The organism is Pantoea sp. UBA4549 (genome assembly GCF_002387285.1).
GTDB classification, from domain to species: Bacteria; Pseudomonadota; Gammaproteobacteria; order Enterobacterales; family Enterobacteriaceae; genus Pantoea; species Pantoea borealis.
Map to the genome: position 1 here is coordinate 1 of NZ_DGLH01000008.1, position 194,126 is coordinate 194,126.

The following is a 194,126-nucleotide window of genomic DNA, read 5'->3' on the forward strand; positions in this document are numbered from 1 at the left end:
TTCAGCGTTTTTCTCCGGCGGAAGTTCTTACCGAATCTTCCTGTCAACGCCGTTTTCCGTAAGCCGGTGTGCCGTGTCGATGGAGGCGCATTATAGGGAGTTCTTCCGGGCTGACAAGCGTTAAATGCAAAAAAAGTATCGTTCGCGCTATTTTTCGCCACAACGCTCTATTTCACAACGATTTGCCTGGTAACTGCGCAAATTCATGCGCAAATGCGCTTACTGCAGACCAGTCGGTGTACTCCACTTCTTTAGAAGTATCGGTTTCACCCCCCGTCATCCGCATGATTAACTGAATCATGACCCGGTCAAACCAGCGATAGCGTGGATAACGTAACGCGCCGGCAAACACTGCGCAGCAGTCGGGCTGCCATGGCGACTGCTCAAGAAATTTGCGGGTATAAGCATTAGTCTGCGGAGTACGCTTGTCCGCTTTGCGTGCCGTCAGGTTCACGCTAAAAAACCCGCTTGCCCGCTGCTGCAGCGCCTGCAGGTGCTGCGCGATAAATTTCATCAGTGCCGCATCAAAATGCCCATAGCGGATAGAGGCGCCTATCAGCACGCGATCGTACTGTGACCAGTCAATCTGTCTCGTCTCTGCAAGGTCCTGCACATCACACAACTGTTGGGGTACCAGCGTCTGGGCAATACGCGCTGCAATTTCGCGGGTTTGTCCGTCGCGGGTAGAATAAAGTATCAATGCTTTCATCACGGGTTCCTGTTTCTTTTATTCGCGCCAGAACGTTGGCGTGAACAGTACCAGCAGCGTAAAGACCTCAAGACGCCCGAACAGCATCGTCAGGATCAATATCCATTTCGCCACATCATTCATGGTTGTGAAGTTGTCTGCGACTACGCCCAGTCCCGGCCCGAGGTTATTCAGTGTGGCTGCAACGGCAGCAAACGCGGAGAAGTCATCAACGCCGGTTGCGATAATGGCCAGCATGCTGAGCAAAAACACCAGCGCATAGGCAGAGAAGAAACCCCATACCGCCTCCAGGATACGCTCCGGCAGTGCCCGGTTACCCAGCTTGATGGTGTAAACCGCATTAGGGTGTACCAGACGTTTCAGCTCGCGCGAGCCCTGCTTGAACAATAGCAGAATACGAATAACCTTCAGGCCGCCCCCGGTTGACCCTGCCATACCGCCGATGAAAGCGGAACAGAGTAGCAGCACCGGCAGGAACAGGGGCCAGCGCGCAATGCTGTCGGTGGTGAAGCCCGCCGTTGTGGCCCATGACACGACCTGAAAGAAAGCCTGATTCAGCGTTTGCCAGCCGCTGTCATAAACATTATGCAGCCAGAGGACCAGCGTGCAGATCACCACCAGCGTAAACTGCACGCCAATAAACATCCGGAATTCAGGGTCACGCCAGTAAACCTTCAGATTACGACCGCTCAGCAGTGAAAAGTGCAGACCATAGTTACAGCCGGAAATCAGCAAAAAAACCGCAACAATCGTATTGATCGTCGGGCTGTTGAAATAGCCAATGCTGGCATCGTGCGTGGAAAAACCGCCAATCGCGATGGTAGAAAAGCTGTGTCCGATAGCATCAAACATCGGCATACCGGCCAGCCACAGGGCCAGCGCGCAGGCGATGGTCAGCACCACATAGATCAGCCACAGCGTTTTTGCTGTTTCTGCAATGCGCGGCCGCATTTTATTGTCTTTCAGCGGTCCCGGCATTTCAGCGCGATAAAGCTGCATACCGCCGACGCCCAGAATCGGCAGAATGGCGACGGCCAGAACAATGATCCCCATGCCGCCCAGCCACTGCAGCATCTGCCGGTAAAACAGAATCGCTTTTGGCAGAGAGTCGAGCCCTACCAGCGTTGTTGCGCCTGTGGTTGTCAGACCGGAAAAGGATTCAAAGAAAGCATCCGTAGCGGAGAGGTGGGGCTGTTCCGCAAAGATGAACGGCATCGCACCGACGCTGCCCAGTACAGTCCAGAACAGCACCACAATCAGAAAGCCTTCGCGCGGTTTGAGCTCGGTCTTCTGTTTACGGTTGGGCCACCAGAGCAGCGAACCAATGACAATCGCCATCAGGAACGTCTGACTGAAGGCACGGCCGGCACCGTCGCGATAAATCAGCGCCACTAAACCCGGTACAATCATGGTCACCGAGAATAAAATAACCAGCAGACCCACTATGCGGGTAATGGCGCGAAAGTGCATGGAGCCGTGTCCTTTGTTCAGTTATCCAGCGGGAGCAGCGATAGCGCCCCCCGGCTGTAATCAGAGAGGTTTTGCTTAAAGGCCGCTATCTGCGCATGAGGCAGCGCAATGCGCAGCGTAATGCAATCTTCATAGCGGCTCTCTTCAGTGATGCCGTTAAAACGCTGCAGCAGACGTTCTATATCGCTCATCTGCGCATAATCACAACGCAGCATAAAAGATTGCATCGGCACTTTGCGCTGACGCGGCAGCTGTTTCAGCCCCTGCTGCACCCCGCCACCGTAAGCTTTGACCAGCCCGCCGGTCCCCAGCATAACGCCGCCATAATAGCGTACGACGACGGCGGTGATCTCACCCAGGCCGCTTCCCATCAGCTGCGCCAGCATCGGCTTGCCTGCCGTGCCGGAGGGTTCACCATCATCGGAGAAGCCCAGCTGTTGCGAATCGTCCGGTGCGCCGGCAACCCAGGCCCAGCAGTGATGTCGCGCAGCGGGATGCGCGCTTTTAACCTGCTGCACAAAAGCCCGTGCCGCTTCAGCGCCCGGCGTATGGGCCAGCAGGGTAATAAAGCGGCTTTTTTTGATCGTCTCTTCGCTGCTGCTTACCGCGTCAGCCGGAATATCATAAGCGTCCATCAGGCCAGATGCAGATCGCGCGTCATGTTCTCAATGCGATTAGGATGGATCACCACATTATCCTCAATGCGAATTCCGCCATACGGCTTCAGCGCATCAATTGCCTGCCAGTCAAAATGCTGGCTGTACTTGCCGCCGCGCAGTGGCGCCAGCAGCGAATCGATAATATAGAAACCGGGTTCGATAGTCAGTACCATGCCGGGCTCCAGAACCCGGGTGCAGCGCAGATAGGGATATTGCGCCGGCGCAGCCAGATGCGTGCCGTGGTCATCCTGCATAAAACCGGCCACATCATGCACCTGCAGCCCGAGTGGATGACCCAGGCCATGCGGCATGAAAGGCCCGGTCAGATTTTCAGCCACCAGCGCCTCTTCCGTCAGGCCTTTTGCCAGACCAAACTTCAGCAGCAAACGCGCAATGCGCTGATGCATCTGCAGATGATAATCGGTATAGCGTACGCCCGCTTTCAGCGTGGCTATCAGCGCCAGTTCTTCTTTATTCATCGCCTCAACCAGTTCGGCATAGCGCGTTTTGCTTTGCGCCGCATAGCTGCGCGTTAAATCTGCTGCATACCCTGAATACTCCGCGCCAGCGTCAATCAGAAAGCTGTGACGTTTGGCTGGCGGCTGGTGATCGAGCCGGGTGTAGTGCAGCACGGCTGCATGTTCGTTCAGCGCCACAATATTGCCGTAAGGCACATCGGTATCCCGGTGGCCGGTAGCGGTGAGGTAGGCAAGGTTGATATCGAACTCGCTCATGCCGGAGAAAAACGCCTCTTTGGCAGCGCGATGACCAGCAACCGCGAGCTTCTGCGCCTGACGCAGACAGGCCAGTTCATAATCCGTTTTGATACTGCGATGGTAATGCAGGAAATCGATCACCGCCTGCGGGTTAATCTGCGCGCTGCCGAAGCCCAGCTGCGCAGCACGTGCCGGTACCGGGCCAATATAGGCCACGTTTTCACGCGATGCAGGCAGCAGCTGTGCAATCTCATCTGCATTTTTCAGCCCAATGACCTCAACGTCTCCCGTCCAGAAGCTTTCCGGTAGCGGCTCGACGTTATGCCAGTAGTCGACGGGAGAATAGAACCACAGCTTGGGTTTATTGAGGCCATCGACCCACAGCCAGCAGTTTGGCACCTGCGTGACCGGCACCCAGGCTTTGAACTGCGGATTCACTTTAAACGGATAGGTGTGATCATCCAGAAAAACGGTCTGTAGCTCGCCGGAGTGGATCAACAGCGCATCCAGTTTGCCACGCGCCAGAATCTGTTGCGCCCGCTGCTGCAGCGTTTTGATATGCGCCTGATACAGTGTTTTCAGTGAATCCATGAACGAGTCTCCGATGTCGCGAAAGTGGCCGCAGTGTAGCATAGCCGCGGCGCTATTGGCGCGCCAGCCAGCCTGTGATCGCGGTATCAAATAAGCACACTGCCGTTTGCAAAACATGAGCAGGCCGCCCACACTCCTGTTCATCTGGTATGACCAGATCACTTTTCGCGGTTTCAGGAGACGGACATGCTCTACCAAGGCGATACCCTTTCATTACACTGGCTTGACGATGGCATCGCCGAGCTGGTTTTCGATGCTCCCGGCTCGGTCAATAAACTTGATATCAAAACCGTCGCCAGCCTGGGAGAGGCTCTGGATGTACTGCAGCAGCAGCCCGGCCTGCGCGGTCTGCTGTTAAGCTCCGCTAAACCCGCTTTTATCGTCGGCGCGGATATCACCGAATTTCTCTCGCTGTTTGATGCCCCCGAAGAGAAATTAAGCGCATGGCTGACTTTTGCTAACAGCATTTTTAACCGGCTGGAAGATCTGCCGGTGCCGACCATTGCCGCCATTGATGGCTATGCGCTGGGCGGTGGCTGTGAATGTGTTCTGGCAACCGACCTGCGCGTCGCGACGCCGGAGTCACGTATTGGCCTGCCGGAAACCCGGCTCGGCATCATGCCTGGCTTTGGCGGTAGCGTACGCCTGCCGCGCCTGCTGGGTGCCGACAGTGCGCTGGAGATTATTGCCGCCGGTAAAGATGTGGATGGGCTAAGCGCGCTGAAGCTGGGTCTGGTGGATGCCGTGGTCAGCCGCGATAAATTGCGCAGCGCTGCGCTGACGATGCTGCACGACGCCATTACCCAGCAGAGCTGGCAGGCACGCCGGGCGCCGAAGCTGGCGCCGCTGAAGCTGAGTCCGGTTGAAGCCGCGATGAGCTTTACGCTGGCGAAAAGCATGGTGCTGCAGACGGCAGGTAAACATTACCCTGCCCCGCTGACAGCGGTGAAAACAATTGAAGCCGCCGCCGGGCTGACGCGCGATGATGCGCTTAAGCTTGAAACAGCTGCCTTTGTGCCGCTGGCGCAGAGCGATGTCGCCCGCGCCCTGGTCGGGATTTTCCTCAACGATCAGTATGTTAAAAGCCTGGCGAAAAAACATAGCGCCCGCGCAGAGGTGCCGCAGCAGGCCGCCGTGCTGGGTGCCGGTATCATGGGGGGCGGGATTGCCTGGCAGTCGGCGTGGAAAGGCGTACCGGTTATCCTGAAAGATATCAGCGAGAAAGCGCTGACGCTGGGTATGAATGAAGCCAGCAAGCTGCTGAATAAACAGCTGGCGCGCGGCAAAATTGACGGAACCAAACTCGCCGCCGTGCTGACCACTATCCAGCCGGTGCTGGAGTATAGCGGTTTCAGACGCGCTGATGTGGTGGTGGAAGCGGTGGTGGAAAACCCGGCGGTCAAAGCGAAAGTGCTGGCCGAGACTGAACAGCAGCTGCGGGAGGATGCCATCCTCGCCTCCAATACCTCGACGATCCCGATTAGCGAACTGGCAAAAGCGCTGCAGCGCCCGCAAAACTTCTGCGGTATGCATTTTTTCAATCCGGTTCCGCGTATGCCGCTGGTGGAAGTGATCCGCGGCGAACAGACCTCAGAGGCAACCATCAGCAAAGTGGTCGCGTGGGCCAGCAAAATGGGAAAAACGTCCGTAGTGGTTAACGACTGCCCCGGTTTCTTTGTTAACCGGGTGCTGTTCCCCTATTTTGCTGCTTTTAGCCTGCTGCTGCGCGACGGTGCTGATTATCGCCAGGTCGATAAGGTTATGGAGCAGCAGTTTGGCTGGCCGATGGGCCCGGCGTGGCTGCTGGATGTGGTAGGTATTGACACCGCGCATCATGCGCAGCAGGTCATGGCACAGGGCTTCCCGACGCGCATGCAGAAAACGTATCGCGACGCCATTGATGTGCTGTTTGATGCGGGCCGGTACGGCCAGAAAAACGGGCTGGGCTTTTACCGCTGGGAACAGGATAAAAAAGGCAAACCGCAGAAGATACACGATCCGGACGCCGATACGCTGCTGAGCAGCATCAGTGAACCAGCACGCGCCTTCAGCAATGAAGAGATTATCAACCGTATGATGCTGCCGATGCTGCATGAAGTGGTGCGCTGTCTGGAAGAGAAGATTATCGCCTCACCGGCAGAAGCAGATATGGCGCTGGTCTATGGCCTCGGCTTTCCGCCATTCCGCGGCGGCGCTTTCCGCTATCTTGATACGCTCGGTAACAGCAATGTGGTCGACCAGGCCAGACGCTACGCACATCTCGGCACGCTTTATACGCTGCCGGAGGCGCTGCTGCAGCGTGCACACGCGCATCAGAGCTGGTATCCCGCCGTTCAACCTATTGATGAAGCGTCGCTGCAGCGCGCCTGAGGAACAGAGATGGAAAATGTCGTCATTATTGATGCCGCACGCACGCCGATGGGTCGCTCTAAAGGCGGTGCCTTTCGTCAGGTGCGGGCAGAGGATCTCTCAGCGCATCTGATGCGGGAGCTGCTGAGCCGCAACCCGGCGATCGACCCCGCTTCGCTGGATGATATTATCTGGGGCTGCGTGCAGCAGACGCTGGAGCAGGGGTTTAATATTGCGCGCAATGCCGCACTGCTGGCGGAAATTCCGCACCGCGTGCCCGCCAGCACGGTAAACCGTCTCTGTGGTTCATCCATGCAGGCGCTGCATGATGCTGCCCGCGCCATCATGACCGGCGATGCGCAGACCTGCCTGATTGGCGGCGTTGAGCATATGGGCCATGTCCCGATGAGTCACGGCGTTGATTTTCATCCCGGCCTGAGCCGGACAGTGGCAAAAGCCGCCGGCATGATGGGTCTGACGGCAGAAATGCTGGCGCGCATGCACCATATCAGCCGCGAGCAGCAGGATGCGTTTGCTTTCCGTTCGCATCAGCGCGCCTGGGCGGCAACGCAGCGCGGCGATTTTGCCCGGGAGATCATTCCCACCTGGGGACATGACGCTGATGGCGTGCTGAAGCGCTATGAGAGTGATGAGGTTATTCGTCCTGAGACCAGCCTCGAGGGCTTAGCCGCACTGCGCCCGGCGTTTGATCCGGTCAGCGGTACGGTTACCGCCGGCAGTTCATCCGCGCTCTCCGACGGCGCTGCCGCGATGCTGATCATGAGTGAAAGCCGCGCCCGTGAGCTGGGCGTGACGCCGCGCGCACGTATCCGCAGTATGGCGGTAACCGGCTGCGATCCTTCAATTATGGGATACGGCCCTGTGCCCGCCAGCAAACTGGCGCTGAAACGCGCCGGACTCAGCGTAGCGGATATCGGGCTGTTTGAACTCAATGAGGCTTTTGCGGCGCAAACCCTGCCCTGTATTAAAGATCTGGGGCTGCTGGAGAAACTGGATGAGAAAGTCAACCTGAACGGGGGTGCCATTGCACTGGGGCATCCGCTGGGCTGTTCCGGGGCGCGTATCAGCACCACCCTGCTCAACCAGATGACTCAGCATGACGTACAGTTTGGCCTGGCAACGATGTGTATCGGGCTGGGTCAGGGCATCGCTACGGTATTCGAACGTATGTAAAACTGAGACCTGTGAATCGCACGTGTTCCCGCCCTGCCGGGCGGGTTTTTTTACGGCTGCGTCTCAGATAAACGCAAAGGCGTCGCCATACATCTGCGCTTCCAGCGCGCCGCGCTCGCTGCAGAAACGTTCACGGGCAATTTTTGCCATCTCAAAGCGTCCGGCGATATAGATATCATGTCCGCTCAGATCCGCATGATCCTGCATAACGGCGGTCAGTACCGTACCGCTGCGCCCCTGCCAGCCATCCGCAGGCTGCTCAACCACCGGGATCACCTTGAGATTCGGGTGTTTCACCGCCAGCGCTTCCAGTTCGTCCATATCGTAGAGGTGCTGCAGTTCACGTCCGCCCCAGTAAATGGCGATATCGCGGTCGGGCTGCTGTGCCAGCGCGGTCAGCAGCAGTGAACGCGCGTAGGAGAAACCGGTGCCGCCGGCGATCAGAATCACCGGCCGCTCGCTCTCTTCCCGCAGCCACGCATCGCCGTGCGGCATATCAATCGTTACCTGCCGATCGCTTCTGATACGATCCATCACGGCCATGGCGTAAAGATTGAGATCGGATGCCCCAATGTGCAGCTCAATAATCTCTTTTTCCATTGGCGTTGAGGCAATGGAGAAAGGACGCTTGTCGCGTTCATCCATGACCACCATCAGATACTGACCGGCGCGAAAGCTAAATTCCGCTTCCGGGATCAGGCGAACGCGATATACCGTGTCGGTAATGGCCTCAACCGAAGTCACTTTGCAGCTTAACGTCGTCATAATTGCCCTTTCTTATGGTTCTCTGCTGCCGTCAGCGCTGCGGCGGTTCGGCAAAGATTGCTAACTCATCCCAGATTGCATCAATGCGCGCGGTAACCGCCGGATCTTTGACAATCGGCGTGCCCCATTCGCGCTGCGTTTCACCGGGCCATTTATTGGTGGCATCCAGCCCCATCTTTGAGCCCAGCCCCGAGACCGGTGAAGCAAAGTCGAGGTAATCGATCGGCGTATTCTCTACCAGTACGGTATCGCGCGCCGGATCCATACGGGTGGTAATCGCCCAAATCACATCATTCCAGTCACGCGCGTTTACGTCATCGTCACACACAATAACAAATTTGGTATACATAAACTGACGCAGAAATGACCAGACGCCAAACATCACGCGCTTGGCATGCCCCGCGTACTGTTTTTTAATCGTCACTACCGCCAGACGATAGGAGCAGCCTTCAGGCGGCAGATAAAAATCGACAATTTCCGGAAATTGCTTGATTAAGATTGGCACCAGCACTTCATTCAGTGCCACCCCCAGTACCGCAGGCTCATCGGGTGGACGGCCGGTATAGGTGGAATGATAGATCGGTTTACGCCGCTGCGTAACGTGCGTAACGGTAAAGACCGGAAAGCTGTCTACTTCATTATAGTAACCGGTATGATCGCCATAAGGGCCTTCCGGCGCCATGTCGCCCGGTTCAATGTAGCCTTCCAGCACGATCTCCGCGCTGGCAGGCACTTCCAGATCGCAGGAGACACATTTTACCACTTCGGTTTTGTTGCCGCGCAGCAGCCCGGCAAAGGCATATTCCGAGAGCGTATCCGGCACCGGTGTGACTGCGCCCAGTATGGTGGCGGGATCGGCACCCAGCGCCACCGCGACCGGAAAACGTTCACCGGGATGGGCTTTGCACCACTCCTGAAAATCGAGCGCGCCGCCGCGGTGTGACAGCCAGCGCATAATCAGGCGGTTTTTGCCGATGACCTGCTGGCGGTAGATCCCGAGGTTCTGGCGCTCTTTATGCGGCCCGCGCGACACGGTCAGCCCCCAGGTAATCAGCGGTGCCGCATCGCCCGGCCAGCACTTCATCACCGGAATACGCGACAAATCGACCTCATCGCCGCTGAAAATCTCTTCCTGACAGGGTGCATTACGCAGGCGCTTTGTCGGCATATTCAGCACCTGTTTAAACTGCGGCATCTTATCAAAGAGATCGCGGAAGCCTTTGGGTGGCTCTGGTTCTTTCAGAAACGCCAGCAGTTTACCGACGTCGCGCAGTGCGCTGACCTCCTCCTGCCCCATGCCCATGGCCACGCGCTTTGGGGTGCCAAACAGGTTACACAGCACCGGCATGTCATACCCTTTAGGGTTTTCAAACAGCAGCGCCGGGCCGCCGGCACGCAGCGTGCGGTCGGCGATTTCGGTCATCTCAAGTTCAGGATCGATCTCCTGAGTGATGCGCTTGAGCTCGCCACGCTGTTCCAGCAGCGAAAGAAAATCTCGTAAGTCCTGGTATTTCATGTGGCTTCATTTTTCCGGCCAGAGTGAATCGGGAAATCGTGCAGATCCGTAATGGTCTGGCAGTCTGATACAGATGCGCCCTGGTCGTCAATTCTCTTGCCGCAAAGCGCGCAGATAACGCACTAATCAGAAAATTCGCAGAGAATTTCTCTGGCCGGCACGGTATACGCCAGCCGATACGCTATAACTCTGACTGCAGGTTTGTTATTCTTGGCATCCATTATTTGGGAGCAGTTATGGAATCCTGGTACTTACTCTATTGCAAACGTGGACAGCTGCTGCGCGCTAAAGAACATCTTGAGCGTCAGGCGGTGACATGCCTTAGTCCAACTATAGCGATGGAGAAACTGGTGCGCGGTAAACGCACCACCGTCAGTGAGCCGCTGTTCCCTAACTATCTGTTTATCGAATTCGATCCGGAAGCGATCCATACCACCACTATCAGCAGCACGCGCGGCGTCAGCCATTTTGTACGCTTTGGCGCTATGCCCGCCACGGTGCCCTATGAAGTGATTGAAGCGCTGCAGACCGATACACCGCAGATTGTTCTGGACCCTGAAACGCCGCAGTCGGGCGATGAAGTGCTCATTACCGACGGTACATTTGAAGGGTTACGGGCTATTTTTGCCGAGCCCGACGGTGAAACCCGCTCGATCCTGCTGCTGAATCTGCTGAATAAGCAGGTGATGCGCAGCGTGGATAACAAACTGTTCCGTAAGGTTTAAGCCAGCCTGAACAGCTGACGTGCGTTTGCGTCAGCCTGCGCACTCAGCGCCTCCGGCGTCTCTCCGCGCCAGCCCGCCACCTGCTGCACCAGATGAGGCAAAAAGCAGGGTTCATTGCGCCGTGAGGCCGGACGGGGCCGCATGTCGCGCGGCAGCAGATAAGGCGCGTCCGTCTCCAGTAATAAACGCTCAGCCGGGATCAGCGGCAGCATCTCACGCAGTGCCATTCCGCGGCGTTCATCACACACCCAGCCGGTAATGCCCACGGAGAGGCCCAGCGCCAGACAGCTTTCCAGCTCTGCGCGCGTGCCGGTAAAGCAGTGCACCACTGCTCCAGCCAGCTTCGGCAGCCACGGCTCCAGCACCGCAACAAAGCGATCGTGCGCTTCCCGGCAGTGTAAAAACACCGGCAGCTGCAGCTCGGCTGCCAGCGCCAGCTGGGCATCAAATGCATATTCCTGCTGCTGATGTGCAGCCAGATTACGGTTGAAGTCGAGGCCGCACTCTCCGATGGCAACCACCTGTTCGCTCTCTGCCAGACGGCGCAGCGTACTGGCTGTTTCTGCTGACCATTCACTGGCGTGATGCGGATGAACGCCGGCCGTAGACCAGCAGTAGCCGGGATGCTGTGCTGCCAGCTGTCGTGCCTGCTGGCTCTCCAGCGCGTTCGTGCCGGTAAGCAGCATGCCGGTGACACCTGCTTCACGCGCGCGCTTTACCACCTGAACGCGATCTTTTGCGAATTGCGTGCTGGTCAGGTTTACACCGATATCAAACATCTCTTTCCCCCAAATAAAAACCGCCCGGCAGGCGGGCGGTCTGTAAAACGCTTCACCCCGTGCGCAACGGGGTGTCCTGCGTAAACGCGATCAGGAGTCTTCCTCTGCCGCGCTACGCCCTTTACCCACGTAGTAGCGGGAAAAGAATACGCCGACTTCAAACAGGCAGTACATCGGAATAGCGAGCAAAGTTTGGGAAAAAACGTCTGGTGGTGTGAGCAGCATCCCAACAACGAAAGCGCCGACCAGGATATAAGGCCGTTTTTTTCGCAGGTCGTCTGGCGTGGTGATCCCGGTCCAGCAAAGCAGCACGATGGCTATCGGCACTTCAAACGCGACGCCAAACGCCATAAACAGCGTCATGACAAAGTCGAGATAGTTAGTGATGTCAGTCGCAATGGTGACGCCCTGCGGCGCGGTTTTGGCAAAAAAGCCAAACGCCAGCGGAAAGACAATAAAGTAGGCAAAAGCCACACCAACGTAGAACAGCAGCGTGCTGGAGAACAGCAGCGGCATCACCAGCCGGCGTTCGTGCCGGTAGAGCGCCGGGGCGATAAACGCCCACACCTGATAGAGGATCACCGGGACGGCCAGAAACACCGAGACGATAAGGGTCAGCTTGATCGGTGTAAAAAAGGGCGAAGCAACATCCGTGGCAATCATACTGGCGCCAACTGGCATCTGGCTGATCAGCGGCGCAGCGATCGCGTGATAGATATCATTAGCGAAATAGACCAGACAGAGAAAGATCGCAAACACGGCGATGATGCAGTTCAGCAGACGCTTACGCAGCTCGATCAGATGGCTGATGAGCGGCTGGGTATCTTCAACAGCCATGGTTATCGTTCATCTTTTGCAGAAAGGGGAGTGGATGAGTGCGCCGCATCAGTCCGATCGCTGACGGTTTCTGCGGCAGCAGGCGCCTGCGCCGGTGCGCTGGCGTGATGTTCTGCCTGCGCCGGCGTGACAGCAGCAGCAGCCGGAGGCACATCAGGCTTAACCGCGGCGGGCTGATGAATCGTATTGGCTTCATCTTCCGCTTTTTCGATATCAATACTCTGCTGAACAGATCGCTTCATGGAATCAGCGGTTTTGCGCAGCTCTTCCATTGACTGCTTCAGCTCCGGAGAGAGCGTTCCCTTTCCCGCTTCTTCCACTTTTGTCAGGCTGTCCTGCAGCTCCTGCAGCTTTAGCTCCTGCGCCAGCTCATGCTGCACATTCGCCGCCAGCGAGCGAATTGCCCGGATCCAGCCCACTACCGTTTTTACCGCCACCGGTAAACGCTGCGGCCCGAGTACAATCAGGCCGATCACGAACACCAGAACCAGTTCACTAAAGCCAATATCGAACACAGTTACACCTTACTTATCCCGCGGCTGATCTTTATTCACCGGGTCATGCTGTTTATCCGCCAGCGTTTTGGCATTGAAGTCAGCATCCTGCTCTTTAGGCAGATCTTTTTTCTCATCGTCATCACTCATCGCCTTTTTGAAGCCGCGAATGGATGAGCCCAGATCTGAACCGAGGTTGCGCAGTTTATTGGTGCCGAACAGAAGTACAACGATGACGGCAATAATGATTAATTGCCAGATACTGATACCGCCCATGAGATATGCCTCTGAAATACTTAATAAAACGAAAAACTGTAATGTGGCGGGCCGGGAAACCGGCTCCGGCCTGCGACATTACGCGATTTGCCCCAGGCAAACAATTAGTTTGTCTTGCGCCAGCCCACCAGCCAGGTCACGATGCCCGCCGCCATCAACAGCGCCGGGAAAAAGTCCCAGTCAGGCCGGCTCAGCAGTACTGCCGTCCCGCTTAACAGCAGCGTGGCTCCCACGCCAAACAGGTAGCGCGACTGGTGATGCCGGGTACGCTGCGCGTTCATTTCATTCACCAGTTTATCGACGCTGTGCTGCAATAACTTATGCTGGCGCATACTGTCGTAAAACAGCTCCGGCAGCTCCGGCAGTTTCTCAGCCCAGAAAGGCGCTTTCTCTTTCACCTTACGCACCAGCGCCGGAAGACCGATCTGATCTTTAATCCACTCTTCCAGGAACGGCTTCGCGGTTTTCCATAAATCGAGCTGCGGATAGAGCTGACGTCCGATCCCTTCAATATAGAGTAGCGTTTTTTGCAGCAGCACCAGCTGCGGCTGTACTTCCATATTAAAGCGACGCGCCGTGTTGAACAGATTCAGCAGCACGTGACCAAATGAGATCTCCGCCAGCGGCTTCTCAAAAATCGGTTCACAGACGGTGCGGATAGCAAACTCAAAATCTTCAACGTTGGTATCAGGCGGCACCCAGCCGGAATCCACGTGCAGTTCCGCTACCTTGCGGTAGTCGCGGTTAAAGAAGGCAATAAAGTTTTCGGCCAGGTAGCGCTTATCTTCTTTGTTAAGCGATCCCACAATCCCGCAATCGATGCCGATATATTGCGGATCTTCCGGACGATCGTAGCTGACAAAAATGTTGCCCGGATGCATGTCGGCGTGAAAGAAGCTGTCGCGGAATACCTGGGTAAAGAAAACCTGTACGCCGCGTTCCGCCAGCAGCTTCATATTGACGCCGTGCTGCTCCAGCGTGGCAACATCAGAGATAGGAATACCGTAAATGCGCTCCATCACCAGCATGGTTTCACTGCAGTAATCGGAGTAGACCTCCGGTACATAGAGCATGCGGCTCTGATCAAAATTACGGCGCAGCTGAATCGCATTGGCCGCTTCCCGCAGCAGATTGAGTTCATCAATCAGCGTTTTTTCATAATCGCGCACCACTTCCATCGGACGCAGCCGGCGGCCATCCGGCAACAGGCGCGGCACCCAGCGTGCCAGCCGGTAGATCAGCTTCATATCCGCTTTGATTACCGGCAGGATATCAGGGCGGATCACTTTGATGACTACTTTGCGGCCGTTGGATTTCAGCGTGGCGGTATGGACCTGGGCAATAGAAGCGGAGGCGAGCGGTTTGATATCAAAATCGTCAAACCAGGTCTCAACCGGACCGCCAATTGAGCGCTCAATCTGCGCTTTGGCTTTCACCCCGTCAAAGGGCGCGACGCGGTCCTGCAGGATTGCCAGTTCGTCGGCAATTTTTGGCGGAAACAGATCGCGACGGGTTGAGAGCATCTGACCAAACTTGATCCAGACCGGGCCAAGCTGCTCCATTGCCAGACGCAAACGCAGGCCCAGCTCCGCCTCTTTATGCTGGTTAGGGATCCAGAATACGCAGCGCCGCCACAGCCGCAGCGGCAGGGTGATGCGCATGTGGGGTATGAGCTCATCCAGCCCGTAGGTCAGAAAAATTTTGATAATAAAATATAAGCGCCGAAGTTCTCCGAGCGTCATTTCGCCTCCCGCTGTGCCAGACGTGCCTCAAAGGCGTTTAGTGAACGCTCCATTGCTTCAACCTCTTCTGCAAACCAGGCCAGCTCCAGCGCACCCGGCACCAGCCGCCACTCTTCGGTCAGCACCTGACTGAGATAGTCCTGACGGCGCGTAACCTGCTGCTGCGCGAAAGCCAGCGCCCGTCTGCCGGCCTGACTGATACCCTGTGCTGCAATATCACCGGTCCAGGGCGCGAGATACTCTGCCGGATCGAGTTCAGCCAGATCCATTAACGCGGAGAACTGCTGCACCACCTGCAGATCGCCCTCAACGTTCAGCTCGCCGCTGCGGATCAGTCCGGTCAACTGCTGGCGATCGCGCAGTTTAGGCAAGGTGCTCAGGCGCAGGCTGACGCTGCAGTCGCTGCTGTCCTGCCAGTCGCCCAGCACGTCCAGTCGCGTTTCGCTGAATACCAGCACGAGAGGAAAATCGAGCTCCTGCAGGCGCAGCAGCAGCACTTTGCCTGCCAGGCGCTGCCGGGCGGCTTTCAGACTCCGATCGCGATAAAGTACACGATTCAGCGCGGTTTCAAGCGCGCCGGTAATAAGAGGGGTTAGCGTCATGATCACTCAGAACTTAAAGCCACGATGCAGCGCGACAATGCCGCCAGTCATGTTGTGATACGTACTGTTTTCAAAACCGGCGTCGTTCATCATCGCTTTCAGGGTTTCCTGATCGGGATGCATACGAATAGACTCAGCCAGATAGCGATAGCTCTCAGCATCATTCGCTACCAGCTGCCCGATACGCGGCAGAATATGGAAAGAATAGGCATCATACGCCTTGCTCAGCGGATCCAGCACCGGTTTAGAAAACTCCAGTACCAGCAGACGACCGCCCGGCTTCAGCACGCGAAACATGGAAGCCAGCGCTTTCTCTTTTTCCGTGACGTTGCGCAGGCCAAACGAGATGGTAATGCAATCAAAATAGTTATCCGGGAACGGCAGGGCTTCTGCATTCGCCTGCACATAGCTGACGTTGCCGGTGACTCCGAGATTACGCAGTTTTTCACGGCCCATTTTCAGCATTGAGCTGTTGATATCAGCCAGTACCACCTGCCCGGTTTCCCCTACCAGGCGGGAAAATTTCGCCGTGAGATCGCCGGTGCCACCAGCAAGGTCGAGCACGCGCTGACCGCGACGCACGCCGCTGCTGTCAATGGTAAAACGTTTCCATACGCGATGGACGCCGAACGACATCAAATCGTTCATCAGGTCATATTTTGCCGCAACGGAATGAAACACGTCCGCGACTTTGTCGGCCTTTTCACTTTTTGCTACAGTCTGAAAGCCAAAGTGAGTAGTTTCCTGCTGTGATTCATCTGCCATCGGTTTTACCTGTTCCACAAATAATTCTCTCCGAAGTGTATCAGAGTCGCGCGATCCGAGCACGTTGCCGCCGGTTATTCATTGATACGGCGCACTTCTGCCGCCGTTTCTGCGTCATCCTCTGCCCAGCGCTCATCCGCGTCATCCGGCAGTGCCTGCTGCACCAGCTGCGGATTAATGGGCCGCTTAACTTCTACGCCCAGCGACTTAAATGCCTCGCTCTGAGCGATAAGATTGCCGCGCCCTTCTGCCAGCTTTTTCATCGCCTGCTGATAGCTCTGCTGCGCCTTTTCCAGATTATGACCGATGCCGCTCATATCATCGACAAACAGCCGCATTTTGTCATAAAGCCGGGCGGCGCGATCGGCAATCCGCTGGGCATTGCGGCTCTGGTGTTCGTAGCGCCACAGATTATTAATAGTACGCAGCGCCACCAGTAGCGTGGTCGGACTGACCAGCATGATATTCTGCTGCAGCGCCTCGCTAATCAGCTCCGGCTGACGATCAATGGCCAGCAAAAATGCAGGCTCTACCGGTATAAACATCAGCACATAATCCAGCGAGCGTAAACCGGGCAATTGTTGATAATCTTTTCGTCCCAGCAGACGAATATGACCGCGCATCGCCGCAACATGATCCTGAATAGCCAGCTCCCGCGCGGCATCATCCTCAGCGTTAAAGTAGCGCTCATACGCGACCAGCGTCATTTTGGCATCAACCACCACGTCTTTGCCCTGCGGCAGCCGCACAATCACGTCCGGCTGCATGCGCCCCTGCTCCAGCGCGATGTTAACCTGGGTTTCATACTCATACCCTTCGCGCAGGCCGGACGCCTCCAGCACCCGGCTCAGCACCACTTCGCCCCAGTTACCCTGAATTTTATTATCGCCTTTCAGCGCTTTAGTGAGGTTCAGCGCCTCCTGCGCCATCTGTGCGTTGAGCTGCTGCAGCTGGCGGATCTCATACGTCAGCGTATGACGCTCACGCGCCTCCTGACCGAAACTTTCATTAACCTGACGGCGGAAGCCATCCAGCTGATCGCGCAGCGGCGCAATCAGGCTGTTCAGACTCTGACGGTTTTGCTCATCGACACGGCGACCGCTGTTTTCAAAAATGCGGTTCGCGAGATTTTCAAACTGGGCGCTCAGGCGCTGTTCACTGTTGGTCAGCAGCCGCTGCTTCTCTTCTGCAGCAAAACGCGTCTCTTCCAGCCGGATGGTCACCTCGCGCAGCTCCGCTTCCTGCGCGCTATTGACCTCAAGCTGATTACGCAGCTCACGACTGAGCTGTTCACTTTCAGCACGCCAGTAATCCAGCTGCTGCAATCGCTCCTGCGCCCCGCTCAGGGTGCCATGCAGCTGCCGCAGCTCCTGTTCACGCTGCCGGAGCTGTTGCTGCAGCTGCTCCTGTTCCTGCTGCTGACGCCGCTGTGCCGCTTCCAGCAGGCGATGCTCCGCGGTTATGCTGGCGTGCTGCTGACTGGCACGCAGCTGCGCCAGCAGCCAGCCGATACCCAGACCGGCCAGTGCCAGTACAAGCGTGATAATAAGTTGCTGATCCATGATCCCCCCGCGCCTCGCGATGCTCAGGGGAAAGGTAAGGTTGGCCTGGCGGAATGTCTACTGAAATCTCTGGCTGCCAGGCCGCAGGACGTCAGCAGGCTCTGACCGTGAGTTCGCCCGCTTTCCAGGCGTCGATCAGGAAAAATGGCATCGGCAGCACCCATTCGCTCTCATTCACCACGCGTGCCGGATAACAGCAGCTCTGGCCGCCCCAGGCGATTTCAACCTGCTGCGTACCGTTATGGGGGGCTGTCACCTTACCGGTCATGCTGGCATAACCGGCGTTACTGCCGACGTGAAAATGTTCTGTCTGCCAGCGAACGGGCGCATGTGCCGGCCACGGCTGCGCCTGATGAAAATGAAAAAGGTCATCGTGACTGAGCAGGCTGGCGCGAACGGTGGGCCATAGCGCCACTTTGAGGAAATATTGATCGGTAAAGCGCTGACTGCCGGTGTAGTGTGCCATAAAGTCGCGCATCTGCTGCGCAAGGTTGCGGAATATGCCGTGACAGCCGCCCCACATACCGGCCAGCAGCAGCTCGGTGTGGGTAAAGTAGTCGCGCATATGATGAAACCAGAACGGCGAGTCGAGCCAGGCCTGTACCGCCGCGGCTTCACGCTCCGACAGCAGCGAGTCGGCGTCGCGGATGATAAAGCGTCTGACCGCAGGATCATCCATGACCAGAAAGCGCCAGAGCGTAGGCAGGATCTCTTTTTCATCAGACATATCAACCAGCTGCGCCCCGGCGTGCTGCAGGCGCTGCCAGACGTGCTGCGGCACGCTCGCATCGAGATACACGCGGCAGTGCCAGGCCGGATAGAGCGCGCGCGCGACCTCAACGTTTTTAATCAGCGTTTCGCAGTAGCGCGGCTGATTGCCATACAGGCTGAACGCAATACTGTTTTCAGGCGGATTGTGCGGGTTAAACGCGGGCGGCGCATCAGCCGGAAACGGGTGCTTTTGTCCGGCAGAAAAGCGGGCGTCAGAATGCATCAGCGAAGCCTGGCCGTAGCGCGCCACCTCATCCGGCTTCTGCAGCCAGCCGCAGACTTCAGTCAGGCCATCCAGCCAGGTCTCTGATGCCTGCGCACGCTGCGCGTCAGGGGCCTGGCAGATCTTCTGATAAACGTTGTACGACTTTTTATAGTCACCGGTGCGCATCAGCGTCAGGGCATAGTCGCTGAGCACCTGCATATTATGTGGCATCACCCGCAGTACCGCTTCACAGCACTGGCGTGCCCGCGGGTAGTCGCCGTTGGCCATGGCCTGGCGAAACTGCGCGGCGGCGTGTTCAACGCGCGCCTGCGCAGCAGCAGAGTTATTGACAGAGGCGGAACGGGGAGCGGAGAAGGTTTTGCGCATATAAGGGATCCCAAAGTTCGCTGAATAGGTGCGCATCCTGATTCGTCAGCGGCTGAGTTCCCTGTGAGGCTGGTCCCGCATCCATTACCGACTGGCGCGCTACAACAAGCGACGCGCGGCTTCAACCACGATTTTCACGGCGTCGCTCTCGGTCTGCTTCATGGTCGCCGCGTCCGGGATCTCTTTTTGCGTACGGTTCACAATGACGCCAGCCACCATGCCGGCACGCAGTCCCTGACTGGCGCACATGGTTAACAGTGTAGCGGATTCCATCTCATAGTTAAGCACGCCCATCGCCTGCCACTCCTGCATGGAGCCCTGGAAGCGATTCACCACGCGCCCGGAAAATGTGTCGTAACGCTCCTGCCCCGGGTAGAAGGTGTCAGAAGAGGCGGTGATGCCGATATGGGTACGCGCGCCGCAGTTTTCTGCTGCCGCGACCAGCGCCGTGGTACAGGTAAAATCAGCCACGGCCGGAAACTCCATCGGCGCAAAATGCAGGCTGGCACCATCAAGGCGTACTGAGGCGGTGGTGACCAGCACATCGCCCACGTTGATGTGCGGCTGAATGGCACCGGTGGTACCCACGCGCAGGAATGTCCGGACGCCAAGCTGCGCCAGCTCCTCTACTGCAATTGAGGTTGAAGGACCACCGATACCGGTTGAGCAGACGACCAACGGCTTGCCGTCGATCTCCGCCAGCCAAGTGGTGAATTCGCGATGTGACGCCAGATGCTGCGGGTTATCCATCAGCGCAGCAATTTTTTTCACCCGCTCCGGGTCGCCCGGAACGATCGCCAGCGTAGCGCCTTTCAGGTCAGCTTTAGTGATACCAAGGTGGAAAACGTCAGACTGGGTCATATCAGACTCCTGCTAATTAAGTAGTGTGACGCGCACTCTACGTGAGGCAGCGCGACAAATATGTGATGCCACTCACTTCAAATAATGAAAGTTACATTAGCAACCGCTTCATTTGTGATTTTAATCACAATATGACGCGCCATTTCGCCTATTTGTCAGCTACCGTGCTGCGTAAGCTTGAGTAGCAATGTTAATACAGAAACCGCATCTGAAAATCTGTTCCTTTTTACCCTGTAAACGTCCGGCCATCATGACCAGGCTATAGTTACCTGATTGCGCACCTGCCAGCACGGAGAGAACCATGAAAACCACAGACAATATGGCACAAGAGTCGGCCCCGGGTGGCTTCGCCTCAGCGGCGCAGCCCGCTGCCAGCAGCACAATAATTACCCAAAGCGATACGATTCAGTGCGGCGAAACCTCTATTCCCAGCCAGGGTGAAAATCTGCCTGCCTGGTATGCACGTCCTAAGTCATTCAGCGGTACGCTGCCAGTAGTACTGGTGGTCCAGGAAATTTTTGGCGTACATGAACATATCCGTGATCTGTGCCGCCGCCTGGCGCTGGAGGGCTATCTTGCCGTGGCGCCGGAGCTCTATTTTCGCGAAGGCGATCCGCAGGAGTATCACGATATCCCGACGCTGCTCAGCGAGCTGGTAAGCAAAGTGCCTGACAGCCAGGTACTTGCCGATCTCGATCACGCAGCAAACTGGGCGGCACGGCACGATGGCGATATTCGTCGCCTGGCGATCACCGGCTTCTGCTGGGGCGGTCGGATCAGCTGGCTGTTCGCCGCGCACAATCCTCAGGTGCGTGCCGCAGCCGCATGGTATGGCCGTCTCGAAGGAGAAAAAACGCTGAAGCAGCAGAAACATCCGATTGATATCGCCGTCGATCTGAACGCGCCGGTGCTCGGCCTGTATGGCGGCCAGGATGAGGGCATTCCGCTGGAAAGCATCGACAAAATGCGTCAGGCGCTGCATGCCGCGAATGCGAAAGCGGAAATTGTGGTCTATCCGGACGCCGGACACGCGTTCAACGCCGATTATCGTCCGGGCTATCATGCGGAATCCGCCCGGGATGGCTGGCAGCGTATGCTGGCCTGGTTTAAACAGTATGGGGTGGCCCCTGACGCATAACGTTATCCGGGCGCTCAGGCGCCCTTTTTCCTGCGCGACCGGCTTCAACGCCCGCGTTCGTTGCCGGCAAGAGGCGCGCCTCACTTCATTTAGCCATCCAGATGTTTACACCGCCACAATCTGCGGGTAGTGTATAGCTTACCGCGTCATTCGTTTTGTCCCGCTGCAAAGGATTCTCATGATCGAACTCAAACACCTGCGAACGCTGCAGGCGTTACACAACACCGGCTCGCTTGCCGCCGCGGCGGCGCAGCTGCACCAGACGCAGTCTGCCTTATCGCATCAGTTCAGCGATCTGGAGCAGCGCCTTGGCTTCCGGCTGTTTGTGCGTAAAAGCCAGCCGCTGCGCTTTACGCCGCAGGGTGAGATCTTGCTGCAGCTGGCAGAACAGGTGCTGCCGCAGATCCAGCAGGCGCTGCAGGCGTGTCATGAGCCGCAGCAGCAGGCCACGCTGCGCATCGCCATTGAGTGCCACAGCTGCATTCAGTGGCTGACGCCTGCGCTGAACAACTTCCGCAAGAGCTGGCCGCAGGTCATGATGGATTTTAAATCCGGCGTCACCTTTGATCCGCAGCCGGCGCTGCAGCAGGGTGAGCTTGATGTGGTGCTGACCTCGGATATTCTGCCGCGCAGCGGACTGTTTTATACGCCGATGTTTGATTTTGAGATGCGGCTGGTGCTGGCGCCCGATCATCCGCTGGCGCAGCGTACGCATATTACGCCGCAGGATTTCGCTGATGAAGTGCTGATGATCTACCCGGTGCAGCGCCAGCGTCTGGATGTCTGGCGTCACTTTCTGCAGCCCGCCGGCGTCAGTCCGGCGCTGAAAAGCGTGGACAATACGCTGCTGCTGATTCAGATGGTTTCGGCACAGATGGGGATCGCCGCTCTGCCTCACTGGGTCGTTGAGAATTTTGAAAAGCAGGGACTGGTGGTAACCAAAACGCTGGGCGACGGTCTCTGGAGCCGGCTCTATGCTGCCGTACGTGAAGGTGAACAGCGTCAGCCCGTGCTGGAAGCGTTTGTGCGCTTTGCCCGTCAGCACGCCTGCGATCATCTGCCGTTTGTGCGCGACGCTTCACAGCCGGGCGCGGTATTACCTGGCGCATCCTGATGGTCGGGCGCGGCGGGCACGCTCCGCGCTGTTATCCCCGCCCCGCCTGCACTATAATGCGCCGCCTTTACTGCTTACCCCGGAGAGTTTCACCATGACCAATAACGATGTTCTGCGCAGCGTGCGCTATATGCTTGATCTGAGCGATAGCAAAGTGGTGGAGATTTTTGCCCTTGCGGGAAGCGATGTGCCGCTGGAGGATGTGCAGGCCTGGCTGAAAAAAGAGGATGATGCCGCGTTTCGCAAACTGCCTGATGTACTGATGGGCTATTTCCTCAACGGCCTGATCTACCATCGTCGCGGCAAAAGTGACGATGCGCCGGCGCCGTCCATTGAGCGTCGCATGAGCAATAACGTCTTTCTGAAAAAGCTGCGTATCGCATTTGCGCTGAAAACCACGGATATTCCTGACATCCTGCTGAAAGCCAATTTCAAGGTTTCACAGGGCGAAATCGGCGCTATCTTCCGCAATCCGGATCACAAAAACTATCGCGAATGTGGCGATCAAATCCTGCGTAATTTCCTGAAAGGGTTAACGCTTATCCAGCGTCCGGGAACGCCGGCGAAGAAAAGCTGATCGCATGGCGCAGCCTGAAGGCTGCGCCCGCACGTTCTCAGGTGTGACGCCTGCCGATCACCCAGCGTTTATGCACATAGAGTGAAGCAAAGATCACCGCCGCGCCCGCAATAAAGCTCGGCCAGTGCGGCTTCTCCTGCCAGATCGCCAGATTGACCAGCAGCCCCGCCGGGACGTGCATATTGTTCATAATGCCCAGCGTGCCGGCATCCACCTGCGTGGCCCCGTAGTTCCACATAAAATAGCCCAGCCCGGATGCGGCAACGCCCAGCCATATCAGCACGCTCCACTGCAGCGTGGTAGTGGGCAGTTTCTGCGGATTGCCCCACAGCGACCAGGCGAGCGCGGCAATCAGCACCGCACCCAGATAAAACCAGGAGAATGCGGTATGCTGCGGCATGGGCCGCGTCTCCTGCAGCCGCTTGTACCCCACCATGCCGACAGCAAAGCAGAGGTTCGCCGCCTGCACCAGCAGCAGACCCAGCCAGAAATGCTCGCTGACTTTGTCATAGCGAATAATGGCTGCACCCGCTACCGCCAGCAGCGCGCTGAACGCGTAACCAATACGCAGCGGACGCCTGCTCAGCAGATCATAAATCAGCGTGATATAGAGCGGCGTCATCACCGTAAACAACAGAAACTCAGACACGCTCAGGTAGAGATAGGCTTCAAAACTGAGCAGATACATAATGCCGAGCTGCAGCATTCCCACCAGCATATAAAGCAGCAGCGTTGATGCCCGGTAGCCACGCCAGCGCAAAAACGGCAGAAAAATCAGTGCGGCCAGACCCAGGCGCATCAGCACGGAAAACCAGCTATCAACCTGACCTGCCAGGTATTCGCCAATCAGACTGAAAGAAAAAGCCCACAAAACAGTGGTCACAATAAGTAACAGCACGGTACACCACTCCCCGATAAACAGACGCGCTAGTGTAATCAAACCCGCGTGAACCAGCTGAATAATCTGGTTTACAACTGATTATATTTAACTCACTCGCGGCAGGCGGCTGCAGATATGCCCTGGTCAGCGGTTTACGCTCAGACACATTTTCCGGTCAGGATGCGCATTAACCGCGGGTGCAAACGCAGCAAAATGCGCGAAATCCAACATTTCCTGGTTTTTTTCGCTCCTGATTGTCATAAAACTGTAACATATGTGTCACACGTCACAGTAACGGGCAGCAACCATCTCTATTCTTTGCGCGATATGGAAACACCAGGTTTCCTTTGCGCTTATGCGTATTTCTGTCCCAACCTGCTGGGAAATTCATAACTATTCTGCGCCCCGGAGGGCCACACTCATGCTGAGTATCTTTAAACCTGCACCGCATCAGCCTCAGGTGGCTGACGATCGTGTTGATCCGCTTTATCGTCGGCTGCGCTGGCAGATCTTTCTCGGGATCTTTTTTGGCTATGCTGCTTACTATCTGGTACGCAAAAACTTCGCGCTGGCGATGCCCTATCTGGTGGAACAGGGATTTTCACGGGGGGATTTAGGGTTTGCCCTCTCCGGTATCTCTATTGCGTACGGCTTTTCCAAATTCATCATGGGTTCCGTTTCCGATCGCTCAAATCCGCGCGTTTTTCTGCCGGCGGGCCTGATCCTCGCTGCCTCGGTCATGCTGTTTATGGGTTTTGTACCCTGGGCGACCTCCAGCATTATGGTGATGTTTGTGCTGCTGTTCCTGTGTGGCTGGTTCCAGGGAATGGGCTGGCCGCCGTGTGGCCGCACCATGGTGCACTGGTGGTCACAGAAAGAGCGCGGCGGTATCGTCTCCGTGTGGAACTGCGCGCATAACGTCGGAGGCGGTATCCCGCCGCTGCTGTTTCTGCTCGGTATGGCGTGGTTTAACGACTGGAAAGCCGCGCTCTATATGCCCGCCTTTGGGGCGATTCTGATCGCGCTGTTTGCGTTTGCCATGATGCGCGATACGCCGCAATCCTGTGGCCTGCCGCCGATTGAGGCGTGGAAAAATGACTATCCGCCTGATTACAGTGAGAACCATGAACAGGAGCTGACCGCAAAGCAGATCTTTATGCAGTACATTCTGCCCAACAAGCTGCTGTGGTATATCGCGCTGGCAAACGTCTTTGTCTACCTGCTGCGCTACGGCATTCTCGACTGGTCGCCAACCTATCTGAAAGAGGTCAAACACTTTACGCTGGATAAATCCTCCTGGGCCTACTTCCTGTATGAATATGCGGGCATTCCGGGAACGCTGCTGTGCGGCTGGATGTCAGACAAAGTGTTCAGAGGCAATCGCGGCGCGACCGGCGTGTTCTTTATGACGCTGGTGACTATCGCTACCGTGGTCTACTGGCTTAACCCGCCGGGCAATCCGGGTATCGATATGCTCTGTATGATTGTGATTGGCTTTCTGATCTACGGTCCGGTGATGCTGATTGGCCTGCACGCGCTGGAGCTGGCACCGAAGAAAGCTGCCGGCACCGCAGCGGGCTTTACCGGCCTGTTTGGTTATCTGGGCGGCTCTGTAGCAGCCAGCGCTATTGTTGGTTATACCGTTGATTTCTTTGGCTGGGATGGCGGATTTATGGTGATGATCGCCGGCTCGGTACTGGCAGTGGTACTGCTGCTGCTGACCATGATCAACGAACACAAGCATAAAAAACAGCTGGGATAAGCAAAAACAGCTGGGATAAGCGAGGCGGGCCGGGATGCACTACCGGCCCGTTTTTTTACTCCAGAAAGAGTTTACGCAGCGTGTGCGGCACCGCATCGTCCGCGTTGCTGCCAATGATCTCCAGCGACGGCAGCGTATCCTTCAGGCGCTGCTGTCCGTTATGCATGATGCAGCCTTTACCGGCCATACTCAGCATCTCCACATCATTCATGCCATCCCCGAATGCGATGCACGCCTTCAGCGAATGGCCCAGCTGTTTCGCGACGGCCTCCAGCGCATGTCCTTTCGACACGCCGCCCGCCATGACTTCCAGACAGGTTGGCAGCGAAAAACTGACGTTAACGCGATCGCCCCAGCGCGCTTCAATCGCCTGCTCAAGCGGCAGCAGACTGGCCGGATCGCTGCTGGTGAAGAAGACCTTACTGATGCCGTCGGTGGGCAACAGTCCCGGTTCATAGAGCTGATACATAAACTCCGACTCCTGAAAATAGTCCTGCTCATCGGGATGGTGACGGCTCATAAACCACTCATCATCGCGATAAACATGGGTCAGGATATTTTCATCCTGATATTTCAGGGCGTAGAGCTCGCTGGCGATATCGCTGTCGAGATTGTGGCTGAAGATCAGCTCGCCTGCGGCGTTATGCACGCGCGCGCCGTTGGAGGTGATCATATATGCCGGAATGCCGAGTTTGTCGCGCATTTGTCCCACGTCGATATGATGACGACCGGTGGCAAAAACAAAATGGATATCACGCGCCACCAGCGCCTGCAGCGTGGTACGGGCAAACGGCGTCAGACGATGTTGCGGAGAGAGCAGCGTGCCATCCAGATCGGATGCAACGATGTGAAACATGGAAACCTCGGGTTGTAATAGCGGAAATAACGTCAGCTGAGATGACGGGCAAAAAAATCCACGGTGGCATTGAGCGCTTCAGCGCGCATTGCATCTGACTCAAACAGAATTTCATGTCGCGCGCCTTTAATGACGCGCGGCGCATTACCTTCACAGGGATGCCCGGCAGCGGCCAGTGCCTGGCAGAAGAGATCCTGTGAACGGTTGTCCACCACATCATCTTCGCTCGCCTGCAGCAGCAGCAGCGGCGTGGTGATATTTGCCGCCTGACGCATAATATTGCGTCCGGCCTGCACGCCTTCGCGTACCCAGTGATAGGTCGGGCCGCCGACGCGAATAGCCGGATCGTCAGCATAAAAGCGCAGATTGCGCCGGTAACGCTCGCGGCTGTGCGTCAGGCGGTTAATGCCAAACGGATGCGCGCGCCAGCGTCCGGTGCCAAGCGCGTATCCGTCGCGCAGCGCCGGTCGCTTCTCTGCCCAGTCAAGAATACGGTGTGCCAGAAAGGGCGGCAGCGGCAGCACAATACCAAACATCGGTGCGCACAGCACCGCCGCATGAAATGCCCGCGGCTGCCGGGCCAGAAAAAGCGCGACAATCGCGCCGCCCATTGAGTGTGCCAGTACATAGCGCTGCTGATAATGCTGACTGACAATCTCTTTCAGATAGAGGGTTTCCAGATCGTCGACGTAGTCACTGAACTCCACCACATGGCCACGGTGAGAATCGGCCAGCAGCCGCTCAGATCGTCCCTGCCCGCGATGGTCAATAATCACCACGTCATAGCCACAGTGAAACAGGTCGTAGGCCAGCTCGGGATACTTGATATAACTTTCAATACGCCCCGGCACAATCAGGATCACGCGCGTGTGCTGCGGAGAGGTAAAGCGCACATAGCGCAGGGTAAGATTACCGGTGCCGGTGAACTCACACTCTTCCCGCTGCCGCCAGAAGTCGAGCAGCGGGCCGGTAGCAAACGCCGCAAAAGCGCGTTCGCGTCTGAGCCAGCTCTCTTTATGATGCTGCATCTGCCCCTCCCGGAGAGTTCAATCCGCCCTGCTGGTATGCCGTAGCGCAGCGCAATTTTCTGGCGTATTGTGTCATACTTCGCTCGCTTCAGGGAATGTCACGCATGACTACAGAATGGTGGTTAACCTACCTGCTTACCACAACCATCCTCAGCCTTTCGCCAGGCTCAGGCGCTATCAATACCATGAGCACCGGTATCAGCCACGGCTATCGTGGCGCGGCCGTGTCAATTACCGGCCTACAGCTCGGACTGGCGGTACATATTGTGCTGGTAGGGGCCGGACTCGGCGCGCTGTTTTCGCAGTCACTGCTGGCGTTTGAAATCCTGAAATGGGCCGGCGCAGCCTATCTGATCTGGCTGGGCATTCAGCAGTGGCGGTCCGCAGGCAGTCTCGATCTGAACGCCGTTGCCAAAGCGATGCCGCGTCGTCACCTGTTTCAGCGCGCGCTGCTGGTTAACCTGACCAACCCCAAAAGCATCGTATTTCTTGCTGCGCTGTTTCCGCAGTTTATCCTGCCCCATCAGCCGCAGCTGATGCAGTATTTCATCCTCGGCGTGACAACGATTGTGGTCGATATCATTGTGATGATTGGCTACGCCACGCTGGCGACGCGCATTGCGGTCTGGATCAAAGGCCCCCGGCAGATGAAGCTGCTGAACCGTATTTTTGGCGGATTGTTTATGGCGGTCGGCGCGCTGTTAGCCAGCGCGCGCAGAATAGCGTAAAAAGCGGCCGGGTGTGCAGTCAGCCACACCCGGCGCAGCGTCGCCGTTTCAGGCGACCGGGCCTAGCGCGAAATAATCAGGTGAAGGCCAAAACCGGCAAACAGCACGCCCGCCATGCCATCTACCCACTTTGCCATGCGCTGATATTTCTCACGCATCCACGGCAGCGCAAAGATAGTGGCCACCAGCGCAAACCATGCAAAGGTTTCCGCAATAATCAGCAGGAACAGCCCCCAGCGCGTAGCGGCACCAATATCATTGCCGACAAACAGCGAGAAGACGCTGCCAAAATAGATAATCGCTTTGGGATTGGACAGGTTTGTCAGCAAGCCTTTAAGAAAGCTCATGCCGCGCTTCGGCAGCTCCACCACGGGTGCGTCACTCTGCGACTGCTTATGACGCTGACGCGCCGAGCGCAGCAGCTGCCAGCCCATCCACAGCAGATAGAGCCCGCCACCCACCATGATAATTTCATGCAGCCACGCCATTTTTGCCAGCAGCAGATGCAGACCCATCAGCGCTACGCCCGCCCAGACAACAATGCCCAGCGTAATGCCCAGCACGCCCATCATCGCCTCTTTACGCGAGCGGCTGGCCGCAGTTTGCGACACAAAAAAGAAGTCAGGTCCGGGGCTCATCAGCGCAACCAGGTGCACCAGCGCAACGGTGGCAAACAATATCAGCATACGTTTAGTCCTTTACTCGTCATTATCAAGATGTTCTCTGATCATCAGCAGAAACGGCTTACCAAAGCGTTCCAGTTTGCGATGACCCACGCCGTTTACGCTCAGCATATCTGAAGCGCTGACCGGTAACTGTTCTGCCATTTCAATCAGCGTGGCGTCGTTAAACACCACGTAAGGCGGAATATTCTCTTCATCAGCAATCGCTTTACGCAGCTTACGCAGCTTGGCAAACAGCTTGCGATCGTAGTTGCCACCGTACACTTTTGGCGCACTGCTGCGACTTTTCGCCGTCACGGTACGCGGTACGGCAAGCATCAGCGGTATTTCAGCGCGCAGGACCGGACGCGCAGCTTCAGTGAGCTGCAGCGCAGAGTGCAGGGCGATGTTTTGTGTCACCATGCCGAGATGAATGAGCTGACGCAGCACGCTGATCCAGTGCTCCAGACTCTGCTCGCGTCCCAGGCCATAGACCGGCAGTTTGTCGTGGCCGTTATCGCGGATACGCTGACTGGCTGAGCCGCGCAATACCTCCACGATGTAGCTCATGCCAAAACGCTGGCCGGTACGGTAGATGCACGATAGCGCTTTCTGTCCGTCGACCAGACCGTCATAACGGCGGGGAGGATCGAGGCAGATATCGCAGTTACCGCAGGGCTGCTGACGCCCTTCGCCAAAGTAGTTCAGCAGCACCAGACGCCGGCAGGTTTGCGCTTCCGCAAACGCGCCCATCGCATTGAGCTTGTGCCGCTCGATATCCTGCAGCGGCCCCGGGACTTTCTCCTCCAGGCATTTGCGCAGCCAGACCATATCCGCCGGATCGTAAAGCATCATCGCTTCAGCAGGCAGGCCATCGCGTCCGGCGCGGCCGGTCTCCTGATAGTAGGATTCGATGTTGCGCGGAATATCAAAATGCACCACAAAGCGGACATTGGGTTTGTTGATACCCATGCCAAACGCCACGGTAGCGACCACAATCTGCAGATCGTCGCGCTGAAACGCTTCCTGAACATGCGCGCGCTGTGCGCTGTCGATGCCGGCGTGATAGGCACCCACGCTCAGGCCACGGCTCTGCAGACGTGCGGCGGTATCTTCCACTTTCGCCCGGCTGTTACAGTAAATGATGCCGCTTTTGCCGCGCTGCTCCTGCACATAGCGCAGCAGCTGGTCGGTGGGTTTAAACTTCTCCACCAGGGTATAGCGGATGTTGGGACGATCAAAGCTGCTGACCTGAATCAGCGGATCGCGCATCTGCAGCAGATGTACGATGTCGTTACGCGTGGTTTCATCGGCTGTGGCCGTCAGCGCCATCACCGGGAGCTGCGGAAAACGCTGCCTCAGCTGTCCGAGTGCGCCATACTCCGGCCGGAAATCATGTCCCCACTGCGAGATGCAGTGCGCTTCATCGACGGCCAGCATCACCGGATTCCAGTGCTGCAGACCCTCCAGGAAGTTGTCCATCATCAGCCGTTCCGGGGCAATGTACAGCAGTTTCAGCTTACCGGTGCGGCAATCGGCAAAAACCTGCTGCTGCTGTTCGCGCGTCTGCGTTGAGTTGAGACACGCCGCCGCCACGCCGTTGGCCAGCAGCTGGTCAACCTGATCTTTCATCAGTGAAATCAGCGGGGAGACCACCAGCGTCAGTCCCTCCTGAACCAGCGCCGGGATCTGGTAGCAGATCGATTTACCGCCGCCGGTCGGCATCACGACCAGACAGTCACGTCCTGAGAGCGCTGACTCGATAATGGATTGCTGACCCGGACGAAACTGCTGATAGCCGAAGGTGTCATGTAACACCTGTTGCGCCAGCGTTTCCTGATTGTGCACTGCCGAAATTGCCACGGTAATCCTGTTTTACTGATTAGAACAGATCGTTAAGCGTTACGCCCACGCCTAAACGGGTCTGACGGTGGTTATAGTCGATAAGCGATTCACCATAGCCGCTGAAAAGCTGCGTATAAAAGCGGACATGTTCAGTGAGAGGATAGCTCCAGGCGAAGGTCGCGCCGCCGTAGCCGCTGTTCCAGTTATAGTTGCCTTCCACGCTAAATATGCTGTCGCCCATCATATAGCCGAGTTTCGCGCGGTAATAACCCATGTATTTGGTAATGTCCGGGTTATCATCTTCGCCGGCGCTTTCCGGCAGACGATACCAGGGTTTGATCTCCGCAAGGAAGTTGCCGTTCTCTGCCATCAGACGGGCGTAAAGGCGGTTCCAGCTGCGGGAAGTGGGATCGCTGCGACCATTAGACTGATGATTAACGCCCAGCTCCACATCACGCAGCGTCCAGCCTGCCAGCGAATAATCCGTTGCCCAGCCAAGAAACAGCTGCGGCTCATAGTTTGTTTCGCGGAAAGGTGACGATGCGCCACGATTCGACAGCTGCCACCATGAACGCTGAGTATACGAGGCGGCCAGCACGGAGTTCTCACCTAAAATGCCGCGCCACAGCGGAAACGCCAGGCTGAGCTGGAATTTTACTTCATCTTTTTTCGCTTTGTCTGCCCAGTTGTAAGAGGAAATCGCCTCTTTATTCATGTCGCTGGTGTAGGTGTAAAGCAGGTAGTTGTTTTCATAGGGGTAAAGCACAAAGGGGTTGTCGTGCTTTTCCAGCAGATTTGCGATCACGCTCCCCTTCACCGCAGGTGCGTCGTGAATATTTTTAATCGTGGCTTCATCTGCCTGCGCCAGTGCAGGAACGGTTAATGCCGCGGCCAGCATGACGTATTGCTTACGCATAGTGTTCTCCAGTGCGCTGCGTGGGAAGGTTTTCAGGGCGGTGGTACAAAAAGCAGGCCATTCTACACGCAAAGCGGGACGTTGATCAGTGCCGATTTCTGAAACTGGAAAGCGGCGCGGGAGCAGCATAATATACACAACTTCTTAACATCTTAAGGCCGTAACTATGTCATCTCCGATGCTGACTCAGCAGGACGCGCGCCAGCTGATTGGTGAAATTTTTGTTTATCATATGCCGTTTAATCAGGCGCTGGGCCTGGAGCTGGAACACCTTGATGCTGATACTACCCGGCTCGCATTTGCCAATAAAACCATGCTGGTGGGCAATGCCGCGCAGCAGATCCTGCATGGCGGCGTGATTGCTTCAGTGCTGGATGTTACCGCCGGTCTGGTCTGTGTCAGCCATGCGCTGACGCGGCAGGAGAGCATCACCGAAGAAGATCTGCGCCAGCGCCTGGCGCGAATGGGCACTATCGATCTGCGGGTTGATTATCTGCGTCCGGGTCGCGGCGAACGCTTTGTCGCTACCGGTCATCTGCTGCGTGCCGGTAATAAAGTCGCCGTGGCGCGCGTTGAACTGCATAATCAGCAGCACGATTATATCGCTACGGCCACCGCCACTTACCTGATTGGTTAATCAGCGCAACCGGTGCGCCGCCTTATGGACAATACAATGGACAGTCAGCAAACGCGACAGGGCATTTTTTATGCGCTGGGCGCTTACTTTATCTGGGGCATCGCTCCGGCCTACTTCAAACTGGTCAGAGAGGTGCCGCCCGCCGAGATCATGACCCACCGGGTGATCTGGTCAGTGCTGTTTATGCTGATACTGATTACGCTAAGCCGCAGCTGGAAACAGGTGCGCCGCGTGGCCGCCCAGCCAAAAAAAGTTCTGCTGCTGGCGCTGACCGCCATTACCATCGGCGGCAACTGGCTGCTGTTTATCTGGGCAGTCAATAATCAGCATATGCTGGAGGCGAGCCTCGGCTACTTTATCAACCCGCTGATTAATGTGGTATTCGGCATGCTGTTCCTGCGTGAACGCTTTCGCCGTCTGCAGTGGCTGGCAGTCGCGCTGGCCGCGGCAGGTGTGCTGGTGCAGCTATGGCAGTTTGGCTCACTGCCGGTGATTGCGCTGGGGCTGGGGCTGAGCTTTGCGCTGTATGGCCTGGTGCGAAAAAAGATTCAGGTAGATGCACAGAGCGGCATGCTGATCGAGACGCTGTGGCTGTTCCCGCTGGCAGCGATCTATCTTTTCGGTGTTGCCGACAGTGCGACCAGTCATCTCAGCGCCAATCCCCTCAGCCTTAATCTGATGCTGGTGGCCGCCGGGGTGCTGACCACTATTCCGCTGATGCTGTTTGCCGCCGCCTGCACGCGCCTGCGTCTCTCAACCGTGGGGTTTTTCCAGTATCTGGGCCCGACGCTGATGTTTCTGCTGGCGGTACTGTTTTATGGCGAGCGCCTGACTCCCGATAAGCTGGTCACCTTTGGCTTTATCTGGCTGGCGCTGGCCCTGTTTATTTTTGACGCCGTACTCTTCTCAGCCCGCACGCGGATGCGCAAAGCGTGAGATAAAGCGCGCCAGTGCCGGGCCAGTGAGCAGAATGGTAAACAGACGCAGCGTCTGCAGCGCCATCACAAAAGTCATATCGACCCGGCTGCCGGCTGCAATGATGGCAACGGTATCCAGCCCGCCCGGGCTGGTAGCCAGATAGGCAGTCATCAGGTCGATATGCAATACCCGTGTCAGCATCCATGCCAGCGCCGCACACAGCACCATCAGTCCGAGGATTGAGGCGAGCATCTGCGGCAGCGTTCGCAGCGCCAGCAGGAAAATCGGGCGCGTAAAGCGCAGCCCGACGCTCCAGCCAATCAGCGCATAGGCCAGCGCCAGCAGCCACTCGGGCACCTGCAAGGTTGCGATCTGGCTTCCCTGCAGCATGGCTCCAGTCAGCGCTGGCAGCAGCAGCGCACCGGAGGGGATCCGCAGACGCTGCCCCAGCCAGGCCCCGGCCGCCATTACTCCCAGCGTCAGCAAAAAACCGCGATTCAGCGCCGGAAACCAGATCGGCTCTGCCGCGCCGCCGCTGGTATCCAGACCGATGCGCGCGACCACCGCCGCTGCCGTGGCGACGAACAGCACGCGCAGATACTGCATAAACGCGACCAGACGCACGTCAGCCCCGAAATCTCCCGCCATCGCCACCATCGCCGAAGCGCCGCCGGGCGACGATCCCCAGGCACCGGTAGGCCCCGGCAGATTACTGAAGCGCACCAGCAGAAAGCCGGAGAGACCGCTGGCGGCCAGCGTGAGGATCAGTACCGCCAGCACCACCGGCCAGTCATTCAATAAGGGAGTCAGAATGGCGGGCGACAGGCTCTGAGCAATCATGCAGCCCAGCACCGCCTGCGCCAGAATAAACAGCCGTTTATCGATACGCAGCGTTGCGCCGCACAGCCCCATTACGGTTCCGGTGATCATCGGGCCCAGCAGCAGCGCAGCAGGCAGGTGAAACAGCTGGAGAGCAACGCCCAGCGTCAGAGACGCAATCAGCAGCAGCATCCATTGTAAGCGCAGAGAGTAGTGTGACATGACCAGAATCAGACAAAGATAAGAGGTCCACAGGTTACGCAGGTTGCGCCCCCGGAGCCAGCGCAAATCGGTGTTAATCAGCAGACGGGTGCGGTATTTGGCCAGGGCGCCATAAATGGCGTCATCAAACGGGTGCGGTTATTCAACCAGGGCGCCATGAATGGCGCCCCTACAGAACGTAGGGGGCGCATTAATGCGCCCCTGGCAGCAGACGGGTGCGGTATTTGGCCAGGGCGCCATGAATGGCGTCATTGAACGGGTGCGGTATTTGGCCAGGGCGCCATGAATGGCGCCCCTACAGAACGTAGGGGGCGCATTAATGCGCCCCTGGCAGCAGACGGATGCGGTATTCAACCAGGGCGCCATGAATGGCGTCATCAAACGGGTGCGGTTATTCGGCCAGGGCGCCATGAATGGCGCCCCTACAGAACGTAGGGGGCGCATTAATGCGCCCCTGGCAGCAGACGGGTGAGGTATTCAACGAGGGCGCCATGAATGGCGTCATTAAACGGGTGCGGTTATTTGGCCAGGGCGCCATGAATGGCGTCATTGAACGGGTGCGGTATTTGGCCAGGGCGCCATGAATGGCGCCCCTACGGAACGTAGGGGGCGCATGTATGCGCCCCGCGATCACAGCCAGTTTTTGCGTTTGAAATAGAGATAAGGTGCCAGGCCCGCCAGCATCATCAGGCAGATGGCCCCGGGATAACCGAAGCTCCATTTTAGCTCAGGCATAAACTCAAAGTTCATACCATAGCTGGAAGCCACCAGCGTTGGCGGCAGGAATACCACCGATACCACCGAGAAGATCTTAATGATGCGGTTCTGCTCAATATTGATAAAGCCCATCGCCGCCTGCATCAGAAAGTTGACCTTCTGAAACAGAGACTCATTGTGCGGCAGCAGCGATTCGATATCGCGCAGGATCTCACGCGCCTGTTCCAGCTGGTTGCCCGGCAGGCGCGCCTTACGTACCAGAAAGTTCAGCGCGCGCTGGGTATCCATCAGGCAGAGGCGAACCTTCCAGCCGATATCCTCCAGTTCGGCGAGGCGCGACAGCGCCTCGTCATACTCTTCGCCCTGCTGACCTTCCATAATCACGCGGCTTAACTTCTCCAGCGCGCTATAGATGTTTTCGATCTCATCCGCCAGCTGCTCAATTTTCGTTTCGAACAGATCCAGCAGCAGCTCATAGGCGTTGCCGTCAGTCAGCTGCTGATTACGTGCCCGCATACGGTAAAGGCGAAACGCCGGCAGCTCGCGCTCACGCAGCGTATAGAGGCGATCTTCGCGGATGGTAAAGGCCACGGTTGAGTTACCGGCGTGATCTTCAGCATCCTCAAAGAAAAAGAACGAGTGGATATGCAGGCCATCTTCATCTTCAAAGAAGCGCGCCGAGGCTTCAATATCTTCCAGTTCCGGACGCGTTGCCAGACTCTGTCCCAGCTCCGACTGCACGCGCTCGCGCTCGCTGTCATCCGGTTCGATGAGATCGACCCATACCGACGTGTTGAGTTTATCATTGTTGTCTTCCAGCTCGATACGCGTCAGGCGATCGCGCTCAAGTTTAAATGCGCTCAGCATAGCAATACTCCCCATTGCAGACCAAATGGGACAGGGCGGTGCCCGTCACGTCCGAAACGTAACGGACACGGCAAAGCCTTAACGCGGAAACTTTCGCTTCAGGATGTGATCAGTGCTGACTCATGCGACGGATAAGCAAAGGAGGTCGCGGATAACCTTTCAGGCTACCTGCGTAAAGAGGTAGCCTTAGATATTCCTGGTAAACAGGATGTTGAGCCAGCATCGACTGGGCGCGTCCAAGGCATTGTCCTCTCATGATAATAGTGCGCGCATGTTACGCTGAGACGAAAAAGTCGTCAAGGTAGCGCAGCCGCGCTACATCGCCTCCAGTCGCGCATAGGCGGCGACCAGCCACTTAATGCCCTGCCCCTGAAAGGCGACCTGCAGACGGCTGTGTTCGCCGCTGCCTTCCAGATTAACAATAGTGCCCTCGCCAAACTTCGCGTGGCGTACCCGCTGACCCAGCGTAAAACCGCTGTCGCTTTTGCTGGTGGGCGTGCCCATGCGCTGATGGCTGACCGGGCGACTGACGCTGGCGCGCAGGCGTACTTCCTCGACGCACTCTTCCGGCAGTTCGCCAATAAAGCGCGACGGGCGATGATACACTTCCTTACCGTAAAGCCGCCGCGTCTCGGCATAGGTGAGCGTCAGTTTAACCATTGCCCGGGTAACGCCAACATAGGCCAGCCGTCGCTCCTCTTCCAGACGCCCGCCCTCATCCAGCGACATCTGGCTCGGGAACATGCCCTCTTCCATGCCAACGATAAAGACCTGCGTAAACTCCAGCCCTTTTGCCGAGTGCAGCGTCATCAGCTGTACGGCATCCTGCCATTTGTCCGCCTGGCCTTCGCCCGCTTCCAGCGCCGCATGCGATAAAAACGCCTGCAGCGGCATCAAATCTTCATCTTCATCCTGATAGCTGAACTGTCGGGTGGCCGTGACCAGCTCCTCTAAGTTCTCAATACGCGCCTGGCCCTTTTCGCCTTTTTCCTGCTCATACATCAGCCACAGGCCGGAGTCTTTGATCACGCGATCGGTCTGCACATGCAGCGGCATCTCTGCGGTTTCATGCGCCAGCGCATCAACCAGTTCGCAGAAGCGCTGCAGTGCCGACGCCGCCCGGCCCGCCAGGGCCCGGTTCTGCAGCAGTTCCCGCGTGGCCTGCCACAGCGTCAGCTGTTTTTCGCGCGCCGTCTGCCGTACCACATCCAGCGTTCTGTCGCCCACGCCGCGCGTCGGCGTATTGACCACGCGTTCAAACGCGGCGTCGTCGTTGCGGTTGGCGATCAGGCGCAGATAGGCGAGCGCATCTTTGATCTCCTGACGTTCAAAGAAGCGCATACCGCCATAAATACGGTAGGGCATGCTGGCCTGCAGCAGCGCCTCTTCCAGCACGCGCGACTGGGCGTTACTGCGATAGAGAATCGCGCAATCCTGCAGCGCATTGCCGTTCTCATGCCAGGTTTTAATGCGGTTAACCACAAAGCGCGCTTCATCCAGCTCGTTAAACGCGCAGTAGATTGAAATCTTTTCGCCGTCGCTGCCGTCGGTCCAGAGCTCTTTTCCAAGCCGCCCGCTGTTATTGGCAATCAGGGCGTTGGCGGATTTCAGGATATGGTTGGTGGAGCGGTAGTTCTGCTCCAGGCGGATAGTTTCCGCCCCGGGAAAGTCCTGCAGGAAGCGCTGGATATTTTCGACCTGCGCGCCGCGCCAGCCGTAGATGGACTGATCGTCATCGCCGACAATAATTACCCGGCTGCTGTCGCCGGCCAGCATGCGGATCCACGCATACTGAATGTTGTTGGTATCCTGAAACTCATCAACCAGAATATTGCTAAAGCGCTCGCGGTAGTGATTGAGGATCTGGGGCTTATGCAGCCACAGCTCATGCGCCCGCAGCAGCAGCTCGGCAAAATCGACCAGGCCGGCGCGATCGCACGCTTCCTGGTAAGCCTGGTAAATACGCAGCCACGTCTGCTCAACCGGGTTGTTGTAGCTTTCGATATGTTTTGGCCGCAGACCTTCATCTTTCTTGCCGTTGATGTACCACATGCCCTGGCGCGCCGGCCACTGCTTATCATCCAGGTTCATTGACTTGATCAGGCGCTTCAGCAGCCGCAGCTGATCTTCGCTGTCGAGGATCTGAAAATCCTGCGGCAGCCCGGCGTCAAGATGATGCGCCCGCAGCAGGCGATGCGCCAGGCCATGGAAAGTGCCAATCCACATGCCGCCCTGCCCGCTGCCAATCAGCTGATCGATGCGATGACGCATCTCGGCCGCGGCTTTATTGGTGAAGGTGACCGCCATGATGGAGTAAGGTGAGCAGTTCTCCACCGACAGCAGCCAGGCGATGCGGTGCACCAGCACACGGGTTTTGCCGCTGCCTGCTCCGGCCAGCACCAGCAGATTGCTGCGCGGTGCGGCAACCGCCTCACGCTGTTTGTCATTCAAGCCGTCGAGCAGATCAGAAACGTCCATAAGCACCGTTTTTAAAGAATAGAGTTGCGTACCCTGAGTCATTCGCCCTGCAGCGATGCTGCAGGTCTCTGAATGGTCGCGCGCTTACGCAGGTAAGTCACCAGAGTGAACCGGCACAGCCCGTAAAGTCGTGCGCCGGAGGATACGACTGGATAAATTTACAGCCATTATAGCAGTGAGGTCAGGGATGCCAACCGATGAATTTCAACGTGCGGCAGCAGACGGGCGTCATCCATCTGCATCAGATTGCCGCTGTTCAGGTTGATCCAGCACGCCTGCAGGCCGGCACGCAGCGCGCCTGCCACATCGGTCGTCAGGTCATCACCAACGTGCAGGATCGCCTCTGGCGCAATAGCAAGACGCTCCGCTGCGAGATGATACATATCCTGCCACGGCTTCGCGCGTCCGTGCGGACCGGCGCGCAGCGTAAACTGAAAGTAGTGCTGAATACCGAGCTTTTCCGGATCGGCGTTGCCGTTGGTGATCGCCACCAGCGGCACGCGCTCGCCGAGCCAGCGCAGCGTCTGATGCGTCTCTTCCGGCATCGCAACCTGACTGCGCCAGTGATGAAAAGTGCGCATGACCTCTCCTGCGCCCGTGGCAGCATCGGCAGCCGGCAGGCCAGCATTCAGCAACGCCAGTTCCACCGAACGGCGGCGCCACTCTGAGACGTCGTGATAAATATCGGGCTCGCGCGCCAGCAGCTCATCACGCAGCTGCTGATAGTCTGCAGGTGTGAATTCGCGCAGCGCCGGATGAAATGCCTGCAGCGCCGCGTGCGTTTCCTGCGCGGTTTTCCGGATCACCGGACGGTTGTCATACAGCGTATCATCCAGATCGAAGGTCAGCGCCTTAACCGGATGCAGAGAGCGGTAAAACTTCATTCTGATTTTCCTCGTTTGGCACGCGGGTGCGCGGCATCATAGACCGAGGCCAGATGCTGGAAATCGAGATGGGTATAAATTTGTGTGGTCGAGAGGTTGGCATGCCCCAGCAGCTCCTGTACCGCGCGCAGATCGCCGCTTGACTCCAGCAGGTGCGTGGCAAACGAGTGGCGCAGCTTATGCGGATGAATATGGCTCGCCACACCCTGTTTAATGCCCCATTCGGCAAACCGCTTCTGCACGTTGCGCGCAGAAATCCGGCTGCCGCGTGAAGAGACAAACAGGGCATCATCCTGCGGAGCAAAGCTGTCGCGCAGCGCCAGCCAGTGCTGCAGCCAGGTCACCGCCGTTGCGCCAACCGGCACGCGCCGCTCTTTACTGCCTTTACCCAGCACCTGAACTTCACCGGACTCCGCATCGAGATCGCGGCAATTGATCCCTACCAGCTCGCTGAGTCGCAGGCCGCCGCCGTACATGGTTTCAAGCATCGCGCGATCGCGCACCGCCAGCGGGTCATTAAGGTCAATCTCCAGCAGCTGCGTGACTTCATCCACGTCCATATTTTTTGGCAGATGGCGGGCGTTACGCGGCGTGGCGATACCTTTCGCCGGATTTGCACTCAGCATGCCCTGACTGACCTGCCAGTCAAGAAAACTGCGCAGAGCGGACATACGCAGCGCCAGACTGCTCGCCTGCAGACCATCGCGCCGGCTGCGCGCAGCCAGGCTGCGTACCTGCGCCGGCTCCAGCGTCGACCACTCTGTCAGCTGCATCCCCTCTGCCAGGGAGACGATTGCCAGCAGCTGGCGACGATAGTTTTTCTGCGTCAGCGGACTGAGCTGACGTTCTACCTGCAGGTAGCGCAGAAAGGCATCGACAGCGGGCAGTAGCGTGCTCATACGCGTTCGATCCAGCGCGCCAGCAGCGCCGGCAGCATCTGGGCCAGATGCTGCAGTAAGAGTGTCCCCATACCGGCCTGATAGTGCTGATTATCACGGCTGCTGAAGATCACAATGCCCGCTTCACCCCGCTCGCCCAGCAGCGACATGGCAACCGAGCCGACCGCTTTCGCCTGCGGCAGCAGCAGCAGCAGCTCCGGTCCGTTCAGGCTGCCAAGATAGTGCTGCTGCTGACCGAAGCGCTGAATACGCAGCGGCTCAAACGCCTGTCGTGCCAGACCCAGCTGGATAAAATCGGAGGGTGCGCCGAGACGCCATTGATCGCTGAACAGCCGCACATTGGCGCCTGCCAGACCCAGCTCGCGCGCCCAGCGCTGCAGGCGGTTCAGCATCTCCTGCAGACTGTCAGCGGCAGCAAGATGCCCCTGCAGCGCCAGCAGGCGATCAAACAGCTGATGGTTGGCGTTGGCCTGCTCCATCAGCAGCGTGATCTCCTCTTCCAGCTGACGGATGTGGTTGCGCTGGCGCGCCATGTGCCACTCTACCAGCGAGACGCTGCCGCGCACCGCGTGCGGCACCGCCATCTGTTCAACCTGACGGGCGTTACGGATAAAAAAGTCGGGGTTCTGCTGCAGATAAGCGCTGACCGCGCGATCGTCGGGCTGTACCGCGCTGTCAGTCTGCTCTTCCGGGTATTTCATAAATGAATAAATCCGTCATAAACGTGGGTGGCGGGTCCGGTCATATACAGCGGCTGTCCGGCCCCCTTCCAGGCGATATGCAGCGTCCCGCCCGGCAGATCGACACGTACTTTTTCTGCCAGCAGCCCCTGCTGAATACCACAGGCCACTGCTGCACAGGCGCCGCTGCCGCACGCCTGCGTTTCGCCAGCGCCGCGCTCATACACGCGCAGGCGCACATGCTCGCGGCTGACCACTTCCATAAAGCCGACGTTAACGCGTTCCGGGAAACGCTCGTGGCTTTCCAGCGCCGGTCCCAGCGTCTCAACGGCTGCAGTTATCACGCTCTCCACCTGGATCACGCAGTGCGGATTACCCATTGAGACCGCACCAAACATCACGGTCTGCTCAGCGACGCGCTGCAGATAGAGATTTTCCGCTTTATTCGCGCGCAGCGGCACACGCTGCGGATCAAAGTCAGGCTCGCCCATATTGACGCGTACCAGTTCATCACTGGTCACGCTCAATACCATACGTCCGGTTTGCGTGCTGACGCGAATGTCACTTTTATTGGTCAGCCCTTTCAGGCGCACAAAGCGGGCAAAACAGCGCGCGCCGTTGCCACACTGTGCCACTTCACTGCCGTCAGCGTTAAATATGCGATAGTGAAAGTCGAGATCCGGATCGTAGGGTGGCTCTACGATCAGCAGCTGATCAAAGCCGATCCCCAGATGCCGATCCGCCAGGCGGCGAATCAATTCCGGCGAAAAAAAGACGTTTTGTGTCACGGCATCCACGACCATAAAGTCATTGCCGAGACCGTGCATTTTCGAGAACTGCATTTTCTGCTCCGCCGGATTACTCATTGAATTTAGTTTGACTGTACGCCTGATGAGCTGCCGGTGACCAGGCCCCCGGTATCCGCCTGCTGAGCGGCCTGCTGCTGCTGTTCTGTCGGCTTGTCGTTCTGCTGCGGCTTGTCCGCGGGCGGGAAGTATAACGGGCCTTTCAGGCCGCAGCCTGCCAGGCTGACCAGCATCAGCGCCATGCCCAACTGGCTTATGACTCGTCTCATTTTCTCTGCTCGTATTGTCCAATTCTCAGCTGCTTATCATCGCAGCTGATGGTGTAAAAGCAACAGGAAATATCGGACAGAGTGGCCGCGCAGGCCGTCAGAAAAGAGACGCTCAGTGCACCTGATAACGCGGCATAAAATCGCCGTTATCGTTGTCCGGCGGGGTCGCACAGAGCTGCGTCAGCGTCTGGCTGCGGAACGGGATCACCTGAAAACGGTCGCCGGTGTTCACGATTTGATAAAACTGCGGCAGATTGAAATTGATAAAGCTTGAGCCGTAGGTAAAGCGATCGTGTGATGAAGAGTAGAAGCGGCTGACGTCGCGCACCAGCTCCTCTTTACTGCCCTCACAGTGGTGGTAAATCTCCACGCGATTGCTCTCGTCGAGAATATAGATGTTGAATCCGCGATCGTCGCTGGTGTCTTCAAAGAAAAACTGAATGATGCCTTCGCTGGCGTAGCCGTTTACCACCGGCGGCAGCGGGGTCTGATTCGATTCCACTTTGATTGATAATCCATGCAGCTTGTTATTGGAAATCGCACCGTAAAACTCTACCGCGTTCTCCAGCTTCTGTACCGAGACGCTCATGCGCTCAAAGAAGAGCCCCCAGGTTTGTCCCGCGACGCGAATCGCTTTGAAGCGACCCGGCTCCTGCCGCGTACTCGACAGGCGCAGCTCGATGCACTCTGACACCAGCTGCTGTACCCGCGTGCGGATCAGGCCACGCAGATGCTGACTGTAGCAAAATACCTCAACCGTATCGGGCGGGGCGGCATCCTGATGCATCTTACCCAGAATGGTTTTCAGCGCGTCAATCATCGCCTGTTCACCGCTGAAATGCAGGGTGCGTACTTCATTCCACGAGTTACGGTAGAGCAGATCGACACTGCCAATCAGGCACTGCTGCTGCTGACCAAAGCTGAAGACGTCCAGCTTGCGGAAATCAAAGTGCACGACCTGATTGCGGAATGCGGCAGTGGGATCGTGCTCAAGATTGACAATGATCGCCAGATGACGAATTTCACACGGGCTGTAAAGTGCTTTTGGCGTTGGTGCCGGCAGGCGCAGCGGAAAGTGGCCAGAGACATCGCTGACCAGCTCCTGCAGACGTGCCAGATCGCACAGCTCATTCCCTTTAATATGCAGCCGCGTTTTCTGCGTCAGTAAGCCGTTGAACCATGCCCACGCCACCAGCTTGTTCAGATAACGGTTATATTCCAGCGGCTGATGGCTGATAATTGAACTCATATCCGGCGACTGGTTATAGAGATACCAGCCTGACCGGTTAGCACGCCCGGCGGGCACGTGGATAAAGGTCAGATTTTCTTCTGACAAATCAGGGGATATTTGCGGGTTGACCAGCGTGACCTTACCCGGCAGCGCTTCAAAAGCGGCATACAGTTTACGCGTCAGCACGCCGATATCCTGCGGGCTGGCACTGACGCTTAAATTGTTCCGGCGCGCAAAGCGGATCAGGTTACGATAGCTCTGCATCATCGCATCCAGCAGCTCATTATGCGCTTCGCGCACGCGCTCGATCTTCCACCCGGCACGGTTGTCCAGTACGGCGAGTTTCTCTTCGTCCCAGCCCCAGGATTTTACCAGCTGCAGCAGGATTTCGCGCCGCCAGCCGTTGCGGGCGTGCTGATCGTCTCCGGAAAGCTTCTCGCACACTTTCAGATAGAAGCAGCGCCGCACCAGGTCCAGGCGGGCGTGATCTTCCACGCTGGTCAGATAGCGCGTAACCCGCTCCAGCATCATGCAGTAGGGATCCAGCCCGAAACTGACGATTTCGCCTTCATGCAGGCGCTGTCTGATATCCATCGCCAGCAGCTGCGTATTCGGATACTCCCAGCTGTACGCCTCCAGTAGCAGCGTTTTCAGGACAGCTTTATAGGGCGAGTCGATACTTTTATAGAGCTGCCACAGGCTGGCGCCAAAATACTCTTCTGCCGACAGCGTACCGAGGCCGCCTAAATCGAGCCATTCGTTAGGAGTCAGTACGCCCTGGGAATAGAGTGACATGACATAGTCGTCATAATGATGCTCTTCCTCATTCGGCACCATATTCCACAGAATGCGCTTGCCTGCCATGCGCACCGCCGTGCGATAGAACTCATCAAGCAACAGAATATGCTGGGTCGATCCGCAATCTTCGCCCCCGAGGCTGCCGCTCTCATTATGTCGAAAGCGGTTTTCATCAATGAGGAAAAAGCTCACTTCCACACCCATTGACACACACCATTTCTGTAACAGCGTACACTTACGCTGCAGGGCCAGACGCTCTTCATTATCAAGCCAGGAGTGGTGGCATACCCAGATATCCAGATCGGACACGCTGTTCTGTCCGACTGACGAGGTGCTGCCCATAGAGTAGATAGCGGTAATTGGCCGTTCACCCTCAGCCGCAGGCGTCAGATCTGCCGCAGGCTTACCGGTGACGGTATGCAACAGCTGCTGTTGCTGTTCATCAGGCGTGAAAAAGCAGACGCCGTGTGGAACGTTACCTTCAACGTAACCCGGCATCAGAGGATGATGATAGTGCAGTAATGTTGGCAGCAGACTGTAGACGTGCTGGAAGGCAGGCCCCATAGCAGCCAGCGCGCGGTCAACGCGCAGCTGGTTAATTGCATCCAGTCTCTGTTTAAGTGTCTCAATGTAGAGGTACAAGACGTTTCGCCTGATTGTCCCAGTGTTAAGCACCCTGCTTCCAGCGTTTGCCATTTTAATAATAAGGTGTGCAGGCAAATCATTGCTGGAAACGTGATCAATCTAACACCAGAAGGATTGACCGTAAAGAAAGTTGCGCTACCTGACAGTTTAGCATCTGCCACGGGGCAACCCGCTTTTTTTGCGCCGCGCCTGATGAGGAGTGGCGAGCCACAGATGAATAGTGCGGCCTTTTCAATCCGTTGAAACTGACAGCATTCCCCTATCGATGATAGGATAATCGATGAACGATCAAAATGGTTAACGGTATGTTAAACAAAATTTTCAGAATTGCTACCCGTCAAAGTCCTCTCGCACTCTGGCAGGCACAATATGTTCAGCAACGCCTGATGGCAGCTCATCCCGGCCTGCAGGTAGAGCTGGTGCCGATGGTGACCAAAGGCGATGTTATTCTCGATACCCCGCTGGCAAAAGTGGGCGGCAAGGGTTTGTTCGTTAAAGAGCTGGAACAGGCCATGCTGGAGAATCGCGCCGATCTGGCGGTGCATTCCATGAAAGATGTGCCGGTTAACTTTCCGGAAGGCCTTGGGCTGGTGACCATCTGCGAGCGTGAAGATCCACGCGACGCCTTTGTCTCTAATCGGTATAACGCGATCGATGAACTGCCGCAGGGCGCGGTGGTAGGCACCTCCAGCCTGCGTCGCCAGTGTCAGCTGAGCGCACGCCGGCCCGACCTGGTTATCCGTTCGCTGCGGGGCAATGTCGGCACCCGCCTCGGCAAACTGGATGCGGGTGAATATGATGCCATCATTCTGGCCGCTGCCGGCCTGAAACGCCTTGGACTGGAAGATCGCATTCGTCAGGCGCTGCCTGCAGAGCTGTCGCTGCCCGCCGTGGGACAGGGCGCAGTAGGCATTGAGTGCCGGCTTGATGACAGCGCGTTAATTACGCTGCTGGAAGCGCTGAATCACAGTGAGACCGCAGTATGCGTGCGTGCTGAACGCGCCATGAACACCCGGCTTGAGGGCGGATGTCAGGTGCCGATCGGCAGTTTTGCCGTACTGGAAGATGACCAGCTCTGGCTGCGTGGTCTGGTGGGCGCGCCCGACGGCAGCCAGATGGTTACCGGTGAGCGCCGCGGTCCGCGTGAGCAGGCGGAGCAGATGGGCATTTCACTGGCTGAAGAGCTGCTGAATAAGGGTGCCCGTGAAATTCTGCATGAGGTCTATCAGGGACAGCCGCCGGTATGACTATTCTCGTGACCCGTCCGGAACCGGCTGCCAGCGAACTGGTTGCGCGTCTGCGCAGCCTGGGCAAGCTGGCGTGGGCGTTCCCGCTGATTGAATTTACGCCGGGTCGCGATTTAGCACAGTTACCGCAACAGCTGACGGCGCTGCGGCCGGGCGATTTGGTTTTTCTGCTATCACAGCAGGTGGTGCATTTTGCACAACCGGCGCTGCAGCACAGCCAGACAGTCTGGCCCGCGGCCGCTGATTACTATGCGATTGGCCGCTCAACTGCGCTGGCGCTGCACACCGTCACAAATCTCAAAGTAGACTATCCTCATGCGCGGGAGACCAGCGAAGAGCTGGTTCGCCTGCAGCGTCTGCAGCAGGTCAGCGGCAAGCGCGCGCTGATCCTGCGCGGCAGTCCCGGTCGGGAATTATTAGCTGAAACTCTCATCGCACGTGGCGCAGAAGTGCAATACTGTGAGTGCTATCAGCGCAATGAGAAGCACTATGACGGCGCTATCGAGGGCCGGCGCTGGCGCGACCGCGGGATTACCACGCTGGTAGTGACCAGCGGTGAAATGTTAAAACAACTCCATGCACTGTTTCCGCCAATCGACCGGCGGGAGTGGTTACTGCACTGTCGACTGGTGGTCGTCAGTGAACGTTTGGCTACCCAGGCCGCTGAAGCGGGCTGGCAGGAGATAGACGTAGCCGATGGTGCCGATAACGACGCGCTGCTGCGTGCGTTACGCTGAACTTAACAATGGGATGAGCCACAATGACGGAACACAAAGCTTCCTCCGCCATGGTTGAAGAAACTACCCCAGCGGACACTTCCCCGACGCCAGAAAACCAGCCGCCACGCGAAAAACAGCGCGATGGCCGGGTATTGAGCGCGGTGGCAATTGTAATTGCGCTGGCGATTGGCGCAGGCCTTTACCTGAACGGGAAACACCAGGCCGATGTACAGGCTCAGACTAACCAGCAGCTCAGTGAGCAGCTCAGCGCGCTGCAGCAGCAGCTTGGCAGCGACAAGCGCCAGCTGACGCAGCAGCTGAATGACGCCGGCACCGCCCTGCAGGAAGCGCGCACCAAGCAGGATAACAGCGCAAAAGAGCTGGAGACGCTGCGTGAAAAAGTCGCCACTATCTCAGGTAACGACACCCGCACCTGGCTGCTGGCGCAAGCCGACTATCTCGTGAAACTGGCGGGTCGCAAGCTCTGGAGCGATCAGGATGTCACCACGGCCGCTGCTCTGCTGAAAAGCGCTGATACCAGTCTGGCCGAGATGAACGATCCCAGCATGACCACTGTCCGCCGGGCGCTGACGCAGGATATCAGCTCGCTTTCAACCGTCAGCCAGGTCGACTACGACGGCATTATTCTGAAACTGAATCAGCTCTCTAACGGTGTAGACAATCTGCGCCTGGCGGACGATGACAACGACGATGCGCCCATGGACAGCGATGGCGGTGAACTCTCCGGCTCGTTGCGTGAATGGCGGCAGAACCTGGTGAAGAGCTGGCATAACTTTATGGATGATTTCATTACTATCCGCCGCCGCGATAATACTGCTCAGCCGCTTCTGGCTCCTAACCAGGACGTCTATCTGCGTGAGAATATTCGCTCGCGTCTGCTGATCGCCGCGCAGGCAGTACCGCGTCACCAGGAAGAGATCTATAAACAGTCGCTGGATGCGGTATCAAGCTGGGTACGCGCCTGGTATGACACCAACGATGCAGCGACCCGGGCGTTTCTTGCACAGCTGGATGAGCTGAGCCAGCAGACCATCTCTATGGACGTGCCGGATTCGCTGGAGAGTCAGCCGCTGCTGGAAAAACTGATGCAAACGCGCGTGCGCAATCTGCTGGCGCAGCCATCGGTTGCGGCTGAACAACAGGGAGGCTGACCATGCTAAAAGTACTGGTACTTTTCCTGCTGTTGCTGGCCGGCGTCGTGCTGGGCCCGATGGTAGCCGGGCATCAGGGTTATGTGCTGATCCAGACTGATAACTGGAATATTGAGACCAGCGTGACGGGGCTGGGGATTATCCTGATCCTGAGCCTGCTGGTGATTCTGCTGGCAGAGTGGATCCTGCGCCGTCTGTTCCGCACCGGCGTCCGCACGCGCGGCTGGTTCACCGGCCGTAAACGTCGCAGCGCGCAGCGTCATACGCAGCATGCGCTGATGAAGCTGGCGGAAGGCGACTATCAGCAGGCAGAAAAGCTGCTGGCGAAGAATGCCGATCACGCCGATCAGCCGGTAGCAAACTATCTGCTTGCGGCCGAAGCGGCACAGCAGCGCGGCGATGAAAGCCGGGCTAATCAGCATCTGGAGCGCGCCTCCGAACTGGCAGATAACAATACTATTCCGGTAGAGATCACCCGGGTACGGTTGCAGCTGGCACGCAATGAAGATCATGCGGCGCGTCATGGTGTCGACCGTTTGCTGGAGGTCGCGCCGCGTCATCCGGAAGTGCTGCGTCTGGCAGAGCAGGCCTATATTCGAACCGGCGCCTGGGGCGCCCTGCTGGATATTCTGCCGGTGATGCAAAAAGCCCGGATTAACGATGATGCACAGCGTCATGCGCTGCAGCAGCAGGCGTGGCTGGGATTAATGAACCAGGCGATGGCCGATCAGGGTAGCGAGGGCCTGAAGCGCTGGTGGCAGAGTCAGAGTCGCAAGACGCGACAGGAAACTGCGCTGCAGGTGGCCATGAGCGAGCATCTGATCGAGTGCAACGATCCCGATACGGCTCAGGATATTGTGCTGGATGGTCTGAAAAAGCAGTATGACGATCGGCTGGTGCTGCTGATGCCGCGCATCAAAAGCGGCAATCCTGATGCGCTGGAGAAAGCGCTGCGTCAGCAGATCAAACAGCATGGCGCCACGCCGCTGCTGCACAGTACGCTCGGGCAGTTGCTGATGCGCCACGGTGAGTGGCAACAGGCCGCTGATGCGTTTGAGCAGGCGCTGGCGCAGCGTCCTGATGCGTTTGATTATGCCTGGCTGGCGGATGTCTACGATCGCCTGCAGCGTCCGGAGGATGCGGCCAGCATGCGCCGCGAGGGCCTGCTGCTGACGCTGAAGAATAATCCGGCCACCTGATTTATGCTTGTTGTTTGTCTGCCGGGCTTGTCCCGGCTTTTTTTTGCCTGAACCCTGCCCGCTGCCCCGGAAACAGATAAAAAAACACCTGCCAGAAGCAGGTGTAAGATCAGGTCATAAGACAACTGATGGTATCCGACTCAACGTAATGTCCGTCTAACTACAGTAGCGCAGAGCGTTACTGCCAGGCTGGACAACGGATACCGTAAGGGGCTCTGCATCATTCCCAGGTTTATGTCGCATACGCGGACATAAGAGGTGGAATGAGCATCTACGACAGGAAGTATTGCACAAGATGTGCCAGATTGGCATTTTTCTTAAAAAGCTTCTCAGATTCAGGAAGTTAACGCTGCTGCCCTCTTATCTGAAAAGCGAGATGCCGCAGGCAGTATGCCATTGCGGTCATTTTCGTCGCAAAACAACGACAAACCGATCTCTCACGGAATAAATTTAATTTTATCAAAGCGTTATTTGTCGTAAAAATACGACAAAAACCGCAGGGTCGCATTTATGCGACCCTGCCCGCGGATCGTATCGCGTGTTACGTCATTACGTATCGTACCCGTCTTGAACCAGGGCGCCATGAATGGCGCCCCTACAAAATTGTAGGGGTCACATTTATGCGACCCTGCCTGCAAATCATATCGCGGGTTTTTTGTGGGGGTGCATTCATGCGACCCTGGCCGCGGATCGTATTGCGGGTTTACGTCATTACGTATCGCATCCGCCTTTAACCAGGGCGCCATGAATGGCGCCCCTACGAAATCGTATCGCGCGTTTTCTGTAGGGGTCGCATTTATGCGACCCTGGCCGCAAACCGTATTGCGTGTTTAAACCACGGCGTCATTACGTACCGCACCCGTTTTAAACCAGGGCGCCATGAATGGCGCCCCTGCGAAACCGTATCGCGCGTTTTCTGTAGGGGTCGCATTTATGCGACCCTGGCCGCAAACCGTATCGCGTATTTTCTGCAGGGGTCGCATTTATGCGACCCGCATTGTGAGGTGTTCTGAATTGCGCACAAACGAAAAAAGCCTGCTTTTTCAAGCAGGCTTTTCGAATATGGTCGGCGAGAGAGGATTCGAACCTCCGACCCACTGGTCCCAAACCAGTTGCGCTACCAAGCTGCGCTACTCGCCGATTTTTTACTTCTTTACTTCTGTTACTAAAATTCTGCCTGGTGCGAAGAGAGGGACTTGAACCCTCACGTCCGTAAGAACACTAACACCTGAAGCTAGCGCGTCTACCAATTCCGCCACCTTCGCATGTCCCAGCAAAATCTGGGGTGGCTAATGGGACTCGAACCCACGACAACTGGAATCACAATCCAGGGCTCTACCAACTGAGCTATAGCCACCATAATTCTGGTGCGTAAGCTGTTACGCTTACTATTCACTGCATAACGCGGTTAAAACCAACCACCGAAGCTCTTGCGCCCAAAAGAAAATGGCGCGCCCGACAGGATTCGAACCTGAGACCTCTGCCTCCGGAGGGCAGCGCTCTATCCAGCTGAGCTACGGGCGCGTAGCGCCGTTGCGGATGGGCATACTACGTATTTGGCTTCACCCTGTCCAGTGCTTTTTAAAGAAAAAAACGCGTTTGGTTATGGTTTGTGCATTCCGTCGATAAATAGCGCAGTTTCACGCTTATATGCTAAAAAATTGCTGGATTAATCAGCAGCCTCAGAGATCGCCGCGCCAGTGGTAGCGCAAATATTTCAGCAGCTTGAGTTGCCGGCGCCAGCGCGAAGGCTGACGGATCAGTCGATAGAGCCACTCCAGCCCCAGACGCTGCCAGAGACGCGGCGCGCGGGTAACGTTGCCGGTGAAAACATCATACGTGCCGCCTACCCCCATATAGAGCGCATCAGGCCAGTGCTGACGGCAGTCGCGCATCAGAAGTTCCTGGCGTGGCGATCCCTGCGCTACGGTAACTATTTTGGCACCGCTTGCGGCGATACGCGCAAACAGCGCCTCGCGTTCAGCCGGGGCGAAGTAGCCGTTCTGGCTACCGACAATGTTCACGTTCCACTGACGCTGCAGTTTGTCACAGGTCTCCTGCAGCACCTGCTCGCGGCCGCCAATTAAAAACACCGGGATCCCGGCGCGTCCGGCGCGCTCCATCAGCGCCTCCCACAGATCGGCACCGGCAATGCGGCTGACCTGCAGTTGCGGATACTTTTTGCGCAGCGAGCGGACAATGCTGATGCCATCCGGATATTTGAATTCTGCTTCGCCAATCAGCGCGCGCAGCTGCGCATCCTCTTCCAGCGTCAGCATCTTTTCAGCATTGATTGCAATCAGCGTACCGCGGCGGGGCGTATTGTCAGGCAGCAGAAAGCTGACAAAGCTCTCCATATCATTAAAAGCATGCAGCTCAACGCCGCGTATAACGTAGTGCGGCTCAGGGGTAGTCATGGTTTTCATCTTCCGTTTTGCACCGTGATCAGGAGGAACCGCGCAGCGACTGAATATGACGCGGGCGAATAAGCCCTGCACGCGCCAGCAGCCAGCAGAGCAGCTTTGCCAGGCCTGTACAGGCGGCAAAAATGATGCAGAAAAACACCACGCGCGAGCCGAATGCGTCCAGCCCCTCGCGAGCCAGAACGATCATATTAAAGACAGCACCAAAGCAGAAACTCTGCAGAACCGCGCCGGTATAGCGGTTATCGCTATCGCGTCCCTGCGTATAAAGCGCATCAAAACCTTTCATCAGGAGACCCACCGCCACCGCTCCCAGCGGAATAAACAGTACGCCGCCCATGATCAGCAGCGAACCAAGCAGCGTCGGCGAAATAGCCAGGCCGGAGTGGTTGTTCAGAACCTCCCAGGTAAAATAGTTAGCGCTGTTCAGTATTGCCGCAGGGCGATCGGGCCACAGCCATCCCGGAATAAAGACATAAAAGTCGCGCCAGAGCGGAGCCAGTCCCTGAAAATCAATCTTGTCGTAGTTCTGCAGCAGCAGCGCCAGGTTTTCCCACGGCGAAAACGTATCACGCGTCAGGTAAAGAAACGTGTAAAAGGCTTCTGCCCCGGCCACATCCAGGTTGTAGCGCCGCAGCGCCAGCCAGAACATACCGCAGATTGCCATCGCCCCTGCGCCTGCCAGCATCCAGAGCGTGATCCAGCCGCGCGTAATACCAATAAACAGAAACAGCGCAAAGGCGATGATGATATTCGCACGCGTGCCGCCCACCAGCGCATAGGTCAGCAAGCCAAAGGCCACTGTTACCAGCAGAAACAGCAGCCACTGCCGCTGTGTCGGATGCAGAAAATAGCGAATCAGCATCGCCGGGATAAAGAAGTAGAAGAAGCGTTTTAGCGCCACGCCAGAAACCTCACTCGAGAAAATCTGGTTATAGGCGGAGAGCCGGAACAGCAGCAGCCCGTTGTGCATGAAAAACACGGTCACCGTGCCAATAGCGACCAGCGCCAGCAGCAGGCAGGTGAGATGGGTCTCGACCCGATCCATCACCAGCCACGGCTTGCGCGGCGCGGCGCTGGCTGGTCGCAGCCGCACTTTATAACTGACATAGTAAATAGCGTAGAAGCTGGTTGCTGCCAGCAGCGCCTGCAGCAGAAACGTTGCCGGCACCACGGCCACATCAAAGCGAAATACCAGCACGCTGGTCAGAGGGAAACCAAAGTAGAAGGTCAGCAGAAACAGCAGCGTAAAAAAGAGATGAAAGTTAAAGCGTACGCGCCTGAACTCACGCCAGGTCAGCGTCAGGATAAAGCCCAGCGAGCAGAGATAAACCACCAGCAGACCACTAAACTGCAGCAGGCTCATGATGCACGTCCTTCACTCAGGCTGAGCGCATGGCGCCAGCCGGCAAGATAGCCCGGCGCAAAAAAGGCGATGCCTGGTTTATCACATGCCGTCAGCTGGCGCTGTGCTTCTCCGATGCGGCCGGCATCCAGTTCGTCGCAGCTGAACAGCACCGGAATGCCTTGCTCGCTGAGATCGCGCCAGAATGGATTCTTACGGTTCAGCACAAAGGGAATGTTAGCCTGAATCAGCAAACAGAGTGTGCCAATCCCCTGCTGCCGCTCAAACATAAAATAGCCAAGCTGACAGCGTCTGAGCAACTGCAGGTAGGCCGGGAAATCGAGCCTGTCGCGAATCAGCGTAACCTGTCCGGCCGGAAACAGACGCTGTGCCGCCGCATCGATCTCATCAATATAGGCATAATTGTTTGTCGGATAACCAAGCGGAACCAGTACGCTGACCTCCTCGCCGAACTGCCGGCGTATCGCCTGCAGACCTTCAATATGCCGGTTGCTGCGGTCACCGGAGTTGCCCAGCAGAATCGTCAGTGTACCGTCCGATGTCGCGGCTGCAGGCAGCGCAATATCAGGCATGCGCGTCGGAAAATAGAGCAGCGATGCCGGCACCTGCGGATGCCGCTGCTGATAAAAACAGAGATCGCCACGGGTGGCAAACACCTGCGCCACTCGCCCCTGCGCCATGCGTCGCAGCAGATAGAACAGGCGATATTTCAGCCCGGCTCCCTCTTCATACAGATCAGCCCCCCAGACGTGCCAGAACGCCTGATGGCGGCGGATCTTTCCGCTGAGCAGCGCCAGCCAGAGACGCGGGTTAAACTGTCCGTGGAAGAAAAAACGCCGGGAGCGATCGGCTGCGCGTGCTATCACCGCCTGTGCCAGCGCGGCTTTACTGGTGAAGGTTTCGATCTGCAACTGGCTACAGGCGGGCAGCGAGCCAGGCGCAGCAACCACCATAAAGTGGCGCGGCGCGGCGGCAGGCAATTCAGTGCTGATCACGTCATTAAAGAAACGCAGCACCGTCTGATTGTGATGCGGGATATCAGATCCCAGCACATGAAATAACGTCATTTTGTCCGGCAATAAATCAGGAAAGCGCCACAGCAAAGGGCAAAATAGAGTATATAGGTCGCCATATACGCCTGCGCTGCACCAGCCGCGCCGTGAAGCGGGATCAGCCAGCGCGAAAACAGCGTCAGCAGAGCGAACTGGCTAATTTCGGTGAGAATATAGAAGCGCAGTGACGCTTTGGCGATCACCAGATATCCGAAAACATAGGCGCCGACTTTAAAGAGATCGCCACATAACTGCCAGATAAAAAGATCGCGCATGCCGCTAAACTGCGGGGAAAACAGCAGCCAGATCGCCATGTCGCGCAGCAGCCAGACGCAGAAACTGGCTGCCGCCACCGCCGGCAATACAAAACGCAGCGCGCGTCCAATCTCCTGCGCAATTTGCGGCTTGTGCTCAAGGCGTGCCAGCGTTGGCAGTAGCCAGACGCTGAAGGTGGCGGTAATAAACTGCAGATAGGCGTCAGAAATCGTGGTGACGCCCTGCCATAATCCTACCTGAGCCCAGCCCTGCTGTTCCGCCAGCAGATTACGCATCATCACCCACGCCACCGGCAGCGTGACCGAGGTCATCAGCGCCATCAGCGTATATTTTGCCAGATTGCGTGCCAGTGCCGGCTGCCATGCCGGTCTGAGCCAGCGCAGCGGCAGCACCGCACGGTGGCGCCGCAGCATAATCAGCGCCGGCACCACCAGCAGCGCCGGTACCAGCGCCAGGCCCGCCAGCGCCCCCTGATAACCGCCCAGCCGCCAACACACAATATAACCGGCCACCCCTGTCAGGCTGCCGGTTATCAGCGCCAGCGCATTGCCGCGCGCATCGCGAAAGCCTTTCAGCAGCGCCAGGGCCAGGTTCGCCCAGGCGATGCCAAACTGCAGAAACGCCACGATGCGCACCACACTCTGATAATGATCGTGTCCAAACAGTAACCGGCTGACCGGCGCAGCGCCCAGCAGCAGACCCGCGGCCAGCAATACTGAAAAGCCCAGCACCATTGCAGAGGCTGTGCCGGTCAGCGCCCGCAGCTGCGCGGGCTCATGCTGCAGCTGCGCCACGCTGGCGGTGACGCCATTGAAAATGCCCGCGCCGGCCAGGACGCCGAGCACGGTGATCAGCTGCCGGAAGTTACCCGCCTGCCCGACGCCTTCCGGACCAAAACTCAGCGCCAGCAGCTTTACCACCAGCAGACCGGCCGCGATTTTGACCAGCGTGGAGGCCGCGGTCCAGACCGATGCTTTTGCCAGCGACATCAGGCAAAGTAGCTCAGCAGAGAGCTAATCACGGTACGCTGATTGTTATCTGACAGGTTATAGAACAGCGGCAGGCGCAGCAGGCGCTCGCTGTCGCGCGTGGTCACACGATCCTCACCGTGGAAGCGGCCAAACCGCTCACCGGCCGGCGACGTATGCAGCGGAATATAGTGAAACACCGTGAGGATCTCCGCTTCTTTCATCCAGCGTATCAGCGCGTCGCGATCGTCACTGTCGCGCAGTTTCAGATAGAACATATGCGCGTTATGACAGCAGCTATCCGGCACTGCCGGCAGCGCAATCCGTCCCTGAGCTGCCAGCGGCTGTAGCGCGTCGTAGTAGCGCTGCCACAGTCGCAGCCGCTGCTGATTAATGGTCTGCGCCGCTTCCAGCTGCGCCCAGAGATAGGCCGCCTGCAAATCGGCCATCAGGTAGCTTGAGCCGATATCGCGCCAGGTATATTTATCCACCTGACCGCGGAAAAACTGACTCCGGTTGGTGCCTTTTTCCCGAATGATTTCAGCACGCTCGGTGAGCGCCGCATCATTTATCAGCGTCGCGCCGCCCTCGCCTCCGGCGGTGTAGTTTTTCGTTTCATGAAAGCTAAAGCAGCCAATGTGTCCGATGGTGCCGAGCGCACGACCTTTATACTGTGACATCACGCCCTGCGCGGCATCTTCAATCACATAAAGCTGATGCTTTGCCGCCAGCGCCATAATGGTGTCCATTTCACACGCCACGCCCGCATAGTGCACCGGTACGATAGCGCGTGTTTTCGGCGTGATCGCTGCCTCAATCTGTGTTTCGTCGATGTTCATCGTATCCGGACGCACGTCAACAAAGACAATGGTGGCACCGCGCAGCACAAACGCGTTGGCAGTAGAGACAAAGGTATAGCTCGGCATAATCACTTCGTCGCCAGGCGCAATGTTGATCAGCAGCGCTGCCATCTCCAGCGAGGCAGTGCAGGAGGGGGTCAGCAGCACTTTTTTACTGCCAAAATGCTGCTCCATCCACTGCTGGCAGCGACGGGTGAAGCCGCCGTCACCGCACAGTTTGCCGCTGGCCATTGCCGACTGCATATAGTCTGTTTCAGTGCCCACCACAGGGGGCGCGTTAAAAGGGATCATGGTGCTTTCCTGTAGAACCAGTAGGCGGTGCTTTCCAGCCGGGCACCGCAGCGTAAATAGAGGCGCAGCGCCGCAAGATTGCTGAGCTGCGTGGCAACGCGCAGTTGTGACAGCTGACGCACCCGGCCCCAGTCAGCGGCGGCCAGCAGCAGACGCTGGCCGATTCCCTGCGATCGGGCGTCCGGCAGCACGGCCAGCAGTCCGATACGTGCGTCGCCGTTCACTTCACGGATGGAGACAAAGCCCTGCAGGCTTCCCTGCTCATCGCAGGCGATCAGACACTGGTGATCAAAGGTGCCGCGCACCGCGTTTTCAATCCACTGCGCATAAAACCGGCCGCTGTCGGCCGCGTCAAACCACGGGGCGCGAAACCGGCTCTGGCTGAATGCCTCTGCGGCAGCGGCACGCAGCGCCGGGATCTGCGCCTCACGCGCAATCCGCACGCCGGACTGACGCGCTGTCTGCGTCAGCGCCAGCGTCAGATCGGCTTCGCCCTCAACCAGCTGAAAGCCGTGCTGGCAAACCGCATCAATCGCCGCGGTCTGCTCTGCCGGAATTTTTATCTGCAGCAGGCCCGTCGCCTGCTGCAGCGCCTGCGGCAGCGTCAGCTCTCCCGGCAGCGTCAGGCGCGCCGTGGGCTGATGAAAGAAGGCGCTCTCCCACTCAAGGGGATCAATACTGACGCGGACGGGCATGTAAGATATCCAGCAGATACTGGCCGTAGCCGGTTTTGGTTAACGCCTCGCCTGCCGCCTGCAGCTGCGCATCGCTCAGCCAGCCGTTGCGCCAGGCAATCTCTTCCAGACAGGCTATCTTGAAACCCTGCCGCTTTTCCACCGTCTGCACGAAGACGCTGGCTTCCACCAGGCTGTCGTGTGTGCCGGTATCCAGCCAGGCAAACCCACGGCCCAGCAGCTCAACAGAGAGTGCGCCTGCCTCCATGTACATCTGATTAATCGCCGTAATTTCCAGCTCACCGCGCGCCGAAGGCTGGACGCGCTTTGCAAACTCCACCACGCGACGATCGTAGAAATAGAGGCCGGTGACGGCCCAGCGTGATTTTGGCTGCGCCGGCTTCTCTTCGATTGAAAGCGCATTAAACGCTTCATCAAACTCCACCACGCCAAACCGCTCGGGATCCATTACCTGATAGGCAAATACCGTTGCACCTTCAGTGCGTGCAGCCACCTTTTTCAGCTTCGGACTGAAACCCTGTCCAAAGTAGAGATTATCACCCAGCACCAGACAGCAGTGGTCGTCGCCAATAAACGATTCACCAATAATAAAAGCCTGTGCCAGCCCATCCGGGCTTGGCTGCTCCGCATATGACAGCCGGATACCAAACTCACTGCCATCGCCCAGCAGACGCTCAAAGTGCGCCCGATCGTCAGGCGTGGTGATGATTAACACATCGCGGATGCCCGCCAGCATCAGGACAGAAAGGGGATAATAAATCATCGGCTTGTCATACACCGGCAGCAGCTGCTTGGAAATTGCGCGGGTAATCGGATGCAGGCGCGTTCCTGAACCACCCGCCAGAATAATACCTTTCATCATTGCTCCTTCTGGCTATGCTTCAGCGCGATGTGGTTAAGCCGAGGCGTTCAGCGCGATAGCTGCCGTTGAGAATAGCCTGCCACCACTGCGGGTTAGCCAGATACCACTCCACCGTTTTACGTATGCCGCTCTCAAAGGTTTCCTGTGGTGTCCAGCCCAGTTCGCGGGCAATTTTACCGGCATCGATGGCGTAACGCAGATCGTGTCCGGGACGGTCGGTAACAAAGGTGATCAACTCACGATAGCTGCCGATCGCCGCGGGACGTTGCCCGGGGGCAAGCTCATCGAGCAGATCGCACAGGGCATGCACCACATCAAGATTACGTCGCTCATTATGACCGCCAATATTATAGGTCTCGCCTGCTTTGCCGTGACTGACAACGGTATAGAGCGCGCGCGCATGATCTTCCACATAGAGCCAGTCGCGGATCTGGCTGCCGTTGCCATAAACCGGCAGCGCCTTGCCCGCCAGCGCATTGATGATGGTCAGCGGGATCAGCTTCTCCGGAAAATGGCGCGGGCCATAATTATTGGAGCAGTTGGTCACTACCACGGGGAGGCCATAGGTTCGCATCCAGGCACGCATCAGATGATCGCTGCTGGCTTTTGATGCGGAGTAGGGGCTGCTCGGCGCGTAAGGCGTGGTTTCGGTAAAAAAGTCGTCCGTGCCGTGCAGATCGCCAAACACTTCGTCCGTAGAAATATGATGCAGCAGGAAATCAGCCTGGCGCGTGCTCTCCAGCGTCTGCCAGTAGTGGCGTACCGCTTCCAGCAGATGATACGTGCCGACAATATTGGTTTCGATAAAGGCAAACGGACCATCAATCGAGCGATCGACATGGCTTTCTGCTGCCAGATGCATCACGCAGTCGGGCTGATACTGCGCCAGTACCCGGTCAAGCTCTGGCCGGTGACAGATATCAACCTGCTCAAAGGTAAAACGCGGATCGTGCTGCACGTCAGCCAGCGACGCCAGATTGCCGGCATAGCTCAGCTTATCCACCACCACCACCTGGTGCTCCGTGCTTTCAATCAGAAAGCGCACCAGCGCTGAGCCAATAAATCCCGCGCCGCCGGTGATCAGAAAGCGCTTCATCGCCAGACTCCTTTGGTATCGACAATCCACGGCTGGGCAATTTGCGCGGCGTCAATCGCCCGGAACCGGGCATGATCGACCAGCATGACCAGAATGTCAGCCTGCTGCAGCGCCTGCTCTGCAGACACCAGCGACGCGTCCTGCGCCAGCCGGTCAGGGATCGTCGTAACGTGCGGCTCGACAACCCAGGTTTTTCCGCTGTGCCACGCCGCAATACGCTGCGCTACCGCCATCGCCGGACTCTCACGCAGATCGTCGATATCGGGCTTAAAGGCCAGCCCGAAGCAGGCAATTGCGATCTCGCTGGCACGCTTATCACTCTGCGTCACACACTCTGCCAGCGCCTGTTTTACCTGTTCCAGTACCCAGCCAGGCTTGGCATCATTCACTTCACGCGCGGTGCGGATCAGCCGCGCCTGCTGCGGGTTCTGCGCCACAATAAACCACGGGTCGACGGCAATGCAGTGCCCGCCCACGCCGGGGCCAGGCTGCAAAATATTAACGCGCGGATGACGGTTCGCCAGCGCTATCAGCTCCCAGACGTTGATCTTCTGATCGGCGCAAATCAGTGACAGCTCATTCGCAAAGGCGATATTGACATCGCGAAAGCTGTTTTCCGTCAGTTTGCACATCTCCGCCGTACGCGCGTTGGTTTCAACGCAGGCACCGCGCAGAAAAATACGGTACAGCTCGCTGGCCCGCGCTGAGCAGGCGGGCGTCATGCCGCCAATCACGCGATCGTTCTCCAGCAGTTCGGTCATAACTTTGCCAGGCAGCACCCGCTCCGGACAGTAGGCGATAAAGATATCGCTTTCACCCTCATGCTGAGGGAAACGCAGATCGGGACGCGCCTCTGCCAGCCACTCTGCCATCTGCTCTGTGGCGCCGACCGGCGAGGTAGACTCCAGAATAACCAGATCGCCGGTTTTCAGTACCGGTGCCAGCGACAGCGCTGCCGCACGGACAAAGCTCAGGTCTGGCTGATGATCGTTCATAAAGGGCGTCGGCACTGCGATCAGAAACGCCTCTGCCGGTTCTGCCGTTGTGGTGGCGCGCAGCAGCCCCTGCTGTACCGCCTGCCGGACGACCTCACCGAGATCGGGCTCCACGATATGGATTTCACCCCGGTTAATGGTTTCAACGGCGCGCAGATTGACATCCACGCCCACGACCTGCTTTCCCCTTGAAGCGAAAACGGCTGCCGTTGGCAGCCCGATGTAACCCAGTCCGATGACGGAAATGGTATTAAAAGACATAATTAAACTCTGTTGTTGTTCAGCGCCTGCAGAATGCGTGCACAGGCGTGGCCGTCGCCATAAGGGTTGTGCGCCCGGCTCATACTCTGCCACGCCTCTTCATCCTGCAGCAGCAGGGTGACTTCAGCGACAATGGTATCGATATCCGTGCCAACCAGTTTTACCGTCCCTGCCGCGACCGCTTCCGGCCGCTCTGTGGTATCACGCATCACCAGCACCGGTTTCCCCAGCGACGGCGCTTCTTCCTGAATCCCACCGGAATCGGTGAGGATCAGCCATGAACGGTTCATTAACCAGACAAACGGCAGATACTCCTGCGGTTCGATCAGAATGATATTATCGATGCCGCTAAGTATCCGGTTAACCGGCTCGCTGACGTTGGGATTGAGATGCACCGGATAGACAATCTGCGCCTGCGGATGAAGGCGGGCAATCTGCGCCAGCGCGCTGCAGATACGCTCAAAACCCTTACCAAAACTTTCGCGCCGGTGACCGGTAACCAGGATCAGCTTTCTGTCCGGATCCAGAAACGGATAGCGCGCCGCCAGGCGGGCATTGAGATCGGCATTGGTCAGGACGCGATCGCGTACCCACAGCAGCGCATCGATCACCGTGTTGCCGGTGACGAAAATACGCGCATCAGGAAGATTTTCCCGCAGCAGGTTCTGCCGCGATGTCGTAGTGGGGGTAAAGTGATAGCTTGCCAGATGTCCCGTCAGCGTGCGGTTGGCCTCTTCCGGCCAGGGTGACATCAGGTTACCGGTGCGCAGGCCCGCTTCAACGTGGCCTACCGGGATCTGCTGGTAAAAGGCCGCCAGGCTGGCAGCCAGTGTGGTGGTGGTATCACCATGCACCAGCACCACGTCAGGTTTAAAATCGGCTAAAACGGTTTTCATGCCCTGCAGAATACGGCAGGTGATTTCGGTCAGTCCCTGCTCCGGACGCATGATATTTAAATCGTAATCGGGCTGCAGCTGAAACAGATGCAGCACCTGATCGAGCATTTCACGGTGCTGTGCGGTGACGCACAGTCGGGATTCAAACGCAGCATCCTGCGCCAGTGCCTGCACCAGCGGCGCCATTTTAATGGCTTCAGGACGGGTGCCAAATACAGTCAGTACTTTCACGCTGATTCTCTTATTGGCGAATAGCTGATAACGCACGCGGCCGGCGCACCAGCGCCACACCCGCGCCGACCAGCGCACCGATCGCTCCCCACATCACCATCATAAACAGACGGCGCGGGCTGTCGCGTGAAACGGGCTCTTCCGGCGTGCGCAGGTAGCGGTAAGTCTGGAACTGTTTATCCAGACGAGGGCCAGCCTGTAGCGTGCTCAGCATCGCCCTGTTTTGATCATAGCTTAAATCGTAGGCGGGGCCGCTGGCCTGCAGCATATCGAGCTGAGCCTGCAGTCGCTGCTGCCCCAGTAAAAAGCGGTCGCTCTCTGGCAGACTTTCACCCGCAGCGGGCGCCCGGTTATCGGTAATACCCTGCTGGCTGGCCAGCTTCAGCGCCTGTTCAATGCGCTGACGCTGGCGATCGTATACTGCCTGCGCCACGGCCTGCTGCCGGTCAACCTGCGACTGCAGCTGCACGTCTCGCGCCTGCCATGCGCCTTTCAGTTCTTCATTCAGATGACGGGCCGCACGCTCACTGGCGTAGGCAATGTACTGCCGTAAAAGATTGTTAGCGTCACCTGCGGTTTCTGCCACCAGCCGGACCGTATCAAGCGTGTTGTGCGCGCTATCTGCCGGCATAAACTGGATATTGGTGATCATGTCATCCAGCAGGGCGGCATCATTGTGTGCATTACCGCTTTTACGACTTTTAAAATAGTCGGTCTGCTGCCAGAAGTCGCGACGCGTATCCCATGACGCGAGCTGCATGGTGAACTCCTGATACACCTCATCCATTACGGTAGGTGCCGGATTATTCAGGCTCAGCGTAGTGCTGTGGATATCAAGGTTATTCAGAAACTGCTGCTGTACATAGTAGTCGCCCAGCATGTTCACCGTTGGCCTGTCGGTCACCGCCGTGGTGCTCCACGCCTGTTTCATCAGCATTGAAGCCAGCCAGGCCAGCAGGGCAAACAGAACAGCGCAGCCCGCTATCCAGCGTTTACCACGCCACAGCGTGCAGCCCAGGCCGCGAATATCCAGTTCATTCTCCACAACAGCGGTCATAACAGCGGTGTCCTTATCGGATGCTTATCCAGGTCATGTTTTATTGATATGCGCGTGATTCCATCTGCGCTTGAGACGGCGAATCATTCGTGCCATACGCCACGCGTGCTTAATACAGTAGCCGTAGAGCAGAAATGCCACCAGGAAGAGCACCAGCATGACCCACTCAGGTATGAAAGCCAGATATTCGCCCAGCACCCCAATGCCTGCCAGCAGCGCCGCCGCCAGCGTGATCAGCAAAAAAGCCTGCCGTGACGAGAAGCCGGCACGCATGATGAGATGGTGAATATGTTGCCTGTCGGCTGAGAAGGGACTCATGCCCTTGCGTAACCGGCGATACATGATGGCTACCATATCCATTAAAGGAATGGCGATCAGCCACAGCGCGGTGACCGGCGTAATAGGATGACTCAGGCCCTGAGTGGTTTCCAGCAGGATCCAGATAATGGTGAAACCGATCATGGTGCTGCCGGCATCGCCCATAAATACTTTATAGCGTTTGCCCAGAAAACCCAGGTTCAGCAGGATATAGGGAATAGTGGCGGCGATCATAGCGAAACACCACATAGCCAGGCTGGTCATGCCGTCGAAATAGAGAATGATACCCATTGCTCCGAACGTCACACAGGAGAGCCCGCCCAGCAAGCCATCAATACCGTCAACCATGTTAAACGCATTAATTGCCGCCCAGACGGCGAACAGCGTTAATACATAGCCAAAGGGACCCACGACAATCTCTACCGGCCCCACAATAAAACCCAGACTCAGCAAATAGAGCTTGGCGCCATACATCATCACGACGGCGATAATCGCCTGCATACAGGCACGAAACTTTACGCTGATATCAAAGCGATCGTCGAGCGCGCCTACCAGTACCAGCACGCCAGCACAGAACAGATAGAGCAGGCCATTCGGCATATAGGACTGCGTAATAAGGAACGCGAAGCAAACGCCGGCGTAAACGGAAATACCGCCAACGAGAGGAATAACACCCTGATGCTTTTTCCTTGCATTAGGTTTATCAACTAACCCGATTTTTTTTGCGACCTTGCGGGCCATAAAAAGGAATGCCAGAGAGAAGAGAAAAGTTAAACCCAGCTCTGCACCCATAGTGAGTAAATTCACATTAACGCTCTCAGCTAAAATCGTGGACAACAATAACCAAAACCCCGGTTATTGCTGTATATCCCTGTCTGACCAGGCCGCAGCGCGCGCAATTGCTGAAAAAATCGCCGCCTTTCTGCTTGCGTCATTCTAAACGTTTTCTGACTCGCCTAATCCTAATGCGCACAAATAAAAAACGCCACGATAAGCCGTGGCGTTTAACAGAAATAATGCCGATCTATTACCTGCGTAACAATATAATTGCTTCGCTTTTAGCCGCTTATGAGCGCTTCATCATATCGAAGAATTCATCGTTGGTTTTGGTCATTGCCAGCTTGTTGATGAGGAACTCCATCGCGTCAATCTCACCCATCGGATGAATAATTTTACGCAGGATCCACATCTTCTGCAGCTCTTCCTGAGAAGTGAGCAGCTCTTCTTTACGGGTACCGGAGCGGTTGTAGTCAATGGCCGGGAAGACGCGTTTTTCCGCAATTTTACGTGACAGGTGCAGTTCCATGTTACCTGTACCTTTAAACTCTTCGTAAATCACTTCGTCCATCTTCGAACCGGTATCAACCAGCGCTGTAGCGATGATCGTCAGGCTACCGCCCTCTTCCACGTTACGTGCTGCGCCGAAGAAACGCTTCGGACGATGCAGGGCGTTGGCATCAACACCACCGGTCAGTACTTTACCTGAGGCAGGTACCACGGTGTTGTAGGCACGCGCCAGACGGGTAATGGAGTCGAGCAGGATGATAACATCTTTCTTATGCTCAACCAGGCGCTTGGCCTTTTCAATCACCATCTCGGCAACCTGCACGTGACGTGATGCTGGCTCATCAAAGGTAGAGGCGATAACTTCGCCTTTAACCAGACGCTGCATCTCGGTTACTTCTTCCGGACGCTCGTCGATCAGCAGGACCATCAGCACGCAATCCGGATGATTGTAAGCAATGCTCTGCGCAATATTCTGCAGCAGCATGGTTTTACCCGCTTTAGGCGGTGCCACAATCAGACCACGCTGGCCGCGACCAATTGGCGACGCCAGATCCAGGACGCGAGCGGTTAAATCTTCAGTTGAGCCATTACCCCGCTCCATACGCAGACGACTGTTAGCGTGCAGCGGCGTGAGGTTTTCGAACAGAATCTTACTGCGGGCGTTTTCCGGCTTATCGTAGTTAACTTCGTTAACTTTCAGCAGGGCAAAATAGCGCTCGCCCTCTTTTGGCGGACGGATTTTACCGGAAATGGTATCACCAGTACGCAGGTTAAAACGACGAATCTGGCTGGGAGAAACATAGATATCATCAGGACCGGCGAGGTAGGAGCTGTCTCCGGAACGGAGGAAACCAAATCCGTCCTGCAATATCTCCAGCACGCCATCACCAAAGATGTCTTCGCCGCTCTTCGCATGTTGTTTGAGGATGGCGAAAATAATGTCCTGTTTGCGCATACGCGCCAGGTTTTCCAGCCCCATATTTTCGCCGAGAGTAATCAGCTCAGAAACCGGCGTATTCTTTAATTCGGTAAGATTCATAGTGATGGGTTCTTAAACTCGGGGTAATTCTCGAAATGATTGTCGTGAATGGTATGGCAAAAATTCCATGCCTGTTAATGGCTCTTTTTCAACGCTGCTCGGCGGGTATCGTCTGATAGGGCGATAGGAAGCGAGAGACGGTCGAAAGATGATGCCGGGTATGCTAGCCGTCAGATTGCCAAACCACAAAAACGTTCAACTCGAGCGGGGTCTGACAAGAGAAATCTTTAGATGCAAACTACAAAGGTAAGTGCGTAACGCAGTATCGTCAAATTAGCACGCCTGACCAGCGGCGTCCAGCAGTGGCGAAAAAATTCACCACTGCGGAACAGAGCGCGTTGCGCTTACGCCAGATTGGCGTTCAGGAACTCTTTCAGCTGGCCTTTAGACAGCGCACCCACTTTAGTTGCCGCCACTTCGCCGTTTTTAAACAGCAGCAGGGTCGGAATACCACGGATGCCATACTTTGGCGCGGTACCTGGGTTCTCATCAATGTTCAGCTTGGCGATGGTAAGCTTACCGTCGTACTCTTCAGCAACTTCATCAAGGATCGGGGCGATCATTTTGCAAGGACCACACCATTCAGCCCAGAAGTCAACCAGGGTAACACCCTCGGCTTTCAGCACGTCAGTATCGAAACTGTCATCGGTGAGGTGAACGATTTTATCGCTGCTCATGTTTAACTCCAAAGATTATGCCTGGCGAATTGGCGTAAAATATACCAACGTTGGTTAACTTTATTTCATCGGATACGCTTTCGTAAAGCGATAGTAAGCTGATATTCTACCACACTATGAGCAAAACACACTTAACCGAACAGAAGTTTTCCGACTTCGCCCTGCACCCTCAGGTCGTGGAAGCCCTTGATACTAAAGGCTTTCAGCATTGCACGCCTATTCAGGCGCTCGCACTGCCTTTTGCGCTTTCAGGGCGTGATGTTGCGGGTCAGGCGCAAACCGGTACCGGCAAAACGATGGCGTTTCTGACGTCAACGTTTCATTATCTTCTTTCTCACCCTGCTGCTGAAGGGCGTCAGGTTAATCAGCCGCGTGCGCTGATCATGGCCCCTACGCGTGAGCTGGCCGTACAGATTCACGCCGATGCGGAGCCGCTGGCCAAAGTCACCGGCCTGAAAATGGGGCTGGCTTACGGCGGCGATGGCTATGACAAACAGCTTAAAGTGCTCGCTGACGGTGTCGACATCCTGGTAGGCACTACCGGACGTCTGATTGATTACGCCAAGCAGAATCATGTGAACCTGGGTGCCATTCAGGTTGTGGTGCTGGATGAAGCCGATCGCATGTTCGATCTCGGCTTTATTAAAGATATTCGCTGGCTATTCCGCCGCATGCCACCTGCCACGCAGCGTCTGAGCATGCTGTTTTCCGCGACGCTCTCTTATCGCGTCCGGGAACTGGCGTTTGAGCATATGAATAACGCGGAATATGTCGAAGTGGAACCGGAACAGAAAACCGGCCACCGCATTAAAGAAGAGCTCTTCTATCCATCTAATGAAGAGAAAATGCGTCTGCTGCAGACGCTGATTGAAGAAGAGTGGCCAGATCGCGCCATCATCTTTGCTAACACCAAGTACCGCTGTGAAGATATCTGGGGCCATCTGGCCGCCGATGGTCATCGCGTGGGTCTGCTGACCGGCGATGTCCCGCAGAAAAAGCGCCTGCGCATTCTGGATGATTTTACCAAAGGCGACGTGGATATTCTGGTGGCAACAGATGTGGCAGCGCGCGGTCTGCATATTCCGGCCGTGACGCACGTCTTTAACTATGACCTGCCGGACGATCGCGAAGATTATGTTCACCGTATTGGTCGTACCGGCCGTGCCGGTGCCAGCGGGCACTCTATCAGCCTCGCGTGCGAAGAGTATGCGCTTAACCTGCCTGCGATTGAGGAGTATATCGGTCACGGCATTCCGGTAAGCAAATACAACAGCGAAGCGCTGCTCAGCGATCTGCCACCGGCAAAACGTCTGCAGCGGAACCGCACCGGCAACGGTCAGCGCCGCGGCGGTAATAACAGTAATCGCCGGAGCAGTGCGCCCCGTAACCATAACCGTAAACGCTCAGGTTAACCCTACATGCTAAGCGCATCATCACTCTATGCAGCGATCGACCTCGGGTCTAACAGCTTTCATATGCTGGTGGTGCGTGAAGTTTCCGGCACTATTCAGACCGTTGCGCGCATCAAGCGCAAAGTCCGGCTGGCAGCAGGACTCAATGCTGACAGCGAACTCTCTGCTGAGGCGATGCAGCGCGGCTGGCAGTGCCTGAAACTGTTTTCGGAACAGCTGCAGGATATCCCGCCAGAGCAGATCCGCGTGGTGGCGACCGCCACGCTGCGCATCGCGCGCAATGCGCCAGCCTTTCTGACCACTGCTGAAGCGATCCTTGGCTGTCCGGTCAATGTTATCAGCGGTGAGGAAGAAGCGCGCCTGATCTATCAGGGCGTGGCCCATACGACCGGCGGCTCCGACCAGCGTCTGGTCGTCGATATTGGCGGGGGCAGCACCGAGCTGGTTACCGGTGAAGGCTCGCATGCAACCACCCTGTTCAGCCTCTCAATGGGCTGCGTCACCTGGCTGGAGCGTTTTTTCAGCAATCGCCATCTGACGCAGGAAAATTTTGATCGGGCAGAGCAGGCAGCGCGCGACATGCTGCAACCGGTGGCAGGCGCGCTGCGTGAAAAAGGGTGGCAGGTCTGCGTCGGTGCGTCCGGTACCGTTCAGGCCCTGCAGGAGATCATGGTGGCGCAGGGGATGGATGAGCGTATCACCCTGAGTAAACTGCAGCAGCTCAGGCAGCGTGCTATTCAGTGTGGCAAGCTGGAAGAGCTGGAGATTGAAGGCCTGACGCTGGAGCGGGCACTGGTCTTTCCCAGCGGCCTGTCGATTCTCATCGCGATTTTCAATGAGCTTAACATTGACAGCATGACGCTGGCAGGCGGTGCGCTGCGCGAAGGTCTGGTGTATGGCATGCTGCATCTGCCGATCAATCGCGATATCCGCAGCCGTACCCTGCACAATGTGCAGCGCCGTTTTTCTATTGATGTGGAACAGGCCGCGCGGGTACAGCAGCTGGCTGAAGGATTTTTTCGTCAGGTCAGCCAGAGCTGGAAGCTTGATCAGCGCTGCCGCGATCTGCTGTTAAGCGCCTGTGCCGTACATGAAATTGGCCTGAGCGTTGATTTTCGTCAGGCTCCCCGGCACGCTGCTTATCTGATCCGCCATCTTGATCTGCCGGGCTTTACGCCCGCACAGAAAAAAGTGCTCGCCTGTTTGCTGCAGAACCAGAGCGGCAGTATCGACCTGGCCCTGCTGGCTCAGCAAAATGCGGTGCCGCCGCGTACGGCCGAGCGTTTAAGCCGCCTGCTGCGCCTGGCGATCATCTTCTCCACGCGCCGTCGTGACGATACGCTCCCGGCGGTACGCTTACTGGCAGAAGAGGATGCGCTGCACCTGACGCTGCCGGCGGGCTGGCTGGAGGCGCATCCGCTGCGCGCCGAGCTGCTGGAGCAGGAGAGCCACTACCAGTCATACGTGCACTGGCTTCTGACCTTCTCCTGATGGCGTAACAACTGCCATCACTTTTTTGCATTTGCCAGCATTGCACGCAAACCGGCAACCCGGGTTTGCCCGGTTTTTACGCGCTCTTCTGCGCTCACCACTTTTTTCTCACGCTCCCACTCAACGTCATCCTGCGGCAGTTCCAGTAAAAAACGACTGGGTTCAGGACGAACCAGTTCGCCATACTGACGGCGCTCCCGGCAGAGGGTAAAGGTCAGCTCTTTCTGCGCGCGCGTAATGCCCACATAGGCGAGACGCCGCTCCTCTTCAATGTTGTTCTCATCAATGCTGCTCTGGTGCGGCAATAGCCCCTCTTCCATGCCTACCAGATAGACATAGGGAAATTCCAGCCCTTTTGATGCGTGCAGCGTCATCAGCTGAACCTGGTCGAGATCTTCATCACTTTCCCCCCGCTCCATCATATCGCGCAGGGTAAAGCGCGTAACAACCTGCGCCAGCGTCATGGGTTCATTCAGCTCATCACCTTCGAGCATTTCTGTCATCCACTGAAACAGCGTATTGACGTTTTTCATCCGCATCTCTGCGGCTTTCGGGCTGCCGGAGGTCTCAAACAGCCAGCTTTGATAATCGATGCCGCGGATCAGGTCACGCACCGCAGTGATCGGCTCACGTTCAGTCAGCTGCACAATCTCATTCAGCCAGTGCGTAAAACGCTGCAGATGCTCCAGGCCGCGTCCGCTCAGCGTCTGAGTCAGCCCCATGTCAAAACTGGCATGAAACAGGCTCTTGTTACGCAGCGTGGCCCACTCACCCAGCTTCTGCAGCGTAGCCGGTCCGATTTCACGACGCGGCGTATTCACAATACGCAGAAACGCGCTGTCGTCGTCCTGGTTGGTCAGCACGCGCAGGTAGGCCAGCAGATCCTTGATCTCCGGACGCGAAAAGAACGAGGTGCCACCGGAAATACGATAGGGAATGCGGTTTTGCATCAGCAGCTTTTCAAACACGCGCGACTGGTGATTACCGCGATAGAGAATGGCGTAATCTTTATACTGCGTGCGGTTAATGAAGTGATGCGCAATCAGCTCGCCGGTCACGCGCTCCGCTTCATGATCTTCATTATTCGCGCTCAGCACTTTCAACGACTCGCCCACGCCCAGTTCGGAAAAGAGACGCTTTTCAAACACGTGCGGGTTATTGGCGATCAGAATGTTAGCCGCTTTGAGAATACGCTGCGAAGAGCGATAGTTCTGCTCCAGCTTGACCACCTCCAGCGCCGGAAAATCCTCTTTCAGCAGTACGAGGTTTTGCGGACGCGCCCCGCGCCAGGAGTAAATAGACTGATCGTCATCGCCCACCACGGTGAATCGCGCGCGCGGCCCCACCAGCAGTTTTACCAGCTCATACTGGCTGGTGTTGGTATCCTGATACTCATCCACCAGCAGATAGCGAATACGCTGCTGCCAGCGCTCCCGTACCGCCTCATTACGCTGCAGCAGCAGCGTAGGCAGCAGGATGAGATCGTCAAAATCGAGCACGTTGCAGGATTTCAGATGCTGATCATAAAGCTGATAGCAGTGCGCAAATATCTGGTCGCGCTGAGATTTTGCTATCGCAGCGGCACCCTGCGGATCGATCAGATCGTTTTTCCAGTTAGAGATCGTGGCAATCAGCTGCTGCAGCTGCGTTTTATCCTCTTCCAGCCACTGGCTGGTCAGCTCTTTCAGCAGCGCCAGCTGATCCTGATCGTCAAACAGCGAAAAGCTCGACTTCATGCCCAGCGCGGCATATTCACGCTTGATAATCTCCAGCCCCAGCGTATGAAAGGTTGAAATCATCAGGCCGCGCGCCTCTTTACGTCCCAGCGTTTGCGCCACGCGCTCTTTCATTTCGCGCGACGCCTTATTGGTAAACGTGACCGCTGCGATGTGGCGCGCCTGATAGCCGCATTCGCGGATCAGGTGAGCAATTTTATTGGTAATGACGCGGGTTTTACCGGAACCTGCCCCCGCCAGCACCAGGCAGGGGCCGGTGACAAATTCGACAGCACGTTGTTGGCCGGGGTTTAAACGCATAACGTAATTTCACTCAACAAATTCAATTTCAGGGATGATCCCCTTAAATAAATCGAATTGCAGGCAGGCGGCAAGTGGATGAGTCTTCGGGAGCTTACCAGGGTAAGTGACCGGAGCGAGCTTGCGCGGCCAGCACATCTGCAATTTGAAGTATGACGGGGATATAATGCGTCGCACATTATACATAACGGGAAAGCATCATGGCGAAAACCGCAGCAGCTTTACATATCCTCGTGAAAGAGGAAGCGCAGGCGAAAGCCCTGCTGGCGCAGCTGGAAAAAGGGGGCAACTTTCAGCAGCTGGCAAAAAAACATTCAACCTGCCCGTCCGGCCGCAACGGCGGAGATTTAGGGGAGTTTCGTCAGGGGCAGATGGTACCGGCTTTTGATAAGGCGGTTTTTACCTGTCCGCTGCTGAAGCCTTACGGACCGGTAAAAACCGCGTTTGGTTACCACATCATTAAGGTGCTGTGGCGCAATTAATCACTTCTGACTCTTCATCTGCTGCAGCACATTGCTGCACTGATTGTCGTCCGTGTCGCTGGGTGAAATCAGGGCCAGCAGTGCGGCGGCCGGCGCCACAACAGCACCCAGCGCCACGGCCGCTGCACCGCGCGCAATCAGCGGCCCCGTTTTTACTCCGGCATCCGGATTTTTAAAGGTTCCGCGCACGTAGAGCGGAGAACGCAGCGTGATAATGCGAATGCCTTTACTCTCCGGATTCACCGACAGATCGAGCCGCTCGTTAGCAAAGTTCACGTTGCCGGTAACGTTGATCACCGCATTTTCGGTGTCGAACACAAACAGGCGCGGCGTTGCCACCCCCTGGCGCAGCGTCAGATCGGTGGCGGCACAGTTGATGCGCACTTCATCATCACCAAACAGTTTACCCACCACATAGTTTCCGACGTTAAGCCCGGCAATTTCCATCAGGCTGCGGCTGATCAGGCCGTTGTTCATCAGCAGCCGCAGCTGGCCGTTGCTGCTGCCCAGCAGAGCGGCAACCGAATTACCGGTACCACTTAACGTTGCGTCTCCGTTGAGCTGGCCCAGACTGCGCTGCATCGCGGTTACATCAGGAAACAGCTGGCGCAGCTGCAGCTTACGCGCGTGCAGATCGGCCCGGCCGCGCATGGGCGAGCGACTGCCCTCCAGCCGGATAGTGGTATTAATATTGCCGCCGGCCATACCAAAGCGCAGCGGATCAAGCAGCAGATCGCCTTTTTCCAGCGTCAGATGCGTGTAGAGATCGCTGAGCGGCAGCTTACTGCTGTGTTCAATGCGCTTGCCGCTAAACTTCACATCGGCATCCATCGCGTCCCAGCTTTTGGTCTCAAACTTATCGTAAGGCAGTACACGATCGGCTGGCTGCGTGGCGGCTTCACCACGCTGCGCCTTCGCCCGCGCCGTTTTCTCGCTGCCTTTACCGGAATCAACACCAATCAGCGGGCCAAGATCGGCCATGCGCAGCTGACGTGAAGTCAGCTCACCGCTCAGCTTCGGCCGGGGTTTGCCCTGACGATAGGTGAGTGACCCGTGAATATCACTGTCACCGATGTGACCATTGAATTTTTCATAGCGAAACAGCGCGCCCTTTGCATCATTAAAGCGGGCCGTGAGATGGCCATCCGTTTCATAAGGCGGGGTATCAGGCAGCAGCACGCCGGTTAAGCCATAAAGACTGGCCAGCGTATCGCCGGAAAAACGCAGGCGCACATCCAGCCCGCCCAGGTTCAGCGGATCCTGCAGCGTGCCTTCCAGCCTCACCCGCGTGGTGCCGTTACGCACATCTGCCTGCAGCGGAAACGGCGTGGTTTTACTGCGCAGTGAGAGCATGCCACCAATTCTGCCTTCGCCGGAAAGCGGCTGCTGGTTATAGGTGCCTTTCGCCTGCCAGCCAAAAACAAAATCGCTGGCACCTTTTTGCTTATCATCGCCGCCGGTGACCTGGGCATAAGGCACGGGTTTACCGAGGGAGTTGATATTTACCGTGACATCGGCTTTGTTGATCGCATCGCGGTAGCGCAGCTGCCCCTGATCAAACAGAATGTTATCCATCCGGAACGACCAGGCAGAAGGAGCGGCGTCGGCTTTGCTGTTTTCACTGCTGGCGAGCGTAAATGTCCAGTTGTTCTTTTTGCTGGCGAGCTGTATCAGGCGCGCGTCAGGCTGCTGCAGTTTAATCCATGGCAGGTAGATCTCTTTATGCAGCAACGCCAGGGGTGCCAGCGTCGCATCAACGCGCTGCAGATGTACCATGGTGACGTCAGGAATGTCGGGGGGATTGCCCAGCATGATATCTTCAGCGTGAACCTGCGGCCAGGGGATCCAGCTGCGCCAGCCCGGCTCAGCGCGGTTACGCGCCCAGTGCACGCCAAGATCGCCGCGTATAGCGAAGGGACGGTTCAGCTCTGCTGAGACTTTCTGGTTGATGGTTGGTTTCAGGCGGTTCCAGTCAAAGGTGGCTATTACCACAACCAGTACCACGATCAGTAGCAACAGAATACCGGCTACCCAGCTGGCAGCTTTTCCCGTGCGAGTCATGCTTTTTCCTCCTTGTTCCCACGTCTCATTAAAGATAGTCGAGACGCGGCGTAACAACATCAGAGAAGCATTAACGGCAGAGACTCCAGCTGGCTGAAAGGCAGCGGACGGGAGAAAAAGTATCCCTGTGCCGCAATAGCGGGTGAAGATTGCACCTGACGCCACTCCTCTTCAGTTTCCACGCCTTCCACTATAACGCCATTGCAGTAACGGTTGATAAGCATCAGCAGCGTTGAGAAAAGGACCCGCCCCTCTTCTGACGCACGCAGCAGCATAAAGAGCTCACGGGACAATTTGATATAGTCATAGCGCAGCTCGGTGAGCGCGGAAAAATTTGCCATGCCGGAGCCAAAATCATCCAGCCATAGCGGCCCCAGTTCCGGCATCTGTGCCACCATCTCTTCCTGCGGCAGCGCATGATGCTCAGTCAGTTCAAAACGCACCCACGGCAGCCGGCCGATCAGCGTCCGGAGATCCGGATGCTGCTGTATCGCCAGCAGCGTCGGCCCATCAATATTGACCGATGCCACCAGCTGATGGCGGATGAAAAAGCGGGAACACGTCAACAGCAGAGAGAGTTGTTCATGTACCACATCCAGCCGCTGCTCTGTCGACAGCGCAGCAAAGTAGTTTTCCGGTGAAAGCCGCTTTTCCGGCATAGCGGCGTGCGTGACAGCGGTCAGCAGCTCAATCGCCAGCAGGCGGCCGGTTATCTGATAAATGGGCTGAAAAGTATAAGTCCGCTGACACTGCTGCCAGGAAAACGAAATGTCCGGTTGGGTATATTCGGGAGAAGCGGGCAGCCGGTGTCCAAAATTTTTCATCACCATGGTTTTTTCCTGGTCGGTGGTGAGTGCCTGCAGAAAGCAACCCGGCGGCAAGTATCGGCTGGTTCCTGGATAACTTTATCGCTTTGTGCAGCCATATAGGGCGTCGAGTCTAACAGCGCGCCTCTGGCTTAATCGCAGAAATAGAGGATGCTTTGTCTGCTAAATCGTCACCAGATGGCCCTTTAAAAGACTTAAGGCAAACTACGTCGCTCAAGACGCAGCCGCCGGAAGGGTTCGGAAAAAGGCGCAGAGAGGCGTCATTTTCTGCTGCATTTTTCTATAACAGATTTGCCTTAACACTCTGTTTTATCCCCTTCATTGCGCTTAGGGCTTTTCTTTTATCTTTTGCACGCTCGTTGTGATACGCACACATTATTCTTCCTAAACATAACCCTTTAAATTCAGTGCATTAAAAGCCAGATCCTGCCAGCCAGGCATAGTCTGATTCTGCCTGACTTACTGTTTTTCGGCTGGACGACAAACTGAAATAAGGCCATCTTTTAATCAATAACAGCAGGACGCTGTTCCTTCGGCCGCAGAAAAACAACGACTATATGCCCTGCTCAGGACAGATTTATGCACACAGAAATTATCAATATCTGGCCATCCGGTGATGCGCCAGGTGCCAGTGACTCCCGCGCTCAGCCGCAGATTGTCGACCTGGCTAAAGAGTATGAACCTTACGATCGCGCAGCAACCGGCGTGCGCTGTCCGGAAATGGCCATCTGGTATCCGGAAACCTCTAACGGTATTACTCTGCTGGTAGCACCGGGCGGCGGTTACCAGCGGGTACTGATCGATCGTGAAGGCAGCGCGCTGGCAACGTTTTTTACCTCGATGGGTTATACGCTGGCCGTCATGACATATCGCCTGCCGTATGACGGGCATCATGAAGGCGCAGATGCGCCGCTGGCCGATGCCCAGCGGGCGGTCCGCGTGCTGCGCGAACGGGCGCAGCAGGGGAAAAACGGTAAATATATTGTGATGACGGGCTTTTCTGCGGGCGGGCACGTCGCTGCCTCGCTGGGAACGCGGTTTAACGAGAAGCTCTATCCGGTACAGGATCGCAGCGATGCGCTCTCACCACGTCCCGATGCTATGGTGCTGATCTACCCGATTATCAGTATGCGTGACGGTCTGGCGCATGAAAGTTCACGTACGCGCCTGCTGGGTGCCTGGCCGGATCAGAAAACTATCGATGCCTATTCGCTGGAGACGCGCGTTCATGCGCAGACGCCGCCAGCGCTGCTGATCCATGCGGCTGATGATGAAGCGGTTTCCGTTAACCACAGCATGCTGTTTTTTAGCGCGCTGCGTGAGCATAAAATTCCGGCGGAGATCCATTTTTATCAGAAGGGCGGGCACGGTTTTGGTATTCGCGGCGTGGCCGATCTGCCCCTGGCGAGCTGGCCAATGCTGGTTACCGAATGGCTGCGGGCGAAAACCTGACGTTATTCCCGTCCCGTGCACGCATTAACCCGGGCGCCATTAATGGCGCCCCTACGGGAGTTTCATTGCAGGGGGCGCATTTATGCGCCCCGGGTTGGGGCTGGCAACCGGGCGCCATGAATGCCGCCCCTGCGGGGGGTCATTGTAGGGGGCGCATTTATGCGCCCCGGGTTGGGGCGGGTGCCGTTAATGGCGTCATCACATCCCGTGCGCGCATTAACCCGGGCGCCATTAATGGCGCCCCTGCGGGGGGTTCATTGCAGGGGGCGCATTTATGCGCCCCGGGTTGGGGCGGATGCCATTAATGGCGTCATCACGTCCCGTGCGCGCATTAACCCGGGTGCCATTAATGGCGCCCCTGCGGGAGTTTCATTGCAGGGGGCGCATTTATGCGCCCCGGGTTGGGGCGGGTGCCTCAGGAGGCAGGAATGGCCGGGTCGGCGCTGATTTCTGCTTTACTGCTCTCTTCTGTTGCCGGTGCTGCAGGCGCATCGGGCACCGTCATCACCTTGTTCCAGCTCTCCTGCAACATCTTCACATTGGTCTCTGCTTCGCCCTGCGGCTGGATCAGTACCATCGTCAGCTCCTGCGTCAGCTGCTGACGCAGTTCCTGGTTGAGCTGCTCGCGCGTTAACTCACTCAGAAAAGACTGACGCAGTTTCTGATACTGCTCAGGAGCAATATCCACCACTGCATTCTGCTGAGAGCGCAGACGCTGCCCCATCAGAATATCGGTATCCGTGCGGGCGTAGGTCGTAAACAGCTTATTCAGCTCCAGCAGCTTCTGCGCCATAAGCGCATCAAATTCATCCTGCGGCAGCCCTTTATCGCGAACCACGGCCAGCGCTTTCGCAATCTGATTCATATTTTGCGGCAGTGAGGCATTGGGACTTTCCATATTGATGGAGCACTGCGCACGCTGATAAAGCACGCGACAGTCAAAGCCGACCTGCACATTTTGCGCTTTATTGTCTGCAAGCGCGCGCTGCACATGCCAGAACAGCGCTTCACGCGCCAGATCGCTCTGCCAGTAGCGTTGCAGATACTGCGATTCGCGAATCGGCTGCCAGGCCGTATCCCACACCAGCGACAGCCGATCCTGCGCCAGAGAGCCATCAACCAGATTAACCGGCTGATGCGGCAGCGGTGCCAGCGTCGGCAGCGGTGCCGGCGTATCGCGTTTTCCTTTCAGCGCTGAGAAGGTCTTGCCAATCTGCTCCGTGATACTGCGGCTGTCGACATTGCCGACGACATAGAGCGTCATATTATCTGGCGTATACCACTGCTGGTAAAAGCTGTTCAGCTGGGCAGAATCGACCGGTGCGCGTGGCGCTTCACCAGGGTCATGCGCCAGCATGGTTGAGCCTTTCAGGCGATAGCGCCACCAGACATCCTGCGTATTGGGTGGCCAGGTGGCGATGGGATCGGTAGCGCTTAAAGCCGTTGTGACCACCTGCTCATTAATACTCATTTTACCTGCGGTCGCGGCCAGCCAGTTTAAGGCTTCTTTAAGCAGTTCTGGCCGGTTATTGGGCAGACTGAGATTGTACTGGGTGTAGTCGTATGACGAGATCGCGGGTGGCAGCGGACGCTGCGGATCCATCGCCTGCTGCCACAGCGCGCGCTGCTGATTGGTATCCAGCGCGGTGTTATGCACCATCGCCAGGCGCGGTAACAGGTGACTGAAACCGGTCTGCTGTGCGCTCTCCACCAGCGAGCCGGTATTGACTACCAGACGAAGCTCAATGCGATCGCTGGGACGTTGTGGTGTGGTCAGCAGCTGCCAACTGAACCCATTGTCCAGTTTGCCCTCCTGCCAGGCGGGATCGGGCTGAAGTGTTTCGGCCTGCGCGCCGAAACCGGTCGCTGCAAGCAGCAAGCCGCCAACCAAAAGCCGAATTCTGGTGCCCTGCATGTGAACCCCTAATCAAACAGATAAACGCTCGTTAGCGCGGACTGACTGGCCACCGGGAAAGCGGCCCGCACGGCGTATTGCCGCCGCGTTTATTTAATGACAGTTCCTTTGACCACAAGATGGCCAGGAAGTCGCGCAACGAGGAAAAAAATCGGGAAAAAAATCAACGGGGTTTATTATGCAAATGCCCGCTGTCAGGGCAAGTGACAGCGGGCATTTAATCAGAAATTAACGCAAATTGAGGATTATGCGCCGGTATGAGAGACGTGATTGACCTTTTTCGCTGAAGAAAGCGTCTCTTTCAGCTGGTTTTCATCCAGCTGGCCCACCCATTTAGCCACCACCACCGTGGCCACGCCGTTACCTACCAGGTTGGTCAGCGCGCGCGCTTCGGACATAAAGCGGTCGATGCCCAGAATCAGCGCCAGACCCGCTACCGGCAGATGCCCTACCGCAGAGAGCGTCGCGGCCAGAACAATAAAGCCGCTTCCGGTAACGCCGGCCGCCCCTTTAGAGGAGAGCAGCAGAACCACCAGCAGGGTGATCTGATGGACAATGTCCATATGGGCGTTGGTTGCCTGCGCAATAAACACAGCAGCCATGGTCAGATAGATTGAGGTGCCATCCAGATTGAACGAGTAGCCCGTCGGAATGACCAGCCCTACTACCGATTTCTTACAGCCGAGGCGCTCCATTTTATCCAGCATGCGCGGCAGCGCTGATTCAGACGATGAAGTGCCCAGCACAATCAGCAGCTCTTCTTTGATATAGCCGATAAACTTAAAGATGTTAAAGCCAGCCCAGCGTGCAATCGCGCCCAGCACGATCACCACAAAGAGGATACAGGTGATATAGAAACAGATGATCAGCTGGCCGAGCTGCACCAGCGAGCCGACACCATATTTACCGATAGTGAAGGCCATGGCACCAAATGCACCGATAGGTGCCAGACGCATGATCATGTTAATCACGCCAAAGATCACTTTTGAGAAGCTTTCAATAACGTTGAACATCACGGTGCCGGCGCTGCCGAGGCGATGCAGCGCGAAGCCAAACAGAATAGCGAACAGCAGTACCTGCAGAATGTTGCCGCTGGCAAATGCACCGATGACGCTGCCCGGGATGATATCAAGCAGGAACGCGATCACACCCTGCTGTTCTGCCTGCTGTGCATAGACAGCCACGGCTTTCGCATCGAGGGTAGCCGGATCCACGTTCATTCCAGCGCCAGGCTGAACCACGTTTACCACGACCAGCCCGATTAGCAGCGCGATAGTACTGACGATTTCAAAATAGAGCAGCGCGACTGCGCCGGTGCGCCCAACGGCTTTCATGCTCTCCATGCCGGCGATACCGGTCACCACCGTACAGAAGATCACGGGGGCGATGATCATCTTGATCAGCTTTACAAAACCATCACCAAGCGGCTTCATTTGCGCGCCCAATTCCGGATAGTAATGGCCTAACAGAACGCCGATGCCGATGGCAACCAGCACCTGAAAATAGAGGCTTTTAAACAGTTTCATAACAGGTGTCCAGGTAGAGACGGCATTCACCGCCTGTGTCAGGGAGAAACGCATGCGGCAAGCCGCCTGAGCGCGTAAAACCTTACCGATGAATTGAAAATAACACCCTGTTAACAGGATGAGTATCCCCTGACATTCCTTACAAAAGTTACAAAACTCTAACTATGAACTGAAACGCTTCAGCTAGCGCTGTGCCGCGGTTTCTGCAGAACAATCAATTGATAAGGTCACTATCACGGGTGTGAATAGCGCTGCAGCCAGCCCTGCTCAAAGGTCGTAAGCGGCAGGGCTTCAGCGTACAGGTAGCCCTGACCGATAGTGATGCCACGCGCCAGCAGCCAGTCGCGCTGCTCGGCCGTTTCAACGCCTTCCGCTACCACATCAGCATCCACAATCTTTGCCACGGCGGCCACAATGCGCACCATGGTGTCATCATCCGGCAGCGCGGCAACAAAGCTGCGATCCATCTTCAGCTTATTCACCGGTAACGCTTTAAACTGATGCAGATAATTGAGATTACAGTAACCCATACCAAAATCGTCCAGCGCGACGGCAACCCCGGTCTGCTGCAGCGCGCGCAGCAGCGCCATCGCCTGTTCTGCGTCGCCTATCCCGGCGGTTTCGGTCACTTCCAGTACTAACGATCCCGCCCGGATGCGATGCCGCTCCAGCAGGCTCTGCAGATGAGCCACCATGCCGCTGTCGCGCAGCTGGACGGCTGAAATATTCACGCTCAGCGGCAGCGTAATACCCCGTCGCTGCCAGCCGGCCAGAATACGGCACGCCTCTTCAAACACCCAGCGGCCGATGGCAGAAATCACACCAATCTCTTCCGCGCTGGCGATAAACTCTTCCGGCAGCCCGTAGCTGCCATCCGCCATGCGCATACGCAGCAGTGCTTCAGCACCCGCCAGCTCGCCGGTTGCCATGTTGAGCTGTGGCTGCAGATACAGCGCAAACTCGCCCTCCTGTAGCCCCTGCAGAATGTCATGCTCCTGGGTCAGCCGCTTTTGCGCCCGCTCAGTCAGTACCGGATCAAAGAACAGGATCTGATTTTTCCCCTGATGACGTGCTGACATCATGGCGGATGTCGCCCGATCCAGCTGCTCACGGGCAGAGCACAGGCTCTCATCAGAGAGTGACAGCCCGATACTGGCATTGGGTCGCAGCTGCAGCTGATACAGATTTACCGGCTGATTGATGCGCAGCATCAGGTTGCGCGCCAGGCGCATTGCGCGGAACGGGTTGTGCGCCCGCTTCAGCAGCAGCGCAAAATCGCTGAGGCCCGTCTGCGCCAGCAGGGTATGGTCATCAATCGTGCTGCGGATTTTCCCGACCAGCGTGAGCATCAGCGTATCGCGCTGCTCATCGCTCAGCACGCCGTTGGCTTCCTGCAGCGTTTCAATCCGAATAACCATGACGCTCCAGGGCTGCTGCCGGTGACGCTGCTGCAAATGCTGGTCGAGCAGCGCCAGAAACAGCGTGCGATTAGGCAGATCCGTCACGGCAAAATGGGTGGTCAGACGGCTCATCTCATCGTGAACAGACTCCAGCACCTGCTGATTACGGTTATAGCTGCGGATCAGCATGCCTATCTCATCATCACGGTGATTGCCGGGCAGCGTCAGCTTGTGTGTCAGAATGGCGGGCGGCGGCAGTTCCTGCAGCTCGCGTGAAATATCGCGCAGCGGATGCACAATCAGGCGGTTAATACACCAGCTGATCGCAACCGAAAGGATCAGCGCCATCAGCAGCCAGGTGGTGATCATGGTTGAGAGCGTGCTCAGCAAAAACTGATAAACGCGCGAGGAGTCCGCCTGAAGCACCAGATAGGCGATGGGTTTTGGCATGCCGCCCCGCTCAATCGCATACAGCGGCAGCGTGATCTGCACCGGCAGCTCAAACAGGCGGGCGACCAGACGCGGAACCGGCTTTTCCGGTGCGAAGTCGGCGTGCAGTGCCTGAAACGCATTGGGCAGCACAACATCCGCCCGCGACAGGATACCGGCGGGTTTGAGCGTGTTAAGAATATGTTCAGCCTGAGGAATGTCCGCTTTCAGCACCGCTTCTGAGAGTGGCTGGCGTACCGTGTGCGCCACATTCTCCATCTGCTGGGCGTAGTCAATCCTGCGCTGCTGCACAAAATGAAAAAGCTGGATAACGATAAAAATCGTGATCGTTACCAGCACAACCGCAGACACGGCTGCCATTTGCTTGATGGTTAATGAGCGACTGACGCGCAACAAAATCTCTCCCGGCCGCAATGCCGCCATAATCCGCAGTGATAGTAGCCTGAATGCGCAGCAAGTATATCCCAGGTCTCAGAGGTTGTACGTCGCGATAAGAGTGAAAATCATCAGTCGGGAGGAAGGGAGACGCGTTTTCAGCGTTTTACCCGTACAGGTTACGGGAGAAAGCGAGCGCGCACCGCGCGCTCGCGGAGCAGCATTAACGCTTTTCCTGCAGGGCAAGCCATACCAGCAGCTGCAGACTGGCAGAGAAGTAATTCTGTTCCGGCTGAATGCGGTCGCTGAGATGACTGGTCTGGTTCAGCGTCAAATCGCGTACGGCGGTCAGGCCACCCTCCATATTATAGGGTGCCGGGCTGTTAGCCAGGACATCGAACCAGGCCGGTGTGGTCTGGCGCGGATAGCCCTGCCAGACGCGCTGAAACGGCACCAGTCGCAGGCTCTGCGGATCGTACCACCAGATATTCAGCGGCACGCGAATCGCATCATAACTGAACCGGTTAGAGTAACCCACAGCCGGGGCGACAGAGCCATCGGCGTTCAGCGCGACCCAGTCCAGCGGCAGCGCGGTTTTACCAAACTGCATCTCACCCAGTAGCGTCATACCATCGTCAATGAGCGCATTCCAGACGCGCAGATGGCTCTGCCGGGCAAACGCCTCCCAGGCGGCAAACAGGAAATAGGAGGGGTTCAGCACGACGTAGCTCGATTTATTAAAGCCGCTGGCACCGGGCAGCATAACTTTATGTCCGGCATAATCGATCACGTTCAGTTTGATGATCGCACGCTGAATGCGATCGGAAGCCTGCTGGTAGTCGCCTCCCCACTTCTGTGCCGCACGCTGCAGTGCCCAGGCGATCAGCACATTACCGTCGCTGGCGTCATTTTTGTCCGCTACCGGATCGGCAGCGTCAGGCACATAACGCCAGTAGAACAGATCATTTTGCGGATTATGCAGGTGCGTACGCGTCCACTGCCACAGCAGATCAAACGTAGCCCGATCGTTATTCGCCACCGCCAGCAGCATCCCGTAGCCCTGACCTTCCGTATGGCTGACGCCTTTATTGCCGGTATCGACAATGCGTCCGTCGCTGTTCAGAAAGCGGGATTTATAACTGCTCCAGCCGTCTGCCATCACCTGGGCGCTAAAAAATATCATCATTAAACAGAGCATCCACTGACGCCCGTGCCGCATTACATTCATTACCGCTTCCTATTGATATCGATACAGCAGCGTTACGCCATTGTTGTTTTCCAGCGTCAGCGGTACTGCGTCGCTGCCGCCCTGATCGCGCAGCCACTGCGCATACAGGCCGCCCAGCACGGCGCCCATTGCCAGCTGCCAGCGTTCCGCTGGCAGCGTGTCGTGACCTGCCGGCAGCGCATGATGCTCAATCTGAATCGCATTTTCTGCCGGATGCAGCTGCACAAATCCCCAGTTGAAGCGGGCCAGCTGCAGATTCATCTCCCGCTCCAGATCCTGCACGGTATGCGCAACCGGCAGTGGATAACGCCTGGCCAGCGTCTCCCCGGTGCTGGCCAGGAAAGCCGCGGCCTCGTCGCCGCCGTTCTCCAGTACGCTCTCTGTCATTACGCAGACCAGATCAAACCAGCCAGGCTGATGCGACCAGGTCGCACGTGCGGTGGGTTGCTCGCTCATCAGTTGTCTCCAAACATATAGCGGAAGTAGAGGTTAGCGGTGCTTTCGTTATAGTCGCCAAAGGTGTCATACCCCAGCTGACCGCCGATCGTGACATCTTTGTTGATCTTATAATCTGCACCGGCGTGCAGGTTGTAGCCCACGCCATTTTTACTTTCACCGCTGTAGTAAGCACTTCTGACAAAGCCGCGGTCGGCCAGACTCTGCAGCTGCGACTGCAGCGCAGCGTTGTCCGGGAAGTAGGCGCTCTTGTCCTGGCTGTAAGACTGATAGCCGACCGATCCCCCGACGTTGACTTTCAAATCGTCAAACTGACGGCTGAACTCCACCGGGAACGAGACGGACGCGTAGTTCTGCGGGCTGAAATAACCGCCCTGCCCATAACTGAAATAGCTGAGGTTTTTGGAAAAATCCATCCAGGAGAGGTTCATCCCCACCTTCAGCTCGCGATCGTCATAATGGAAAGGCCGTACATACACGCCTGCGGTTGCCTGCACGCTCTGGTTGCTCGCCACATTTTCGCCAATGTAGCTATAGGCTCCACCGCCGGCATAGAGTCCGGCATCGCCGTTGTCATAGCTCAGCAGCGCATTCGCCCCGTTTTTCGTGACGCGTCCCCAGCGTTTACCGCTGGTCTTATCTTCTGCACCCACATACGAGAGCAGGCTGTCGGTCATGGCACGGCGTTCACCGGTCAGGATCAGCGTCAGGAAATCCGTGAGTTTTGGTGACCACTGGATCCCGCCCACCAGCGTGCTGAGATCCTGGCCCAGCGGCGTGCTGCCAATATCGATTTTATAGCTGTCGCCCTTCAGCGCCATATTCAGCTCAACGCCGGAAGCGGACTGTGAATCGGTGGCTGAAGCGGGAACGTCCGTGATTTTCGCATCCCCGGCTGCCACGACATTGCCCTGCACCAGCGCATTGCTGCCAAAGCGGCGCCATGCATCTCCGCCAGCGCTGCCCGCGGTCAGTGAAACCGGCGTAACGGTAAAATCAAACCGCGACTCGCCAAACGGCACCGTGGAAAAGGTCAGCGGCGCTTTCGCTTCGGTCAGCTTACTCAAGCCTGACTCGCCATCGCGTCCGCGCACCTGCATCTGTCCCTGTACCCACGTCCCGGTTTTCTCCTGCAGCGCGTCCATCATCGTGTCAATCTGATGCAGCGTCTGGTTCTGCTGCAGCACAGGCGTATTGGCTGCCAGCGTACTGTCGGCGGTGCTGCCTGCAGCCGGTGCGTTCTGCCACGGCATGACCGCGCCATAGCTGGAAGATGACCGGCCAACCGGCGAGGTGCTGCGGTTGATAAAGGGATTATCCGCCAGCGCCAGTCCGCCAACCGTGGGTACGCTGCCGCTTTGTGCACCCTGCAGACCAATCATTTTACCGCGCGCGGTACGCAGATAACGCATCGCTTCGCTGTGTTCGCCGTTGGCTTCCGCTACGCGCGCCAGCAGCAGCAGCCGCTCCGGTGTCTCTTCATTGCGCAGCCCGCGCGTCAGCGTGTTTGCCCTGCTGATATCATTCTCTGCCAGCGCCACGTTAATGGCACCGGTGCGCGCGTCCTGCTGCGGCGTATCCTGCGTGATCAGATAGTCATAGACCACGCCCGCCTCTTTATTCATTTTGCCGGACTGATAGAGGCGCGCCATGGCAAACATCAGATCGCGGTTTTGCGGATCCTGCTGCAGCGCACCCACCAGTTTGTCATAGGCCGCCGCATACTGTTTCTGCTCACGCAGGCGATCCACTTCGTTGATCAGATAGCCGTTGCGTACATCAGCCAGCTGCGCGGGCGTACTGCGTGCCTGCAGCTCAGGCGAACTGAGAAAACGCTGCGCTTCACTGCCTAATCCGGCCTGATTAAGCACCGTGACCTGCGCAGCATAGTCCCCGGCGTTACCCTGCACGCCGCGCTGCATGTTGCTGCGTACCACCGCTACGGCGCTGGTAATATCACCCGCTTTAGCCAGTTTCTCCGCCAGATTGCCGGCGTCCACCGGATTAGCCGGCGGCGTGGCGGCCAGCGCGCGCAGCGTGTTCGCCGCCGCTGCATCCGAGCCCTGCGCCAGATACTGGTCAGCCGTCGCCATCTGCAGATTGAAGTTAACGCGCTGCGCCAGCTCGCGCATGGCAGCGGTTTTACTGCGTTCGGGAATACGCGCCAGCAGCTGGCTGGCCTGCTGCCATGCGCCGCTTTCGCTGGCGTTAAGCGCACCGGCATAGAGTTCGCTGCTGGTCGCGCCATTGCGCATCACCGGCTGCATCACGTTGGCGGCCATCAGCGTATTGCCCTGCGCACGGTAGAGCCGCGCCAGATCCAGACGCAGCCAGCCATCGGTGGGATAGCGCTGTACGCCACTGGTCAGCGTGGCGATCGCGGCAGCGCTGTTGCCTGCGGCCTGCTCGCGTTTCGCCTGTGCCCGGATGGGATCGCTGTTGTTACCGCGTGGCGCCACGCTCTGCCGCACGCTGTCGGGCAGTGAGGCGAGCAGGCTGCTGGCTTCAGCACTGCGGTTCTGCTGACGCAGCACATAGAACAGTCCCTCTTTGGCGCTGCGATTATCCGCATCGCTTTGCAGGATCGCACGGTAGGTCTGCTCCGCCTGCTCCGGCTGATTAGTGCGGCGCTGCACATCGGCACGGAACAGTTTAGCCGCTACGCCTTTTTCACCTTCCGCCTGGGTCAGGGGTTCACTCAGCGACAGCGCCTGTGCACTGTCGCCACTTTTCAGCGCCTGCTGCGCGGCCGCGAGCTGTGCGTAAAAACGGGCGTCCGCCGCCTGCTTCTGCCGTGCCTCACTCTGATCGCCGCCCAGCTGTGCCGCCCGGTTCAGGTAGTCTGCGGCTTCAGCGTAGCGTCCGGCACGCTGCGCGACATAACCCATACCCGCCAGGGCATCCGCATCCTGCGGATTCGCCTGCAGCACCTTCTCAAAGCTGGACTGCGCACCGCTGACATCGCCACTGTTCAGTGCCGTAAAGCCGGCCCCTTTTTCCGCACCGCCCACGTTTTTGCGGTAGTAATCCAGCACCCCGTTATCCTGAGGATGACGCTGCTGCCATGTCTGGTAGAGCGCAGCGTCAGAGGCCTGCGGTGCCAGCCAGAGCAGCGCCTGACGCAGCGAGCGATCGGCCTCTTTGTTGCCGTCAGCCATACCGGCCAGCAGCTCGATCCCCTGCCGGCGGGTCGACTCCTGATAGGTCATCGCTTTGCCCAGCGCCAGCTGCGCGCCGGTATCCTGCGGATGATCGGCAGCGAACTGGCGCAGTGCCTCTACGGCCTGCGGCAGCAGCGTGCGATCGCCGGCCATGGTCAGGTAATATTCGGCGGCGACGCTCGCCGGTGGTTCGTTGCCGCTAAAGGTATTACGCCACGTCTGCAGCGCGGCAGCGATATTGCCGCTGCGCGCCTGCTGACGCGCCAGCGACAGCTGCGCCTGCGGAATACTCTGCAGCTGACGTGCGTTATCCAGCTCGGCCAGATGCGCATCATTGGGTGAAACGGCGCTCAGCCGCGCACGCCACTGTGCTGCCTCGGCGGTACTCCCGGTCTGCTGAGAGTAGAGCGCCAGCAGATAGAGCGCCTGAGTATTATTGGGCTCCGCCTGCAGAATTTTCTGCAACGACGCCTTCGCCAGATCGTCATGCGCTTTCTGATGCCAGTAGGCCGCCTGGTCAAACAGCGCCTGAAGCGCAGGGTTATTGCTCTCTGCCGCCAGCAGCGGCTGAGAAAGCGTCAGCGCCCCGCCCAGCAACAGGGCGTGGCGGATGCCGGCACTCAGTATATTTTTATGCATTTTTTATCCTTACTTCCTGCCGGACTGACTGTCTGCTTTGGGGTTAAGACGCCGCCATGCATGACGCTTCAGCATGAGCCAGGCGCTGCTGCCGATCAGTACGGCCACCAGCAGCGCGGCCAGTGCCATCAGCACCGAGTGCTGGTTGGCATACCAGACCACCATCATGTACCACGGCATTTCACCGCTCGGAAACTGCGGACCAACCCGGAAGCTGCGGATCCCATTTTCATCGGTAATGATGGCGGTATCGCCGCGAATACCGGCGTTGATACGCGCTGAATTGAGATCGTCATGCAGGCGCAGCAGCTGCTGATCGCTGGTTGCCACCGTCATGACCACCAGCCGGTCGGCGCTCCACGGCGAGCGATAGCTGACAAAGCCGCGCCACGCCTCATTTGAGGAAAAGTAGCGATCGGCATCCAGCTCCTGGCGATACCAGTCGCCGGTCAGCCAGCCGTGCAGTTTTTCCATCAGGCCAGGCTCGTTAACGCTCAGCGTATTGCCACTGGTCTGCCACGGCGTGCCGTGCAGCATCTGCTGCGTAAAGGCGCTGTGCTGCATGGTGCTCACCGCCAGCACATCATTCTGCTGCAGCCGGCTCAGATTGGTGCCGCCTTCAGGCAGGCCAAACAGTACCTGATTTTGTACCAGCGCCACCCCGGTTGCGTTACCCGCGCGCGCCGCCATATCGAGTAGCGTGGCGATCTCCGCATCACCCGGTTTTTCCGGCAGCAGAAGCGTGGTCTGCGAAAAATCTGCCAGACGCGTAAACGGGAACGCGGCCCCGACAAAGTAAGAGAGATTCGGCAGCATGGTGAAGTGACGGGTGTGGCTCAGATCGATCCACGAATCCTCTTCGATGCGGCTTTTGATATTGTTGTTAAGCAGTACGCCGCACGGCGCATCCGCTTTGGGCTTGATATTAAAGTAGAGCGCCAGCTGGTTATCACCGTAAATCAGATAGGGCTCCAGCTTCAGGGTGTAGTGCTCCTGGCGCGCGTCACCCCCCAGCCGGTGCCAGGCGCTCTCCAGCAGGCCAACTTTGTTGACCGTCAGATTACGCAGGAAGGTTCCGTTGAGGGCGACATTCAGAAACGAATTGTTTTCGTCGATCCAGCTTTCAGTGGGAAAACGGTAGTTCAGGTTTACCGGGATCGTATCGCCATCCCACAAAAACAGATCGGGTGCCGCGCGGAAGTTAACGCGCAGCGCATCGTGCCAGATACCGGTCGTGGTCAGGCTCTGATCTTTTCGCAGCAGCTCACTCAGGCGTACCGGACGTGAGGTGTTGATCCAGCGCGGCGCGTCATAAGGTTTACGCTGGGCCAGCGGCTGCGGCTGCACGTTAAGCTGGCTCGCATCCGTGGTCAGCGGTTTGGTTGTCAGACGATTCGCCGCCTGACGCAGCTGTGCGTCGTCACTGCCCACAATCAGCAGCAGTTTATAGACCGGATTATCAGGATTATCGATGACCTGCAGCAGCGGGCCATTGCTGGCCGGCAGCGTCACCGTACCGATTTTGTCGCCCGGATGCCCAATCAGAATACCGTTACGCTCTGGCAGCACGCCGCGACTCACCGGAAAACGTATACCGCGGTAGTCAGACTGAATGCCCATCCACGACGCCACCAGTGCGGCAGCGCTCACCGCATCCGGCGTTACGCTGCTGGCAAAACCAAAGGTGACGCTGGCCGGCGTCATACGCTGCGCATCAATAAACGGACGCGGGAAGTTACGCAGGCTGGTGCCGATATTCAGCTGCTGGCCCTCCAGGCTCAGCGTGGTTTGCGGCAGAATCGTTACCTGATACTGCTGTGCGCTCTCTTTTTCACACAGCAGCTTATCCGCATCGTTGATTTTAAAGCTGAGGTTGTTATCTGACACTACCATGGCAGCCGGAATATCCAGCTGATAGTCACTGACGTCGCTGTCGCTGGAGCCGAGCGGCAGCGTGCCGAGCGGCTGTCCGTTCAGCATCAGCTGCAGCGACGTATTGCGCGCGGCCAGCGCTGATGAGACGCGCAGCGACAGGTTGAGCCGTGCGTTGGTAACTACCTCATCACCGGGCAGGGTAAAGACAATGCCCGACTGCAGCTGCCCGCCGGTCAGGGTGATACCCTGCTTCTGCCCCATCTGCGACACCGAAATGGTGCTGCTTACCGGCTGGTTAAGAATGGCGCTTCCGGTATCAGGCGCAGGCAACAGGATTGCCGGCGCTTCAGCCTCAGCTGGCGCGGCAGTACTGCTCTCCGGCGTGTACGGGACGGCACCGGCCGCCTGCTGCAGCTGCGCGTCAGCCGTGCTGTCGAGTCCTTCCGGCGGCGGCACGGCTGACAGCGCACTGCTGTCCTGCGTAACCGCAGGCTCTTCAGCCTGAACCGATGTCAGCAGCAGTGCGGTCGCCAGCGAACTGGCGAGCAGCGTTTGCGTTAATTTCTTCATGCTGCGCTGTCCTCTTTCGCCGCAGGCTGGTCATCACGCTTGTGCTTCTCGCGGCGATCTTTCCAGGTCAGCCAGAACAGCTCAAAAACGGTACGAATAATAGTGCCGATCGACACCAGCGGATTATCCTGCTTATACTCCGGCTGGATCCACGCATCCGCTCGCGCCAGCACGACGCGCACCAGCTCGCGGCGACGCGCCAGCGGCATTGCGCCAAAGCGCAGGCGAATCGTCTCCGCATCACCGGAAATTTTACTGACCGGAATGGTGATGGTGCCGGACTTCAGCAGCAGATCGATCTCTTCAATCTCATCCTGTTCATGCCGGTTGTCAGGCGCATCCAGCTGCGCGCCGCCCATCGAGAGATCGCTGGTGCGGGTACGCGACGAAATCCCGCTGGCGTAGTGGATCACAGCCGGGATCTGCACCTCAATACGAATGGTTTTACGCACCTGTTTGGTTTCGCGCGCCACGGCGATGGCCGCCATTAAAATAATCAGGCTGAAAATCGCCCAGCCAACGTTAAGCGCAATAACCCAGGGATCGACCCCGAAATAGTCATGTGCCGTCGCGCGAACCACGCCGGCGACAATACCGATGGAGAGCAGCGTCGCGACAATGACGTGCGGCCGTACGATATGAAAATCAAAGAAGCCCTGATCGAGCAGGCCGCCTTTGTCCGTTACGTTGAACTTGCCGTGTTTTGGCGACAGCAGCGTCAGAAGGGTTGGGATCACCAGATGGAAACACATCACCGTTTCGTAAATCTCTCCCCAGAAGGTATAGCGGAAGCGACCATTCATGCGGGAGTTTACATAGAGGGACATCACCAGATGCGGCAGCACATACGCGAAGATCAGCGACGCCGAGGAGTGGATGATATTCAGGTTAAACAGCAGATAAGCCAGCGGCGCGGTAAGAAATGCCACGCGCGGCAGGCCAAACTGGAAGTGCAGCATGGCGTTGAGGTAGCAGAGACGCTGCTGCCACTTCAGGCCGCGACCAAACAGCGGATTATCCACGCGGAAAATCTGCGTCATGCCGCGCGCCCAGCGGGTACGCTGAATAACGTGCAGGCCAAGGCGCTCGGTCGCCAGACCGGCCGCCAGCGGGATCGCGAGGAATGCTGAGCCCCAGCCGCGACGCTGCATTTTCAGCGCGGTGTGCGCATCTTCTGTTACGGTTTCAACAGCAAAGCCGCCGATCTCTTCCAGCGCACTGCGCCGGATAACGGCACAGGAGCCGCAGAAAAAGGTCGCATTCCAGTTGTCATTGCCCTGCTGTACCGGACCATAAAACAGCGAGCCCTCATTAGGGATAGTGCGGGCGGCACGCAGGTTACGCTCAAACGGATCGGGCGAATAGAAATAGTGCGGCGTCTGCAGCAGTGCCAGCTTTGGATCCTTCAGGAAAGGGCCGACCGTTGCCTGCAGGAAAGCGCGCGTGGCGACGTGATCGCAGTCGAATACGCAGATCAGCTCGCCTTTGGTAATCGTCATCGCGTGGTTAAGATTGCCCGCTTTGGCGTGGCGGTTATCATCGCGCGTGATATAGCCAACGCCCACGTCGGCGGCAAATACCGCGAACTCGCTGCGCTTGCCGTCATCCAGCAGATAGACTTTGATTTTGTCGCGCGGGTAGTCAATACACTGCGCCGCCAGCACGGTATCGCGCACCACATCCAGACTTTCGTTATAGGTCGGTACGTAAACATCCACCGTAGGCCACAGGCGGGTATCATCCGGCAGCGGTTCAATCGTACGCTTTAAAGGCCAGGTGGTCTGCAGGAACCCGAGAATTAAAATCAGCCAGACATAAAGCTCAGCCAGATATAGACCAATACCGAGAATAGCTTCAATCTCGGAATTAAATTCCAGCGTTTCGGTAGTGCGCCACCAGATATATCGGGTCGACATCAGCGCGGAAAGAATAACCATTACCACGGTTATTTTACGGCTTTTGCTGAAGCCCAGTAAAAACATCATCCCGATGCTGATTAAACCAAAAATATATTGTTTCTGGCTGTCCATAGGCGTGATGATGATTACCGCCGCAACCGGTGCGAGCACCAGCAGCAGCAGGTAAAACCCGAGTTTACTCATGAGTCACCCTGAAAAAGCGTTGTAAATTATCTGAGCCGGGCCGAAGCCGGCTATTAATACTGGCTGCGGATCGGTGCCTGAACTTCACCATTACCAACCTGGATGCTCAGTAGATTCGCTATGCGTTTCGCCACCAGTTCAATATCAAATGCGGCCGCCGAGGCAGGACTGAAATCATAAACTGACTGCTGTGATGCATTTGCTTCCGCCACGCTTTCATCACGGTGGACAACGCCGAGCAGGTTATCGCCCAGACGCTGCTGCATGAATGACGTCACTTCCCGGCTAATATTGCGGCGATTATCGCTTTGGTTCAGCACAAAATAGTGGCCATGTTTATTATTCAGCGGCTGACCAATCATGCGGTTATTTTCAATCTGCGGCAGCAGTGACACCGACGCCGTATCCGCAAGCATCACGACCAAATGCATATCGGCAAGTTGCTGCATCGCTTTAAGCGCCGGCCCCGGACCGGGAGGAAAATCAGCCACAATCACCAGGCCGGGGTAATTCAGCACGGTATCCAGACCACGCCGCAGAAAATGGGCGTCGCTGGCAAGCTTGTGTTCAAAGCGTTCACGCTGCTCCTCTGTAACGTCACCATAGGGCAGCACAAAAATATTTCCGCCGGTGGTCAGAATCGACTGGCTCCAGTCAGCCTGCTCTTCGGAACGCGCAACAAAGCCACGTCCATCCTGCAGCGGCACACCAAAATGCAGACGCAGCGCATTCTGCACATCAAAATCAATTGCCAGCACCTTGCTGCCGGCGCGCGCCAGACTCCACGCAAGGTTGGCCGCCATCGTGGTCTTCCCTACTCCCCCTTTTGGCGAGCACACACAAACTAACGGCATAACGCAATCTTCTCCAGTAGCGGTTTAAGGGGTGTCTCTTTGGACAATACAGCGGGCTCAGCCGGACGCGAACGAAACAGCGTACTGAAGCGTGCAGAGGCGGACGGAGTGACCGGAGCCGGGGCTACTGCGGCGGCCGGCACCGCGCTGGCAGGCGGTAGCGGAGCAGCAGGGCGGGTCACGACCGGCTCAGGAAGCGGAGGCGGAAACAGTGAGCCGGCATGCTGCCGCTCAACGAGCACTGCCGCTGGCATTGCTGCCGGCGCGCGCTTTTGTGGCGACGGCGGCGGAAACAACCCACTGCTGCCCGGTGCGGCTTCGCTGGCTGGCGCGCTGGCCGTCTGACTGAGAACAGAGGTGCGGTGCTCAGCCGGAGCACGCGGAGCGGCTGGCATAGCTGGCGCAGCAAATGCTTCAGGGCCAGCGGGCTGCGGCTGCGGCAGATCGATACGCTGCCCCTGGCCCAGTTCCGGCGCGTCATCTGTGCTCAGCTGGCGCAGAATAGCCCACTGATGATGATCGGCGCTCTGCGCCTGACCCGACATATCTTTGAAATCGATATCAAGCGTCTGCGTTTTCTCTTTGAAACGCTGCAGATCGTCATAATTCTTCATGATCAGTGCCTGTGAAAGCAGAGGGAATTTTTTGGCGAATATAGCACACACATTAAAAGACGGTGAGAAAATTCTGATTATTAAAACCGCATATTTGATTAAGCGGTTTTATCTGCAGGCGTGAGAAACCAGCTGTCTTGCCGGCAGGAAATGCGCCGCAAAAAGCGCCTTATGCATTGCCATTAACCAAAACGAACGATGAACTTATATCCATATAACTCAATGTAAATAAAGGATATTCATGAATTCAGCGTTGCGTATTTTCGCCGGTTGAGCCTGCAACGCCTGCGCGCTTATTTCAGAATTTGTCTTAGCGCGCGGCGCGGGATGTTCTGTCGCTGACTATCAGATAACGTAATATGATAAATTTCCGGCAGTTTTGTCAGCCAGCCTGATAAAGATTAGCATCACTGAACTGTTTTTGCTGAAAAAAGAAAGGCTCCCGCGGGAGCCTTTCTTATTAATGGCGTTAATCAGGACGTTTCCAGCGGCTGGTTTTCATCCTGATCAACGGCAAAGCAGGCCACCTGCTGATCGCCATAGCGTTTGAGTTTTGGCTGCAACTGTACGCAGGTGCCAAAACGGCGACGGCAGCGCGCGTTGAACGCGCAGCCCGGCGGTGGATTAAGCGGACTGGGCAGCTCACCGGTCAGTTTAATGCGCTCGCGACGCTCATCCGGATTAAGGCGTGGCGTGGCAGAAAGCAGCGCCTGCGTATAAGGATGGCGCGGATTGCTGAAGATCGCCTCTTTACTGCCTTTTTCCACACAGCGTCCGAGGTACATCACCATGACTTCATCGGCGATGTGCTCGACCACTGAGAGATCGTGCGAAATAAAGACGTAAGAGAGGCCGAGATCCTGCTGCAAATCCATCATCAGATTCAGCACCTGCGCACGTACAGAAACATCCAGCGCTGAGACCGGCTCATCCGCGATCAGGACATCCGGATCCAGCATCAGCCCGCGCGCAATCGCAATACGCTGGCGCTGACCACCAGAGAACATATGCGGGTAGCGATCGTAATGTTCGGTCTTGAGACCCACTTTCGCCATCATTTCCAGCGTTTTTTCACGCCGCTCTGCTTTGCTCAGCGCGGTGTTAATAATCAGCGGCTCTTCAAGGATCTGGCTGATTTTTTTGCGCGGGTTGAGCGAGCCGTAGGGATTCTGAAAAATGATCTGAATTTTCTGCCGGCGCAGTTTTTGCGCCTGCGGATCGTGCTTCAGCAAATCCTGTCCGTGCCAGTAAAGCTGGCCTTCGGTCGGAGTTTCAATCATGGTCAGCAGACGACCCAGCGTGGATTTTCCGCAGCCCGACTCGCCCACTACCGCCAGCGTTTTACCCCGCTCAAGGTTAAAGGAGACGCCGTCCAGCGCCTTAACCAGACGCTCCTGACCAAACAGGCCTTTCTTAACCGGGTAGTGTTTTTTCAGGTCAATCGCCTGCAGCAGGTAATCCTGCTTCGTGTTATCAGGACTCATAGGTCGGTCTCCCGGCATCATCCAGTGGGAAGTGACATTTAGACTGGCGGCCCGGAATGTCGCGCAGCGCAGGTTCTTCGGTACGGCAGCGATCGGTCACATAGGGGCAGCGCGGATTCAGCAGACAGCCGGAGGGGCGGTCATATTTACCCGGCACCACGCCCGGCAGCGAGGCCAGCCGCGCTTTGTCTGCCGCAAACTCCGGCAGCGCCCGCAGCAGCGCCTGCGTATAGGGATGACGCGGCGCTTTGAAGATATCCACGGCTTTGCCGCTCTCCACGACCTGTCCGGCATACATCACAATGATGTGATGCGCCGCTTCGGCAACCAGCGCCAGGTCATGGGTGATGAGGATCAGCGCCATGTTCTCCTGCTTCTGCAGCGCCAGCAGCAGTTCGATGATCTGCGCCTGAATGGTGACATCCAGCGCCGTGGTTGGCTCATCGGCAATCAGCAGTTTAGGCTTGCAGGCGATCGCCATGGCGATCATCACGCGCTGGCTCATGCCGCCCGACAGCTGGTGCGGATAGACATCCAGCCGCGAGGCCGGATCGGGAATGCCGACCTGCTCCAGCAGATCGATGGCGCGCTGACGCCGGGTGCGTTTACTGCCGCCCTGATGCACCTTGAGCGCTTCCATAATCTGAAAGCCGACGGTATAGCAGGGATTCAGGCTGGTCATCGGGTCCTGGAAAATCATGGCGACTTCTGCGCCAACCAGCTGCCTGCGCTCTTTTTCTGAAATCTTCTGCAAATCACGCTGGTTAAACTCCAGCTTCTCTGCCATGACCCGGCCAGGAAAATCGATCAGGCCCATAATCGCCAGGGAGCTGACCGATTTACCGGAGCCTGATTCACCGACAATCCCTACCACCTGGCCCTGCTCTACCTGATAACTGATGCGGTCAACCGCACGGAACGGTGTTTTTTCGTCGCCGAAATGCACCGATAACTTCTCTACATTTAATAACGCCATCTCGGTGCCTCTTTTACTGCTTGAGTTTCGGGTCGAGTGCATCACGCAAACCATCGCCCATGAGGTTGAATGCCAGAACCGTCAGCAGAATGACCACTCCAGGGAAGGTCACTACCCACCAGGCACTTTGCGCATACTGCAGCACGTCGGAGAGCATGGTGCCCCACTCCGGCGTCGGCGGCTGCGCCCCCATTCCGAGAAAGCCCAGCGCCGCCATGTCGAGGATGGCGTTGGAGAAACCGAGCGATGCCTGCACAATCAGCGGGGCCAGGCAGTTTGGCAGAATATTGATGAACATCTGACGCAGCGTGCCCGCACCGGCTACGCTGGAAGCGGTCACGTAATCGCGGTTAACCTCCACCAGCACCGCCGCGCGCGTCAGGCGGATATAGTGCGGCAGTGCCACAAACGTCAGCGCCAGTGACGCGTTGACGATGGAGGGGCCGAAGATCGCTACCAGCACCAGCGCCAGCAGCAGACTGGGCAGCGCCAGCATGATATCGACCAGACGCATAATAGTGGCATCCACTACGCCACCGAGATAGCCCGCCATCAGGCCAAAGATCACGCCGAAAATCAGTGACAGCAGCACGACCAGGCAGCCTACCAGCAGCGACAGGCGTGCGCCGAACATCAGGCGCGACAAAATATCGCGACCCACATCATCGGTGCCGAGGATATAGCTCCAGCTGCCGCCTTCCTGCCATACCGGCGGATGCAGCAGCGCATCGCGGAACTGCTCCGCCGGACCGTGCGGTGCCAGAAAATCGGCAAAAATCGCAATCAGCAGCATCAGCGTGATGTAGACCAGGCCGATAACCGCGCCCTTATTACGTTTAAAATAGTGCCAGAATTCCTGAAACGGGGTCATCGGCTTTGGTGCGGCAGTTACGCGCGCGGGTTCAACAGCAGACATAACTCCCCCTTATTTCTTATGTCGGATGCGCGGGTTAACCACGCCATACAGCAGATCAACCAGCAGGTTGACCAGAATGATCAGGATGGCAACCAGCAGCACGCCGCCCTGCACTACCGGATAGTCACGGCGCTGCAGCGCTTCAATCAGCCAGCGACCCAGCCCCGGCCACGAGAAGATAGTTTCGGTCAGAATCGCCCCGGCCAGCAGCGTACCGACCTGCAAACCAATAACGGTGACGACCGGCAGCATCGCGTTGCGCAGCGCATGCACGACGATCACCCGCATACGCGTCAGTCCCTTCGCGCGGGCAGTGCGGATATAATCCTCGCCCAGCACCTCCAGCATGGAGGAGCGCGTCATACGCACAATCACCGCCAGCGGAATAGTGCCCAGCACAATCGCCGGCAGGATCATATGCATGACCGCATCTTTAAAGTCGCCCTCTTCTCCCCACAGCAGCGTATCGATCAGCATAAAGCCGGTCAGAGGATGGCTGTCATCAAGGAAGATGGTATCGCTGACGCGGCCCGATACCGGCGTCAGGTTAAGCTGCACCGATACCAGCATGATCAGCATGATCCCCCACCAGAAAATCGGCATGGAGTAACCGGTCAGGGAGATACCTACGGCAGTGTGATCGAAAATGGAGCCGCGCTTTACGGCGGCCAGTACGCCCACCGGGATACCCACGGCGATCGCAAACAGCATGGCGCAGATGCCCAGCTCCAGCGTCGCCTGGAAGCGCGGTACAAACTCATCCCAGACCGGAATGCGGCTCTTCAGGGAAATACCGAGATCGCCGTGCAGCACCCCGTTGATATAGGTGATGTACTGCTTCCACATCGGCTGGTCGAGGCCAAACTGCGCCATCAGCTGTGCATGACGCTCCGGAGAGATACCGCGCTCGCCCGCCATGATCAGTACCGGATCGCCGGGGATCAGATGAACAAACGCAAAGGTCAGTAAGGTAATACCGATAAACGTCGGGATGACAAGGCCCAGACGTCGGAGTATGAATTGCAGCATAAGCCGGATTCTCTGTCATTCTCCCGCAGCGGGAAGTCGTCACGGGACTACATTGCTCACAACGCGCGGTCGGCAAAGCCGGACGCGATGCAGGCAGCGCTTCAGTAAAAGTATTTGCCGGAAAAAAGTACGGGGTGCGGATGGCAAAGTGCGTATCCGAGGGCCAGCAGGCTGGCCCTCACCGTGATAATCCGAAAGGGTTATTCCTGAATATCGACGTTTTCGAAGTGATGCTTACCTAATGGATCCACCACATAGCCACTCACTTTCTTGCTGACAGGCTCATACACGGTTGAGTGGGCAATGATCAGCGCCGGAGCCTGATCGTGCATAACAACCTGTGCCTGCTTGTAGAGCGCAATACGTTTGTTATGATCGGCTTCGGCACGTGCCGGCTGGATCAGATCTTCAAACGGCTTGTAGCACCAGCGTGAGTAGTTGGAGCCATCTTTCGCAGCGGCACAGCTGAACAGCGTGGCAAAGAAGTTATCCGGATCGCCATTGTCGCCGGTCCAGCCCATCATTACCGTCTGGTGTTCACCTGCTTTGGCGCGCTTGAGATATTCGCCCCACTCATAGGTAACAATTTTGGCTTTTACGCCAATCTTCGCCCAGTCAGCCTGAACCATCTCAGCCATGCGGCGCGCGTTCGGGTTATAAGGACGCTGCACCGGCATTGCCCAGAGATCGATAGAGAAGCCATCTGCCATGCCGGCTTCTTTCAGCAGCGCTTTGGCTTTTTCCGGATCGTAAGCGTAATCCTTGATCTCGTCGTTGTAGCCCCACATGGTTGGCGGGATCAGGTTTTTCGCTGCCTGCCCGGCTCCCTGATAGACCGCATCGATGATCGCCTGCTTATTCACCGCCATGGTCAGCGCCTGACGTACTTTGGCGTTATCCAGCGGCTTTTTCTCTGTGTTGAATGAGAGATAACCCACGTTCAGGCCAGGCTGCTCCATCAAATTGATTTTGCTGTCTTTCTTCATGCTGGCGATGTCAGCAGGATTCGGATAAGGCATTACCTGGCACTCGCCCTTCTGCAGCTTGGCGTAGCGCACTGATGCATCTGGCGTGATAGAGAAGACCAGGCGATCGATTTTTGGTTTAGTCCCCCAGAAGTCCGGGTTCGCTTTATACAGAATGCGTGAATCTTTCTGATACTGCTGCAGCACAAATGGACCAGTGCCGACCGGATTAAGGTCGAGTTTTTCCGGCGTGCCGGCTTTCAGCATGTTATCCGCATACTCTTTGGAAAGAATAGAAGCGAAGTCCATACCCAGGTCAGCGAGGAAAGGCGCTTCAGAACGGGTCAGGGTAAAACGCACGGTGTGATCGTCAACTTTCTCAATTTTGCCGATCAGCTTCGGCATATCCATGCCTTCGAAATATTCGTAGCTGCCGCCAGAGACACCGTGGAATTTATTGTTTTTATCGAGCTGGCGCTCAAATGAAAACACCACGTCGTCGGCGTTAAATTCACGCGTAGGCTTGAAATCTTTTGTGCTCTGCCACTTTACGCCCTGACGGAGATGAAAAGTGTAGGTCTTACCATCTTCACTGACATCCCACTTTTCAGCCAGGCCTGGCTTCAGTTCCGTGGTGCCGGTTTTAAACTCCACCAGACGGTTATAGATAGGGACCGAGCTGGCGTCATAGGTGGTGCCAGAGGTAAAGAGCTGCGGGTTGAAACCTTCCGGCGAGCCTTCTGAGCAGTAGACAAGGGTCTTCGCCTGAACACCGGCGGCGACGGTCATCGCAATCAGGCTGAGACCGGCCTTTAGCATCCTGGATTTAGCCCGGGAGTTCATCATGTTTTGCTCCATTGTGATGTGATGTTGTGTGCATCGCCCGCCCTCTGATTTTTTTATGCGGTACGGGCAGGTCTGACAGCGACCAGAATGTGAGCGGTTATTGTTGTTGCCCTGGCGGGATTAACCAGCCGGATGCGTCCGTCTCTACATCTTACTGAGGCATCAATTTGTCAACAGTTGCAACGAACGTCAATACAATGTGGGGTTATTTACACAGAGTGTGAGTAAGTGCAAGCAACGATAAAAAAGAGTGTTGGAGAGAGAAACCGATATATAAAGCGGTGAAAAAGCGCTCGATACCGCTGGATTATCTGGCGCTTTCGTCAGATAACAGTGATTATCACCGTTAAAAAACATCTTAAAGTTGTCGGTAAATGTTGAATATCTGAACGATTCCCTGTGCGTTATGACGTTCAGGCAGCGAAATATGCTGGCGTAATGGCATAAGAAATCAGCAAAAAGCAAAAGCTGGTCATAAGCAGAATGCGTCGCGAATTAAGAAAGGTGCTTTGATGCAGCAAGGGATGAAGAGCAGTGTTGAGGGATAATAAGGTTTATCCCGGTGATGATTAATGGAACGCGTAAATTGATGACTTTGCCTGGTCGCTGCCGGGATGTGAGTCTGGTTCAGGGAAGGCCAGTAAATCCTCAGTCATCACCGAAGCCAGATAAAGGGTGAAATGCGGGGGCCGTGGAGTAAAGCATCATACGCCATGGATGGCGTGTGCCGGGCGCTCAGGGACGAGGCAGCGCCTTTACGGAGCGTTCGCGTATTTCACCCTGAGAGTGCAAATACGACAGACGAAAAAAAACCTGCTTTTCGCAAAGCAGGTTTCTTAAATGATGGTCGGCGAGAGAGGATTCGAACCTCCGACCCACTGGTCCCAAACCAGTTGCGCTACCAAGCTGCGCTACTCGCCGATGGGGGCGAATATTACTGCTGCGCCTTTACAGCGTCAATCCCTTTTGCCTTTAAAGCTGCCTGATTGCCTGAAAAGCAGGCAACCCGCGCGGTTAAGGTGATCCCGCGCGGGTAGATCGGTTACAGACTGCTCTGCGCTTTAGCGGCGGGCGCCTGACACCAATTGTTCGCCGGATTGATACCGCCATTGGGTGAGGTGTAGCCCAGACAGCCCAGTACGGTATCAAACAGCTCAACGTGACGGTGTGTTTTACCGATACGCTGCTGCGCCTGCAGCCGCTCAAAGTTGCTGCGGTTAACCGGATCGTCCAGATATTTATCGGACGCCCAGACCATCATCGGCACGCGGAACTGCTCAGGCGGCGCCATCTCACGCGGGGTTCCGTGCAGATGCATATTTTCGCTGATTGATTCACCGTGGTCTGCCGCATAGAACACCAGCGCTTTTTTATCACGCAGCTGATCCAGTACGCTGTCGAGCATGGAGTCCACATACAAAACGGAGTTGTCATAAGCGTTGATCAACTGTGCCTTGCTGCAGGTGTCATCCACACCCATGCATTCAGGCTGATAACGTGCAAAGCTGCGGGGATAGCGCTGCGAGTAAAGATAGTGTGAGCCTTTGGTATGCAGCACCACCAGATGTTTGCCTTTCGGAAAACGCTGCAGCGAAGCCTGCAGTTCCGGCACCAGCAGCATATCGTCCACCGCTTTACCCTGATTACGCTTCTCTGAGCCGATCTGCTCGCGGAAAGAGAAATTATTCACATCGGCATTGTCATAAAACCAGACCTCACTCTGCATAGCGAACAGCTCAGAGGTAAAGCCCAGCTCTTTCATGACGGCAAACACATTCTGCTCTTTCAGCGTACGGCCCGGGTTATCCATGGTGCCGCCTTCGCGAACAAACATGCAGCGCAGCGACAGCTTGGTTGCGGTATCGCAGGATTCCCCGCGAAACGCCACCAGGTTTTTCTCTTTGGAGAGTTTTGGTGTGGTATCGCGATCGTAGCCCAGCATCCCCATGTGATCCCAGCGCGTGGTTTCACCGATCACAAACACTACGTAGGTGTCATCAATGCCCGCCGGTGCGACATAGGTAAAGTTTTTCGCCGGATCGAACAGCGCTTCGCTGTCCAGCTTTTCATCCACTTTAGTCCAGGTGAACAGGCCCAGCGCGGCGATCCAGTTAGAGGGCAGATAAGAGTGTGCCACTACCCCGCCGTAGCTGGGCAGATCGATATTCGTGATCTCTTCCTGCGTTTTCTGCAGTTTGTCAAAATAGCGGATCGGCAGCCATACCAGCGCCACGCTCAGCAGCAAAATGGCTACCGGCTTCAGACGCTGCCCCGGTGTTTTCAGCTGCTCGATCAGCGTCATACGCAGCCGGTTGCGCCAGATCAGCAGCAGCGGCAGCGCGCTGACCAGCACCATCCAGACAATAAAGTGCAGGCCGATCACTTCTTTCGAGAGATCGATGTCGGTTGTCATGACCGACGCCACAATGCCGTAGCCGATTACGACATTAAAGAAAGTCATGTAATACGCCGCGGCCACGGAAATCACCACCAGCAGACTGGCCAGTACGCGGTAAGCCCATTTTCCTCCCAGCGAAAGCAGGCGCATCAGGAAAAAGGTAAGCAAAACAGCGGCTGTGACTTCAGCAACAGCAGAAAGCCAGTCGGACAGGGTTGATTTGGTTAAGAAGCCGTCAAAGCGGCGGTAAAAAATTGGCAGGTTTAGCAAAATGCCAAGATAAAGTGCGAGCAGCAGAGAGAGCTTCTGCTGCGTTAAGCTTTTGATATAATTCATTTAAATTTTATGTTCCCGACCCGGTGTCGATTTATCACCGTTCCTGTGACTCTGTTCAGACAGCAAGGTTCGCTTTGAGAATGGAAAAGCGTGACGTATCGAGCAGGATCGGGACGAATCTGAACCGAAAATAACTGCGATGCCGTATTAAGCGCAGCAGTAGAACATTTAACCAATGGTTAGACCAGATTTTTTTGTCCGGCGCAAAATCGGGCAAATAAAAAAGGCTCCCGCAGGAGCCTTTTTAATCACGTACCGGCTTAGTTGATGATATTCAGCGTGACGTCGATATTGCCACGGGTGGCATTGGAGTAAGGACACACAATGTGTGCGGCATCAACCAGCTTCTGTGCTTCTGCAGTATCCATCTCCGGCAGGTGAATATTCAGCGTAGCTTCAATGCCAAAACCGGTCGGGATCGGGCCAATGCCGACTTCGCCTTCAATCCACGCCTCTTTTGGCATGGCGATTTTGTCGCGGCTGGCAACAAATTTCATGGCGCCGAGGAAACAGGCTGAATAACCCGCAGCGAACAGCTGTTCCGGATTGGTCGCCTCACCGCCGGCACCGCCCATCTCTTTTGGTACGCCCAGCTTGACGTCCAGCACATTGTCAGAGGAGGTTGCACGACCATCACGGCCACCGGTTGCTTTTGCTTTAGCGGTATACACTACTTTCTCTAAAGACATACTTTATCTCCATTCGCTATATAATAGCGCGCTACTTATCCGCGCCGGGGTTAATGCTTTCTTACCTGCGCAGTCAGCCTGCGCGGTTCAGATTAGTTCGCAGCATATCAAGCTGCTGTTTCAGCGCTGCCATTGTGTCGGTATCGCAGGCAGTGGCACACTGCACCGCTTCCGGAATCGCAGCGGCACGCGCCTGTAACGCACGTCCCTCATCGGTCAGCGTCACCACGACCTGGCGTTCATCCTGGCGTGAACGCTGCCGGCGCACCAGCCCGGCAGTTTCCATTCGCTTAAGCAGCGGCGTCAGCGTAGCGGAATCAAGAAACAGCTGTTCGCCAATCTCTGACACCGTGACATCATCCTGCGCCCAGAGCACCAGCATCACCAGATACTGCGGATAGGTGATATTGAGCGCTGCCAGCTGCTGACGATAGACTTTATGCATCGCCAGATTGGCTGAGTAGAGTGCGAAACAGAGATGCTGATCAACCTGGAGTGGCGGACGCTTCACTTTTTTGCCATCTTGATTACTGTTCATGCAAACCAATATATATAGCGCACTAGATAATTGCAAGCTACTTTTCACGGGAGAGTGAAGATGCAGGATTCACTGGAGGAGCAGGCGCGTCGTTTTGCCACTGAGCTTCATGCGGCTACAGGCCAGCGGCGTAAATATACCGATGAGCCCTATATCGTTCACCCGCAGGCAGTGGCTGAACTGGTGCGCAGCGTCACCGATGATGAAGAGATGCTGGCTGCTGCCTGGCTGCACGACACGGTAGAAGACACATCCAGTACGCTGCAGGATATTGAGCAGCAGTTTGGCCAGCGCGTGGCCGGGCTGGTCGCTATGCTGACCGACAGCGCGCAGCCGCAGGCCAGAAACCGTGCGGCGCGCAAGCTGGCACATTTTCGGCATACGGCAGACGCCTCGCCCGACGCGCAGACGATAAAACTGGCAGATATTATCGATAATACCCGTGCGATCGTGCAGTTTGACCCGGATTTTGCGCGCGTCTATCTGATTGAGAAGCAGGTGCAGATCCAGCTGCTGCTGCAGGGCGATAAACAGCTCTGGCAGCAGGCACATCAAAATATTAAACAGGGATTGCAGCAGTTGTCGCAGCCTCCCTATAACGTTCCGGAAAGCTGGTTTGCCCGTCAGGCGGCTAAGTTTGAAACGCTGGAATAAAAAACCCGCCGTGCAGGCGGGTCGGAGAAGCGGTAATTCTGTTACTCAAGCAGCTGCCGTCCCAGATAGGGATTCGCCTGCAGCAACTTCATCAATTTGCGTGCCGTAGCGGAGGGGCGCGTGCGTTGCGCTTCCCAGCTTTTCACTGATGAGACGCTCACCCCCATTACGCGGGCGAATTCATCCACCTGCATGCCGGTCATCTCACGTAAACGCTGTGGCTCGGGAACTGACACCGTGTTAAGTGCAATATCTGATACAGAAGGCTTGGCATCACGTGTCAAAACAATTTGCTCAAGACTGCTGAGTAATTCAACCATTGGATCTTTTAATTCCATAGAGAACTCCTTAAAACTCACTATGAAGCACGTGAAAGTAGAGAGGTAAGCATCAAATGATGCTGAAACCAGGCTTTATCAGGCTGCATCCCGCAGCGGTTTGGACGTTAGAGTTATAAAACCGTTACGGGACACAGCCTGCTGGACGCTGCAAAACATGTCAGCGCAATGCAATAATTGCCGGGTTTCTTAGTATGGGTCAGATTCCAGGAATTGCTGCCTGTTTTTTGATTATTTTTTCATCTTGCTTATGGCTAAAACCTGCAATAACACTTAAGTGCCTGTCAGGTAAAAACTTGCTGTCTGTCACACTCTGAACCCACCCGGAATAGAGCAAAAATAGCGCCAGGTTTGCATTCCGCATCCTGCAGGACTTTTGCACCACCGCTGTGGCATTTTTGTGCGGATAATGCGCAATAATAGAGCAGACATGCACCCGTCTGATGCATATTAAAAGAAAGGTGATGAATGAGGCCGGCCTTACTACGCGTTCTCCTTCAGATTGACTGCCAGTCAGGAGATAAAACGCGGCGGCTGCCCTGCAGCGGCTTACCGGAGAAAGACCCCTTAATACGCCGTGCTGGTGCGCTAACCTGAGCGTGCCGCGCTGCACATCTTTCGGTCATTGTGCAGGCCAGGCCATTGCACTATTCTTTAGGACCATTCTCAGCGATTCATACATTGCCATTTTGTCACGACAGGAGTTGAAACATGGCGTCAGGAACTTCCCGCATCTGGATGCGTACCGGCATGCTGCTTGCCAGCGCGCTGGTTGTATTACAACTCACCGCCTGCGGTGACAAAGAGGGCGATCAGCGCAAAGCGTTTAACGATTTTCTGCAAAATACCGTGATGCGCAGCGGTGAACATCTGCCGGCGCTGAGTGAGAATCAGAAGCAGACCTTCGGTAACTATGCCAGCGACTATGCCATTCTGTATGGCTTTTCTCAGCAGGTGAGCCAGGCCACGGAACAGGGAATGCGTCCGGTTGTCGATGAGCTGGCTGCAATTCGCGTTCCGCAGGATTATCTGACCCGCCGCGATACCCTGCGCCAGGTCAGCGGTAATCTCAGCGTTCTGACTCAGCAGATCCAGAGCGCGAAAATGCAGGCCGACAGCAGCAAGGCCACGCTTAAACAGCCCGACGATTTGAAAAAGTCGTATGACGCAGCCTACGCGAAAGTGGTTACCCAGCCGGCAGGCACGCTGATCCCGCTGCTGCCTAAGCTGCAGGCGCTGAGCCAGAGCGCAGTACAGACCGGTGATTATCTGCAATCGCAGGGAACGCGTGTCAGTTTTAATGATGGCGGCGTACAGTTCCCGACGCAGGATCAGGCCACTCAGTACAATGCGCTCATGAGCGAGCTGTCAGCAAACGCGCAGGCGCTTACGCAGGCGCAAAATGCCGTACAGGGTTCCTGGCAATAACGCTGGGCTCGGGCAGTATTACCACTGCCCGATTCTTGCTGCGCTTCGCTTTATAACGGTCTGCCGCTTTATCTGCCCGCCTGTGATCTGGCGCAATTATGACCAGAAATTGTTTGTGACTGGAATCACACTTTTGTAATAAAACCTCATCGCTAAAAGGTGAGCCTTATCACAAAAAGGCCGCTTTTTTGCGCAATTTTCCGGCACTGCTGTTTTTTTAAGCCGCTTTTGTGTGATACAAATCACGTTACACCCCCCTGCCCACCCCACTTTTGCGTGATATAGATCACACTAATTCAGGACGCTACGCACGCCCCTTAACTAGTGCTAGAGTCCGCCTGCATACAGTAATGCCGCGGCCCCCGCCGTAACGTCTCAACAAAAACAAATGCGCGCTCCTGTTGCAGCGCGTCTCAATAAGGGGTGGGTTTATGTCCTCATCAGTCAAGGTCAGAGTGCAGAGCTTTGGTCGCTTTCTGAGTAATATGGTGATGCCTAACATCGGTGCGTTTATCGCATGGGGTATCATCACCGCGCTGTTTATTCCAACCGGGTGGATCCCGAACGAAACGCTGGCGAAGCTCGTCGGTCCGATGATCACCTATCTGCTGCCGCTGCTGATCGGCTTTACCGGCGGCCGTCTGGTTGGCGGCGATCGCGGTGGCGTTGTCGGTGCGATTACAACCATGGGCGTCATTGTCGGTGCTGATATGCCGATGTTCCTCGGCGCGATGCTTGCCGGACCGCTGGGCGGCTGGGCAATTCGCGCGTTTGACCGGGCCGTTGACGGCAAGATCAAAAGCGGTTTCGAAATGCTGGTGAATAACTTCTCCGCCGGCATCATCGGTATGCTGCTGGCGCTGCTGGCGTTCCTGGCGATTGGTCCGCTGGTGCAGGGGCTGTCGCACATTCTCGCCGCCGGGGTCAACCTGATGGTGCAGAACAACCTGCTGCCGCTGACCTCTATTTTTGTTGAACCCGCAAAAATCCTGTTCCTTAACAACGCTATTAACCACGGCATTTTCTCGCCGCTGGGTATTCAGCAGGCGAGCGAAGCAGGTAAATCGATCTTTTTCCTGATTGAAGCCAACCCAGGCCCGGGCATGGGCGTGCTGGTTGCCTACATGATCTTTGGTCGCGGCAGCGCTAAACAGTCAGCGGGGGGTGCAGCCATTATCCACTTCCTGGGTGGCATCCACGAAATTTACTTCCCGTATGTGCTGATGGCACCGCGTCTGCTGCTGGCGGTGATCCTGGGCGGTATGACCGGCGTATTTACGCTGACGCTGCTCAATGGCGGTCTGGTTTCGCCGGCTTCACCAGGTTCCATTCTGGCCGTGCTGGCGATGACGCCGAAAGGCGCCTATTTTGCTAACGTTGCCGCTATCGTGGCCGCATTTGCCGTCTCTTTTGTTGTCTCTTCCATTCTGCTGAAAACCAGCAAAGTCAAAGAAGAGGATGATATTGAAGCGGCCACCCAGCGTATGCGTGACATGAAAGCGCAGTCGAAAGGTCAGCCGGTTGCAGGCGCGCCGGTTGTGGCCGACGCTAACAGCGTAGACGTAAGCCACGTGCGTAAAATCATCGTTGCCTGTGACGCCGGTATGGGCTCCAGCGCTATGGGTGCCGGCGTGCTGCGCAAAAAAGTTCAGGATGCGGGCCTCACCAGTGTCTCGGTGACGAACAGCGCGATTAACGCGCTGCCGGGTGATGTTGATCTGGTGATCACGCACCGCGATCTCACAGAGCGGGCAATGCGACAGGCACCTCAGGCACAGCATATCTCGCTGAATAACTTCCTTGATAGCGCGCTCTACACCAACCTGACCGAGCGTCTGGTGACGGTAAACCGCAGCGTGACGCATCGCGAAACGGTGCAGACAACGCTGGCAGACAGCTTTGATAATGAGAATACGCACCTGTTTAAGCTCGGTACTGATAACGTATTCCTCGACCTGACCGCCAGCAACAAAGAGCAGGCGATCCGCTTTGCCGGTGAGCAGCTGGTAAAAGGCGGCTATGTCCAGCCAGAATACGTTGAAGCGATGCTGGCGCGTGAAAAGCTGACGCCAACGTATCTGGGTGAGTCGATTGCGGTTCCGCACGGTACGGTAGAAGCGAAAGATCGCGTGCTGAAAACAGGCGTAGTGTTCTGTCAGTATCCGGCAGGCGTACAGTTTGGCGATGAGCCGGATGAGGTTGCACGCCTGGTAATCGGCATTGCGGCCCGCAACAATGAGCACATTCAGGTGATCACCAGCCTGACCAACGCGCTGGATGATGACAGCGTGATTGAACGGCTGGCGCAGACCCGCAGCGTGCAGGAAGTGCTGGATCTGCTCTCAGGCAGCGGCGTAAAAGCGTAATCAGCCAGCAGTTTTTTCCCCGGGGCGGGCAGGCCCGCCCTGTTTTCGGGGCGGAAATGCCCGCCCTTTCGCTATTTGAGATGGGTCAATTTTATGAAAGCGTTACATTTTGGAGCAGGCAATATTGGTCGCGGATTTATCGGCAAACTGCTGGCAGATGCCGGTATTGAGCTGATCTTTGCTGACGTCAATCAGGTCGTCCTGGACGCCCTCAACGCCCGTCACGCCTATCCGGTTCATGTTGTTGGCGAACAGGCAAAAACGGAAACGGTCACCGGCGTCAGCGCCGTTAACAGCACCAGCGATGACATCATCGCGCTGATCGCTGAAGTCGATCTGGTCACTACCGCCGTCGGACCGCAGATCCTTGAACGTATTGCCGGCAGTGTGGCACAGGGTCTGATCGCACGTCACGACCAGGGAAATACGCAGCCGCTCAATATCATCGCCTGCGAAAATATGGTGCGTGGCACCAGTCAGCTAAAACAGCATGTCCTGAAGGCGCTGCCGGCGCAGCACCACGCCTGGGCAGAAGCGCACGTCGGCTTTGTTGATTCCGCGGTGGATCGCATTGTTCCCCCTTCTGAAGCCAGCAGCAGCGATCCGCTGGAAGTGACCGTTGAGACCTTCAGCGAATGGATTGTTGATAAAACGCAGTTTAAAGGCACGCTACCGGCGATCCCGGGCATGGAGCTGACAGACAACCTGATGGCGTTTGTTGAACGCAAACTCTTTACGCTTAACACCGGTCACGCCATTACCGCTTATCTGGGCAAACTGGCGGGTCATGCGACCATTCGCGATGCGATCCTGGATAGCCGCATTCGCGCGGTGGTTGAGGGGGCCATGCAGGAGAGCGGCGCCGTTCTGATCAGGCGCTACGGTTTTGATGCAGAAAAACATGCGGCGTACATCAGCAAAATCCTTACCCGCTTTGAAAACCCTTACCTGAAAGATGACGTCGAGCGTGTGGGACGTCAGCCGCTGCGCAAGCTGAGCGCGGGCGATCGTCTGGTTAAACCGCTGCTCGGTACGCTGGAATATCAGCTGCCGCACGGTAATCTGGTGCAGGGGATCGCGGCCGCAATGCACTATCGCAGCGATGCCGATCCGCAGGCGCAGGAGCTGGCCACGCTGATCGCGGAACAGGGCGTAGCGGGCGCGCTGGTAAACATTTCCGGACTGGAGCCGGAGAGCAAGGCAGTACAGGCTGTGGTGAGCGCTTACGACGCTATGGCATAATGCGCGCCCTCTGGTGAGCAAACCGGGCGCAACCACGTTGCGCCCGCAGATGGTAGCTGAACGATGCAGGCAATGATGGAAGAGAAGCAGGCTTTTGAAAACCAGGTGCTTGAGCGCCTGAACGCCGGTCGTTCGGTGAGAAGCTTTCTGATTGCTGCAGTTGAACTGCTGGCAGAAGCGGTTAATCTGCTGGTGCTGCAGGTCTTTCGCAAAGATGATTATGCCGTAAGGTACGCCGTTGAGCCGCTGCTGCTGGGAGATGGCCCGCTGGGCGAGCTGTCGGTCCGGCTTAAGCTTGTTTACGGGCTTGGCGTGATTACGCGTCAGGAGTATGAGGATTGCGAACTGCTGCTGACGCTACGCGAAGAGCTGAATCACGACGCCAGCGACTATCGCTTTACCGATGATGAAGTGCTGGGCCCGTTTAATGAACTGCACTGCGTGGTCGCCTGGCCGCCAAAACCCGACTTCATCCGCGATGATGAGGCGCTGCGCATTATGCAGCAGCAGCGTTATCTGCAGATGGTGCGATCCACCATGGTGCTCTCTCTGACCGAACTTATTTCACGTATTTCGCACAAGCAGGCATTTAAAAAGCCCGCTGTCTGACGTCAGGCAGCGGTGTATCGAACAGTCATACTGCCCGCCCGGCATAAATTAATGTATCCTTTCCCTGTTTTCCTTAATGAGTTTTTCCAATGAAAGAACAAGTCAAAGCCGAGATCAAACGCCTCAGCGATCAGCTGGACGCACTGAACCGCAAAGAGCCCCAGCTGCTGGAAGCGGGTGACGCTGAAAAGCTGGGCGCGCTGCTGAAAGAGAAAGAGACGCTGGTGCAGGAGATTGAACGTCTGCGCGGCGTGCGTGATGAAAAGCTGAGCAAAGAAGCACAGCAGCTGCAGCAGCTGCCATTCAGCCGTGAAATCACGAAAAAAGAGCAGGCCAACATGGGTGCGCTGAAGAAAAGCGTGCGCGGCCTGGTGGTAGTGCATCCGATGACCGCGCTGGGACGTGAAATGGGTCTGAAAGTCATGACCGGCTACGCAAAACAGCCGTTCTGAAGCTGTTCAGGCTGCACGGTTTGCGCGGTGAGCGCAGCCGGCGGCCTGCTGAACCTGCTCTTTCAGGCTATCGAGCAGCGTGTAGCGCCGGCGATATTCGGCGCGTTTTTTACTGGCTATCTCCTCCAGCGCTTTGCGCTCCATCTGCCGCGGCAGCGTAAAGCAGCCATCGGCTCGCTCCTCGCCGCCCAGCGACAGCCAGAACTCACTGTAGCTGGCAAAAAACTTATCCCCTTTACTGTGCCGATAGCGCAGGCTGCGGAACACATGCGTGGTGTCGCCGACGGCGGCTATCGCTTCTGCGCCACACGCCTCCGCCAGCAGAAACAGCGCTTCCATTAGCACGCGCTTGGGAAACAGACCGTGCGCCGCTTTAGTCGCTTCGCGGATCGCTTCCGACGGAATATGTTTGCGCGGTCCCTGCAGTCCGCCAATAAACAGCGTGCGCCGCTGCGGCTCGCCAATCAGCGAAAACGAGAGTGAGGCCAGCAGCATGCCCTGATACTCCAGCGTCAGCGTCAGCTCACCTTCACGGTCGTAATAGCCGGAACAGCAGGCAATCGTAAACTGCTCTTCATTTCTGCCGCTGAGCCGGGCAACAGGCGTACCGGCCGGGTTCAGCATCATCTGACGCAGATCGGGATTCGTGAGCTGCGCAACATGCTGGTAGTGCTGCACAATGGCGCGTGCGCGCTGCGCCACGCTAAACCGTGAACAGAGATAGGGACGATGCGGCTTGGCAGGCAGCAGGCCCTGGCTGGCCATCAGCTGCGGCAAAAACGGCAGCTGTGCTAACTGCTGCAGATAGGTCAGCGTCGTGAGCGGATAGAGCGCCGATCGCAACGCAAATTTGGTACGAAAGCGGCCGCTGTGCCAGAGATTATCAGGGCGCAGTTTGCCGCTGATCAGCGGAAAAAACAGCGCTGACGAAGTGAGATCGCCCGGTTCAGTGTGTGTAATTGTTGTCATAAGGAGCTTAACGTCTCGAAAAAACCTGCTGCAATGTTAAGCACAGCCGCTTCAACGATTCGTTAATGACCCCGCCCCGTCAGAATGAAACGGTTTGCTGTTTAGCCGGGGTTTAGGTTGCCGTTACGCAGACAAAAAAAACCGGTGACATGCACCGGTTTATAACGCAGAAATCAGCGCTGATTATTTTGCTGCAGCAAAACGTGCTGCCGCTTCGTCCCAGTTCACTACGTTCCAGAACGCTTTGATGTAGTCCGGACGCTTGTTCTGATACTTCAGGTAGTAAGCGTGTTCCCAGACGTCCAGGCCCAGAATAGGATAGCCAGACGCACCGGCGATCGCTTCGCCCATCAGCGGGTTGTCCTGGTTAGCGGTAGAGACCACGGCCAGCTTATCACCCTGCTTAACCAGCCATGCCCAGCCGGAACCAAAACGGGTAGCAGCGGCTTTTTCAAACGCTTCCTGGAAGTTTTCAACGCTGCCGAAATCTTTTTCGATAGCCGCTTTCAGATCGCCCTGCAGCGTGGTGCCGGTCTTCAGACCTTTCCAGAACAGGCTGTGGTTAGCGTGGCCACCGGCGTTATTACGCAGCGGGCCTTTTTTGTCTGCTGGCAGCTGATCCAGTTTGGTAATCAGCTCATCAACCGGCAGATCGGCGAATTCGGTACCTTCCAGCGCTGCGTTAGCGTTGTTTACGTAGGTCTGGTGGTGTTTGGTGTGATGGATTTCCATCGTCTGCTTGTCGAAGTGCGGTTCCAGTGCGTCGTAGGCGTACGGCAGGGATGGCAGTGAATAACTCATGTTCTTCCTCTCCATTTAATGTTTTGCAGCATCACCTTACCAGTGTGCCGCGTAAGCAGTGGGATCATTATAGTTAAAATCATGATCCATAAAAGGGTTATCAATGCCGTAGAAACGATAAGGGTTTGTGGCGCAGCGGCCTGAAACGGCTACCGCAGCCGCTGCGGATGGGTATAGATCGTTGCCCGCCCCGGTTTGCTGAAGCCCACCAGCGTCAGATTACTGCGCTGCGCAACCTCTACCGCCAGCTGGGTGGCTGCCGAGACCGCAAACAGAATTTCCACGCCACACATGGCGGACTTCTGCACCATCTCGTAGCTGGCGCGGCTGGAAACCAGCACCGCCCCCTGCTGCCATCGCTGCTGACTGCGCAAACCCAGCAGCTTATCCAGTGCAACGTGCCGTCCCACATCTTCACAACCGCCCGGCAGTAATCCCTCGGGTGAGAGCCAGGCAGCAGCGTGCGTACAGCCGGTAAGATTGCCCGCGGGCTGATAATCACGCAGCCGGGCCAGTGCGCCGTCCAGCAAAGCGAGGTCAAACGTCTGGGTAAAGGGCAGCGGCTGGAGCGGTTTACCAATCTGCTCCAGCTGCTCAACGCCACAGACGCCGCAGCCGGTTCGCCCCGCCATCGACCGGCGCTGCGCTTTTAGCGCCATAAACCGGCGGCTGGCAAGCTCAATCTGCACCTCGATGCCGTTACAGCCCGGCACCACATCGATACCGTAAATCTCAGCCGGTTGTTCAATAATTCCTTCAGATAGCGAGAAGCCCAGCGCAAATGCCTCAAGGTTATCGGGCGTCGCCATCATTACCACGTGTGAAATGCCGTTATAGACCAGCGCTACCGGCACTTCCTGCGCCAGCCAGTCGGTTTCGGCCGTTTCGGGCGTCTGGCGCTGCCACACTTCAGCCTGGCTTACACCGGCGATCGTTTTCACAGGTTGCTCACCTGCCTGCTGTTTTGCTGTCACGTTATCTTTCTCTTATTGCACCCATCAGAAAGCGGCGGGCCTCACGGCCTGGAGGGTATACCGGCTGCCGGTTCAGATGCTGAGCATGAACGTCAGCCGAAAATTTTTCTTCAACTTATGTGCTGGGCGTCCGGCAGCAGCAGAGTCACCTGCCCGGCTGGCTGCCGTTACCGGCAGTTAATCGTCTGTCAGGCAGCCGCCTGAGTGTCAGGCTGCTATCATCAGCGTAGTCGTGCTGCTTTCATTGTTGGCAGCGTTATCGCCAGAAAAAACAGGTGGTCCCTGATGAGTATTCGCATTATTCCGCAGAATCAGCCGGAAGCACGCGAACCGCAGACAGCGGAACAGATCCCGTCGCTGCTGTTTCCCCGGCTGAAAAATCTCTATAGCCGTCGCGCCGCACGCCTGCGCCATCTGGCGGCAAAAAATCCGCTGGGCGACTATCTGCGCTTTGCTGCGGTTATCGCTCAGGCGCAGGAGATCGTGCTGTACGACCATCCGCTGCGGCTCGATCTGCATCCGCGCCTTGCAGAAAGCGCGCAGCGGAATGAGCCGCCGCTTGATATTCGCCACTATCCACGCGATCGTCACTGGCAGCTGCTGCTGCATTCACTGATTGCGGAACTCAAGCCGGAGATGAGTGGCCAGGCGCTGGCGGTGCTGGAAAATCTGGAAAAATCGTCCGCCAGCGAGCTGGAGACACTTGCCAGCGCGCTGCTGGCGGGTGAATTTAGCCGGGTCAGCAGCGATAAATCTCCTTTCGTCTGGGCAGCGCTGTCGCTTTACTGGGCGCAGATGGCCGCCATGATACCCGGCAAGGTGCGGACGGAACAGGGCGATCACCGGCAGTTCTGCCCGGTCTGCGGCAGCGTTCCGGTCACCGGCCTGGTGCATATGGATATGGCGCAGGAAGGCGTGCGCTACCTGCACTGTAACCTGTGCGAAAGTGAGTGGCACGTCGCCAGTGACCGCTGCTGCAACTGCGAGCAGACGCGCGATCTGCACCTCTGGTCGCTCGATAATCATCAGGCTGCCGTGAATGCAGAAAGCTGCGGCGACTGCGGCACCTATATGAAGCTGCTCTGCCAGGCGAGAGATCCGGCGGTTGAGCCTGTTGCCGATGACCTTGCGTCGCTGGTGCTGGATGCGCGCATGGAGCAGGAAGGCTTTGCCCGCAGCAGCCTGAACCCATTTATGCTCCCTGGCGAGTAGCTGGCCGGGCGCAACCGTTACGTACCGCGTTTTACACGGAGGCTTTGATGAAACTGATAGGCAGCTATACCAGCCCGTTCGTGCGCAAAATTTCAGTGATTCTGCTGGAAAAAGGCATTGTGTTTGAGTTTATCAACCACACGCCGTGGGCTGAAGACAGTCAGGTGCCGCACTACAATCCGCTGGGAAAGGTGCCAGCCCTGATAGATGAGCGCGGATTAACCTGGTACGACTCTTCTGTCATTGCTCAGGTTATTGAACTGCGTAATGACGCGCCAGCGCTGCTGCCTGATGACGCGCTGCGCGCGCTGCAGATACGTCAGCTGGCAAAGCTGGCGGATGGCATTAACGACGCGGCTGTGACCATTGTCCGGGAGCAAATGCGGCCCGGCACGCAGCAGTCTGAAGAGGTGCTGCTGCGCAACCGCGAAAAAATTCAGCGCGGCCTGGATGCGCTGGAGGCCGCTGCGGCACAAGCGGAGCTGCTCAATACCGGCACCCTGAATCTGGCGGATATCGCGACCGGCTGCATGATTGGCTATCTGAATTTCCGCCGCGTCCTGCCTAACTGGTGTGTAAACCGTCCGGCGCTGGTCAGGCTGGCGGAAACCCTGTTTCAGCGTGAGAGCTTTGCGCGTACCGTGCCGCCGGCAGGTTAACGGCAATAAAAAAGGGACGATTGCTCGTCCCTTTCGCTACCGCAGCCTGCTGCTGCTTACTGCAGCAGGGAAATGTCTGCCACCTGCAGGAACAGCTGACGCAGCTGTGCCAGCAGCGTCAGACGGTTCACGCGCACGGCATCATCTTCTGCGTTAACCATAACGTTATCGAAGAAGTTATCCACCGCCTCACGCAGCTGTGCCAGCTCCACCAGCGCATCCTGATAGCGGCCCTCTGCAAAATAAGGCTGCAGCTTGTCGCCCAGCGCGGTGACAAAGGTCGCCAGCTGGATCTCAGCGTTCTCTTTCAGCAATGACGCCTGCACGCTGTCGTTCAGCGGATCGCTGGCTTTCGCCAGAATGTTTGATACGCGCTTGTTAGCCGCCGCCAGTGCTGCCGAGGCCTCCAGCGTGCGGAAGTGCGATACCGCTTTCATGCGCGCATCGAAATCTGCCGGGCGGGTCGGACGACGTGCCAGCACCGCCTGAATGGTATCGACGCTGTGGCCCTCTTCCTGATACCAGGTACGGAAACGGCCCAGCATGAAGTCGATCACCTCATCAACCACTTTCGCATTGCTCAGTTTACTGCCATAGAGACGCACGGCTTCTTCGGTCAGGCTCTGCAGATCAAGCGGCAGATTCTTCTCGACGATAATACGCAGCACGCCTAACGCGGCGCGGCGCAGCGCAAAGGGGTCTTTGTCGCCTTTCGGATGCTGACCGATACCAAAAATGCCCGCCAGCGTATCCATTTTGTCTGCAATCGCGACGGCACAGGCCACCGGGTTAGAGGGCAGTGCATCCCCGGCAAAGCGCGGCTGATACTGCTCATTGAGCGCTACCGCCACATCCTCCGCTTCTCCGTCATGACGGGCGTAGTGCATACCCATGACGCCCTGGGTGTCGGTAAATTCAAACACCATGTTGGTCATCAGGTCGCACTTGGAGAGCAGGCCGGCGCGGGTTGCGTGATCCACATCTGCACCAATCTGCGCGGCAATCCAGCCTGCCAGCGCCTGAATGCGGTCGGTCTTATCACGCAGCGTGCCCAGCTCTTTCTGGAACAGCACCGTCTCCAGACGCGGCAGGTTATCTTCCAGACGCTTTTTGCGATCGCTGTTGAAGAAGAACTCCGCGTCCGCCAGACGGGGACGCACAACTTTTTCATTACCGGCCACGATCTGCTGCGGATCGCCTGACTCAATGTTGGTCACGAAGATGAAGTTCGGCAGCAGTTTTCCTTCCGGGCTGTAGACCGGGAAATATTTCTGATCGCCTTTCATGGTATAGACCAGCGCCTCCGCCGGCACCGCCAGGAACTTCTCTTCAAACGTTGCGGTCAGCACCACCGGCCATTCCACCAGCGAAGCCACCTCTTCCAGCAGGCTGTCGCTGAGATCGGCGATGCCGCCCAGCTGCTGTGCGGCCGCTTCCGCATCCGCCTTGATTTTCGCTTTACGTTCAGCGTAATCAGCCATCACCTTGCCGCGCGCCAGCAGCTGCTGCGGATAGTGATCGGCGTGCTCCAGCGTAAATTCTGGCTCACCCATAAAGCGGTGACCGCGAACGGTGCGCGCTGACTGCACGCCCAGAATAGTCGCCGGGATCAGTTCCTCTCCGAGCAGCAGCGTCACGGTATGCACCGGGCGCACAAACTGGACGTCACTGGCGCCCCAGCGCATCAGTTTAGGGATCGGCAGCTTGCTCAGTGCGGTCGTGACCATTGCCGGCAGCAGCGCGCTGGCCTGCTCACCCTTCACCGCAGCGCGATGCACCAGCCATTCGCCTTTGTCAGTGCTCAGGCGTTCAGCCTGATCAACAGTAATGCCGTTGCCGCGTGCCCAGCCTTCTGCTGCTTTCGTCGGATTACCTGCAGCGTCAAACGCCGCTGCGACAGCGGGGCCGCGCTTTTCAATCTCACGATCGGGCTGTGCCGCCGCCAGTGCCGCCACTTTCAGCGCCAGACGGCGCGGGGCAGCAAACCAGCTGACTTCGCCGTGCGTCAGGCCAGCGCTGTCCAGCTCGGCAGTAAAGTGTGCCGCAAAGGCTTCTGCCAGGCTGCGCAGGGCTTTCGGAGGCAACTCTTCGGTGCCAATTTCCACCAGGAAAGTTTTATCGGTCATGGCTGCCTCTTACTTATTACGGTTGCACATCGGGAAACCCAGCGCCTCGCGTGACGCATAGTAGGCTTCCGCCACAGCTTTCGTCAGGGTGCGAATACGCAGAATATAGCGCTGGCGTTCAGTAACGGAGATCGCCTTGCGCGCGTCGAGCAGGTTAAAGCTGTGTGCCGCTTTCAGAATACGCTCGTAGGCTGGCAGCGGCAGCGGCTTCTCCAGCGCCAGCAGCTGCTGCGCCTCTTTTTCATACTGCTCAAAGCAGCTGAACAGGAAACTGACGTCGGCATACTCGAAGTTATAGGTCGACTGCTCCACCTCGTTCTGGTGAAACACATCGCCGTAGGTGGTCTTGCCAAAGGCACCGTCGCTCCAGGTGAGATCGTAGACGCTGTCCACGCCCTGGATATACATTGCCAGACGCTCCAGGCCATAGGTGATCTCACCCGTGACCGGCTTGCACTCCAGGCCACCAACCTGCTGGAAGTAAGTGAACTGCGTCACTTCCATGCCGTTGAGCCACACTTCCCAGCCGAGGCCCCAGGCACCCAGCGTCGGGTTCTCCCAGTTATCTTCAACGAAACGAATATCGTGGACAGTGGGATCGATACCCAGCTCTTTCAGCGATCCGAGGTAGAGCTCCTGAAGATTGTCCGGGTTAGGCTTAATCACCACCTGGAACTGATAGTAGTGCTGCAGGCGATTAGGGTTTTCACCATAGCGTCCGTCGGTCGGACGACGTGAAGGCTGCACGTAGGCGCTGGCCATCGGCTCCGGGCCGATAGCGCGCAGGCAGGTCATGGGGTGTGAGGTGCCGGCGCCCACTTCCATGTCCAGCGGCTGGACAATGGTGCAGCCCTGGCGCGCCCAGTAATCCTGCAAGGTCAGGATCAGGCCCTGAAAGGTCTTGGTATCAAACTTTTGCATGTTGAATTCGCACGGGATACGGGTGAATTAAAAAGAGTTCGACAGTATACCCTTTGACCGGGCAATGTGCAGCCGGAAATCCTGAGGCTGTGCGGGTCGCGCGCGCGCTGGTCGCACAGAGGGCTCTGAATTACGGCGTCAGATGTTGTTGAGTGGCGGTACAGCGGCTACCCTTCCACGCACCATCTGTACGCGAGGATCCCATGCCGCAAAAAATTAGCTGGATCGACAACTTACGCGCGGTCGCCTGCCTGATGGTGATCGTGATCCATACCACGACCTGGTATATCACCGGGCCGATGGCGGTCACCGGCATCACCTGGGATGTGACCAACCTGATGAACGCTGCCTCACGCGTCTGCGTGCCGCTGTTCTTTATGATTTCAGGCTACCTGTTTTTTGGCGAGCGCAGCGCGCAGGCGCGGCACCTGATACGCATTGTGCTTTGCCTGCTGTTCTACAGCGCGGTTGCGCTGGCGTATATCACCTGGCTGACGCCGATCAGTGAAGGCCGTTCCATTATGAAGCTGCTGCAGAAGCCGGTGTTCTATCATCTGTGGTTCTTCTTTGCGATTATCGGCATCTACCTGCTTTCGCCGCTGATACAGGTCAAAACGGTACAGAAACGCTACGTGGCGCTGCTGGTGGTGGTGCTGGCAGTGGTGGCCAACCCGAATACGGTCAGTCAGTCAGTGGGATCCTTTCGCTGGCTGCCGGTCAATCTCTATGTCAGTGGCGACAGCTTCTATTACCTGTTGTACGCCCTGCTCGGACGCGCTATCGGCTGTATGGAAACAGGCGGCCGGCGGATCAGCTGGCTGGCAGGTAGCGTGTTTATCGCCTGCGTGCTGGGCATCGCACTGGGAACAAAACAGCTGCTGAAAATCAACGGCGCCTTTAACGACACCTGGTATCTTTACTGCGGGCCGCTGGTCTTTATCGCGGCCATCAGCCTGCTGGTCCTGTTTAAAAACAGCCTGAACCAGCGGCCGCTGCCGCTGCTGGCAACCATTTCACGCTATTCGCTGCCGGTATATGGCTTTCACGCGCTATTTATTCACTATCTGCGCACTCACCATTATGACGATATGTCACGACCCTGGCTCGATCTGCCGTGGGTCTTTGGCGTAACGCTGCTGGGAAGTCTGCTGCTGGCGATGCTGCTGAAACGTATCGATACGCGACAGCTGGTCAGCTGAAAGCGCTGACCGGTGGGCCAGGCACGCGCATGCCCGCTTTTACCGGTCAGCCAGGTGGCTCTGCCAGTCATGAAACAGCGTCAGCCAGTTTCGTACCGGCAGCTTCAGTTTTTGTCCGGTGCCAAAACCGTGCCCGCCCTGCTGGAACAGATGCAGTTCTGTTTTCACTTTGTGCTCGCGCAGCGCCGCAAACATCAGCAGCGTATTCTGCGGTGAAGCCGTGCCGTCATTCAGCGCCTGGACGAGAAACGTTGGCGGCGTATGCGCACTGACGCGCGCTTCCTGCGACTGCTGCATGATGGTTTGCGGGCTGATGGTTTTGCCATACATCGCGGCACGCGTGCCCGGATGCGTTACGCCATCCTTAAGGGAGAGTACCGGGTAAATAAGCGCGGTGAAATCAGGACGTGCTGAAACGCTGTCCTGCGCATCCTGTGCCGTATAGTTATCACCATCAGGATCGTTACTGAGATTCGCGGCCAGATAAGCCCCCGCTGAGAAACCCATTACGCCAATACGGTCAGCAGCAATATGGTAGTGCGGGGCGCTGGCCCGGATAAGCCGCAGTGCCCGCTGCGCATCGGCAAAAGCCGCCAGGCGATGCTGTGCAGTGCCGTCGTGTGGCATGCGATACAGAAGAACAAATGACGAATAACCCTGACGGCTTAATACTGTGGCGATATTAAGGCCTTCAAGATCTTTCATAATATAAGAAAACCCCCCACCGGGAATGATAAGCACGGCTGTGTGATTATTTTTTCCCGCTGGCGGCACATAAATCATTTCCGGCGAATTAACCTGTGTGACGGCTCGATTATTATCAGCAGGATTTTTACTGAAATTAATAAATTTATTTTGCGTCATGTTTTCGCCTGGCCAGATAGGAATTTCCTTAGCGGCAAAGGCCAGTGGAAGATAAAGCAGTAAAAACGCGCTTATCAGGCGAAAAAAAATCATTCTTCTGGCTCCATATTATTAATAAAAACAATCACAAACCTGGCCTGCGCTCTGCCTTTTCTTTACGGCTGAGGCTCGGCAACTCTCTGAAAAGGAAAAATATCAGCGGCAGAATTTGAAAATAGCAGAAAGCGGATGAATAATAATCCCGGCAGTAATCTGATAAAATACCGGGCCAGGAAAAATTAGACTTTTCTCATGTTTACCAAAACATAGCCCTATGTTATAAGTGCATTTTAAACTATAAGAATCTGTGACCATGGGAATTTACTGGATCATAAGTCTTAGCCTGACTTTCGTCGCTATTGTCGAAATCATGTTAAGTAAAAATGAAAACACAGCACATATCAGGACGTGGCTTTATTTTATTGCTGTTGTAGTACTTTTTACTTTTGGCGGCATCCGTGGCCTGGGAACCGGCCTTGATGACTTCCAGTATCGCGACTTCTATGCACAGTTTCTCGATAAAATTATTATCGAGGGATTCTGGCGCGCCGTGGTCGAGTTTCGCTATGAGCCTGCTATTTATGCGATTGCTGGTGCAACGCGCGTTTTTACGGCCAATGCTGACATCTTTATCTTTGTTATCGCCTTCATCGCGGTATGCGTTAACGCGCACTATTTCCGCAAGCTGACGCCGCTGCCGCTGGTCGCGCTGGCCGTCTACTCGGCGCACCTGTTTATCAACAAAGACATGAACCAGATCCGCTTTGGTCTCTGCTCGGCGTTTCTGCTCGGCTTTATCTGGCATATGTCGCGTCGCAGTAAATCGGGTATGGTGACCACGTTTCTGCTGTCGTTTTTCTGCCACGCAACGGCTGTTGTCGCGCTGCTTATTCCGATGGCGATGATTATCCGCAAAAACAAATATGTGCCGATTGCGATCGTTGTTATCAGCCTGCCGCTGGCATTTATGGGAAGCTCGGCGCTGATTACCGCACTCTCCAGCCATCTGGGTTCACTCGGCGACAGGGCCATGGGCTATGCCGATGCGGAGTCGCGCCAGGAGCAGGGTATTCTGACGCTCTCTAACCTGAAGAACATTGGTTTTGTCTTTATCTTCAGCTATATGCTGCTGAGCGATAAGATCAGAAACGCCGATCCGGCAAAATTTAACACTTACTATATTCTGGCGATTACGTTCGCCATCGGCAGTGGCCTGCGTATGGCGCTGCAGGACTATGCTTCTGGCGGCCGCCTGGCAAACTACCTGCTGCAGGTTGAGCCCGTGCTGATCTCGCTCTGCATCTGGGAAACTAAAAAGCTGCGAAAGGTGATTGCCGTAGCGATAACCGTGCTGATGGTGCTCTACTACCTCTACTACAACACCATGGCCAGTAAGCAATCGATCGTCGGCTATGAGGTCTCACGCAGCTTCCAGCTGTTCCGTTAATCGTTAAAAACGCTAACCCACCGGTTAGCGTTTTTAATTTATCCCCTTTCCTTTCCGCTCTACCAGGGAAATTCTGAATATCATGCCGGCCTTATACATCACTTGATTTTTCTATCATTTAAAACTCTAATAGTTTACGTCTGCCACGGCAGATCCAGACGCTTTTAATCAGAACACCATCCGGTACAGGCGCTTTAATTAGTGTTACAGCGCGTTGTCATTTCATTAAAAAGAACACTGATATGAACGAAAAAAATAATTTTGATATTGTCAGGCTTTCGCTCGCCTTTATCGTTTTGCTGGTTCACTCAGCTGAAGTCACCAGGAATGCTGACATTCGTTTCCTTGCACACTATCTGAATAGCGATTTTGCTGTGAAAGGATTTTTTGCAATAAGCGGATTTCTTATTGCAAAAAGTTACTTAAGAAGCCGCTCACTGAACTCCTATTTTATTAAGCGTGCCCAGCGTATTCTGCCCGCTTATATATTTGTAATCCTGATGTGTTTTACGATTGGCCTGTGCCTGACTACGCTGCCGCTGATGGATTTCCTGAAACATCGTGAAACGATTAAGTATTTGGTGGCAAACTTTACCTTTCTGAATTTTATTCAGGCTTCGCTGCCGGGGGTGTTTACTGATAACCCGAATCAGCCGATGGATGGCTCACTCTGGACCATTAAAGCAGAACTGACGCTCTACGTGCTGTTGCCCTTTATCGTTCCGCTGATGAAGCGTAATCCGCTGAAAGTCTGGGGCGTGATCTTCCTCGTTTCCTGCGCCTGGTTCTTCTATTTTACTTCTGTCTATAGCGGTCCCAAAGCAGATACCCTGGCGAAGCAGTTTGTCGCCCTCTCCTCATACTTCTTCTTTGGCAGCCTGCTGGCGGTACACAAGCCCGCTTTTGATCGGCTGAAGATGATTACGCTGGTATCGATGGCGGCGTGGCTGCTGTGCAAACGCAGCGAGTATGCATTTATCATTGAGCCGGTTGCGTTCTCTTCAGTGGTGATTTTCTGCTGTACCAGCCTGTGCCGTGAGATAAAAATCAGCCAGTTTGGCGATCTTTCGTATGGCATGTACCTCTATCACTGGCCAATTATTCAGGTACTGCAGCATTTTGGTGTGTTCAGCGCTAACGCCTTTGCCGGCCTGCTGCTGACCATCGTCATGACTCTGGCACTGGCGTGGACCTCATGGACCCTGCTGGAAAGCCGTTTCCTGAAACGGGCGCATCACACGCCGCCTTCTATCGTGCCGCCGGCCGCTGCCCGCGACTAGATCAGCCTGCGCAGGCCACCGCCGGGTGGCCTGCATCGGTTCAGATGGTTTGTCCCCGGGTCAGCCGGAAAGCCAGCTCCACCTGCTCTGCCGCTGATGGCTGACCACTGCTCTGCTGCAATATCCTTTCCGTGGCAATTTTGCCCATCTCAAAGCGTGGCGTGATCACGCTGGCCAGCCCCGGTGTTGTGACCTGACCGATATCAAGCCCGTGAAAACCGGCTATCGCCAGCGTCTGCGGTACGGCGATGCCGGCCTGATGACACGCCTGCAGTACGCCAACGGCCAGATCGTCGTTAGTGCAGAAAATAGCGTCCATTTGCGGATAGCGCTGGCGCGCCTGCGCCATCATTTCATTACCGGCGGAAACAGAAGAGATGCGCTTTGGCACAATACGCCCCGCGGGTCGCTGCGCCTGCAGCATTGCGTCACGGTAGCCCGCGTAGCGCTGCTCGTCCCGGTGATCGGACATGGCGCCAAAATAGATAATGTGCTGCTTGCCGCTCTTCAGCAGCAGGCGGGTCATCTCAAACCCGGCGCGATAATTATCGAAGCCCACATTGATTCGCCCGGGCGCTGTGCCCAGCCCCATCACTTCAGCCACCGGCACGCTTGCGGCCTGCAGATATTTTTCAGCCCGCAGCGTATGTACCGTTCCGGTCAGTATCAGGCCTTTGACACCCAGAGCAAGCACGGTGGCAATCTGCTCCTCTTCGCGCTGTAAATCGTAGTCATAACTGACCACCAGCGTCTGATAGCCCTGCGTATGCGCCACCGACTCCACTCCCGCCAGCACATCTGCAAAAATCTGATTATAGAAAGAGGGGATCAGCACGCCGATGCGCGGTGCGCGCGGCGCAACCGGACTCTCTCTTTCTGCCTCGTACCCGATTTCAGTGATCACTGCCGCAATGCGCCCGGCGGTGGCGGGTTTCACTTTTTCCGGAGTGCGCAGAAAGCGGCTCACCGTCATTTTGGTCACGCCTGCCAGCGTGGCAATATCATCCAGCGTGATGCGCTGCGTTTTCATGATGCGTTCCGTAACAAGGGGTGGCTTAGCCTGATCTGTCAGCAATGTGGCAAAGAAGGTGGTGCACGGGGTTAATAATCTGCCTGTTCATACTGCGCAATAACAGCCAGTGCCAGCCCCTGGGCCGGCTCAAGACGCTGCGACAGAAAATGGAGGGTAGTATGCGCGTGAGTGAACGCCAGCGTACTGGCCTGCATCGTCTGCTTTACGGCATCCCTGAAAACAGATGCGCTGTTCCACGGCGCATCAATAATAATACAGGCCGGGTTGACCAGCTGCATAACCTGACTCAGCGCAAACCCCAGATGCCCGCCTGCTTCGCTCATCAGCGGATTGAAAAGTAAAGGGTCACTCTCGCCCTGCTGCCAGCGCAGGCCCGGCTTGCGTTTGCTCAGCTGCTGCTGAATGGCGGGTTGGCTAATCAGGGTCTCAAGACACCCCCGGCGACCACAGCTGCAGAGCAGGCCCTCGCGCTGCACCCGCAGATGACCGATTTCTCCGGCGGTCCAGCTGCTGCCGGTAAACAGCGCGCCACGATCGATCAGCGCCCCGCCCACGCCCTCAGCGATACGCAGATAAAAATGGCTCTGCGTCTTACTGAGCTGCAGCTGCTGTACAGAGAGCAGTGCGGCAGCCTTGACGTTGTTGAGCACCTGCAGCGGCAGGCGGACGCAGCGTTGCAGCGGCGCCAGCACCGCCACGTTCTCCCAGCCCAGTGGCGCAGAGAAGTGTACAAAGCCGCGCTGTGAATCAATGATGCCCGGCAGACCAATGGCAATCCCTGTCAGCTCCGGATGCGCAGCACATAATGTCTGACACACTTCGGCCAGCTCCTGCAGCAGCCGCTCTGGTACGGCCGTTTCGGTGCGCCACGTCTGTTCCGCAATGACCTGTGAGAAATAATCGCGTACCTGCCAGTGAATCGTCTGCCGCGCCACCATGATGCCAGCGCTTTTTAGTTTTTCCGGCCGCAGGGCGATCTCTATTTTGGGCCGCCCTGCGGCCGCTACGCTGACCGGCCCCAGCTCGCGGACCAGCCCCTGCGCCAGCAGGTCATCAATAATCAGTGAAACCGTGTTTTTGCTCAGATCCAGCGCCCGGGCAATGTCCTGACGGGAGGTGACACGGGTGGAACGCAGCTGCGTCATGACCCGCTTCATATTATTCAGTCGAAGTACCGCTGGTCCTTTACCGCCTGCTTTCATGGCACCTTCACCTGACAAAGAGATACGGTTCAGTTTAGCAGCCCGGCATCACCTGGCGCGCAGGCTGCAGCGCAGTTTACGCGTTTCAGCTATCAATATTCATCACCACGCACGCGGCTGCGATAGCTCTCCCAGTCGAAGCGTACCCACAGGCTGTTTCCCAGTCGCATCCGGTCCATTACGCGCTCGCCCAGCAGGCTGTTCATCCCTGCCGGATCGAGATTAGAGAGCATGCCGGTAGGGCGCTTTGAGGAAGAACGTCGATCAACAATCTGATTAATAATCACTTTCTCGTAGCGCGACTCGCTCTGCATGCCGATTTCATCAATCACCAGCAAATCAACCAGAGTAAGATCCTGCAGCAGCCGCTCTTCTGTGATATCACTGCCGCCGCTGAACGTGCCCTTCATGCTGGACATCAAATCGGCTACCGTCACAATCAGTACGCTCTTGCCGCGAATGATCAAATCATTCCCAATCGCCGCTGCCAGATGGTTCTTGCCGGTGCCGGGCCGGCCGGTAAAAACAAAGCTGGCAATACTGTTTTCAAATCCGGCCGCGTACTCGCGCGCCAGCATCAGCGCTTTGCGCTGCCCGTCATTCTCTACGCGATAGTTGTCAAAAGAGCAGTTCATATGCAGTTCGCGAATACCGGAGCGGCCCATGATGCGCTGCATCTTCATGGCACGGTTTTCACGCACGATTGCTTCTGAGCGCAGACGGCCCTGCTCCTGATTCCACGCCAGCAGTTCAGCACCATTCTTAAACTTTGGCTGCACATCTGCCGGCATGATTTTTTTCAGGCGATTGAAAAGATTGGTCGGAGTTTTCATTACTCACCTCGGAAACCATCGGGAATATCGTAATCAGTATTGTCGATACGCGTAATATCGCGTTTTGGCTGACCACCATTGCCGGCACGGTGCATCTGTACGCTGCGTGCCAGCTTCTGCTGCCACTGCACATGATGAAACGGCCGCCCTTCTGCCTGCCAGTAAGCCACAAAGGTGGCCAGTTCAGCAGGCGTGACCGGCTCGCTGAGTGCCACACCCCATACGGCTGCCTGACGCTGAAAATCGCTGTCGGGCTGCCACCCCTGATACATGGCAAACTTACCTGCCGGGATAGCCAGCGCTGCGCTATCCGGCTGAAACAAACTGTCATCCAGCGCGACATCGCTGGGCTGCTGTGTTGCCGCTTCCAGCGCCAGCAGCGCCGCCAGGCGCTGCGGCGTAACCGCATAAAAAGCGGGCGCGTTATCCTGCAGCACGGCCAGCGTACCATTGTCGGCCTGATTCAGTGCGGCAAGCGGATCGCGGCAGAAGCTGTCCAGACCGGCCAGCGTTGAAGATAAGATTTTTACGGACATGAAGAGACCTGACGTTGAGCATTCCGGGGCGCCAGATAACCCGGCGCCAGACAGACAGTGTACCTGTTTTAACACCGGGGATCGTCATAAAAGCAGGAATTAGCGCGGAGCGTAACGGGCATGGCTTAGCGCAGGCGAGACGCTATCTCGGGCCGCATCCTGCTGTGTAACACGCGTCTGCCACAGGTAGCGCAGCGATGCGATCAGGCAGAGACTGTAACCAAAGAGTTCGCAGCCCTCTTCGGCCATGTTCTTCACGACCCGGTTATACCCTTCCAGCATCAGCTGCTGCCAGAGCTGATGCATACCGAACAGCCGGGAAAACACCAGTATGGCCAGTAAGCCCGCAGCCATCATCTGCCAGCTGCGGTGCTGCAGCAGCGCAGCCAGGCCGGGCAGAATCTGCGCCGGCGTGCGCAGCGCCAGCGCCAGTGAGGCTGCAGTGGTCGCCAGCGCAAACCAGAGCCAGGCACCGTGCTGAATAAAATCAAACAGATAATCGAGTTCGCGTATCAGCATGCAACTGTAAAATCCGCCCACCAGAATCAGCGCGCTGCGCTGCTGCGGTCGCTGCGACGCGGCGCGAAAGAAAAGCGCAGCAAGCAGAGTCAGCATCACTGCCTGTGTGATTTCCGTAAACGACGTTTCGTGTAGCGCGTTGTGCATCCACGCGACGTCGATGTATACCATCGACATGCAGAAAACCAGAAGCGATCCACTGATGAGAAAGGCCGCCATCTCGCGGCTAATAAGAGTAATATGTTCACGCATTATAATGTAACCAAATAAGAAAATAATTAGCGCGCTTAGTATATTTCACCTGACTCGTTGCGCTTCTCATTTGGTGCCGGTTTTCAGCCTCGCCGGTTAACGTCCGCAGCAGAACCAGGGAGCAGAACATGCAGCGATGTGGCTGGGTAACAGCAGATCCGCTTTACGTGAATTATCATGACCAGGAGTGGGGCGTGGCGCAGCGAGACAGGCGCGCCCTGTTTGAGATGATCTGCCTTGAAGGGCAGCAGGCGGGCCTCTCCTGGATCACCGTGCTGAAAAAGCGTGAAAACTACCGTCAGGCGTTTCATGATTTTGAGCCGGCAGCCGTGGCGCGGATGAACGAGAAAGATATCAACCGTCTGATGCAGGAGAGCGGGCTGATCCGCCATCGCGGTAAGCTGGAAGCGATTGTCCAGAACGCACGTGCCCTGCTGGCGCTGGAAGCAGAGGGCGAAGACTTTCCCTGCTTTATCTGGTCATTCGTGAACGATCGCCCCATTTTGCACCATTATGCTGATTACCGGCAGGCACCGGTTACTTCCGAACCGGCAATAGCGCTCTCAAAAGCCCTGAAGCAGCGCGGCTTCAAATTTATCGGCCCCACAATATGCCACGCATTTATGCAGGCCTGCGGGCTGATTAACGATCATCAGACGACCTGTTTCTGCCATCCTGATAATCTTTAACGCAAAAAGTTACATTTTCAGATTCAGCCTCACGAATTTCCCTATCTTTGAACGGCATAATAGTGGCTTTCCGGGACTGTTACCCATAAGTATATTGAGGGACTGATGATGAAAAAGCGTGCTCTGACGCTGGCCTTATTTGTAAGCGGCAGCCTTGCGCTGTCGGGTTGTACCACCAATCCTTATACCGGCGAATCGCAGGCGGGTAAATCCGGAATTGGTGCGGGTCTGGGCGCCGTCGTCGGTGCCGGAGTAGGCGTGCTCTCCTCCTCCAAAAAAGATCGTAAAAAAGGTGCGCTGATCGGCGCGGCATCTGGTGCAGCGCTGGGTGGCGGCGTGGGGTATTACATGGATGTTCAGGAAGCAAAACTGCGTGACAAAATGCGCGGTACGGGCGTCAGCGTAACCCGTCAGGGCGACAACATTGTTCTGAATATGCCAAACAATGTGACCTTTGACTCCAGCAGCGCGACGCTGAAAACGGCCGGTGCTAACACCCTGAACGGCGTGGCAATGGTGCTGAAAGAGTATCCAAAAACTGCTGTTAACGTTGTCGGCTATACCGACAGCACCGGGTCGCGCGCGCTGAATATGCGTTTGTCGCAGCAGCGTGCTGAAAGCGTGGCCAGCGCACTGGTGCTGCAGGGCGTAGCACAGAATCGTCTGCGTACGCAGGGCATGGGTCCGGATAACCCGGTTGCCAGCAACAGCACTGAAGAGGGGAAAGCGCAGAACCGCCGCGTTGAGATCACTCTCAGCCCGCTGAACTAAGTACCCAGCCGGCCTGCGCCCGCAGGCCGGTTTTCTGAACCCTTCCGGAAATAACTGGAAACCCTTCCAGAAAAGTGTGTATACTGCCTTCGCTGTCTGAATACTACACTGGATCATACCAGCGTGACGAAAACTTAACCGGTCGGATACGCCCATGTCACTCAAAGCGATCGCTACCGCTCTTGGCCTCTCTGTTACCACCGTCAGTCGCGCGTTAAACGGCTACGATGACGTGGCGGAAACAACACGACAACGCATTCAGGACGAAGCGCGCCGCCGCGGTTATCGTCCAAACATTGCGGCACGCCGCCTGAAAACCGGCCGGGCAAATGCCGTCGGGCTGGTATTACCCGTCAGCACTGCCTCGCTTAACGACAGCTACTACAGCGACATGCTGCTGACGCTGGATCGGTGTCTTGCGCGTCAGGATATCGACCTGCTGCTGCTGCCTGATAAACCGCGCGATCAGCAGCGCAATTTACTGCGCATGCTGCGCAGCGGCGCGCTTGATGCGCTGATCGTTACCCATACCACCCCGTACGATGCCCGCCTGCAGCGCCTGCAGCAGAAAGGGTTTCGCTTTCTTACCCTCGGCCGTAGTGAGCTGCCGCAGCCCTACGCCTGGTTCGATTACGATAACTATGCGGGTGCACAGCTGGCAGCACAGCACGCCCTGCAGCAGGGACTGAGCAGGCTTGCCTGGCTCGGCACCGATGAGCCGGGCACCTATATCATCGATCGCCGCCGCGGCTTTCTGGATACGCTGCAGGCTGCCGCACAGCCCGCAGAATTTGTCGCGTCACTGCCGCCCACCCGCCGTGCCGGTCTGCAGCAGACGCTCGCCTGGCTACGCCATCCAGCGCCACCGCAGGCCATTATCACCGACTGCAGCACGCTCGGCGAGGGCGCTGCAATTGCGCTCCAGCAGCAGCAGCAGCTCTCCGGTACCGGCGCGATAGCGCTCTACGTATATGACGGCCTGCCCCATGACTCGATCATTGATCATCCGGTTAATGTGATTCTGCAAATCTCTCAGCAGCGTATCGGCGAATGCGTGGCAGATATGGTGCTGCAGCTGCTGGCAGACAGACCGGTTACCGAGTTACAGACGCTCTGGCAGCCGGTTTTGCGCCTGGCCGCTGACGCCTGATGATGGCGTGCCGCGCGTGCTGTGGTAGTCTTCGCCTGATTTAACTTCTCAGGGATATGCAATGAAAACCAGGCCGCCACGCGCCACAATCAGCGATGTTGCCCGCACGGCAAATACCGGTAAAACCAGTGTTTCCCGCTATCTGAACGGGGAAGAACACCTTCTCTCGCCCGATCTGAAAACCCGCATTGAACAGGCAATTGACGCGCTGAATTATCGTCCCAGCCAGATGGCGCGCGGCCTGAAACGCGGCCGCACGCGATTAATTGGCCTGATCATTGCAGATATTACCAATCCCTATTCTGTGGATGTGCTGAGCGGTATTGAAGCCGCCTGCCGCGCCCGCGGTTTTACGCTACTGATGTGTAACACCAACAATGAGGTCGATCTGGAGCAGCACTATCTGCAGCTGCTGAGCAGCTATCAGGTTGAGGGTATTGTGGTTAATGCAGTGGGTATGCATGAGGTAGTGCTCAACCGGCTGCAGCAGTCAATGCTGCCGATGGTGTTGATCGACCGTAAAATTCCTGAGTTCGCCTGCGATGTCGTCGGACTGAATAACCAGGAAGCAGCCTGCCACGCCACGCGCCATCTGCTGGATAACGGCTATAACGCACTGCTGTTTCTCAGTGAGCCGCTGGGCAGCGTCAACACCCGCCGCGAACGCCTGCGCGCCTTTTTCGCCACCGCAGGCGCTGCGCCGGACGCAGTGGCGGAGAATGCGGAAGTGCCGCTGCATCAGCCTGCCCCTCTGGAGCAGGCGCTGCTGAACTTCTATCAGCAGCATGCCGGCAGACGCGTCGCCGTGATAGCCGCCAATGGGGCCCTGACGCTGCAGGTGGCCCGGGCGCTCCAGCGCCTGGAGCTGGTCTGGGGTAAAGATATCGGCCTGCTGGGGTTTGATGAACTGGAGTGGGCGGCGCTGGCCGGCGTCGGTATCACCACGCTGCGTCAGCCTACGTGGCAGATTGGCTATGCGGCGCTGGAACAGGTGATCACCCGCATTGACGGCAGCGATGCGCCCATACGGGATCAGGTTTTTTCCGGCGAGCTGATCGTTCGCGGGTCGAGCCAGCCGCTGCGCTGAGATCGGGACCTGATACTGACTTCGTGAGCAGGATCATAAATCCGCAGTCTGCGTCTTTCCTTTGGAACCGGTTCCATCTAACGTTTTCTTAACGATTGGGAGGCAGTTTGGTGCCCGGAGAGACGTAATGAGACCAGAAATTATTGTAGTGACTGCCGCCTATGGCGCGCATAAAATTGCCGAGCTTGGCGGGCAGATCCGCCTGCTGCCGCTGATCAAAGCGGCCGGCGCTGACGGCGTTGAGATCCGTCGCGAGCTGTTCAGCGACACTGAGCTGCTGCAGTTGCCGGAACTGGGCCAGACGGCGCGTGAGCAGTCGCTGCAGGTCAGCTACTCGGTACCGGAATCGCTGTGGCTGGCAGATGGTGCACTCAACCCACGCCTGGCACAGTTTTTTCATGAAGCAGAACAGCTCGGTGCGCAGCGGCTGAAGCTCGCTATCGGCCACTTTGTTCAGCTGGCTGACCCGCAGCTGGTGGAAATCCTCGCGTCTACGTCTGTGACGCTGGTTATTGAGAACGATCAGACTGCTGACAGTACGCTGGCGCCGATGCTGCGCTTTTTTCACCATACCTGCGATGCCGCGCTGCCGCTGGATATGACATTTGACATGGGAAACTGGCTCTGGACGGGCGAGGATGCGCTGCAGGCCGCTCACCAGCTCAGTCGCTATGTCAGCTATGTGCACGTTAAGGCGGCGGTTGCGCATCGCGACTCGTTTCGTGCTATCGCCCTTGATGAGGCGGATGAGAGCTGGCGCACGCTGCTGCACGCCCTGCCCGCTGATGCACCGCGCGGTATTGAGTTTCCGCTGGAAGGCGGCGATCTGCTGGCGGTAACCCGCCACTATGTTGACCTGCTGCGTGCTGCGTGAGGAGCCTGCCATGACACACCATTCTCAACTTGATGTCGTTACCATTGGCGAAGCGATGGCGATGTTTATCGCGCAGCAAACCGGTGACCTGGCAGCGGCAGAGCGCTTTATCAAGCGTATTGCCGGTGCTGAACTGAACGTTGCCATTGGCCTGGCGCGGCTTGGCCTGCAGGTTGGCTGGGTCAGTCGTGTAGGTGATGACAGCTTCGGACGCTTTACGCTGCAGCAGCTGGCAAAAGAAAACGTTGATCACCGCTGTGTAACCACGGATCCCCGCTACCGTACCGGCTTTCAGCTGAAAGCACGCGTTGACGACGGCTCCGATCCGGAAGTGGAATATTTTCGCAAAGGATCGGCGGCAAGCCATCTCTCACCGGAAGATTTCAATCCGGACTATTTTGGCAGCGCGCGCCACCTCCACCTGAGCGGCGTGGCCGCTGCACTCTCTGACTCCTCGCTGGCGCTGCTGCAGTATGCAGCGCAGTCCATGCGCGCGCAGGGCAAAACCATCTCTTTCGATCCCAACCTGCGTCCGGTGCTGTGGCGCAGCGAAGCAGAGATGCGCCAGCAGCTTAATGCGCTGGCAGAGTATGCCGACTGGGTGCTGCCGGGTGAAAAAGAGGGCTATATCCTGACCGGCTATCGCCAGCCGGAAGCCATTGCTGATTTCTACCTCGATAAAGGCGTGAAAGCCGTGGTGATCAAAACCGGCTGCGACGGCGCCTGGTATAAAACGGCACAGGGCGAAAAAGGCGTGGTCGCCCCGGTGCTGGTCGACAACGTGGTGGATACCGTAGGCGCAGGCGACGGGTTTGCCGTAGGCCTGATCAGTGCCCTGCTGGAAGGTAAAACGCTGCCGCAGGCGATTCTGCGCGGCAACAAAATCGGATCGCTCGCTATTCAGGTGGCGGGCGACAGCGAAGGTTTACCCACCCGCGCGGCGCTGGGTGATTACTGATCTACTGCGCCGGCACAATACTACTTACCCTACAACACTATTATTCTGAGGCGCATCCACGGAATGTGCCCGCCTCAACCAGAGGAGTCACGCATGAAATCGCAGACAATCGCGCCAAAACGCTGGTGGTATATCATGCCCATCGTGTTTATCACCTACAGTCTGGCGTATCTGGACCGGGCGAACTTCAGCTTCGCCTCTGCCGCCGGCATCAATGACGATCTCGGCATTACCAAAGGCATGTCATCGCTGCTGGGCGCGCTGTTTTTTCTCGGCTACTTTTTCTTTCAGATCCCTGGTGCTATCTATGCCGAGCGGCGCAGCGTAAAAAAACTGATTTTCTGGTGCCTGATCCTGTGGGGTGGCTGCGCTTCGCTGACCGGTATCGTCAGTAACATTCCGATGCTGGCGGCGATCCGCTTTATCCTCGGCGTGGTAGAAGCGGCCGTCATGCCCGCGATGCTGATCTATATCAGTAACTGGTTTACTAAATCGGAGCGCTCGCGCGCCAATACCTTTCTGATCCTCGGCAACCCGGTCACCGTACTGTGGATGTCAGTGGTATCCGGCTATCTGATTAATGCCTTTGGCTGGCGTGAGATGTTTATCATCGAAGGTTTTCCGGCGGTGATCTGGGCCATCGCCTGGTGGTTCCTGGTGCAGGACAAACCGGCGCAGGCAAAATGGATGAGCGATGAGGAAAAAGCCGCGCTGCAGGCGCAGCTGCAGAAAGAGCAGGAAAATATCAAAGCGGTGCGCAACTACAGTGAAGCGTTTCGCAATCGCAATGTGATCATTCTTTGCATGCAATATTTTGCCTGGAGTATTGGCGTATACGGCTTTGTGCTGTGGCTGCCTTCCATTCTGCGCAACGGCACGCAGATGGGTATGGTGGAAGCGGGCTGGCTCTCAGCGGTGCCTTATCTGGTCGCCACTATCGCCATGGTGGTGGTGTCGTGGGCGTCAGATAAAACGCAAAACCGTAAACTGTTTGTCTGGCCGCTGCTGCTGATTGGTGCCCTGGCGTTCCTCGGCTCTTATCTGGTAGGTCCGGGCAATTTCTGGCTCTCCTATGCGCTGCTGGTGATTGCCGGCGGAGCCATGTATGCCCCTTACGGTCCTTTCTTTGCCATCATTCCGGAAATGCTGCCACGCAACGTTTCAGGTGGTGCTATGGCGCTGATTAACAGCATGGGCGCACTGGGTTCCTTTATCGGTTCATGGATTGTCGGCTATCTTAATGGAGCAACCGGCAGCCCGGCCGCGTCTTATATCTTCATGGGTTCAGCCCTGCTGGTTTCGGTCTGGCTGACGCTGATCGTCAAGCCTGCCGCAAACAAAACGCCGCCAATTCCCGGGGCGAAGCACGCCTGAAAGCGTAAGAAATGACTTCTCCGGGCGGCACCTGCCGCCCGTCACCTATTTCTACAGGAAGCTATTCATGAAACCTGCTGTGATCCTCTACAAAAGCCTGCCTGACGATCTGCGCCGCCAGCTCGACACCCATTTTCGCGTCACTGAAGTAAAAGATGTCACACCAGAAACGGTGCATCAGCATGCAGACGCCTTTGCACAGGCAGAAGGCATTATCGGTTCCGGTGGCAAGGTCGATGACACGCTGCTGTCGCATATGCCGGCGCTGCGCGCCTGCTCCACGGTCTCTGTCGGCTACGACAACTTTAACGTTGATGCGCTGAATCAGCGCAAGGTGCTGCTGATGCACACCCCGACGGTACTGACCGAAACCGTAGCGGATACCATGATGGCGCTGGTACTGAGCACCGCACGCCGCGTGGCCGAGCTGGATAAATGGGTCAAGGAGGGGAACTGGAAAAAGAGCATCGGTCCGGATCTGTTTGGCACCGACGTTCACCATAAAACCATGGGAATTCTGGGCATGGGCCGTATTGGTCTGGCGCTGGCGCAGCGCGCCCATTTTGGTTTTGGCATGAATATTCTCTATAACGCCCGCCGTCAGCATGAAGAAGCAGAGAGCCGTTTTCAGGCACGCGCCTGCGATCTGGAGACGCTGCTGAAAGAGAGTGATTTCGTCTGTATCAGTCTGCCGCTGACCGAACAGACACACCACATGATTGGTGCTGCGCAGCTGCAGCTGATGAAACCCGGCGCGATTCTGATCAACGCGGGTCGCGGCCCGGTGGTGGATGAGCAGGCGCTGACGGCCGCGCTGAAAGCGGGCACCCTGCTGGCGGCCGGACTGGACGTTTTTGAGGTGGAACCCGTTCCCGCTGAGGCGGAGATCCTTACCCTGCCGAACGTGGTGACGCTGCCGCATATTGGTTCCGCCACGCATGAGACGCGCTACGGCATGGCCCGTGATGCGGTTGAAAACCTGATCGCCGCCCTGACCGGTACACCGGATAAAAACTGCGTTAACCCGCAGGTTCTGCGCTGATGCGACCGCTTTAGCCATTGCGCCCGCCTGCGGCGGGCGTTATGGTGGTTTTCTCCATTCTCTTTCACAAAATTTTTACTTCCTATGTCCTTTTCTCAGTTCGGCGACAAATTTACGCAACCCACCGGTATCTCCCGTCTGATGGAAGATATGGGAGAGGGGCTGCGCACTCCCGGCACCATCATGCTGGGCGGCGGTAACCCGGCACAGATCCCGGCGATGAATGACTATTTTGATCAGCTGCTGCTGCAGATGCATAAAGATGGCACGCTGAGCGAGGCGCTGTGCAACTATGACGGCCCGCGCGGCAAGGCGCAGCTGCTTGCATCGCTTGCCACCCTGCTGCGCGAGCAGTTTGGCTGGCCCATCACGGCGCAAAATATTGCGCTCACCAACGGCAGCCAGAGTGCGTTTTTCTACCTGTTTAATCTGTTCGCCGGACACCGCGCCGACGGCAGTAAAAAGCGCGTGCTGTTTCCGCTGGCGCCGGAATATCTTGGTTACGCCGACGCCGGTCTCGAGGAGGGATTGTTTGTTTCAGCGAAGCCCACCATCGAGCTACTGCCTGAGGGGCAGTTTAAATATCATGTCGATTTCGATCATCTGCCGCTGAATGAGGATATCGGGCTGATTTGCGTCTCGCGCCCGACTAACCCGACCGGCAACGTGATCACTGATGATGAGCTGTTGCAGCTGGATGCGCTGGCACAGCAGCACGGTGTGCCGCTGTTAATTGATAATGCCTACGGCGTGCCCTTCCCCGGTATTATCTTTAGCGAAGCGCGCCCGCTGTGGAATCCCAATACTATTCTCTGCATGAGCCTTTCCAAGCTCGGCCTGCCTGGCGCACGCTGCGGGATCATTATTGCTGATGAAAGCACCATTGGCGCGCTGGGCAATATGAACGGCATCATCAGTCTGGCCCCCGGCAGCATTGGTCCGGCGCTGGCAAACGAAATGATTGTCCGCGGCGATCTGCTGCGCCTGTCTGATGAGGTTATCCGCCCGTTTTATCAGGCTAAAGTGGCGGAGACGCTGGCGATCCTGCGCCGCTATCTGCCCGAAGATCGCTGCCTGATCCACAAGCCAGAGGGGGCCATTTTCCTCTGGCTCTGGTTTCGCGATCTGCCTATCACCACTGAAGTGCTCTACCAGCGTCTTAAGGCGCGCGGTGTGCTGATGGTGCCAGGCCACTTTTTCTTTCCGGGACTGGAGCAGGCGTGGCCGCATACGCATCAGTGCATGCGCATGAACTATGTGCCGGAAGCGGCAAAGATTGAGCGTGCAGTACAGATTCTGGCGGAGGAGCTGGAGCGCGCACTCCGCGAGGCCGAAAGCGTTACGCTACCCTCAGACGGGAACCGGGTTTAAGCACCCGTAACCGCCTGCAGCCTGAGAACAGGAAGCCCTTATGTCCGTAAAAGATATGCTGTTAGCGCTGTGCGTCGTCGTGGCGTGGGGCGTCAATTTTGTGGTGATCAAACTCGGGCTGCAGGGCATGCCGCCTTTTCTGCTGGCAGGATTGCGCTTTGCACTGGTGGCGTTTCCGGCTCTGCTTTTTGTAAAGCGTCCGGCTATTCCGCTGCGCTGGCTGGTAACCTATGGCATGACGATCAGCTTCGGACAGTTTGCCTTCCTGTTTTTAGCCATCAAGCTTGGCATGCCCGCCGGGGTCGCCTCGCTGGTGCTGCAGGCGCAGGCGTTCTTCACCCTGCTGCTGGGCGCGCTGCTGCTGGCTGAGAAGCTGCGCTGGAATCACATTACCGGCATTGTGATTGCGACGCTGGGTATGTATCTGCTCGCCAGCGCCGGTATGACTGGCCAGACGGCAGGCGGCATTACCCTGACAACCATGCTGCTGACGCTGGCGGCGGCGGCCTCCTGGGGGCTGGGCAATATCACCAATAAAGTCATTCTGCGCAATCACCGTGTGCCGGTAATGTCGCTGGTAGTATGGAGCGCGCTGGTGCCGGTTATTCCCTTTTTCGCCTGCTCGTGGTGGTTTGAAGGCAGGACGCTAATCGTGCACAGCCTGCAGGGAATTTCACTGCAGACTATTCTGGCGCTGATCTATCTTGCGTTTATCGCCACTATCATCGGTTATGGCATCTGGGGCCGGCTGCTGAGCCGCTATGAAACCTGGCGCGTCGCGCCGCTGACGCTGCTGGTGCCGGTGGTGGGTATTATCAGCGCGGCAATCGTGCTGGATGAAGCGCTGACCACACAGGAGCTGCTGGGCGCAGCGGTGATCGTTGCCGGTCTGCTGATCAATGTCTTTGGCGGCCTGCTGAGCCAGCGCCTGCTCTCCCGCGCCTGATCCTGGCCAAAAAAAACGCCGCATTGCTGCGGCGCCTGAGGCTTGTGTGACAGCCTTATTTCAGAATTTCAATCCGGCGCGGTTTCGCTTCTTCAGGAACGATGCGTTCCAGATCGATACTCAGCAGCCCGAGTTCGAGACGCGCGTCGCGCACCACGATGTGATCGGCCAGCTGGAATTTACGCTCAAAATTACGCTCGGCGATGCCCTGATAAAGATATTTGCGCTCTGGCTGCTCTTCAGGGTGCGCGCCGCGTACCACCAGCATATTGTCGTGGGCGGTGATATCCAGCTCATTCTGAGCAAAGCCCGCCACCGCAATCGTAATGCGGTAGTGGTTTTCATCCACCAGCTCAACATTGTAAGGAGGATAGCCTCCGTTCGCCTGATTCTGATTGGTTTCCAGCAGATTGAACAGACGGTCGAAACCGATGGAAGAACGATAAAGTGGAGAGAGATCAAAGTTACGCATAATAAGACTCCTGATAATCAGCAAGTTTTGGCAACCTTCCACTATGGACAGGTTGTCCGGCCCGGCACTGTCCCGTGCGGCAACAGTCATACGGCCGTAATGTGAAAATGGGTATGGTAGCGATCTTTTCAAGGGCCGCCGGCGTGATTTTTTTGCAGCAAAACCGGTGAGATGACATACACTCAGGAAACCCTGCACCTGCACTGAAAACAGGGCCAGAGAGCGCTGATGACGTCAGGTGACCTATTGCTGCCAGGGATGCAGCCATGACTGAAGGGATGATGACGATGAAGATGATAAAACGTTTTCCGCTGACCGGCCTGCTGGTGTGCTGTGTGATAACCACTTCCGGCTGCTCCAGCATGATGTCGCACTCCGGCGGCAGCCAGGGTTACTATCCTGGCACGCGCGCCAGCGCAAAAATGCTCACTGATGACGATACGGGCTGGGTGCTGAAGCCGCTGGCGCTGCTCGATCTGCCCTTCTCTGCCGTGCTGGATACGCTGCTGCTGCCGTGGGACTACTTCCACGCCGGTGAGGATAAGCGCGGTACCTCACCGCGCGAACGCGTACTGCAAAGTGAAAAAGAGGCCAATACGCAGGCAAGCCTCGCTACGGCTGCGGCGATGCCGGCGTCGCACTGACGCAGAACAGCTGGCGCCAGCCCGCTACTTCTCGCATATAGGCGATCTGATTTCCGTCCGGCGACCAGACCACCGCGTCGCCGCTCAGCGCGGCAGCACTGACTGGCGTCAGTGGCGTACAGCGACCGTCAGCTATTTCACAGCGCATCACACGCCCGGCGCTGATAAAGGCGATGGCATCCCCCTGCGGATGCCAGCTGAAAGCAGACTGGATACTGCTGCTGAGCCGGGTGATCTGCCGCGGCTCACCGCCATTAGGTGACACGCTCCAGAGCTGAATGATGCCCTGTTCATCCGCCAGCAGAAAGGCAATGGCGCTGCCGTCCGGAGCCGCGCGCAGCCAGTGACGCGGCTGCAGCGCCAGGCCCCGGGTCTGCGTCAGCCGTCGCTGCTGCACGCCCGCTGGCGGTGCCGGCAGCCGGGTATCGCTGCCCTCCAGCGGCGAACTGCCGGGACGGGCGTAATCAGTCAGCGCCTCCGGTAAATCAACGATAAAGACTTCCGGCACTTTTTGCCCGCTGGCGTCGCGCGTGTCGCCGATAAAGGCGATAGCCCAGCGCTGCCAGCTGCCGTCTGCTTTCTGATAGCCGCGTTCGCCTATCCAGCACTCTTCATAGGCGCGATCGATCGCATCGCTGCCGGGCTGCGGGTCACGCTGCGTCTGGCTGATCAGCACGCAGTAGTGACTGCCATCATACTCACGCGGATGTTTTTCAGCCGGGCAGACCGGATGCAGCGGCACGGCTACGCCGACGTTACGTAAATCCTCGCGCGGGTCCCGTTCATGCATTACATGGTCGTTGTAGGTAAAGCTGAGGCGGGTGCCGTCCGGACTGAAGACATGTACATGCGATCCGCCACGCAGTGCACCCGGCGTATAGGGCGCGGTAATATCGCAGGCGTCCAGCGTTTCCGCATGCCCCTCCTGCACGATGACGCCACGGCGATGATGAAAATCGTAATGCCAGTCTGCATCAGGATGTTCCGGGCCATGAATACAGACGTAGCGCGGCGGCAGCTCGGGGCTGACGGTCACCACGCCAACGTGAGCACCGTCGCGTGCCTGATAGAGAACGTCAACGGCGCCGGTAAAAACGTTAACCCGCTCAATGGTCAGGCCGGTAAAGGAGGCACCGGAGGGGCGCACGTCAAATGCCAGCCACTGGCTGTCGGCGGTCCAGACGTTGATATTGGTCAGCTGATGATGCCGCTGCGCAAAGGTAAACTGTTTTTCTGACATGGGATGCTCTTACAGATAACCGATGCGCTCACGGTACGCGATTCAGCTGTACAACGCAGCTATTTTGCCGCAGGTTGCACCGGAGCTGCCTGCGGCTCATGTTACAGCACCAGCTCTTCGATAACGTGCGCTACGCCATCTTCCCTGTTACTTTTGGTCACAAACTGCGCGATTTTTTTCACTGACTCAATGGCATTGCCCATCGCCACGCCGGTGCCGGCATATTCAATCATCGCCAGATCGTTCTCCTGATCGCCAATCGCCATCACCTCTGACTGCTGCAGGCCCAGTTTTTCCGCCAGCATCTTCACGCCATAGCCTTTGTTCACCAGCGGGTTAAGGATTTCCAGAAAATAAGGCGCGCTTTTCAGCACGGTGTAGCTGTCGCGCATGTTCGCCGGCAGCCCGGAGATCGCTTTATCCAGCAGCGCCGGTTTATCGATCATCATAATTTTCGGGAAGCGCGTCGCCGGATCCATCTCATCAACCGCGCGATAGCGCACTGGAATACCGGTCAGGCTGGCTTCATGAATGGTGTATTCGCTGATGTCTTTATTAGGCGTATAGAGGAAAGATTTGTCGAATGCCTGAAAATGCACGCCGAGTTCACGCGCCAGCTGCTCAAGATAGAGGTAATCGTCAAAGCTCAGCGTTTTCTCGGCAACCACTTCGCCGCTGTCAGCGCGGTGCGCCAGCGCGCCGTTGTTGCTGATGCAGTACTGACCCGGCTGGCGCAGATCCAGCTCTGTCAGATAGCGCTCAACGCCGACAAACGGACGGCCGGTTGCCAGCACAATCGACACGCCTTTATCGCGCGCCCGCCCGATGGCTGCTTTTACCGCCGGAGTAATTTCATGCTGCGGATTCAGCAGCGTGCCGTCCATATCGATCGCAATCAGTTTTATCGCCATAACGTCCTCGGTTAATTCAGGGTCTGGCTTTAATGCTAGCGCGATTCAGCTCTCATTGACCAGTTTATCGGCGCAGCGGATCGCAGATGCGGTGGGCGGCAGGCTGAGCCTGGTGGTTGAGATGCCGGATGGTGCAGGAGAAAGGACTTTGCGGATATAAAAAACCCCTCCCGGGCGGGAGGGGTCAGAGCGTATCAGATATCGATGTTAGCGGCTTTCAGCGCGTTCTCTTCGATAAAGGCGCGACGCGGCTCCACCGCATCGCCCATCAGCGTGGTGAAGAGCTGATCGGCAGCAATCGCATCCCTGATGGTGACGCGCAGCATACGGCGGCTGTCCGGATCCATGGTGGTTTCCCACAGCTGCTCCGGGTTCATCTCGCCCAGCCCTTTATAGCGCTGAATGGAGAGACCGCGGCGTGACTCTTTCACCAGCCACTCAATCGCCTGCTCGAAGCTGGCAACCGGCTGACGACGTTCGCCACGCTCGATATAGGCGTCCTCTTCAATCAGGCCGCGCAGCTGCTCGCCCAGCGCACAGATTTTGCGATACTCCGGGCCACCGATAAACTCGCTATCCAGCGGGTAGTCGGTATCCACACCGTGGGTGCGCACACGCAGTACCGGCTCAGCCAGCTGCAGCTCACGGTTTTCACGTACCTGCGCCACATAGGTGCTGCCGTGTGCTTCACGCTCGTTAAGATACGCTACCAGCGTCTCCAGCCAGCTGCTGACGGCGGCGGTATCATCCAGCCCTGCCAGCGTTGGATGGTAGACCAGCGCATTAAGCAGGGCTGCCGGGAAGCGACGCTCCATGCGTTTGATCATCTTCTGCGTGCTGTTGTACTCAGCGACCAGGCTCTCCAGCGGCTCACCGCCCAGCGCCGGTGCGCTGGCGTTGGTGTGCAGCGTAGCGCCGTCCAGCGCGATGGCGATCTGATACTGATCCATCGCGTCGGTGTCTTTAATATACTGTTCCTGCTTGCCTTTTTTCACTTTAAACAGCGGCGGCTGCGCAATGTAAACGTGGCCGCGCTCAATGATTTCCGGCATCTGACGGTAGAAGAAAGTCAGCAGCAGCGTACGGATATGTGAGCCATCGACGTCCGCATCGGTCATGATAATGATGCTGTGATAGCGCAGCTTATCCGGGTTGTACTCATCGCGGCCGATACCGCAGCCCAGCGCGGTGATCAGCGTGGCGACTTCCTGCGAAGAGAGCATTTTATCGAAACGCGCTTTCTCTACGTTGAGGATTTTACCCTTCAGCGGCAGAATCGCCTGGTTTTTACGGTTACGCCCCTGCTTCGCCGATCCGCCTGCGGAGTCACCCTCCACCAGGTAGATTTCAGAGAGCGCCGGATCGCGTTCCTGGCAGTCTGCCAGCTTGCCCGGCAGGCCCGCCAGGTCCAGCGCGCCTTTGCGGCGGGTCATCTCACGCGCACGGCGTGCTGCTTCGCGCGCCCGCGCCGCATCGATAATTTTGCCCACGACAATTTTTGCATCCGCCGGGTTTTCCAGCAGGTATTCGCTCAGCAGTTCATTCATCTGCTGCTCTACCGCAGATTTCACCTCGGAGGAGACCAGCTTATCTTTGGTCTGCGAAGAGAACTTCGGATCCGGCACTTTCACGGAAACCACAGCAATCAGGCCTTCACGCGCATCATCACCGGTGGCGCTGACTTTGGCTTTTTTGCTGTAGCCCTCTTTATCCATATAAGCGTTCAGCGTACGCGTCATCGCCGCACGGAAACCGGCAAGATGCGTTCCGCCATCGCGCTGCGGGATGTTATTGGTAAAGCAGTAGATGTTTTCCTGGAAACCATCGTTCCACTGCAGCGCCACTTCCACTCCGATGCCATCTTTCTCGGTAGAGAAGTAGAACACGTTAGGGTGAATCGGGTTTTTGTTGCGGTTCAGATACTCGACAAACGCCCTGATACCACCTTCGTAGTGGTAGTGGTCGCTCTTTTCGTCGCGCTTATCCTGCAGGCGAATAGAGACGCCGGAGTTCAGGAACGACAGTTCACGCAGGCGTTTGGCAAGGATTTCATATTCAAAATCGGTGACGTTGGTAAAGGTCTCGTGGCTTGGCCAGAAGCGCACGCGCGTACCCGTCGTCTCGGTATCGCCGGTAACGGCCAGTGGCGCCTGCGGCACGCCGTGCACATAGGTCTGCTGATGCACTTTGCCGTCGCGACGAATGGTCAGCTCCAGCTTCTGCGACAGGGCATTAACCACGGAAACGCCCACGCCGTGCAGGCCGCCCGATACTTTGTAAGAGTTGTCATCAAACTTACCGCCGGCGTGCAGAACGGTCATGATCACTTCCGCCGCAGAGACCCCCTCTTCCGGGTGAATACCGGTCGGAATACCGCGCCCGTCATCCTGCACCGACACGGAGTTATCCGCGTGGATAGTGACTACGATATCACTGCAGTGTCCGGCGAGCGCTTCGTCGATGGCGTTATCCACGACCTCGAATACCATGTGATGCAGACCGGTGCCGTCATCCGTATCGCCGATATACATACCCGGGCGTTTGCGTACCGCATCAAGCCCTTTCAGGACTTTGATACTTGAGGAGTCATAAGAATTCGACATCAACGTTTCTCGCTCATTTAATCTTCAGGTTGAACCGCTATTTTACCCTGTTCCACGCGGAACATCTTGCCCTTTTCGTCGCTCATATCGATTACATGCTCTGTGCCAATAGCGCTGACAAACACCTGAGCCTGTGTGGCTTTCAGCCGCTCTGCCAGCAGCCGCCGGCGTGTGTCATCCAGCTCGGATGCGAAGTCATCAATCAGGTATAAACAGCGACGTCCGCTGCTGCGCGTCAGGTACTCGCCCTGCGCTAAGCGCAGCGCGCACATCAGCAGCTTCAGCTGTCCGCGTGAGAGTAAATCTTCTACCGGCGTCCCTTCTGCACGAATACGGAAATCCGCTTTGTGCGGGCCGCTGGCGGTGTAGGTAAGCGCGCGATCGCGCTCAAAATTGCGCTCCAGCAGGTCGCCATAGTCGCTCTCTTTATCCCAGCCGCGCTGGAAAGAGAACGACAGGGCAAACTCAGGCAAGAACTGGCTGCAGGTCGCAGTGATCTCACTGGCAATGGCCGCGCTGTACTCTGCGCGCCAGGCGCTGATCTGTGCGGCCAGCGGTACCAGCTCCTGATCCCACGGACGGATCTGGCTGTAGCGTGAAGCCTGACGCAGTGCCGCGTTGCGCTGCTTCAGCAGGCGACGCAGATTGCTCCAGGCGATAAAAAAACCAGGGTAAGCATGAAAACAGCCCCAGTCGATATAGGCTCTGCGGTATTTGGGGCCGCCGTTGAGCAATGTAAACCCCTCGGGCGTAATCAGCTGCATCGGCAGCAGCTGTGCCAGTTCAGCCACTTTATGCCCGTCGCTGCCGTCAATCCGCACTTTACTGTCGCCGGCACGATTTTTGGTCAGCCCCACCGCCAGCGCGCGTTCACCGCTGCCATCAATACGCCCGTGCAGTACAAACGCCTCCTGCTCATGACGGATCACCCGTCCCGCCTGCAGGCTGCGAAACGCCCGCCCGTGGCCCAGCGTGTAAATCGCCTCCAGCACGCTGGTTTTACCGCTGCCGTTGGCGCCGACGAGGAAGTTGAAACCGGGTGCCAGGTCTAAGTCAGCCTGCTCAATATTACGAAAATCTTTAATCAGAAGGCGGGTTAAAGCCATGAACGAATCCAGCCAGAAGGGAATAGCCTAACGTTAACAATACGGGCCGTTGGCGGCGCAGGCAGTCTGGTCTCGGCCAGCGCGCAGATCCTGGGAGCATACTGAAGTATGTGACCAGGGGCGAGCACTGCCCGGGACCAGAATGGCAAGTAAGCCAGGCCGATATTTTCTGCTACAAGCGCATCGGCATGACGACGTATGCCGCAGCTGGACTGGCTACGTCTTCAATCTGTACGCTGGACACAGAGTCGGTGAGCAGCAGACGGACGTTCTCACACTTCAGCGCATTCAGCACATCCAGTACGTAACTGACGTTGAAGCCAATCTCCAGCTCGGTGCCGCTGTAAGAGACATCCAGCATCTCTTCTGCCTCTTCCTGCTCCGGATTGTTTGCCGTGATCTTCAGCTGATTTTCGGTGATATAGATGCGTACGCCGCGGAATTTTTCATTAGATAAAATGGCCGCACGGGCAAACGCCTGCTTGAGCAGATCGCAGCCCGCCTCCAGCGCCTTGTCCGGATTTTTTGGCAGCACGCGCCGGTAATCAGGAAAACGACCATCCACCAGCTTAGAGGTAAAGATGAAATCGCCGACGTGCGCCCGGATGTTACTGCTGCCAATCTGCACGCGCAGCGGGTTCTCGCCGCCGTCCAGCAGCCGAACCAGCTCAATCACCCCTTTACGCGGTACGATCACAGAGTGGTCTGGCAGCGCCTGGCCAATCGGCATGGCGCAGACCGCCAGACGGTGGCCGTCAGTGGCGACGGTACGCAGCTCTTCACCTTCGGTTTCAAACAGCATACCGTTGAGATAGTAGCGTACATCCTGATGCGCCATTGAAAACTGCGTGGCTTCAATCAGCCGTTTCAGCGTGGCCTGCGGCAGCGTAAATTCAACTTCGCTTTGCCAGTCATCCAGGTTGGGAAAATCGCTGGCGGGCAGCGTTGACAGCGAAAAACGACTGCGCCCGGAACGCACCAGCATGCGATCGCCTTCCAGCATAACGCTGATTTCAGCGCCTTCCGGCAGGCCGCGGCAGATATCAAGGAATTTGCGCGCCGGCACCGTGGTTGCACCCGGCTCGTGAGCCTGTTTCAGCGCCACGCGTGCCACCATTTCCATTTCCAGATCGGTTCCGGTCAGCAGCAACGATCCTTCATTTACCTGCAGCAGCAAATTTCCGAGGATCGGCAGCGTCGGACGTCCGCCAAGCGGACCACTTACCTGTTGCAGGGGCTTCAGCAACTGCTCACGTTCAACAATAAATTTCATATGCGTCAGGAAGATAATGTTCGGATAAGGTTAGAGAAATCTTCTTTGATGTCGTGGCTCTCTTCACGCAGCTGCTCTATTTTACGGCAGGCGTGCAGCACGGTGGTATGGTCACGGCCACCAAACGCATCGCCAATCTCTGGCAGACTATGGTTGGTCAGCTCTTTTGCCATCGCCATCGCCATTTGACGCGGCCGCGCCACAGAGCGCGACCGGCGTTTCGACAGCAAATCCGCCACTTTGATTTTGTAATATTCCGCTACGGTTTTCTGAATGTTGTCGATGGTAACCAGCTTCTCCTGCAGCGCCAGCAAATCACGCAGCGCTTCACGCACGAAGTCGATAGTAATGGCGCGTCCGGTAAAGTTGGCATTTGCGATCACGCGGTTCAGCGCGCCTTCAAGCTCACGCACGTTGGAACGCAGACGCTTGGCAATAAAGAAAGCGACTTCACCCGGCAGGCGGATGTCATTCTCATCCGCTTTTTTCATCAGAATAGCCACGCGCGTTTCCAGCTCAGGCGGCTCGATGGCAACAGTCAGACCCCAGCCGAAGCGCGACTTCAGACGATCTTCCACGCCGTTAATCTCTTTAGGATAACGGTCAGAGGTGAGAATGATCTGCTGATTGCCTTCCAGCAGCGCGTTGAAGGTGTGAAAAAACTCCTCCTGCGAGCGCTCTTTATTGGCAAAGAACTGGATATCATCGATCAGCAGTGCGTCCACAGAACGATAGTAGCGTTTGAACTCTTCAATCGCATTGTTCTGCAGCGCTTTTACCATGTCCTGCACAAAGCGCTCAGAGTGCATGTAGACCACTTTGGCGTTGGGCTTGCGGGCAATAATGCCATTCCCTACCGCGTGCAGCAGGTGCGTTTTACCCAGGCCTGTGCCGCCATACAGGAATAACGGGTTATAGGCCCCACCGGGGTTATCAGCCACCTGGCGTGCCGCCGCGCGCGCCAGCTGGTTCGATTTACCCTCAACAAAGTTGTCGAAGTTATGGCGGTTGTTCACATTCGAGCGATACGTCACATCTGCAGGTGCCGGTACGGAATCCCAGCTCGGACGCAGCAGCTGTGCCGGTGCCGGGCGGGTTTCCACCGGCGCCGGCGCACTGACGGTACTGGTCATCACCGGCTGCGCAGCGGCAACCTGAGCCACAGGACGCGTGCCCACTTCAAATCGCAGCAACGGCACATTTGCGCCGCAGAATTCGTTCAGCAGCCCGTTAATACTGTTGAGATATTTATCCCGAACCCAGTCGAGTACAAACCGATTTGGTGCATACAAGGCCAGCGTATTGTCGTTTAACTCAGCCTGCAGTGGACGGATCCACATGCTGAATTCGGTGGCAGGTAATTCATCCTGCAAACGGGCAAGACACTGTTGCCAAAGCGTAAGTGACACGGCGGACTCCACTCGTACAAAATCGATAAGAATTTCAGGCGCTAATAATAGAAACTGTCTTTTTTGACACAGGCGGTCAGAAAGCGCCTGCGACCGCTGTCTGCGGTAGTCATCCCCGGCGATCGCAGTGAGGATCGTCAGCGGAAGGGCGGATCATAGCGCAAAGCGCACCAGAGATCTTCCCTTTCTACACAGTTTTGATCCAATTTATCCACAGGGTGTAAAACCTTTGAACAGTTTATCCGTTCTGGCAAAAAAGCAAGCGAAGATCGCGCAGCAGACGCGAATTTTTCAGCCGCCGTCGCGTTTTTTTTCCTGTGGATAGCGTGTGCGATCGCAAGAAGATCCTGGACGATCCTTGCGCTTTCCTTTACAGGCCGTATAATTCCCCACCCGGCATTGGCACGTGGTGCATTAATGCCCGGAATTGCGGTGTTTCCGGGTATTCAGGTCCCGCGACCAGCGAAGTAAATTGACTCCGGACTGTACAATTATTACAATCCCGCCTCTTTATTAAAGACACATTGAGGCGTCGGTCGCTTTACTGCCCCGAAAACGCGTCACCCAGTGAAATTTTTCAAGTTTAGGTAGAAATCGCCATGAAACGCACTTTTCAACCGTCCGTACTGAAGCGCAACCGTTCACACGGCTTCCGTGCTCGTATGGCAACCAAAAATGGTCGTCAGGTTCTGGCACGTCGTCGTGCTAAAGGCCGTTCTCGTCTGACCGTTTCTAAGTAATAAAAGCTAACCCTCGTGGTTCAGCTCGCATTTCCCAGGGAGTTACGTTTGTTAACTCCCGCTCATTTCACTTTCGTCTTCCAGCAACCTCTTCGGGCTGGCACGCCGCAAATCACCATCCTCGGCCGCCGCAATTCGCTGGGGCATCCCCGCATCGGTCTTACCGTCGCTAAAAAACATGTAAAGCGCGCGCATGAACGCAACCGGATCAAGCGATTGACCCGCGAAAGTTTTCGTCTGCGTCAGCATGAACTGCCTGCGATGGATTTTGTTATTGTTGCGAAAAAAGGGATTGCCGACCTCGATAACCGGGCACTGATGGAAGCGTTGGAGAAACTATGGCGTCGTCACTGTCGCCTGGCTCGCGGCTCCTGATCGCCCTGATACGCGTCTATCAACGCGCTATCAGCCCTCTGCTGGGACCTCATTGCCGGTTCCATCCCACCTGTTCGCAGTACGGGATTGAGGCCCTGCGCCGTTTCGGCGTGATAAAAGGCAGTTGGTTGACGATTAAACGCGTATTAAAATGCCACCCCTTGAACCCGGGTGGCGACGATCCTGTGCCGCCAAAAACCTTTGATACCAGAGAACATTAACGATGGATTCGCAACGCAATCTTTTTCTCATCGCTTTTCTGTTCGTGTCTTTTATGATCTGGCAAGCCTGGCAGACGGACCACGCTCCGCAGCCACAGCAGACCCAGACCACGCAGAACACAAGCAGCGCAGCGGGTGATGCCGCCACTTCCGGCGTGCCGGCCAGCGGTCAGGGCAAAACGATCACCGTTAAAACTGACGTCCTGTCACTTAATATCAACACGCGCGGTGGTGATATTGAACAGGCTCAGCTGCTGACCTACCCGGATAAGCTCGGCTCCGACGCCCCATTCCAGCTGCTGGAAACCACGCCGGCATTTGTTTATCAGGCGCAGAGCGGCCTGACCGGTCGTAACGGCCCGGATAACCCGAACAATGGCGCGCGTCCACTCTATACTGCCGCACAGGATAGCTTTGACATGGCCGATGGCCAGACTGAACTGCGTGTGCCGCTGAGCTGGACCGGCGAAAACGGTGTGGTTTATACCAAAACCTTCATCTTTAAGCGTGGCGAGTTTGCGGTTAACGTTGACTACAACATCAATAACACCTCACAGCAGCCGCTGGAAGTGGCGATGTTTGGTCAGCTGAAGCAGACCATCGACCTGCCTAAACATCGCGATACGGGCAGCAACAACTTTGCGCTGCACACCTTCCGCGGTGCCGCCTACTCCACCAGCGATGCGAAATATGAGAAATATAAGTTCGATACCATCGCTGATAACGAAAACCTGAGCACCACCACCAGCAACGGCTGGGTCGCGATGCTGCAGCAGTATTTCGCCACGGCATGGGTGCCGCGTACACAGGGCAACAACACCCTGTATACCAGCAACCTCGGCAACGGTGTGGCGGCGATTGGCTATAAGTCAGCGCCGGTTACGGTTGGTGCAGGTGCACAGCAGACGCTGGGCGCAACGCTGTGGGTCGGCCCGGAAATTCAGGATAAGATGGCTGCCATTGCGCCGCACCTTGACCTGACCGTGGATTACGGCTGGCTGTGGTTTATCTCTCAGCCGCTGTTCAAGCTGCTGAAGTTCCTGCACAGCTTTATCGGTAACTGGGGCTTCTCCATTATCGTCATCACCTTCATCGTGCGCGGCATCATGTACCCGCTGACCAAAGCGCAGTACACCTCGATGGCCAAGATGCGCATGCTGCAGCCGAAGATTCAGGCGATGCGTGAGCGTCTGGGCGATGACAAGCAGAAGCAGAGCCAGGAAATGATGGCGCTCTACAAAGCGGAAAAAGTGAATCCGCTGGGTGGCTGTCTGCCGCTGGTTATTCAGATGCCAATCTTCCTGGCACTCTACTATATGCTGTCTGGCTCGGTAGAACTGCGCCACGCGCCGTTTGTACTGTGGATCCATGACCTCTCTGCGCAGGACCCGTACTACATTCTGCCGGTGCTGATGGGGATCACCATGTTCTTCATCCAGAAGATGTCACCGACCACCGTGACCGATCCTATGCAGCAGAAGATCATGACCTATATGCCGGTGATCTTCACCGTCTTCTTCCTGTGGTTCCCGGCGGGTCTGGTGCTGTACTACATCGTCAGCAACCTGGTCACCATTCTCCAGCAGCAGCTGATTTACCGCGGCCTGGAAAAACGGGGCCTGCATAGCCGCGACAAGAAGAAAGCGTAACCTTCAGCCCGGCTGAGCAACAGGTATAATCAAGGGGCGGCATTTATGTCGCCCTGTTTTTTTTCTATTTTTTCAGCCCGGCACAGCGCGGGCAAGAGGACGATCATGAGCCACAGCGATACTATCGTTGCGCAGGCAACCCCGCCGGGCCGCGGCGGCGTCGGTATACTGCGTATCTCAGGCAGCCGGGCAGCAGACGTTGCACAGGCTGTGCTGGGTAAACTGCCAAAGCCGCGCTACGCCGATTACCTGCCCTTTACCGATGCAGATGGCAGCGTGCTGGATCAGGGCATTGCGCTGTGGTTCCCGGGTCCGAACTCCTTTACCGGTGAAGATGTCCTGGAGCTGCAGGGTCACGGCGGACCGGTGATCCTCGACCTGCTGCTGAAACGCATTGTCGCCCTGCCCGGCCTGCGCATTGCGCAACCGGGTGAGTTTTCTGAGCGTGCGTTTCTGAATGACAAGCTCGATCTGGCGCAGGCCGAGGCGATTGCCGACCTGATTGATGCCAGCTCGGAGCAGGCGGCGCGCTCGGCGGTGAACTCGCTGCAGGGTGTATTTTCACAGCGCGTGAATGCGCTGGTGGAAGCGCTGACCCATCTGCGTATCTATGTCGAGGCCGCCATCGACTTTCCGGATGAGGAGATCGACTTTCTTTCCGACGGTAAGATTGAAGCGCAGCTTAATGCGGTGATCGGCGACCTGAATGGCGTACGCGCCGAAGCGCGTCAGGGCAGCCTGCTGCGTGAAGGCATGAAAGTGGTGATTGCCGGGCGCCCGAACGCAGGTAAATCGAGCCTGCTGAATGCGCTGGCGGGACGCGAAGCGGCTATCGTCACTGACATTGCCGGCACCACGCGCGATGTTCTGCGCGAACATATTCATATTGATGGAATGCCGCTGCACATCATTGATACCGCCGGACTGCGTGAAGCCAGCGATGAAGTGGAGCGCATCGGCATTGAGCGCGCCTGGCAGGAGATTGAACAGGCCGATCGGGTGCTGTTTATGGTGGATGGTACAACCACGGACGCTACCGAGGCAGCGGCTATCTGGCCCGATTTTGTCGCGCGCTTACCGGCGGCGCTGCCCATTACCGTAGTGCGTAACAAAGCGGACATGACCGGTGAGACCCTGGGACTGAGTGAGGCAAACGGCCATGCGCTGATCCGCCTTTCAGCCCGGACCGGCGACGGCGTGGAAACGCTGCGAGATCATCTGAAGCAGAGCATGGGCTTTGCCGGAAATATGGAAGGCGGGTTCCTTGCGCGCCGCCGCCACCTGCAGGCGCTGGAGAGTGCCGCCGCACATCTGCAGCAGGGAAAAGCGCAGCTGCTGGGCGCGTGGGCGGGAGAGCTGCTCGCGGAAGAGCTGCGGCTGGCACAGCAGGCGCTGAGTGAAATCACCGGCGAATTTACCTCTGACGATCTGCTGGGCCGTATTTTCTCCAGCTTCTGCATCGGGAAATAAGCGCGTACCGCTCTTTGCCGGTCGATCATACATCTTTGTTATTTGGCACCCTTTCTCCTTTGCAGTATAACGATGAAGGCTGCGTTAAACGCAGCCTCTATTATTCATGCTAAAAACCGGGCCTGCGCCGCAGCCTGAACAGGAGAGAAACATGAGTACACCGCTCGACAGCGCGGCGCTTGATGCGCTGTTTACTGACGCCCGCACCCACAGCCACTGGCAGGATAAGCCGGTTTCACAGGCGTTGCTGCGGGAGCTCTATACCCTGACAGCACTGGGCCCGACCTCTGCTAACTGTTCGCCGGGCCGCTTTGTGTTTGTTACCTCGGCGGAAGGCAAAGCAAAGCTGAAGCCCGCCCTCTCTTCAGGCAACGTGGACAAAATCATGTCGGCACCGGTAACGGTGATTGTCGCCTGGGATCCGGAATTTTTTGAGCAGCTGCCAAAACTGTTTCCGTTTGGTGACGCGCGCAACTGGTTTACCAGCAGCCCGGAGCTGACAAAAGAGACCGCGTTCCGTAACAGCAGCCTGCAGGCAGGCTACATGATCCTTGCCGCGCGTTCGCTCGGTCTGGATGCCGGTCCGATGTCCGGCTTTGATCCCGCCAAAGTTAATGCCGCTTTCTTCAGCGAAAGCAAATGGCAGGTTAACATGCTGATCAATCTTGGCTACGGTGAGGCAGGTAAACTGCATCCGCGCCTGACGCGACTCAGTTTCGATGAAGCCACCGCCTTTGCCTGAAAGCCGGCAGTCCGTCTGCGCTCTGCCGGTCGGTCCGGCAGAGTTTCTGTCCCGCCTTATTCCGCGCTGATATTCAGTCTTATCTGAATTTACCGTTCTTCAGGGAAAGCCGGATGCAAACATCTAAGAAAATTCTTACAATGCCACTGATGATTATTCGCCCATTTTCACGGAGCGACAGATGGCTGGTCATTTTGTGCGCTGGACGGGCACCACGCCCCTGCCGGTAACGACTTCACGGATCCCCCCGGATGTGCTGGATAGCGCAGCCCGTCTGCCCGACCGGCGACGCGGGCGTTTTCTGGCTGCCCGCGAACTGCTGGCACAGCTGATGCTGCGGATCTACGGCATTGATCAGCTGCCGCAGCTGAGCGTCAGCAACAGCGGGCGTCCGCGCTTTGCCGACCCGGCCCTGCCTGATTTCAGCATCTCCTATACAGGCCATATCACCGGCGTGCTGCTGGCGGAAGAAGGCGGGCGTGCCGGACTGGATATGGAGATTGTGCGCGCGCACAGCCGGCAGACGCAGGAAGCGCTGATGCAGGAGCTCTCTTCCGGTGAAAAAGCGTGGATCAACGCGCAGCAGGATTTTATGGAGGCAGCAACGCAAATCTGGACGCTGCGCCAGAGCGTTCTCAAGCTGACCGATGAAGCAGATCGGGGCCTCTCTTCGCTGCGGCTTCATCCGGCGTCAGGCCGGTTGCGGTCCACGGTATTTCCCGATATTCAGGCCATCTGCGACGCCGAGCCGACGCTGGTCTGGTCATGTGCACTTTCACCTGGCACAGAGCATCTGCGTCTGTGGGAGATTGACGCGCAGCAGCAGCAGTGGGTTGCGCTGCGTGATATTGAAATGAATAAGCCGAACATGGATTCGCATACGCTGCGGCTGACCAGCCTGCCCGGCGAGCGTATCGCCGGACAGCAGGAGATGCGACAGCTCTGAAGCGGGTGGCCACCCAGGCCACCTGGAGCGTCAGTGCGCGTCGATAAACGCGATTTTCAGTGTAAACAACAGCGCAACCACCACGACACAGGGGCTGATTTCACGCCAGCGTCCGGTTCCCAGCTTCATCACGCAGTAGGCGATAAAGCCCAGCGCGATCCCTTCCGTAATTGAGAAACTGAACGGCATCATCGCCGCGGTGACAAAGGCCGGTACCGCTTCGGTAAGATCGTCCCAGCGTACGCGCGACAGCGATGCCGTCATCAGTACGCCGACATAGATCAGCGCACCCGCTGCCGCATAGCCCGGCACCATCGCCGCCAGCGGCGACAGGAATATCGCCAGCAGGAACAGCAGGCCGGTAATAACCGCCATCAGCCCGGTACGGCCGCCAATGGCAACCCCTGACGAACTCTCAATATAGGCTGTCACCGATGACGTACCGGCCAGCGCCCCCGTGACGGAGCTGATGCTGTCCACATACAGCGCCTGCTTCATACGCGGAAACGTTCCTTTTTCATCGGTCAGGCCCGCTTTATCCGTCACGCCAATCAGCGTACCGGACGAGTCAAACAGATTGACCAGCATAAAGGAGAAGATCACGCCTGCCATACCGATATTGAACGCGCCTTTAATATCCACCGCACCCACTACCGCCGAGATTGACGGCGGCGGCGCAAAGAAACCAGTGAACCTGACGTCACCCAGCGCAAGGCCTATGCTGGTTGTGACCACAATAGAGACCAGCACCGCCGCATGAATATTACGCGATGCCAGAATAGCGATAATGAAAAAGCCCAGCGCCCCCAGCAGCACGCTGTGCGACGTCAGATTACCGACCGCCACCAGCGTTTCCGCGTTTGGCACAATGATGCCGGCATTTTTCAGCCCCATCATTGCGATAAACAGGCCAATACCGGCGGTGATCCCGGTACGCAGGCAGAGCGGAATATTGGCTATCATCCAGTAGCGCACGCGCAGCAGCGTCAGAATCAGCAGTCCCAGCGCGCCCCAGAAAATGGCGCCCATCCCTATTTGCCAGGAATACCCCATTGCACCGACTACCACAAAAGCGAAAAAGGCGTTCAGACCCATCGCCGGTGCCAGCGCAACCGGCAGGTTTGCTATCAGCCCCATCAGGATACTGCCAAAGGCGGCAATCAGGCAGGTGGTGACAAATACCGCCTGGGTATCCATACCGGCAGCGCCGAGGATTTGCGGGTTAACAAAGACGATATAGACCATCGTCAGAAAAGTGGTGAACCCGGCAATCACTTCAGTGCGTACCGTGGTCCCGTGTTCCTGCAGTTTAAATATGCGCTGCAGCAGGCCCTGAGTCTTCATTTTGCTGTTCCGCTGAAAAATTTATCGCCGCGTATCCTATAGGCTTTATCGCGGTAAAACACGGAATTTTCGCAACCGGTTGCCTGCTGCTGCCTGGCGTAATCCAGGCTAGAGTAAAAGCTGAACAGTTATCAAAAGGATAGAATGCAATGACAGTGGAATGTGTGTTCTTTGATTGTGACGGCACGCTGGTCGACAGCGAAATGCTCTGCACGCAGGGCTATGTGAATACTTTTGCGCGCTATGGCATTACGCTATCGCTGCAGCAGATGTTTGAACGGTATAAAGGCGTGAAGCTTTACGACATTATTCGCGACATCAGCGAACAGTATCATCAGGCGCTGCCGGTAACAGAGGTGGAGCACGCCTATCGCACCGAAGTCGCACGCCTGTTTGAGCAAGAGCTGCAGCCGATCAGCGGTGCGGCGGCGCTGGTGGCGCAAATCCGCGTTCCGATGTGCGTGGTTTCCAACGGACCGGTAAAGAAAATGCAGCATTCGCTGGGTCTCACCGGCATGCTGCCGTGGTTTACCGATCGCCTCTACAGCGGCTATGACATTCAGGCATGGAAACCCGATCCGCAGCTGATGTTTCACGCCGCAGAACAGATGCAGGTGCCGCTCGACCGCTGCATTCTGGTGGATGATTCCGAAGCGGGCGCCCGCGCCGGCATTGCCGCAGGTATTCCGGTGTTTTATTACTGCGCCGATGCGCATAATCCCGCAATCGATCATCCGCTGGTAACGCGGTTTGATGATATGGCGCAGCTACCGTCGCTGTGGCAGGCACGCGGCTGGACGCTGGTATCCACCTGCAATGTTTTGTAGGCGGCGCATTCACGCGCCCCCGGTATGAGACGCCGTGCATCGCCTGATACCAGGGCGGCATGAATGCCGCCCCTGCGGATGCATCTAATGCTGCCCCTGCAATGCTCTGTAGGGGGCGCATTTATGCGCCCCTGGCATGAGACGCCGTGCATCGCCTGATGAACCGGGCGGTATCGCCTGATACCAGGGCGGCATGAATGCCGCCCCTGCGGATGCATCTAATGCTGCCCCTGCAATGTTTTGTAGGGGGCGCATTTATGCGCCCCTGGCATGAGACGCCGTGCATCGCCTGATGACCCGGGCGGCACCGCCTTACACCAGGGCGGCATAAATGCCGCCCCTGCGGATGCATCTAATGCCGCCCCTGCAATGTTTTGTAGGGGGCGCATTTATGCGTCCCTGGCGTGCGCGCAGGCTATCAGCCTATTGCGCCCAGCGAGTCCTCATTACTCTGCTTCTTCGGCAGCAGAAACAGTGTGGCGAAAATATCCAGCAGATAAATCAGCGCCAGCAGCGTAATGGCCGCGGTAAATGAAATCTGCGTAGCCAGCGCGCCAATCACCAGCGGACCAAAACCGCCAACGCCGCGCCCGAGGTTAAACAGTACATTTTGCGCGGTGGCACGCGCCTGCGGCGGAAACGTATCGGAGATCAGCGCGCCATAGCCGCCAATCATGCCGTTAACAAACATCCCCATGATGGCGCCGGTAAACAGCATGATCGTCGGATCGCGTAGCTGCGCATACACCACCACCATCGCCACGGCACCGAACTGGTACAGCAGAAAAATTTTCCAGCGGGCGAAGCGATCGGCCAGCACGCCAAACAGCCAGATCCCCAGGGTCATACCCACTACGGTCACCGCGGTCCACAGTCCCGATTTTGTCAGGCTGAAACCAAAGCTGGAGGAGAGATAGCTCGGCATCCAGATCATCAGACCGTAGTAGCCAAAGTTCTGTACCGAGCAGAGGATAAAAATGCCCAGGCTCGCTTTGCGGGTGGCACGGTCAGCAAACAGCATTTTTATACGGGCTGTAAATGAGAGTGCCGGTACGCTTTTTACCTGCCGTGTGAAGCTCTCCGGCTCACCCATACTGCGCCGCAGCACAAAGGAGAGTAGCGCAGGCAGCATGCCCACCAGAAACATGCCGCGCCAGCCAATTACGCTGAGCAGCGGCGGCGTGATAAAGGCAGCCAGCAGGACGCCGAGCTGCCAGCCGATGCCGACCCAGGCCGATGCACGGTTGCGCTTCTCCTGCGGCCAGGCTTCGGCGATCAGCGCCATACCGATACCAAATTCACCGCCCAGCCCCACCCCGGCCAGGGTCCGGTACGCCAGCAGATCCCAGTAGCCCTGCGCCACCGCGCACAGACCGGTAAACAGGGAAAACATCAGTATCGTCACGGTCAGGATGCGGATCCGGCCAAAGCGATCGCTGAGATGACCAAACAGAATGCCGCCGATCACTGCACCAATCAGCGTCCAGGTCACCAGCGAGCCCGCCTGCGACGGGTCGAGTACCAGCGATACGCTGATGGCCGGCAGCATAAAACCGAGGATCAGCAGATCAAATCCATCCATGGCGTAGCCGCTGATTGCGGCCAGCATCGCTTTAGCCGGCGTTACGGCAGGTTTAGCAGAGCGGGAAAGGGACATAAAAGAGTACCTGGCGAAAAAAAGTGCGCCAAGTATAAAGAGCGGGCGGCGGAGTGACCAATCAGAAATGGTAATGGCTGCCGCGCCGGCAGCCGGAAAGGATAATCAGGAGGGCCGGTTGCTGCCGTCGTCGCCGGAGAGCAGTTCATCCAGCCGGTCGCCGCCAACATGGCGGAAATCCTGCCCTTTAACAAAATAGAAGATGATTTCGCAGATATTCTGACAGCGGTCGCCGATTCGCTCAATGGCGCGCGCGCAGAACAGGGCGGTCAGCACGCTGGGAATAGTGCGCGGATCTTCCATCATGTAGGTCATCAGCTGGCGCACGATGCCTTCGTACTCCTTATCCACTTTTTTATCTTCGCGGTAGATAGTGATGGCGGCGCTGAGATCCATGCGCGCAAACGCATCCAGCACGTCATGCAGCATCTGCACCGTGTGATGGCCCAGCGACTCCAGACTGACCAGCAGCGGCAGATGCTGCTGACCAAACTTTTCCAGCGCGGTGCGGCTGATTTTCTCCGCCACGTCACCAATACGCTCCAGCTCAGAGATCGCTTTGATAATGGCCATCACCAGCCGCAGGTCGCTGGCGGTGGGCTGACGCTTGGCGATAATACGCACGCACGCCTCATCAATCTCCACCTCCATCATATTGACCTTCTGGTCGCCCTCAATCACCCGGCGCGCCAGTTCCGCATCCTGATTATGCATGGCGGTAATGGCGTCAGTGAGCTGCTGCTCCACCATGCCGCCCATGATCATCACCTGCGTGCGAATGTGCTCCAGCTCGGCGTTAAACTGACCGGAGATATGTTTATTAAGATTTAAATTATCCATGGGTCTCTCCTGAATCAGCCGTAACGACCGGTGATGTAATCTTCAGTCTGCTTCTGTGCGGGTTTGGTAAACAGCGTATCGGTGTCGCTGAACTCAATCAGCTCACCAAGATACATAAACGCCGTATGATCGGAGCAGCGGGCGGCCTGCTGCATATTGTGCGTCACAATCACCACGGTGTAATCCTGCTTAAGCTCGGTGATCAGCTCTTCGATGCGGCCGGTGGAGATAGGGTCCAGCGCCGAGCAGGGCTCATCCAGCAGCAGCACTTCCGGCCGGATGGCGATACCGCGTGCGATGCAGAGACGCTGCTGCTGCCCGCCGGAAAGACTGTAACCGCTCTGATGAAGCTTGTCTTTGGTTTCGTTCCACAGCGCGGCTTTGGTCAGCGCCCACTGCACGCGCTCATCCATATCCGCGCGCGACAGCTTCTCAAACAGACGCACGCCGAAGGCGATATTGTCATAAATTGACATCGGAAACGGCGTTGGCTTCTGAAACACCATGCCGACGCGCGCGCGCAGCAGGGCGATATCCTGGTGTGACGCGAGGATATTGTCGCCATCCAGCAGAATTTCACCCTCTGCACGCTGCTCCGGATAGAGCGAATACATTTTATTAAACGTGCGCAGCAGCGTGGATTTTCCGCAGCCTGACGGGCCGATAAACGCGGTGACCTGATTTCGGGCAATATCCAGATTGATATCTTTCAGCGCGTGAAATTTACCGTAATGAAAGTTCAGATTGCGCACCTGGATTTTACCGGCAGAAGGGGTTGCCATACTCATTGCTTATCTCTCTTATGCAGCGCCGCCAGAGCCGCGCCGGAAAATTAGTGTTTGCCTTTGGTGAAGATCATGCGGGCAACAATATTCAGCAGCAGCACGCACAGCGTAATGATCAGTACACCTGCCCACGCCAGACTCTGCCATTCGGCAAACGGGCTCATGGCGAACTTGAAGATAGTGACCGGCAGGTTAGCCACCGGCTGCATCATGTCAGTGCTCCAGAACTGATTTGAGAGCGCGGTAAACAGCAGCGGGGCGGTTTCACCGGCGATACGCGCAATTGCCAGCAGTACGCCGGTAATGATGCCGGAGACCGACGCTTTCAGCGTAATGGCTGAGATCATCTTCCACTTCGGCGTGCCCAGCGCGTATGCCGCTTCGCGCATGCTGTCCGGCACCAGCCGCAGCATATTCTCGGTGGTACGGATCACAATCGGGATCTGCAGCAGCGCCAGCGCCGCAACGCCTGCCCAGCCGGAGAAGTGCTGCATCTGCGATACCACAATGGTGTAAACAAACAGTCCGACCACAATAGAAGGCGCGGAGAGCAGGATGTCGTTAATAAAGCGGATCACCTCTGCCAGCCAGCTCTTACGGCCATACTCCGCCAGCCAGATCCCGGCCATAATGCCCAGCGGTGTACCAAAAAAGGTGGACCAGAAAATCAGCAGGCCGCTGCCCGCCAGCGCATTTGCCAGCCCGCCGCCAGCGGTATTGGGCGGCGGCGTCGACTCGGTAAACAGCGACCAGCTTAGCCCGTCGACGCCCCTGGTCACCGTGGTGAACAGGATCCAGATCAGCCAGAAGAGGCCAAACGCCATAGTGAGCAGCGACAGCGTCAGGGCGATTTTATTTTTTGTACTGCGCCACGCCTGCATTTTACGGCGCGAGGCTTCCAGCTCAGTACGGCTCTGCATTTCTATAGCGGTCATGAACGGGCCCCTTCACTTTTGGCCAGCCGCAGGATCATCAGCTTCGAGATCGCCAGCACGATAAAGGTGATGACAAACAGGATCAGACCCAGCTCCATCAGCGCAGCGACATGCACGCCCGACTCCGCTTCAGCAAACTCGTTAGCCAGCGCTGAGGTAATACTGTTGCCGGGCATAAACAGCGAAGCGCTGTCGAGCTGGTAGGTGTTACCGATAATAAAGGTCACCGCCATGGTCTCTCCCAGCGCACGCCCCAGTCCCAGCATTACGCCACCGATAACGCCGTTTTTGGTAAACGGCAGCACGATGCGCCAGATCACTTCCCAGGTGGTGCAGCCGATGCCATATGCGGACTCTTTCATCATCACCGGCGTCTGTTCAAAAACGTCACGCATCACCGAAGCGATATAGGGAATGATCATAATCGCCAGAATGACGCCTGCGGCCAGGATACCGATACCAAACGCCGGGCCGGAGAACAGCGTGCCGACGATGGGAATGTTAGCCATGACGTTGCCGACCGGCGTCTGAAAATATTCTGCAAACAGCGGCGCAAAGATAAACAGACCCCACATGCCATAAACAATGCTCGGGATGGCCGCCAGCAGCTCAATGGCGGTGCCAAGCGGACGACGCAGCCAGCCGGGTGCCAGCTCGGTCAGAAACAGCGCGATCCCGAAGCTTACCGGTACCGCGATGATGAGTGCGATCAGGGAGGTCACCAGCGTGCCGTAAATCGGCACCAGTGCGCCAAACTCTTCGTTTGGGGCATCCCAGGTTTTGGTCCAGAGAAAGGCGAAGCCAAACTTCTGAATGCTGGGCCAGGAAGAGACGATCAGGGAGACAATAATGCCACCCAGCAGCAGCAGGACAATCAGCGCAGAGAGTTTGACCAGTGCGCCAAAAATCATGTCGCCTTGCTTACCCGGTGCTTTGAATGTCGGCTTGGTAGCAGCCATAAAATTCTCGGTTCTCAGAGGATATGCAGGGCGGCCAGATAGCCGCCCCCGGAATACTCAGCCAGCCGCCGAGTCTGACAGTGGCTTACTGCCAGAGCGCTTTGCCGCTGCTGTCTTTGATATTCGCTTTCCATGCCGCGCGGATCTGCGTCACCACGCTCTCCGGCAGCGCTGCATAATCCAGCGCCGTTGCGGTTTTACTGCCGCCTTTATAGGCCCAGTCAAAGAACTTCAGCACTTCTGCGCCCTTCTCCGCATTGGCCTGATCTTTGTAAATCAGGATAAAAGTGGTGGAGGCGATCGGCCATGCGTCGTCACCTTTCTGGAACGTCAGATCCTGGGCAAACGAGCTGCTCCAGTCAGCGCCTTTCGCGGCGTTGGCAAAGCTGCTTTCGCTCGGGGCCACCGGCTTGCCATCCGCATCCAGCAGTTTGGTGTAGGTCAGGTTATTCTGTTTCGCATAGGCATATTCGACATAGCCAATTGAACCTGGCAGACGCTGCACAAAGGCGGCCACGCCATCATTGCCTTTGCCGCCAAGGCCGGTTGGCCAGTTAACGGTGTTGCCTTTGCCTACTTTGCCTGCCCAGTCACTGTTCACTTTGGTCAGGTAGCTGGTAAACACAAAGGAGGTACCGGAGCCATCGGCGCGGCGCACAACGTTGATATTGGTGTCAGGCAGCTTCAGGTCCGGGTTCAGCTTAGCAATCGCCGGATCGTTCCACTTTTTGATGGTGCCAAGATAGATGTCACCCACGGTTTTGCCGTCAAGGGTCAGCTCGCCTGACTTCACACCCGGAAGGTTAACGGCCAGCACCACACCACCGATAACGGTCGGAAACTGGAACAGGCCATTTTTCTGCAGATCTTCCTCTTTCATCGGCGCATCAGAGGCACCGAAATCCACCGTTTTCGCGATGATCTGCTTTACGCCACCCGAAGAGCCGATCCCCTGATAGTTGATTTTGCTACCGGTGGCCTGCTGATACTCTGCTGCCCACTTGGCATAAACCGGGGCCGGGAAGGTCCCGCCAGCACCCGTCAGATCGGTGGCGGCAAACGCAGAAACTGCGCTGACGGCGAAAGTGGCGGCGAGGAGTCGGGCTACGGTGCTACGCATCAGTGTCATGTTCCCTCCGGGGGAGTATAAATCAGGCTTAACGCCGTTTTAGTTGGAGTCAGTGATTGCTGCTGGAGGGAAAATAGGACAGTTTGATGACAGCGAAATGTACGAAATATGACAGTTTTATGACGAAGATAAAAACCGGGCGGGCCCGTTGCAGGCCCGCCCGGCTTAGCGATTACTCAACGGTAACCGATTTTGCCAGGTTACGCGGCTGGTCCACGTCGGTGCCTTTGATCAGCGCCACATGATAAGAGAGCATCTGCAGCGGCACGGTGTAGAAGATAGGGGCGATCACCTCTTCCACGTGCGGCAGTGAGATAATTTTCATCCCTTCGCTGTCGCTGAAGCCTGCATCGCCATCGGCGAAGACATAGAGCAGGCCACCGCGTGCGCGCACTTCTTCGATGTTGGACTTCAGTTTTTCCAGCAGCTCATTGTTAGGTGCGACCACGATCACCGGCATATCAGCATCAATCAGCGCCAGCGGGCCGTGTTTCAGCTCGCCAGCCGCATAGGCTTCCGCATGAATATAGGAGATCTCTTTGAGCTTCAGCGCCCCTTCCATGGCAATCGGGTATTGATCGCCGCGGCCAAGGAACAGTGCATGATGCTTGTCAGAGAAATCTTCTGCCAGGCTCTCAATGATCTTGTCCTGCGCCAGCATCTGCTCAATACGGCTTGGCAGCGCCTGCAGCGCGTGGACAATCTCATGCTCGGTTTCCGGCTTCATACCGTGCAGGCGGCCCAGTTTAGCCACCAGCATCAGCAGTACCGTCAGCTGCGTGGTAAAGGCTTTCGTGGAAGCCACGCCAATTTCCGTGCCCGCTTTGGTCATCAGCGCCAGATCGGATTCGCGCACCAGTGAAGAACCGGCCACGTTGCAGATAGCCAGTGAGCCAAGATAACCCAGCTCTTTAGAGAGACGCAGGGCCGCCAGCGTATCAGCGGTTTCGCCCGACTGCGACAGGGTGATCAGCAGGCTGTTTTTACGTACTGCGGATTTGCGGTAGCGGAACTCAGAAGCGATCTCAACGTCACAGGGGATGTTCGCCAGTGATTCAAACCAGTAGCGCGATACCATACCGGAGTTGTAGGAGGTGCCGCAGGCGATAATCTGGATATGCTCTACTTTGCTCAGCAGCGACTCTGCATGCTCACCCAGCTCGCGCAGATCGACAATTCCGTCGTGGAAGCGACCCGCCAGCGTGTTTTTGATGGCGTTAGGCTGCTCGTAGATCTCTTTCTGCATATAGTGGCGATAGATCCCTTTATCACCCGCGTCATACTGCGCGTTTGATTCGATCTCGGCACGCTGTACCTGATGGCCTTCGCGATCGATGATAGTGACTTCGCGGCGGGTAACCTCAGCAATATCGCCCTCTTCCAGGTAGATAAAGCGGCGGGTAACCGGCAGCAGTGCCAGCTGATCGGATGCGATAAAGTTCTCGCCCACGCCACGGCCAATCACCAGCGGACTGCCGGAGCGCGCGGCTACCAGCACCGACGGATCGCGGCTGTCCATGATAACCATACCGTAAGCACCGCGCAGCTGTGGGATCACGCGCAGGATCACCTCGCGCAGCGTACCGCCCTGCTTCTGCTCCCAGTGCACCAGATGCGCCACCACTTCGGTGTCCGTCTCGGAGGCAAAATGGTAGCCACGTTCAATCATTTGCGCGCGCAGCGGCTCATGGTTTTCAATAATGCCGTTATGCACCACGATGATCTGCTCTGAGACATGCGGATGCGCATTTGCCTCTGAAGGTTCACCGTGCGTGGCCCAGCGGGTGTGGGCAATACCGGTACCGCCAATCAGCGGCTGCTGGTCTGCGGCCTCCGCCAGATTAGCCACTTTGCCTACGCGACGCAGACGCGTCACGTGCCCCTGACGATCGACGACCGCCAGACCGGCTGAGTCATAACCGCGATACTCCAGACGACGCAGACCTTCCAGCAGGATCTCTGCAATGTCACGCTGCGCTACTGCTCCAACAATTCCACACATATTCGTTTCCTGACTTCATGGCGTTCGGCCATTGCGTTGTCATCTGACCTGATTTCCGGCTACGCCGGTTCCCCGAGCCTTGTAGAGAGTGGGGATATCGTTATAGCACTGCTAAACGGGCCGATCTTTGCCAGCCCTTAAAATTTATTTTTTCTTCACCGGGCGCTGCCAGCCCGCTTTCTGCTGCTGTTCTTTGCGGTTGTAGACCAGATCGGCGGCGGTGACATCTTTCATCACCGTGGTACCGGCGGCAATCGTTGCACCGGCGGCCACGCGCACCGGCGCCACCAGCTGCGTATCGGAGCCGACAAAGACGTCGTCACCAATAATCGTTTTGAATTTGTTAGCCCCATCGTAGTTGCAGGTGATGGTGCCTGCCCCGATGTTAACGCCCGCGCCTATTTCGGCATCACCCAGGTAGGAGAGGTGGCCCGCCTTGGAGCCTTTGCCGAGCGTGGCTTTTTTCATTTCCACAAAGTTGCCAACGTGCGCCTGCTCCGCCAGCTCGCTGCCCGGGCGCAGCCGGGCAAACGGTCCGACCGTGCAGGCTGCAGCCAGCGTCGCGTCTTCAATCACAGAGTAAGGGCTGATCTCACAGTCATCACCCAGAATGCTGTTTTTGATCACGCAGCCGGTGCCAATTTTTACCCGGTTGCCGAGCGTGACATTCCCTTCGATGATGACGCCGGTATCAATCTCCACGTCGCGCCCGTGCGCCAGCGTACCGCGCAGATCAAAACGCGCCGGATCGCGCAGCATTACGCCCGCCAGCAGCAGCTTTTCCGCCTGCTCCTGCTGAAAGGCACGCTCCAGCGTAGCCAGCTGCAGACGGTTATTTACACCTTCCGTTTCACTGATACGCGCCGGATGAACGGTATTAATCACGCGGCCTTCCTGATGCGCCATCGCGATGATATCGGTGATGTAGAACTCGCCCTGCGCGTTATTGTTATCCAGCTGTGCCAGCCAGCGCCGGAGATCACCCCCGCTGGCGATCAGGATACCGGTGTTGATCTCCTGAATAGCCAGCTGCTCAGCAGATGCATCCTTCTGTTCAACAATGCCGGTCACGATCGTGTTTTCCCGCACAATCCGGCCATAGCCGGTGGGGTTATCCAGCACCACGGTCAGCAGCCCGATGCCGCCAGCGGGTTTTGCCGCGCGCAGTTGCTGCAGCGTTGCCTGCGAGATAAGCGGGACGTCGCCATACAGCATCAGAATATCTTCGTCATCCGCAAAGAAGGGTGCCGCCTGCTGCATAGCGTGTCCGGTACCCAGCTGTTCCGCCTGCAGCACCCAGTTCAGGGTGTTGTGCGCCAGCTTTTGCTGCAGCAGCTCACCACCGTGACCATAGACCAGATGGACCTGCCGGGCGCCAAGCCCGGTGGCAGCATCAATAACATGCTGCACCATGGGTTTACCTGCCAGCGTGTGCAGAACTTTAGGCAGATCGGAATACATACGGGTGCCTTTGCCAGCGGCCAGGATCACCACACTCATCGCGCTTACAGACATAATTTTCCAGACTCAATTTAACTTTCGAAAGTGTAAGGTTTACCCCTGAGATTACTACATTTTTCTCATGGCGAAATTAGACAACCGGAGGAAAGCGGAAAGGGGGATCAGAGACAGAGCATAACAACAGGTTTGCCGGGCGCGGAGCAAAAAAAATGCCAGCCCGGTGGGCTGGCATTTCATGACGCATAAAGCCTGATTACATCGCTTTTTTGGTCAGCTCGATAACACGCAGTTTCGCGATAGCTTTCGCCAGCTCCGCAGAGGCCTGAGCGTAGTCCACGTCGCCGTGGCTGCTGTTCATGTGCTCTTCTGCTTTACGTTTCGCTTCCAGCGCGCGCGCTTCGTCAAGGTCTTCACCGCGAATAGCGGTGTCGGCCAGAACGGTCGTGCTGCCCGGCTGTACTTCCAGCACGCCGCCGGAGAGGTAGATATACTCCTCGTCGCCGTGCTGTTTCACGATGCGAATCATGCCAGGCTTGATGGCAGTCAGCAGCGGGGCGTGGCCCGGGTGGATCCCCAGCTCGCCTTCGCTACCTGACACCTGGATACGCTGTACCAGACCGGAGAACATCTGTTGCTCCGCGCTGACCACGTCCAGATGATAAGTCATAGCCATACCATTCCTCCCGGGAAACCGTTATTACAGTTTCTTCGCTTTTTCTACGGCTTCTTCGATAGCGCCGACCATGTAGAACGCCTGCTCTGGCAGGTGGTCGAATTCGCCTTCCATGATGCCTTTGAAACCACGAATGGTATCTTTCAGCGTCACGTATTTACCCGGAGAACCGGTGAAGACTTCAGCAACGAAGAATGGCTGAGACAGGAAGCGCTGGATCTTACGCGCACGTGCCACCAGCAGTTTATCTTCTTCAGACAGCTCGTCCATACCGAGGATGGCGATGATGTCTTTCAGCTCCTGGTAACGCTGCAGCAGTGACTGTACGCCACGTGCGACGTCATAGTGCTCCTGACCCACGATCAGTGGATCCAGCTGACGGCTGGTAGAATCCAGCGGGTCAACGGCCGGGTAGATACCCAGAGAGGCGATCTGACGGCTCAGCGTAACGGTTGAGTCCAGGTGAGCAAAGGTGGTTGCCGGAGACGGGTCAGTCAGGTCATCCGCAGGAACGTAAACGGCCTGTACGGAGGTGATTGAACCGGTCTTGGTGGAGGTAATACGCTCCTGCAGCACACCCATCTCTTCAGCCAGCGTTGGCTGATAACCTACCGCAGATGGCATACGGCCCAGCAGTGCAGACACTTCAGTACCTGCCAGGGTATAACGGTAGATGTTGTCGATGAACAGCAGAACGTCACGGCCTTCATCACGGAATTTTTCCGCCATGGTCAGACCGGTCAGTGCTACGCGCAGACGGTTACCCGGCGGCTCGTTCATCTGGCCATACACCAGCGCTACTTTATCGATAACGTTGGAGTCAGTCATTTCGTGGTAGAAGTCGTTACCCTCACGAGTACGCTCACCTACACCAGCAAAGACCGAATAACCTGAGTGCTCAGCCGCGATGTTACGGATCAGCTCCATCATGTTTACGGTTTTACCCACGCCCGCACCACCGAACAGACCGACTTTACCGCCCTTAGCGAACGGACACATCAGGTCGATAACCTTGATGCCGGTTTCCAGCAGTTCCTGCGAGTTTGACTGATCTTCATAAGAAGGCGCCGCGCGGTGAATAGAGGAAACCTCTACTGCGCTGCCATCTTCTTCTGTCAGGTCGCCTTTCATGTCGATAGGCTCGCCCAGCACGTTCATGATACGGCCAAGGGTCGCTTTACCAACCGGAACCTGAATAGGTTTTTTCAGATCGATTACTTCCAGACCGCGCTTCAGGCCGTCAGAAGAACCCATGGCGATAGTACGTACTACGCCACCACCCAGCTGCTGCTGAACTTCCAGCACCAGACGAGTATCACCATTCTTAACCTCGAGAGCGCTGTATACCTGTGGTACCGCGTCCTGAGGGAATTCGACGTCAACTACGGCGCCGATAATCTGGACAATCTTTCCAGCTGCCATCTTGAATCCTCTACCTAATACGAGAATATCCGGCCGCGCTCGGGCGACAGGATATATGCCTGGTTAAACCGCGGAGGCTCCCGAGACGATCTCGGTAAGTTCCTGGGTGATGCTGGCCTGACGAGCTTTGTTGTAGACCAACTGCAGCTCTTTGATCAGGTTTCCGCCGTTATCGGTTGCGGCTTTCATCGCTACCATACGCGCGGCCTGCTCACTGGCCAGGTTTTCCACCACACCCTGATAAACCTGCGATTCGACATAACGACGCAGCAGCGTATCGAGCAGCGCCTTCGGATCGGGTTCGTACAGGTAATCCCAGGTCTTCGCCTTCATCTCTTCTTCACCTTCCGCTGGCGGTAACGGCAGCAGTTGGGTAATGGTCGGAGTCTGAGACATGGTGTTGTTAAACTTGTTGCTGACGATATATAGCTTGTCGATACGGCCTTCATCGTAGGCCTGCAGCATAACTTTTACCGGGCCAATCAGATCAGACAGCGCAGGCTTATCGCCCATGCCGGTAACCTGAGCCACGACGTTGCCACCGACCGAGCCGAAGAATGAAACGCCTTTTGAGCCGACAATCGCCAGATCGCTCTGAACGCCTTTGTCTGCCCAGCCTTTCATTTCAGCCAGCAATTTTTTGAACAGGTTAATGTTCAAACCACCACAAAGCCCGCGGTCAGTCGAAACGACCAGGTAGCCGACGCGCTTAACGTCGCGCTCATCCAGGTAAGGGTGCTTGTATTCCAGATTACCCAGTGCAAGGTGACCAATCACTTTGCGCATGGTATCTGCATACGGACGGCTGGCCGCCATGCGTTCCTGCGTTTTACGCATTTTGGAGGCGGCGACCATTTCCATCGCTTTGGTGATCTTCTGCGTATTTTTTACGCTTCCGATCTTGGTACGTATTTCTTTTGCGCCGGCCATTAGCTTCTCCTCAAAGCCTTGCGGCCTGTCTTTTCAGACAAGCCGCCAGACATTACCAGGACTGGGTTGCTTTAAACGTTTCGAGCAGGCCTTTCAGCTTCGCTTCGATATCGTTGTTGTAGTTACCCGCCTGGTTGATTTCAGCCATCAGCTCAGCGTGTTCGCGATCGGCGTACGCCAGCAGAGCGGCTTCGAAGCTGCCGATTTTCGCCAGTTCAACGTCGTTCAGGAAGCCGCGCTCAGCAGCAAACAGCACCAGACCCTGCTGCGCAACGGACATTGGCGCATACTGTTTCTGTTTCAGCAGCTCGGTCACTTTCTGACCGTGGCTCAGCTGTTTACGCGTTGCATCATCCAGATCGGAAGCGAACTGAGAGAACGCTGCCAGTTCACGATACTGTGCCAGCGCGGTACGAATACCACCGGACAGTTTCTTGATGATCTTGGTCTGTGCAGCACCACCAACACGGGATACGGAGATACCCGGGTTAACGGCTGGACGGATACCGGAGTTGAACAGGTTCGACTCCAGGAAGATCTGACCATCAGTGATCGAGATAACGTTGGTCGGAACGAACGCAGAAACGTCACCAGCCTGGGTTTCAATGATTGGCAGCGCGGTCAGAGAACCGGTCTGGCCTTTCACAGCACCGTTGGTGAAACGCTCAACGTAATCAGCGCTTACGCGTGATGCACGCTCCAGCAGACGAGAGTGGAGATAGAACACGTCGCCTGGGAATGCTTCACGGCCCGGTGGACGGCGCAGCAGCAGGGAGATCTGACGATAAGCGATAGCCTGCTTAGAGAGATCATCGTAAACGATCAGCGCATCTTCACCGCGGTCGCGGAAGTATTCGCCCATGGCACAGCCCGCGTATGGAGACAGGTACTGCAGTGCAGCAGACTCCGATGCAGAAGCGACAACCACGATGGTGTTAGCCAGCGCGCCGTGTTCTTCCAGCTTACGAACCACGTTAGAGATGGTCGACGCTTTCTGACCAATCGCGACGTAGACACACTTGATGCCTGAATCACGCTGGTTGATGATGGCGTCGATAGCCATTGCAGTCTTACCGGTCTGACGGTCACCGATGATCAGCTCGCGCTGGCCACGGCCGATTGGAATCATCGCATCGACAGATTTGTAGCCCGTCTGAACAGGCTGATCAACAGACTGACGATCGATAACGCCTGGTGCAATCATTTCAACTGGCGAGAAGCCGTCGTTGTCGATTGCGCCTTTACCGTCGATAGGTGCACCCAGGGTGTTCACCACACGACCCAGCAGGCCACGGCCAACCGGTACTTCCAGAATACGACCGGTGCACTTAACCTTCATGCCTTCGGCAAGGTCAGCGTACGGGCCCATAACGACCGCACCAACCGAGTCGCGCTCGAGGTTCAGTGCGATAGCGTAACGGTTGCCCGGCAGGGCAATCATCTCACCCTGCATAACATCGGCCAGGCCGTGTACGCGGATGATACCGTCACTTACAGAAACAATAGTACCTTCGTTGTGAGCTTCACTCACGACATTGAACTGAGCAATGCGCTGCTTGATCAGTTCGCTGATTTCGGTGGAATTCAGTTGCATATGCTCCAGTCCCCTTAAGACTGCAAGACGTCTGCCAGACGGTCAAGACGGCCGCGCACGCTGCCATCAATCACCAGGTCACCCGCACGGATAACCACACCTGCCAATACAGACTTATCAATTTTGCAATTCAGCTTAACTTTGCGTGACAGACGTTTTTCCATCGCGGTGCTGATTTTGGTCAGCTGGCTGTCACTCAGCGCACTGGCGGAGATTACATCAACTTCGGCTGTCGCTTCATAAGCGTCACGCAGTTGAATAAATTGCTCCAGTACGGCTGGAAGCGCTGTCAAACGTCCGTTCTCCGCCATTACCTTGATCAGGTTCTGAGCGTGTTCATCAAGTTGATCACCACAGACTGCATTGAAAGAGGCAGATAACGCTTCAGGTGCTAACGCACCGGAGAGTACTTCTGCCATCTGTTCGTTGCGAGCCACTTCTGCGGCAAACGCCAGCATGGTCTGCCAGCGTTCGATACTTTGATGCTCAACAGCAAAGTCAAAAGCTGCTTTGGCGTAGGGGCGAGCTACAGTAATCAGATCAGACATCAGCCCCTCCCTCCTTACAGTTCAGCGACCAGTTTATCAACGATGTCGCTGTTAGCAGCTTCATCCACGGAACGTTCGATGATTTTCTCGGCACCAGCTAATGCCAGCAACGCGACCTGTTTACGCAGCTCTTCACGTGCACGTGAGCGCTCGGCTTCAATTTCTGCCTGCGCCTGAGTGACGATGCGGTTACGTTCAGTTTCGGCTTCGGTTTTGGCTTCGTCCAGAATCTGGGCACGGCGTTTGTTCGCCTGCTCGATAATGACCTGAGCTTCTTCCTTCGCTTTTTTCAGCTGGTCGGTCGCATTGGCCTGCGCGAGATCCAAATCTTTCTTCGCGCGTTCAGCAGAAGCAAGGCCTTCAGCAATTTCTTTCTGGCGCTTTTCGATGGCAGCCATGATCGGTGGCCATACGTACTTCATGCAGAACGCGACAAACAGGATGAACGCGATGGCCTGGCCGAGGATTGTTGCGTTAATGTTCACAGCACAATGCCTCTTATTAAGTTAACGTGCTCTGCCGCTATCATTGATAAACGGCAGAATCTGTTCCTCATCACACCAGGTGCCATGAGTGAACAATGGCTACAGGCTTTAGGCGACAGCAAACATCACGTAGAGACCCAGACCAACAGCGATCATCGGGATTGCATCCACCAGACCCATTACAACAAAGAACTGCGTACGCAGCAGAGGGATCAGATCCGGTTGACGCGCTGCGCCTTCCAGGAATTTACCTCCGAGGATGCCGATACCGATCGCAGCACCGATTGCCGCCAGACCCATCATCACAGCGGCAGCCATGTACAGCAGATCCATATTCAGGTTTTCCATGACAGTCTCCAGTTTGTTTCAGTTATGCTTAAGTTGTTGAGAAAAAAATCAATGTTCTTCAGATGCCATCGACAGATAGACAATCGTGAGGACCATGAAAATGAAAGCCTGCAGCGAAATAATCAGGATGTGGAAAATGGCCCATGGCACATTCAGCACCCACTGCGACCACCACGGCAGCAGACCGGCAATCAGGATAAAGATCAGCTCACCCGCATACATGTTGCCGAACAGTCGCAGACCGAGTGAAACCGGTTTTGACAGCAGGCTGACACCTTCAAGAATCAGGTTGATGGGGATGAAGATCGGGTGATTAAAAGGCTGCAGAGTCAGCTCTTTGGCAAAGCCGCCTACCCCTTTCATTTTGATGCTGTAGAACAGAATCAAAATAAATACGCCCAGCGCCATAGATAGCGTGATGTTCACGTCTGCTGACGGCACGACGCGCAGCGCCGGCAGGCCCAGATAGTGCTCACCAATAAACGGCAGCAAATCAATAGGCAGCAGATCCATGAAGTTCATCAGGAAGACCCAGACAAAAATTGTCAGAGCCAGCGGGGCGATAACTTTACTTTTACCGTGGTACATGTCGCGAACGTTGCTATCAACAAAGCCGACAACCAGCTCGATAGCCGCCTGCATTTTCCCTGGCACACCGCTGGTGACGCTTTTCGCCACTTTGCGGAACAGCACAAGGAATAATACTCCCAGTGCAACAGAGAAAAACATGGAGTCCAGGTTTAACGTCCAGAATGTTGCTGGCGCGTCGTGTGCATTCACCAGCTCGAAAGTACGCAGGTCCATCTGAAGATGCGTCAGATGATGTCCTATGTATTCCTGCGGCGTTGAGATTTCTCCTGCGGCCATGATGCCTCTTACCCTTTGTTGTTAATTACAGCCGGCGCGACGATTTGCACCACCAGCACCGATAACCAGGTGATTGCGAGTGGCCAGAAGACCGCTCCGAACCCACCTAACGCCACAGCGAGAAAAATAACGGTGGCAAACACCTTAAGAACTTCACCCAGGGCGAAACTCCAGGCGACACGCCCTTTAGCCGGCGATTGATCCTGCAGACGCCAGGCTAAAAACGTGAACAGTATGTTTGGCAGCCAGGCTGCCACACCACCCGCGATAGCAGAGGCGCCCCAGGTAACATCTTTCAGGGCAAACAGCGCACCGATTACGACAAACGTCACCAGCTGGACAACCAGAACGGCTCGGGCTAATTTCACACTGTAAAGAGACACTGACATGACGCTTAACTCTCCTGCCCCGAACGGGGTATGTCGCGTGTCGTATAAGACTGCCTTTGCCGTTTTGAGTCAAGCAGCAAAAGCCGTGCAAATTATACGGGCCGCACCTGCGATTTCAATCGCTAAGTAGCGAAAAGGTGAACAATTATTTAAATTTCTTTCTGAAGGGCTATTTTTCCAAAGATGCATAACCCGGAAAGCCATCAGGAAAGTTGCTGTTTTTCAGCTAAAGCGGGATATAAAGCGTGCTGCAGATCACATAATAAACAATAAGGCGCTGAAAATTTTACCAGAATGCATAATGCGCACGAATAAACCGCCCTTGTTAACCCTTTAAAATCAGCTTGTTATAAATTTAAATCTGCTTCAGCTCACTCTTTTCTGATAAAAACATCCGGTTGACACTGCAGGCAGAATTAAAATCGAAATAATAATATTACGCCCGCCGATTTATTGCCGTGTCATATTTCCCTGCGTGATAATCGAAAGCGGAAAACAGCCGTTATCATGTGACATTAGTGGCAATGAATTGTGAATTAATCGTTAAATGTAACAACGCTTTTCGGATAATTACGGCGAAAGATGTTAACGCCTTTCCCCTCCCCTGCCGAATAAAAGCGTTTGTCACAGCGTGTTCAACCGCTGTTTTTTTATTCAGCTCTGACGACCCTTCCGGGGCCAGAAGCTGAATAAAAACCCTGCTTTTTACAGGCTTATTGCTGCGAAATCACCACAAGATGACGTTCGCCTTCAAGTTCCGGAACGCGTAGAGCTTCAATTTTTTCCACGCTAAAGCCTGCCGGCAGCGAAGCGATCTCCTCATCCGGACGTACGCCTTTCAGCGCATAAAAGCGTCCGTGTGTGCCGGGTAATGCGCGGCACCAGGTCAGCATATCCTCCAGCGAGGCAAATGCCCGGCTGATAACGCCATCAAACGGCGGATCTGCCGGGAACTCTTCAACCCGGCTCTGCACTGGCGTAATGTTAGTAAGTCCTAACTCATGCTGCACCTGACGCAGAAAGCGTACCCGCTTACCCAGGCTGTCCAGCAGCGTAAAATGCGCCTGCGGACGGACAATGGCCAGGGGAATACCCGGCAGTCCCGGTCCGGTACCCACATCAATAAAGCGTTCCCCCTGCAGATGCGGCTCTACCACCACGCTGTCGAGGATATGGCGTACCAGCATTTGCTGCGGATCGCGTACTGAAGTCAGGTTATACGCTTTATTCCACTTGTGCAGCAGCTCCACATAGCCAACCAGCTGCTGTTTTTGTTGATCGGAGAGCGAAATATTTGCTGCGTCGAGCAGCCGGGAGAGTTTGTTAATCACAGCGATGTTTCCGTTAACAGGGGCAGCCGGAGCTGCCCCGATGGTCAGTCAGGCGCTTTTACGCAGCAGACCCTGTTTTTTGAGATAGATCAGCAGAATTGAGATCGCGGCTGGCGTGATGCCGGAAATACGCGATGCCTGGCCGATTGAGGTCGGCTTATGATCGTTGAGCTTGGCGATCACTTCGTTCGACAGGCCATTAACCTGACGGTAATCAAGCGTGACAGGCAGTAAAGTGTTCTCATTGCGCAGCTGGCGGTCTATCTCCTCCTGCTGACGCGCAATATAACCTTCATATTTAACCTGGATTTCAACCTGCTCAGCCGCCTGCTCATCAGACAGCGCCGGACCATAATCCGGCAGCGTCATCAGCCGGGCATAAGTCATCTCCGGACGACGCAGCAGATCCTCTGCGCTGGCCTCTTTTGTCAGCGGTGCACTGATGATGCTGTTTACGTCAGCCACATTCTCTGACTTCGGATGCACCCACAGGCTGCGCAGACGCTGGCGTTCCAGCTCAATCGCTTCGAGCTTCTGGTTATAGCGCGCCCAGCGCGTATCATCGACCAGGCCCAGCTCGCGGCCCGTTTCAGTCAGACGCAGATCCGCATTGTCTTCGCGCAGCATCAGACGATACTCGGCGCGTGAGGTAAACATGCGGTAGGGCTCTTTGGTACCCAGCGTGCAGAGGTCATCGACCAGCACGCCAAGATAAGCCTGATCGCGGCGCGGTGCCCAGCCCTCTTTGTCCGCAGACTGGCGCGCAGCGTTGAGGCCAGCCAGCAGCCCCTGGGCTGCAGCTTCTTCATAACCGGTGGTGCCGTTGATCTGGCCGGCAAAGAAGAGACCCTGAATAAACTTGCTCTCCAGCGTGGGTTTCAGATCGCGCGGATCGAAGAAATCGTACTCGATAGCATAGCCAGGACGCACAATGGTGGCGTTCTCCAGCCCTTTCATTGAGCGGACAATCTGCATCTGCACATCAAAGGGCAGACTGGTGGAAATGCCGTTCGGGTAGATCTCATTGCTGGTCAGTCCTTCCGGCTCAAGGAAGATCTGATGAGCATTACGATCGGCAAAGCGCATGACTTTGTCTTCAATCGACGGGCAGTAACGCGGACCAATTCCCTCAATAACGCCGGCATACATCGGACTGCGATCGAGATTGTTGCGGATCACATCATGCGTCTGTTCGTTGGTATAGGTGATCCAGCAGGGAACCTGCTGCGGATGCTGTGCCGTATTGCCCATAAACGAGAACACCGGCATTGGCGTATCGCCGTGCTGTGGCGTCAGGACAGAGAAATCGATAGAGCGCGCATCAATACGCGGTGGTGTACCGGTCTTGAGACGATTTACGCGCAGCGGCAGCGCCCGCAGCCGTTTTGCCAGCGGGACTGAAGGCGGATCGCCAGCACGACCACCGCTGTAATTATCAAGACCGATATGAATCTTGCCATCAAGGAATGTGCCGACGGTCAGCACAACCGTTTTCGCCCGGAACTTCAGTCCCATCTGCGTGACGGCACCGACCACCCGATCGTTTTCAACGATCAGATCGTCAACCGCCTGCTGGAAGATCATCAGGTTGGGCTGGTTCTCCAGCGCAGTGCGTACCGCCTGGCGGTACAGTACACGGTCCGCCTGTGCACGCGTAGCTCGTACCGCCGGGCCTTTACTGGCGTTTAGTATCCTAAACTGAATACCTGCCTGATCGATCGCGGTGGCCATCAGGCCGCCGAGGGCGTCCACTTCCTTTACCAGGTGTCCCTTTCCGATACCACCGATCGCCGGATTGCAGGACATTTGTCCCAGCGTGTCGATGTTATGCGTGAGTAACAGCGTTTGCTGACCCATTCGGGCGGCCGCCATGGCGGCTTCGGTACCCGCATGACCACCACCGATTACGATGACGTCAAAAGGATCTGGATAAAACATGAAGTGGGTCCTCGTTAAAGTTCAGACAGGGATCGTTGCCCTGGGCGGTGGATTCTACTGAAATTATGGTTCAGGCGAAAGCGGCGGATCCTGCGTGTTTATAGAAAGGATCTTTACTCTTTTATATGATCTTCTTGTTAGATCTCTTATTAGGATCGCCGGTTTCTGTGGATAACGTGGCAAACCCGTTATTTTACATCGGCCTGAGAAGGATCGTTTGCTGTGAAAGATCGGTGATCCTGATCCAGATAAGCTGGGATCAACTTTGCTAGTTATCCACAGATTAAAAAAGCATCAGCAGTTATTACTGGGATAACTACGGGTTATACGCATGATTCAGGCTGTTTTATCCACAGGCGATCGGCAGGATCCAGGATAAATACAGTGTAATCGTCTGGGGATCGTCACTATTTCCCGATCCCCTGCCAGCCACGATCCGTCAGATCTGTTCAATCCAGCCCGTTACCCAGGCTTCAGCGGCATCTTCCGGTATCTCATGCTCAAGCATGTCAATTTCCAGCCGTTCACCGATGCGCGTGGCACCCAGCGCGATCAGCCGGGCCTCCAGCGTTTTTATTGCGCCGCAGAAAAGATCGTATTCGCGGTTGCCGATGCCTATAGCACCAAAGCGCACGGCAGAGAGATCGGGTTTTTCTGTCTGCAGCGCCTCATAAAAAGGCAGCAGATTGTCAGGCAATTCACCGGCACCGTGTGTGGAAGTCACCACCAGCCAGATACCCGATGCAGGCACCTCATCAAGCGCCGGGCCGTGCAGTACGCTGGTTTCAAAGTCTGCATCCTGCAGCTTCTCTTCCAGATGTTCTGCGACATATTCGGCACTGCCAAGGGTACTGCCAGTGATTAAGGTAATATCAGCCATGATCGTCTCCCGCACTAAAGGCAGGCATTGTACGCTGTGATCAAGCCGTGATCCACCTGTGGAAAACAGGGTTAATAACAGAAAGCATCCGCGGACAAACCAGTTACCACGCCGGATCCTTTCTGCATAACTTTATGCACAGACTGATGTGATTCAGGGCTTGATGGTACGCATGATCGGGTTTTGCAGTGAGATCAGGGTTTCAGTGGACTGGATCTCATCAATGGTCTGGATCTTGTTGATCAGCACCTGCTGCAGCGCATCGATAGATCGACACATGACCTTAATGAAAATGCTGTAGTGGCCGGTGGTATACCAGGCCTCAACCACTTCATCCAGCGCCTCAAGCTTGCTGAGCGCTGCCGGATAGTCGCGTGCGCTCTTCAGAATGATGCCAATAAAGCAGCAAACATCGAATCCCAGCTGGCGCGGATCGATCTCCACGCGCGTGCCCAGAATAATACCGGCCTGGCGCATTTTCTCGACGCGGACATGAATCGTGCCGGGGCTGACATTGAACTGCTTTGCCAGCTCTGCGTAAGCCGTACGGGCATTCTCCAGCAGCGCATTGAGTATGCCGCGGTCGAGATTATCCAGTTGCAGATGTTCTGCCATCATCCTTCCTCTTAAATTCTTCTTCGCTGAACAGAGGTGAATGTGCAGGAATTTAGCGGGGCAGGCAAGATGCAGACTGCGGGCATGCCGCAGTCTGCACGCTTTTAGCGTTTACGCCAGAGCGTAAGCTGCGCCTGAGTGTGCTGAAACTTGCGTGCGGTTTCGCGGATCACAAAGGGCACATCCTGTGGCGGAGCGATTTCTTCAAACTCATCGCGCAGAAGGCGCTGCAGCGCCTGACTGGTTGTCAGCGCCTCACCGTTTTCACGGATACCGCCCAGCCAGTTCTCTTTAGGCGTGAACGCCTCAAGCCAGGTGTAAGGTGAAGAGATGGCCAGCACGCCGCCCTGACGGATCATCGGCGTAATATCCTGCAGGAAACGCTTTGGCTGACGCAGACGATCAATCAGATTGGCGGCCAGCACCAGATCGTACCGATCCGGCTGCGGCTTCAGGTTGCAGGCGTCACCCTGAACGAACCGGATCCGTTCAGCCTGCTGCCGGTCAATTCCGATCTCCTTCAGCCGCACCTGGCGATACGCAACCAGCTCGCCCTCCTCCGGTACCACATAGCGGAAATCCTCACCGGAAGTAAGCTGCAGCGCCACATCAATAAAGCGCGCGGAGTAGTCCATGCCGGTAACGGCGGCAAAGTGACGCGCCAGGGCAAAGCTGGCGCGACCGGTGGCACAGCCGATATCCAGCGCATGCCCGTGCTGATGGCAGTGCGGCAGCACCAGCTCAACCAGTTTTTCCGCATAGTTTTTCACGCCGTAGTAGCCCGGCCCGTACTGGAAGTCGAGATACTGCGACACCATGCTGTCAGTTTCATACGGGTTAAGTTGCATACTCTCTTTATGCGCTGACACCACATAACGGAAACCGGCATGCTGGAAAAAGTGACGACGAAAAGCGTAGCGCGACGATTTTAACGCCTCATTACCGGTTGAGATCCAGCTGCCGCCTTTGATGATTGCATGCTTTCCATCAAACGTAGGGGTGGAAAAATCGTCATACAGAGGATGTACGCGGAATCCTTCAAAGCCATTGATTGGCGTAGTGGTCCACTGCCAGACGTTACCCACCAAATCAAAGAAATCGCCCTGAGCAAAATGATCCACCGGGCAGGAAGAGGCGTGGTACGCCAGGTTGATATTACCGGGTGCCTGCGTCCAGTCTGGCTGATCGCCGCTGACCTGTTCGCGCAGCAGCATGTACTCCGCCTCACACGGCAGCTGAATCGCCTTACCGCTCTCTTCTGCCAGCCAGCGGCAGAAGGCGGCCGCCTCCAGCTGATTAACTTCAGCCGGCCAGTCCCACGGCATCGGCACCTCTTGCGTCATCAGGCGCAGGCGCAGCGCGTCAGGTTGTGTAATATCACCGACCCAGAAAGTGGGCATCTGTACGCCGGCAAATTTACGCCAGCCCTCTCCCTCTTCATCCCACCAGCGCGCTGTCTGATAGCCGCCGGCCGCGACAAACTGATAAAATTCAGCATTGCTGACCAGCATTTTACTGGCCTGAAACGGTCTGAGCTCAGTTTTCTGGTGGCCATACTCATTATCCCAGCCGTAGGTATCATCTGTTTTTCCCTGCAGCACCGATCCACCCGCCAGCGCAACCAGGCTGTTTTCCGGTACGGCGGCGCGATCGTGACGCGCCAGCGGGCAGGCAGGCCAGGCCGGCTGCGGCTGCACCCATTCCAGCGGCAGCTGGCGGATCAGGACGCTGGAGGTCTCCAGATGGATGCGCTCATGTTCAATGCCCATCAAAATGACCCAGGCCGGACTCTCCCAGCCGATTGGCAGCTCAAGCGGCATAGTACGGATAAAGTCAGTCACCAGCGCTTTTACTTTGCCGCGATAATCGCGCACTTCTGCCACATCGGGCCAGTCGTAATGGTTGTCGTTGAGATCGTCCCAGCTCATCTCATCCACACCAATGGCCATCATCGCCTCAATGCGTGCGTCAACGCGCCGATCGAGATAGCGTCCTGCCATCAGTTTGTTGATATAAAAGGATGCGGTATGGCCAAAATAAAAAATCAGCGGATGGCGCAGCGGAATGGCTTTATTAAACCAGGCGCGCTCATCGCTCAGGCAGTCGAACAGGCTTTCATAGAGCGACCAGGTCCGGGTGAAATAGGCGAGCAGTTCGGCCCGCTTCTCTTCAGCCGTGCCACCGGAAAGGCGCGGGGTGCGGGTCGGAGCAGGCAGTTGGCAGGATACGTCGGCGATTGTCACAGTGAACTCCGTAAGGCTGAATAAACACAGCGGGTCATTCACTATAGCAAATGCGGATTTCTGTCAGATGAATCAGCGTGTCCAGCGGCGCAGCAGGCGGCTTTTTAGCCCGGTATCAAAGCGCCAGATATGATCGAAAATGCGCAGAATGCCGGGTTTGCCGTGCGCCGACATCGCCACCGCGTGAAACCGCTGCTGCTGAATCCGCTGCCGCTGTTTCACGATGTTAATCAGCTCTTCTGGCAGGCGCTGGGCAATAAAGTCAGAGATAATCACCGCGTCTGCCTCCTGCCACTGGCTGCCTTCCATGCGCTGCACCACGGCACTCAGGCAGGCCGTCAGATCGGTGCCGCCGCGAAAACGCTGGCTGAGGAAACGAATCGCCTGTTCAATGCCGTTATCGGCGGTAAGCTCATAGCCGACCACCTCATGGGCAAACAGCATAATGTAGCAGCGACGCCGATCTGCCAGGGCAATTTTCAGCAGCGCGAGGCAAAAGGCTTTGGCGCAGCGTTCATTAAAACCGCCCATCGAACCGGACGTATCCACGCAGACAATAAACGGGCCGCGCGGCTCGGTTTCATGCTGCTGATGGCTTACCGGCCTCAGCGCGGTTTTTTCATGCCAGGCATCACCCTGCAGGCGATAGGTCAGCAGGCGTTTTTCTACCAGACGCCGGTAAAATTCCAGCTCCAGTTCACTGATACTGAGCGCAGCCAGCTCCGGCGGCAGCAGACGCAGCACATCATCGCTCTGATGAATACCACTGACCTCTTCCGGTACATTGTCTGGCTCATGCACCAGCTGGTGGAACGCTTCCAGCGGTGCATCACGTGCCGGCACCGATTTGGCTTCGCGGCTGCGACCCAGCTGCTGTGCCAGCTGCATCAGCTCCGGCTGCTGCGCCAGAAAATCACCATATTGCACAATCAGCGCGTAGTCGCCTGGCTGCAGTGAAGCTTTACTGAGATCCCACAGCCGGCCGGCGGCCGCTTCATCTTCATCAGTCAGCACCGGTGCCAGCTGGCCGCTCAGCGCCATACGCTGCTGCAGTTCTGCCAGCAGCCGTTCACGCTGTGCCTCGAGTAACGTTTCATTCAGCGTCAGCGTCTGCAGCGTCAGGCTCAGTCGCCAGCGCTGCAGAAACAGCCGGTGCTGTGCATGGCTCAGTTCCGGGCCTTCATTACGCTGCAGCAGCGTACCGGCTTCGGTGAGAAAAGGAGAGGGCAGTCTTTGCAGCTGATCAAGGAGGTGCGGCAGCTGAGCACTGAAATCACGGCTGTTGAGCAGCTGTAACTGCTCAAACAGCTGAAACTCCTGCGCCAGCGCAGCGGGTACCGGCGTCGCTTTCATCTGCCCGGTGATTTCAGCACGCCAGCGCGGCAGATCGCGCAACATCGCCTGCTTCATGCGGGGAAATTTCTCGAAAAACAGCGCCAGCTGCGGAGTAGCCAGCAGCGCCAGAATCAGCTCATCAATCAGCTCTGCTTCGCCAATTGAGAGCAATGTACTGAGCGTTTCCAGCGAGATCATTTCCGCGCCTGTTTCAGCTGCTCTGCCACATCCTGCAGGCTGGTCTCAATGCGTGCCAGCCAGTCATCACTGATAAACAGGCAGCGCTGATGCTGGCTGAACAGCGCACGCTGCGCCCGCAGACGGGTCTCCAGCGCATCATATTCCTCAACGATCTCCGGCGGCAGCGCCTGCAGACTTGCCGCCCCGGGCAGGGTCAGGCGCGTGGATTGCAGGCTGACATCGCGCAGCGTCAGGCAGTGATGGGTATCGACCAGCAGATCGAGCGACTGTGCAAAGCCGATACCGTTTAGCTTGCCGCGCACATCTCCGCCTTTCAGCAGCCACTGAACCAGGGCCTCGCGGCTTACTACTATATGGCTGACCTGCATATCGTGCAGCGTCAGCGGCTGCTGCAGCATCAGGGTCAGCTGTTCGCCGGCAACCGACTCCGGCAGCTCATAATGTGGCTTACGGCTGAACATGCCGCTGTGCTTCTCCAGCGTCAGCGCCTGCGTCACGCTCTGCTGCTGCTGCAGTGCCAGACGCTGCGCAGTGATCTGCTGCAGCCGGTGCAGCATCGCCTGCTGCTGCCAGGCGTGCTGCGTCATCAGCGCATCCATTTCGCGATCCAGCAGCGTCATTGAAGCGATGTCATGCCAGAGGCAATCTTTCAGCAGCACCAGATCGATAGGCGCAATCGCGGTTCGCCCGCTGTAAAATGCGCTGGCCTGCAGCAGATGGATCGCCTTTTTCCAGCGGCGATCGGAGATATAGGGCGCATCCGGCAGATTTTCCAGCTGCTGACGCAGCTGATAGATAAGCTCAAACACATCGTCAGGCAGCCTGACCTGACTGATGCCCTTTTGCCACTGCAGATACTCTTCATCACTGATGCAGAGCGACTCCGCGACCGGGTTAAGGTTTTCATCCTGCTGGTGGGTCAGCATGCTGCGGAAGTTCTGCTTCTCATGCACGTTATCCAGCCACAGGCGGATCAGCATGCGGTCATAGAGCGCTTCAAGGCCGCTGTCTGCTTCCGGCAGTTCGTTTGAGGCGGTCACCAGCAAACGCATCGGAATCGCCTCTTCGCAGTCGCCGTTCCGGAAGCGCCGCTCGTTAATGGCGGTCAGCAGCGTGTTCAGAATAGCCGGACCCGCTTTCCATATTTCATCCAGGAAAACGATCTCCGCATCCGGCAGATAGCCTCTGGTCAGACGCTGATAGCGTCCCTCATCTTTCAGGGCCTGGATCGACAGCGGACCAAACACCTCTTCCGGCGTGGAAAAACGGGTCATCAGGTATTCAAAGGCGCGGGCGTGCTGAAAAGCGTATTTAAGACGGCGGGCGATCAGGCTTTTGGCAATGCCAGGCGGGCCGAGTAAAAACACGCTTTCGCCGCTTAACGCTGCCAGCAGGCAGAGGCGAATGGCATGGTGCCGTTCATATAGCCCTTTTTCCAGCGCATTACTCAGTCGGGAAATTCTTTCTGCCAACAGATGGGGTTGAGCCATAATCACATCATTGTCCTTCTGAACCTGGTGCCGTTACGGTCTGGCGAGCGCAATACTCTACTGTTTATCATGCTTGAATGCGTTGATAGCCGTCAGCTTTTTTGTTTCAGAAGGTTGTGGCAGCACAACGTGCGGTTTTCATGCCGTTTTCTGCCTGATTTTCGGCGAAAAAGCAGATTACGCTGCGCATAATCAACAGCGCTGTCTGTTGGTTTCTGCCAATTGTGTGCATACTGTGCGCTTTTTGATGGCCTGAGTCGTCACGGCTCCAACACAAGACACCCTATGAGCTCGGATAAGAAACAGTCTCTTGGCGCCGTCACGCTTGCGGCAATCGGCGTGGTCTATGGCGATATTGGTACCAGTCCGCTGTATACCTTACGTGAATGCCTTTCCGGTCAGTTCGGCTTTGGCGTTGAACGCGAAGCGGTCTTCGGCTTTTTGTCGCTGATCTTCTGGCTGCTGATTCTGGTGGTGTCGCTGAAATACATCAGCTACGTCATGCGCGCCGACAATGCCGGTGAAGGCGGCATTCTGACGCTGATGTCGCTGGCGGGTCGTCATACCGGCGCGCGTGCCACTGCCGTTCTGGTGATCATGGGGCTGATTGGCGGCAGCTTCTTTTATGGTGAGGTAGTAATTACTCCGGCCGTATCCGTGCTCTCAGCGATTGAGGGACTGGAGATCGCCGCGCCCGGTCTTGATACCTGGATCGTCCCGCTGGCGATCGCCGTGCTGACGCTGCTGTTTATGATCCAGAAACAGGGCACCGGTATTGTAGGCAAGCTGTTTGCGCCGGTTATGCTGGTATGGTTTCTGGTGCTGGCGGTGCTGGGCGCGCGCAGCATTCTGAATAATCCTGATGTCCTTCACGCGATGAATCCTTACTGGGCGCTGCACTTCTTCGTTCAGTACAAGTCCGTCTCCTTTTTTGCGCTGGGCGCGGTGGTGCTGGCGATCACCGGCGTTGAGGCGCTTTATGCGGACATGGGGCACTTCGGCAAATTTCCGATCCGTCTGGCGTGGTTTGTGGTGGTGCTGCCTTCGCTGGTGCTGAACTATTTTGGCCAGGGCGCGCTGCTGCTCGCGCATCCGGAAGCGATTAAGAACCCGTTTTTCCTGCTGGCACCGGACTGGATGCTGATCCCGATGCTGCTGCTTGCCACGCTGGCGACGGTTATCGCCTCACAGGCTGTGATCTCCGGCGTCTTTTCACTGACGCGTCAGGCGGTGCGACTGGGTTATCTGCCGCCGATGCGCATTGTTCACACCTCTGAAGAGGAGTCAGGGCAGATCTATATCCCGGTGATCAACTGGCTGCTCTACGCCGCGGTGGTAATTGTGATTGTCGGCTTTGAGCACTCCAGTAATCTGGCCGCGGCCTACGGCATTGCCGTGACCGGCACCATGGTGCTGACCGCGATCCTCTGTGCCACGGTGGCGATTCAGAACTGGCACTGGAACCGTTATCTGGTCATGCTGATGCTGGCCGCGATGCTCTGTATCGATGTGTCGCTGTTCTCCGCTAACCTGATCAAAGTTTTCTCCGGCGGCTGGCTGCCGCTGACGCTGGCGCTGATGATGTTCATCATCATGACGACCTGGAAAAGTGAACGCTTTCGTCTGCTGCGCCGCATGCATGAGCACGGCAACTCGCTGGACGCGATGATCGCTTCACTGGAAAAATCACCGCCGGTACGCGTACCGGGGACGGCGGTATATATGTCGCGTGCACTGAACGTGATCCCCTTCGCGATGCTGCATAACCTCAAGCACAACAAGGTGCTGCATGAGCGCGTGGTGCTGCTGACGCTGCGCACGGAAGATTCACCCTATGTGCATAACGTACGCCGGGTAACGATTGAACAGCTGTCGCCCACATTCTGGCGCGTGGTGGCGAGCTACGGCTGGCGTGAAACGCCAAACGTGGAGGAGATTTTTCACCGCTGCGGGCTGGAGGGGCTTAACTGCCGGATGATGGAAACGTCATTCTTTATGTCACATGAATCGCTGATCATCGGCAAGCGGCCCTGGTATCTGCGCCTGCGCGGCAAACTGTTCCTGACGCTGCAGCGCAATGCGCTGCGCGCGCCGGATCAGTTTGAAATTCCGCCTAATCGGGTCATTGAGCTGGGCACGCAGGTTGAGATTTAGCGCCCGTTGCGTAGCCCGGTCAGCGTCACGCGTAGTCCCTGCGGCACGGCGTGACTGAAGCACAGCTGCAGGCCATGCAGCTGTGCAATGTTTTTCACAATCGACAGGCCCAGGCCACTGCCGCTCTGCGCCTGACCAGGCGGGCGCCAGAAACGTTCACCAAGCCGCGCCAGCTGCTCGTCCGACACACCTGTACCAGTGTCTTCAACCACGATGTTTTCCGGCCCCAGCCGCAGCGCTATCCGGCTGTGTGCCGGCGCATAGCGCAGCGCATTATCCAGCAGATTACGTATCATCAGGCTCAGCAGCAGCGGATGACCGTTCATCACCGGCTCTGCATCAATCGTTAACGTTATCTCTGTCTGCTGCGCTGCGGCCTGCGGCAGATGTTCAGCGACCAGCGCCTGCAGCAGCGGCACCAGTGCAACCGGCTGAAATTCACTGCGCAGATCGTCCGCTTCAACGCGCGACAGCGTCAGCAGCTGATCCACCAGCCGGGTCGCGCGGATAATACCGCTATCGAGCTGCTGCAGCGCCCGCAGTCGCACCTGTTCATCATCTGCGGCCAGCTGGATCACCTCACTTTGCACGCGCAGGGCAGCCAGCGGGCTGCGCAGCTCATGGGCAGCATCGGACGTGAAGCGGCGCTCGCGCTGTACCAGCTGCGCCGTGCGTCCGAAGAGATCGTTGAGCGCCGTCACCAGCGGCTGCACTTCCCGGGGCAGGCGCGTCACCGGCAGCGTGGTCGCATCATCCGGCACGCGCTGCTGCAGCATATGCGCCAGCTGCTTCAGCGGCCGCAGTTCATACCACACCAGCAAGAGCAGCAGCAGCAGCATAAACGGTATCGCAATAAGCCACGGCAGCAGCGCGGCCGAGGCGAGATCGCGCGTCATGTCATCCCGGTAATCCTGCTCCTGCCCCACCACCACGCGATACTGTTTATCGGGCGACGTCAGCCAGAGCAAACGCCAGGGCTCATCGTCGTCGCGCAGCTGTCCGTCGCGAAAGCCGTCGCGTCGCGTATCGAACGCTAACCCGCGCCCGTTCTCGCCGTCGTTGAGCAGCGGTGTACCGTCGATGTGAAATACCGCAAAGGCCAGCGCATCATCATCCTGATCGCCACGATGATGGCGTAAAAGGGTTTTGGTTTTCGGTAATGCCGCGTGATGCAGGCTGGTGGGGTCGAGCGCCAGCAGCCGTTTGGCAAACAGCATCTGCTGGGTATCAAACAGTTCATTAACCGTATCGCGCGTCTGCTGCCACGCGCTCCAGCCGGCGCTGGCACCGCACAGCAGGATCAGCAACACAAAGCCGATCGCCAGCCGGACAAACAGGCTCATTCTGCCGCTCCCAGCGTATAGCCAATACCGTGCACGGTGCGGATAAACTGGCTGCCCAGTTTTTTGCGCAGATGATGAATATGTACTTCTACCGCGTTGCTGGAGACATCGTCATCCCAGCTGTAAAGCTTCTCTTCAAGCTGGCTACGCGTCAGCACCTGAGCCGGATGTCGCAGAAACAGCTCCAGCAGCGCCAGTTCGCGGCTTTTCAGTTCAAGCGGTTCGCCATTGAGCAGAACGCTGTGGCTGGCGGGCTGCATGACAACATTGCCATGCCGCAGCTCAGGCTGCAGCTGGCCATGCCGGCGGCGGATCAGCGCCTGCAGTCGCGCAGCCACTTCAGTCAGTGCGAACGGTTTGCAGAGATAGTCATCGGCACCCAGCTGTAAACCCTGTACACGCTGATCCAGTGCGTCGCGCGCGGTGAGGATCAGCACCGGAATATCCGCGCCTGCAGCGCGCCACTGGCGCAGGATATCCAGCCCGTCGCGTTCCGGCAGCGACAGATCCAGCACCACTGCATCCCAGGGCGCTGCGCTCAGCGCCTGACATCCGGCCTCACCGGATATAAACCAGTCGACGCTGAATCCCAGTTTTGTCAGGCCGACCTTCAGCCCGTCGCCAATCAGCGTGTCATCTTCAATCAACAGAATTCGCATTGTGCTCTCCCCCGGCTACAGGCGAGTTATACGAAGCCCGTCCGGGCTTGTACAGGCCAGCAGCGCGATTTTCAGCTATTTTTCACGCAACAGTAAAAAAAAGAACCTCTTAAGATCCTGTTAAGGAGTGTCTGGTTTACTGGCTGACATTCCACCTGTTCACAGAAATGAGGTAACTAATGAAAACACGTATAGCGTTAATGACCCTGATTGCCCTGGCCACCGCACCGGTACTCGCTGCGCCACAGGGCGGCTTTATGGATCCCGCTGCGCCAGCCGCACAGAGTCATCAGGCGGGCGGTTTTAAAGCCGGCGACACCAGCGTCGTGACGGTAAAACAGGCTGAAGAGATGAAAGATGACAGCTGGATCACCGTGCGCGGCACGCTGGAAAAGCAGGTTGGCGATGAAGATTATCTGTTCCGCGACAGCAGCGGCACGATGAAAGTTGAGATTGACCACAAGCACTGGAACGGCGTGACCATTACGCCAAAAGATCGGGTCGAACTGACCGGCGAGCTGGATAAAGATTTCAACGCCATTGAGCTTGACGTAAAACAGGTTCGCAAGCTGCCATAAGCACACTACGAGGCCACTGCATAAGTGGCTTCGTTCATTCCGGCAGAGCACTGCCGCGATATTTCCTGCCTCTCTGCACTTCCTGACTCAAATTTTTCCGGTCGACAGCGAAACGTTTCGATGGCGATCACACTTCCGTGATGGTGTCGTTGCGTTACTATGCTGCTTTTATACACTGCTCCACAGCGAAACGTTTCGCTGTGGAGTGGATGAAATGAAAAAAGGTCGCCTGTTACACGCTGAACTCTCTCATGTGATTGCCCGCCTCGGGCATACCGATACGCTGACCCTTGCGGATGCGGGCCTGCCCATTCCGCACGGACCCCGGCGTATTGACCTGGCGCTGACGCCGGGTACGCCCGGATTTTTACAGGTTGTGGACATCGTCACGCAGGAGATGCAGGTAGAAAGCGCCCTGATTGCGGAGGAGATTAAAGAACACAATCCGCACCTTCACAGCCAGCTGATCGCCGTGCTCGAAGCCTTGCAACAGCACCAGGGGAATAGCATTACCATCCGTTACATCACTCATGAACAATTCAAACAGCAGACGCAGCGCAGTCAGGCGGTCATTCGCAGCGGAGAGTGTTCTCCGTATGCGAATGTCATCCTGAGCGCCGGCGTCACCTTCTGAGGCCGCTATGCAACCATTACTGCAACTTAAAGGGATCGAAAAGTCGTTTCCTGGCGTAAAGGCGCTGAATGGTGCCTCGCTGGCGGTCTACCCGGGGCGCGTTATGGCGCTGGTGGGCGAAAACGGAGCCGGTAAATCCACCATGATGAAGGTGCTGACCGGCATCTACACCATGGACGCCGGCTCGCTGCAGTGGCTGGGCGAACCTGTTGCGTTCTCCGGCCCAAAGGCGTCGCAGGAGGCAGGCATCGGCATTATTCACCAGGAGCTTAATCTGATCCCGCAGCTGAGCGTGGCGGAGAATATTTTCCTGGGCCGGGAGTTTATAAACCGGTTTGGCCGTATCGACTGGAAAAAGATGCATCGTGAGGCAGAGGCGCTGCTTAAGCGTCTTAACCTGCGTTTCAGCAGCCACAAACTGGTGGGCGATCTCTCAATTGGCGATCAGCAGATGGTAGAGATTGCCAAAGTACTGAGTTTTGAATCACGCGTCATCATCATGGATGAGCCGACGGATGCGCTGACGGATACCGAAACGCTGTCGCTGTTTCACGTTATTAACGAACTGAAAGCGCAGGGGTGCGGCATTGTCTATATCTCGCACCGCATGAAAGAAATTTTTGAGATCTGCGATGACGTAACCGTATTCCGTGACGGGCAGTTTATTGCCGAGCGCGCCGTCAGCGATCTGAGCGAAGAGCAGCTGATTGAGATGATGGTAGGACGCAAGCTGGAAGATCAGTATCCCCATCTCGATCACTCGCCCGGTGAAATCCGTCTGCAGGTTGAAAAGCTCTGTGGCTCAGGCGTGGAGGATGTCAGCTTTACCCTGCGCAAAGGCGAAATTCTGGGGATTTCAGGGCTGATGGGGGCCGGGCGAACTGAGCTGATGAAAGTGCTGTATGGCGCCCTGCCGCGCCGCAGCGGCAGCGTCACGCTCAATGGCCGTACGGTGAACGTACGTTCACCGCAGGAGGGGCTCGCCAGCGGTATCGTTTATATCTCTGAAGATCGTAAGCGCGACGGACTGGTGCTGGGGATGTCAGTAAAAGAGAACATGTCGCTGACGGCGCTGCGCTATTTCAGCCACGCCGGCGGTAATCTGAAGCATGCGGAAGAGCAGCTGGCGGTAGGTGATTTTATCCGCCTGTTCAATGTAAAAACGCCTTCAATGATGCAGCCGATCGGCCTGCTCTCCGGCGGTAACCAGCAAAAGGTGGCGATTGCCCGCGGCCTGATGACCCGTCCGGACGTGCTGATCCTGGATGAACCGACGCGCGGCGTCGATGTGGGTGCCAAAAAAGAGATCTATCAGTTAATCAATCAGTTCAAAGCGGAAGGGCTGAGCATCATTCTGGTGTCATCGGAAATGCCGGAAGTACTGGGCATGAGCGATCGCATTCTGGTGATGCATGAAGGCCGTATCAGTGGCGAATTTTCCCGTGAGCAGGCTACCCAGGAATCCCTGATGGCGGCGGCGGTCGGTAAGCAACACAGCGAGGATTTAGTCGTATGAGTACCCACACCCTACCCGCCAGCCGCCGCTGGTTCAGTAAAAGCTGGCTGCTGGAGCAGAAGTCACTGATTGCGCTGATTGTGCTGATCGCCGTGGTCGCCAGCCAGAGCCCGAACTTCTTTACGCTGGCCAACATGTTCAACATCCTGCAGCAGACCTCGGTCAACGCCATTATGGCAGTGGGCATGACGCTGGTGATCCTGACGTCAGGCATTGACCTGTCGGTAGGCTCGCTGCTGGCGCTGACCGGTGCGGTTGCCGCATCTATAGTCGGCATGGAGGTTAATGCGCTGGTTGCCGTTGCTGCTTCCCTGGCGCTGGGCGCATTTATTGGCGGGATCACCGGCGTGATCGTGGCGCGCGGCAAGGTGCAGGCATTTATCGCGACGCTGGTGATGATGCTGCTGCTGCGCGGTGTCACCATGGTCTATACCGACGGCAGTCCGGTTAATACCGGCTTCAGTGAAAACGCCGATCTGTTTGGCTGGTTCGGTATTGGTCGCCCGCTGGGGATCCCGACGCCGGTATGGCTGATGGCACTGGTATTCGCGCTGGCGTGGTACATGCTGCATCACACCCGCCTCGGTCGCTACATTTATGCGCTGGGCGGTAATGAAGCCGCCACCCGTCTGTCAGGCATCAGCGTTAACCGCGTCAAAATTACCGTCTATGCGCTGAGCGGACTGCTGGCAGCGCTGGCAGGCACGATTGAAGTGGCCCGTCTCTCCTCAGCGCAGCCTACGGCTGGCACCGGTTATGAACTGGATGCGATTGCGGCTGTGGTACTGGGCGGCACCAGCCTGGCAGGCGGTAAAGGCCGTATTATGGGTACGCTGATTGGCGCGCTGATTCTGGGTTTCCTGAATAATGGCCTGAACCTGATGGGCGTATCTTCCTACTACCAGATGATTGTTAAAGCCGTCGTGATTTTGCTGGCGGTGCTGGTAGATAACAAAAGCAGTAAATAACTCTGACCCTCACACAGGATTCTGTAAATGAAAAAATTAACTGCACTGGCCGTCATTCTTGGTGCCACCCTGAGTGCCGGCGCAATGGCCAAGGATACGATTGCGCTGGTGGTTTCTACCCTGAACAACCCCTTCTTTGTCTCGCTTAAAGATGGCGCTCAGAAAGAAGCGGATAAGCTTGGCTATAACCTGGTGGTGCTGGACTCCCAGAACAACCCGGCAAAAGAGCTGGCTAACGTGCAGGATCTGACCGTTCGCGGCACTAAGCTGCTGCTGATCAACCCGACAGATTCCGACGCCGTTGGCAACGCCGTGAAAATGGCTAACCAGGCAAACATCCCGGTGATTACGCTGGACCGTATGGCAGCACAGGGCAAGGTAGTGAGCCACGTGGCTTCTGACAACCGGTTTGGCGGTAAAATGGCGGGTGATTTTATTGCGAAGAAACTGGGTGACGGAGCAAAAATCATTGAGCTGCAGGGCATTGCCGGTACGTCAGCCGCGCGCGAGCGGGGTGAAGGCTTTAAACAGGCAGCTGACGGGCATAAATTTGCTATTCTTGCCAGCCAGCCGGCTGACTTTGATCGTACTAAAGGGCTGAACGTGATGCAGAACCTGCTGCAGGCGCATCCGGATGTACAGGCCGTGTTTGCACAAAACGATGAGATGGCGCTGGGTGCGCTGCGTGCGCTGCAGACGGCCGGTAAAACCGACGTGCTGGTGGTAGGGTTTGATGGTACGGCCGACGGTGTGAAAGCGGTTGAGTCAGGTAAGCTGACTGCAACTGTGGCGCAGATGCCGGACAAGATCGGTATGATTGGTGTGGATACCGCAGACAAAGTGCTGAAAGGTGAAAAAGTGCAGGCGATCAATCCGGTTGACCTGAAACTCGTCACTCAATAAAACCAAAGAAAAGCGTGGCCACGCGCCACCCTCAGGGTGGCGCAACTTCCTGGATCCCTCTCTATGAGCAAATGCGCAACACTGGCGGTAATGGGCAGCATTAACGCCGATCATATCCTGAACCTGAGCCACTTCCCCCGTCCCGGTGAAACCGTTATCGGTAAGGCGTATCAGATTGCGTTTGGCGGCAAAGGCGCTAATCAGGCGGTGGCAGCCGGGCGTGCGGGCGCTGATATCGCTTTTATCGCCTGCGTAGGCGGCGATGACACGGGCGAACGCATCTGTGAGCAGCTGCAGCGCGACAATATTGATATTGCGCCGGTTGAAGCCATCCCGTCAGAGGCAACCGGCGTGGCGATGATCTTCGTAAACGGTGAGGGTGAAAACAACATCGGCATTTATGCCGGTGCTAACGCCGCGCTGACGCCGGAGTACGTGCGGCGTCATCAGCAGGTGATCGCTGACGCAGCGGCGCTGCTGATGCAGCTGGAGTCCCCGCTTGATAGCGTGCTTGCAGCTGCACAGATTGCGCGGCAGCACGGCACGCAGGTGATCCTCAATCCGGCCCCTGCGACCAGGCTGACTGATGAACTGCTGGCGCAGATCGACATTATTACGCCTAACGAAACCGAAGCGGAGATCCTGACCGGAATTGCCGTAACCTGTGACGCGGAGGCCGCACAGGCCGCGCAGGCGCTGCATGCCAAAGGGATCCGCACCGTGCTGATTACGCTGGGGCGGCGCGGCGTATGGCTGAGCGAAGAAGGTAACGGGCAGCGTATTCCTGGCTTTAGCGTACAGGCTGTTGACACCATCGCCGCAGGTGACACTTTCAACGGGGCTTTTATCACCGCGCGGCTGGAAGGCTTGGCGATGCATGATGCGGTACGGTTTGCGCATGCGGCGGCAGCGATAGCGGTTACGCGGCCTGGCGCTCAGCCTGCAGTGCCGTGGCGCCATGAAATCGATGCCTTCCTGCAGCAACAGGAATAAGCCCTTGGCTACCATGAAAGATGTTGCCCGTCAGGCGGGCGTTTCCACCTCTACTGTTTCGCATGTGATCAATAACAATCGCTTTGTCAGCAAGCAGGTGCGCGAAAAGGTTGAACAGGCTATCCGTGAGCTGAACTATGCGCCCTCGGCGCTGGCGCGCAGCCTGAAAATCCGGCAGACGCGTACTATCGGTATGTTACTGACGGCCAGCAGCAACCCTTTCTATGCAGAAGTGGTACGCGGCGTGGAGAACAGCTGTTATGAACGCGGCTATAGTCTGATCCTGTGCAATACCGAAGGGGATGAGGAGCGCATGAATCGCAGCCTGGAAACGCTGATGCAGAAGCGCGTCGATGGCCTGCTGCTGATGTGCACGGAGACGCATCTGCCTTCAGCTGAGATCCTGAATCGTTATCCCTCGGTACCGATGGTGATGATGGACTGGGCACCGTTCGAAGGACGGGGCGATATCATTCAGGATAACGCCTTACTGGGCGGTGAAATGGCGACCCGCCATCTGATTGAACGAGGCTACCGGCGTATTGCCTGTATTGCGGGACCGCAGGACAAAACGCCGGCGCGACTTCGCCTTGAGGGCTTTCATCAGGCGATGGCGGCGCACGGTTTAACAGTGCCTGAGGGGTATGTGGTTGACGGCGATTTTGAGTTCCAGGGCGGATTTAATGCCATGACGCAGCTGCTGGCACTGGAGCCGGTACCGGAGGCGGTGTTTACCAGTAATGATGCGATGGCGGTGGGCGTTTATCACGCGTTATATCAGGCGGGTCTGAAGGTGCCGCAGGATATTGCGGTCATGGGATATGACAACATTGAGCTGGCACGTTATCTGACACCGCCGCTGACTACGGTGCATCAGCCAAAAGATGAGCTGGGCGAACTGGCTATTGATACATTAATTCACCGCATGGGCGCACCCGACGCCAGCCAGCAAACGCTGGTGCTGACGCCGGAGCTGGTGGAACGCGGTTCTGTTTAAGCCGCTTTCTTTTTCTTTTCCCGGTTGGCTATCAGGTTACGGCCATCGCCCGGCCGCAGCAGCAGGAAGGCGGCGGCAGACAGCACGGTAATGACGCCCATAGTCAGAAACGTGGCGTGAAACTGCTGCACGGTTGTGCTTTCAACATCCTGATAAAAGCGCAGCACCGCCGCGCTGACCGCCACACCAAAACTGATTGAGACCTGCTGCGTTACCGCCAGTACGCTATTGCCGCCGCTGGCGTTGTCATCATTCAGATCGGCCAGCGTAATCGTGTTCATCGCGGTGAACTGCGTAGACATCGCCATGCCGAGCACAAACAGCCCTGTCAGCAGCATTACCGCGCCCTCACCCGGTGACTGTAGCGAGAAGCTGGCGATCAGGATGCCAATAATGATAGTAATGCCCACCAGGGTGCGACGATAGCCAAAACGGCGCAGCACCTGCGTCACCGTCGATTTAGCCAGCAGCGAGCCAATGGCCGTAGGTCCCATCATGCAACCTGCAATAATAGCCGGATAGCCAAAGCCCACTTGGAGCATCAGCGGCATCAGAAAGGGAATACAGCCGGTGCCGAGGCGCGCCGCAATATTGCCGAGAATGCCGACAGAAAAGGTGCGGGTGCGGAACATCGGCAGGCCGATCAGCGGTGCGGGATGGCGCCGCGCATGCAGTATATAAAGAAGCAGCAGTGCAAAGCCGCCAAACAGCACCAGCAGCGCCTGCCATGACGCAACAATGCGCTCGCCGAACAGCTCAATGCCCACTGAGATCAGCACCAGCCCCAGACCGAAAAGAAGAAAGCCGGTAAAATCGAAGCGGCGTTTTGGCGTGGTGAAATCCGGCATATATTTACGCGCGTAAAAAATGCCGGCAATACCGATGGGAATATTGATCAGGAAAATCCAGTGCCAGCTGGCGTAGGTCACCAGCAGGCCTCCCAGCATGGGTCCGAGGATAGGGCCGACCAGGCCCGGCATTGTCACGAAATTAAGCACCGGCAGCAGTTCACTGCGCGGATAGGCACGCAGCAGCGCCAGACGCGCCACCGGCATCATCATGGCACCGCCCACGCCCTGCACAATGCGCGACACAACCAGCATACTCAGCGAGCCTGACAGGGCGCAGGCCAGCGATCCCAGCGTAAACAGTGAAACGGCAATAATAAAAATACGGCGGGTACCAAACCGGTCGGCCAGCCAGCCGCTGACCGGTATCAGCATAGCGACAGTCAGGGTATAGCTGATAACGGCGGATTGCATAGCAAGGGGGGAGCGTTCAAGGCTGGTGGCTATGGCCGGAAGCGCTGTATTAAGAATGGTTGCGTCGAGTGCCTGCATAAAAAACGCCATTGCGGCTATCCACGGCAAGCCAGCCATACTGCGCGCAGAACGAATCATCGAAAATCCTTCTATTGGTGGTGCTGGCAAACAGCATTATCAGAAAAGAATAGCATTGCCGTTACAGGCAATGACGTTGATTTGTGCCTGTTGCAGCGCCGTTTTGGCCATTAATTGGACATTTAATGCCTGCTTTTAACGCTTTCGCTCAAAAAAGAGACGCTCGGCTATTTTTTTGCAATAAACACTTGTCACCCGCCGAGAACTCCCTATAATGCGCCACCACTGAGACGGCAAAGCGGCAACGCAGACGGGCTCAGCAGGGCGTGAAGTGATTCACCCCGCCGGAGAAAA

The 194,126-nt window shown here is 56.7% G+C and carries 169 protein-coding genes and 5 tRNA genes; 56 read left to right on the top strand and 118 right to left on the bottom strand.

All coding sequences use genetic code 11. The annotated features are described in order from the left end of the window. Window positions 1-172 precede the first annotated feature (172 nt). From hemG to pepQ, 4 genes are read right to left on the bottom strand one after another with little or no spacing between them, the layout of a single operon-like run. On the bottom strand, window positions 173-709 hold the full coding sequence (gene hemG, locus B3041_RS05800) for a menaquinone-dependent protoporphyrinogen IX dehydrogenase (RefSeq protein WP_065647776.1): 537 nt from the start codon (window positions 707-709) through the stop codon (window positions 173-175). Between the two features lie 18 nt (window positions 710-727). Further along, entirely contained in the window at window positions 728-2,179 is a 1,452-nt protein-coding gene (gene trkH, locus B3041_RS05805; RefSeq protein ID WP_065647777.1) for a Trk system potassium transporter TrkH, read from the bottom strand. Window positions 2,180-2,196: 17 nt separating this feature from the next. After that, the gene (locus B3041_RS05810) at window positions 2,197-2,814 is read right to left on the bottom strand and encodes an IMPACT family protein (protein ID WP_065647778.1); all 618 of its coding nucleotides are present in this window, start codon (window positions 2,812-2,814) and stop codon (window positions 2,197-2,199) included. Further along, window positions 2,814-4,145 (bottom strand): Xaa-Pro dipeptidase, encoded by a 1,332-nt coding sequence (gene pepQ, locus B3041_RS05815; protein WP_292970067.1) that lies wholly within the window; start codon window positions 4,143-4,145, stop codon window positions 2,814-2,816. The genes B3041_RS05810 and pepQ overlap by 1 nt, the downstream gene beginning before the upstream one ends. A 186-nt stretch (window positions 4,146-4,331) precedes the next feature. On the opposite strand from pepQ, the gene fadB reads away from it, so the two are divergent. Both fadB and fadA read left to right on the top strand, forming a co-directional pair. After that, on the top strand, window positions 4,332-6,515 hold the full coding sequence (gene fadB / locus B3041_RS05820; protein WP_292970069.1) for a fatty acid oxidation complex subunit alpha FadB: 2,184 nt from the start codon (window positions 4,332-4,334) through the stop codon (window positions 6,513-6,515). A gap of 9 nt (window positions 6,516-6,524) precedes the next feature. Further along, entirely contained in the window at window positions 6,525-7,688 is a 1,164-nt protein-coding gene (gene fadA / locus B3041_RS05825; RefSeq protein WP_292970071.1) for an acetyl-CoA C-acyltransferase FadA, read from the top strand. Window positions 7,689-7,751: 63 nt separating this feature from the next. On the opposite strand, the gene fre is transcribed toward fadA, so the two are convergent. Next, entirely contained in the window at window positions 7,752-8,453 is a 702-nt protein-coding gene (gene fre / locus B3041_RS05830; RefSeq protein WP_039381815.1) for an NAD(P)H-flavin reductase, read from the bottom strand. A 31-nt stretch (window positions 8,454-8,484) separates the two neighbouring features. Continuing rightward, window positions 8,485-9,969 (bottom strand): 4-hydroxy-3-polyprenylbenzoate decarboxylase, encoded by a 1,485-nt coding sequence (ubiD, locus tag B3041_RS05835; RefSeq protein ID WP_039381814.1) that lies wholly within the window; start codon window positions 9,967-9,969, stop codon window positions 8,485-8,487. A gap of 236 nt (window positions 9,970-10,205) precedes the next feature. Between ubiD and rfaH the strand changes: the two genes are divergently transcribed. Beyond that, the gene (gene rfaH / locus B3041_RS05840) at window positions 10,206-10,694 is read left to right on the top strand and encodes a transcription/translation regulatory transformer protein RfaH (RefSeq protein ID WP_039381813.1); all 489 of its coding nucleotides are present in this window, start codon (window positions 10,206-10,208) and stop codon (window positions 10,692-10,694) included. Here the strand turns inward: rfaH and tatD are convergent. The 10 genes from tatD to udp form a co-directional block, all read right to left on the bottom strand. Then, complete coding sequence (gene tatD, locus B3041_RS05845) at window positions 10,691-11,473, bottom strand: 3'-5' ssDNA/RNA exonuclease TatD (RefSeq protein WP_065647781.1); 783 nt, start codon at window positions 11,471-11,473, stop codon at window positions 10,691-10,693. The genes rfaH and tatD overlap by 4 nt on opposite strands. Before the next feature lie 90 nt (window positions 11,474-11,563). Further along, window positions 11,564-12,310, bottom strand: coding sequence for a Sec-independent protein translocase subunit TatC (gene tatC / locus B3041_RS05850; RefSeq protein ID WP_065647782.1), 747 nt, complete (start codon window positions 12,308-12,310; stop codon window positions 11,564-11,566). A 2-nt stretch (window positions 12,311-12,312) separates the two neighbouring features. Continuing rightward, complete coding sequence (tatB, locus tag B3041_RS05855; RefSeq protein ID WP_065647783.1) at window positions 12,313-12,825, bottom strand: Sec-independent protein translocase protein TatB; 513 nt, start codon at window positions 12,823-12,825, stop codon at window positions 12,313-12,315. Window positions 12,826-12,834: 9 nt separating this feature from the next. Beyond that, window positions 12,835-13,080: a twin-arginine translocase TatA/TatE family subunit gene (gene tatA / locus B3041_RS05860; protein ID WP_065647784.1), complete on the bottom strand. Its 246-nt coding sequence runs from the start codon at window positions 13,078-13,080 to the stop codon at window positions 12,835-12,837. 104 nt (window positions 13,081-13,184) lie between these two features. Beyond that, entirely contained in the window at window positions 13,185-14,822 is a 1,638-nt protein-coding gene (gene ubiB, locus B3041_RS05865) for a ubiquinone biosynthesis regulatory protein kinase UbiB (protein WP_065647785.1), read from the bottom strand. Further along, window positions 14,819-15,424, bottom strand: coding sequence for a ubiquinone biosynthesis protein UbiJ (gene ubiJ, locus B3041_RS05870; protein WP_292970081.1), 606 nt, complete (start codon window positions 15,422-15,424; stop codon window positions 14,819-14,821). The genes ubiB and ubiJ overlap by 4 nt, the downstream gene beginning before the upstream one ends. Before the next feature lie 6 nt (window positions 15,425-15,430). Then, window positions 15,431-16,189: a bifunctional demethylmenaquinone methyltransferase/2-methoxy-6-polyprenyl-1,4-benzoquinol methylase UbiE gene (gene ubiE / locus B3041_RS05875; RefSeq protein WP_039381797.1), complete on the bottom strand. Its 759-nt coding sequence runs from the start codon at window positions 16,187-16,189 to the stop codon at window positions 15,431-15,433. A gap of 74 nt (window positions 16,190-16,263) precedes the next feature. Beyond that, complete coding sequence (gene rmuC / locus B3041_RS05880) at window positions 16,264-17,751, bottom strand: DNA recombination protein RmuC (RefSeq protein ID WP_065647787.1); 1,488 nt, start codon at window positions 17,749-17,751, stop codon at window positions 16,264-16,266. 91 nt (window positions 17,752-17,842) lie between these two features. Then, a complete protein-coding gene (locus B3041_RS05885; RefSeq protein ID WP_292970655.1) occupies window positions 17,843-19,114 on the bottom strand; it encodes a tetratricopeptide repeat protein in 1,272 nt (423 codons plus the stop codon). A 99-nt stretch (window positions 19,115-19,213) separates the two neighbouring features. Further along, window positions 19,214-19,975 carry a uridine phosphorylase gene (gene udp / locus B3041_RS05890; protein WP_292970084.1) on the bottom strand — a complete coding sequence of 254 codons (762 nt, stop codon included), beginning with the start codon at window positions 19,973-19,975 and terminating at the stop codon, window positions 19,214-19,216. A 301-nt stretch (window positions 19,976-20,276) separates the two neighbouring features. Between udp and B3041_RS05895 the strand changes: the two genes are divergently transcribed. The 3 genes from B3041_RS05895 (at window position 20,277) to B3041_RS05905 (ending at window position 22,804) form a co-directional block, all read left to right on the top strand. Further along, on the top strand, window positions 20,277-21,113 hold the full coding sequence (locus B3041_RS05895; RefSeq protein WP_065647789.1) for a dienelactone hydrolase family protein: 837 nt from the start codon (window positions 20,277-20,279) through the stop codon (window positions 21,111-21,113). A 178-nt stretch (window positions 21,114-21,291) separates the two neighbouring features. Next, on the top strand, window positions 21,292-22,227 hold the full coding sequence (gene metR / locus B3041_RS05900) for an HTH-type transcriptional regulator MetR (RefSeq protein ID WP_065647790.1): 936 nt from the start codon (window positions 21,292-21,294) through the stop codon (window positions 22,225-22,227). A gap of 94 nt (window positions 22,228-22,321) precedes the next feature. Next, window positions 22,322-22,804 (top strand): DUF1456 family protein, encoded by a 483-nt coding sequence (locus B3041_RS05905; protein ID WP_065647791.1) that lies wholly within the window; start codon window positions 22,322-22,324, stop codon window positions 22,802-22,804. A 37-nt stretch (window positions 22,805-22,841) separates the two neighbouring features. Here the strand turns inward: B3041_RS05905 and B3041_RS05910 are convergent, their stop codons facing one another. Continuing rightward, a complete protein-coding gene (locus B3041_RS05910) occupies window positions 22,842-23,702 on the bottom strand; it encodes a carboxylate/amino acid/amine transporter (protein WP_065647792.1) in 861 nt (286 codons plus the stop codon). Window positions 23,703-24,105: 403 nt separating this feature from the next. On the opposite strand from B3041_RS05910, the gene glpT reads away from it, so the two are divergent. Next, entirely contained in the window at window positions 24,106-25,446 is a 1,341-nt protein-coding gene (gene glpT, locus B3041_RS05915; RefSeq protein ID WP_065647793.1) for a glycerol-3-phosphate transporter, read from the top strand. Between the two features lie 55 nt (window positions 25,447-25,501). On the opposite strand, the gene yigL is transcribed toward glpT, so the two are convergent. Both yigL and pldB read right to left on the bottom strand, forming a co-directional pair. Then, the gene (gene yigL / locus B3041_RS05920; RefSeq protein WP_292970089.1) at window positions 25,502-26,302 is read right to left on the bottom strand and encodes a sugar/pyridoxal phosphate phosphatase YigL; all 801 of its coding nucleotides are present in this window, start codon (window positions 26,300-26,302) and stop codon (window positions 25,502-25,504) included. A gap of 32 nt (window positions 26,303-26,334) precedes the next feature. Beyond that, window positions 26,335-27,330 carry a lysophospholipase L2 gene (gene pldB, locus B3041_RS05925; protein ID WP_065647795.1) on the bottom strand — a complete coding sequence of 332 codons (996 nt, stop codon included), beginning with the start codon at window positions 27,328-27,330 and terminating at the stop codon, window positions 26,335-26,337. Between the two features lie 104 nt (window positions 27,331-27,434). Between pldB and rhtB the strand changes: the two genes are divergently transcribed. Further along, a complete protein-coding gene (rhtB, locus tag B3041_RS05930; protein ID WP_065647796.1) occupies window positions 27,435-28,058 on the top strand; it encodes a homoserine/homoserine lactone efflux protein in 624 nt (207 codons plus the stop codon). Window positions 28,059-28,120: 62 nt separating this feature from the next. Here the strand turns inward: rhtB and rhtC are convergent, their stop codons facing one another. Genes rhtC through pldA form a run of 3 tightly spaced genes read right to left on the bottom strand, consistent with a single transcriptional unit; the run spans window position 28,121 to window position 31,481 of the window. Next, complete coding sequence (gene rhtC / locus B3041_RS05935) at window positions 28,121-28,744, bottom strand: threonine export protein RhtC (RefSeq protein WP_065647797.1); 624 nt, start codon at window positions 28,742-28,744, stop codon at window positions 28,121-28,123. A gap of 12 nt (window positions 28,745-28,756) precedes the next feature. Next, window positions 28,757-30,583: an ATP-dependent DNA helicase RecQ gene (gene recQ, locus B3041_RS05940; protein ID WP_065647798.1), complete on the bottom strand. Its 1,827-nt coding sequence runs from the start codon at window positions 30,581-30,583 to the stop codon at window positions 28,757-28,759. Between the two features lie 19 nt (window positions 30,584-30,602). Further along, window positions 30,603-31,481: a phospholipase A gene (gene pldA / locus B3041_RS05945; RefSeq protein ID WP_065647799.1), complete on the bottom strand. Its 879-nt coding sequence runs from the start codon at window positions 31,479-31,481 to the stop codon at window positions 30,603-30,605. Window positions 31,482-31,647: 166 nt separating this feature from the next. Here pldA and B3041_RS05950 point away from each other — a divergent pair, with 166 nt between their 5' ends. Together B3041_RS05950 and rarD are read left to right on the top strand one after the other, a co-directional pair. Further along, on the top strand, window positions 31,648-32,118 hold the full coding sequence (locus B3041_RS05950; protein WP_292970093.1) for a thioesterase family protein: 471 nt from the start codon (window positions 31,648-31,650) through the stop codon (window positions 32,116-32,118). Window positions 32,119-32,154: 36 nt separating this feature from the next. Continuing rightward, window positions 32,155-33,054 carry an EamA family transporter RarD gene (gene rarD / locus B3041_RS05955; protein ID WP_292970658.1) on the top strand — a complete coding sequence of 300 codons (900 nt, stop codon included), beginning with the start codon at window positions 32,155-32,157 and terminating at the stop codon, window positions 33,052-33,054. On the opposite strand, the gene B3041_RS05960 is transcribed toward rarD, so the two are convergent. The 9 genes from B3041_RS05960 to B3041_RS06000 all read right to left on the bottom strand — a co-directional run bounded on the left by B3041_RS05960 (window position 33,025) and on the right by B3041_RS06000 (window position 44,348). After that, complete coding sequence (locus B3041_RS05960) at window positions 33,025-34,077, bottom strand: AbrB family transcriptional regulator (protein ID WP_065647916.1); 1,053 nt, start codon at window positions 34,075-34,077, stop codon at window positions 33,025-33,027. The two genes, rarD and B3041_RS05960, sit on opposite strands and share 30 nt — an antisense overlap. A gap of 630 nt (window positions 34,078-34,707) precedes the next feature. Further along, window positions 34,708-35,661 (bottom strand): magnesium/cobalt transporter CorA, encoded by a 954-nt coding sequence (gene corA / locus B3041_RS05965; protein WP_039381760.1) that lies wholly within the window; start codon window positions 35,659-35,661, stop codon window positions 34,708-34,710. 315 nt (window positions 35,662-35,976) lie between these two features. Further along, window positions 35,977-38,139 carry a DNA helicase II gene (gene uvrD, locus B3041_RS05970; protein ID WP_065647917.1) on the bottom strand — a complete coding sequence of 721 codons (2,163 nt, stop codon included), beginning with the start codon at window positions 38,137-38,139 and terminating at the stop codon, window positions 35,977-35,979. Between the two features lie 167 nt (window positions 38,140-38,306). Further along, a complete protein-coding gene (yigB, locus tag B3041_RS05975) occupies window positions 38,307-39,023 on the bottom strand; it encodes a 5-amino-6-(5-phospho-D-ribitylamino)uracil phosphatase YigB (protein ID WP_065647802.1) in 717 nt (238 codons plus the stop codon). Then, a complete protein-coding gene (gene xerC / locus B3041_RS05980) occupies window positions 39,020-39,922 on the bottom strand; it encodes a tyrosine recombinase XerC (protein WP_065647803.1) in 903 nt (300 codons plus the stop codon). The genes yigB and xerC overlap by 4 nt, the downstream gene beginning before the upstream one ends. Continuing rightward, window positions 39,919-40,623, bottom strand: coding sequence for a DUF484 domain-containing protein (locus B3041_RS05985; protein WP_065647804.1), 705 nt, complete (start codon window positions 40,621-40,623; stop codon window positions 39,919-39,921). Before B3041_RS05985 ends, xerC begins: the two co-directional genes overlap by 4 nt. Beyond that, complete coding sequence (gene dapF / locus B3041_RS05990; RefSeq protein ID WP_039385679.1) at window positions 40,620-41,444, bottom strand: diaminopimelate epimerase; 825 nt, start codon at window positions 41,442-41,444, stop codon at window positions 40,620-40,622. Before dapF ends, B3041_RS05985 begins: the two co-directional genes overlap by 4 nt. 29 nt (window positions 41,445-41,473) lie before the next feature. Further along, the gene (gene lptM, locus B3041_RS05995; protein WP_039381747.1) at window positions 41,474-41,677 is read right to left on the bottom strand and encodes an LPS translocon maturation chaperone LptM; all 204 of its coding nucleotides are present in this window, start codon (window positions 41,675-41,677) and stop codon (window positions 41,474-41,476) included. 112 nt (window positions 41,678-41,789) lie between these two features. Next, entirely contained in the window at window positions 41,790-44,348 is a 2,559-nt protein-coding gene (locus B3041_RS06000; protein WP_292970102.1) for a class I adenylate cyclase, read from the bottom strand. 308 nt (window positions 44,349-44,656) lie between these two features. On the opposite strand from B3041_RS06000, the gene hemC reads away from it, so the two are divergent. The 4 genes from hemC to hemY are packed head-to-tail and all read left to right on the top strand — an operon-like array spanning window position 44,657 to window position 48,688. Beyond that, window positions 44,657-45,598: a hydroxymethylbilane synthase gene (gene hemC, locus B3041_RS06005; RefSeq protein ID WP_065647919.1), complete on the top strand. Its 942-nt coding sequence runs from the start codon at window positions 44,657-44,659 to the stop codon at window positions 45,596-45,598. After that, a complete protein-coding gene (hemD, locus tag B3041_RS06010; protein WP_065647807.1) occupies window positions 45,595-46,335 on the top strand; it encodes a uroporphyrinogen-III synthase in 741 nt (246 codons plus the stop codon). The genes hemC and hemD overlap by 4 nt, the downstream gene beginning before the upstream one ends. 23 nt (window positions 46,336-46,358) lie before the next feature. Continuing rightward, window positions 46,359-47,489 carry a uroporphyrinogen-III C-methyltransferase gene (gene hemX / locus B3041_RS06015; RefSeq protein WP_292970105.1) on the top strand — a complete coding sequence of 377 codons (1,131 nt, stop codon included), beginning with the start codon at window positions 46,359-46,361 and terminating at the stop codon, window positions 47,487-47,489. 2 nt (window positions 47,490-47,491) lie between these two features. Next, entirely contained in the window at window positions 47,492-48,688 is a 1,197-nt protein-coding gene (hemY, locus tag B3041_RS06020) for a protoheme IX biogenesis protein HemY (protein ID WP_065647809.1), read from the top strand. A gap of 1,063 nt (window positions 48,689-49,751) precedes the next feature. On the opposite strand, the gene B3041_RS06025 is transcribed toward hemY, so the two are convergent. The 18 genes from B3041_RS06025 to trxA form a co-directional block, all read right to left on the bottom strand. Beyond that, window positions 49,752-49,828 (bottom strand) — tRNA-Pro (locus tag B3041_RS06025). Window positions 49,829-49,866: 38 nt separating this feature from the next. Next, a tRNA-Leu gene (locus tag B3041_RS06030) sits at window positions 49,867-49,953 on the bottom strand. Between the two features lie 16 nt (window positions 49,954-49,969). Beyond that, window positions 49,970-50,045, bottom strand: a tRNA-His gene (locus B3041_RS06035). 90 nt (window positions 50,046-50,135) lie between these two features. Beyond that, window positions 50,136-50,212 (bottom strand) — tRNA-Arg (locus tag B3041_RS06040). Window positions 50,213-50,370: 158 nt separating this feature from the next. After that, a complete protein-coding gene (gene wecG, locus B3041_RS06045) occupies window positions 50,371-51,105 on the bottom strand; it encodes a lipopolysaccharide N-acetylmannosaminouronosyltransferase (RefSeq protein ID WP_412159225.1) in 735 nt (244 codons plus the stop codon). A gap of 28 nt (window positions 51,106-51,133) precedes the next feature. Then, window positions 51,134-52,477 carry an ECA oligosaccharide polymerase gene (wzyE, locus tag B3041_RS06050; RefSeq protein WP_065647810.1) on the bottom strand — a complete coding sequence of 448 codons (1,344 nt, stop codon included), beginning with the start codon at window positions 52,475-52,477 and terminating at the stop codon, window positions 51,134-51,136. Beyond that, the gene (locus B3041_RS06055; protein WP_065647811.1) at window positions 52,474-53,544 is read right to left on the bottom strand and encodes a TDP-N-acetylfucosamine:lipid II N-acetylfucosaminyltransferase; all 1,071 of its coding nucleotides are present in this window, start codon (window positions 53,542-53,544) and stop codon (window positions 52,474-52,476) included. Before B3041_RS06055 ends, wzyE begins: the two co-directional genes overlap by 4 nt. After that, entirely contained in the window at window positions 53,541-54,794 is a 1,254-nt protein-coding gene (gene wzxE, locus B3041_RS06060) for a lipid III flippase WzxE (protein ID WP_065647812.1), read from the bottom strand. Before wzxE ends, B3041_RS06055 begins: the two co-directional genes overlap by 4 nt. Then, window positions 54,794-55,924, bottom strand: a complete 1,131-nt coding sequence (gene rffA / locus B3041_RS06065) for a dTDP-4-amino-4,6-dideoxygalactose transaminase (protein ID WP_065647813.1) — start codon at window positions 55,922-55,924, stop codon at window positions 54,794-54,796. The genes wzxE and rffA overlap by 1 nt, the downstream gene beginning before the upstream one ends. Beyond that, window positions 55,921-56,619, bottom strand: coding sequence for a dTDP-4-amino-4,6-dideoxy-D-galactose acyltransferase (gene rffC / locus B3041_RS06070; protein WP_292970112.1), 699 nt, complete (start codon window positions 56,617-56,619; stop codon window positions 55,921-55,923). Before rffC ends, rffA begins: the two co-directional genes overlap by 4 nt. Next, window positions 56,597-57,478 carry a glucose-1-phosphate thymidylyltransferase RfbA gene (rfbA, locus tag B3041_RS06075; protein WP_065647815.1) on the bottom strand — a complete coding sequence of 294 codons (882 nt, stop codon included), beginning with the start codon at window positions 57,476-57,478 and terminating at the stop codon, window positions 56,597-56,599. Before rfbA ends, rffC begins: the two co-directional genes overlap by 23 nt. Window positions 57,479-57,500: 22 nt before the next feature. Beyond that, window positions 57,501-58,577 carry a dTDP-glucose 4,6-dehydratase gene (gene rfbB / locus B3041_RS06080; RefSeq protein ID WP_292970114.1) on the bottom strand — a complete coding sequence of 359 codons (1,077 nt, stop codon included), beginning with the start codon at window positions 58,575-58,577 and terminating at the stop codon, window positions 57,501-57,503. Next, window positions 58,574-59,833 carry a UDP-N-acetyl-D-mannosamine dehydrogenase gene (gene wecC, locus B3041_RS06085; RefSeq protein ID WP_292970116.1) on the bottom strand — a complete coding sequence of 420 codons (1,260 nt, stop codon included), beginning with the start codon at window positions 59,831-59,833 and terminating at the stop codon, window positions 58,574-58,576. The genes rfbB and wecC overlap by 4 nt, the downstream gene beginning before the upstream one ends. Before the next feature lie 2 nt (window positions 59,834-59,835). Continuing rightward, window positions 59,836-60,960 carry a non-hydrolyzing UDP-N-acetylglucosamine 2-epimerase gene (gene wecB / locus B3041_RS06090; RefSeq protein ID WP_065647921.1) on the bottom strand — a complete coding sequence of 375 codons (1,125 nt, stop codon included), beginning with the start codon at window positions 60,958-60,960 and terminating at the stop codon, window positions 59,836-59,838. A 10-nt stretch (window positions 60,961-60,970) separates the two neighbouring features. After that, window positions 60,971-62,017 carry an ECA polysaccharide chain length modulation protein gene (gene wzzE / locus B3041_RS06095; RefSeq protein WP_065647818.1) on the bottom strand — a complete coding sequence of 349 codons (1,047 nt, stop codon included), beginning with the start codon at window positions 62,015-62,017 and terminating at the stop codon, window positions 60,971-60,973. A 33-nt stretch (window positions 62,018-62,050) separates the two neighbouring features. Continuing rightward, complete coding sequence (gene wecA / locus B3041_RS06100; RefSeq protein WP_065647819.1) at window positions 62,051-63,127, bottom strand: UDP-N-acetylglucosamine--undecaprenyl-phosphate N-acetylglucosaminephosphotransferase; 1,077 nt, start codon at window positions 63,125-63,127, stop codon at window positions 62,051-62,053. 274 nt (window positions 63,128-63,401) lie between these two features. Next, complete coding sequence (gene rho, locus B3041_RS06105) at window positions 63,402-64,661, bottom strand: transcription termination factor Rho (protein WP_039381703.1); 1,260 nt, start codon at window positions 64,659-64,661, stop codon at window positions 63,402-63,404. A gap of 344 nt (window positions 64,662-65,005) precedes the next feature. Further along, window positions 65,006-65,338 carry a thioredoxin TrxA gene (gene trxA, locus B3041_RS06110; RefSeq protein ID WP_039381699.1) on the bottom strand — a complete coding sequence of 111 codons (333 nt, stop codon included), beginning with the start codon at window positions 65,336-65,338 and terminating at the stop codon, window positions 65,006-65,008. A gap of 116 nt (window positions 65,339-65,454) precedes the next feature. On the opposite strand from trxA, the gene rhlB reads away from it, so the two are divergent. Beyond that, window positions 65,455-66,750 carry an ATP-dependent RNA helicase RhlB gene (gene rhlB / locus B3041_RS06115; protein WP_065647820.1) on the top strand — a complete coding sequence of 432 codons (1,296 nt, stop codon included), beginning with the start codon at window positions 65,455-65,457 and terminating at the stop codon, window positions 66,748-66,750. Between the two features lie 6 nt (window positions 66,751-66,756). Beyond that, window positions 66,757-68,241, top strand: a complete 1,485-nt coding sequence (gene ppx, locus B3041_RS06120; RefSeq protein ID WP_065647821.1) for an exopolyphosphatase — start codon at window positions 66,757-66,759, stop codon at window positions 68,239-68,241. 17 nt (window positions 68,242-68,258) lie between these two features. Here the strand turns inward: ppx and rep are convergent, their stop codons facing one another. Continuing rightward, entirely contained in the window at window positions 68,259-70,277 is a 2,019-nt protein-coding gene (gene rep / locus B3041_RS06125) for a DNA helicase Rep (RefSeq protein WP_065647822.1), read from the bottom strand. 200 nt (window positions 70,278-70,477) lie between these two features. Between rep and ppiC the strand changes: the two genes are divergently transcribed. Beyond that, window positions 70,478-70,759 carry a peptidylprolyl isomerase PpiC gene (gene ppiC / locus B3041_RS06130; RefSeq protein ID WP_065647823.1) on the top strand — a complete coding sequence of 94 codons (282 nt, stop codon included), beginning with the start codon at window positions 70,478-70,480 and terminating at the stop codon, window positions 70,757-70,759. Here ppiC and B3041_RS06135 read toward each other — a convergent pair whose 3' ends face one another. Together B3041_RS06135 and pdeH are read right to left on the bottom strand one after the other, a co-directional pair. Continuing rightward, a complete protein-coding gene (locus B3041_RS06135; RefSeq protein WP_292970124.1) occupies window positions 70,760-72,820 on the bottom strand; it encodes an AsmA family protein in 2,061 nt (686 codons plus the stop codon). 59 nt (window positions 72,821-72,879) lie between these two features. After that, window positions 72,880-73,650, bottom strand: a complete 771-nt coding sequence (gene pdeH / locus B3041_RS06140; protein ID WP_292970126.1) for a cyclic-guanylate-specific phosphodiesterase — start codon at window positions 73,648-73,650, stop codon at window positions 72,880-72,882. A 576-nt stretch (window positions 73,651-74,226) separates the two neighbouring features. Here pdeH and B3041_RS06145 point away from each other — a divergent pair. Next, on the top strand, window positions 74,227-75,099 hold the full coding sequence (locus B3041_RS06145; protein ID WP_292970128.1) for an alpha/beta hydrolase: 873 nt from the start codon (window positions 74,227-74,229) through the stop codon (window positions 75,097-75,099). Window positions 75,100-75,514: 415 nt separating this feature from the next. Here the strand turns inward: B3041_RS06145 and B3041_RS06150 are convergent, their stop codons facing one another. The 19 genes from B3041_RS06150 to B3041_RS06240 all read right to left on the bottom strand — a co-directional run bounded on the left by B3041_RS06150 (window position 75,515) and on the right by B3041_RS06240 (window position 102,441). After that, window positions 75,515-77,014 (bottom strand): M16 family metallopeptidase, encoded by a 1,500-nt coding sequence (locus tag B3041_RS06150; RefSeq protein ID WP_065647826.1) that lies wholly within the window; start codon window positions 77,012-77,014, stop codon window positions 75,515-75,517. A gap of 245 nt (window positions 77,015-77,259) precedes the next feature. Next, entirely contained in the window at window positions 77,260-78,540 is a 1,281-nt protein-coding gene (locus B3041_RS06155; RefSeq protein WP_065647923.1) for a dicarboxylate/amino acid:cation symporter, read from the bottom strand. A 233-nt stretch (window positions 78,541-78,773) separates the two neighbouring features. Beyond that, complete coding sequence (hmsP, locus tag B3041_RS06160) at window positions 78,774-80,783, bottom strand: biofilm formation regulator HmsP (protein WP_292970665.1); 2,010 nt, start codon at window positions 80,781-80,783, stop codon at window positions 78,774-78,776. A 205-nt stretch (window positions 80,784-80,988) separates the two neighbouring features. Beyond that, entirely contained in the window at window positions 80,989-81,993 is a 1,005-nt protein-coding gene (locus B3041_RS06165; protein ID WP_414692362.1) for a glycosyl hydrolase family 8, read from the bottom strand. A gap of 9 nt (window positions 81,994-82,002) precedes the next feature. Beyond that, window positions 82,003-82,449 (bottom strand): cellulose biosynthesis protein BcsD, encoded by a 447-nt coding sequence (bcsD, locus tag B3041_RS06170; protein ID WP_065647829.1) that lies wholly within the window; start codon window positions 82,447-82,449, stop codon window positions 82,003-82,005. Further along, the gene (locus tag B3041_RS06175) at window positions 82,449-86,249 is read right to left on the bottom strand and encodes a cellulose biosynthesis protein BcsC (protein ID WP_292970131.1); all 3,801 of its coding nucleotides are present in this window, start codon (window positions 86,247-86,249) and stop codon (window positions 82,449-82,451) included. Before B3041_RS06175 ends, bcsD begins: the two co-directional genes overlap by 1 nt. A 9-nt stretch (window positions 86,250-86,258) precedes the next feature. Then, a complete protein-coding gene (gene bcsB / locus B3041_RS06180; RefSeq protein WP_292970133.1) occupies window positions 86,259-88,694 on the bottom strand; it encodes a cellulose biosynthesis cyclic di-GMP-binding regulatory protein BcsB in 2,436 nt (811 codons plus the stop codon). Further along, complete coding sequence (gene bcsA, locus B3041_RS06185) at window positions 88,691-90,796, bottom strand: UDP-forming cellulose synthase catalytic subunit (RefSeq protein ID WP_292970135.1); 2,106 nt, start codon at window positions 90,794-90,796, stop codon at window positions 88,691-88,693. The genes bcsB and bcsA overlap by 4 nt, the downstream gene beginning before the upstream one ends. Before the next feature lie 53 nt (window positions 90,797-90,849). Beyond that, window positions 90,850-91,650, bottom strand: a complete 801-nt coding sequence (bcsQ, locus tag B3041_RS06190; RefSeq protein WP_065647833.1) for a cellulose biosynthesis protein BcsQ — start codon at window positions 91,648-91,650, stop codon at window positions 90,850-90,852. After that, on the bottom strand, window positions 91,641-92,264 hold the full coding sequence (gene bcsO / locus B3041_RS06195; RefSeq protein WP_065647834.1) for a cellulose biosynthesis protein BcsO: 624 nt from the start codon (window positions 92,262-92,264) through the stop codon (window positions 91,641-91,643). The genes bcsQ and bcsO overlap by 10 nt, the downstream gene beginning before the upstream one ends. A 473-nt stretch (window positions 92,265-92,737) precedes the next feature. Beyond that, the gene (dppF, locus tag B3041_RS06200; RefSeq protein WP_065647835.1) at window positions 92,738-93,748 is read right to left on the bottom strand and encodes a dipeptide ABC transporter ATP-binding subunit DppF; all 1,011 of its coding nucleotides are present in this window, start codon (window positions 93,746-93,748) and stop codon (window positions 92,738-92,740) included. Next, window positions 93,738-94,724, bottom strand: a complete 987-nt coding sequence (gene dppD, locus B3041_RS06205; RefSeq protein ID WP_065647836.1) for a dipeptide ABC transporter ATP-binding protein — start codon at window positions 94,722-94,724, stop codon at window positions 93,738-93,740. Before dppD ends, dppF begins: the two co-directional genes overlap by 11 nt. A 13-nt stretch (window positions 94,725-94,737) precedes the next feature. Then, entirely contained in the window at window positions 94,738-95,640 is a 903-nt protein-coding gene (gene dppC, locus B3041_RS06210; protein WP_292970140.1) for a dipeptide ABC transporter permease DppC, read from the bottom strand. A gap of 9 nt (window positions 95,641-95,649) precedes the next feature. Continuing rightward, window positions 95,650-96,669: a dipeptide ABC transporter permease DppB gene (gene dppB / locus B3041_RS06215; RefSeq protein WP_065647838.1), complete on the bottom strand. Its 1,020-nt coding sequence runs from the start codon at window positions 96,667-96,669 to the stop codon at window positions 95,650-95,652. Window positions 96,670-96,869: 200 nt separating this feature from the next. After that, a complete protein-coding gene (dppA, locus tag B3041_RS06220; protein ID WP_065647839.1) occupies window positions 96,870-98,480 on the bottom strand; it encodes a dipeptide ABC transporter periplasmic-binding protein DppA in 1,611 nt (536 codons plus the stop codon). A gap of 844 nt (window positions 98,481-99,324) precedes the next feature. Continuing rightward, a tRNA-Pro gene (locus B3041_RS06225) sits at window positions 99,325-99,401 on the bottom strand. 121 nt (window positions 99,402-99,522) lie between these two features. After that, window positions 99,523-101,214, bottom strand: a complete 1,692-nt coding sequence (gene eptB, locus B3041_RS06230; RefSeq protein ID WP_065647840.1) for a kdo(2)-lipid A phosphoethanolamine 7''-transferase — start codon at window positions 101,212-101,214, stop codon at window positions 99,523-99,525. A gap of 260 nt (window positions 101,215-101,474) precedes the next feature. Then, on the bottom strand, window positions 101,475-101,903 hold the full coding sequence (locus B3041_RS06235) for an organic hydroperoxide resistance protein (protein WP_065647841.1): 429 nt from the start codon (window positions 101,901-101,903) through the stop codon (window positions 101,475-101,477). Window positions 101,904-101,976: 73 nt separating this feature from the next. Continuing rightward, window positions 101,977-102,441: a MarR family winged helix-turn-helix transcriptional regulator gene (locus tag B3041_RS06240; protein WP_065647842.1), complete on the bottom strand. Its 465-nt coding sequence runs from the start codon at window positions 102,439-102,441 to the stop codon at window positions 101,977-101,979. Between the two features lie 60 nt (window positions 102,442-102,501). Here B3041_RS06240 and B3041_RS06245 point away from each other — a divergent pair, with 60 nt between their 5' ends. After that, window positions 102,502-103,095, top strand: a complete 594-nt coding sequence (locus B3041_RS06245) for an HD domain-containing protein (protein WP_065647843.1) — start codon at window positions 102,502-102,504, stop codon at window positions 103,093-103,095. Window positions 103,096-103,136: 41 nt separating this feature from the next. On the opposite strand, the gene B3041_RS06250 is transcribed toward B3041_RS06245, so the two are convergent. Then, window positions 103,137-103,433, bottom strand: coding sequence for an HTH-type transcriptional regulator (locus B3041_RS06250; RefSeq protein WP_039381633.1), 297 nt, complete (start codon window positions 103,431-103,433; stop codon window positions 103,137-103,139). A gap of 711 nt (window positions 103,434-104,144) precedes the next feature. Between B3041_RS06250 and B3041_RS06255 the strand changes: the two genes are divergently transcribed. The 5 genes from B3041_RS06255 to B3041_RS06275 all read left to right on the top strand — a co-directional run bounded on the left by B3041_RS06255 (window position 104,145) and on the right by B3041_RS06275 (window position 109,530). After that, window positions 104,145-104,861 carry a DUF3053 domain-containing protein gene (locus B3041_RS06255; protein WP_065647844.1) on the top strand — a complete coding sequence of 239 codons (717 nt, stop codon included), beginning with the start codon at window positions 104,145-104,147 and terminating at the stop codon, window positions 104,859-104,861. Window positions 104,862-105,292: 431 nt separating this feature from the next. Then, window positions 105,293-107,227, top strand: coding sequence for a PTS mannitol transporter subunit IICBA (locus B3041_RS06260; protein WP_292970146.1), 1,935 nt, complete (start codon window positions 105,293-105,295; stop codon window positions 107,225-107,227). A 93-nt stretch (window positions 107,228-107,320) separates the two neighbouring features. Further along, on the top strand, window positions 107,321-108,469 hold the full coding sequence (gene mtlD, locus B3041_RS06265; RefSeq protein WP_292970148.1) for a mannitol-1-phosphate 5-dehydrogenase: 1,149 nt from the start codon (window positions 107,321-107,323) through the stop codon (window positions 108,467-108,469). A gap of 63 nt (window positions 108,470-108,532) precedes the next feature. Then, window positions 108,533-109,078, top strand: a complete 546-nt coding sequence (gene mtlR / locus B3041_RS06270; RefSeq protein ID WP_206099886.1) for a mannitol operon repressor MtlR — start codon at window positions 108,533-108,535, stop codon at window positions 109,076-109,078. Window positions 109,079-109,167: 89 nt separating this feature from the next. Next, on the top strand, window positions 109,168-109,530 hold the full coding sequence (locus B3041_RS06275; protein ID WP_065647847.1) for a YibL family ribosome-associated protein: 363 nt from the start codon (window positions 109,168-109,170) through the stop codon (window positions 109,528-109,530). Between the two features lie 6 nt (window positions 109,531-109,536). On the opposite strand, the gene B3041_RS06280 is transcribed toward B3041_RS06275, so the two are convergent. From B3041_RS06280 to fdhD, 3 genes are all read right to left on the bottom strand, one after another. Next, window positions 109,537-110,499, bottom strand: coding sequence for a VirK/YbjX family protein (locus tag B3041_RS06280; protein WP_292970152.1), 963 nt, complete (start codon window positions 110,497-110,499; stop codon window positions 109,537-109,539). 183 nt (window positions 110,500-110,682) lie between these two features. Beyond that, window positions 110,683-111,300, bottom strand: coding sequence for a superoxide dismutase [Mn] (sodA, locus tag B3041_RS06285; protein WP_065647849.1), 618 nt, complete (start codon window positions 111,298-111,300; stop codon window positions 110,683-110,685). A gap of 149 nt (window positions 111,301-111,449) precedes the next feature. Continuing rightward, window positions 111,450-112,241, bottom strand: a complete 792-nt coding sequence (gene fdhD, locus B3041_RS06290) for a formate dehydrogenase accessory sulfurtransferase FdhD (protein WP_313067240.1) — start codon at window positions 112,239-112,241, stop codon at window positions 111,450-111,452. A 318-nt stretch (window positions 112,242-112,559) separates the two neighbouring features. Here fdhD and fdhE point away from each other — a divergent pair, with 318 nt between their 5' ends. Beyond that, on the top strand, window positions 112,560-113,486 hold the full coding sequence (fdhE, locus tag B3041_RS06295; RefSeq protein ID WP_065647851.1) for a formate dehydrogenase accessory protein FdhE: 927 nt from the start codon (window positions 112,560-112,562) through the stop codon (window positions 113,484-113,486). A gap of 47 nt (window positions 113,487-113,533) precedes the next feature. After that, on the top strand, window positions 113,534-114,145 hold the full coding sequence (locus B3041_RS06300; protein ID WP_065647852.1) for a glutathione S-transferase: 612 nt from the start codon (window positions 113,534-113,536) through the stop codon (window positions 114,143-114,145). Window positions 114,146-114,201: 56 nt separating this feature from the next. Here the strand turns inward: B3041_RS06300 and glyS are convergent, their stop codons facing one another. Together glyS and glyQ are read right to left on the bottom strand one after the other, a co-directional pair. Further along, entirely contained in the window at window positions 114,202-116,271 is a 2,070-nt protein-coding gene (gene glyS / locus B3041_RS06305; protein ID WP_292970156.1) for a glycine--tRNA ligase subunit beta, read from the bottom strand. A gap of 9 nt (window positions 116,272-116,280) precedes the next feature. Then, a complete protein-coding gene (gene glyQ / locus B3041_RS06310; protein ID WP_065647854.1) occupies window positions 116,281-117,192 on the bottom strand; it encodes a glycine--tRNA ligase subunit alpha in 912 nt (303 codons plus the stop codon). Window positions 117,193-117,395: 203 nt separating this feature from the next. On the opposite strand from glyQ, the gene B3041_RS06315 reads away from it, so the two are divergent. Further along, a complete protein-coding gene (locus B3041_RS06315) occupies window positions 117,396-118,391 on the top strand; it encodes an acyltransferase (RefSeq protein ID WP_292970159.1) in 996 nt (331 codons plus the stop codon). 39 nt (window positions 118,392-118,430) lie between these two features. Here the strand turns inward: B3041_RS06315 and B3041_RS06320 are convergent, their stop codons facing one another. Continuing rightward, window positions 118,431-119,348, bottom strand: coding sequence for an alpha/beta hydrolase (locus tag B3041_RS06320; protein WP_349678555.1), 918 nt, complete (start codon window positions 119,346-119,348; stop codon window positions 118,431-118,433). Window positions 119,349-119,664: 316 nt separating this feature from the next. On the opposite strand from B3041_RS06320, the gene B3041_RS06325 reads away from it, so the two are divergent. Beyond that, window positions 119,665-120,741 carry an EpsG family protein gene (locus B3041_RS06325; RefSeq protein WP_240484877.1) on the top strand — a complete coding sequence of 359 codons (1,077 nt, stop codon included), beginning with the start codon at window positions 119,665-119,667 and terminating at the stop codon, window positions 120,739-120,741. Window positions 120,742-120,983: 242 nt separating this feature from the next. After that, the gene (locus B3041_RS06330) at window positions 120,984-122,021 is read left to right on the top strand and encodes an acyltransferase family protein (protein ID WP_065647858.1); all 1,038 of its coding nucleotides are present in this window, start codon (window positions 120,984-120,986) and stop codon (window positions 122,019-122,021) included. Window positions 122,022-122,061: 40 nt separating this feature from the next. Here B3041_RS06330 and B3041_RS06335 read toward each other — a convergent pair whose 3' ends face one another. The 5 genes from B3041_RS06335 to B3041_RS06355 all read right to left on the bottom strand — a co-directional run bounded on the left by B3041_RS06335 (window position 122,062) and on the right by B3041_RS06355 (window position 126,396). Beyond that, window positions 122,062-123,051 carry a LacI family DNA-binding transcriptional regulator gene (locus tag B3041_RS06335; RefSeq protein ID WP_292970163.1) on the bottom strand — a complete coding sequence of 330 codons (990 nt, stop codon included), beginning with the start codon at window positions 123,049-123,051 and terminating at the stop codon, window positions 122,062-122,064. Between the two features lie 71 nt (window positions 123,052-123,122). Beyond that, window positions 123,123-124,256: an ROK family transcriptional regulator gene (locus tag B3041_RS06340; RefSeq protein ID WP_065647860.1), complete on the bottom strand. Its 1,134-nt coding sequence runs from the start codon at window positions 124,254-124,256 to the stop codon at window positions 123,123-123,125. A gap of 92 nt (window positions 124,257-124,348) precedes the next feature. Beyond that, complete coding sequence (dnaC, locus tag B3041_RS06345) at window positions 124,349-125,089, bottom strand: DNA replication protein DnaC (protein ID WP_065647861.1); 741 nt, start codon at window positions 125,087-125,089, stop codon at window positions 124,349-124,351. Then, window positions 125,089-125,625 carry a primosomal protein DnaT gene (gene dnaT, locus B3041_RS06350; protein ID WP_065647862.1) on the bottom strand — a complete coding sequence of 179 codons (537 nt, stop codon included), beginning with the start codon at window positions 125,623-125,625 and terminating at the stop codon, window positions 125,089-125,091. Before dnaT ends, dnaC begins: the two co-directional genes overlap by 1 nt. A 99-nt stretch (window positions 125,626-125,724) precedes the next feature. Next, entirely contained in the window at window positions 125,725-126,396 is a 672-nt protein-coding gene (locus B3041_RS06355) for a hypothetical protein (protein ID WP_065647863.1), read from the bottom strand. A 128-nt stretch (window positions 126,397-126,524) separates the two neighbouring features. Here B3041_RS06355 and B3041_RS06360 point away from each other — a divergent pair, with 128 nt between their 5' ends. The 10 genes from B3041_RS06360 (at window position 126,525) to B3041_RS06405 (ending at window position 136,658) form a co-directional block, all read left to right on the top strand. Continuing rightward, complete coding sequence (locus B3041_RS06360; RefSeq protein ID WP_065647864.1) at window positions 126,525-127,085, top strand: DNA-3-methyladenine glycosylase I; 561 nt, start codon at window positions 126,525-126,527, stop codon at window positions 127,083-127,085. Between the two features lie 108 nt (window positions 127,086-127,193). Next, window positions 127,194-127,856: an OmpA family lipoprotein gene (locus B3041_RS06365; protein WP_065647925.1), complete on the top strand. Its 663-nt coding sequence runs from the start codon at window positions 127,194-127,196 to the stop codon at window positions 127,854-127,856. A gap of 154 nt (window positions 127,857-128,010) precedes the next feature. Beyond that, window positions 128,011-129,006, top strand: a complete 996-nt coding sequence (locus B3041_RS06370) for a LacI family DNA-binding transcriptional regulator (protein WP_292970167.1) — start codon at window positions 128,011-128,013, stop codon at window positions 129,004-129,006. A gap of 61 nt (window positions 129,007-129,067) precedes the next feature. Then, complete coding sequence (locus B3041_RS06375) at window positions 129,068-130,093, top strand: LacI family DNA-binding transcriptional regulator (protein WP_292970169.1); 1,026 nt, start codon at window positions 129,068-129,070, stop codon at window positions 130,091-130,093. Between the two features lie 127 nt (window positions 130,094-130,220). Further along, window positions 130,221-130,967, top strand: coding sequence for a sugar phosphate isomerase/epimerase family protein (locus tag B3041_RS06380; RefSeq protein ID WP_292970171.1), 747 nt, complete (start codon window positions 130,221-130,223; stop codon window positions 130,965-130,967). A gap of 10 nt (window positions 130,968-130,977) precedes the next feature. Continuing rightward, window positions 130,978-131,925 carry a sugar kinase gene (locus tag B3041_RS06385; protein ID WP_065647868.1) on the top strand — a complete coding sequence of 316 codons (948 nt, stop codon included), beginning with the start codon at window positions 130,978-130,980 and terminating at the stop codon, window positions 131,923-131,925. Between the two features lie 93 nt (window positions 131,926-132,018). Further along, window positions 132,019-133,299, top strand: coding sequence for an MFS transporter (locus B3041_RS06390; RefSeq protein WP_065647869.1), 1,281 nt, complete (start codon window positions 132,019-132,021; stop codon window positions 133,297-133,299). 67 nt (window positions 133,300-133,366) lie between these two features. After that, a complete protein-coding gene (gene ghrB / locus B3041_RS06395) occupies window positions 133,367-134,341 on the top strand; it encodes a glyoxylate/hydroxypyruvate reductase GhrB (protein WP_292970174.1) in 975 nt (324 codons plus the stop codon). Between the two features lie 84 nt (window positions 134,342-134,425). Further along, window positions 134,426-135,712 (top strand): valine--pyruvate transaminase, encoded by a 1,287-nt coding sequence (locus B3041_RS06400; protein WP_065647871.1) that lies wholly within the window; start codon window positions 134,426-134,428, stop codon window positions 135,710-135,712. Window positions 135,713-135,752: 40 nt separating this feature from the next. Next, window positions 135,753-136,658 carry an EamA family transporter gene (locus tag B3041_RS06405; RefSeq protein WP_292970177.1) on the top strand — a complete coding sequence of 302 codons (906 nt, stop codon included), beginning with the start codon at window positions 135,753-135,755 and terminating at the stop codon, window positions 136,656-136,658. A 55-nt stretch (window positions 136,659-136,713) separates the two neighbouring features. Here B3041_RS06405 and ibpA read toward each other — a convergent pair whose 3' ends face one another. Further along, the gene (ibpA, locus tag B3041_RS06410; protein ID WP_039381531.1) at window positions 136,714-137,130 is read right to left on the bottom strand and encodes a small heat shock chaperone IbpA; all 417 of its coding nucleotides are present in this window, start codon (window positions 137,128-137,130) and stop codon (window positions 136,714-136,716) included. 287 nt (window positions 137,131-137,417) lie between these two features. Between ibpA and B3041_RS06415 the strand changes: the two genes are divergently transcribed. Continuing rightward, a complete protein-coding gene (locus B3041_RS06415) occupies window positions 137,418-137,774 on the top strand; it encodes a YceK/YidQ family lipoprotein (RefSeq protein WP_065647926.1) in 357 nt (118 codons plus the stop codon). Here the strand turns inward: B3041_RS06415 and B3041_RS06420 are convergent. The 6 genes from B3041_RS06420 to dnaA form a co-directional block, all read right to left on the bottom strand. Next, window positions 137,743-139,014: a DUF3748 domain-containing protein gene (locus B3041_RS06420; protein ID WP_292970180.1), complete on the bottom strand. Its 1,272-nt coding sequence runs from the start codon at window positions 139,012-139,014 to the stop codon at window positions 137,743-137,745. The genes B3041_RS06415 and B3041_RS06420 overlap by 32 nt on opposite strands. Window positions 139,015-139,115: 101 nt before the next feature. After that, entirely contained in the window at window positions 139,116-139,925 is an 810-nt protein-coding gene (gene yidA, locus B3041_RS06425; RefSeq protein ID WP_065647879.1) for a sugar-phosphatase, read from the bottom strand. 194 nt (window positions 139,926-140,119) lie between these two features. Beyond that, window positions 140,120-142,528, bottom strand: a complete 2,409-nt coding sequence (gyrB, locus tag B3041_RS06430) for a DNA topoisomerase (ATP-hydrolyzing) subunit B (RefSeq protein WP_292970183.1) — start codon at window positions 142,526-142,528, stop codon at window positions 140,120-140,122. A gap of 17 nt (window positions 142,529-142,545) precedes the next feature. Beyond that, window positions 142,546-143,634, bottom strand: a complete 1,089-nt coding sequence (gene recF, locus B3041_RS06435) for a DNA replication/repair protein RecF (RefSeq protein WP_065647880.1) — start codon at window positions 143,632-143,634, stop codon at window positions 142,546-142,548. Between the two features lie 172 nt (window positions 143,635-143,806). Further along, a complete protein-coding gene (dnaN, locus tag B3041_RS06440) occupies window positions 143,807-144,907 on the bottom strand; it encodes a DNA polymerase III subunit beta (protein WP_292970185.1) in 1,101 nt (366 codons plus the stop codon). A 5-nt stretch (window positions 144,908-144,912) separates the two neighbouring features. After that, the gene (gene dnaA / locus B3041_RS06445) at window positions 144,913-146,316 is read right to left on the bottom strand and encodes a chromosomal replication initiator protein DnaA (RefSeq protein WP_039381492.1); all 1,404 of its coding nucleotides are present in this window, start codon (window positions 146,314-146,316) and stop codon (window positions 144,913-144,915) included. Window positions 146,317-146,915: 599 nt separating this feature from the next. Here dnaA and rpmH point away from each other — a divergent pair. The 7 genes from rpmH to B3041_RS06480 all read left to right on the top strand — a co-directional run bounded on the left by rpmH (window position 146,916) and on the right by B3041_RS06480 (window position 152,459). Next, window positions 146,916-147,056: a 50S ribosomal protein L34 gene (gene rpmH / locus B3041_RS06450; RefSeq protein WP_003849659.1), complete on the top strand. Its 141-nt coding sequence runs from the start codon at window positions 146,916-146,918 to the stop codon at window positions 147,054-147,056. A gap of 15 nt (window positions 147,057-147,071) precedes the next feature. Beyond that, window positions 147,072-147,431, top strand: a complete 360-nt coding sequence (gene rnpA, locus B3041_RS06455; protein ID WP_071668251.1) for a ribonuclease P protein component — start codon at window positions 147,072-147,074, stop codon at window positions 147,429-147,431. Then, on the top strand, window positions 147,395-147,652 hold the full coding sequence (gene yidD, locus B3041_RS06460; RefSeq protein WP_071668252.1) for a membrane protein insertion efficiency factor YidD: 258 nt from the start codon (window positions 147,395-147,397) through the stop codon (window positions 147,650-147,652). Before rnpA ends, yidD begins: the two co-directional genes overlap by 37 nt. A gap of 2 nt (window positions 147,653-147,654) precedes the next feature. Further along, complete coding sequence (gene yidC, locus B3041_RS06465; protein ID WP_065647883.1) at window positions 147,655-149,301, top strand: membrane protein insertase YidC; 1,647 nt, start codon at window positions 147,655-147,657, stop codon at window positions 149,299-149,301. Window positions 149,302-149,406: 105 nt separating this feature from the next. Continuing rightward, a complete protein-coding gene (mnmE, locus tag B3041_RS06470; RefSeq protein WP_065647884.1) occupies window positions 149,407-150,771 on the top strand; it encodes a tRNA uridine-5-carboxymethylaminomethyl(34) synthesis GTPase MnmE in 1,365 nt (454 codons plus the stop codon). Between the two features lie 151 nt (window positions 150,772-150,922). Beyond that, a complete protein-coding gene (locus B3041_RS06475; RefSeq protein ID WP_292970446.1) occupies window positions 150,923-151,513 on the top strand; it encodes a malonic semialdehyde reductase in 591 nt (196 codons plus the stop codon). 181 nt (window positions 151,514-151,694) lie between these two features. Continuing rightward, complete coding sequence (locus B3041_RS06480) at window positions 151,695-152,459, top strand: 4'-phosphopantetheinyl transferase family protein (RefSeq protein ID WP_292970449.1); 765 nt, start codon at window positions 151,695-151,697, stop codon at window positions 152,457-152,459. 30 nt (window positions 152,460-152,489) lie between these two features. On the opposite strand, the gene B3041_RS06485 is transcribed toward B3041_RS06480, so the two are convergent. Further along, complete coding sequence (locus B3041_RS06485) at window positions 152,490-153,803, bottom strand: NCS2 family permease (RefSeq protein WP_065647887.1); 1,314 nt, start codon at window positions 153,801-153,803, stop codon at window positions 152,490-152,492. Between the two features lie 149 nt (window positions 153,804-153,952). Here B3041_RS06485 and yieH point away from each other — a divergent pair, with 149 nt between their 5' ends. Continuing rightward, complete coding sequence (gene yieH, locus B3041_RS06490; RefSeq protein WP_292970452.1) at window positions 153,953-154,630, top strand: 6-phosphogluconate phosphatase; 678 nt, start codon at window positions 153,953-153,955, stop codon at window positions 154,628-154,630. 418 nt (window positions 154,631-155,048) lie between these two features. Here yieH and B3041_RS06495 read toward each other — a convergent pair whose 3' ends face one another. The 24 genes from B3041_RS06495 to ravA form a co-directional block, all read right to left on the bottom strand. Continuing rightward, entirely contained in the window at window positions 155,049-156,287 is a 1,239-nt protein-coding gene (locus tag B3041_RS06495; protein ID WP_065647889.1) for an MFS transporter, read from the bottom strand. 105 nt (window positions 156,288-156,392) lie between these two features. Beyond that, entirely contained in the window at window positions 156,393-157,127 is a 735-nt protein-coding gene (gene phoU, locus B3041_RS06500; protein WP_065647890.1) for a phosphate signaling complex protein PhoU, read from the bottom strand. 14 nt (window positions 157,128-157,141) lie between these two features. Then, window positions 157,142-157,915, bottom strand: coding sequence for a phosphate ABC transporter ATP-binding protein PstB (pstB, locus tag B3041_RS06505; RefSeq protein ID WP_039381453.1), 774 nt, complete (start codon window positions 157,913-157,915; stop codon window positions 157,142-157,144). Window positions 157,916-157,959: 44 nt separating this feature from the next. Further along, complete coding sequence (gene pstA, locus B3041_RS06510) at window positions 157,960-158,847, bottom strand: phosphate ABC transporter permease PstA (protein ID WP_065647891.1); 888 nt, start codon at window positions 158,845-158,847, stop codon at window positions 157,960-157,962. After that, on the bottom strand, window positions 158,844-159,806 hold the full coding sequence (pstC, locus tag B3041_RS06515; RefSeq protein WP_065647892.1) for a phosphate ABC transporter permease PstC: 963 nt from the start codon (window positions 159,804-159,806) through the stop codon (window positions 158,844-158,846). Before pstC ends, pstA begins: the two co-directional genes overlap by 4 nt. A gap of 85 nt (window positions 159,807-159,891) precedes the next feature. Beyond that, window positions 159,892-160,935 (bottom strand): phosphate ABC transporter substrate-binding protein PstS, encoded by a 1,044-nt coding sequence (gene pstS / locus B3041_RS06520; RefSeq protein WP_065647893.1) that lies wholly within the window; start codon window positions 160,933-160,935, stop codon window positions 159,892-159,894. Between the two features lie 172 nt (window positions 160,936-161,107). Then, on the bottom strand, window positions 161,108-162,937 hold the full coding sequence (gene glmS / locus B3041_RS06525; RefSeq protein WP_039381443.1) for a glutamine--fructose-6-phosphate transaminase (isomerizing): 1,830 nt from the start codon (window positions 162,935-162,937) through the stop codon (window positions 161,108-161,110). Between the two features lie 144 nt (window positions 162,938-163,081). Next, window positions 163,082-164,452: a bifunctional UDP-N-acetylglucosamine diphosphorylase/glucosamine-1-phosphate N-acetyltransferase GlmU gene (glmU, locus tag B3041_RS06530; RefSeq protein ID WP_065647894.1), complete on the bottom strand. Its 1,371-nt coding sequence runs from the start codon at window positions 164,450-164,452 to the stop codon at window positions 163,082-163,084. Window positions 164,453-164,651: 199 nt separating this feature from the next. Next, window positions 164,652-165,071, bottom strand: a complete 420-nt coding sequence (locus B3041_RS06535) for a F0F1 ATP synthase subunit epsilon (protein ID WP_039381436.1) — start codon at window positions 165,069-165,071, stop codon at window positions 164,652-164,654. A 24-nt stretch (window positions 165,072-165,095) separates the two neighbouring features. Next, window positions 165,096-166,493, bottom strand: a complete 1,398-nt coding sequence (gene atpD, locus B3041_RS06540; protein WP_065647895.1) for a F0F1 ATP synthase subunit beta — start codon at window positions 166,491-166,493, stop codon at window positions 165,096-165,098. A 63-nt stretch (window positions 166,494-166,556) separates the two neighbouring features. Continuing rightward, window positions 166,557-167,423: a F0F1 ATP synthase subunit gamma gene (atpG, locus tag B3041_RS06545; protein WP_039381430.1), complete on the bottom strand. Its 867-nt coding sequence runs from the start codon at window positions 167,421-167,423 to the stop codon at window positions 166,557-166,559. A gap of 52 nt (window positions 167,424-167,475) precedes the next feature. Next, window positions 167,476-169,017, bottom strand: a complete 1,542-nt coding sequence (gene atpA / locus B3041_RS06550; RefSeq protein ID WP_039381427.1) for a F0F1 ATP synthase subunit alpha — start codon at window positions 169,015-169,017, stop codon at window positions 167,476-167,478. Between the two features lie 14 nt (window positions 169,018-169,031). After that, window positions 169,032-169,565 (bottom strand): F0F1 ATP synthase subunit delta, encoded by a 534-nt coding sequence (gene atpH, locus B3041_RS06555; protein ID WP_065647896.1) that lies wholly within the window; start codon window positions 169,563-169,565, stop codon window positions 169,032-169,034. 14 nt (window positions 169,566-169,579) lie between these two features. Then, on the bottom strand, window positions 169,580-170,050 hold the full coding sequence (atpF, locus tag B3041_RS06560; protein ID WP_039381418.1) for a F0F1 ATP synthase subunit B: 471 nt from the start codon (window positions 170,048-170,050) through the stop codon (window positions 169,580-169,582). Between the two features lie 108 nt (window positions 170,051-170,158). After that, on the bottom strand, window positions 170,159-170,398 hold the full coding sequence (gene atpE / locus B3041_RS06565) for a F0F1 ATP synthase subunit C (RefSeq protein WP_003849523.1): 240 nt from the start codon (window positions 170,396-170,398) through the stop codon (window positions 170,159-170,161). Window positions 170,399-170,446: 48 nt separating this feature from the next. Continuing rightward, window positions 170,447-171,265 carry a F0F1 ATP synthase subunit A gene (gene atpB, locus B3041_RS06570; protein ID WP_065647897.1) on the bottom strand — a complete coding sequence of 273 codons (819 nt, stop codon included), beginning with the start codon at window positions 171,263-171,265 and terminating at the stop codon, window positions 170,447-170,449. An 8-nt stretch (window positions 171,266-171,273) separates the two neighbouring features. After that, window positions 171,274-171,654, bottom strand: a complete 381-nt coding sequence (gene atpI, locus B3041_RS06575; RefSeq protein ID WP_065647898.1) for a F0F1 ATP synthase subunit I — start codon at window positions 171,652-171,654, stop codon at window positions 171,274-171,276. Window positions 171,655-172,367: 713 nt separating this feature from the next. Further along, the gene (rsmG, locus tag B3041_RS06580; protein ID WP_065647899.1) at window positions 172,368-172,985 is read right to left on the bottom strand and encodes a 16S rRNA (guanine(527)-N(7))-methyltransferase RsmG; all 618 of its coding nucleotides are present in this window, start codon (window positions 172,983-172,985) and stop codon (window positions 172,368-172,370) included. Between the two features lie 48 nt (window positions 172,986-173,033). Next, window positions 173,034-174,923, bottom strand: coding sequence for a tRNA uridine-5-carboxymethylaminomethyl(34) synthesis enzyme MnmG (gene mnmG / locus B3041_RS06585; RefSeq protein ID WP_065647900.1), 1,890 nt, complete (start codon window positions 174,921-174,923; stop codon window positions 173,034-173,036). Between the two features lie 439 nt (window positions 174,924-175,362). Then, on the bottom strand, window positions 175,363-175,803 hold the full coding sequence (mioC, locus tag B3041_RS06590) for an FMN-binding protein MioC (RefSeq protein ID WP_065647901.1): 441 nt from the start codon (window positions 175,801-175,803) through the stop codon (window positions 175,363-175,365). A gap of 153 nt (window positions 175,804-175,956) precedes the next feature. After that, entirely contained in the window at window positions 175,957-176,418 is a 462-nt protein-coding gene (gene asnC / locus B3041_RS06595) for a transcriptional regulator AsnC (protein ID WP_039381403.1), read from the bottom strand. A gap of 104 nt (window positions 176,419-176,522) precedes the next feature. Continuing rightward, window positions 176,523-178,661 (bottom strand): 5-histidylcysteine sulfoxide synthase, encoded by a 2,139-nt coding sequence (gene ovoA, locus B3041_RS06600; protein ID WP_292970625.1) that lies wholly within the window; start codon window positions 178,659-178,661, stop codon window positions 176,523-176,525. Window positions 178,662-178,733: 72 nt separating this feature from the next. Continuing rightward, on the bottom strand, window positions 178,734-180,194 hold the full coding sequence (gene viaA, locus B3041_RS06605; protein WP_292970628.1) for an ATPase RavA stimulator ViaA: 1,461 nt from the start codon (window positions 180,192-180,194) through the stop codon (window positions 178,734-178,736). Next, window positions 180,191-181,687, bottom strand: a complete 1,497-nt coding sequence (ravA, locus tag B3041_RS06610; RefSeq protein ID WP_292970631.1) for an ATPase RavA — start codon at window positions 181,685-181,687, stop codon at window positions 180,191-180,193. The genes viaA and ravA overlap by 4 nt, the downstream gene beginning before the upstream one ends. 285 nt (window positions 181,688-181,972) lie before the next feature. Here ravA and kup point away from each other — a divergent pair, with 285 nt between their 5' ends. After that, entirely contained in the window at window positions 181,973-183,841 is a 1,869-nt protein-coding gene (gene kup, locus B3041_RS06615; RefSeq protein ID WP_065647904.1) for a low affinity potassium transporter Kup, read from the top strand. On the opposite strand, the gene qseC is transcribed toward kup, so the two are convergent. Both qseC and qseB read right to left on the bottom strand, forming a co-directional pair. Then, window positions 183,838-185,184, bottom strand: coding sequence for a quorum sensing histidine kinase QseC (gene qseC, locus B3041_RS06620; protein WP_292970634.1), 1,347 nt, complete (start codon window positions 185,182-185,184; stop codon window positions 183,838-183,840). The genes kup and qseC overlap by 4 nt on opposite strands. Continuing rightward, window positions 185,181-185,843 (bottom strand): quorum sensing response regulator transcription factor QseB, encoded by a 663-nt coding sequence (gene qseB / locus B3041_RS06625; protein WP_039381386.1) that lies wholly within the window; start codon window positions 185,841-185,843, stop codon window positions 185,181-185,183. The genes qseC and qseB overlap by 4 nt, the downstream gene beginning before the upstream one ends. A 179-nt stretch (window positions 185,844-186,022) precedes the next feature. Between qseB and B3041_RS06630 the strand changes: the two genes are divergently transcribed. From B3041_RS06630 to rbsR, 7 genes are all read left to right on the top strand, one after another. Continuing rightward, entirely contained in the window at window positions 186,023-186,421 is a 399-nt protein-coding gene (locus tag B3041_RS06630) for a YgiW/YdeI family stress tolerance OB fold protein (protein ID WP_292970639.1), read from the top strand. Window positions 186,422-186,635: 214 nt separating this feature from the next. Further along, window positions 186,636-187,055: a D-ribose pyranase gene (rbsD, locus tag B3041_RS06635; RefSeq protein WP_065647907.1), complete on the top strand. Its 420-nt coding sequence runs from the start codon at window positions 186,636-186,638 to the stop codon at window positions 187,053-187,055. Between the two features lie 7 nt (window positions 187,056-187,062). Continuing rightward, window positions 187,063-188,571 (top strand): ribose ABC transporter ATP-binding protein RbsA, encoded by a 1,509-nt coding sequence (rbsA, locus tag B3041_RS06640; protein WP_292970643.1) that lies wholly within the window; start codon window positions 187,063-187,065, stop codon window positions 188,569-188,571. Next, entirely contained in the window at window positions 188,568-189,539 is a 972-nt protein-coding gene (gene rbsC / locus B3041_RS06645) for a ribose ABC transporter permease (RefSeq protein WP_065647909.1), read from the top strand. The genes rbsA and rbsC overlap by 4 nt, the downstream gene beginning before the upstream one ends. 27 nt (window positions 189,540-189,566) lie before the next feature. Next, the gene (rbsB, locus tag B3041_RS06650) at window positions 189,567-190,442 is read left to right on the top strand and encodes a ribose ABC transporter substrate-binding protein RbsB (RefSeq protein ID WP_292970647.1); all 876 of its coding nucleotides are present in this window, start codon (window positions 189,567-189,569) and stop codon (window positions 190,440-190,442) included. A 63-nt stretch (window positions 190,443-190,505) separates the two neighbouring features. Next, window positions 190,506-191,435 (top strand): ribokinase, encoded by a 930-nt coding sequence (gene rbsK / locus B3041_RS06655; protein ID WP_065647911.1) that lies wholly within the window; start codon window positions 190,506-190,508, stop codon window positions 191,433-191,435. Window positions 191,436-191,439: 4 nt separating this feature from the next. Further along, window positions 191,440-192,432, top strand: coding sequence for a ribose operon transcriptional repressor RbsR (rbsR, locus tag B3041_RS06660; protein WP_414692364.1), 993 nt, complete (start codon window positions 191,440-191,442; stop codon window positions 192,430-192,432). Here the strand turns inward: rbsR and mdtD are convergent. Then, entirely contained in the window at window positions 192,429-193,832 is a 1,404-nt protein-coding gene (gene mdtD / locus B3041_RS06665) for a multidrug transporter subunit MdtD (protein ID WP_292970652.1), read from the bottom strand. The genes rbsR and mdtD overlap by 4 nt on opposite strands. Window positions 193,833-194,126: the final 294 nt, after the last annotated feature.

What these genes read in the sequence shown, in the direction of transcription:
- glyS (WP_292970156.1), bottom strand. Translation starts at nt 116,271, where the DNA reads ATGACCGATAAAACTTTCCTGGTGGAAATTGGCACCGAAGAGTTGCCT.
- wzxE (WP_065647812.1), bottom strand. Translation starts at nt 54,794, where the DNA reads ATGTCGCTGGCAAAAGCATCGGTCTGGACCGCGGCCTCCACGCTGGTC.
- bcsA (WP_292970135.1), bottom strand. Translation starts at nt 90,796, where the DNA reads ATGAGTAAACTCGGGTTTTACCTGCTGCTGCTGGTGCTCGCACCGGTT.
- ubiD (WP_039381814.1), bottom strand. Translation starts at nt 9,969, where the DNA reads ATGAAATACCAGGACTTACGAGATTTTCTTTCGCTGCTGGAACAGCGT.
- dppC (WP_292970140.1), bottom strand. Translation starts at nt 95,640, where the DNA reads ATGTCTGCTGTTGAACCCGCGCGCGTAACTGCCGCACCAAAGCCGATG.
- B3041_RS06535 (WP_039381436.1), bottom strand. Translation starts at nt 165,071, where the DNA reads ATGGCTATGACTTATCATCTGGACGTGGTCAGCGCGGAGCAACAGATG.
- mtlR (WP_206099886.1), top strand. Translation starts at nt 108,533, where the DNA reads ATGCAGGCAATGATGGAAGAGAAGCAGGCTTTTGAAAACCAGGTGCTT.
- B3041_RS06250 (WP_039381633.1), bottom strand. Translation starts at nt 103,433, where the DNA reads ATGGAATTAAAAGATCCAATGGTTGAATTACTCAGCAGTCTTGAGCAA.
- B3041_RS06415 (WP_065647926.1), top strand. Translation starts at nt 137,418, where the DNA reads ATGAAGATGATAAAACGTTTTCCGCTGACCGGCCTGCTGGTGTGCTGT.
- B3041_RS06475 (WP_292970446.1), top strand. Translation starts at nt 150,923, where the DNA reads ATGAGTACACCGCTCGACAGCGCGGCGCTTGATGCGCTGTTTACTGAC.
- mdtD (WP_292970652.1), bottom strand. Translation starts at nt 193,832, where the DNA reads ATGATTCGTTCTGCGCGCAGTATGGCTGGCTTGCCGTGGATAGCCGCA.
- B3041_RS06145 (WP_292970128.1), top strand. Translation starts at nt 74,227, where the DNA reads ATGCACACAGAAATTATCAATATCTGGCCATCCGGTGATGCGCCAGGT.
- mnmG (WP_065647900.1), bottom strand. Translation starts at nt 174,923, where the DNA reads ATGTTTTATCCAGATCCTTTTGACGTCATCGTAATCGGTGGTGGTCAT.
- hemD (WP_065647807.1), top strand. Translation starts at nt 45,595, where the DNA reads ATGACTATTCTCGTGACCCGTCCGGAACCGGCTGCCAGCGAACTGGTT.
- B3041_RS06165 (WP_414692362.1), bottom strand. Translation starts at nt 81,993, where the DNA reads ATGAATGTAATGCGGCACGGGCGTCAGTGGATGCTCTGTTTAATGATG.
- B3041_RS06485 (WP_065647887.1), bottom strand. Translation starts at nt 153,803, where the DNA reads ATGAAGACTCAGGGCCTGCTGCAGCGCATATTTAAACTGCAGGAACAC.
- atpE (WP_003849523.1), bottom strand. Translation starts at nt 170,398, where the DNA reads ATGGAAAACCTGAATATGGATCTGCTGTACATGGCTGCCGCTGTGATG.
- tatA (WP_065647784.1), bottom strand. Translation starts at nt 13,080, where the DNA reads ATGGGCGGTATCAGTATCTGGCAATTAATCATTATTGCCGTCATCGTT.
- dnaN (WP_292970185.1), bottom strand. Translation starts at nt 144,907, where the DNA reads ATGAAATTTATTGTTGAACGTGAGCAGTTGCTGAAGCCCCTGCAACAG.
- rep (WP_065647822.1), bottom strand. Translation starts at nt 70,277, where the DNA reads ATGCGTTTAAACCCCGGCCAACAACGTGCTGTCGAATTTGTCACCGGC.
- B3041_RS06335 (WP_292970163.1), bottom strand. Translation starts at nt 123,051, where the DNA reads ATGAAAACGCAGCGCATCACGCTGGATGATATTGCCACGCTGGCAGGC.
- B3041_RS06055 (WP_065647811.1), bottom strand. Translation starts at nt 53,544, where the DNA reads ATGACGTTATTTCATGTGCTGGGATCTGATATCCCGCATCACAATCAG.
- rmuC (WP_065647787.1), bottom strand. Translation starts at nt 17,751, where the DNA reads ATGGATCAGCAACTTATTATCACGCTTGTACTGGCACTGGCCGGTCTG.
- rpmH (WP_003849659.1), top strand. Translation starts at nt 146,916, where the DNA reads ATGAAACGCACTTTTCAACCGTCCGTACTGAAGCGCAACCGTTCACAC.
- B3041_RS06135 (WP_292970124.1), bottom strand. Translation starts at nt 72,820, where the DNA reads ATGACTCGCACGGGAAAAGCTGCCAGCTGGGTAGCCGGTATTCTGTTG.
- B3041_RS06325 (WP_240484877.1), top strand. Translation starts at nt 119,665, where the DNA reads ATGTTAAGTAAAAATGAAAACACAGCACATATCAGGACGTGGCTTTAT.
- bcsB (WP_292970133.1), bottom strand. Translation starts at nt 88,694, where the DNA reads ATGAAGAAATTAACGCAAACGCTGCTCGCCAGTTCGCTGGCGACCGCA.
- rbsA (WP_292970643.1), top strand. Translation starts at nt 187,063, where the DNA reads ATGCAACCATTACTGCAACTTAAAGGGATCGAAAAGTCGTTTCCTGGC.
- B3041_RS06355 (WP_065647863.1), bottom strand. Translation starts at nt 126,396, where the DNA reads ATGCGTGAACATATTACTCTTATTAGCCGCGAGATGGCGGCCTTTCTC.
- rarD (WP_292970658.1), top strand. Translation starts at nt 32,155, where the DNA reads ATGGACAGTCAGCAAACGCGACAGGGCATTTTTTATGCGCTGGGCGCT.
- ppiC (WP_065647823.1), top strand. Translation starts at nt 70,478, where the DNA reads ATGGCGAAAACCGCAGCAGCTTTACATATCCTCGTGAAAGAGGAAGCG.
- uvrD (WP_065647917.1), bottom strand. Translation starts at nt 38,139, where the DNA reads ATGGACGTTTCTGATCTGCTCGACGGCTTGAATGACAAACAGCGTGAG.
- B3041_RS06400 (WP_065647871.1), top strand. Translation starts at nt 134,426, where the DNA reads ATGTCCTTTTCTCAGTTCGGCGACAAATTTACGCAACCCACCGGTATC.
- rffA (WP_065647813.1), bottom strand. Translation starts at nt 55,924, where the DNA reads ATGATCCCTTTTAACGCGCCCCCTGTGGTGGGCACTGAAACAGACTAT.
- glyQ (WP_065647854.1), bottom strand. Translation starts at nt 117,192, where the DNA reads ATGCAAAAGTTTGATACCAAGACCTTTCAGGGCCTGATCCTGACCTTG.
- rhtC (WP_065647797.1), bottom strand. Translation starts at nt 28,744, where the DNA reads ATGCTGATATTGTTTGCCACCGTTGCGCTGGTGCACCTGGTTGCGCTG.
- B3041_RS05885 (WP_292970655.1), bottom strand. Translation starts at nt 19,114, where the DNA reads ATGCGCAAAACCTTCTCCGCTCCCCGTTCCGCCTCTGTCAATAACTCT.
- yidD (WP_071668252.1), top strand. Translation starts at nt 147,395, where the DNA reads ATGGCGTCGTCACTGTCGCCTGGCTCGCGGCTCCTGATCGCCCTGATA.
- udp (WP_292970084.1), bottom strand. Translation starts at nt 19,975, where the DNA reads ATGACCCAGTCTGACGTTTTCCACCTTGGTATCACTAAAGCTGACCTG.
- B3041_RS05895 (WP_065647789.1), top strand. Translation starts at nt 20,277, where the DNA reads ATGAAAACCACAGACAATATGGCACAAGAGTCGGCCCCGGGTGGCTTC.
- B3041_RS06420 (WP_292970180.1), bottom strand. Translation starts at nt 139,014, where the DNA reads ATGTCAGAAAAACAGTTTACCTTTGCGCAGCGGCATCATCAGCTGACC.
- bcsO (WP_065647834.1), bottom strand. Translation starts at nt 92,264, where the DNA reads ATGAAGAATTATGACGATCTGCAGCGTTTCAAAGAGAAAACGCAGACG.
- atpD (WP_065647895.1), bottom strand. Translation starts at nt 166,493, where the DNA reads ATGGCAGCTGGAAAGATTGTCCAGATTATCGGCGCCGTAGTTGACGTC.
- B3041_RS06315 (WP_292970159.1), top strand. Translation starts at nt 117,396, where the DNA reads ATGCCGCAAAAAATTAGCTGGATCGACAACTTACGCGCGGTCGCCTGC.
- hemX (WP_292970105.1), top strand. Translation starts at nt 46,359, where the DNA reads ATGACGGAACACAAAGCTTCCTCCGCCATGGTTGAAGAAACTACCCCA.
- dppA (WP_065647839.1), bottom strand. Translation starts at nt 98,480, where the DNA reads ATGATGAACTCCCGGGCTAAATCCAGGATGCTAAAGGCCGGTCTCAGC.
- B3041_RS06280 (WP_292970152.1), bottom strand. Translation starts at nt 110,499, where the DNA reads ATGACAACAATTACACACACTGAACCGGGCGATCTCACTTCGTCAGCG.
- rfbB (WP_292970114.1), bottom strand. Translation starts at nt 58,577, where the DNA reads ATGAAGCGCTTTCTGATCACCGGCGGCGCGGGATTTATTGGCTCAGCG.
- B3041_RS06375 (WP_292970169.1), top strand. Translation starts at nt 129,068, where the DNA reads ATGAAAACCAGGCCGCCACGCGCCACAATCAGCGATGTTGCCCGCACG.
- ubiE (WP_039381797.1), bottom strand. Translation starts at nt 16,189, where the DNA reads ATGGCAGATGAATCACAGCAGGAAACTACTCACTTTGGCTTTCAGACT.
- B3041_RS06390 (WP_065647869.1), top strand. Translation starts at nt 132,019, where the DNA reads ATGAAATCGCAGACAATCGCGCCAAAACGCTGGTGGTATATCATGCCC.
- wzzE (WP_065647818.1), bottom strand. Translation starts at nt 62,017, where the DNA reads ATGACCGCTGTTGTGGAGAATGAACTGGATATTCGCGGCCTGGGCTGC.
- B3041_RS06175 (WP_292970131.1), bottom strand. Translation starts at nt 86,249, where the DNA reads ATGCATAAAAATATACTGAGTGCCGGCATCCGCCACGCCCTGTTGCTG.
- ubiB (WP_065647785.1), bottom strand. Translation starts at nt 14,822, where the DNA reads ATGACGCTCGGAGAACTTCGGCGCTTATATTTTATTATCAAAATTTTT.
- ravA (WP_292970631.1), bottom strand. Translation starts at nt 181,687, where the DNA reads ATGGCTCAACCCCATCTGTTGGCAGAAAGAATTTCCCGACTGAGTAAT.
- bcsQ (WP_065647833.1), bottom strand. Translation starts at nt 91,650, where the DNA reads ATGCCGTTAGTTTGTGTGTGCTCGCCAAAAGGGGGAGTAGGGAAGACC.
- yigL (WP_292970089.1), bottom strand. Translation starts at nt 26,302, where the DNA reads ATGTTTCACATCGTTGCATCCGATCTGGATGGCACGCTGCTCTCTCCG.
- yigB (WP_065647802.1), bottom strand. Translation starts at nt 39,023, where the DNA reads ATGAAGTTTTACCGCTCTCTGCATCCGGTTAAGGCGCTGACCTTCGAT.
- asnC (WP_039381403.1), bottom strand. Translation starts at nt 176,418, where the DNA reads ATGGCAGAACATCTGCAACTGGATAATCTCGACCGCGGCATACTCAAT.
- atpB (WP_065647897.1), bottom strand. Translation starts at nt 171,265, where the DNA reads ATGGCCGCAGGAGAAATCTCAACGCCGCAGGAATACATAGGACATCAT.
- lptM (WP_039381747.1), bottom strand. Translation starts at nt 41,677, where the DNA reads ATGAGACGAGTCATAAGCCAGTTGGGCATGGCGCTGATGCTGGTCAGC.
- B3041_RS05985 (WP_065647804.1), bottom strand. Translation starts at nt 40,623, where the DNA reads ATGAAATACCCGGAAGAGCAGACTGACAGCGCGGTACAGCCCGACGAT.
- yidA (WP_065647879.1), bottom strand. Translation starts at nt 139,925, where the DNA reads ATGGCGATAAAACTGATTGCGATCGATATGGACGGCACGCTGCTGAAT.
- wecG (WP_412159225.1), bottom strand. Translation starts at nt 51,105, where the DNA reads ATGACTACCCCTGAGCCGCACTACGTTATACGCGGCGTTGAGCTGCAT.
- dnaC (WP_065647861.1), bottom strand. Translation starts at nt 125,089, where the DNA reads ATGAAAACTCCGACCAATCTTTTCAATCGCCTGAAAAAAATCATGCCG.
- mnmE (WP_065647884.1), top strand. Translation starts at nt 149,407, where the DNA reads ATGAGCCACAGCGATACTATCGTTGCGCAGGCAACCCCGCCGGGCCGC.
- qseC (WP_292970634.1), bottom strand. Translation starts at nt 185,184, where the DNA reads ATGAGCCTGTTTGTCCGGCTGGCGATCGGCTTTGTGTTGCTGATCCTG.
- fadA (WP_292970071.1), top strand. Translation starts at nt 6,525, where the DNA reads ATGGAAAATGTCGTCATTATTGATGCCGCACGCACGCCGATGGGTCGC.
- B3041_RS06360 (WP_065647864.1), top strand. Translation starts at nt 126,525, where the DNA reads ATGCAGCGATGTGGCTGGGTAACAGCAGATCCGCTTTACGTGAATTAT.
- rbsD (WP_065647907.1), top strand. Translation starts at nt 186,636, where the DNA reads ATGAAAAAAGGTCGCCTGTTACACGCTGAACTCTCTCATGTGATTGCC.
- metR (WP_065647790.1), top strand. Translation starts at nt 21,292, where the DNA reads ATGATCGAACTCAAACACCTGCGAACGCTGCAGGCGTTACACAACACC.
- rffC (WP_292970112.1), bottom strand. Translation starts at nt 56,619, where the DNA reads ATGCCCGTCCGCGTCAGTATTGATCCCCTTGAGTGGGAGAGCGCCTTC.
- B3041_RS05960 (WP_065647916.1), bottom strand. Translation starts at nt 34,077, where the DNA reads ATGTCACACTACTCTCTGCGCTTACAATGGATGCTGCTGCTGATTGCG.
- B3041_RS06300 (WP_065647852.1), top strand. Translation starts at nt 113,534, where the DNA reads ATGAAACTGATAGGCAGCTATACCAGCCCGTTCGTGCGCAAAATTTCA.
- rhlB (WP_065647820.1), top strand. Translation starts at nt 65,455, where the DNA reads ATGAGCAAAACACACTTAACCGAACAGAAGTTTTCCGACTTCGCCCTG.
- B3041_RS06630 (WP_292970639.1), top strand. Translation starts at nt 186,023, where the DNA reads ATGAAAACACGTATAGCGTTAATGACCCTGATTGCCCTGGCCACCGCA.
- phoU (WP_065647890.1), bottom strand. Translation starts at nt 157,127, where the DNA reads ATGGATAATTTAAATCTTAATAAACATATCTCCGGTCAGTTTAACGCC.
- rbsK (WP_065647911.1), top strand. Translation starts at nt 190,506, where the DNA reads ATGAGCAAATGCGCAACACTGGCGGTAATGGGCAGCATTAACGCCGAT.
- yidC (WP_065647883.1), top strand. Translation starts at nt 147,655, where the DNA reads ATGGATTCGCAACGCAATCTTTTTCTCATCGCTTTTCTGTTCGTGTCT.
- rfbA (WP_065647815.1), bottom strand. Translation starts at nt 57,478, where the DNA reads ATGAAAGGTATTATTCTGGCGGGTGGTTCAGGAACGCGCCTGCATCCG.
- pldB (WP_065647795.1), bottom strand. Translation starts at nt 27,330, where the DNA reads ATGCAGCATCATAAAGAGAGCTGGCTCAGACGCGAACGCGCTTTTGCG.
- pstS (WP_065647893.1), bottom strand. Translation starts at nt 160,935, where the DNA reads ATGACACTGATGCGTAGCACCGTAGCCCGACTCCTCGCCGCCACTTTC.
- qseB (WP_039381386.1), bottom strand. Translation starts at nt 185,843, where the DNA reads ATGCGAATTCTGTTGATTGAAGATGACACGCTGATTGGCGACGGGCTG.
- glpT (WP_065647793.1), top strand. Translation starts at nt 24,106, where the DNA reads ATGCTGAGTATCTTTAAACCTGCACCGCATCAGCCTCAGGTGGCTGAC.
- wecA (WP_065647819.1), bottom strand. Translation starts at nt 63,127, where the DNA reads ATGGGTGCAGAGCTGGGTTTAACTTTTCTCTTCTCTCTGGCATTCCTT.
- atpG (WP_039381430.1), bottom strand. Translation starts at nt 167,423, where the DNA reads ATGGCCGGCGCAAAAGAAATACGTACCAAGATCGGAAGCGTAAAAAAT.
- B3041_RS06275 (WP_065647847.1), top strand. Translation starts at nt 109,168, where the DNA reads ATGAAAGAACAAGTCAAAGCCGAGATCAAACGCCTCAGCGATCAGCTG.
- B3041_RS06405 (WP_292970177.1), top strand. Translation starts at nt 135,753, where the DNA reads ATGTCCGTAAAAGATATGCTGTTAGCGCTGTGCGTCGTCGTGGCGTGG.
- wzyE (WP_065647810.1), bottom strand. Translation starts at nt 52,477, where the DNA reads ATGAGCCTGCTGCAGTTTAGTGGTCTGCTGGTGGTTTATCTCTGCTCG.
- B3041_RS06260 (WP_292970146.1), top strand. Translation starts at nt 105,293, where the DNA reads ATGTCCTCATCAGTCAAGGTCAGAGTGCAGAGCTTTGGTCGCTTTCTG.
- sodA (WP_065647849.1), bottom strand. Translation starts at nt 111,300, where the DNA reads ATGAGTTATTCACTGCCATCCCTGCCGTACGCCTACGACGCACTGGAA.
- B3041_RS05950 (WP_292970093.1), top strand. Translation starts at nt 31,648, where the DNA reads ATGTCATCTCCGATGCTGACTCAGCAGGACGCGCGCCAGCTGATTGGT.
- rbsC (WP_065647909.1), top strand. Translation starts at nt 188,568, where the DNA reads ATGAGTACCCACACCCTACCCGCCAGCCGCCGCTGGTTCAGTAAAAGC.
- dapF (WP_039385679.1), bottom strand. Translation starts at nt 41,444, where the DNA reads ATGCAGTTCTCGAAAATGCACGGTCTCGGCAATGACTTTATGGTCGTG.
- B3041_RS06340 (WP_065647860.1), bottom strand. Translation starts at nt 124,256, where the DNA reads ATGAAAGCAGGCGGTAAAGGACCAGCGGTACTTCGACTGAATAATATG.
- pstA (WP_065647891.1), bottom strand. Translation starts at nt 158,847, where the DNA reads ATGACCGCTATAGAAATGCAGAGCCGTACTGAGCTGGAAGCCTCGCGC.
- rfaH (WP_039381813.1), top strand. Translation starts at nt 10,206, where the DNA reads ATGGAATCCTGGTACTTACTCTATTGCAAACGTGGACAGCTGCTGCGC.
- ubiJ (WP_292970081.1), bottom strand. Translation starts at nt 15,424, where the DNA reads ATGACGCTAACCCCTCTTATTACCGGCGCGCTTGAAACCGCGCTGAAT.
- pstB (WP_039381453.1), bottom strand. Translation starts at nt 157,915, where the DNA reads ATGAGTATGGCAACCCCTTCTGCCGGTAAAATCCAGGTGCGCAATCTG.
- atpH (WP_065647896.1), bottom strand. Translation starts at nt 169,565, where the DNA reads ATGTCTGATCTGATTACTGTAGCTCGCCCCTACGCCAAAGCAGCTTTT.
- tatC (WP_065647782.1), bottom strand. Translation starts at nt 12,310, where the DNA reads ATGGCTGTTGAAGATACCCAGCCGCTCATCAGCCATCTGATCGAGCTG.
- tatD (WP_065647781.1), bottom strand. Translation starts at nt 11,473, where the DNA reads ATGTTTGATATCGGTGTAAACCTGACCAGCACGCAATTCGCAAAAGAT.
- B3041_RS06150 (WP_065647826.1), bottom strand. Translation starts at nt 77,014, where the DNA reads ATGCAGGGCACCAGAATTCGGCTTTTGGTTGGCGGCTTGCTGCTTGCA.
- fre (WP_039381815.1), bottom strand. Translation starts at nt 8,453, where the DNA reads ATGACGACGTTAAGCTGCAAAGTGACTTCGGTTGAGGCCATTACCGAC.
- B3041_RS06235 (WP_065647841.1), bottom strand. Translation starts at nt 101,903, where the DNA reads ATGTCTTTAGAGAAAGTAGTGTATACCGCTAAAGCAAAAGCAACCGGT.
- rhtB (WP_065647796.1), top strand. Translation starts at nt 27,435, where the DNA reads ATGACTACAGAATGGTGGTTAACCTACCTGCTTACCACAACCATCCTC.
- mioC (WP_065647901.1), bottom strand. Translation starts at nt 175,803, where the DNA reads ATGGCTGATATTACCTTAATCACTGGCAGTACCCTTGGCAGTGCCGAA.
- trkH (WP_065647777.1), bottom strand. Translation starts at nt 2,179, where the DNA reads ATGCACTTTCGCGCCATTACCCGCATAGTGGGTCTGCTGGTTATTTTA.
- mtlD (WP_292970148.1), top strand. Translation starts at nt 107,321, where the DNA reads ATGAAAGCGTTACATTTTGGAGCAGGCAATATTGGTCGCGGATTTATC.
- atpI (WP_065647898.1), bottom strand. Translation starts at nt 171,654, where the DNA reads ATGTCAGTGTCTCTTTACAGTGTGAAATTAGCCCGAGCCGTTCTGGTT.
- glmS (WP_039381443.1), bottom strand. Translation starts at nt 162,937, where the DNA reads ATGTGTGGAATTGTTGGAGCAGTAGCGCAGCGTGACATTGCAGAGATC.
- B3041_RS06365 (WP_065647925.1), top strand. Translation starts at nt 127,194, where the DNA reads ATGAAAAAGCGTGCTCTGACGCTGGCCTTATTTGTAAGCGGCAGCCTT.
- fdhE (WP_065647851.1), top strand. Translation starts at nt 112,560, where the DNA reads ATGAGTATTCGCATTATTCCGCAGAATCAGCCGGAAGCACGCGAACCG.
- recF (WP_065647880.1), bottom strand. Translation starts at nt 143,634, where the DNA reads ATGGCTTTAACCCGCCTTCTGATTAAAGATTTTCGTAATATTGAGCAG.
- B3041_RS06245 (WP_065647843.1), top strand. Translation starts at nt 102,502, where the DNA reads ATGCAGGATTCACTGGAGGAGCAGGCGCGTCGTTTTGCCACTGAGCTT.
- dppF (WP_065647835.1), bottom strand. Translation starts at nt 93,748, where the DNA reads ATGAGTCCTGATAACACGAAGCAGGATTACCTGCTGCAGGCGATTGAC.
- gyrB (WP_292970183.1), bottom strand. Translation starts at nt 142,528, where the DNA reads ATGTCGAATTCTTATGACTCCTCAAGTATCAAAGTCCTGAAAGGGCTT.
- pldA (WP_065647799.1), bottom strand. Translation starts at nt 31,481, where the DNA reads ATGCGTAAGCAATACGTCATGCTGGCCGCGGCATTAACCGTTCCTGCA.
- B3041_RS06320 (WP_349678555.1), bottom strand. Translation starts at nt 119,348, where the DNA reads ATGATTTTTTTTCGCCTGATAAGCGCGTTTTTACTGCTTTATCTTCCA.
- ibpA (WP_039381531.1), bottom strand. Translation starts at nt 137,130, where the DNA reads ATGCGTAACTTTGATCTCTCTCCACTTTATCGTTCTTCCATCGGTTTC.
- B3041_RS06370 (WP_292970167.1), top strand. Translation starts at nt 128,011, where the DNA reads ATGTCACTCAAAGCGATCGCTACCGCTCTTGGCCTCTCTGTTACCACC.
- dppD (WP_065647836.1), bottom strand. Translation starts at nt 94,724, where the DNA reads ATGGCGTTATTAAATGTAGAGAAGTTATCGGTGCATTTCGGCGACGAA.
- viaA (WP_292970628.1), bottom strand. Translation starts at nt 180,194, where the DNA reads ATGATCTCGCTGGAAACGCTCAGTACATTGCTCTCAATTGGCGAAGCA.
- hemY (WP_065647809.1), top strand. Translation starts at nt 47,492, where the DNA reads ATGCTAAAAGTACTGGTACTTTTCCTGCTGTTGCTGGCCGGCGTCGTG.
- bcsD (WP_065647829.1), bottom strand. Translation starts at nt 82,449, where the DNA reads ATGAGCGAGCAACCCACCGCACGTGCGACCTGGTCGCATCAGCCTGGC.
- trxA (WP_039381699.1), bottom strand. Translation starts at nt 65,338, where the DNA reads ATGAGCAGCGATAAAATCGTTCACCTCACCGATGACAGTTTCGATACT.
- glmU (WP_065647894.1), bottom strand. Translation starts at nt 164,452, where the DNA reads ATGTCTGTAAGCGCGATGAGTGTGGTGATCCTGGCCGCTGGCAAAGGC.
- fadB (WP_292970069.1), top strand. Translation starts at nt 4,332, where the DNA reads ATGCTCTACCAAGGCGATACCCTTTCATTACACTGGCTTGACGATGGC.
- B3041_RS06155 (WP_065647923.1), bottom strand. Translation starts at nt 78,540, where the DNA reads ATGAAACTGTTTAAAAGCCTCTATTTTCAGGTGCTGGTTGCCATCGGC.
- B3041_RS06380 (WP_292970171.1), top strand. Translation starts at nt 130,221, where the DNA reads ATGAGACCAGAAATTATTGTAGTGACTGCCGCCTATGGCGCGCATAAA.
- B3041_RS06240 (WP_065647842.1), bottom strand. Translation starts at nt 102,441, where the DNA reads ATGAACAGTAATCAAGATGGCAAAAAAGTGAAGCGTCCGCCACTCCAG.
- eptB (WP_065647840.1), bottom strand. Translation starts at nt 101,214, where the DNA reads ATGAATTATATCAAAAGCTTAACGCAGCAGAAGCTCTCTCTGCTGCTC.
- B3041_RS05810 (WP_065647778.1), bottom strand. Translation starts at nt 2,814, where the DNA reads ATGGACGCTTATGATATTCCGGCTGACGCGGTAAGCAGCAGCGAAGAG.
- B3041_RS06330 (WP_065647858.1), top strand. Translation starts at nt 120,984, where the DNA reads ATGAACGAAAAAAATAATTTTGATATTGTCAGGCTTTCGCTCGCCTTT.
- hemC (WP_065647919.1), top strand. Translation starts at nt 44,657, where the DNA reads ATGTTAAACAAAATTTTCAGAATTGCTACCCGTCAAAGTCCTCTCGCA.
- B3041_RS06480 (WP_292970449.1), top strand. Translation starts at nt 151,695, where the DNA reads ATGGCTGGTCATTTTGTGCGCTGGACGGGCACCACGCCCCTGCCGGTA.
- ghrB (WP_292970174.1), top strand. Translation starts at nt 133,367, where the DNA reads ATGAAACCTGCTGTGATCCTCTACAAAAGCCTGCCTGACGATCTGCGC.
- dppB (WP_065647838.1), bottom strand. Translation starts at nt 96,669, where the DNA reads ATGCTGCAATTCATACTCCGACGTCTGGGCCTTGTCATCCCGACGTTT.
- atpA (WP_039381427.1), bottom strand. Translation starts at nt 169,017, where the DNA reads ATGCAACTGAATTCCACCGAAATCAGCGAACTGATCAAGCAGCGCATT.
- B3041_RS06495 (WP_065647889.1), bottom strand. Translation starts at nt 156,287, where the DNA reads ATGTCCCTTTCCCGCTCTGCTAAACCTGCCGTAACGCCGGCTAAAGCG.
- rbsB (WP_292970647.1), top strand. Translation starts at nt 189,567, where the DNA reads ATGAAAAAATTAACTGCACTGGCCGTCATTCTTGGTGCCACCCTGAGT.
- pdeH (WP_292970126.1), bottom strand. Translation starts at nt 73,650, where the DNA reads ATGGTGATGAAAAATTTTGGACACCGGCTGCCCGCTTCTCCCGAATAT.
- pstC (WP_065647892.1), bottom strand. Translation starts at nt 159,806, where the DNA reads ATGGCTGCTACCAAGCCGACATTCAAAGCACCGGGTAAGCAAGGCGAC.
- wecC (WP_292970116.1), bottom strand. Translation starts at nt 59,833, where the DNA reads ATGTCTTTTAATACCATTTCCGTCATCGGACTGGGTTACATCGGGCTG.
- pepQ (WP_292970067.1), bottom strand. Translation starts at nt 4,145, where the DNA reads ATGGATTCACTGAAAACACTGTATCAGGCGCATATCAAAACGCTGCAG.
- dnaT (WP_065647862.1), bottom strand. Translation starts at nt 125,625, where the DNA reads ATGTCCGTAAAAATCTTATCTTCAACGCTGGCCGGTCTGGACAGCTTC.
- ppx (WP_065647821.1), top strand. Translation starts at nt 66,757, where the DNA reads ATGCTAAGCGCATCATCACTCTATGCAGCGATCGACCTCGGGTCTAAC.
- hemG (WP_065647776.1), bottom strand. Translation starts at nt 709, where the DNA reads ATGAAAGCATTGATACTTTATTCTACCCGCGACGGACAAACCCGCGAA.
- B3041_RS06385 (WP_065647868.1), top strand. Translation starts at nt 130,978, where the DNA reads ATGACACACCATTCTCAACTTGATGTCGTTACCATTGGCGAAGCGATG.
- rho (WP_039381703.1), bottom strand. Translation starts at nt 64,661, where the DNA reads ATGAATCTTACCGAATTAAAGAATACGCCGGTTTCTGAGCTGATTACT.
- xerC (WP_065647803.1), bottom strand. Translation starts at nt 39,922, where the DNA reads ATGAGCACGCTACTGCCCGCTGTCGATGCCTTTCTGCGCTACCTGCAG.
- B3041_RS05905 (WP_065647791.1), top strand. Translation starts at nt 22,322, where the DNA reads ATGACCAATAACGATGTTCTGCGCAGCGTGCGCTATATGCTTGATCTG.
- kup (WP_065647904.1), top strand. Translation starts at nt 181,973, where the DNA reads ATGAGCTCGGATAAGAAACAGTCTCTTGGCGCCGTCACGCTTGCGGCA.
- corA (WP_039381760.1), bottom strand. Translation starts at nt 35,661, where the DNA reads ATGCTGAGCGCATTTAAACTTGAGCGCGATCGCCTGACGCGTATCGAG.
- B3041_RS06255 (WP_065647844.1), top strand. Translation starts at nt 104,145, where the DNA reads ATGGCGTCAGGAACTTCCCGCATCTGGATGCGTACCGGCATGCTGCTT.
- yieH (WP_292970452.1), top strand. Translation starts at nt 153,953, where the DNA reads ATGACAGTGGAATGTGTGTTCTTTGATTGTGACGGCACGCTGGTCGAC.